This window comes from Erwinia sp. 1181_3, assembly GCF_052824965.1.
This window is the reverse complement of record NZ_VTDE01000002.1, coordinates 345,524-576,209: the sequence shown is the minus strand read 5'-3', so window position 1 is coordinate 576,209 and position 230,686 is coordinate 345,524. Positions and strand designations below refer to the sequence as shown.

203 protein-coding genes and 5 tRNA genes (2 of these 208 cut by a window edge) are annotated in these 230,686 nt (G+C 53.7%); 120 read left to right on the top strand and 88 right to left on the bottom strand.

Annotated features, from left to right (window positions below; all coding sequences use genetic code 11):
- The 5 genes from gsiA to FY046_RS07005 form a co-directional block, all read left to right on the top strand.
- Positions 1–147: the 3' end of a glutathione ABC transporter ATP-binding protein GsiA gene (gene gsiA, locus FY046_RS07025; protein ID WP_133841097.1), read on the top strand. It extends 1,704 nt beyond the left edge of the window; 147 of the gene's 1,851 nt are visible here — the last part of the coding sequence; its start codon lies off the left edge, out of view; the stop codon is at positions 145–147.
- A 40-nt stretch (positions 148–187) separates the two neighbouring features.
- Entirely contained in the window at positions 188–1,726 is a 1,539-nt protein-coding gene (gene gsiB, locus FY046_RS07020; protein ID WP_171149364.1) for a glutathione ABC transporter substrate-binding protein GsiB, read from the top strand.
- Positions 1,727–1,767: 41 nt separating this feature from the next.
- Complete coding sequence (gene gsiC / locus FY046_RS07015) at positions 1,768–2,688, top strand: glutathione ABC transporter permease GsiC (RefSeq protein WP_133841096.1); 921 nt, start codon at positions 1,768–1,770, stop codon at positions 2,686–2,688.
- 9 nt (positions 2,689–2,697) lie between these two features.
- Positions 2,698–3,603 carry a glutathione ABC transporter permease GsiD gene (gene gsiD, locus FY046_RS07010; protein WP_133842091.1) on the top strand — a complete coding sequence of 302 codons (906 nt, stop codon included), beginning with the start codon at positions 2,698–2,700 and terminating at the stop codon, positions 3,601–3,603.
- A gap of 99 nt (positions 3,604–3,702) precedes the next feature.
- Complete coding sequence (locus FY046_RS07005; protein ID WP_159338107.1) at positions 3,703–4,368, top strand: DUF3313 domain-containing protein; 666 nt, start codon at positions 3,703–3,705, stop codon at positions 4,366–4,368.
- A gap of 81 nt (positions 4,369–4,449) precedes the next feature.
- Here the strand turns inward: FY046_RS07005 and FY046_RS07000 are convergent, their stop codons facing one another.
- A complete protein-coding gene (locus FY046_RS07000; RefSeq protein WP_159338108.1) occupies positions 4,450–5,175 on the bottom strand; it encodes a DUF3053 domain-containing protein in 726 nt (241 codons plus the stop codon).
- A 124-nt stretch (positions 5,176–5,299) separates the two neighbouring features.
- Between FY046_RS07000 and FY046_RS06995 the strand changes: the two genes are divergently transcribed.
- Positions 5,300–6,412: a PQQ-dependent sugar dehydrogenase gene (locus FY046_RS06995; protein ID WP_446185902.1), complete on the top strand. Its 1,113-nt coding sequence runs from the start codon at positions 5,300–5,302 to the stop codon at positions 6,410–6,412.
- 41 nt (positions 6,413–6,453) lie between these two features.
- On the opposite strand, the gene FY046_RS06990 is transcribed toward FY046_RS06995, so the two are convergent.
- Positions 6,454–7,110 carry an HAD family hydrolase gene (locus tag FY046_RS06990; protein ID WP_446185901.1) on the bottom strand — a complete coding sequence of 219 codons (657 nt, stop codon included), beginning with the start codon at positions 7,108–7,110 and terminating at the stop codon, positions 6,454–6,456.
- A 275-nt stretch (positions 7,111–7,385) separates the two neighbouring features.
- Between FY046_RS06990 and FY046_RS06985 the strand changes: the two genes are divergently transcribed.
- Positions 7,386–8,591, top strand: coding sequence for a serine hydrolase (locus tag FY046_RS06985; RefSeq protein ID WP_167864872.1), 1,206 nt, complete (start codon positions 7,386–7,388; stop codon positions 8,589–8,591).
- Between the two features lie 212 nt (positions 8,592–8,803).
- On the opposite strand, the gene FY046_RS06980 is transcribed toward FY046_RS06985, so the two are convergent.
- The 4 genes from FY046_RS06980 to FY046_RS06965 form a co-directional block, all read right to left on the bottom strand.
- Positions 8,804–10,087, bottom strand: a complete 1,284-nt coding sequence (locus FY046_RS06980; RefSeq protein ID WP_159338109.1) for an HAAAP family serine/threonine permease — start codon at positions 10,085–10,087, stop codon at positions 8,804–8,806.
- Between the two features lie 563 nt (positions 10,088–10,650).
- The gene (gene ybjG / locus FY046_RS06975) at positions 10,651–11,256 is read right to left on the bottom strand and encodes an undecaprenyl-diphosphate phosphatase (RefSeq protein WP_159338128.1); all 606 of its coding nucleotides are present in this window, start codon (positions 11,254–11,256) and stop codon (positions 10,651–10,653) included.
- Entirely contained in the window at positions 11,256–11,996 is a 741-nt protein-coding gene (locus FY046_RS06970; protein WP_133841089.1) for a phosphatase PAP2 family protein, read from the bottom strand. Before FY046_RS06970 ends, ybjG begins: the two co-directional genes overlap by 1 nt.
- A 217-nt stretch (positions 11,997–12,213) precedes the next feature.
- Positions 12,214–13,902, bottom strand: coding sequence for an aspartate:alanine antiporter (locus tag FY046_RS06965; protein ID WP_133841088.1), 1,689 nt, complete (start codon positions 13,900–13,902; stop codon positions 12,214–12,216).
- A 297-nt stretch (positions 13,903–14,199) separates the two neighbouring features.
- On the opposite strand from FY046_RS06965, the gene ybjM reads away from it, so the two are divergent.
- Positions 14,200–14,586 (top strand): inner membrane protein YbjM, encoded by a 387-nt coding sequence (gene ybjM, locus FY046_RS06960; RefSeq protein ID WP_159338111.1) that lies wholly within the window; start codon positions 14,200–14,202, stop codon positions 14,584–14,586.
- A 127-nt stretch (positions 14,587–14,713) separates the two neighbouring features.
- Here ybjM and FY046_RS06955 read toward each other — a convergent pair whose 3' ends face one another.
- Entirely contained in the window at positions 14,714–14,977 is a 264-nt protein-coding gene (locus tag FY046_RS06955; RefSeq protein WP_133841086.1) for a GrxA family glutaredoxin, read from the bottom strand.
- Between the two features lie 203 nt (positions 14,978–15,180).
- Here FY046_RS06955 and FY046_RS06950 point away from each other — a divergent pair, with 203 nt between their 5' ends.
- The 9 genes from FY046_RS06950 to potI all read left to right on the top strand — a co-directional run bounded on the left by FY046_RS06950 (position 15,181) and on the right by potI (position 23,107).
- Positions 15,181–15,468: a YbjC family protein gene (locus FY046_RS06950; RefSeq protein ID WP_133841085.1), complete on the top strand. Its 288-nt coding sequence runs from the start codon at positions 15,181–15,183 to the stop codon at positions 15,466–15,468.
- On the top strand, positions 15,452–16,174 hold the full coding sequence (gene nfsA, locus FY046_RS06945; RefSeq protein ID WP_133841084.1) for an oxygen-insensitive NADPH nitroreductase: 723 nt from the start codon (positions 15,452–15,454) through the stop codon (positions 16,172–16,174). Before FY046_RS06950 ends, nfsA begins: the two co-directional genes overlap by 17 nt.
- A gap of 24 nt (positions 16,175–16,198) precedes the next feature.
- Positions 16,199–17,101, top strand: a complete 903-nt coding sequence (gene rimK / locus FY046_RS06940; RefSeq protein ID WP_159338112.1) for a 30S ribosomal protein S6--L-glutamate ligase — start codon at positions 16,199–16,201, stop codon at positions 17,099–17,101.
- Positions 17,102–17,222: 121 nt separating this feature from the next.
- Complete coding sequence (locus tag FY046_RS06935; protein ID WP_133841082.1) at positions 17,223–17,798, top strand: YceI family protein; 576 nt, start codon at positions 17,223–17,225, stop codon at positions 17,796–17,798.
- Between the two features lie 192 nt (positions 17,799–17,990).
- Positions 17,991–18,470, top strand: coding sequence for a YbjN domain-containing protein (locus tag FY046_RS06930; protein WP_133841081.1), 480 nt, complete (start codon positions 17,991–17,993; stop codon positions 18,468–18,470).
- Between the two features lie 464 nt (positions 18,471–18,934).
- On the top strand, positions 18,935–20,041 hold the full coding sequence (gene potF / locus FY046_RS06925; protein WP_133841080.1) for a spermidine/putrescine ABC transporter substrate-binding protein PotF: 1,107 nt from the start codon (positions 18,935–18,937) through the stop codon (positions 20,039–20,041).
- A gap of 128 nt (positions 20,042–20,169) precedes the next feature.
- Entirely contained in the window at positions 20,170–21,303 is a 1,134-nt protein-coding gene (gene potG / locus FY046_RS06920; RefSeq protein ID WP_159338129.1) for a putrescine ABC transporter ATP-binding subunit PotG, read from the top strand.
- A gap of 2 nt (positions 21,304–21,305) precedes the next feature.
- Positions 21,306–22,265, top strand: a complete 960-nt coding sequence (gene potH, locus FY046_RS06915) for a putrescine ABC transporter permease PotH (protein ID WP_133841078.1) — start codon at positions 21,306–21,308, stop codon at positions 22,263–22,265.
- Positions 22,262–23,107: a putrescine ABC transporter permease PotI gene (potI, locus tag FY046_RS06910; RefSeq protein WP_133841077.1), complete on the top strand. Its 846-nt coding sequence runs from the start codon at positions 22,262–22,264 to the stop codon at positions 23,105–23,107. Before potH ends, potI begins: the two co-directional genes overlap by 4 nt.
- A 130-nt stretch (positions 23,108–23,237) precedes the next feature.
- Here potI and FY046_RS06905 read toward each other — a convergent pair whose 3' ends face one another.
- Genes FY046_RS06905 through FY046_RS06895 form a run of 3 tightly spaced genes read right to left on the bottom strand, consistent with a single transcriptional unit; the run spans position 23,238 to position 25,500 of the window.
- On the bottom strand, positions 23,238–24,341 hold the full coding sequence (locus FY046_RS06905) for an amidohydrolase (RefSeq protein ID WP_159338113.1): 1,104 nt from the start codon (positions 24,339–24,341) through the stop codon (positions 23,238–23,240).
- 24 nt (positions 24,342–24,365) lie between these two features.
- Positions 24,366–24,839 carry a YjiG family protein gene (locus FY046_RS06900; RefSeq protein WP_133841075.1) on the bottom strand — a complete coding sequence of 158 codons (474 nt, stop codon included), beginning with the start codon at positions 24,837–24,839 and terminating at the stop codon, positions 24,366–24,368.
- The gene (locus FY046_RS06895) at positions 24,829–25,500 is read right to left on the bottom strand and encodes a nucleoside recognition domain-containing protein (RefSeq protein WP_133841074.1); all 672 of its coding nucleotides are present in this window, start codon (positions 25,498–25,500) and stop codon (positions 24,829–24,831) included. Before FY046_RS06895 ends, FY046_RS06900 begins: the two co-directional genes overlap by 11 nt.
- Before the next feature lie 379 nt (positions 25,501–25,879).
- Here FY046_RS06895 and FY046_RS06890 point away from each other — a divergent pair, with 379 nt between their 5' ends.
- A complete protein-coding gene (locus FY046_RS06890; protein WP_133841073.1) occupies positions 25,880–26,353 on the top strand; it encodes a YbjO family protein in 474 nt (157 codons plus the stop codon).
- A 55-nt stretch (positions 26,354–26,408) separates the two neighbouring features.
- Positions 26,409–27,536 carry a 23S rRNA (uracil(747)-C(5))-methyltransferase RlmC gene (gene rlmC, locus FY046_RS06885; RefSeq protein WP_133841072.1) on the top strand — a complete coding sequence of 376 codons (1,128 nt, stop codon included), beginning with the start codon at positions 26,409–26,411 and terminating at the stop codon, positions 27,534–27,536.
- A gap of 129 nt (positions 27,537–27,665) precedes the next feature.
- Here the strand turns inward: rlmC and FY046_RS06880 are convergent, their stop codons facing one another.
- The 7 genes from FY046_RS06880 to FY046_RS06850 form a co-directional block, all read right to left on the bottom strand.
- On the bottom strand, positions 27,666–28,397 hold the full coding sequence (locus FY046_RS06880) for an arginine ABC transporter substrate-binding protein (RefSeq protein ID WP_133841071.1): 732 nt from the start codon (positions 28,395–28,397) through the stop codon (positions 27,666–27,668).
- Between the two features lie 138 nt (positions 28,398–28,535).
- A complete protein-coding gene (gene artM, locus FY046_RS06875; RefSeq protein WP_212813972.1) occupies positions 28,536–29,204 on the bottom strand; it encodes an arginine ABC transporter permease ArtM in 669 nt (222 codons plus the stop codon).
- Positions 29,204–29,920 (bottom strand): arginine ABC transporter permease ArtQ, encoded by a 717-nt coding sequence (gene artQ, locus FY046_RS06870; RefSeq protein ID WP_133841069.1) that lies wholly within the window; start codon positions 29,918–29,920, stop codon positions 29,204–29,206. The genes artM and artQ overlap by 1 nt, the downstream gene beginning before the upstream one ends.
- Before the next feature lie 3 nt (positions 29,921–29,923).
- On the bottom strand, positions 29,924–30,655 hold the full coding sequence (gene artJ, locus FY046_RS06865; protein WP_159338115.1) for an arginine ABC transporter substrate-binding protein: 732 nt from the start codon (positions 30,653–30,655) through the stop codon (positions 29,924–29,926).
- A gap of 15 nt (positions 30,656–30,670) precedes the next feature.
- Positions 30,671–31,399 carry an arginine ABC transporter ATP-binding protein ArtP gene (gene artP, locus FY046_RS06860; RefSeq protein WP_133841067.1) on the bottom strand — a complete coding sequence of 243 codons (729 nt, stop codon included), beginning with the start codon at positions 31,397–31,399 and terminating at the stop codon, positions 30,671–30,673.
- A 1,036-nt stretch (positions 31,400–32,435) separates the two neighbouring features.
- Positions 32,436–33,086 carry a hypothetical protein gene (locus FY046_RS06855; protein ID WP_133841066.1) on the bottom strand — a complete coding sequence of 217 codons (651 nt, stop codon included), beginning with the start codon at positions 33,084–33,086 and terminating at the stop codon, positions 32,436–32,438.
- Between the two features lie 289 nt (positions 33,087–33,375).
- Entirely contained in the window at positions 33,376–33,906 is a 531-nt protein-coding gene (locus FY046_RS06850) for a lipoprotein (protein ID WP_159338118.1), read from the bottom strand.
- A gap of 100 nt (positions 33,907–34,006) precedes the next feature.
- On the opposite strand from FY046_RS06850, the gene FY046_RS06845 reads away from it, so the two are divergent.
- Positions 34,007–34,330, top strand: a complete 324-nt coding sequence (locus tag FY046_RS06845; protein ID WP_159338119.1) for a heavy metal-binding domain-containing protein — start codon at positions 34,007–34,009, stop codon at positions 34,328–34,330.
- The gene (locus tag FY046_RS06840; RefSeq protein WP_159338120.1) at positions 34,330–35,172 is read left to right on the top strand and encodes an N-acetylmuramoyl-L-alanine amidase; all 843 of its coding nucleotides are present in this window, start codon (positions 34,330–34,332) and stop codon (positions 35,170–35,172) included. The genes FY046_RS06845 and FY046_RS06840 overlap by 1 nt, the downstream gene beginning before the upstream one ends.
- Before the next feature lies 1 nt (position 35,173).
- Here the strand turns inward: FY046_RS06840 and ltaE are convergent, their stop codons facing one another.
- The 4 genes from ltaE to hcp form a co-directional block, all read right to left on the bottom strand.
- Positions 35,174–36,178, bottom strand: coding sequence for a low-specificity L-threonine aldolase (gene ltaE, locus FY046_RS06835; RefSeq protein WP_133841062.1), 1,005 nt, complete (start codon positions 36,176–36,178; stop codon positions 35,174–35,176).
- Between the two features lie 65 nt (positions 36,179–36,243).
- Positions 36,244–37,965 (bottom strand): ubiquinone-dependent pyruvate dehydrogenase, encoded by a 1,722-nt coding sequence (poxB, locus tag FY046_RS06830; RefSeq protein WP_446185900.1) that lies wholly within the window; start codon positions 37,963–37,965, stop codon positions 36,244–36,246.
- Positions 37,966–38,096: 131 nt separating this feature from the next.
- Entirely contained in the window at positions 38,097–39,077 is a 981-nt protein-coding gene (gene hcr / locus FY046_RS06825; RefSeq protein WP_446185899.1) for an NADH oxidoreductase, read from the bottom strand.
- Positions 39,078–39,080: 3 nt separating this feature from the next.
- Positions 39,081–40,733: a hydroxylamine reductase gene (hcp, locus tag FY046_RS06820; RefSeq protein WP_421507429.1), complete on the bottom strand. Its 1,653-nt coding sequence runs from the start codon at positions 40,731–40,733 to the stop codon at positions 39,081–39,083.
- A 199-nt stretch (positions 40,734–40,932) separates the two neighbouring features.
- On the opposite strand from hcp, the gene FY046_RS06815 reads away from it, so the two are divergent.
- Positions 40,933–42,591 (top strand): DUF2813 domain-containing protein, encoded by a 1,659-nt coding sequence (locus FY046_RS06815; RefSeq protein WP_421507430.1) that lies wholly within the window; start codon positions 40,933–40,935, stop codon positions 42,589–42,591.
- Positions 42,592–42,737: 146 nt separating this feature from the next.
- On the opposite strand, the gene cspD is transcribed toward FY046_RS06815, so the two are convergent.
- Positions 42,738–42,965, bottom strand: a complete 228-nt coding sequence (gene cspD / locus FY046_RS06810; RefSeq protein WP_133841057.1) for a cold shock-like protein CspD — start codon at positions 42,963–42,965, stop codon at positions 42,738–42,740.
- A 321-nt stretch (positions 42,966–43,286) separates the two neighbouring features.
- Between cspD and clpS the strand changes: the two genes are divergently transcribed.
- Positions 43,287–43,607, top strand: coding sequence for an ATP-dependent Clp protease adapter ClpS (gene clpS / locus FY046_RS06805; protein ID WP_133841056.1), 321 nt, complete (start codon positions 43,287–43,289; stop codon positions 43,605–43,607).
- Between the two features lie 31 nt (positions 43,608–43,638).
- Positions 43,639–45,915: an ATP-dependent Clp protease ATP-binding subunit ClpA gene (gene clpA / locus FY046_RS06800; protein ID WP_167864867.1), complete on the top strand. Its 2,277-nt coding sequence runs from the start codon at positions 43,639–43,641 to the stop codon at positions 45,913–45,915.
- Positions 45,916–45,973: 58 nt separating this feature from the next.
- Here clpA and FY046_RS06795 read toward each other — a convergent pair whose 3' ends face one another.
- The 8 genes from FY046_RS06795 to trxB form a co-directional block, all read right to left on the bottom strand.
- The gene (locus FY046_RS06795; RefSeq protein ID WP_446185898.1) at positions 45,974–46,801 is read right to left on the bottom strand and encodes an alpha/beta hydrolase; all 828 of its coding nucleotides are present in this window, start codon (positions 46,799–46,801) and stop codon (positions 45,974–45,976) included.
- A gap of 7 nt (positions 46,802–46,808) precedes the next feature.
- Entirely contained in the window at positions 46,809–49,265 is a 2,457-nt protein-coding gene (locus FY046_RS06790; protein ID WP_167864865.1) for an autotransporter family protein, read from the bottom strand.
- A gap of 275 nt (positions 49,266–49,540) precedes the next feature.
- Entirely contained in the window at positions 49,541–52,000 is a 2,460-nt protein-coding gene (locus FY046_RS06785) for an autotransporter family protein (RefSeq protein WP_159337138.1), read from the bottom strand.
- Positions 52,001–52,197: 197 nt separating this feature from the next.
- Complete coding sequence (gene infA, locus FY046_RS06780) at positions 52,198–52,416, bottom strand: translation initiation factor IF-1 (protein WP_002211347.1); 219 nt, start codon at positions 52,414–52,416, stop codon at positions 52,198–52,200.
- 360 nt (positions 52,417–52,776) lie between these two features.
- Entirely contained in the window at positions 52,777–53,469 is a 693-nt protein-coding gene (gene aat / locus FY046_RS06775; RefSeq protein ID WP_133841051.1) for a leucyl/phenylalanyl-tRNA--protein transferase, read from the bottom strand.
- Between the two features lie 32 nt (positions 53,470–53,501).
- The gene (gene cydC, locus FY046_RS06770; RefSeq protein ID WP_446185897.1) at positions 53,502–55,232 is read right to left on the bottom strand and encodes a heme ABC transporter ATP-binding protein/permease CydC; all 1,731 of its coding nucleotides are present in this window, start codon (positions 55,230–55,232) and stop codon (positions 53,502–53,504) included.
- The gene (gene cydD, locus FY046_RS06765; protein ID WP_446185896.1) at positions 55,229–56,998 is read right to left on the bottom strand and encodes a heme ABC transporter permease/ATP-binding protein CydD; all 1,770 of its coding nucleotides are present in this window, start codon (positions 56,996–56,998) and stop codon (positions 55,229–55,231) included. The genes cydC and cydD overlap by 4 nt, the downstream gene beginning before the upstream one ends.
- Before the next feature lie 147 nt (positions 56,999–57,145).
- A complete protein-coding gene (gene trxB / locus FY046_RS06760) occupies positions 57,146–58,111 on the bottom strand; it encodes a thioredoxin-disulfide reductase (protein ID WP_159337136.1) in 966 nt (321 codons plus the stop codon).
- A 523-nt stretch (positions 58,112–58,634) separates the two neighbouring features.
- Here trxB and lrp point away from each other — a divergent pair.
- From lrp to FY046_RS06730, 6 genes are all read left to right on the top strand, one after another.
- On the top strand, positions 58,635–59,129 hold the full coding sequence (gene lrp, locus FY046_RS06755; protein ID WP_133841047.1) for a leucine-responsive transcriptional regulator Lrp: 495 nt from the start codon (positions 58,635–58,637) through the stop codon (positions 59,127–59,129).
- Positions 59,130–59,248: 119 nt separating this feature from the next.
- A complete protein-coding gene (locus tag FY046_RS06750) occupies positions 59,249–62,608 on the top strand; it encodes a DNA translocase FtsK 4TM domain-containing protein (RefSeq protein ID WP_133841046.1) in 3,360 nt (1,119 codons plus the stop codon).
- A 197-nt stretch (positions 62,609–62,805) separates the two neighbouring features.
- Positions 62,806–63,417 (top strand): outer membrane lipoprotein chaperone LolA, encoded by a 612-nt coding sequence (gene lolA, locus FY046_RS06745; protein ID WP_133841045.1) that lies wholly within the window; start codon positions 62,806–62,808, stop codon positions 63,415–63,417.
- A 7-nt stretch (positions 63,418–63,424) separates the two neighbouring features.
- The gene (locus FY046_RS06740; RefSeq protein ID WP_167864862.1) at positions 63,425–64,768 is read left to right on the top strand and encodes a replication-associated recombination protein A; all 1,344 of its coding nucleotides are present in this window, start codon (positions 63,425–63,427) and stop codon (positions 64,766–64,768) included.
- Between the two features lie 96 nt (positions 64,769–64,864).
- Entirely contained in the window at positions 64,865–66,157 is a 1,293-nt protein-coding gene (serS, locus tag FY046_RS06735) for a serine--tRNA ligase (protein ID WP_133841043.1), read from the top strand.
- Between the two features lie 328 nt (positions 66,158–66,485).
- Positions 66,486–67,640 carry an MFS transporter gene (locus FY046_RS06730; RefSeq protein WP_212815953.1) on the top strand — a complete coding sequence of 385 codons (1,155 nt, stop codon included), beginning with the start codon at positions 66,486–66,488 and terminating at the stop codon, positions 67,638–67,640.
- Positions 67,641–67,704: 64 nt separating this feature from the next.
- Here the strand turns inward: FY046_RS06730 and pflA are convergent, their stop codons facing one another.
- From pflA to ycaO, 4 genes are all read right to left on the bottom strand, one after another.
- Entirely contained in the window at positions 67,705–68,445 is a 741-nt protein-coding gene (pflA, locus tag FY046_RS06725; protein ID WP_133841041.1) for a pyruvate formate lyase 1-activating protein, read from the bottom strand.
- 136 nt (positions 68,446–68,581) lie between these two features.
- Positions 68,582–70,864 carry a formate C-acetyltransferase gene (pflB, locus tag FY046_RS06720; protein ID WP_133841040.1) on the bottom strand — a complete coding sequence of 761 codons (2,283 nt, stop codon included), beginning with the start codon at positions 70,862–70,864 and terminating at the stop codon, positions 68,582–68,584.
- 89 nt (positions 70,865–70,953) lie between these two features.
- Complete coding sequence (focA, locus tag FY046_RS06715) at positions 70,954–71,811, bottom strand: formate transporter FocA (RefSeq protein ID WP_159337134.1); 858 nt, start codon at positions 71,809–71,811, stop codon at positions 70,954–70,956.
- Between the two features lie 369 nt (positions 71,812–72,180).
- Entirely contained in the window at positions 72,181–73,938 is a 1,758-nt protein-coding gene (gene ycaO, locus FY046_RS06710) for a 30S ribosomal protein S12 methylthiotransferase accessory factor YcaO (protein WP_159337133.1), read from the bottom strand.
- Between the two features lie 309 nt (positions 73,939–74,247).
- Here ycaO and serC point away from each other — a divergent pair, with 309 nt between their 5' ends.
- From serC to FY046_RS06650, 12 genes are all read left to right on the top strand, one after another.
- Positions 74,248–75,333: a 3-phosphoserine/phosphohydroxythreonine transaminase gene (gene serC, locus FY046_RS06705; RefSeq protein ID WP_133841037.1), complete on the top strand. Its 1,086-nt coding sequence runs from the start codon at positions 74,248–74,250 to the stop codon at positions 75,331–75,333.
- A gap of 89 nt (positions 75,334–75,422) precedes the next feature.
- Positions 75,423–76,709, top strand: a complete 1,287-nt coding sequence (aroA, locus tag FY046_RS06700) for a 3-phosphoshikimate 1-carboxyvinyltransferase (RefSeq protein WP_159337132.1) — start codon at positions 75,423–75,425, stop codon at positions 76,707–76,709.
- A gap of 148 nt (positions 76,710–76,857) precedes the next feature.
- Complete coding sequence (cmk, locus tag FY046_RS06695) at positions 76,858–77,541, top strand: (d)CMP kinase (RefSeq protein ID WP_133841035.1); 684 nt, start codon at positions 76,858–76,860, stop codon at positions 77,539–77,541.
- A 153-nt stretch (positions 77,542–77,694) separates the two neighbouring features.
- Positions 77,695–79,368, top strand: coding sequence for a 30S ribosomal protein S1 (gene rpsA / locus FY046_RS06690; RefSeq protein ID WP_133841034.1), 1,674 nt, complete (start codon positions 77,695–77,697; stop codon positions 79,366–79,368).
- Between the two features lie 80 nt (positions 79,369–79,448).
- Entirely contained in the window at positions 79,449–79,736 is a 288-nt protein-coding gene (gene ihfB, locus FY046_RS06685) for an integration host factor subunit beta (RefSeq protein WP_062743871.1), read from the top strand.
- A gap of 210 nt (positions 79,737–79,946) precedes the next feature.
- A complete protein-coding gene (locus FY046_RS06680) occupies positions 79,947–82,211 on the top strand; it encodes a ComEC family protein (protein ID WP_167864860.1) in 2,265 nt (754 codons plus the stop codon).
- A gap of 35 nt (positions 82,212–82,246) precedes the next feature.
- On the top strand, positions 82,247–83,995 hold the full coding sequence (gene msbA, locus FY046_RS06675; protein WP_167864859.1) for a lipid A ABC transporter ATP-binding protein/permease MsbA: 1,749 nt from the start codon (positions 82,247–82,249) through the stop codon (positions 83,993–83,995).
- Positions 83,992–84,972 (top strand): tetraacyldisaccharide 4'-kinase, encoded by a 981-nt coding sequence (lpxK, locus tag FY046_RS06670; protein ID WP_167864858.1) that lies wholly within the window; start codon positions 83,992–83,994, stop codon positions 84,970–84,972. Before msbA ends, lpxK begins: the two co-directional genes overlap by 4 nt.
- A gap of 62 nt (positions 84,973–85,034) precedes the next feature.
- Positions 85,035–86,243, top strand: coding sequence for a winged helix-turn-helix domain-containing protein (locus tag FY046_RS06665; RefSeq protein WP_446185895.1), 1,209 nt, complete (start codon positions 85,035–85,037; stop codon positions 86,241–86,243).
- 95 nt (positions 86,244–86,338) lie between these two features.
- Complete coding sequence (locus FY046_RS06660; protein WP_023654621.1) at positions 86,339–86,521, top strand: Trm112 family protein; 183 nt, start codon at positions 86,339–86,341, stop codon at positions 86,519–86,521.
- The gene (kdsB, locus tag FY046_RS06655; protein ID WP_133841029.1) at positions 86,518–87,264 is read left to right on the top strand and encodes a 3-deoxy-manno-octulosonate cytidylyltransferase; all 747 of its coding nucleotides are present in this window, start codon (positions 86,518–86,520) and stop codon (positions 87,262–87,264) included. The genes FY046_RS06660 and kdsB overlap by 4 nt, the downstream gene beginning before the upstream one ends.
- A gap of 117 nt (positions 87,265–87,381) precedes the next feature.
- A complete protein-coding gene (locus FY046_RS06650) occupies positions 87,382–88,275 on the top strand; it encodes a YcbJ family phosphotransferase (RefSeq protein ID WP_227535960.1) in 894 nt (297 codons plus the stop codon).
- Here FY046_RS06650 and elyC read toward each other — a convergent pair.
- Positions 88,252–89,040: an envelope biogenesis factor ElyC gene (gene elyC / locus FY046_RS06645; RefSeq protein ID WP_446185949.1), complete on the bottom strand. Its 789-nt coding sequence runs from the start codon at positions 89,038–89,040 to the stop codon at positions 88,252–88,254. The two genes, FY046_RS06650 and elyC, sit on opposite strands and share 24 nt — an antisense overlap.
- A 234-nt stretch (positions 89,041–89,274) precedes the next feature.
- Between elyC and cmoM the strand changes: the two genes are divergently transcribed.
- From cmoM to FY046_RS06610, 7 genes are all read left to right on the top strand, one after another.
- Positions 89,275–90,063, top strand: coding sequence for a tRNA uridine 5-oxyacetic acid(34) methyltransferase CmoM (gene cmoM / locus FY046_RS06640; RefSeq protein ID WP_133841027.1), 789 nt, complete (start codon positions 89,275–89,277; stop codon positions 90,061–90,063).
- Positions 90,056–91,378: a chromosome partition protein MukF gene (gene mukF, locus FY046_RS06635; protein WP_133841026.1), complete on the top strand. Its 1,323-nt coding sequence runs from the start codon at positions 90,056–90,058 to the stop codon at positions 91,376–91,378. The genes cmoM and mukF overlap by 8 nt, the downstream gene beginning before the upstream one ends.
- Positions 91,359–92,084: a chromosome partition protein MukE gene (mukE, locus tag FY046_RS06630; RefSeq protein ID WP_133841025.1), complete on the top strand. Its 726-nt coding sequence runs from the start codon at positions 91,359–91,361 to the stop codon at positions 92,082–92,084. The genes mukF and mukE overlap by 20 nt, the downstream gene beginning before the upstream one ends.
- Positions 92,085–96,530: a chromosome partition protein MukB gene (mukB, locus tag FY046_RS06625; RefSeq protein ID WP_446185894.1), complete on the top strand. Its 4,446-nt coding sequence runs from the start codon at positions 92,085–92,087 to the stop codon at positions 96,528–96,530.
- Between the two features lie 175 nt (positions 96,531–96,705).
- The gene (gene ldtD, locus FY046_RS06620) at positions 96,706–98,559 is read left to right on the top strand and encodes a L,D-transpeptidase (RefSeq protein WP_133841023.1); all 1,854 of its coding nucleotides are present in this window, start codon (positions 96,706–96,708) and stop codon (positions 98,557–98,559) included.
- A 187-nt stretch (positions 98,560–98,746) separates the two neighbouring features.
- Positions 98,747–99,295 carry a YcbK family protein gene (locus tag FY046_RS06615; RefSeq protein ID WP_133841022.1) on the top strand — a complete coding sequence of 183 codons (549 nt, stop codon included), beginning with the start codon at positions 98,747–98,749 and terminating at the stop codon, positions 99,293–99,295.
- Positions 99,296–99,337: 42 nt separating this feature from the next.
- On the top strand, positions 99,338–99,967 hold the full coding sequence (locus FY046_RS06610) for an MBL fold metallo-hydrolase (protein ID WP_133841021.1): 630 nt from the start codon (positions 99,338–99,340) through the stop codon (positions 99,965–99,967).
- A 100-nt stretch (positions 99,968–100,067) separates the two neighbouring features.
- Here FY046_RS06610 and FY046_RS06605 read toward each other — a convergent pair whose 3' ends face one another.
- From FY046_RS06605 to pncB, 4 genes are all read right to left on the bottom strand, one after another.
- Complete coding sequence (locus FY046_RS06605; RefSeq protein WP_446185893.1) at positions 100,068–101,258, bottom strand: amino acid aminotransferase; 1,191 nt, start codon at positions 101,256–101,258, stop codon at positions 100,068–100,070.
- 189 nt (positions 101,259–101,447) lie between these two features.
- Positions 101,448–102,557, bottom strand: coding sequence for a porin OmpC (ompC, locus tag FY046_RS06600; protein ID WP_320443519.1), 1,110 nt, complete (start codon positions 102,555–102,557; stop codon positions 101,448–101,450).
- A 300-nt stretch (positions 102,558–102,857) separates the two neighbouring features.
- Positions 102,858–104,258 (bottom strand): asparagine--tRNA ligase, encoded by a 1,401-nt coding sequence (gene asnS / locus FY046_RS06595; RefSeq protein WP_133841019.1) that lies wholly within the window; start codon positions 104,256–104,258, stop codon positions 102,858–102,860.
- Between the two features lie 226 nt (positions 104,259–104,484).
- Positions 104,485–105,690, bottom strand: coding sequence for a nicotinate phosphoribosyltransferase (pncB, locus tag FY046_RS06590; protein WP_446185892.1), 1,206 nt, complete (start codon positions 105,688–105,690; stop codon positions 104,485–104,487).
- A 264-nt stretch (positions 105,691–105,954) separates the two neighbouring features.
- Here pncB and pepN point away from each other — a divergent pair, with 264 nt between their 5' ends.
- Positions 105,955–108,570 (top strand): aminopeptidase N, encoded by a 2,616-nt coding sequence (pepN, locus tag FY046_RS06585; protein WP_446185891.1) that lies wholly within the window; start codon positions 105,955–105,957, stop codon positions 108,568–108,570.
- A 57-nt stretch (positions 108,571–108,627) separates the two neighbouring features.
- Here pepN and ssuB read toward each other — a convergent pair whose 3' ends face one another.
- The 5 genes from ssuB to ssuE are packed head-to-tail and all read right to left on the bottom strand — an operon-like array spanning position 108,628 to position 112,900.
- Positions 108,628–109,416, bottom strand: coding sequence for an aliphatic sulfonates ABC transporter ATP-binding protein (gene ssuB / locus FY046_RS06580; RefSeq protein WP_133841016.1), 789 nt, complete (start codon positions 109,414–109,416; stop codon positions 108,628–108,630).
- Positions 109,413–110,204 carry an aliphatic sulfonate ABC transporter permease SsuC gene (ssuC, locus tag FY046_RS06575; protein ID WP_133841015.1) on the bottom strand — a complete coding sequence of 264 codons (792 nt, stop codon included), beginning with the start codon at positions 110,202–110,204 and terminating at the stop codon, positions 109,413–109,415. The genes ssuB and ssuC overlap by 4 nt, the downstream gene beginning before the upstream one ends.
- A gap of 9 nt (positions 110,205–110,213) precedes the next feature.
- A complete protein-coding gene (ssuD, locus tag FY046_RS06570) occupies positions 110,214–111,359 on the bottom strand; it encodes an FMNH2-dependent alkanesulfonate monooxygenase (protein WP_446185890.1) in 1,146 nt (381 codons plus the stop codon).
- 15 nt (positions 111,360–111,374) lie between these two features.
- The gene (locus FY046_RS06565; RefSeq protein WP_446185889.1) at positions 111,375–112,334 is read right to left on the bottom strand and encodes an aliphatic sulfonate ABC transporter substrate-binding protein; all 960 of its coding nucleotides are present in this window, start codon (positions 112,332–112,334) and stop codon (positions 111,375–111,377) included.
- Positions 112,335–112,348: 14 nt separating this feature from the next.
- Positions 112,349–112,900, bottom strand: coding sequence for an NADPH-dependent FMN reductase (ssuE, locus tag FY046_RS06560; RefSeq protein ID WP_133841012.1), 552 nt, complete (start codon positions 112,898–112,900; stop codon positions 112,349–112,351).
- A 257-nt stretch (positions 112,901–113,157) separates the two neighbouring features.
- Between ssuE and pyrD the strand changes: the two genes are divergently transcribed.
- Positions 113,158–114,168, top strand: coding sequence for a quinone-dependent dihydroorotate dehydrogenase (pyrD, locus tag FY046_RS06555; RefSeq protein ID WP_133841011.1), 1,011 nt, complete (start codon positions 113,158–113,160; stop codon positions 114,166–114,168).
- 184 nt (positions 114,169–114,352) lie between these two features.
- Positions 114,353–114,898 (top strand): cell division protein ZapC, encoded by a 546-nt coding sequence (locus tag FY046_RS06550; RefSeq protein ID WP_446185888.1) that lies wholly within the window; start codon positions 114,353–114,355, stop codon positions 114,896–114,898.
- Positions 114,899–114,914: 16 nt separating this feature from the next.
- Here FY046_RS06550 and FY046_RS06545 read toward each other — a convergent pair whose 3' ends face one another.
- Positions 114,915–116,024 carry a YcbX family protein gene (locus tag FY046_RS06545; protein WP_133841009.1) on the bottom strand — a complete coding sequence of 370 codons (1,110 nt, stop codon included), beginning with the start codon at positions 116,022–116,024 and terminating at the stop codon, positions 114,915–114,917.
- A 132-nt stretch (positions 116,025–116,156) separates the two neighbouring features.
- Between FY046_RS06545 and rlmKL the strand changes: the two genes are divergently transcribed.
- The 6 genes from rlmKL (at position 116,157) to rmf (ending at position 124,130) form a co-directional block, all read left to right on the top strand.
- Complete coding sequence (gene rlmKL, locus FY046_RS06540; RefSeq protein ID WP_446185887.1) at positions 116,157–118,274, top strand: bifunctional 23S rRNA (guanine(2069)-N(7))-methyltransferase RlmK/23S rRNA (guanine(2445)-N(2))-methyltransferase RlmL; 2,118 nt, start codon at positions 116,157–116,159, stop codon at positions 118,272–118,274.
- Positions 118,275–118,280: 6 nt separating this feature from the next.
- A complete protein-coding gene (locus tag FY046_RS06535) occupies positions 118,281–120,194 on the top strand; it encodes an ABC transporter ATP-binding protein (protein ID WP_159337123.1) in 1,914 nt (637 codons plus the stop codon).
- A 32-nt stretch (positions 120,195–120,226) separates the two neighbouring features.
- On the top strand, positions 120,227–121,501 hold the full coding sequence (gene pqiA / locus FY046_RS06530) for a membrane integrity-associated transporter subunit PqiA (protein ID WP_133841006.1): 1,275 nt from the start codon (positions 120,227–120,229) through the stop codon (positions 121,499–121,501).
- Positions 121,488–123,128: an intermembrane transport protein PqiB gene (gene pqiB / locus FY046_RS06525; RefSeq protein WP_133841005.1), complete on the top strand. Its 1,641-nt coding sequence runs from the start codon at positions 121,488–121,490 to the stop codon at positions 123,126–123,128. Before pqiA ends, pqiB begins: the two co-directional genes overlap by 14 nt.
- A complete protein-coding gene (gene pqiC / locus FY046_RS06520) occupies positions 123,128–123,685 on the top strand; it encodes a membrane integrity-associated transporter subunit PqiC (protein ID WP_133841004.1) in 558 nt (185 codons plus the stop codon). The genes pqiB and pqiC overlap by 1 nt, the downstream gene beginning before the upstream one ends.
- A gap of 277 nt (positions 123,686–123,962) precedes the next feature.
- The gene (gene rmf, locus FY046_RS06515) at positions 123,963–124,130 is read left to right on the top strand and encodes a ribosome modulation factor (RefSeq protein WP_072277417.1); all 168 of its coding nucleotides are present in this window, start codon (positions 123,963–123,965) and stop codon (positions 124,128–124,130) included.
- A gap of 193 nt (positions 124,131–124,323) precedes the next feature.
- Here rmf and fabA read toward each other — a convergent pair whose 3' ends face one another.
- Both fabA and FY046_RS06505 read right to left on the bottom strand, forming a co-directional pair.
- A complete protein-coding gene (fabA, locus tag FY046_RS06510; RefSeq protein ID WP_133841003.1) occupies positions 124,324–124,842 on the bottom strand; it encodes a bifunctional 3-hydroxydecanoyl-ACP dehydratase/trans-2-decenoyl-ACP isomerase in 519 nt (172 codons plus the stop codon).
- A gap of 68 nt (positions 124,843–124,910) precedes the next feature.
- Positions 124,911–126,671 carry an AAA family ATPase gene (locus FY046_RS06505; protein WP_159337122.1) on the bottom strand — a complete coding sequence of 587 codons (1,761 nt, stop codon included), beginning with the start codon at positions 126,669–126,671 and terminating at the stop codon, positions 124,911–124,913.
- Positions 126,672–126,856: 185 nt separating this feature from the next.
- Between FY046_RS06505 and matP the strand changes: the two genes are divergently transcribed.
- Positions 126,857–127,312: a macrodomain Ter protein MatP gene (gene matP, locus FY046_RS06500; RefSeq protein WP_133841001.1), complete on the top strand. Its 456-nt coding sequence runs from the start codon at positions 126,857–126,859 to the stop codon at positions 127,310–127,312.
- An 89-nt stretch (positions 127,313–127,401) separates the two neighbouring features.
- Here the strand turns inward: matP and ompA are convergent, their stop codons facing one another.
- Positions 127,402–128,469 (bottom strand): porin OmpA, encoded by a 1,068-nt coding sequence (gene ompA / locus FY046_RS06495; RefSeq protein WP_159337121.1) that lies wholly within the window; start codon positions 128,467–128,469, stop codon positions 127,402–127,404.
- Between the two features lie 349 nt (positions 128,470–128,818).
- Positions 128,819–129,325, bottom strand: a complete 507-nt coding sequence (gene sulA / locus FY046_RS06490; protein ID WP_133840999.1) for an SOS-induced cell division inhibitor SulA — start codon at positions 129,323–129,325, stop codon at positions 128,819–128,821.
- A gap of 1,015 nt (positions 129,326–130,340) precedes the next feature.
- On the opposite strand from sulA, the gene FY046_RS06485 reads away from it, so the two are divergent.
- Entirely contained in the window at positions 130,341–130,970 is a 630-nt protein-coding gene (locus FY046_RS06485; RefSeq protein ID WP_133840998.1) for a TfoX/Sxy family DNA transformation protein, read from the top strand.
- Here the strand turns inward: FY046_RS06485 and yccS are convergent.
- Positions 130,967–133,108 (bottom strand): YccS family putative transporter, encoded by a 2,142-nt coding sequence (yccS, locus tag FY046_RS06480; protein ID WP_446185886.1) that lies wholly within the window; start codon positions 133,106–133,108, stop codon positions 130,967–130,969. The two genes, FY046_RS06485 and yccS, sit on opposite strands and share 4 nt — an antisense overlap.
- Before the next feature lie 9 nt (positions 133,109–133,117).
- The gene (locus FY046_RS06475) at positions 133,118–133,564 is read right to left on the bottom strand and encodes a YccF domain-containing protein (protein ID WP_133840996.1); all 447 of its coding nucleotides are present in this window, start codon (positions 133,562–133,564) and stop codon (positions 133,118–133,120) included.
- Positions 133,565–133,700: 136 nt separating this feature from the next.
- Between FY046_RS06475 and helD the strand changes: the two genes are divergently transcribed.
- The gene (helD, locus tag FY046_RS06470) at positions 133,701–135,755 is read left to right on the top strand and encodes a DNA helicase IV (RefSeq protein ID WP_159337119.1); all 2,055 of its coding nucleotides are present in this window, start codon (positions 133,701–133,703) and stop codon (positions 135,753–135,755) included.
- Between the two features lie 15 nt (positions 135,756–135,770).
- Here the strand turns inward: helD and FY046_RS06465 are convergent, their stop codons facing one another.
- Positions 135,771–136,229: a methylglyoxal synthase gene (locus tag FY046_RS06465; RefSeq protein WP_133840994.1), complete on the bottom strand. Its 459-nt coding sequence runs from the start codon at positions 136,227–136,229 to the stop codon at positions 135,771–135,773.
- Positions 136,230–136,304: 75 nt separating this feature from the next.
- Positions 136,305–136,946 carry a DUF2057 family protein gene (locus FY046_RS06460; RefSeq protein ID WP_133840993.1) on the bottom strand — a complete coding sequence of 214 codons (642 nt, stop codon included), beginning with the start codon at positions 136,944–136,946 and terminating at the stop codon, positions 136,305–136,307.
- 189 nt (positions 136,947–137,135) lie between these two features.
- Between FY046_RS06460 and FY046_RS06455 the strand changes: the two genes are divergently transcribed.
- Positions 137,136–137,549 (top strand): CoA-binding protein, encoded by a 414-nt coding sequence (locus FY046_RS06455; RefSeq protein ID WP_133840992.1) that lies wholly within the window; start codon positions 137,136–137,138, stop codon positions 137,547–137,549.
- 29 nt (positions 137,550–137,578) lie between these two features.
- On the opposite strand, the gene hspQ is transcribed toward FY046_RS06455, so the two are convergent.
- On the bottom strand, positions 137,579–137,896 hold the full coding sequence (gene hspQ / locus FY046_RS06450; protein ID WP_133840991.1) for a heat shock protein HspQ: 318 nt from the start codon (positions 137,894–137,896) through the stop codon (positions 137,579–137,581).
- 65 nt (positions 137,897–137,961) lie between these two features.
- Positions 137,962–139,152 carry a 23S rRNA (cytosine(1962)-C(5))-methyltransferase RlmI gene (gene rlmI / locus FY046_RS06445; protein ID WP_133840990.1) on the bottom strand — a complete coding sequence of 397 codons (1,191 nt, stop codon included), beginning with the start codon at positions 139,150–139,152 and terminating at the stop codon, positions 137,962–137,964.
- A gap of 88 nt (positions 139,153–139,240) precedes the next feature.
- On the opposite strand from rlmI, the gene yccX reads away from it, so the two are divergent.
- Complete coding sequence (gene yccX / locus FY046_RS06440) at positions 139,241–139,519, top strand: acylphosphatase (RefSeq protein WP_133840989.1); 279 nt, start codon at positions 139,241–139,243, stop codon at positions 139,517–139,519.
- A 3-nt stretch (positions 139,520–139,522) separates the two neighbouring features.
- Here yccX and tusE read toward each other — a convergent pair whose 3' ends face one another.
- Entirely contained in the window at positions 139,523–139,849 is a 327-nt protein-coding gene (gene tusE / locus FY046_RS06435; RefSeq protein WP_133842087.1) for a sulfurtransferase TusE, read from the bottom strand.
- A gap of 104 nt (positions 139,850–139,953) precedes the next feature.
- Entirely contained in the window at positions 139,954–140,610 is a 657-nt protein-coding gene (gene yccA, locus FY046_RS06430) for an FtsH protease modulator YccA (RefSeq protein ID WP_133840988.1), read from the bottom strand.
- Between the two features lie 228 nt (positions 140,611–140,838).
- Here yccA and FY046_RS06425 point away from each other — a divergent pair.
- A tRNA-Ser gene (locus FY046_RS06425) sits at positions 140,839–140,926 on the top strand.
- A gap of 245 nt (positions 140,927–141,171) precedes the next feature.
- Positions 141,172–141,259, top strand: a tRNA-Ser gene (locus FY046_RS06420).
- 43 nt (positions 141,260–141,302) lie between these two features.
- On the opposite strand, the gene FY046_RS06415 is transcribed toward FY046_RS06420, so the two are convergent.
- Positions 141,303–142,154 (bottom strand): hypothetical protein, encoded by an 852-nt coding sequence (locus FY046_RS06415; protein WP_133840987.1) that lies wholly within the window; start codon positions 142,152–142,154, stop codon positions 141,303–141,305.
- Positions 142,155–142,557: 403 nt separating this feature from the next.
- Between FY046_RS06415 and FY046_RS06410 the strand changes: the two genes are divergently transcribed.
- The 7 genes from FY046_RS06410 (at position 142,558) to agp (ending at position 150,495) form a co-directional block, all read left to right on the top strand.
- Positions 142,558–143,085 carry a fimbrial protein gene (locus FY046_RS06410; RefSeq protein WP_167864850.1) on the top strand — a complete coding sequence of 176 codons (528 nt, stop codon included), beginning with the start codon at positions 142,558–142,560 and terminating at the stop codon, positions 143,083–143,085.
- 130 nt (positions 143,086–143,215) lie between these two features.
- Positions 143,216–145,702: an outer membrane usher protein gene (locus tag FY046_RS06405; RefSeq protein WP_446185885.1), complete on the top strand. Its 2,487-nt coding sequence runs from the start codon at positions 143,216–143,218 to the stop codon at positions 145,700–145,702.
- A 5-nt stretch (positions 145,703–145,707) separates the two neighbouring features.
- Positions 145,708–146,457 carry a fimbria/pilus periplasmic chaperone gene (locus FY046_RS06400; protein ID WP_446185884.1) on the top strand — a complete coding sequence of 250 codons (750 nt, stop codon included), beginning with the start codon at positions 145,708–145,710 and terminating at the stop codon, positions 146,455–146,457.
- Positions 146,454–147,389 (top strand): fimbrial protein, encoded by a 936-nt coding sequence (locus FY046_RS06395; protein WP_159337116.1) that lies wholly within the window; start codon positions 146,454–146,456, stop codon positions 147,387–147,389. The genes FY046_RS06400 and FY046_RS06395 overlap by 4 nt, the downstream gene beginning before the upstream one ends.
- A 31-nt stretch (positions 147,390–147,420) precedes the next feature.
- Positions 147,421–148,026, top strand: coding sequence for a LuxR C-terminal-related transcriptional regulator (locus tag FY046_RS06390; RefSeq protein ID WP_133840982.1), 606 nt, complete (start codon positions 147,421–147,423; stop codon positions 148,024–148,026).
- On the top strand, positions 148,023–148,526 hold the full coding sequence (locus FY046_RS06385; protein WP_133840981.1) for a fimbrial protein: 504 nt from the start codon (positions 148,023–148,025) through the stop codon (positions 148,524–148,526). Before FY046_RS06390 ends, FY046_RS06385 begins: the two co-directional genes overlap by 4 nt.
- Positions 148,527–148,830: 304 nt before the next feature.
- Complete coding sequence (gene agp, locus FY046_RS06380; RefSeq protein WP_446185883.1) at positions 148,831–150,495, top strand: bifunctional glucose-1-phosphatase/inositol phosphatase; 1,665 nt, start codon at positions 148,831–148,833, stop codon at positions 150,493–150,495.
- A 133-nt stretch (positions 150,496–150,628) separates the two neighbouring features.
- Here agp and FY046_RS06375 read toward each other — a convergent pair whose 3' ends face one another.
- Together FY046_RS06375 and FY046_RS06370 are read right to left on the bottom strand one after the other, a co-directional pair.
- A complete protein-coding gene (locus tag FY046_RS06375; protein WP_133840979.1) occupies positions 150,629–152,002 on the bottom strand; it encodes an NAD-dependent succinate-semialdehyde dehydrogenase in 1,374 nt (457 codons plus the stop codon).
- Positions 152,003–152,170: 168 nt separating this feature from the next.
- Complete coding sequence (locus FY046_RS06370; RefSeq protein ID WP_133840978.1) at positions 152,171–152,401, bottom strand: YccJ family protein; 231 nt, start codon at positions 152,399–152,401, stop codon at positions 152,171–152,173.
- A gap of 331 nt (positions 152,402–152,732) precedes the next feature.
- Here FY046_RS06370 and FY046_RS06365 point away from each other — a divergent pair, with 331 nt between their 5' ends.
- Both FY046_RS06365 and FY046_RS06360 read left to right on the top strand, forming a co-directional pair.
- Complete coding sequence (locus FY046_RS06365) at positions 152,733–152,921, top strand: general stress protein (protein ID WP_133840977.1); 189 nt, start codon at positions 152,733–152,735, stop codon at positions 152,919–152,921.
- A gap of 118 nt (positions 152,922–153,039) precedes the next feature.
- Entirely contained in the window at positions 153,040–153,945 is a 906-nt protein-coding gene (locus tag FY046_RS06360) for a DMT family transporter (RefSeq protein WP_167864848.1), read from the top strand.
- A 120-nt stretch (positions 153,946–154,065) separates the two neighbouring features.
- Here FY046_RS06360 and rutG read toward each other — a convergent pair whose 3' ends face one another.
- From rutG to rutA, 6 genes are read right to left on the bottom strand one after another with little or no spacing between them, the layout of a single operon-like run.
- Entirely contained in the window at positions 154,066–155,394 is a 1,329-nt protein-coding gene (gene rutG / locus FY046_RS06355; RefSeq protein WP_421507304.1) for a pyrimidine utilization transport protein G, read from the bottom strand.
- A gap of 51 nt (positions 155,395–155,445) precedes the next feature.
- Positions 155,446–155,979, bottom strand: coding sequence for an NADH-dependent FMN reductase RutF (gene rutF / locus FY046_RS06350; RefSeq protein WP_446185882.1), 534 nt, complete (start codon positions 155,977–155,979; stop codon positions 155,446–155,448).
- Positions 155,964–156,788, bottom strand: a complete 825-nt coding sequence (gene rutD / locus FY046_RS06345; RefSeq protein ID WP_133840973.1) for a pyrimidine utilization protein D — start codon at positions 156,786–156,788, stop codon at positions 155,964–155,966. Before rutD ends, rutF begins: the two co-directional genes overlap by 16 nt.
- Positions 156,789–156,798: 10 nt before the next feature.
- Positions 156,799–157,185, bottom strand: coding sequence for a pyrimidine utilization protein C (rutC, locus tag FY046_RS06340; RefSeq protein ID WP_133840972.1), 387 nt, complete (start codon positions 157,183–157,185; stop codon positions 156,799–156,801).
- Positions 157,186–157,214: 29 nt separating this feature from the next.
- Positions 157,215–157,961 carry a pyrimidine utilization protein B gene (gene rutB, locus FY046_RS06335; protein ID WP_167864350.1) on the bottom strand — a complete coding sequence of 249 codons (747 nt, stop codon included), beginning with the start codon at positions 157,959–157,961 and terminating at the stop codon, positions 157,215–157,217.
- Positions 157,961–159,052: a pyrimidine utilization protein A gene (gene rutA, locus FY046_RS06330; RefSeq protein ID WP_133840970.1), complete on the bottom strand. Its 1,092-nt coding sequence runs from the start codon at positions 159,050–159,052 to the stop codon at positions 157,961–157,963. The genes rutB and rutA overlap by 1 nt, the downstream gene beginning before the upstream one ends.
- A 299-nt stretch (positions 159,053–159,351) precedes the next feature.
- Between rutA and rutR the strand changes: the two genes are divergently transcribed.
- Together rutR and FY046_RS06320 are read left to right on the top strand one after the other, a co-directional pair.
- Complete coding sequence (rutR, locus tag FY046_RS06325; RefSeq protein WP_133840969.1) at positions 159,352–160,017, top strand: HTH-type transcriptional regulator RutR; 666 nt, start codon at positions 159,352–159,354, stop codon at positions 160,015–160,017.
- Between the two features lie 25 nt (positions 160,018–160,042).
- Complete coding sequence (locus FY046_RS06320) at positions 160,043–161,023, top strand: metal-dependent hydrolase (protein WP_133840968.1); 981 nt, start codon at positions 160,043–160,045, stop codon at positions 161,021–161,023.
- A 35-nt stretch (positions 161,024–161,058) separates the two neighbouring features.
- Here the strand turns inward: FY046_RS06320 and cycA are convergent, their stop codons facing one another.
- The gene (cycA, locus tag FY046_RS06315; protein ID WP_133840967.1) at positions 161,059–162,453 is read right to left on the bottom strand and encodes a D-serine/D-alanine/glycine transporter; all 1,395 of its coding nucleotides are present in this window, start codon (positions 162,451–162,453) and stop codon (positions 161,059–161,061) included.
- A gap of 202 nt (positions 162,454–162,655) precedes the next feature.
- Between cycA and FY046_RS06310 the strand changes: the two genes are divergently transcribed.
- From FY046_RS06310 to FY046_RS06300, 3 genes are all read left to right on the top strand, one after another.
- Entirely contained in the window at positions 162,656–163,354 is a 699-nt protein-coding gene (locus tag FY046_RS06310) for an extensin-like domain-containing protein (RefSeq protein WP_238337049.1), read from the top strand.
- Positions 163,355–164,118: 764 nt separating this feature from the next.
- Positions 164,119–164,841 carry a transcriptional regulator SdiA gene (sdiA, locus tag FY046_RS06305; RefSeq protein ID WP_133840965.1) on the top strand — a complete coding sequence of 241 codons (723 nt, stop codon included), beginning with the start codon at positions 164,119–164,121 and terminating at the stop codon, positions 164,839–164,841.
- A gap of 129 nt (positions 164,842–164,970) precedes the next feature.
- A complete protein-coding gene (locus tag FY046_RS06300; RefSeq protein ID WP_133840964.1) occupies positions 164,971–165,597 on the top strand; it encodes an autoinducer synthase in 627 nt (208 codons plus the stop codon).
- A gap of 5 nt (positions 165,598–165,602) precedes the next feature.
- Here FY046_RS06300 and FY046_RS06295 read toward each other — a convergent pair whose 3' ends face one another.
- Together FY046_RS06295 and FY046_RS06290 are read right to left on the bottom strand one after the other, a co-directional pair.
- The gene (locus FY046_RS06295; protein WP_133840963.1) at positions 165,603–165,941 is read right to left on the bottom strand and encodes a GlpM family protein; all 339 of its coding nucleotides are present in this window, start codon (positions 165,939–165,941) and stop codon (positions 165,603–165,605) included.
- Positions 165,942–166,028: 87 nt separating this feature from the next.
- The gene (locus FY046_RS06290; protein WP_133840962.1) at positions 166,029–166,253 is read right to left on the bottom strand and encodes a DUF2594 family protein; all 225 of its coding nucleotides are present in this window, start codon (positions 166,251–166,253) and stop codon (positions 166,029–166,031) included.
- 479 nt (positions 166,254–166,732) lie between these two features.
- On the opposite strand from FY046_RS06290, the gene uvrY reads away from it, so the two are divergent.
- The 6 genes from uvrY (at position 166,733) to FY046_RS06260 (ending at position 170,302) form a co-directional block, all read left to right on the top strand.
- The gene (gene uvrY / locus FY046_RS06285; protein ID WP_446185881.1) at positions 166,733–167,392 is read left to right on the top strand and encodes a UvrY/SirA/GacA family response regulator transcription factor; all 660 of its coding nucleotides are present in this window, start codon (positions 166,733–166,735) and stop codon (positions 167,390–167,392) included.
- Positions 167,385–169,217, top strand: coding sequence for an excinuclease ABC subunit UvrC (gene uvrC, locus FY046_RS06280; RefSeq protein WP_133840960.1), 1,833 nt, complete (start codon positions 167,385–167,387; stop codon positions 169,215–169,217). The genes uvrY and uvrC overlap by 8 nt, the downstream gene beginning before the upstream one ends.
- Positions 169,218–169,288: 71 nt before the next feature.
- Positions 169,289–169,837, top strand: a complete 549-nt coding sequence (pgsA, locus tag FY046_RS06275) for a CDP-diacylglycerol--glycerol-3-phosphate 3-phosphatidyltransferase (protein ID WP_133840959.1) — start codon at positions 169,289–169,291, stop codon at positions 169,835–169,837.
- 173 nt (positions 169,838–170,010) lie between these two features.
- Positions 170,011–170,086: transfer RNA gene (locus FY046_RS06270), tRNA-Gly, on the top strand.
- Positions 170,087–170,130: 44 nt separating this feature from the next.
- Positions 170,131–170,204, top strand: a tRNA-Cys gene (locus FY046_RS06265).
- A gap of 12 nt (positions 170,205–170,216) precedes the next feature.
- Positions 170,217–170,302: transfer RNA gene (locus tag FY046_RS06260), tRNA-Leu, on the top strand.
- A 126-nt stretch (positions 170,303–170,428) separates the two neighbouring features.
- Here FY046_RS06260 and FY046_RS06255 read toward each other — a convergent pair.
- The 8 genes from FY046_RS06255 to FY046_RS06220 form a co-directional block, all read right to left on the bottom strand.
- Entirely contained in the window at positions 170,429–171,391 is a 963-nt protein-coding gene (locus FY046_RS06255) for a KpsF/GutQ family sugar-phosphate isomerase (protein ID WP_446185880.1), read from the bottom strand.
- Positions 171,392–171,395: 4 nt separating this feature from the next.
- Complete coding sequence (gene srlR / locus FY046_RS06250) at positions 171,396–172,163, bottom strand: glucitol operon DNA-binding transcriptional repressor SrlR (protein ID WP_167864354.1); 768 nt, start codon at positions 172,161–172,163, stop codon at positions 171,396–171,398.
- 90 nt (positions 172,164–172,253) lie between these two features.
- Positions 172,254–172,616 carry a transcriptional regulator GutM gene (locus tag FY046_RS06245; protein ID WP_167864355.1) on the bottom strand — a complete coding sequence of 121 codons (363 nt, stop codon included), beginning with the start codon at positions 172,614–172,616 and terminating at the stop codon, positions 172,254–172,256.
- 48 nt (positions 172,617–172,664) lie between these two features.
- Positions 172,665–173,444, bottom strand: coding sequence for a sorbitol-6-phosphate dehydrogenase (gene srlD / locus FY046_RS06240; RefSeq protein ID WP_062743790.1), 780 nt, complete (start codon positions 173,442–173,444; stop codon positions 172,665–172,667).
- A 12-nt stretch (positions 173,445–173,456) separates the two neighbouring features.
- On the bottom strand, positions 173,457–173,825 hold the full coding sequence (locus FY046_RS06235; RefSeq protein ID WP_167864356.1) for a PTS glucitol/sorbitol transporter subunit IIA: 369 nt from the start codon (positions 173,823–173,825) through the stop codon (positions 173,457–173,459).
- Positions 173,826–173,839: 14 nt separating this feature from the next.
- On the bottom strand, positions 173,840–174,832 hold the full coding sequence (srlE, locus tag FY046_RS06230; protein WP_167864357.1) for a PTS glucitol/sorbitol transporter subunit IIB: 993 nt from the start codon (positions 174,830–174,832) through the stop codon (positions 173,840–173,842).
- 14 nt (positions 174,833–174,846) lie between these two features.
- Positions 174,847–175,395, bottom strand: coding sequence for a PTS glucitol/sorbitol transporter subunit IIC (gene srlA / locus FY046_RS06225; RefSeq protein ID WP_062743787.1), 549 nt, complete (start codon positions 175,393–175,395; stop codon positions 174,847–174,849).
- 244 nt (positions 175,396–175,639) lie between these two features.
- Positions 175,640–176,116, bottom strand: coding sequence for a GNAT family N-acetyltransferase (locus FY046_RS06220; protein ID WP_446185879.1), 477 nt, complete (start codon positions 176,114–176,116; stop codon positions 175,640–175,642).
- Between the two features lie 143 nt (positions 176,117–176,259).
- Here FY046_RS06220 and FY046_RS06215 point away from each other — a divergent pair, with 143 nt between their 5' ends.
- From FY046_RS06215 to FY046_RS06200, 4 genes are all read left to right on the top strand, one after another.
- Positions 176,260–176,691: a MarR family winged helix-turn-helix transcriptional regulator gene (locus tag FY046_RS06215; protein ID WP_133840957.1), complete on the top strand. Its 432-nt coding sequence runs from the start codon at positions 176,260–176,262 to the stop codon at positions 176,689–176,691.
- A gap of 61 nt (positions 176,692–176,752) precedes the next feature.
- Positions 176,753–178,384 carry an MFS transporter gene (locus tag FY046_RS06210; protein ID WP_205945556.1) on the top strand — a complete coding sequence of 544 codons (1,632 nt, stop codon included), beginning with the start codon at positions 176,753–176,755 and terminating at the stop codon, positions 178,382–178,384.
- Positions 178,385–178,421: 37 nt separating this feature from the next.
- Complete coding sequence (locus tag FY046_RS06205) at positions 178,422–179,513, top strand: HlyD family secretion protein (RefSeq protein WP_446185878.1); 1,092 nt, start codon at positions 178,422–178,424, stop codon at positions 179,511–179,513.
- Positions 179,510–180,892 (top strand): efflux transporter outer membrane subunit, encoded by a 1,383-nt coding sequence (locus FY046_RS06200; protein WP_446185877.1) that lies wholly within the window; start codon positions 179,510–179,512, stop codon positions 180,890–180,892. Before FY046_RS06205 ends, FY046_RS06200 begins: the two co-directional genes overlap by 4 nt.
- 33 nt (positions 180,893–180,925) lie before the next feature.
- On the opposite strand, the gene FY046_RS06195 is transcribed toward FY046_RS06200, so the two are convergent.
- Entirely contained in the window at positions 180,926–181,333 is a 408-nt protein-coding gene (locus FY046_RS06195; protein WP_133842085.1) for a DUF2000 domain-containing protein, read from the bottom strand.
- 51 nt (positions 181,334–181,384) lie between these two features.
- Positions 181,385–182,221 (bottom strand): AraC family transcriptional regulator, encoded by an 837-nt coding sequence (locus tag FY046_RS06190; RefSeq protein ID WP_446185876.1) that lies wholly within the window; start codon positions 182,219–182,221, stop codon positions 181,385–181,387.
- A 244-nt stretch (positions 182,222–182,465) separates the two neighbouring features.
- Between FY046_RS06190 and FY046_RS06185 the strand changes: the two genes are divergently transcribed.
- From FY046_RS06185 to FY046_RS06100, 18 genes are all read left to right on the top strand, one after another.
- Positions 182,466–182,852 (top strand): hypothetical protein, encoded by a 387-nt coding sequence (locus FY046_RS06185; protein ID WP_133840952.1) that lies wholly within the window; start codon positions 182,466–182,468, stop codon positions 182,850–182,852.
- Between the two features lie 272 nt (positions 182,853–183,124).
- A complete protein-coding gene (locus FY046_RS06180; RefSeq protein WP_133840951.1) occupies positions 183,125–183,853 on the top strand; it encodes a beta-ketoacyl synthase chain length factor in 729 nt (242 codons plus the stop codon).
- Positions 183,846–184,640 carry a lysophospholipid acyltransferase family protein gene (locus FY046_RS06175; RefSeq protein WP_446185875.1) on the top strand — a complete coding sequence of 265 codons (795 nt, stop codon included), beginning with the start codon at positions 183,846–183,848 and terminating at the stop codon, positions 184,638–184,640. Before FY046_RS06180 ends, FY046_RS06175 begins: the two co-directional genes overlap by 8 nt.
- Before the next feature lie 15 nt (positions 184,641–184,655).
- Complete coding sequence (locus tag FY046_RS06170; RefSeq protein ID WP_133840949.1) at positions 184,656–184,925, top strand: phosphopantetheine-binding protein; 270 nt, start codon at positions 184,656–184,658, stop codon at positions 184,923–184,925.
- Positions 184,926–184,947: 22 nt separating this feature from the next.
- Positions 184,948–185,196, top strand: a complete 249-nt coding sequence (locus FY046_RS06165; RefSeq protein WP_133840948.1) for an acyl carrier protein — start codon at positions 184,948–184,950, stop codon at positions 185,194–185,196.
- Between the two features lie 29 nt (positions 185,197–185,225).
- Positions 185,226–185,777 (top strand): COG4648 family protein, encoded by a 552-nt coding sequence (locus tag FY046_RS06160; protein WP_133840947.1) that lies wholly within the window; start codon positions 185,226–185,228, stop codon positions 185,775–185,777.
- A gap of 17 nt (positions 185,778–185,794) precedes the next feature.
- Positions 185,795–187,105, top strand: coding sequence for an AMP-binding protein (locus FY046_RS06155; RefSeq protein ID WP_167864742.1), 1,311 nt, complete (start codon positions 185,795–185,797; stop codon positions 187,103–187,105).
- Positions 187,092–187,436: a 3-hydroxyacyl-ACP dehydratase FabZ family protein gene (locus FY046_RS06150; protein WP_133840946.1), complete on the top strand. Its 345-nt coding sequence runs from the start codon at positions 187,092–187,094 to the stop codon at positions 187,434–187,436. Before FY046_RS06155 ends, FY046_RS06150 begins: the two co-directional genes overlap by 14 nt.
- A complete protein-coding gene (locus FY046_RS06145; RefSeq protein WP_159337104.1) occupies positions 187,430–189,145 on the top strand; it encodes a glycosyltransferase family 2 protein in 1,716 nt (571 codons plus the stop codon). The genes FY046_RS06150 and FY046_RS06145 overlap by 7 nt, the downstream gene beginning before the upstream one ends.
- Positions 189,139–189,561: an acyl-CoA thioesterase gene (locus tag FY046_RS06140; RefSeq protein WP_159337103.1), complete on the top strand. Its 423-nt coding sequence runs from the start codon at positions 189,139–189,141 to the stop codon at positions 189,559–189,561. The genes FY046_RS06145 and FY046_RS06140 overlap by 7 nt, the downstream gene beginning before the upstream one ends.
- Positions 189,558–190,163, top strand: a complete 606-nt coding sequence (locus FY046_RS06135; RefSeq protein ID WP_159337102.1) for an outer membrane lipoprotein carrier protein LolA — start codon at positions 189,558–189,560, stop codon at positions 190,161–190,163. The genes FY046_RS06140 and FY046_RS06135 overlap by 4 nt, the downstream gene beginning before the upstream one ends.
- Positions 190,135–192,453: an MMPL family transporter gene (locus FY046_RS06130; RefSeq protein ID WP_446185874.1), complete on the top strand. Its 2,319-nt coding sequence runs from the start codon at positions 190,135–190,137 to the stop codon at positions 192,451–192,453. The genes FY046_RS06135 and FY046_RS06130 overlap by 29 nt, the downstream gene beginning before the upstream one ends.
- On the top strand, positions 192,450–193,016 hold the full coding sequence (locus tag FY046_RS06125) for a DUF3261 domain-containing protein (RefSeq protein ID WP_159337100.1): 567 nt from the start codon (positions 192,450–192,452) through the stop codon (positions 193,014–193,016). The genes FY046_RS06130 and FY046_RS06125 overlap by 4 nt, the downstream gene beginning before the upstream one ends.
- Entirely contained in the window at positions 193,016–194,167 is a 1,152-nt protein-coding gene (locus tag FY046_RS06120; RefSeq protein ID WP_133842083.1) for a beta-ketoacyl-[acyl-carrier-protein] synthase family protein, read from the top strand. Before FY046_RS06125 ends, FY046_RS06120 begins: the two co-directional genes overlap by 1 nt.
- Positions 194,167–194,643, top strand: coding sequence for an ApeP family dehydratase (locus FY046_RS06115; RefSeq protein ID WP_159337099.1), 477 nt, complete (start codon positions 194,167–194,169; stop codon positions 194,641–194,643). Before FY046_RS06120 ends, FY046_RS06115 begins: the two co-directional genes overlap by 1 nt.
- The gene (locus FY046_RS06110) at positions 194,640–195,371 is read left to right on the top strand and encodes a 3-ketoacyl-ACP reductase FabG2 (protein WP_446185873.1); all 732 of its coding nucleotides are present in this window, start codon (positions 194,640–194,642) and stop codon (positions 195,369–195,371) included. The genes FY046_RS06115 and FY046_RS06110 overlap by 4 nt, the downstream gene beginning before the upstream one ends.
- Positions 195,371–196,597 carry a beta-ketoacyl-ACP synthase gene (locus FY046_RS06105; protein WP_167864365.1) on the top strand — a complete coding sequence of 409 codons (1,227 nt, stop codon included), beginning with the start codon at positions 195,371–195,373 and terminating at the stop codon, positions 196,595–196,597. The genes FY046_RS06110 and FY046_RS06105 overlap by 1 nt, the downstream gene beginning before the upstream one ends.
- Positions 196,598–196,964: 367 nt before the next feature.
- Positions 196,965–197,105: a hypothetical protein gene (locus FY046_RS06100; protein WP_446185872.1), complete on the top strand. Its 141-nt coding sequence runs from the start codon at positions 196,965–196,967 to the stop codon at positions 197,103–197,105.
- Here the strand turns inward: FY046_RS06100 and FY046_RS06095 are convergent.
- Positions 197,086–198,237 carry a beta-glucosidase gene (locus tag FY046_RS06095; RefSeq protein WP_159337097.1) on the bottom strand — a complete coding sequence of 384 codons (1,152 nt, stop codon included), beginning with the start codon at positions 198,235–198,237 and terminating at the stop codon, positions 197,086–197,088. The genes FY046_RS06100 and FY046_RS06095 overlap by 20 nt on opposite strands.
- A 131-nt stretch (positions 198,238–198,368) precedes the next feature.
- On the opposite strand from FY046_RS06095, the gene FY046_RS06090 reads away from it, so the two are divergent.
- Entirely contained in the window at positions 198,369–199,838 is a 1,470-nt protein-coding gene (locus tag FY046_RS06090) for a phospholipase D family protein (protein ID WP_133842082.1), read from the top strand.
- A 32-nt stretch (positions 199,839–199,870) separates the two neighbouring features.
- Here FY046_RS06090 and mdoC read toward each other — a convergent pair whose 3' ends face one another.
- Positions 199,871–200,998: a glucans biosynthesis protein MdoC gene (gene mdoC / locus FY046_RS06085; protein WP_133840936.1), complete on the bottom strand. Its 1,128-nt coding sequence runs from the start codon at positions 200,996–200,998 to the stop codon at positions 199,871–199,873.
- A 269-nt stretch (positions 200,999–201,267) separates the two neighbouring features.
- On the opposite strand from mdoC, the gene FY046_RS06080 reads away from it, so the two are divergent.
- The 3 genes from FY046_RS06080 (at position 201,268) to FY046_RS06070 (ending at position 205,800) form a co-directional block, all read left to right on the top strand.
- The gene (locus FY046_RS06080) at positions 201,268–202,803 is read left to right on the top strand and encodes a glucan biosynthesis protein G (RefSeq protein ID WP_171149442.1); all 1,536 of its coding nucleotides are present in this window, start codon (positions 201,268–201,270) and stop codon (positions 202,801–202,803) included.
- Positions 202,796–205,354: a glucans biosynthesis glucosyltransferase MdoH gene (mdoH, locus tag FY046_RS06075; protein ID WP_133840934.1), complete on the top strand. Its 2,559-nt coding sequence runs from the start codon at positions 202,796–202,798 to the stop codon at positions 205,352–205,354. The genes FY046_RS06080 and mdoH overlap by 8 nt, the downstream gene beginning before the upstream one ends.
- Positions 205,355–205,566: 212 nt before the next feature.
- The gene (locus tag FY046_RS06070; protein ID WP_234472169.1) at positions 205,567–205,800 is read left to right on the top strand and encodes a YceK/YidQ family lipoprotein; all 234 of its coding nucleotides are present in this window, start codon (positions 205,567–205,569) and stop codon (positions 205,798–205,800) included.
- Between the two features lie 16 nt (positions 205,801–205,816).
- Here the strand turns inward: FY046_RS06070 and FY046_RS06065 are convergent, their stop codons facing one another.
- Positions 205,817–206,215 (bottom strand): MysB family protein, encoded by a 399-nt coding sequence (locus FY046_RS06065; protein WP_167864368.1) that lies wholly within the window; start codon positions 206,213–206,215, stop codon positions 205,817–205,819.
- A 357-nt stretch (positions 206,216–206,572) separates the two neighbouring features.
- Here FY046_RS06065 and FY046_RS06060 point away from each other — a divergent pair, with 357 nt between their 5' ends.
- The 6 genes from FY046_RS06060 to FY046_RS06035 all read left to right on the top strand — a co-directional run bounded on the left by FY046_RS06060 (position 206,573) and on the right by FY046_RS06035 (position 222,432).
- Complete coding sequence (locus FY046_RS06060; RefSeq protein WP_446185871.1) at positions 206,573–208,249, top strand: ShlB/FhaC/HecB family hemolysin secretion/activation protein; 1,677 nt, start codon at positions 206,573–206,575, stop codon at positions 208,247–208,249.
- 12 nt (positions 208,250–208,261) lie between these two features.
- On the top strand, positions 208,262–219,409 hold the full coding sequence (locus FY046_RS06055) for a hemagglutinin repeat-containing protein (RefSeq protein ID WP_446185870.1): 11,148 nt from the start codon (positions 208,262–208,264) through the stop codon (positions 219,407–219,409).
- A complete protein-coding gene (locus tag FY046_RS06050; protein ID WP_167864373.1) occupies positions 219,409–219,687 on the top strand; it encodes a YrhB domain-containing protein in 279 nt (92 codons plus the stop codon). The genes FY046_RS06055 and FY046_RS06050 overlap by 1 nt, the downstream gene beginning before the upstream one ends.
- A gap of 211 nt (positions 219,688–219,898) precedes the next feature.
- On the top strand, positions 219,899–220,138 hold the full coding sequence (locus FY046_RS06045) for a hypothetical protein (protein ID WP_446185869.1): 240 nt from the start codon (positions 219,899–219,901) through the stop codon (positions 220,136–220,138).
- Between the two features lies 1 nt (position 220,139).
- The gene (locus tag FY046_RS06040; protein ID WP_446185868.1) at positions 220,140–220,517 is read left to right on the top strand and encodes a DUF6896 domain-containing protein; all 378 of its coding nucleotides are present in this window, start codon (positions 220,140–220,142) and stop codon (positions 220,515–220,517) included.
- Between the two features lie 565 nt (positions 220,518–221,082).
- Positions 221,083–222,432, top strand: coding sequence for a carbohydrate porin (locus FY046_RS06035; RefSeq protein ID WP_167864376.1), 1,350 nt, complete (start codon positions 221,083–221,085; stop codon positions 222,430–222,432).
- 42 nt (positions 222,433–222,474) lie between these two features.
- Here the strand turns inward: FY046_RS06035 and FY046_RS06030 are convergent, their stop codons facing one another.
- Positions 222,475–222,837 (bottom strand): NUDIX hydrolase, encoded by a 363-nt coding sequence (locus FY046_RS06030; RefSeq protein WP_133840928.1) that lies wholly within the window; start codon positions 222,835–222,837, stop codon positions 222,475–222,477.
- Between the two features lie 9 nt (positions 222,838–222,846).
- The gene (locus FY046_RS06025) at positions 222,847–223,431 is read right to left on the bottom strand and encodes a GDP-mannose pyrophosphatase (protein WP_167864377.1); all 585 of its coding nucleotides are present in this window, start codon (positions 223,429–223,431) and stop codon (positions 222,847–222,849) included.
- 82 nt (positions 223,432–223,513) lie between these two features.
- Here FY046_RS06025 and FY046_RS06020 point away from each other — a divergent pair, with 82 nt between their 5' ends.
- Positions 223,514–224,263 carry a DeoR/GlpR family DNA-binding transcription regulator gene (locus FY046_RS06020; RefSeq protein ID WP_159337089.1) on the top strand — a complete coding sequence of 250 codons (750 nt, stop codon included), beginning with the start codon at positions 223,514–223,516 and terminating at the stop codon, positions 224,261–224,263.
- A gap of 8 nt (positions 224,264–224,271) precedes the next feature.
- On the opposite strand, the gene mdtG is transcribed toward FY046_RS06020, so the two are convergent.
- Together mdtG and FY046_RS06010 are read right to left on the bottom strand one after the other, a co-directional pair.
- Positions 224,272–225,507 carry a multidrug efflux MFS transporter MdtG gene (gene mdtG / locus FY046_RS06015; protein ID WP_167864378.1) on the bottom strand — a complete coding sequence of 412 codons (1,236 nt, stop codon included), beginning with the start codon at positions 225,505–225,507 and terminating at the stop codon, positions 224,272–224,274.
- Between the two features lie 129 nt (positions 225,508–225,636).
- Positions 225,637–226,566, bottom strand: coding sequence for a Kdo(2)-lipid IV(A) acyltransferase (locus tag FY046_RS06010; protein WP_133840924.1), 930 nt, complete (start codon positions 226,564–226,566; stop codon positions 225,637–225,639).
- A 206-nt stretch (positions 226,567–226,772) separates the two neighbouring features.
- Here FY046_RS06010 and trhO point away from each other — a divergent pair, with 206 nt between their 5' ends.
- Positions 226,773–227,825 (top strand): oxygen-dependent tRNA uridine(34) hydroxylase TrhO, encoded by a 1,053-nt coding sequence (trhO, locus tag FY046_RS06005; protein WP_167864379.1) that lies wholly within the window; start codon positions 226,773–226,775, stop codon positions 227,823–227,825.
- Between the two features lie 54 nt (positions 227,826–227,879).
- On the opposite strand, the gene FY046_RS06000 is transcribed toward trhO, so the two are convergent.
- Positions 227,880–228,455: a YceI family protein gene (locus tag FY046_RS06000; RefSeq protein WP_133840922.1), complete on the bottom strand. Its 576-nt coding sequence runs from the start codon at positions 228,453–228,455 to the stop codon at positions 227,880–227,882.
- Positions 228,456–228,476: 21 nt separating this feature from the next.
- Positions 228,477–229,031, bottom strand: coding sequence for a cytochrome b (locus FY046_RS05995; protein WP_159337087.1), 555 nt, complete (start codon positions 229,029–229,031; stop codon positions 228,477–228,479).
- A gap of 599 nt (positions 229,032–229,630) precedes the next feature.
- On the opposite strand from FY046_RS05995, the gene proP reads away from it, so the two are divergent.
- Positions 229,631–230,686, top strand: the 5' portion of a protein-coding gene (proP, locus tag FY046_RS05990; RefSeq protein WP_167864380.1) for a glycine betaine/L-proline transporter ProP. 423 nt of this gene lie beyond the right edge of the window; 1,056 of the gene's 1,479 nt are visible here — the first part of the coding sequence; the start codon lies at positions 229,631–229,633; the stop codon falls past the right edge of the window.

Genomic DNA, 230,686 nt, shown 5'->3' with positions numbered 1-230,686 from the left:
CCTGCGCACCGGAGACGTGAACGCGCACTGCTCGTTGATGAAATACCCAGCCCAATCCACGCCCTCGGTGATGAGCCGGATGTGGCACCGCTGGTAGAGGTGAGCGCCGGGCATTACGTGGCGCGCCATGCCATAAATCGCAGCTAGAACCTGTTTACTCCAGAGTAGAACGACAATAAGGGATGACATGATGAATCACTACACGCGTAAATTGCTGTTAACTGCTGGCCTGCTCGGCAGCGTTGTTGCACTGCCTGCCTGGGCGGCGAAAGATGTCACCATTGCAGTCGCCTCAAACTTCACCACCCTGGACCCGTACGACGCGAATGACACGCTGTCGCAGGCCGTGGCAAAGTCGTTTTATCAGGGGCTGTTTGGCTTTGATAAAGAGATGAAGCTGGAAAACGTGCTGGCAGAAAGTTACCAGGCCAGCCCGGATGGACTGAGCTATACCATCAAACTAAAAACCGGTGTTAACTTCCAGGATGGCACCCCGTTTAATGCTGAAGCGGTAAAAGCCAACCTCGACCGTGCCAGTAACCCGGACAATCATCTCAAGCGGTATAACCTGTTTAAAACCATCGCCAGCACCGAAGTGGTGGACGCTAACACGGTAAAAATCACGCTTAAGCAACCGTTCTCTGCCTTTATCAACACCCTGGCCAGCCCGGCAGCGGCGATGATCTCCCCGGATGCGCTGAAGAAATACGGTAAGGATATCGGCTTCCACCCGGTCGGCACCGGTCCTTACGAGTTCGTCACCTGGAATCAGACTGATTTTGTGAAAGTGAAGAAGTTTGCGGGTTACTGGAAAGCGGGCTATCCGAAGCTGGACAGCATTACCTGGCGCCCGGTCGTGGATAACAACACCCGTTCCGCGATGCTGCAAACGGGCGAAGCCAACTTTGCTTTCCCTATCCCGTTTGAGCAGGCGAAACTGCTGGAGAAAAACAGCAAACTGGATCTGGTGACCTCGCCATCGATCATGCAGCGTTACATCAGCTTTAACGTGACGCAGAAGCCGTTTGATAACCCGAAAGTGCGTGAAGCGATCAACTACGCGATTAACCGTGAGGCGCTGGCGAAAGTGGCCTTCGCCGGTTATGCCACCCCGGCAACCGGTATTGTACCGCCGTCGATCCAGTACTCACAAAGCTACCCGGCCCCGGAATACAACCCGGCTAAAGCGCGTGAACTGTTGAAGGAAGCGGGCTATCCGAACGGCTTTACTACCGCACTGTGGTCTTCGCATAATCACAGCACTGCGCAGAAGGTGTTGCAATTCACCCAGCAGCAGCTGGCACAGGTGGGCATCAAAGTGGAACTGACGGCGATGGATGCCGGTCAGCGTGCGGCACAGGTTGAAGATAAAGGCCAGAAAGAGAGCGGCGTGCGCATGTTCTACACTGGCTGGTCTGCCTCTACCGGGGAAGCCAACTGGGCCTTAACGCCGCTGTTCGCCACGCAGTCCTGGCCGCCAACCATCTTTAACACCGCTTTCTACAGCAACACACAGGTGGATAAAGATCTGGCTGATGCGCTGAATACGACTGACGGCGAGAAAAAAGCCGCGCTGTACAAAGATGCGCAGGACCGTATCTGGAAAGATCAGCCCTGGGCACCGCTGGTCGTGGAAAAGCTGGTTTCGGCAAACACCAAAAACCTGACCGGGTTCTATGTGATGCCGGATACCTCGTTCAGCTTTGACGATGCTGACCTGAAGTAATGGACTAACGCGCCTCCCGTCAGGGAGGCGCAGGGTACAAGATGCTTAACTATTTTCTCAAACGCTTACTGGGGCTGATCCCCACGCTGCTGATCGTGGCGGTGCTGGTGTTCCTGTTTGTTCACCTGCTGCCCGGCGATCCGGCGCGACTGATTGCCGGGCGCGAAGCCGATGCCGATGTGGTGGCGATGGTGCGCCAGCAACTGGGGCTGGATTTGCCTTTGCCGCAGCAGTTCTGGCAGTACATCACCCATGCCGTGCGCGGGGATTTTGGCATCTCGATGGTGTCGAAACGCCCGGTCTCGGAAGAGATCGCCCAACGCTTTCTGCCGACGCTGTGGCTGACCCTGAGCAGCATGGTGTGGTCAGTGATTTTTGGTATGGCCATTGGCATTGTCTCTGCCGTATGGCGCAACCGCTGGCCGGACAGGCTGGGGATGACGCTGGCGGTTTCAGGGATCTCTTTCCCGGCGTTTGCGCTGGGCATCCTGCTGATGCAGGTTTTTTCCGTGGAGCTTGGCTGGCTGCCGACCGTCGGCGCCGATAGCTGGCAACACTATATTTTACCCTCCATTACCCTCGGCGCTGCCGTAGCGGCGGTGATGGCACGCTTTACCCGAGCCTCTTTCGTTGAGGTGATGCAGGAAGACTATATGCGTACCGCACGCGCTAAGGGCGTGCGTGAATCGGTGGTGGTGATCAAACACGGCCTGCGCAATGCGATGATCCCTGTGGTCACGATGATGGGCCTGCAATTTGGCTTCCTGCTGGGGGGCTCCATCGTGGTCGAGGTGGTGTTTAACTGGCCAGGGCTGGGGCGGCTGCTGGTGGATTCGGTGGAAATGCGTGATTACCCGGTTATTCAGGCCGAAGTGCTGCTGTTTTCGCTGGAGTTTATCTTGATTAACCTGGTGGTCGATATGCTGTATGCCGCGATCAACCCCGCCATTCGCTACAAGTAAGGATGCATGATGATTAACTGGCGACGTAACGCCGTACTCTCAGCGCTGCCGGGTATCAGTCCCAATCGCGTCCGTACCCCGTGGCGTGAGTTCTGGCGGCGTTTTCGTCGCCAGCATGTGGCGATGATTGCCGCTGTTTTTGTGCTGCTGCTGATCCTGATTGCGCTGTTTGCACCGCTTCTCGCCCCGTTCGATGCCGAGAACTTTTTTGATTACGATCGGCTGAATGAAGGGCCGTCGCTGGTCCACTGGTTTGGCGTGGATGCGCTGGGGCGTGATATTTTCAGTCGCGTGCTGCTGGGTAGCCGGCTATCACTGGTCGCGGGTTTCTTCTCGGTAGCGGTGGGTGCCGCGATAGGCACGCTGCTGGGGCTGTTAGCCGGTTACTACGAAGGCTGGTGGGACCGCATCATTATGCGTATCTGCGATGTGCTGTTCGCGTTTCCCGGCATTCTGCTGGCGATCGCCGTGGTGGCGGTGATGGGCAACGGCATGTCGAATGTGATTCTGGCGGTGGCGATATTCAGTATTCCGGCCTTTGCCCGCCTTGTCCGCGGCAATACGCTGGTGCTGAAGCATTTGACGTATATTGAGTCGGCACGCAGTATCGGCGCATCGGATCTGACTATCATCCTGCGGCACATTCTGCCGGGGACGCTGTCGTCGATTGTGGTTTATTTCACTATGCGTATTGGTACTTCAATCATTTCGGCAGCCAGCCTGTCATTTCTTGGGCTGGGCGCGCAGCCGCCGACCCCGGAGTGGGGGGCGATGCTCAATGAGGCTCAGGCTGATATGGTGCTGGCACCGCACGTGGCGATTTTCCCCAGTCTGGCGATTTTCCTGACCGTGCTCGCCTTTAATCTGCTGGGGGATGGCCTGCGGGATGCGCTGGATCCGAAGCTAAAAACCTGACGCTGACCGCAGTCAGATCAACTATTTTGCTTATCCCGCTGGTGAAAGGTCAGGCGCGCTCTATGCTTGAATAACCTTCACTGAGCAAGGAATTTGGCAATGCAGAATTTGCGTCTCCCTCTGGTCGCCGGGCTGGCAACGTTGTGTCTTGTGCTGGCCGGCTGTTCGTCAAAAGTAGCTGATACCACACAATATTCCGGTTTTTTGCCGGATTATTCCCGCCTGAAAGCATCGGAGTCTCCCAGCGGTCATGAAACGTTGCGCTGGGTTTCACCTGATTTTAAACTGTCTGATTATCGCGGCATTTATTACACCCCGGTGGTCTATTACCCGGCAGCAAAACCGACTGCCCGCGTCAGCCAACCCACGCTGGACCAGGTGCGCAGTTATCTCGACCAGCAGCTGAAAAGTGCGGTTGGGCAGCGTAAAGCGCTGGTGAATCAGTCCGGCCCCGGCACGCTGATCATGAAAACGGCGATCACGGCGGTGAATGCCGAAAATCAGGATATGAAGTTCTATGAAGTGGTGCCGGTGGCGGCGGTCGTTGCCAGCACGATGGCGGCCTCCGGGCATCGTACTCAGAACAGTGTGCTGTTCCTGGAAACGCAGTTGCTGGATGCGAAAACCGGCAAACCGGTGGTGGAAGTGGTCCGCAAGGCTTACGGAAAAACCGTGCCTAACAGCAATGCACCGATCAATCTGAGCGAGCTGAAAAGCGGTATCGATGAGATGGTACGGGACGTTGTGACTTTCCCTGCGCAGTAAAGTACTCGTTGTTGGCCGACCGCAACACTCGGTCGGCCACTTTTATCTTGATGCTGTAACGGGTGAACTTTCTGCCCGGATTTAACGGATCATGCTTTGTAACTGACCGGCGGTTTTCATCAGATCCATGACTAACGGCTGGAGTTTTTGCTGAATGGCATTGTACTGATCCAGAGCTTTCTGGTCGGTAAACTGCACGATATTCCCGGATACGGTGACTTTGTCTCCCTGCTGTTTCAACAGATCCACCTGGCTCACCAGCAGCGTCAGCACCTCCGGGACCTGCGTGGCAACCTGCAACGCCGCATCACCCGGTGCAACAATCACTTTAGCCCACACCTGGTCATAAACCGCCTTCAGATCGTCCGGCTGTTTCAGCGCGGCATGTTTGCTTTCGCTATCCGCGCGCAGCTTCTCCAGCACCGGTTTCCAGGCGGCACTTTGATCGGCCATTTTTTTGAGGTCATCGCGCTTAGCCATCAGGTTGCTGACGGTATTCACACCCCTGAACTGGGCAAAAACTTCGCCCAGGGAGGCGCTGAACACGTTGCCCATCCCCTTGTGATAATCCGTCAGTAACGCATAGTCGCTGGCATAGGGGCCGAATGCTTTGGTCTCCTCGTCCGTCAGGGTAGGGACGGCAACCTGCGATTTTGCCAGCACGCGTGTTTGCAGGAATTCAATAAATGCCTTGCGCTGTTCTGGCTCTTTGTCGCCGCAGCCGCTTAATGTCAGCAGCAGGGCCATCATGATCAACGGTAGCAGTAAAAAACGGATGAAACCCGTCTGTGGTAATCGTGAAGTCATCAGACATATCCCTTGTAGTATTGAAAAAATAGCCCGGGGAATATAGCGCACTGAACCGGATAATTCGGCAATTATTGGTAATTTAACTACGTTTAATTAACAAATAGCGATAAGGAGCATAACGATGAGAGGTTGCCTGGCGGCGTTAACGATGGTGTCAGCGTTATTACTCAGCCCAGCGATACGGGCTGAAAAAGTCCATGCTGAGGTGCTACAGGATGGGTTGGATCATCCCTGGTCGCTGGCCTTTCTACCGGATAACCAGGGGATGTTGATCACCGAACGTTCCGGCCAGTTACGCCGCTGGCAGGCTGGAGCGGGGCTGTCTGAACCGATCGGCGGTGTGCCTGAGGTCTGGGCGCAGCGCCAGGGCGGATTGCTGGATGTGGTACTGGCACCTGATTTCTCCAGCAGCCGCCGCGTCTGGCTCAGTTATACCGTTGCGGGGCAGGACGGCCGCGCCGGAGCGGCGGTTGGCTATGGCCGGCTCAGCGAGGACCATCGCCAGTTGAGTGACTTCCGTGAAGTGCTACGGCAGCAGGGGCTGTCAACCGGAGCCAATCTGGGCACGCGCCTGGCGTTTGACCGCAGTGGCCATCTGTTTATCGCCTTTGGCGACAACTTCCAGGCAGGAAAAGCGCAGGATTTGTCTGCCCTGCAAGGCAAGATCGTTCGTCTCAACGCCGATGGCTCTGTTCCTGCCGATAATCCGCTGGCGACGAAAGCAGGAGCGCGGCCTGAAATCTGGAGCTGGGGGATGCGTAATCCGCAGGGACTTGCCCTGAATCCGGCCAGCGGTGAAATCTGGGAGAGTGAACACGGCCCGCGTGGCGGCGATGAAGTGAATATTCCACACCGGGGCAATAATTACGGCTGGCCGCTGGCAACATGGGGAGTTGATTACAGCGGTGAAAAAGTCCCCGGCTCGAAAGGGGGCCGCGTGGCGGGAACCGAGCAACCGGTCTGGTACTGGAAAGTCTCTCCGGCGATTAGCGGCATGGCGTTTTACAGCGGCACACGCTTCCCACAGTGGAAAGATTCACTGTTTATCGGTGCACTGAAAGAGAAAAACCTGATCCGCCTGAGCCTTAATGGCAATCGGGTTGAAGGGCAGGAACGTCTGCTGGCCGACCGTGGTGAGCGTATTCGTGATGTACGGGCCGGGCCGGATGGCTGGCTGTATGTGCTGACAGACGAGCCGAATGGCAAACTGCTGAAGGTGGGGTTGCAGCCTTAAGCAACAAAGCAGGGCTGAGCGAAAGCGATCAGCCCTAAACGTTACCGAAGCCAGTGACAGATTTCCCAGCCGCGCTGCTGAGCCAGCAGGCTGAGCGGTTCGGCAGGGTTGATAACCCAGGCATGGTCCGCATGTTCCAGCATCGGCAGGTCGTTGATGGAATCACTGTAAGCCCAGGTGCGGGAATAGGTCGGCGTTTGCGCCTGTTGCAACCAGTCGTTCAGACGGCTGACTTTGCCCTCTTTATAGGTCATGGTGCCATAGGTCTGGCCGCTGTAGCGGTCATCAATGATCTCCACGCCAATCGCCAGTGCACCGCACGCGCCCAACTGTTCTGCGATCGGTGTAACCAGATGTTCACCACTGGCCGAGATAACAATGACGGTATCGCCACGTTCCTGATGCCAGCGCATTCGCTCGCGGGCGGCAGGGTAGACGCGTGGCAGGATGTCTCGCTGAATAAAGCGGCGGATCCAGCCGGATACCGTGGCGGCTGACATCCCAGCCAGCGGGGAGAGTGTGGTATGCATATAGGCTTCCATCGACAGCGAGCCTTGATAGTATTGTTCCATCAGAGCCCGCTCTTCATCGATCAGAGCGGCAGGGGCAAATCCCTGGGAAACCAGCCAGCGCAGCCACAGGCCGGTACTGTCTTCACAAATCAGTGTTTCATCAAGATCAAACAGCGCTAAATCCATCGTCGTGACTCCTCTTGCAGACTTTTCTCAGATTAGCGGATTTTTGTGACAGGCTTAACTGTTCGCCGATAATTCGGATTTAAGCCCGTTTTACACTTTGTGAAAATGACGCTAAATTGTGCCTTATTACAGGCAAAATCAGCCATATTGAATAAACTGTAGAAATCTTTACGGTAAAATTGTTCTTTTTCAGGATGTAACACCTTAGTGTAGGGCGGTTAGTCTCCTGGCTTTAATTTTAATCATTGTCTTTCAAATGGATACCTGGTCACGACATGAAGAATATTTCCCTGTCATCCCGTGTTTTTACACTGGCTACCACCTCCACGCTGTTGCTATTAACACTGTCCCCCGCCAGGGCAGAGCAGGCACCTGCCGCCCCACAGATTGAGGCGAAAGCCTGGGTGCTGATGGATTATAACAGCGGTAAAGTGCTTACCGAATCTAATGCCGATCAGCGCCTTGACCCGGCCAGCCTGACGAAAATGATGGCCAGCTATGTCACCGGGCAGGCTCTGAAGGCAGGCAAAATCAGCAACGATGATATGGTGACCGTTGGCAAAGACGCGTGGGCTACCGGTAATCCGGTATTGCAGGGGTCATCCCTGATGTTCCTGAAGCCCGGCGATCGTATTCCGGTTTCGGAGCTGAATAAAGGCATTGTGATCCAGTCCGGTAACGATGCCAGTATCGCCCTGGCCGACCATGTGGCGGGCAGCCAGGATTCGTTTGTTGGCCTGATGAATAACTACGTGAAGGCGCTGGGGCTGCAAAATACCCATTTCAAAACAGTGCACGGGCTGGATTCCTCCGGTCAGTACAGCACTGCTCGCGATATGGCGCTGATCGGCCAGGCGTTGATTCGCGATGTGCCGGAAGAGTATGCCCTGCACAAAGAGAAAGAATTTACCTTCAATAAGATTCGCCAGCACAACCGCAACCGCCTGCTGTGGAGTACCAATTTGCACGTTGACGGTATCAAGACGGGTCATACGTCCGGTGCCGGCAACAACCTGGTGGCTTCCGCGACGGACGGCGATATGCGCCTGATCTCCGTGGTGCTGGGTGCGGCTACCGATGCGATTCGTTTCCGCGAAAGTGAAAAGCTGCTGACCTGGGGCTTCCGTTTTTTTGAGACCATCACGCCGATTAAAGCGGGGAACGCATTTGCCACCCAGCGCGTCTGGTTTGGCGACCGGAAAGAGGTCAGTCTTGGTGTGGCGAAGGATGCTTCAATTACGCTGCCAAGAGGGCAGATGAAAAATCTGAAGGCCAGTTTCACACTGACCCAACCGCAGCTGACGGCGCCGCTGGCTAAGCATCAGGTCGTTGGGACAATTGACTTCCAGTTGGATGGCAAATCGATTGAGCAACGCCCGCTGGTGGTGCTGGAGGAAGTGAAAGAAGGGGGATTCTTTAGCCGCATGTGGGACTTCGTGATGATGAAGATGAATAGCTGGTTTGGTAGCTGGTTCGCGTAAATCGTCAACGTTTTGGGCGAGGCGTGCCTCGCCCCTACATACGACTTCGGGATTTTACAGGGCGAGGCGTGCCTCGCCCCTACATACGACTTCGGGATTTTACAGGGCGAGGCGTGCCTTGCCCCGACAAAGCGGGTGTGGGATTTTGCAGAGCGAGGCGTGCCTTGCTCCGACAAAGCGGTAGGGGTCAGGCATTCCTGACCCTGTGAACATCAGATCAGGTCATACGCCACGGCGGAAATTGCCACCAGGCCTACCAGCACGACAAACACATTGCTCAGTTTGCCGCTGTATTTGCGCATCGCCGGGACTTTGTTAATCGCGTACATCGGCATCAGGAACAACAGCACGGCGATGATGGGGCCACCCAGGCTCTCAATCAGGCCGAGAATGCTTGGATCGAGTGTTGCCACAATCCAGGTCGTCACCAGCATAAACAGCGCGGTAAAGCGGTTCAGTTTATGCTCGGCAATGGTTTTACCCCGGCTGCGCAGCATCTTATTCACCGTACCATTAAAGCCTTCACGTGCACCCAGATAGTGGCCCAGGAAGGATTTGGTAATGGCCACCATCGCAATAATTGGTGCCAGCCACGCCATCAGCGGGGTGTCAAAGTGGTTCGCCAGATAAGACAGAATAGAGATGTTCTGGGACTTGGCTTCCGCCAGGTTTTCCGGTGTCAGGCTCAATACACAGCTGAACACGAAGAACATCACGGTAAGCACCATCATGATATGGCTGCGTGCCAGAATGCGTGAGCATTTTGGTTCAGCCTGGTCGCCGTACTCTTCGCGTTTGGCAACGGCAAAGGCAGAGATAATCGGTGAGTGGTTGAAGGAGAACACCATGACCGGGATGGCCAGCCACAAAGTCATCATCAGACCTTTTCCGCTGCCACTCAGGCTGACGTTGTCGAAGATTGCGCTGCTCCAGTGTGGGATCAGGTATAACGCCAGCAGCATCAGTACCAGAACAAACGGATAAACTAGCACGCTCATCGTTTTGACGATGATCTCTTTACCAAAACGCACAATCGTCATCAGACCGACAATCAGAATCAGAGACAGCAGCGCACGTGGCGGTGCCTGAATCTGCAACTGGTGAGTCATGAAGCTTTCCACGGTATTGGTGATCGCCACGCTGTAGACCAGCAGGATCGGATAGATGGCAAAGAAGTAGAGCAGGGTGATCAGCTTACCGGCACCCACGCCAAAATGTTCTTCAACCACTTCAGTAATATCTTCGCCCGGATTACGGCCAGACAAGACGAAGCGGCAGAGTCCACGGTGAGCAAAATAGGTCATCGGGAAGGCCAGTACGGCCATGATGATCAACGGGATCAGGCCACCAATTCCGGCATTGATTGGCAGAAACAGTACGCCCGCACCAATCGCCGTACCATAAAGGCCGAGCATCCACATAGTGTCAGTTTTACGCCACGCGCTGGCATCCTGCGTTGCTTCGGGGCTCAACACCGCCGTTTGGGATGTGTCCATGATTTCTCCAGGGTTGAAATGTTAAAACAATTAACTAAATCGTATTCCTTCCGCGATATCAGAATTAACCCCTGATTACGGCTTTAATTAATTACTCTGATTTTATGGCGCACACTCTACCACTAGAAAAAATAGAAGAAAGCACTGTCTTTGGGGTTACCGGTGATCGAAATCACATTTCCATCACCTTTTTTAGTGTGAACATCTGTAGGGTGGGTTTTTGAAGGGGTTATTGACCAGGTAATGAGTGTTTAAACAGGTATTTACACTGATTTTTATCATTTTGGTATGGTGAAATAGTGAGCGTAGGCGGCGAAAATATCAGCTTTGTTTTTCGTAATTTTTTAATTATCAATGGGTTGTATTTTTTTTAGTGGAGTGGTTTGCGGTTAATTTAAGCGCCTTGCGCAACACGCATAATATCTGGGAGATAGGTTGATGATGTTGCGCAATAAGCAAAAAGTGATTTGCATGAAATAGCCGTGCATTTTTTAAAAAAACAGGGAGAGGTGTGATCTGCATCAAAGTAAAAGAGCCTGAATAATCAGGCCCATCATGTTGGATTAATCGCGTACCCATCCTTTACTGATGGGGAAGGCAAACAACGCCCGATAGAGAGAAGAGAGGCGGGGTAGCAATGTCGCGCCAAACAACTGCCAGAATATTTGCGCAAACAGGCAGGAGAGCAGTCCCACCAGCATGCCACCCAGCATATCCAGCGGCCAGTGTACGCCCAGATAAACGCGCGACCACGCAATGGCTGCGCCAGTCACCATCAAAATCGCGCCTGACCACAGGCGGTGCCAGCAGATAAAGGCAATGGCAAAGGTAAAGATCACCGTACCGTGATCGCTGGGGTAAGAGTCATCCGGCGCATGTGACAGGAACTGATGCCCCAGACCAATAGCAAAAGGGCGCGGGTGTGGGAAGAGTTGCGCCAGGCACCAGGAAATCGCAAGGGCGTAAAGCAGTGCTATGCCGGTTTTAACCACCAGCACACGTTGTGAAGTGAGCTGGCTGCGAGGCCCCCACAGCCACAGGCCCACGATCAGCAGGGGAACAATGGCGATCACATCGCGGGCAATAAAGGTGGCCAGGTCGATCAGCCATTCGGGTGACGCCGCGTTGGCATTGACCCAAAGAAACAGTGCCCGGTTCAGCTCTTCCATCATGTTGATTTCCTCGTCTTGTTAAGCAGATACGTTACGCATCCGAAAGTCACACATTGCGTCAGCCAGACCCACCATGCTGCCCACAGGTTGTGGGAGAGAAAGTGGGCGCCGCGCATAATCTGTCCAAAGCCCATCACCATGCCAACGGCCAGGGCTGCCCACCAGCAGGCCCAGGCCAGGCGTGTGCGTTGTGGGTAGAACAGAAAAAACAGCGCCAGGGCACTGAAGCCGCTGGATGCATGGCCGCCGGGGAAACAGCGTCCCGGCCCGCTGTTCACCGGGACAGCGCCGAACAACGGGTATGAGACCGCCTTCCCCCCAAATTCCACCAGATCCCACGGACAGGAGTGGGCACTGGTGGCCTTGAGTACGCCCACCACCAGCGGGCCAATGCCCATCAACAATGCCACTAATACCCAGCGTGGCTGACGGCGTACCACGCCGGCCAGCAGCAGTACGATACCCCCGCCAATGACCATCTGTTTAAGCAGCCGATGGTTAATCAAATCAAGCCAGTGATTATCTTTCCACGGAAATTGCTGTGTCAGCGGGTCAAACCACAGGCGAGTGATCGCCATATCGATGCTTTCACTGCGCGACAACCAGATAAACACCATGGCGCTGAGGATCAGTAGCACGAATTGCTTAAGGTAAAAGTGTGTGGGCAAGGGGTAAAGAGAATCGCTCTTAATTACACGATTCGTTTGGCTTTTGTTGAGAATTAATGATGATTTCATGACAGTTTGGCGACCAGGGGAGCATGGTGCTACTTTGCCGTGAGGGGCTTAAGGAAACATTAAGAAGGCCGCAGAAAATCGGACAGGAGCAGAAAAGAAAAAAACCCGAAAATCATAAGATTAACGGGCTCCACAATAAGGGGATTTCAAAGAAAAGCAGTGGCATAAATTAAGACTTCACGCCGTCACAAAAGTTCTCTGAAATCGATTAATTATTTTATCCGCCTAAAATCGGCCAGATTATCACGATTAATGTTCCAGCCAGCGTCAGTAAAACGTTAGCAATGGCATAGGTTCCTGCATAGCCCAGTGCCGGGATGTTACTGCGTGCAGTATCGCTGATTATTTCCATCGCCGGGGCGCAGGTGCGGGCACCCATAATGGCGCCAAACAGCAGGGCGCGGTTCATTTTCAGTACCCAGGCACCGAACAGGAAGCAGATAATCACCGGCACCAGACTGACAACCAGCCCGGCACCCAGCATCAGCAGACCGGTTTCGCCTAAACCGTGGGTGATGCCGCTACCGGCGCTTAAACCGACACCCGCCATAAATACCATCAGCCCGAACTCTTTCACCATCGTCAGCGCGCCCTGAGGAATGTAGCCAAAGGTTGGATGATTGGCACGCAGGAATCCCAGCATAATACCGGCAAACAGCAGACCTGCCGCGTTGCCAATGCCGAAACTAAAGCTGCTGAACTGGAAGGTGATCATCCCGATCATCAGGCCGACGATAAAGAAGGCACAAAATGCCAGCAGGTCGGTCATCTGACTGTGAATCGAGATAAAGCCGATGCGGTCGGCGACGGATTTCACGCGTCGTGCTTCACCGCTGATGTGCAACACATCGCCTTTGTTCAGGATAATGTTGTCGTCGATAGGCATTTCGATCTGGCTGCGGATCACCCGGTTAAGGAAGCAGCCGTGGTCTGTCAGCTTCAACTGGCTCAGACGTTTATTCACGGCATTGTTATTCTTAACCACGATCTCTTCATTGACGATGCGCATATCCAGCAGGTCGCGGTCGAACACTTCTTTTCCGTTACGGAAGCTCGGATCCAGGCGGGAATGCGCGTCAGGATAGCCTACCAGCGAGATCTCATCGCCAGGTTGGAGCAGGGCATCGCCGTCGGGGTTGGCGAGAATGCCATTACGGCGAATTCGCTCAATGTAGCAGCCGGTTTGACGGTAGATACCCAGCTCACGCAGATTCTTCCCATCGCTCCAGGCAACCAGTTCCGGGCCAACGCGATAGGCGCGGATCACTGGCAAATAGACTTTGCGCTGGCTGTCCGGGTCCAGCCCACGTTCGCGGGCAATCTGCTGTGCGCTGGTCGGCAGGTCCTGATGCTGTAATTTAGGCAGGTAACGTGCACCAATAATCAAACTTACCAGGCCCATCAGGTAGGTCAGCGCATAGCCAAGGCTAAGATGATCCTGTGCCAGCGTCAGGCTTTTCTCGTCGGTGAGGGTTTGCCGCAGGGTATCGCCCGCGCCAACCAGCACCGGCGTGGAGGTCATTGAACCGGCCAGCATCCCGGCGGTCAGGCCGATATCCCAGCCGAACAGTTTCCCGAGTCCAAGCGCAAGTATCATCGCACTGGTGACCATGACAATCGCCAGCATGAGATAGTTTTTTCCATCGCGGAAGAAAATAGAGAAAAAATTCGGCCCGGCTTCCACGCCGACACAAAAAATAAATAACATAAAGCCGAGATTGAGTGCTTCAGTATTAATCGAAAAATGCTGCTGGCCGAGCAGTAATGAAACAACTAAAACACCAATAGAATTACCCAGTTGAACAGATCCTAACCGAAGTTTGCCTAAACATAACCCCAGGGCGAGTACGACAAATAATAACAGAATGTAATTTCCACTTAACAAATCTGCGATGTTTATATTCACGGTTTAACTTCTTGTTTACCAGTAACCTATTGAAGAAAAGGGGTTTATACGCTAGATTCCACCCTGTGTTCGTCATTCGTCCGCTGTGGGTTAACAGGACTTGCCAACAGCCAGATAAATTGCACCACTATGTTAATCCCTATGCCGATTGACAGCCAGTCTCCGGCACGCTTATTTGTTACCCGTTCTGTTTTTATCGAATAGGCTGACCAAAAACGGCAATTACCCATAGTGACTGAAATGGCTAATTGATGCGTTGAATTGAATTGGGTTTTAAATAACCTGGAGAAAATTCCCGTGTGGATAAAAGGTATCCGTTGGACAGGCCTGATTGCCTGTAGCGCACTCTATGGTGCTATCTATATCGCCGTGCGCTATCCGCTGCCCGCAGGGTACATCGGGCATGCGCAGTTGGGTCTGTTGTTGTTTGTGCTGCCGGGCGCACTGGCCGCGTTGACCTCAAAAGAGTCCCCACTGACCGCAATGGTCATTGCTATCGCACTGGCGTCCCCTCCATGCCTGGTGCTGATGCAGTCAGACGGTTTTAACTCTGTGGGCCTTGGGCAGGAGATTGCGTTTATTGCCAGTGCGGTATTCTGGTGCGGGTCTGGCACCTTGGGCGTGATGCTGTGGCGCACGCTGATGGATATCCATCACCAGCAGGATGGGAAAGGGCGTTTATAGCATTGCTGCAAAAGCAAAGGGCCGATCTCAACGATCGGCCCTGACAGTCATCATGGCTGCGGTGATAGGGGTCGATCGGAAAAGATGATCGACCCCTACGGTAATCATCCCCGCAAGGCGGTGATGATTACTGGAACAGGCCCAGATTCTCTTTGGCATAGGCTTCGAAATCGGTGCAGCCGCCAATGTGGGTTGAGTCGAGGAAGATCTGCGGCACGGTTTCTACCGGCTTACCCACCGTCTTCTCTAAGTCAGCTTTAGTGATCCCTTCCGCGTGAATATCGATATAGCGGAAATTGAAGTCTTCACGTTCTTCAGTCAGTTTTTCTGCCAGCTCGGTCGCGCGAACACAGTAAGGGCAGCCAGGGCGTCCAAAAATCACTGCAAACATAGGTTTCTCCTCAAAGGGTCAGAATTTTATGTGATTCATATCACATTTCATTGCTCAATGGCGCTTATGATGCCCGCATCCCCCGTTGAAAGGAAGAAGGAATTACCTGTTAGTCTGATTCGCAGCACCTATGCATAAGGGCACAAACTGCGCTTTAATAACCCCCTTTCAGCAGGAATATCGTCATTAGCAGGAGAGCCGTTATGCGTGCCTTTAGTCAGCTGCCCCGGGCGGTGTTAGTTCTCGAAGTATTCGGTATTTTGCTCTTGATCCTGTCTTACCTCACGTTACATGAAATGCTACCCTTGCCGTCGCCTTTTACCGGTAAGCTTGCAGCAACGTTGATGATCTTTGCCGGTATTGCCCTGATGCTGCCTGCTGCCACGGTGATGATGTGGCGGACAGCGAAGGTAATGGCCCCCGAACTTTTTAACACGCGCCGTTCGCGTGATAAGCCCAAATCAGGAGATTCCCATGACGCCGACCATTGAACTACTGCGTTCACACCGTTCGATTCGCGCTTACAGCGACCAGGTAATCACCGCAGAGCAGCGTGCCGCGATTCTGGATGCTGCACAGTCGGCCTCCACCTCCAGCTTTTTACAGTGTTCCTCGATTATTCGTATTACGGATACTGAGACGCGCAATGCGCTGGTCGTTTTGAGCGGCGGGCAAAAATACGTTGCCGAAGCCGCCGAGTTTTGGGTGTTTTGCGCCGATTTCAACCGTAACCAGCAGATCTGCCCTGACGCTGAATTAGGGCTGGCAGAACAGCTGCTGCTGGGCTGCATCGATACGGCTCTGATGGCGCAGAATGCCCTGGTCGCTGCCGAATCGCTCGGTTTCGGCGGCTGCTTTATTGGTGGCATCCGTAACCATATCGCTGATGTGACGGAGCTGCTGGGCCTGCCGAAGTTCGTTCTGCCACTGTTTGGCCTCTGCCTGGGCAGCCCGGAGCAGGATCCTGACCATAAACCGCGCATGCCTGCGGGGCTGTTGATGCATGAAAACTGTTATCAGCCGATCGATCCTGCGTTACTGGCGCAATATGACCGCGAACTGGTGGCCTATTACCAGTCACGCGACAGCAACCGTCGCTCGGAAAGCTGGAGCGAGCACATTCAGAAGACGCTGATCAAGGAGAGCCGTCCGTTTATTCTTGATTACCTGCATCAGCAGGGCTGGGCTACGCGCTAATCCTTTTGGCCCCGGAGGCTATTGGTGAAAATTGCTATTCTTTCCCGTGATGGTTCGCTTTACTCGTGTAAACGTCTGCTGGAGGCCGCGCGAGCGCGTGGTCACAGCATTGACGTCATCGACCCGCTCTCCTGCTATATGAATATCAACCCTGGCGCATCGGCTATCCATTACCGGGGGCGCCAGCTGTCACATTATGACGCGGTTATTCCACGCATTGGTTCGGCCACCACGTTTTACGGCACGGCGGTACTGCGCCAGTTTGAAATGTGTGGCAGCTACCCGCTGAATGAATCGCTGGCGATAGCCAGGGCGCGTGACAAGCTGCGCTCGCTGCAACTCCTGGCGCGAGCGGGGATTGCCATGCCGATCACCGGATTTGCCCATTCACCGGATGACACCCGCGATTTGATCGAGATGGTGGGCGGTGCGCCGTTGGTGGTCAAGCTGGTGGAAGGTACCCAGGGGATTGGAGTGGTGCTGGCAGAAACCCGCCAGGCTGCGGAAAGTGTGATTGATGCTTTTCGCGGTCTGAATGCTCATATTCTGGTACAGGAGTTTATCAAGGAGGCGCGCGGGCGTGACGTGCGTTGCCTGGTGATCGGTGGGAAAGTGGTGGGTGCGATCGAGCGTGAGGCAAAAGACGGTGATTTTCGTTCTAACCTGCACCGCGGCGGCACTGCCCGGCGTGTGACGATCAGCGACAGCGAGCGAGAGATAGCGATTAAAGCGGCCACCACGCTGGGGCTTGATGTGGCCGGCGTCGATATTCTGCGTGCCAGCCGGGGACCGCTGGTGATGGAAGTTAACGCATCTCCTGGATTAGAAGGTATTGAGAAAACCACCGGCCTGGATATTGCGGCGATGATGATTGGCTGGATTGAAGAGCAGGCCCAGCCGGGTTTTTGTTTGAAAACCGGTGGTTAACCTCAAGAAGAGATCTTATTCAACAGAGGGGTGACGCTGTAAAAGGGTAATGCAGAGAGTACCGTGAATAAAATCATGCGGTCAGGTGTTTACGCAATGACGTCTAAAGAGAGGTTTACCCATGATGCGTTCTTGCTGCTTTCTGAGTTTTTTACTGCTGATCAGCCCGGTTCTGTATGCTGCGCCTGAAACCTATGTCATCTCGACGGACAAAACTGCCATCGGGCTCTCCTGGCGCGCGTTTGGCCACGCGTTTTCTCAGGCGCATTTAGAGGGGGTGACGGGAACGGTGATACTGGATCCCATGGCGGACTGGGACGATCATATTGAGGTGAAAATACCGGTCGCCACGCTGGTTGCGTCAAACATCCTCCTCACCAGTCAGATGAAAAGTGCCCTGTTCTTTGATGCGGTTCATTATCCCTGGATACGCTTTACCAGCAGCCGCGTGGTGGCACTGGGGCAGGGGCAGTTCAGAATTTTCGGTCTTTTATCCGTCAAAGATGTTCGTCGTCCGATCATCATGGAGGCGACGCTGGATAATCACGGTGTGTTATCGCCAGAGGCACAAACGCTGGCACTGCATGCATCCACCGCGATTTCGCGCAGTGCATTTCGGGTTGATCGCCTTGTCGGCATTGTTGACGATCGGGTGGCAATTGACCTGACGATTGCGGCGCACGCCACGCGGCCATAATATTCGTTGGTCTCAATGCTGCAGCGGCAGGGGGCGTTCTGTTGTTGCCTCAGGCGGCGTGGCCAGGAAGTGTCTCCCTGAGTTAATGCTTAAAACCAGCTGCTGGCGTCATATTTCTGTCGTAATCATGGTTTTTGGCGGCGTTTTTACGTAAGCTAGGGCGCAATTTTATTGCGGCATGAGACAAAGAATATGGATTCACTCGTCGTTCCGGATCTCGACGTATTGCGACGTTGGCTGGATCAGCAAAGCATCACCTGGTTTGAGTGTGATTCATGCCAGGCACTACATCTGCCGCATATGCAGAATTTTGATGGGGTGTTTGATGCCAAACTCGATTTGGTGGATAACGTCATTCTGTTTTCGGCTCTGGCTGAAGTCAAACCCACGGCCCTGATCCCGCTGCTGGGCGAATTGTCACAGATCAATGCCAGTTCGCTGACGGTGAAAGCGTTCCTTGATATTCAGGACGATAATCTGCCCAAACTGATAGTCTGCCAGTCGCTGAGTGTGACCGCCGGGTTGACCTATGGCCAGTTTGTCCATTTTATGAAGCAGAGCGAAGAGCAAATTTCGATGATCGTCATGGAGGCTTTTGCCAATAATCTACTGATGATCGGTGAAGATGACGATCGGACACCCGTGAGCACGGGGCATTCGGTTCTGCATTAATCGGCATTTTTACACCTCATGCTTTCTTCCGGGCGGATACTCTTTCCGCCCGTTTTAATCCTGTTTCCTCTGTTCACTCCACGCCCCTGAATCAAATGCTGTTTTAAACACCAACTTCAGCATGATCATAACCACTTTTTATTCTGCATTTTGCCCTATATTGCCAGATATCTGTCGCTGTTTATGCCGTGAATGGCGTATCACATAGAGGAAACATGCATAAAAAATCGATAAAAGGCGTTTTTTACGCTAGGGGCTGGTCTGATCCTGATACTGGGGCTATTCTTGCGTGGCTGCATTACGCGTGCAACGTCCCCAGATATATAGGTTTTTAGTATTAACGGGCCGGTGAATAATGATTCATTCTTTAGCCTTAATTCTTCAAACTTTATCTATCAAGAAAGCAGGTGTTCACCGGTTCACCTGCCCGGCAAAATGTTTATCTCTGTTCATGAGGATGGAAAATGTTCAACCAACGTAAAAAATGGTTGTCAGGTGTGGTAGCGGGTACGCTGATGGCGATCTCTGCTGGCTCACTGGCCGCAGACAAGACGCTGCACGTTTATAACTGGTCTGATTATATTGCGCCGGGTACGGTGGCGGATTTTGAAAAGCAAACCGGTATCAAAGTGGTGTACGACGTATTCGACTCCAATGAAGTACTGGAAGGCAAACTGATGGCCGGTAGCACCGGTTATGACGTCGTTGTGCCGTCCTCCAGCTTCCTTGCGCGTCAGCTTCAGTCGGGTGTGTTCCAGCCGCTGGACAGAAGCAAACTGCCGAACTACAAAAATCTCGACCCTGATTTGATGAAAAAGCTCGAGCAGCACGATCCGGGCAACAAATATGCGATCCCTTATCTGTGGGCGACCACCGGGATTGGCTATAACGTTGAGAAAGTGAAAGCCGCTCTGGGTAAAGATGCCCCGGTCGACAGCTGGGATCTGGTCCTCAAGCCGGAAAATCTCGAAAAGCTGAAGAGCTGTGGCGTCTCCTTCCTCGATGCACCTGAGGAGATCTTCGCGACTGTGCTGAACTACATGGGCAAAGATCCGAACAGCAGCGATGCAAAAGATTATACGGCGGCGACCGATCTGCTGTTGAAACTGCGTCCGAGCATTCGCTATTTCCACTCTTCCCAGTACATCAACGATCTGGCAAACGGCAATACCTGCGTGGCGATTGGTTGGGCGGGTGATATTCTCCAGGCGAAAAACCGCGCTGTAGAAGCGAAGAACGGCGTGAATATCGCCTACAGCATTCCTAAGCAGGGCGCGCTGGCGTTCTTCGATATGCTGGCGATCCCGAAAGATGCGAAAAACGTCGATGAAGCCTATCAGTTTATTAACTATCTGATGGAACCGAAAGTGATGGCGCAGATTTCCAATACGGTGTTTTACGCCAGCGGTGTAAAGGCTTCCCTGCCGTTTGTTGATGCGGCTATTCGCGACAACCCGGGAATCTATCCAACCCCTGAAACCATGGCGAAACTGTTCACCCTGAAGGTGCAGGATCCGAAACTTGACCGTGTGCGTACGCGTGCATGGACTAAAGTTAAAAGTGGTAAGTAAGCCATAACCGTTTCACACTCGTTAAGCAGCAGAGGCGCGGTTACCGGCCTCTGTTTTGTTTTTTTTAGGGCAGGGCAGACGTCAACCCGCACAGCGGCCCCGCCTTTTAGCGCCGGAGTATAATGGTAGTGAATGACGCGATCCCCCGTCCTCAAAGCAAAGCAGGTAAGGCGCTGACGCCACTGCTGGAGATCCGCAATCTGACGAAATCTTTCGATGGTCAGCATGCGGTGGATGATGTGAACCTCACCATCTATAAAGGCGAGATTTTCGCTCTGTTAGGTGCCTCAGGCTGCGGTAAATCAACGCTGCTGCGTATGCTGGCCGGTTTTGAAGCGCCAACGCAGGGGCAAATCGTGCTGGATGGCCTCGATCTCTCTCATGTGCCACCGTATCAGCGACCCATTAATATGATGTTCCAGTCCTACGCCCTGTTCCCCCATATGACGGTGGAGCAGAATATCGCCTTTGGACTGAAACAGGACCGTCTGCCGAAAGCCGAGATTGCCGAGCGTGTGGCTGAGATGCTGACGCTGGTGCATATGCAGGAGTTTGCCAAACGTAAGCCTCATCAGCTCTCTGGCGGTCAGCGTCAGCGTGTCGCACTGGCTCGTAGCCTGGCAAAACGCCCTAAACTGCTGCTGCTGGATGAACCTATGGGCGCGCTGGATAAAAAATTGCGTGACCGCATGCAGCATGAAGTGGTGGATATCCTTGAACGCGTTGGGGCGACCTGCGTCATGGTGACCCACGACCAGGAAGAAGCCATGACCATGGCGGGCCGCATTGCGATTATGAATCGTGGCAAGTTTGTGCAGATCGGTGAGCCGGAAGAGATTTACGAGCACCCGACCACGCGTTTCAGTGCCGAATTTATCGGGTCAGTTAACCTGTTCGAAGGACTGCTGCGTGAGCGTCTGGAGGATGGGCTGATTATTGAGAGCCCGGGCCTGATCCATCCGCTGAAAGTAGCTTCTGACGTGTCGGTGGTTGATGGCGTTCCGGTGTCCGTGGCGCTGCGCCCGGAAAAAGTGATGTTATGCGATGAGATCCCGGCCGATGGCTGCAACTTTGCCGTGGGTGAAGTGGTGCATATTGCCTACCTGGGCGATCTGTCGATTTATCATGTCCGTCTGCATAGTGGGCAGATGATCAGTGCCCAGTTGCAGAATGCCTATCGCTTCCGTAAGGATACTCCGACCTGGGGTGACGAAGTGCGTCTTTGCTGGGATGCCGATAGCTGTGTGGTCTTAACGGTATAATCATGAGCCAATTTTCTGAACGCCCTCCCGAGCCGCCAAGCGGCCAGCAAACCGGCATTAAAGGCCTGTTGACGCGCCTGTCGATGGCGCACGGCCGTAAGCTGGTGATTGGACTGCCTTACCTCTGGCTGTCGCTGCTGTTTCTGCTGCCGTTTCTGATTGTTCTGAAGATCAGTTTTGCCGATATCGCCCGTTCAAGCCCGCCCTATACCGAGCTGTTAAGCTGGGCGGACGGCCAGTTGAACATGGCGCTGAACTTCGGCAACTACCTGATGCTGACTGAGGACCCGCTGTATATCGATGCCTACCTGCATTCATTGCAGGTGGCGGGCATTGCCACGCTGATCTGTTTAGCGATTGGTTATCCGCTGGCATGGGCGGTAGCACATGCTTCACCTTCTACGCGCAATATCCTGCTGTTGCTGGTGATCCTGCCGTCCTGGACCTCGTTCCTGGTGCGCGTTTATGCGTGGATGGGCATCCTCAATAATAACGGTATTCTGAATCGATTTCTGATGTGGACGGGGGTGATCGATCATCCGATCACCATTCTTTATACCGACCTGGCGGTGTATATCGGTATTGTTTACTGCTATCTGCCGTTTATGGTGCTGCCGATTTACACCGCGCTGACACGTATTGATTACTCGCTGGTGGAAGCCTCGCTCGATCTCGGCGCACGTCCGATAAGAACCTTCTTCAGTGTGATTGTGCCGCTGACCAAAGGCGGCATTATCGCCGGGTCGATGCTGGTGTTTATTCCGGCGGTAGGGGAGTACGTGATCCCGGAACTGCTGGGGGGCCCGGACAGCATTATGATCGGGCGCGTGGTGTGGATGGAGTTCTTTAACAACCGTGACTGGCCTGTCGCATCGGCCCTGGCGGTGATTATTCTGTTGATCCTGATCCTGCCGATTATCTGGTTCCATAAACATCAGAATAAAGAGGGGGATAAAGCGTGAGTCAGCTACCGGTTATTCGCTCAAAGTGGCGCACGGCTATCCTTGCCGTCTGTTTCTTCTTCCTGTACGCACCAATGCTGTTACTGGTGATTTATTCGTTTAACTCATCGCAACTGGCGGCATGGGAGGGCTTCTCGCTGCGCTGGTATCAGGTACTGTTTAACGACGATGCCATGATCCGTGCGGTAACGCTTAGCCTGTCCCTTGCCGGGCTGTCGGCGACGGCAGCGGTGATCCTCGGGACTATCGCTGCGATGGTGATTGTGCGCTTCGGCCGCTTTAAAGGCTCCACTGGCTTTGCCTTTATCCTGACGGCACCGCTGGTCATGCCGGATGTGATCACCGGGCTTTCGCTGCTGCTGCTGTTTGTGGCCATGGCAAATGCGTTCGGCTGGCCTGCTGAGCGCGGGATGCTGACGATCTGGCTGGCCCACGTCACCTTCTGTACCGCCTATGTGGCGGTGGTGATTAACTCGCGTCTGCGTGAGCTGGACCGCTCGATTGAAGAGGCGGCGATGGATCTGGGGGCGACGCCACTGAAGGTGTTTTTTGTGATCACGGTTCCGATGATTGCGCCTGCCATTGTCACCGGCTGGCTGCTGGCATTTACCCTGTCGCTTGACGATCTGGTGATCTCCAACTTCGTTACCGGGCCAGGCGCTAATACGTTACCGATGCAGATATTTGCCACCGTGCGCCGTGGGATTAACCCGGAGATTAACGCGCTGGCAACCTTGATTCTGCTGGTGGTGGGGATTGTTGGCTTTATTGCCTGGCGTTTGATGGCCAGTAAAGAGAAGCAGCGCCTGAAAGACATTCAGAGGGCGCGCGCGGGGCATTAATCCGCGGTTAAGCAAGACCTGTCGTAGCTGACCTTCTGTTTCTTCCAGCCTGCGACGTTATGCCGCAATGAAAACGGGACGACCGGAAAAAGGTCGTCCCGTTATCTCTACGAGGTTCCTGGGGGATCAATCACCCAAGCACTTTCTTCACACAGGCTTTGAAAATCTTAATCCCCACCGGCAATGAATTCAGATCAAAATGCATATCCGGATGGTGCAATCCAGGAACTAACCCGGTGCCCAGGCCCCAGAAACCGGCCTTCACTGAAGGACGCTGCACCGGATAGTGGAAGAAATCTTCACTGCCCGGCGTGGAGCGCGGTTCAAGTAAAGCGTCCTGACCCAATACCTCGACAATCGCGCCGGAGATCAGCGCACTCATCTCATCATCAATTTCGGCTGCGGGCATGGCTTTCAGTACCTGCACTTCAGCCTGTGCGCCAAAGGCGGCAACGCTGTGCTCAATGGCACGCTGCACACGATGTTGCAGTTCAACCATATCCTCGTTCTTTGCGGCCCGCAGATCGAACACTACGCGTGCTTCATCCGGGATCGAGTTAGTCACGCCTGCATCGCAGAGGAAACGCGTGGCTTTAACGCTCCACACGCTGTTCGGTGCCATATGAATCGCATTTACTGCCTGCACTGCGCTAACGCCAGCATCCAGCGCATTGACGCCAAGGTGTGGGCGAGCGCCGTGCGCGGTCTGGCCGCGGATAATGGCTTCAACGGTCACACAGGCTGAGTAATACACGGCAGGGATCGCTGTGCCAACCGCGCACTCTTCCGCCGGACGGACGTGGAAACCGAGGATCATATCGACATCATCAATTGCCCCGCCGTCGATCATCGCCAGCGCGCCGGTTCCCAGTTCTTCAGCAGGCTGGAAAATTAGTTTCAGGCGACCTTTTTTAATCGCCTGCTCGGCGATCAGTTCCTGGGCGGCGGTGAGCACCACTGAAGAATGACCGTCGTGGCCGCAGGTATGGCGGGCGCAGGGAATGCCGTTGATGATATGCCCCAGCGCATCCATATCGGCACGCAGTGCCAGAGTCGGGCCTGGAACACCGCTGTCCAGCACAGCGACAATGCCGGTGGTGGCATTAAAATGATCCTGAACCTCATAACCGGCGGCTTTAAGCTGCTGGCTGATGTAGGCCGAGGTCTTAAACTCCTGGAAACCCAACTCCGGGATTTCGTGCAGGTAGTGGTAATGTTCTAACACTTTTGACACGTTATACACTCCATTCAGCTTCTGTTACGCAATGACTCGCATCACCAGCATCGCGATGACCGAGTTCATAATGCTGGTCAGCATTAACAGCGGCCAGTATTTTTTCGGCACGTCGGAAACACCGAGCAGGCGGCCCATATACTGTAACTGAGAACCCATTAAAAAGATCGCCGGGGCCAGAATAGTGATATCTCCCCCGGTCAGCACGCCTTTCGCCAGCAGGCTGATAGCAACGCCGGTTCCGGCAGAGGAGGAGAGCCAGGCGGTCAGCAGTACGGTAACCGCTTCACCGGGCAGGCCGAACAGCCCCATGACGGGCGCGAAAACGGTACCAATCAGTTTCATCACGCCGAGCAGGTTCAGCACTTCAGCAATGACATAAGCCATCACCACGTTCGGCATTAAATTATGAATGGCAATATGAAAGCCTTTACGTGCACCAATCACAAAGATATCGAAGGGATTATTAGAAACGCTAACCTGAGGGTTATTCTGCATGTTGGAAATCTCGCTTGTAAACGGTATTCAGCATCAGACGGACAAAAGCGCCGCCAACAAATTTCAGTACGAACATCAGCACCAGCGGGACCAGTACCGGTGTGGCCAGCGAAGCAAATAACGCCGACCCGATAGAGAAGTAGTTATTAATCAGCCCTGCGCCGGAATATTGCCAGGCCGCCATGATCACTACATCTTTTTTCGTCACCTGTTTGTTGTCGTACAGCTCTTTCGTTAATGCCGCACCTGCATCGGTGCTTTGTAAATCGGTAATTAAGGCCAGCCCTGTGCGTCCTGGAATACCTAACAGGGGACGTAACAGTGGCGTCAGCAATTTGTGGGCCGCGCGAATGGCGCCGTAATGAGTGAAGATCTCCAGTAGCCCCAGCGCCAGCATCACGGTTGGCACCAGCGACAATGCAAACAGGAAGCCGGCTTTGGCACTGAGTCCGCCCGCACCGACAAAGGTATTATGGGCCGGATCTTTCATGGTGCCGAAACTGCCACCCAGTGTGGTGAAATCAAATGCACCCAGCCATGCCATGCCGTCGACGTTAAACAGCAGGCCGGAAAAAAACAGTATGGCTAATATTAATGCCAGCCAGGCCCCTTTGCCGACTGACCACTTTTCACCCGACAGGGTTATTTTATCTTCAGACATCTGGTTCCTACTCCCCGGTATTCATCAAAGGTTATGCAAATAGCCCATAGCGGATTTTTCGTTCCATATAGTGGAATTATTGACCGACCTGGACTAAAAATAATGTGGTTGCTGCCGATAACGATCGAACCACCGGGTTCGGATTGCAGATATCGTGCCAGAATGCATTCATATCATTAATCTTACGGAATGAACTGAGGCAGGGCGGGTTAATTTCGCTATAAGATAAAAGTGAAAAACCGATTATTTATTTTCAACGATGAAATAAAAGACACTTTTTTTCTTTTCTCAGTGGGAATATTCTTGTGAGTGCAACCGTAAGACACCATGATGGATCAGTTGCACCATCACAGGGCGTGGCAGCAGCAGGAGGGAAGAAATGTCTGAAGTGATAAGAGAGAGCAAAACGCTGTTCAGCGGCGCGGCAAGCATTCCGGTGCCCGTATGGATTGCGGGTATCGCCATTATTGCTACCCGCTGCCTCGGCGTATTGCTGCTCGCTAACGAGCTGGGGTTGATGGAGCTGATGAACTTTGTGCATCGCAGTGCACAGGCCTGGGATTCAACGCTGATCTTTATTGCCAGCCAGCTGATCTTCTTTATCGAGCTGCGCTGTGCCATTGCCCTGATGCGCGGGCACAGCTGGGGGCGCTGGGGTTTCCTGGCAGCTCAGGTGCTGGTGCTGATCTATATGTTTGTGGCGTCTATGGGCTGGGTCTATCCGGAGATTTTCAGCATTAATAGCGATAATGATAGTCAGGTCGTTCCCTCTCTCCTGGTACAAAAGCTTCCCGATATCTTGGTGTTGTTGCTGCTTTTTGTGCCGCAAAGTAGCCGACGGTTTTATCGTTAATCCTCCACTGCTATACTGTCCGACTGCATTTCGCTTCCCAGATCAGGCTTCCATCATGCATTGCGCGCTTTATGACGCCGGCCGTTGCCGTTCCTGCCAGTGGCTGGAGACACCTTACTCCCGGCAAGTTTCTCAAAAACAGTCACATTTACAGCAATTGTTGGCATGTTTTCCGGTTGGTCAGTGGTTGCCGCCTGCGCTCTCTCCGCTACAAAAATTCCGCAATAAAGCCAAAATGGTGGTCAGCGGCAGCGTCGAACGCCCTCTGCTGGGTATGTTGCATCGTGATGGTACGCCAGTCGATCTGAGCGACTGTCCGCTCTATCCTGACAGTTTTGCCAGCGTGTTTGCTGAACTACGCCCGTTTATTGCCCGTGCCGGGCTGACGCCCTATAACGTGGCACGCAGGCGAGGTGAACTGAAATATATCCTGTTGACCGAAAGCCGGCATAACGGGCAACTGATGCTACGTTTTGTTCTGCGCTCAACCACCAAACTGGCGCAGCTGCGCGCCGCACTGCCCGAGCTTCAGCGCGCATTGCCTCAATTGGCGGTGATTTCTGCCAATATTCAACCTGTGGCGATGGCGATTATGGAGGGGGAGGAAGAGATTCCATTAACGGATAATCAGGTCCTTGCCGAACAACTCAACGACGTGCCGCTGTCAGTACTGCCGAAAAGCTTTTTTCAGACCAATCCACGGGTGGCGGCCGAACTGTATGCCACTGCGCGAGTCTGGGTCAGAGAATTGCAGGTGAGTGCTATGTGGGATCTGTTCTGCGGTGTGGGTGGTTTTGGTCTGCATTGTGCGACGCCCGAGATGCAGTTGACGGGGATCGAGATCAGCCAGGAGGCGATTGCCTGTGCGCAGCGGTCTGCGGAACAGATGGGACTGAAACAAGTGAGCTTTGCAGCACTGGACTCCACCGCTTTTGCCACCGGAGAGGGCAGCGTGCCGGAGCTGGTGCTGGTCAATCCACCGCGCCGCGGAATTGGTGCCGGGCTTTGCGCGTATCTGGAAAAAATGGCACCGCCTTGGATACTCTATTCCAGCTGTAATGCCGAAACGATGGCCACCGATATCGGACGCCTGAAAGCCTATCGCATCATCAAAGTTCAGATCTTTGATATGTTTCCGCACACCGCGCATTACGAAGTGTTGACGCTGTTGCAGCGGGTGTAAAGCGGGTCGGGCATGCCCGACCCCTACGATGATACCACTATATGGGGCGTGGCATGCCGCGCCCTGATGCCTTACGATGACGTCAGCATGTGGGTAGGGGCGTGGCATGCCGCGCCCTGATGCCGAAAATTACTCGGGGAACCACTGCTTATTGAGTTTATCAATCGTTCCGTCAGCTTTCAGTGCAGCCAGCGCGGTGTCCAGCTTCTTCAGCAGCGCATCATTATCTTTACGTACCGCAATACCCAGACCCGTGCCGAAATAACTGCTGTCCGTAATATGCTCGCCGACGGCGCTGAGATTAGGGTTGGTCTTAAGCCAGGCGCCGACCACTGCGGTGTCACCCAAAATGCCATCCAGGCGATTATTTTTCAGGTCGAGGATCGCGTTCTGGTAGCTGTCATAGGCCACCGCCGTGATGTCCGGCTGCTTATCATGCAGGTACTTCTGGTGAGTGGTGCCGTTCTCAATACCTACACGTTTACCCTTCAGCTGATCCAGGCTGGTGAACTTGCCTTTCTGCGCAATAATAATCGCTGAGTTGGCGTAGTAAGGTTGAGTAAAGCTGACCTGTTTCTGGCGCTCTTCAGTGATATCCATACCGGAAATCACGGCATCGTAGCGGCGGAACTTCAGCGCAGGAACCAGACTGTCAAAGGGATTATTGGTGAAGCTGCACTCCGCCTGCATCTGTTTGCACAGTGCTTTCGCCAGATCGATATCGAAGCCGACAATCTGGTTATCGCTGTTCAGGGATTCAAAGGGAGGGTAGGTCGCGGAGGAGGCAAAACGAATCTTGTCTGCAGCCTGCGTTCCTAAGGCAACGCTGGCCAGCAAGGCTGCCAGAACGAGTTTTTTCATCTATTAATTCCTTTAGGTCTCATTGTCCTGACCAGTATCGACGACAGAAGCTGTTCGTTATCCGTTGATTAAAGAGCTACGAAGGCTTTTTTTTCATGAATGCCCGAGGCGCGGGTGCGGATCGGGCATCGGTAAGCATCAATTCCGCTGTTCGAACGCCAGTGCCCGGCGCTCAATCATGCGCATTATCAGGGTGAGTAATCCGTTTACGCACAGATAAATCACCCCGGCGGCGGCAAACACGCTGACATCGTAGGTGCGTCCGTAAAGCATTTGCCCGTGGCCCATGACTTCCATCAGCGTAATGGTGTAGGCCAGCGAGGTACTTTTAAACACCAGCACCACCTCATTGGAGTATGAGGAGAGCGCACGTTTGAATGCATACGGCAGCAAAATTCGCAGTTGATCGCGGCGGTTCATGCCCAGCGCCGCACAGGACTGCCATTGCCCGGCAGGAATAGCACGCACCGCGCCGTGGAACAGCAGTGTGGTATAGGCCGCGCTGTTCAGTGACAGGGCCAGCAGCGCACACAACCAGGGTTGTGAAAGCAGGCTCCATAACCAGTGAATATTCTGGATCGCCGGGAACTGTCCTGGTCCGTAGTAGATCAGGAAGATCTGCACCAGCAGTGGGGTGCCGGTAAACAGGGTGATATAGGCGCGAGTCATCTGGTTCAGAACCGGGACTTTTAACGCCAGGATCACGGTAAACACCAGGGCCAGAATCAACGCCAGCAGCAGTGCCGCTACGGTGAGCATCAGGCTGGTATTCAAACCTTTCAGCAGTTCAGGGAAATAACTCAACATCAGCAGTCTCCCCGCTCAAAGCGTGTGGTGCGCAGTTCAATGCGTTTCAGGACGAATTGGCTGAACAGGGTGATCAGCAGGTAAATCCCCGCCGCGATAACGTACCAGGTAAAAGGTTCCTGGGTGCGGGTCGCGATGCTTTTGGTCTGCAACATAATATCGTTAACGCTAATCAGGGAGACCAGCGCGGTATCTTTCAACAGCACTAACCACTGATTGCCGAGGCCGGGCAGCGCATGGCGCCACATCTGCGGCATAATCAGGCGGAAGAAGATAGCGGTCTTCTTCATTCCCAGCGCTTGTCCTGACTCCCACTGGCCTGACGGTACGGCTTTCAGCGCACCGCGCAGGGTTTGTGATGCATAAGAGGAGTAGAGGATAGCCAGCGCAATCACCCCGCAAAGAAACGGGCTGACGTCAAAATTCTCAATGGCGACCTGAACCGGGATTTGAACGAACCCCAGGTTAACGGTGAAGCCGTCCGACAGCGTCAGCAGCAGCTGTGAGGCACCGAAGTAGATAAACAGCACCACAAGGATTTCCGGCAGGCCGCGAAACAGCGTGACCAGTCCGGTTCCCAGCCAGGCGAGGGGACGCCAGCGCGCAGATTCCCAGACGGCGAAAATCATCGCCAGTATTAAACCGGCAATCAGTGCACAAACGGCCAGGCCGACGGTCATCCCGGCGGCGCTGGCGAGAGTATAAAGTTCGCTCATTAATTACTGCTGAAACCACTTGCTGTAGATAGTCTTATAGGTGCCGTTGGCTTTCACCTTGTCCAGCGCCGCGTCGAATTTGCTCTGAAGCTCGGTATTACCCTGACGCACGGCAATGCCGAGGCCGGTGCCGAAGTAGGCTTTATCCGTCACTTTCTCGCCCATTGGCGTCAGATTTGGGTTCTGTTTCAGCCATTCGTTGACCACCGCTGTATCACCAAATACCGCATCGATACGGCCATTTTTCAGGTCGAGGATCGCGTTCTGATAGCTGTCGTATGGCACAACGTTAATAGCAGGCAGCTTTTCGCTCAGGTATTTCTGGTGTGTAGTGCCGTTCTGCACACCCACGCGTTTGCCTTTCAGTGCATCTACGCTGCTGACTTTATCTTTCTGGATAATAAACAGCGCAGAGTTGTCGTAATAGGCTTTGGTGAACAGGACCTGTTTTTCACGCTCAGGCGTGATATCCATACCGGCCATCACTGCATCAAAACGACGGAATTTCAGACTGGGGATCAGGCTGTCGAACGCCTGGTTGGTGAAGGTACATTCGGCACCGATTTCGCGGCACAGCGCGTTGGCCAGATCGACATCAAACCCCTGGATCTTATTATCAGAATCCACGAATTCGAAAGGAGGGTAAGACGCCTCAGTAGCAAAACGAAGGGTTTGAGTGGCGCTGGCGCTCAGGCTGAAACCGGCTAACAGTGCGGCAATGACAATTTTTTTCATCGTTATGTCCTGCAATTAATGCGAAAGATAATGGGCAAACGCCTCGGTTTGCGGCTGTGTAAAGCGGCTGGCATCACCCTGTTCGACAATATAGCCATTTTCCATATACACCACGCGGCTGGCCGTTTTACGCGCCACTTCCACTTCATGGGTGACGATCACCTGGGTGATATTGGTCTGCGCCAGTTCACGAATGATGCTGACGATCTGGGCGGTGATTTCCGGGTCCAGTGCAGCGGTGGGTTCATCGAACAGCAGCACAGCCGGTTCCATCATCAGAGCACGAGCAATGGCTACGCGCTGCTGCTGGCCACCGGACAGGTGCAGAGGATAACGGTCGGCAAAGGTCGTCAGACGCAGGCGATCGAGCAGTTTCGCAGCACGTTCATGTGCCTGCGCTTTGCTTAAGCCCAGCACGCGGCAGGGGGCTTCGATCAGGTTCTGAACGACAGTCAGGTGAGGCCAGAGATTATACTGTTGGAACACCATACCGACGTTTTGACGCAGTTCGCGTATTGCCACGTCGCCAGGGGGTTTTGTGAAGTCAAAGCGATTGCCAGCGATTTCCAGCGTACCGGAACGCGGCATCTCCAGCAGGTTTAACACACGCAGGAGAGAGCTCTTCCCGGCACCGCTTGGCCCCAGCAATACCAGCGTCTCACCCTGAGGGCAAGCCAGCTGAATGTCAAAAAGCGCCTGGTGGGCACCGTAATAGCAGTTAATACCGTTTAGTTGAATACTCATGCGCAAAAAGTGAATAGCAATTGATGCCGCGAATCTTAACGTCGACAGCATAGTTATGCAATCATTGTGCGTTAAAATTTATTTATGCGGGCAGGGTGATTAAATAGTAGCACAAGATAGCGCGATGTTACGGTTTTCACTGAAATGTATCGGGGCCGTTATGCAATTATGTGCGCGGGATCGGATCAATGACTGTGCTACAGAAGGATGGCGAGCCCGTGAACCTTCATGAGCATAGATAACTATGTGGCTGGGGCGAATGGGTGTAGAAAACGCATCTGCATCTTAAAGTATGAAGGGTATGCCTCTGATTATTAAAATACGCCATCGAATTCTTAACGTGAATGCATGCGATAATCAGGGATTACTGGTTGTGGCTAGAAATTTAATCATGATAATAATTTACGCTCATTGAACTAATTAAAAGTTACGGTTACAATATCCACGTGATTGCAGATGTCGTATTTTTATGGCTTTCATAGAATCGGATCTCAAGCAAAGTAATGATTTATTGTTTCAATTGTGATTTTTTCGAAATGCAATTTTTTCTGATAAACCATGACGGTTCGTCACTTCCGGGATCAGGTGGATTACATGTAATATGCTATTTGCATGTCGAAATCATTAAGGTGAGAATAACTTACAGGAGTTATATTGAATGGATTCAAAAAAGCACTTTAAAATGTTCATGGTTTTTATCTCTTTTCTTTTTTTTGCTTTTTTTTGCTTTGTTTTTGTTAGCGCTATTTTCTCAATAAAAAGAATTGTCGAGGATGGTGGTATCTATTCTTTTAACTCAGGAGATCTGATTGGCCACCTGTTAATATTGCTGATTATAGTAGGATGTCTTTATTTTTCAATAAAGACATCATTGTTAATGTAATAATATATTTTCTCAAAATATTGGTGTTAGGGAGTGGGCTAACGCCGTTGATGAATTTTTTGGGTGTTGTTGTTTTTTTATCGAACTTTGATGGCACTAATTGATAGATTTAAGATAATAGATATGCTAATTTCTAATTAATTAAAATGACATTTAGTTAATTCCACTTAAAATATTTTTTATTATCTCATGAAATTCCTCTTCATTATTTTCCTTTATTGATAGTGCGTCAATAAAGGGTTCCAGGTAATCATCGACAAGAAAATAAAACAGGTCGAGGTCATCTTTTTTTCTCATCATATAAAACAATGAAGGTGACTTGTTTTTTAATTTTCTCGAAACATATAAAGATCTTGCTCTGGCTCCAGCTATTGTAACACTCAGTGTGAATGTTGCGTTGAATATAATCTTGGGAAGTAATTTACTGGTAAAGTAAGATGCCATGTCCTGAAGCAGAATGCTGTTTATAAATATTCGCCCAGAAGCCTTTCCTGCTTGTTCAGCGATAATGTCTGTGACGTGTTTTCTCGAGTTTCTTGTAAATTCGCCCACAACTAATACTATTATTTTTCTTATCTCATCATTAGAAATACCGAATTTAATTCGTCTAAATAACCTGTCTGAATCCAATCTATTTACCCATCTGTTTTCGGTATCAAAGTATTCATAAGAAGAATATCCGATATCTCTTGAGAAGTCCTTGACGATATTACCAGCGAAGGTTGTGTATTTTATATAAAATGGTTTGCTGTCAGTTTTCATTAACGCTATTATTTGTTTTGAAATTCTTTCTGTATCACTCATTTTACATCCTTTTTTGTGCTTTTTTCATTAGGTTGAAGTGACATTATTATTATTATTTTAACTGAGTAATTATAATGTGTTTCATTGGTGCCTGTCTGGTTTGTTTTGCGCCAGTGTGATTTTCTGAATAAACCATCTGCTCGGCGAATTTTACGTTCAATGAATTAGATTGGAAATAGTAATAATACGATTATAAATCAGGGGGCAGGAGGCGATCGTATGAATTATTCTATGGGGATAAAGACGGCATTAAACATCGTGCCGCCAGCCAGCGGCACGTATTCGTGACTTATTTTTGCAGCAGTTGGACGAGTGAGCCGCCGGAAAGATGCGGATTAGGGCCCAGATAGCGCACATCACTGACGGACCAGCAGGTGCCCTCACGAACCATCAGCACTTCATCCTGCCAGCTTGTATCACCCCGTTTCAGCGTGACGCGCAACGGGATGTTACGGGCATCGGTATTCGGGATAGTCGAAGCATCCGCCACGCTGGCGTCCGTAGCACCCTGGCTCTGACTGGAGAAGATATCTCCCGTCAGCAGTGCGGTTTTATTCGGTTTCGTTTGTGCGTTAATCAGAGACTGATAGAGCGCATCACTGAGTAGCGGGCGGTACTTTGCCAGCAGTTGAGCATCCGGCAATCCCGGTGAAGGTTGTTGTGTACGCAGATCGTAGAACTGCTGCGCTACGCTGTCCGGGCCGCCATCAGCACAGGGCCCCACCCGGGTACCAATGTCCTTATAGGCAGGTTCTACGGTAGTACAGGCACTCAGTAACAGCGCAAGGGGTACCACGGAAGCAAAGGGTAGGTATTTCATTCTGATTTCCTTATTGTTATCAGCGAGTGTGCTTTATCATTGATTATAGCCGCTGAGTATAGTTGCAAGAGCGAAGTGAACACTGAACAAGGAGAGCGACATGAAATTTTCCACAACGCCAACGCTGGAAGGCCAGCCCATTACTGAATATTGCGGTGTCGTCACCGGCGAGGCGATTCTTGGCGCCAACATTTTTAAAGACTTTTTTGCCGGCATCCGTGACATCGTCGGCGGCCGTTCCGGGGCGTATGAGAAAGAACTGCGTAAGGCGCGCCAGATAGCCTTTAGCGAGCTGGAAGCACAGGCGAAAGCGCTGGGGGCCGATGCCGTTGTCGGAATCGATATTGATTATGAAACCGTGGGCAAAGACAGCAGTATGCTGATGGTCAGTGTCAGTGGCACCGCAGTGAAACTGCATCACTGATGCGTCCGTTGTCTATCGTTCGCCCGCTGTTGCTGCTGCTGGCGGTCTTTCTGTATACCTCTATTACCCCGAAAGGGCTGCAACCGCATCAGGGATACACGGTGGATACCCGGCAGGAAGCTTACGGTGCGCGCCCGCGCGTCAAAGTACTGGTGATCCACTATACGGCCGGGGACTTCCCGCGTTCACTGAATACGCTAACCGACCGTCGGGTAAGCGCTCACTATCTTTTACCGGCAACGCCACCGAAATATGATGGTCAGCCGCTGGTATGGCGACTGGTGCCGGAGGCGATGCTGGCGTGGCATGCCGGGGAGAGTTTCTGGCGCGGCGCAACCCGGCTGAATGATACCTCCATCGGTATTGAGCTGGAGAATCAGGGCTGGCACCGTGAGGGCGGCGTTGTGGTCTGGCAGCCGTTCCCACAGTCGCAGATGGATGCACTGTTGCCGCTGGTGCGTGACATTGTGCAGCGCTACGGTATTCAGCCACAGGACGTGGTGGCGCACAGTGATATTGCTCCGCTGCGTAAACAGGACCCTGGCCCGCTGTTTCCCTGGCAGTGGTTTGCCGGGCAGGGTATTGGTGCATGGCCTGATGCAGAAAGGGTGACATTCTGGCTGGCGGGTCGCCCACCGACACAGCGCGTGGATAAAACCCGCCTGCTGGACCTGTTAGCCCGTTATGGTTATGAGGTGACGCCGCAGATGAAACCGTATCAGCAGCAGGCGTTGATCGCCGCCTTTCAAATGCACTTTCGCCCGTCAGATTACAGCGGCGTGGCCGATGCTGAAACCGAAGCCATTGCCGCTGCGTTACTGGAGAAATACGGTTCTGACTAATTTACTGCGCGGCTAAAAATGCCTGCCACTGGCTGACCAGCTGTTGCAGTGCATCACGGTCGGCATCCAGGTGGGTTACCAGACGCGTCACGGGTCCGGGGCTGAGGAGAATACCGCGTTCGCGCATCCACGGCCCCAGCGTGGCAACCTGCGCTTCTGGCAGCCGCAGGAACACCATGTTGGTATCGTGACGGGTGACATCCACGCCGATGCCACGCAGTGCCTCTGCCAGCCAGGCGGCATTGTCGTGGTCATCTTTTAAGCGGGCGACGTTATGCTCCAGCGCATACAGCCCGGCGGCGGCCAGAATTCCCGCCTGACGCATGCCACCGCCTGTCATCTTCCGCCAGCGGCGAGCGCGATGAATAAATTCCTCACTGCCGCACAACAGCGATCCTACAGGTGTTCCCAGCCCTTTAGACAGGCAGATCGTCAGCGTATCGCAATAGCGTGCAAGTGTCTCCAGCGGCACGTCCAGCGCCACCGCCGCGTTGAAAATACGTGCACCATCGATATGCAGCGCCAGTTGACGTTCGCGGGTAAAATCCCATGCCTGTTGCAGATAGGCAATCGGCAGCACCTTGCCGTTATGGGTATTCTCCAGGCTTAACAGGCGAGTGATAGCGAAATGGACATCATCGGGTTTGATAAACTGCGCCACCACATCCAGCGGTAACGATCCGTCAGCGGCTGCAAGGATCGGCTGGGGCTGTATGCTGCCCAGCACCGCCGCGCCGCCTGCTTCGTATTTGTAGTTATGTGCCAGCTGACCGACGATATACTCTTCGCCACGCTGACAGTGGCAAAGCAGGGCGACCAGATTCGCCTGGGTACCTGTGGGCAGGAACAGGGCGGCGGCCTTGCCGCTCAGGCGAGCAGCCTCTGATTCCAGTTGATTGACGGTGGGGTCATCACCATAAACATCATCGCCGGTTTCAGCCGACATCATGGCATTCAGCATCGCCTGGCTGGGGCGGGTCACGGTATCACTACGCAGGTCAATCACGCTCAACTCTCCTGTCAACAGTAAAACGGACGCCGCAGCGTCCGTGAAAAGGCCTTCACTCTTTTTTACCGCAGCCAGTTGGTTTTTGCCAGATCAACCACTTCGTCACCGCGACCATTAATAATTGCGCGCAGCATATACAGGCTGAAGCCTTTCGCCTGTTCGAGTTTGATTTGCGGCGGCATCGCCAGCTCCTCTTTGGCGGTGACCACGTCGATCAGTGCCGGGCCATCATGTGCCAGCGCCTGTTGTATGGCGTCGTCCAGTTGCGATGCCTGTTCAACCCGAATGCCTTTCACTCCGCAGGCGTTAGCAATCGCCGCGAAGTTGGGGTTTTCCAGGTCGGTGCCGTCGGTGAGATAGCCGCCAGACTTCATCTCCATTGCCACAAACCCCAATACGCTGTTGTTAAACACCACGATTTTGACCGGCAACTTTAGCTGTGCCAGTGAGAGGAAATCGCCCATCAACATGCTGAATCCTCCGTCACCACACAGCGCGATGGTTTGACGGCCAGGATCTATGGCCTGGGCACCAATGGCCTGCGGCATCGCATTGGCCATTGAACCGTGACTGAATGATCCAAGCAGGCGGCGTTTGCCGTTCATTTTCAGATAACGGGCTGCCCAGACGGTTGGGGTGCCGACATCACAGGTGAAGATCGCATCTTCGCTGGCGTAGCGACTGATCTGCTGTGCCAGATACTGCGGATGGATCGGTTGTTTATCGTTAGCGGTGGCCAGCGCATCCAGCTCTTTACGCGCTTTGGCGTAGTGCTCCAGCGCCTGATCGAGGAAGCCGCGTTCGGTTTTCACACTGAGCTGTGGCAGTAAGGCCGTGAGCGTGGCCTTGACATCACCGACCAGCGCCATATCCAGCGCACAGTGGCTGCCCAGACTGCCGGGATTGATATCGATCTGAATGATTTTCGCATTGGCCGGATAAAAAGCCCGGTAAGGGAACTGGCTACCGAGGATCAGCAGCGTGTCAGCATTCATCATTGCGTGGTAGCCGGAGGAGAAGCCGATTAATCCGGTCATACCCACGTCGTAGGGATTGTCGTATTCGATATGTTCTTTGCCGCGCAGGGCGTGCACCACCGGGGCTTTCAGCGTTTCAGCCAGTGCCAACACTTCGCTGTGCGCGCCTGCACAGCCGCTGCCGCACAGCAGGGTGATATTGCTGCCCTGATTGAGCGCAGCAGCCAGTTTCTCCAGCTCAGCGGCAACGGGCTGCACCTGCGGTAACTGCGGAGGATACCAGTCGGCACTGGCGGTTTCCGGGGCCAGCTGGAGAGCAATATCCCCCGGTAACACCACCACGGAAACGCCTTTACTGAGGATCGCTTTACGCATGGCAATCCCCAGCACCTGAGGGAGTTGCTCAGGGTTAGAGACCAGTTCGCAGTAGTGGCTGCATTCACGAAACAACTCTTGTGGATGGGTTTCCTGAAAGTAGTTGCTGCCGATTTCCGCTGACGGAATATGTGCGGCAATCGCTAATACCGGCACGTGGTTGCGGTGACAGTCGAACAGACCATTGATGAGATGCAGGTTACCGGGCCCACAGGATCCGGCACAGACCGCCAGTTCTCCAGTAAGGTGAGCTTCAGCGCCAGCGGCAAACGCCGCCACTTCTTCGTGACGCGTGGGCATCCAGCGAATGGTTCCCATACGATTAAGGCTGTCACTCAAGCCGTTCAGTGAGTCGCCCGTGACGCCCCAGATACGTTTTACGCCCGCACTTTCCAGTGTTTTTGCGACCAGGGTTGCAACAGTTTGCTTCATGCGTTCTCCTCAGTGATGGGGATGTCCTTTGACGGGAAGATAAAGTTCACGGTTACAAGCTTAGTTTAGGATGCGCCGGGCAGGTGATACCGTGTGAAACAAGCGGTTTCACACGGGAGTCAAACGTGAGATCAGGCGAGGACGATATCGCTTTCTGGATAGCAGCTGCATGCCAGTACGTAACCCTGGCTAATCTCGGTGTCACTAAGTGTCTGCTGGCTGCGGGTTTGGTAGTGGCCTTCCGTCACGCGGGTTTTACAGCAGCCGCACACGCCCGAGCGACAGGCAGCGACAACGGGGAGTTTATGGTGTTCCATCGCGGCCAGCAGTGACCAGCCTGACGGAAAGGTGTCAGCCTGTAAGCGCATCGGGCTGCGCAGGGTAAACTGCGTCTCTTCTTTGGCGACATCGGCTACCGGGGTGAACTGTTCTGTGAAAATCGTCTTTGCCCCCAGTGCCTTCACATCATGTTGCAGGCTCGCCATATAGGCCTCGGGTCCGCAGATCATCACGGTACGCCGAACCATATCAGGCACCAGTGCGGCCAGGCGCGCACGATCAAGGCGACCGGACAGCATCGCTGGCGTGGCGCTATTTTCAGCGATAATCGTCAACGTTAACCACGGCTGCATGGCACTCAGCTCACAGGCAAAAATGACATCCTGCGGTGAACGAACGCTGTACAGCAGTTGCACATTGCAGGCCGGGCGCTGCGCATGTAGCCAGCGGCACATCGACATTATCGGCGTGATGCCGCAGCCCGCCGCCAGAAAGAGATAATGGCTGGCAGGATGGCGCTGACAGCTAAAATCTCCCTGGGGATCGGACAGCCAGATATCGTTTCCCGGGCGAACATCGCGCGTCAGCCAGCCCGAGCCTTTACCCTGTTCGATCTGTCGCACGGTGAGCGTGATAAACGGGCTTTGTCCCGGGGTGGATGACAGCGTATACGCGCGCATTTCCTCGCTGTTACCGATTTTCACCAGCGCGAACTGGCCCGCCTGCCAGCGATAGAAGTCATGGTTAATCAGCGCAAGCGTCCAGACATCGGGGGTTTCCTGCTGCACATGATGAACCTGCATGCGCCAGGGGCACAGTATCTTTGAATTCATGGGTTACTCCACGCTGCCAAGGATGGTGGCAAGATCGTTTTCCACGCTGCTGACCGGGATCATGCCGAACTCTTTTTGTAACAGTGCCAACAGGTTATCGGTGAGAAATGCCGGGGAGGTTGGCCCGGTACGAATGTTTTTTACCCCCAGTGATAACAGCGTGAGCAGCACGACAATGGCTTTTTGTTCAAACCATGAAAGCAGCAGTGATAGCGGCAGGTCGTTGACGCCGCAGTTGAGTTTTTCTGCCAGTCTGACCGCCAGCATAATGGCCGCGTAGCTGTCGTTACACTGGCCCACGTCCAGCAGGCGTGGTAACCCTTCGATGTGGCCAAACGCCAGTTTATTGAAGCGGTATTTCCCGCAGGCCAGCGTCAGCACCAGGCAGTCCTGTGGGATAGCCAGCGCCATATCCGTGTAATAGCTACGTTGGTCACGGCTGCCATCACAGCCACCGACCAGGAACACATGGCGCAGTTTCTGGCGGCTTACCAGGTCGATGATACTGTCACAGGCATCCAGCAGCACTTTACGCCCGAAGCCGACAGTGATCTCATGAGGAATTTCACTCCAGGGGAAGCCCGGCATACTCTCTGCCTGGTCGATGACGGCAGAGAAATCGTCACCTTCCAGGTGATTGACGCCAGGCCAGCCGACGATGCTGCGTGTCCAGATACGCTGCTGATAATCGCCTACCAGCGGGTCAATAATGCAGTTGGAGGTCATCACTATCGGGCCAGGGAAGCGGGCAAACTCCGTTTGCTGGTTCTGCCAGCCGCTGCCGTAGTTACCCACCAGATGCGGGTATTTTTTGAGTTCCGGGTAACCGTGGGCAGGTAACATCTCGCCGTGGGTGAAAACGTTAATGCCTCTGCCGGCGGTCTGCTCCAGCAGGAACTGGAGATCTTTCAGGTCGTGACCAGAAATCAGGATCGCCTTGCCGGCCACCGGGCGAACATTGACGGTGACGGGCTGTGGGTCGCCATACACCGTCGTTTGCGCTTCATCCAGCATGCCCATAATGGTGAAGTTCATTTTGCCGATCTGCATGGCGCAGGCCACCAGATCGTGGGTGGCAGAAGGGTTTGTCCCCAGCCAGGCCATGATCTGATGATACTCAGCATAGATCGCGTTATCGAAGCGGTTATGGACGTGAGCATGTTCCATGTAGGCTGCCGCCCCTTTTAGCCCATAGAGACAAAGCAGATGCAACCCGAGGGTGTCGGCGTCCGCGTCCCCCTCGTTCAAGGCAAACTGTGCGGCTTGCTGCTGCAACCCGGCGATTTCATGGCTTGCCAGGTTGAGCGCGGCGAGCGGGTGATCGAGAAACAGGCTACCTCCCCTCTGCACGCAACGCTGTTGCAGACGATCGCGCAGGGCGATCGCTTCAAACGCGTAATCGACAATACGCGCGGAATCAAAATTGACGTTAGTCAGCGTGGAGAAAAACGCGCGCGGGGCGAAATTATCCACTTCGTGATCGATAATTCCCAGACTGCGTGCCTGAAGTGCCCAGGCTGACAAGCCCTGAAGCACCGCCACCAGCAGATCCTGTAGATCGGACGTTTCCGCTGTTTTACCGCACATACCTTGCGCGTAAGCACAGCCGTCGCCGACCGGAGTACGCATTGTTTGCTCACATTGAATACAGAACATGGTCTCACCTTTTATAAGATGTATTTAATATACATTTTTATGTATGAGATTACGGCCCGGGATACAAGCAGCCGTAAAGATTAACCTGCCCTGGTTTGATCTGGCGCAATTCTGCAACTGCAAACAGCGTTTTTTCTCCGTGGCTTGACCCACCGACGCAGGCCGACCATTCTCAATACAAAAGCAAAAAGGGGCAAAGATGATTCTGGAAAAAATGGCTATCGTCGGCTTTCGTGGCATCAACCGCTTGTCGTTGCCGCTGGAAGGAAACAACGTTCTGATTGGCGAAAATGCGTGGGGGAAATCCAGCCTGCTGGATGCGCTGACGCTGTTGCTGGCTCCTCAGCAGGATCTGTACCAGTTCAGGCGCCATGATTTTCATTACCTGCCGGGTGAACAGCATCGTCGGGAACGCGATGTGCAGATCGTACTGACGTTTTGCGAACGCGAGGTGGGTGAGGCGGAAGCGGTGCAGTATCAGCCGCTTTCCTCCCTGTGGTGGCGAGGCGAAGGCGGATTGCGCCGTCTTGAGCTCTGTATCGAGGGGCGGCTGCTGGACGAAGAACAGATAGTAACCCGCCGACAGTTTCGAGATGCCCGGGGACAAAGCATCATTAGCGGCGACCAGGCGACGGAGGCGATAACAGCACTGATCCGCCTGCATCCCGTGCTGCGCCTGCGCGATGCACGTTTCAGCCGACGCCAGCCACACGATGCAGCACCGGCTGCGCCGCTGACTGAACTGACAAGTATGATGGAAGATCTGATGCGTGACGGGGCGATCTGCCCGCAAAATCTGACGGATACCGCACTGCGCGAAGGGCTGAATACCCTGCAACAGCTGGTGGAACATTATTTTTCTTTTCAGTCGCCCCAGGCATCACTTCCAGCCAGCCGCGTCCCTCACCAGCAGCGTGAATCCGGCAGCGGCTGGCGTCATCTGCGGGAAATGAATCAACTGATTGCCGGGGGCGACCGCAGCCGTCGACTGATCTTGTTGCGGATGTTTGCCCTGCTGGTTCAGGCGCACGGTGCGCGACAGTTGGATGCGCAGGCCCGGCCGTTATTGCTGGTGGAAGACCCGGAAACCCGTCTGCACCCGACCATGCTGGCCGTGGCCTGGGAGTTACTCTCACTGCTGCCCCTGCAAAAAATCGTCACCACGAACTCGGGTGAACTGCTGTCGCAAGTGCCGGTGGAGCAGGTGTGTCGCCTGGTACGCGAGCCACAGCGCGTAGCCGCGTGGCGTATTGGCCCCGCAGGCATGAGCGCTGAGGACAGCCGACGCATCGCTTTTCACATTCGTTTTAACCGCCCGTCTTCGCTGTTTTCCCGCTGCTGGTTGCTGGTGGAAGGTGAAACAGAGGTGTGGGTGATGAACGAGCTGGCGCGCCAGTGCGGTTATCATTTTGCGGCAGAAGGCGTGAAGGTGATTGAGTTCGCCCAGTCCGGGTTAAAGCCGTTGCTGAAATTCGCTCAGCGTATGGGCATTGAATGGCATGTTCTCACCGATGGCGATGATGCCGGAAAGAAATATGCTGCTACGGCTCGCAGTATGCTGGATGAGGCGCGGGCAGACGAACACCAGCACCTGACGCAATTACCCGCACTGGATATGGAGCATTTCCTGTACAAAGCGGGTTTTGCTGCGGTCTATCATCGTATCGCCAGGCTGCCTCCCAATGTACCGATGAATATGCGGCGAATTATTGGCAAGGCCCTCCAGCACGCTTCCAAGCCGGAGCTGGCTATTTCAGTGGCGATGGATGCTGCTGAGCGCGGAACGGACTCGGTTCCCCCGTTGCTGCGTAACATGTTTGCCAGCGTGCAGTGGCTGGCGCGAGGGAAAGCGGATTAATGCCGTTATTTCCGTTCATGGCATTCTGCCTGGGTTGAAAAGCGCAACTGTCCACCCATATAAGGAGAGTGAGCAGAGCGCCCAATAAAAATGCCAGCATCACTGGCTGGCATTTTGTCGCAGGGTTGTACAGAATGAGTAAGGGGTCATGCGCTGATAGCGATGGCCTCTTCAACAGGGACGATGAGGCTGGCATGATTGCCTTTTGGGCCCTGATGCAAATCAAACTGGACTTGTTGCCCGGCTTTCAGCGTTCTGTAACCGTCCATCTTAATCGTTGAGTAGTGAGCGAAAATATCCTCGCCGCCGCCCACCGGACAGATGAAACCGAAGCCTTTGGCGTTATTAAACCACTTAACAGTACCCGTCTCCATGCTTCTACATCCCTCGCAAGACATTCAAATTGAGTGAGGTGTCCAGGTTTAAAAACCTGACGGCTGGTTAATCTTCATTCAGCCTGTGTTTGTACTGTAGAGAATTAGCATCAAGGGTCAAGCAATCGGGCGGTTATGATGGGGATGAAATCATCAAAATTTGAAGCAGTTAACGCTATTGCGAATTTTGTGATGAAGGTCGCGATTGATGATTTCTGTACACAATTTCAACCGCGCTGTACAACATTGTGCTCATGTTATTCCTAACATGAATGATGTTAGTCTGGCGTAAGTAAGCAATGTTGATCACACTGGGTAGGTATGGGAAAGACTAACGATTGGCTTAATTTTGAAAAGCTTGCAGACGATAAAGTCCGTGAGGAGCTCAAGCCACCCTCGATGTATAAAGTTATTCTGAATAATGACGATTATACGCCTATGGAATTTGTTATTGACGTTCTGCAAAAGTTCTTTTCTTATGATGTTGAACGTGCAACGCAACTGATGCTCGCGGTTCACTACCAGGGAAAGGCGATATGCGGTGTGTTTACTGCTGAAGTCGCAGAGACTAAAGTCGCTAATGTGAACAAGTATGCCAGGGAAAATGAGCATCCGTTGCTTTGTACGCTGGAAAAAGCCTGAATAAGGCGATCTATTTGTGGGGGAGGTGCCTATGCTCAATCAAGAACTGGAACTCAGTTTAAATATGGCTTTCGCCAGAGCGCGCGAGCACCGACATGAGTTTATGACCGTCGAGCATTTGTTACTGGCATTGCTCAGTAACCCGTCGGCCAGAGAGGCACTGGAAGCCTGTACGGTGGATATTGTCGCGTTACGGCAGGAGCTCGAAGCTTTCATTGAACAAACCACCCCGGTCTTGCCGGTGAGCGAAGAAGAGCGCGACACACAGCCGACGCTAAGTTTCCAACGCGTACTGCAACGTGCTGTTTTCCACGTGCAGTCATCCGGCCGCAGCGAAGTTGCGGGCGCTAACGTACTGGTCGCGATCTTTAGCGAGCAGGAGTCGCAGGCTGCTTATCTGCTGCGCAAACATGAAGTCAGTCGTCTTGATGTGGTGAACTACATCTCACACGGCACACGCAAAGATGAACCAGGCCCGGCATCGGGTGCTGAGAATCCGGTTAATGAAGAGCAAGCAGGCGGGGAGGAACGTATGGAAAACTTCACCACCAACCTTAACCAGCTTGCTCGTGTTGGCGGTATTGACCCGCTGATCGGCCGTGATAAAGAGCTGGAACGCGCCGTTCAGGTTCTCTGCCGCCGTCGTAAAAATAATCCACTGCTGGTGGGCGAATCTGGGGTCGGTAAAACGGCAATTGCGGAAGGTCTTGCCTGGCGTATTGTGCAGGGTGATGTGCCGGAAGTGATGAAAGATTGCACCATCTATTCACTGGATATTGGTTCTCTGCTGGCGGGCACTAAATACCGTGGTGACTTTGAGAAACGCTTTAAAGCGTTACTGAAACAGCTTGAGCAGGACACCAGCAGCATTCTGTTTATCGATGAAATTCATACGATTATTGGTGCTGGCGCGGCATCAGGCGGCCAGGTGGATGCCGCAAATCTGATTAAACCGCTGCTGTCGGGTGGGAAAATTCGCGTGATGGGTTCTACCACTTACCAGGAATTCAGTAATATTTTCGAAAAAGATCGTGCGCTGGCACGTCGCTTCCAGAAAATTGATATTACTGAGCCAACGGTTGAGGAAACGGTGCAGATCATCAATGGTCTGAAGCCGAAGTACGAAGCGCACCACGACGTTCGTTACACCGCAAAAGCGGTGCGTGCGGCGGTGGAGCTGGCGGTGAAATACATCAACGACCGTCATCTGCCCGATAAGGCGATTGACGTTATTGATGAAGCCGGTGCCCGTGCGCGTCTGATGCCGGTCAGCAAACGCAAAAAAACCGTCAACGTGTCGGATATCGAAACGGTGGTGGCGCGTATTGCCCGTATTCCTGAGAAGAGCGTGTCGGCTTCCGACCGTGATTCACTGAAAACGCTCGGCGATCGCTTGAAGATGCTGGTATTTGGCCAGGATAATGCCATTGAAGTGCTGACCGAAGCGATCAAAATGAGCCGTGCAGGTTTGGGCCAGGATCGTAAACCTGTTGGTTCCTTCCTGTTTGCCGGCCCGACCGGTGTTGGGAAAACCGAGGTAACGGTTCAGCTGGCGAAAGCGTTGGGTATTGAGCTGCTGCGTTTTGACATGTCCGAGTATATGGAACGTCACACCGTCAGTCGTCTGATTGGTGCGCCTCCGGGCTATGTTGGTTTCGATCAGGGCGGCCTGTTAACCGATGCGGTGATCAAACATCCGCATGCGGTGGTGTTGCTGGATGAGATTGAGAAAGCGCATCCGGATGTCTTCAACCTGCTGTTGCAGGTGATGGATAACGGCATGCTGACGGATAATAACGGCCGTAAAGCGGACTTCCGTAATGTGGTGGTCGTGATGACCACGAACGCCGGGGTACGTGAAACCGAACGTAAATCTATCGGCCTGATCCAGCAGGACAACAGTACCGATGCGATGGAAGAGATCAAAAAGATCTTCACACCAGAGTTCCGTAACCGTCTGGATAATATTATCTGGTTCAAACATCTCGACCAGGTCGTGATCCATCAGGTTGTCGACAAGTTTATCGTCGAACTCCAGGCCCAGTTGGATGCGAAAGGTGTCTCGCTGGAAGTCAGTGATGACGCCCGTGACTGGCTGGCAGAGAAAGGCTACGACAAGGCAATGGGCGCACGCCCAATGGCCCGTACCGTTCAGGAGAGCCTGAAGAAACCGTTAGCCAATGAGCTGCTGTTTGGTTCACTGGTTGATGGGGGATCGGTGTCGGTGGCGCTGGATAAAGATAAAAACCAACTGACCTATCACTTCCTGAGTGCACAGAAGCGTAAAGCGGAGGGGACCGTGCATTAATTTGCCGGACCTGCGCGAATAAAAAAGCCTGATGATGATTCATCAGGCTTTTTTTTGTCTATTTACAGGCGGGCTGTTGCGCCAGTAGGGCGGTCCAGTGCGTTTCCCAATGACCCCCGTGTGTCAGCCCAGGAACCTCAACGATTTGTACGCAGGAAGAGTGGCTGGCATCCGCATAGCCTTGTGCCACGCTGTGCGGCACCACCCGATCCTCACTGCCAGAGAAGTGGATCTGTGGCAGCCCTGACAGCCTTGGGGCAACGTCTTTGGCATTCAGCGACTGTGGCATCGGGCTGGCCTGATGCAGACGGTTCACCTCATCCATATCGAGATTTCCCGCCACCGTGCGCAGCGACTGCACATCATGGCGCCGCGCCGTGACTAACGCAGCCACCGCACCACCACCCGAGTAGCCTACCAGCACGAGCGGCTGACCGGGGGCCTGGCGGGCAATCTGTGTGATGGCATTATTCATTGCATTAATCACCTCTGGAGCAAAGCGGCGGTCGGTCCACCAGCTCTTGTTACAGACGGGATTGCGCGTCATTGGGATGTACTGGCAGGGACGTGCCAGATAGACCACATTCAGGGCAGGGTCGGCAGCGGCAAGTTTAAGCGCAGTAGGGTTAAACGGGGTGGGATCGCGTGAGGGCTGACTGGGAGTGACCCAGGCAAAACCATCACCTTCAATATAGAGATGCACAGGCTGCTGAGGATCGCGAATGCGCCCCCACCAGCTGAGTACAAAGGGGGCGGCGTTGATTTCACCCTGCTGTAAACCCGCCGCACGCGCAATGGCGTCGGCGGTTACAACTCGGTTATCGGTGGCGCAACCGATGAGCAGGCTGCACCACAGTAACCCAACGCAACGGGATGTGAATTTCACCCGTGGCTTAGAACAGCTTACGCACTTGCAGACTGACGGTCTGACCCATGAACTGCGGTGCAGTTTGCAGGTCGTAACGCGCTTCCAGGGTCAGGTCATCGGCATGGGCCAGTGAAACACCGACGCTGGTATCTGCACTGTCTGCAGCCTGGCGGGCACCCTGCGAGGTAAAGCGGGTTTCCCCCAGACTGTCCGCGCTGAAACCGGAATTAGTGGTCATCGGGCTGCGATCGTACTGATGGCTCCACATTACCTGGACAAACGGAGACAGGTCGCCGGCAGGCGTTGACCAGCTGTGCGCCAGTTTACCGCCGAGGCTGCTTTCGACCGACTGGCTGTGGGCGCTGTCGACATCCAGCGCACTGCCATTGTCGCTATTTTCCTGATAGCTGCCCTGATGAAGGTAGCTGTAGCTCAGGCTGGCCAGCGGGGTCAGGGTGGTGTTAGCCCCTAATGCCAGCGGGTAACCGACCTCCGACTTCAGTGCCACCTGCTGCCCGGTAAAGTGCGCGCTTGCGTTGTCGTTGAAGCCGTCGAAGGCCACCTGACGCTGGCTGTCGTAAGACTGACGGGTCAGGCTGGTGCTGAGGTTAACAAACCACGGCTCGCCGCTGTAGGTGGCATAAAGAATGCCGCCCCATGCGTCAACGTCGCTGCTGCTGCCTTTGACGTTGTCCTGGCCTTTAACGGAGGTGCGGCTGTAGCTTAACGCCGCACCGGCACGCCAGCTATCCAGAATCTGACGGTCAGCACCCAGCACCAGGCCGCCGTAATGGGCGCGGTAACCACTGACGTTATCGACCATGCCCTGACGCGCGCTGCCGTAGAAAGGTTTGCCCCATGCTGCCCAGTCGAGGCTGTCGTCACCGGTGGCGACACCACGTGCGCTGGCGCCCGGGGTGATGCGCAGGCCGTCCAGATGCGTGCCAACGACGCCCAGGGCATCCATGGATGCGGCCGAGGTGGCGGCGGATGCCATGCTGTTCTGGCCTGGCGAAAGCTGCTCGCCGATGCGGTTGGCTTCTGCTTCCGTGGTGATGGTTTTTGAGGCGTTGAAGAGATTCAGCAGCGCAGGGGAGGAGATGCCGCTGTAGCTCGACAGACCATTCAGTGACGAGATGGCATTGCCAGTTGTCGGAAGCGGTCTGCCCGTGCTTGGGGTATTGCCACCACCGTTGTTATTACCGCCACCGCTGTTATTACCGCCGGACAGATAGACGACCAGGTTGTCGGTATTACTGACTTCGTCGCTAATCGCTGTACCTGTCACTGTGCCATTAAACGTGTCAGCACTGTAGTGCAGCTTGCTGGCATTATAATCGGCAGTACTGGCTTTGATCACCACATAGCGCTGACCATCGGCAAAACCATAGCTGCCTGTATTGAGTAATTTGATTGAAGACCCTGCATCAATCACCGCATTTCCTCTGACGTTCAGGCGTCCATAGCCACTATCCAGCGCGCTTCCCAGCGCCTGGGAGGCATCGGAAACCCCAATACGCAGGATCGCGTTAGCGGTCTGATGGTAGTTGCCGTCGACCTTCAGACTCTCATTAACCAGAACATCAGCGTTGTTGGTCAGGGTATGAGTGCCACCCAGATACACGTTGTCGTTCAGCAGCAGCTGTCCCGTCTGGAAACGCACATCTGCCCCTGTGCTGTTTATCGCACCAATCGGTGAGGATGTTGGTAATGAGAATGAATAAATCATCTGATTACTACCGATCAGCGAACCGCGACGATTTACGCCCCCGTTGATCACCAGAGCATTACTGGTATTGTTGACAATGTCACCGGCGATGGTTCCGCTGTTGTTGATCGCGCCAATCGTACCTTTGTTGAGAATGGCAATGCTATCAGATGAGTTCAGCCCGTTACCATACACGCCAATATAACCATCGTTATTCAGAGTCGTTATCACGCCAACGTTAAAAATAGCTTTTGTTCCCCCGATGATTTCACCGGTATCGGTGTTAGTCAGCGTAGTGATCGTACCGAAGTTAGCGATCCCTGACATCGGATCCGACGTGCTTGATGTGTTGTTGCCAGAGGTGATTAGCCCGCTGTTTACCAGAGAACCAATCGTGTTGTCGTTTTCCAGCGCAATGAAATCTGTTGAGTTCATTACCCCTGAGTTTTTCAGAGAGGAAAGCGTTCCCCCGCCACCGTTATAGAAAGCAAGCTTGGAGTCGTTGTAGATACTGCCCTGATTATCCACTAAATCGGTATCTTTCATATTGGCTACGGTAGCAAGATACGACATGGATGTGGTAGTTGAACTCAAGGTTGCCGCAGGCTCAATCGTCAGAATATCGGTAGAGACGGTGAGCTGATTAATGACAGCTGAGTGACTAATTATCTCTTCGGTTTGTGCCGGGTCGGCGTGAGCAAGGTTAAAACATTGAGCCGCCGCCAGCGCAACAACCAGCGGCTTGAGTGGGAAAGAATACAGCGATTTATTCATTGTGTTTGCCACCATCAGAGTTAACAAGACGGTTTTCTCCGTCCGTTTTATAGGAATTATCTGATTTATCGGCAGCATTGAGAGGCACTTTAGATGTGCAAATCACTATATTTCAGGCATAAAAAAACCGGACTGAAAGCAGTCCGGTTTGGCGTAGCGGTACTGCAGGCAGCGCCCCGGTATAGAAGCCAGAGGCACCACTTTTGCAGCAGGATTACTGCGGCAGACTACACCGCAGTAATCCAACGCCTGGGGGCATGAATTTCACCCGTGGCTTAGAACAGCTTACGCACTTGCAGGCTGACGGTCTGACCCATGAACTGCGGTGCAGTTTGCAGGTCGTACCGCGCTTCCAGCGTCAGGTCGTCGGCATGGGCCAGTGAAACACCAACGCTGGTATCCGCACTGTCTGCAGCCTGGCGGGCGCCCTGTGAGGTAAAGCGGGTTTCCCCCAGGCTGTCCGCGCTGAAACCGGAGTTAGTGGTCATCGGGCTGCGATCGTACTGATGGGTCCACATCACCTGGACAAACGGAGACAGGTCGCCGGCAGGCGTTGACCAGCTGTGCGCCAGTTTACCGCCGAGGCTGCTTTCGACCGACTGGCTGTGCGCGCTGTCGACATCCAGCGCACTGCCATTGTCGCTGTTTTCCTGGTAGCTGCCCTGATGCAGGTAGCTGTAGCTCAGGCTGGCCAGCGGGGTCAGTGTGGTGTTAGCCCCTAATGCCAGCGGATAACCGACCTCCGACTTCAGTGCCACCTGCTGCCCGGTAAAGTGCGCGCTGGCGTTGTCGTTGAAGCCGTCGAAGGCCACCTGACGCTGGCTGTCATAAGACTGGCGGGTCAGGCTGGTGCTGAGGTTGACGAACCACGGCTCGCCGCTGTAGGTGGCATAGAGAATGCCGCCCCATGCGTCAACGTCGCTGCTGCTGCCTTTCACGTTATCCTGGCCTTTAACGGAGGTGCGGCTGTAGCTTAACGCCGCACCGGCACGCCAGCTGTCCAGAATCTGACGGTCGGCACCCAGCACCAGGCCGCCGTAATGTGCGCGGTAACCGCTGACGTTATCGACCATGCCCTGACGCGCGCTGCCGTAGAACGGTTTGCCCCAGGCGGCCCAGTCGAGGCTGTCATCACCGGTGGCGATACCGCGTGCGCTGGCGCCCGGGGTGATGCGCAGGCCGTCCAGATGCGTGCCAACGACGCCCAGGGCATCCATGGATGCGGCCGAGGTGGCGGCGGACGCCATGCTGTTCTGGCCTGGCGAAAGCTGCTCGCCGATGCGGTTGGCTTCCGCTTCCGTGGTGATGGTTTTTGAGGCGTTGAACAGATTCAGCAGCGCAGGGGAAGAGATGCCGCTGTAGCTCGACAGACCATTCAGTGACGAGATGGCATTGCCCGTCGTCGGAAGCGGTTTACCCGGCTTTGGCGTATTGCCGCCACCGTTGTTATTACCGCCACCGCTGTTATTACCGCCGGACAGATAAACGACCAGGTTATTGGTATTATTGACTTCGTCGCTAATCGCTGCACCTGTCACTGTCCCATTAAACGTGTCAGCGCTGTAATGCAGCATGGCGGCATTATAATCGGCCGTGGTGGCATTGATCACTACATAGCGCTGGCCGCTGGCGAAACCATAGCTGCTGCCAGTACTGGTTAAGCGAATGGACGACCCAGGGTCTATCTGTGCATTGCCATTCACGTTCAGGCGGCCGTAGCCCACATCGAGAGTGCTGCCGTTAGCGTTTGTAAAGTCGGTAACACCAATATTCAGGACGGCCGCAGCAGTTTGATGATAATTCCCATTAATGTTTACCGGTTGGGTAATCAGAACGTCAGCGCTATTGGTCAGTGTACCGTTGCTGCCGAGCCCGACATTATCATTCAACCAAAGCTTGCCCTGCTGGAAAGCGAGATTAGCATTGTAACTGCCCAGTGTACCGAGCGTTGAGTTTGGTAAGATTATCGAATCACTTGTGATGCCGGTCAGTATGCCACGTCGGATGTTCCCACCGTTTATCACCAGGTCGGTCATGGAGTAACTGGTGACATTCCCGATGATAGTACCGCTGTTATTAAGGGTCGTCAGCGTGCCGTAGTTGGTGATAGCCGTTCCAATATAGATGTTGCTATTACCCAACTGACGAATGGTGCCCTCGTTGTTCAGCTCGGTAATGGTACCTGAATTGAAGATGGCCGTATTAGTGCTGGAAATAGTGCCGAGCGCCTGATTAGTCAGTGTCGTAATGATTCCATTGTTCTGAATCCCCGCAGCTCCCATACCGGGCATCGGCATAGACGTACCATTGGTACTGATGGTACCGCTGTTAATCAGGTTAGTAATGGTGGCGTTATTGGTGTTGTAAATCGCGCCGCCCGATAAAACCATTCCACTGTTGGAACCAATAGTGAGCTGACCTGAATTGCGCAGGGTGTCGATGATCCCCTGGTTCATCAGCGTCGATGAGTAAATCGAGTTGAGAATGCCCTGATTATCCACCCGTTGGGTATGCTGCTGGTTATTTACCGCAATGCTGGAGATGGAAAAGTTGGCGTCAGGTGTGAACGTCAGAATATCAGTAGTGGGGCTCAGTGTTGTCGTATAGCTATAACTGGCGTCAACAACCTGCTCAGTCTGTGTTGGGATGGCATGTGCCAGAGACGTCAGACTTTGAGCCGCCGCCAGTGCAATAACCAGCGGTTTAAGAGGGAAAGAGTGCAGCGTTCTTATCATTTATTTGCCACCATCAGAATTATAAGGTTGAGGTACCCATTTTTTAAGAATTATCTGATTTATCGGCAAGGAGGCAACGGCACTTTAGGGGCACGAATCACTATATTTCAGGCGTAAAAAAACCGGACTGAAAGCAGTCCGGTTTGGCGTAGCGGTACTGCTGGCGATTAACGCGGCAGCACCTCAGAATGGGTCACTTAGCGACTACGGAAGACAATGCGGCCTTTGCTCAGGTCGTACGGGGTCAGCTCTACAGTGACTTTGTCGCCCGTCAGGATGCGGATGTAGTTTTTGCGCATTTTACCGGAGATATGAGCGGTAACCACGTGACCGTTTTCCAATTCAACGCGGAACATGGTGTTAGGTAACGTATCGAGTACGGTACCCTGCATTTCAATATTGTCTTCTTTGGCCATCGAATCCTCTAGGTGGACTACCTTAGTTTTGAACCGGCGAGATAATGCCGAATTTCACGTATTAAGTAAAGAATTGCGGATGAATTCATCCACATCAATCCCTCTGACGCGCACCTGGCGCAGACGGATTACGAATTAATCTGGAGTCAGTGACGTCAGCGTGGGGGAACAGCGGGCTAAGAATCTGTTTAAAATATGCTTTGGTCGCACGATTAAAACAGTTCTGAAAAGGTGCGTTGAGATTCCCAGCCTGGTATTCCGCATCACCATCTTGTACCGGTGAAAGGCGGACGACATACCAAACGCGCATATTATATCACTGTTCTTGCCCTGTTGCGTGCAAAACATAGAAGGATTGCATTAAAAAAGCCGACGTGGCTGCCAGCAATCAGCAGAAAGAGGCTGATGCGCCAGAGAATGGACATATTGCAGGTAGGCCGCGCGGGGAATTTCCTGCGCGCCCAGAGAGAGGGTATGAGGATTAAGCACCTGGCAGTCGATTAACTTGCCACCCTGTTGCTGAAAGTACTCACTGAAGACCAGCAATGCCGTTTTGGAGGCATTCTCGCTGCGGCTGAACATCGATTCACCGCAAAAGATTTGCCCCAGTTCCAGCCCGTACATACCGCCGACCAGGTCTTCACCACGCCATACTTCTATCGACTGTGCGTGTCCCAGCTCATGCAACTTTTGCCAGGCGCGTTTCACCTCATGGGTGATCCAGGTTCCTTCATTACGATCGCTGGCGCAGCCTTCTATCACCTGCTGAAATTGTTGGTTCAGTGTGACCTGATAAGGGGATTTTTGATGAAAGCGTTTCATACTGCGGCTGAGATGGAAATGTTCAGGCAGCAGCACTGCCCGCGGATCGGGTGACCACCAGAGGATAGGATCGCCAGGGGAAAACCACGGAAAAATGCCCCGATGATAAGCGTTAAGCAAACGCTGCGGACTGAGGTCTCCCCCCATTGCCAGCAGGCCATTGGGTTCCCGCAACGCCATTTCTGGCGGCGGGAAATTAAGCGATTCACGTGAGAGCTGGATCAGGCGCATCGGGCAATACTCATCAGCACGAGAGGTAATGACTATAGCGCAAAGCGCTGCAGAAATGTCCAGTATCGGCCCTGTTTTGAGACTAATTCCTGGTGATTGCCTTGTTCAATAATCTGGCCGCTATCCATAACACAAATTCGATCGAAATGTGCCAGACCCCGCAGACGGTGCGTCACCATAATCAGGGTTTTCCCGCGGGCGACCTGGCGCAGCAAAGCCAGGATCTGCTGTTCGGTTTCCGCATCCAGGCCTTCCGTCGGTTCATCCAGTAACATTAAATCGCCGCCGTGCAGCAACGCGCGCGCCAGACCCAGTCGGCGCAGCTCCCCACCGGAAAGCTGACGACCGCCTTCACCCAGCCAGGCATTGAGTCCCTGATCATTATCCAGCAGTGTCTCCAGCCCGACCTGATGAAGGGCATCACACAGCTGCTCATCGCGGCATGCCGGTGCGGCCAGCAGCAGATTGTCACGCAGGCTGGCGCTGAACAGATGCACACGCTGGGTGACCACGCTGGTGCGGGCACGTAAATCGGCTTCACTCCAGTCAGTCAGCGGTTGACCATTCAACAGGATAGTCCCTTGTTGCGGATCCCAGGCGCGGGTGAGTAGTTGCAACAGCGTGGACTTGCCGCAGCCAGTCCGACCGAGCAGGGCGATATGTTCGCCAGCGCCAATCTCAAGCGTCAGCCCGGCAAGTGCGTACGGGCCTTCGCCGTAACGGAAGCTGACATCACTCAGGCTCAGCGCCGCACCAGCACTCTGTAATGTTCCACTTTCCGCTGTGAAGTTAACGGCCGGTCGCTGTTCGATAATCTGTGAAACGCGTTTTGCTGAGGCGATAACGTGGCCGAGATGCTGGAATGCAGTACCGACCGGTGCCAGCGCTTCAAAGGCCGCCAGCGCACAGAAGACAAACAGCGCAATGTAAGCACCAGGATAAGGATCGCCGCCGATGCCAACAGCACTTAACCACAACAGCAGCGTGACGGCGATGCCACCCATCAACATCACCAGTCCCTGAGACATCCCGGTCAGGCTCGCCTGACGCTGTTGCGCAGCCAGCCAGTTCTGCTCGGTGGCATTCATTGTGCTGCGGAACTGGCTGGCAGCCCCATACAGACTTAATTCGGCTTGCCCCTGAAGCCAGCGGGTCAGGCCGCTGCGATATTCGCCACGCAGGCGAGTTAAATCAGCGCCTACCGGCAGCCCGGCACGGTAAAACACAGGAGGGATAACAATCAGCGTCAGCAGCATCAGTGCGCCAAGGGTCAGTGCCAGACTGGTATCCAGCCAGCTCAGGCCGATCGTCACCACCACAATGACGGCCAGCGCCCCCACCAACGGTGAAATGACACGCAGATAGAGATGATCCAGCGTATCCACATCCGCCACCAGACGGTTGAGCAAGTCGCCTTCACGGAAACGGGCGATACCGGCAGGAGAGAGCGGCAGCAGCTTGCTGAAGGTGAATACCCGCAGATGCTGAAGCACACGGAAGGTAGTGTCGTGGCTGACCAGGCGCTCCAGGTAGCGTGCCACCGTACGGCTGATTGCCGTGCCGCGAACCCCGGCGGCAGGAAGCATATAGTTAAAGCTGTAGATCCCGGCGACGCCCGCCAGAGACGTCGCGGCGAGGAACCAGCCCGACAGCGTCAGCAGGCCGATACTGGCCAGTAGCGTCAGCACAGCCAGCACAATGCCCGCCAGTAACCGCAGGATATGGCGACGATAGAGTCTTAAAAACGGCAGCAGGGTTTTCATTCGAGCGATCCTCCTCGCTGGGCCATCAGGTCTGCAAATGGGCCTGGTTGATGGGCCAGAGCCTCCCTGCTTCCTGTCTGAACAATTTCGCCTTTGCGCATCAGCCAGATTTCATCCCACTGATCCAGGCGATCGAGCTGGTGGGTGATCAGCAGCGTACTCTGGGCATGAGAAGCCTGTAACAGCGCGTGATTAACATGCTGTTCACTGTGCGCATCGAGGCTGGCATCAGGTTCATCCAGCAGCAGCAGCTGGCAGGGCTTCATCAACGCACGTGCAACGGCAACACGCTGCGCCTGGCCAACAGAAAGCCCCGCAGCCTGATCACCGGTTTCACTGTCAAGACCCGCGGGTAACTGTGAGAGGAATTCATTCACACCAGCCAGTGCCAGCACCTGGTGCAGACGGGCTTCATCGCTATTACCGCTCAGCAAAATGTTCTGCCGCAGTGTACCGGCGGGAAGGTGCGGGTTTTGGCCCACCCAGGCCAGCTGCAGCTGCCAGTGCGGCAGAGCGATATCTCGCAGCTCTGTGCCATTAATCAGCAGCGAACCGCGATAGGGCAGGTAGCCGAGCAGCACATTCATCAGCGAAGTTTTGCCCGCACCGCTTTGCCCGACCAGCGCCACGCGTTGTCCCGGTTGTAAAGTAAAACTCAGTGGACCCGCAAGCGGTGTGCCTTCTGCCGTAGTGATGACCAGATCCTGGGCCACCAGACTCAATCCATTACTCAGGTCCGGAGTCAGCGATCCACGTTCAACTGAGGCAGACTCACTCTCTTCAAGGAAGGTTTGCAGCGCATCGGCGGCGCCAATCGCCTGTGCCTTGGCATGGTAGTAAGTCCCAAGGTCACGCAGTGGCTGGTAAAATTCAGGGGCGAGTATCAGCACGAGGAACCCGGCAAACAGGGTAACCGGGGTGCTGTAGTGACCAAAATTGAAGACGCCAAGATAAGAGAAACCGAAATAGACCGCGATCAGGGCAATGGAGATTGACGCGAAGAACTCCAGCACCGCCGAGGACAGAAACGCCATGCGCAGCACTTCCATGGTGCGCAGACGGAACTGCTCGGACGCTTCTGCGATGGTGGCGGTTTCAGCCTGTGCGCGGTGAAACAGACGTAACGTTTCCAGCCCGCGCAGACGGTCAAGGAACTGACCGCTCAGACGTGCCAGTGCCTGAAAGTTACGGCGGTTTGCATCGGCAGCACCCATTCCCACCATTGCCATAAATAAGGGGATCAATGGTGCAGTCGCCAGCAGGATCAGCGAGGCTGCCCAGTTCACCGGGAACAGCAGGATCAGTACCAGCAATGGGATGATCCCCGCCAGCATCATCTGCGGCAAATAGCGCGCATAGTAATCCTGCATCTCCTCAATCTGTTCCAGCAGCAATGTGGCCCAGCTCCCGGCGGGTTTACCCTGAATCCAGGCGGGCCCGAGATCAGACAGACGGTTCAATACCTGACGGCGCAGGGTCTGGCGGATAGCCTGGCCGGTTTTGAAACCGATCTTTTCGCGCAGCCATGCCAGAAAGGCACGACCCGCAAAGCAGGCCAGTAGCAGAATAAAATGCAGCAGCTGGCTATCACGCGGCTGATGGTCAATCAGCAGGGCCTGAAGCAGCGAGGCAAGAAACCAGGCCTGGGCTAAGATCAGCAGGGCGCTCAATGTGCCTAGCAGGTATGAGAGGCGCAGCCAGCGATGGCCATGCACACTCTGACTTTTCAGCCAGCGGGTGAGTTGTTGTTGTCGTGTTTTATTCATCTGTTGCCGTATTGCCCTGACGTAAACAGTAGTGAGGCAAAGGCCCCAGGAAGATAGGTGTCAAGCGCGGCAATGTTACAATGCGGAGGATAAAAAGGCGACAATTGCTCGTCGCCTTAGGCAAGATTAGCTCAGAGTTTTAACAACTTACTGATTATTTTTAACTAAACCGTCAAGATAACGCTCTGCGTCCAGGGCGGCCATACAGCCCGTTCCGGCAGAGGTAATCGCCTGGCGGTAAATATGGTCCATCACATCACCTGCTGCGAATACGCCCGGAATGCTGGTCTGCGTGGCATTACCCTGAAGTCCGGACTGGACTTTGATGTAACCATTTTCCAGTGCTAACTGACCATTAAAGATAGCGGTGTTCGGGCTGTGACCGATAGCAACGAACAAGCCTGCGACTTCCAGTGTTTTAGTCTGATCGTCTTTGGTGGAGCGCAGACGCAATGAGCTGACGCCCATCTGATCGCCCAGCACTTCATCCAGCGTGTGGTCAGTATGCAGCACGATATTGCCGTTTTTGACCTTTTCATTCAGACGGTCAATCAGGATTTTTTCCGCACGGAAGCTATCGCGACGGTGGATCAGATGCACTTCGGCGGCGATATTCGCCAGATAAAGCGCTTCTTCCACTGCGGTGTTACCACCGCCAATCACCGCGACTTTTTGGTTACGGTAGAAGAAACCGTCACAGGTGGCGCAGGCTGAAACACCGCGACCTTTGAACGCTTCCTCTGAAGGCAGACCCAGGTAACGAGCGGATGCACCGGTAGCAATAATCAGTGCATCAGCAGTGTACACACCTTCATCGCCGGTCAGCCGGAACGGGCGGTTTTGCAGATCCACGCTGTGGATATGATCGAAAATGATCTCGGTGTTAAATTTCACCGCGTGCTCGTGCATGCGTTCCATCAGCAGTGGCCCGGTCAGCTCGTTCGGATCGCCTGGCCAGTTTTCCACGTCGGTGGTGGTGGTCAGCTGACCCCCTTTTTCCAGACCGGTGATCAGCACCGGGTTGAGGTTAGCGCGGGCTGCATACACGGCAGCGGTATAACCTGCCGGGCCCGAGCCCAGAATCAGTAATTTACTGTGTTTAGCCGTACCCATGAGACCCTCATTAATTGACTGGCAAACCTATACCCGGATTGTAGGGAATTTAGCGAGGCAAAAAAAGCATTCTGCGATTTTGTTAACAATTAATGAAAAAGGTCTGGCCAATCGTTGTCCGTATGACAGGGTGAGGGTGGAAAAATAGCATTTCAGCCATTTTTTGTCATTTTGGCGACAAAATTGTCATTGAAAAACAGAGAGACAGCATTCGCTTTGGCATGTTGTACTGATTTTGTTTGTTTTGCTTTGACAATCGGCTGCGCTTTTGCGAAAACATTATGGGAAGCAGAGTGTATTTGGTCACCTAAGTCAGGGTTTCATCCCGGATTTTGCGTTTATCGCCCGATATACTCAGCCTGTTATTTGGAATGACGCATGGTGTGGACAGACAACATGCGTCATGCAGATAGAGCGTTTAATACCGCGACAGGCTCGATGTCTTCACTTAGATCAACCCTGTTACATTGAGTCGTTCAGGGTATGGCAGGTAAAGGGAAGAAATTTAAGAGAGACAATAATAATGGTAGACAATAAAAAACGGCCGGGTAAAGATCTCGACAGAATTGACCGCAACATCCTGAATGAACTGCAGAAAGATGGGCGTATTTCTAACGTCGAGCTTTCCAAGCGCGTAGGCCTATCACCCACGCCGTGCCTTGAGCGCGTTCGCCGTCTGGAGCGACAGAACTTCATTCTCGGCTACACTGCTCAGTTAAATCCGCACTATCTGGATGCATCACTTCTGGTATTCGTTGAGATTACTCTGAATCGTGGTGCGCCTGATGTGTTTGAGCAGTTTAACGCCGCAGTACAAAAACTTGAGGAAACTCAAGAGTGTCACCTCGTTTCCGGTGATTTTGACTATCTGCTAAAAACCCGTGTTCCAGATATGTCTGCGTACCGTAAATTGCTGGGCGAAACCTTGCTACGTCTGCCGGGTGTGAACGATACCCGTACTTATGTGGTCATGGAAGAAGTGAAACAAAGTAACCGGTTAGTGATTAAAACCCGGTAACACAGGGCAGGTGCAAAACCTGTTAGTTTTCGGTACACTCCTGTGAATTCATACAGGTTCAGCGCCGGGCATGCCCGGCGCTGTTACCTCCATAGTTTACAGGCACCTGGAGAGTACTCTTGAGCCAGGAATACACAGAAGATAAAGACGTTTCGTTAGAACCGTTGAGCAGCGGGCGTCGCCTGCTGGAAGCGCTATTAATTGTTGTTGCTCTTTTCGCCATTTATCTGATGGTGGCGCTGGTGAGCTTCAATCCTTCCGATCCCAGTTGGTCACAAACCGCCTGGCACGAACCTATCCACAACATCGGTGGTGGCGTTGGGGCGTGGCTTGCAGATACGCTATTCTTCATCTTTGGCGTGATGGCTTATGCGCTTCCTCCCGTGATTTTAGGCCTGTGCTGGATCACGTTCAGCCGACGCCACTTCCAGGATTACATTGACTATTTTGCCGTTGGTTTGCGCATGATTGGCGTGCTGGCGCTGGTGGTTACTTCCTGTGGTCTGGCCGCATTGAATGCTGACGATATTTGGTATTTTGCGTCGGGTGGTGTGATTGGCAGCTTGTTAAGCAATGCGATGGCTCCCTATTTTAGCGGGCCGGGCGGCACGCTAACCCTGCTGTGCATCTGGGCAGCGGGGCTGACGCTCTATACCGGCTGGTCATGGCTGACGATTGCCGAGAAGATTGGTGGCGTGGTGATGGGAGTACTGACTTTCGCCAGTAATCGCTCACGTGCTGATGAGAAATGGCATGAAGAAGACGATGAAGATGAAGTGGATGCGCCGGTAGCGGTACGCAGTGCACCGATGCATGCTGACGATCACGACGACGTACTGCTGACGAAACCACAGCCTGTTCACGCAGATGATGAGGAGGGCGAGCAGGACGATCCGCTGCTGGCCAAACCGACATCCAGCGATGTTGTTTCGGTTCCTGCGCAGCAATCTGCGATTGCCCCCGTTGCGCCGGTCATTGCTCCTGCTCAGGAATACGCAGCCCAGGCTGAGGTGCAGGTTTCCACACCAGTGGCACCGCCACAACCATCGCTCTATCGTTTTGAAGTGCCAGCAGAAGCCAGGACGCCAGCGCCTTCGCTACCGGTTGATGAAGAAGACGGTCCGCAGATGGGCAACTGGCAGGATACCTCAGCGGCTTCGCCGTTTGATTTCTCCACACCACATGCCTCTCATCCAGCCTCAGTAGCTGCTGCTGCAACCGGAGCTGCGCTTGGTGCTGTTGCACAGTCAGCCAGCAGTAATATGCCGTTTATGCCGGGCTTTACGGCAACCAGTGGCGACGATCTTAATCCCCAGGTTAAGCAGGGTATCGGCCCTGAACTGCCGCGCCCAAATCCAGTAAAATTGCCGACACGCCGCGAATTGGCTTCTTACGGCATTAAGTTGCCTTCGCAGCGCATGGCGGAAGAAAAAGCCAAAGAGCAGGAGTCCCTGCAGCCAGAGGTTGCTGAAGGAGATGCCTGGCAGGCTGTCACGCCTGACGAGCAGGATGATGCGGAACAGGCACAGCTACGTGAAGCGTTCCTGGCACGGGAACAGCAGCGTTACGGCGAAGAGTTTGCTGCTGAAGATGAAGAAGCACTACAACAGGCGGCGCTGGCGCGTCAGTTTGCTGAACAGCAGCAGCAGCGTTATGCCGCCGAAACGTCAGGCCAAAGCCCAACCTTTACGCTTGATACCTCCGGTGCTTTCGATTTCTCACCGATGGACGATCTGGTCAATGACGGCCCGACTGAGCCATTGTTTACGCTGTCGGCAGCACCGGAAACAGAGTCCGTTGCCCCCGTTCAGTCACAGTGGCAACAGCCCGAAGAGGCGCAACCGCAGGCTCCCATTGCGCAGACTTCTCCTGCATGGCAACCCGCTGCTGCACCTCCTGTGACGGCCCAGCCAGTGAAGCCGCAAGAACCGGATATGGACAGTTTGATCCATCCGTTCCTGATGCGTCATGAGCAGCCAACGTACAAACCAACCACGCCGCTGCCAACGCTCGATTTGTTAGCGTCGCCGCCAGCCGAAACGGAACCGGTAGACCAGTTTGCGCTTGAGCAGACCGCTCGTTTGATTGAGGCACGGCTGGCTGACTATCGCGTGAAGGCTGAGGTGGTTGGGTACTCACCGGGTCCTGTTATCACCCGCTTTGAGCTGGATTTGGCGCCGGGCGTAAAAGCTGCGCGTATCTCTAACCTGTCGCGGGATCTGGCTCGCTCATTGTCAGCTGTTGCCGTGCGTGTGGTGGAAGTCATCCCTGGTCGTCCATATGTGGGGCTGGAGTTGCCTAATCTGAATCGCCAGACGGTTTATCTGCGAGAAGTGCTGGATTGCCCGGCATTCCGTGATAATCCCTCCCCGTTGTCGATTGTGCTGGGCAAAGATATTTCCGGCGATCCAGTGGTAGCCGATTTGGGCAAAATGCCTCACCTGCTGGTTGCCGGTACGACCGGTTCCGGTAAGTCGGTAGGCGTTAATGCCATGATCCTCAGTATCTTGTATAAAGCCACGCCAAAAGAAGTGCGCTTTATTATGATCGACCCGAAAATGCTCGAATTGTCGGTGTATGAAGGCATTCCACATCTGTTAACCGATGTGGTCACCGACATGAAAGATGCGGCCAATGCGTTGCGCTGGTGTGTGGTTGAGATGGAGCGTCGTTACAAGCTGATGTCGGCACTGGGTGTGCGTAACATCGCGGGCTATAACGAGAAGGTGGATATGGCTGAGGCGATGGGGCGTCCCATCCCTGACCCGTTCTGGAAGCCAACCGACAGCATGGATATGACACCACCGGTACTGGAAAAAGAGCCTTATATCGTGGTGATGGTGGATGAGTTTGCAGACCTGATCATGACCGTCGGCAAAAAAGTGGAAGAACTGATCGCACGTCTGGCACAGAAAGCACGTGCGGCGGGGATTCATCTGGTGCTGGCCACACAGCGACCTTCTGTGGATGTGATCACCGGTCTGATTAAGGCCAATATTCCGACACGTATTGCCTTTACGGTATCCAGTAAAATTGACTCACGTACCATTCTCGATCAGTCGGGTGCAGAATCTTTGCTGGGCATGGGTGACATGCTGTATCTGGCACCTAACTCTTCTATTCCGGTCCGAGTCCATGGTGCCTTTGTTCGCGACCAGGAAGTGCATGCCGTCGTGAAAGACTGGAAGGCACGCGAACGTCCTCAGTATAAAGAAGGTATCCTTAGCGGCGGCGACGATACTGAATCGGGTGCGGGTGGCGTTGACGGTGACGAAGAGCTGGACCAGTTGTTCGACCAGGCCGTTGAGTTCGTTGTCGACAAGCGTCGCGCCTCGATTTCCGGCGTTCAGCGGCAATTCCGTATCGGTTATAACCGTGCTGCGCGTATCATTGAACAGATGGAAGCGCAGGGAATTGTTTCGTCACCGGGGCATAACGGGAACCGCGAGGTGCTGGCACCACCTCCGCATGAGCGTTAAGTCTTCTTGTTTCGCTCACCATCAACGGGTCAGGCACTGCCTGGCCCGTTGAATTCCTGACAGCAGTCCCAATATTTGTAGGATACGGACTGGGAGATTCAGTTTTTTCTCCTGTTGTTGTTATCAGCGCCTGGCTAAAGTTATCCACGTCACGCTTAACCCGAACGGGATACAAGAGTTTCAATAAGGATGCCGTAATGAAAAAATTAATGATTTCCTGCTGTGTGTTGGCTGCTTTTTCCTCGGTTACCGCCTGGGCTGATGCATCTGGCGATTTGCAGCAACGCCTGGATAAGGTGAAAAGTTTCCATGCCACGTTTAGTCAAAAAGTAACCGACAGCACCGGTGCATCGGTGCAGGATGGCGAAGGTGAGATGTGGGTTCAGCGTCCGAACCTGTTCAACTGGCATATGACAGCGCCGGATGAAAGCACCCTGATTTCCGATGGTAAAACGTTATGGTTCTACAATCCGTTTGTTGAGCAGGTTAGCGCCAGCTGGGTGAAAGATGCCACCAGCAATACCCCCTTTATGCTGATTGCACGTAACCAGGCGAGTGACTGGAAGCAATACAACGTTGCGCAAAAAGGGGATGACTTCTCTCTGACGCCAAAAAATGCTGATGGCAACCTGAAGCAGTTCACCATCAACGTGGCGACCAATGGCACCATCAATCAGTTCAGCGCGGTAGAGCAGGATGGGCAGCGCAGCAGTTATACGTTGAAAAGCCAGCAAAATGGCAGCATCAGTGCCGATAAGTTCAAGTTCACACCACCTAAGGGTGTAACTGTGGACGACCAGCGTCAGTGAGGTTTGCGTGAGTAACCTGTCCCTCGACTTTTCCCGTAATGAGTTTCAGCCTCTGGCCGCGCGTATGCGGCCACGTACGCTGGCCGAGTATATTGGCCAACAGCATCTGCTGGCAGCGGGTAAACCGCTGCCGCGCGCTATTGAGGCGGGTCATCTTCACTCGATGATTCTATGGGGACCGCCGGGGACGGGGAAAACCACGCTGGCCGAAATTATCGGTCACTATGGACAGGCTGACGTTGAGCGCATTTCCGCTGTCACCTCCGGGGTGAAAGAGATCCGTGAGGCGATTGAGCGTGCGAGGCAAAACCGCAATGCAGGTCGGCGTACCATCCTGTTTGTTGATGAAGTTCACCGTTTTAATAAAAGCCAGCAAGATGCTTTTCTGCCACATATTGAAGATGGCACCATTACCTTTATCGGTGCCACAACGGAAAATCCCTCATTCGAACTGAATTCAGCGCTGTTATCGCGTGCCCGCGTGTATCTGTTGAAATCTCTGACCACGGAAGACATTGCTGCCGTGCTGAACCAGGCGATGCAAGACGGTGAGCGTGGCTATGGTAATGACAACATCATCCTGCCTGAAAATACCCGCAATATGATTGCTGAGCTGGTCAACGGCGATGCGCGCCGCGCGCTGAATACGCTGGAAATGATGGCCGATATGGCTGAGGTGAATAGCAAAGGCAAGCGTGAACTGACGCCGCAGTTGCTCAATGAAGTGTCTGGCGAGCGTAGCGCACGCTTTGATAATAAAGGTGACCGTTTCTACGATCTCATATCGGCGCTGCACAAATCAGTGCGGGGGTCGGCCCCGGATGCGGCACTTTACTGGTATGCACGGATCATTACCGCAGGCGGTGATCCGCTGTATGTCGCGCGACGTTTGCTGGCTATCGCCTCCGAAGATGTTGGCAACGCGGATCCGCGTGGCATGCAGGTAGCGATCTCTGCCTGGGATTGTTTTACTCGTGTCGGCCCGGCAGAAGGTGAGCGGGCGATCGCCCAGGCGATTGTTTACCTGGCCTGCGCGCCAAAAAGCAACGCGGTGTATAACGCTTTCAAAGCGGCCATGCGTGATGCGCGTGAAAGCCCGGATTATGATGTTCCTGAACATTTACGTAATGCGCCAACCAAACTGATGAAAGAAATGGGGCTGGGAGCGGAATACCGTTATGCCCACGATGAACCTAACGCGTATGCAGCAGGTGAGGACTATTTCCCGGCGCAAATGGCACAAACCCGCTATTACCATCCGACCACGCGTGGGCTGGAAGGGAAGATTGGTGAAAAGCTCGCCTGGTTGATTGAACAGGATCAAAATAGCCCGACAAAACGCTACCGCTGACAGTGACGTTGCGGTAAGGTTAGCAATGAATTCAACGCATTCGATATGTCGGTGCGCCCCTTCTTTTTTAACTCAATCAATCATCACAGGACAAGCATGCTCGATCCCAATCTACTGCGTACTGAGCCAGACGCAGTCGCTGAAAAACTGGCACGCCGTGGCTATAAGCTGGACGTTGATACGCTGCGCGCACATGAAGAGCGTCGTAAAGTACTGCAGGTCGAAACTGAAAATCTGCAGGCAGAGCGTAACTCGCGATCCAAATCCATCGGGCAGGCCAAAGCACGTGGGGAAGACATCGAGCCATTGCGTCAGGAAGTGAACGTACTGGGCGAACGCCTGGACGCTGCAAAAGCAGAGCTGGATGCACTGTTGACCAGTATCAATGACTTTTCAATGGCCATTCCCAATATCCCTGCGGATGTAGTTCCACTGGGCAAAGATGACAGTGAAAACCAGGAAATCAGTCGCTGGGGTGAGCCGCGCAAGTTTGACTTCGCGGTGCGCGACCACGTTGAGCTGGGCGAAATGGCCGCAGGCCTCGATTTTGCCGCCGCAGTTAAACTGACCGGTTCACGTTTTATCGTGATGAAAGGCCAGATTGCACTGATGCATCGTGCTTTGAGCCAGTTCATGCTCGATCTGCATACCGAGCAGCATGGCTACCTGGAAACCTACGTACCTTACCTGGTGAATCATGCCAGCCTGTACGGCACGGGCCAGTTGCCTAAATTTGGCGAAGACCTGTTCCATACACGTCCGTTGGAAGAAGAAGCCTCCAGCAGCAACTATGCTCTGATCCCGACCTCCGAAGTCCCGCTGACCAACCTGGTACGCGATGAGATTCTGGAAGAAGAATCACTGCCGATCAAAATGACCGCACATACGCCATGTTTCCGTTCCGAAGCTGGCGCGTATGGTCGTGACACTCGTGGTCTGATCCGCATGCATCAGTTCGATAAAGTTGAAATGGTGCATATTACACGCCCTGAAGACTCAATGGATGCGCTGGAAGAACTGGTGGGTCATGCAGAGAAAGTGCTGCAACTGCTGAACCTGCCATACCGTAAAGTACTGCTCTGTACTGGTGACATGGGCTTTGGTTCTCACAAAACTTACGATCTGGAAGTGTGGTTGCCAGCGCAGGATACCTACCGTGAGATCTCGTCCTGCTCCAATATGGGCGATTTCCAGGCGCGTCGTATGAAAGCGCGCTGCCGTCCACGTGGTGAGAAAGCAACACGCCTGGTACACACCCTGAATGGCTCTGGCCTGGCAGTGGGTCGTACTCTGGTTGCGGTGCTGGAAAACTACCAGCAGGCTGATGGCCGTATCGCCGTACCGGATGTTCTGCGTCCGTATATGAAAGGCCTGGAGTTTATTGGCTGATCCACGCACAGGTTCGAGGCTGTACCAGCAGGATAAGTCGCCCTGAACAGTGTTTTGAAAAACCCGCCACTGGCGGGTTTTTTATTGTCAGAGATTGAGCAAAAATAATGATGGATAATAGTGATGCTATTCTGACTTATTACATGTGAATTCAATAAGATAATTCCGTCGACAGTCCTCTGCTAAACAGCTCTAAGCCATTGAAGATAAAAATTTTAAATCGCGTAGCTACAAATCGTGCTATTGCCTTTTTATTGTGCTTTTCCAATCGTCTACTCAGTGGCATGATGCGCGCAAAATCTCCCTCGTTTTCGGTCCCCCAACTACTATGTCCACCTGGTCACGTCCTGTTTTGGTGCTGCTGTGCGGCTTGCTGCTGCTAACAGTCTCTATTGCTGTGCTCAATACGCTGGTGCCGCTCTGGCTCACGCATGATGCACTGCCGACCTGGCAGGTGGGGATGGTCAGCTCGTCATATTACTGCGGGAACCTGCTGGGAACGCTGATGGCGGGTTGGGTGATCAAACGCTATGGCTTTAACCGTAGCTACTATCTCGCCTCTCTGGTCTTTGCTCTGGCAACGCTGGCACTGGCGCTGGGTACCGGCTTCTGGTCCTGGACACTATGGCGCTTTGTGGCCGGTATTGGCTGTGCGCTGATCTGGGTTGTGGTGGAAAGTGCGCTGCTGTGTAACGGGACGCTGCGTAACCGTGGGCGACTGCTGGCTGCCTATATGATCATTTATTATATTGGCACGGTTATCGGGCAATTACTGGTCAGCAAAGTCTCGACTGAATTGATGCACGTTCTCCCCTGGGTCAGCAGTGTGATACTGGCGGCGGTTCTGCCATTGGTCTTTTGTCGTGTCACTGCCAGCCAGGAAGGTGACGAAGAAACACCTGCAGGGCGGCTGTGGCCGATGCTGCGCCGCCGTAATGCCCGTCTTGGTATCAATGGCTGTATTATTTCAGGCATTGTTCTGGGGTCGTTATATGGTCTGATGCCGCTTTACCTTTCGCATCAGGGGATGAGTGACTCAACGGTAGGTTACTGGATGGCGTTACTGGTGAGCGCCGGTATTATTGGCCAGTGGCCGGTAGGCCGCCTTGCCGATCGTTATGGGCGCCTTTTGGTGTTGCGGGTGCAGGTGTTTGTGGTGATCCTCGGCGCTCTGGCGATGCTGAGTAATGCTGCGATGGCACCTGCCTTGTTTATTCTCGGCTGTGCAGGCTTTACTCTTTATCCAGTGGCGATGTCCTGGGCGTGTGAAACCGTTGCCCACCATGAACTGGTTGCGATGAATCAGGCGCTGCTGCTGAGTTATACCGTTGGCAGTCTGGTGGGGCCGACGATGACCTCAATGTTGATGCAAAGCTATTCAGACCGCTTGCTGTTTGTAATGATTGCCGGGGTCGCAATGGTGTATCTGGCGATGTTGCTGCGTAAGGCCGATCACCACGCCAATCCTGTGGCACACGCATAAAACAGACATTAAAAAGGCTGACTTCTGGCCAGCCTTTTTAATCACTAAAATTGAGTCCGAACCGCTAATACATCACGTAGTGACCGTAGCTTTCGAGAATACTTTTGACCCGTTCCATCGTGTCGGCTTTCGGTGGATGAACGCCGTCCAGCTTGTACTCTTCCCCCATTGCCACCCACTTATGTTTGCCCAGTTCGTGATAGGGCAGCAGTTCGATTTTCTCAACATTGCCCATATCGCGTGTGAACTCACCCAGACGATGAGCCGATTCATCATCATCAGAATAGCCTGGCACAACAACATAGCGGATCCAGGTGCGAATGTTACGCTTGGACAGATAACGAGCAAAATCGAGTGTACGGTGGTTGGATACGCCGACCAGAATCTGGTGGACATCATCATTGATCTGCTTAAGGTCGAGCATCACCAGATCGGTAACGTCAAGCAGTTCGTCAATCACCGGGTCATAGCGGCGAACAAAACCGTTAGTATCCAGGCAGGTATTAATCCCTTCAGCTTTACAGGCACGGAACCAGTCACGTACGAATTCGGCTTGCAGGATAGCTTCCCCGCCTGACGCGGTAACACCACCGCCAGAAGCATTCATGAAGTGGCGATATGACACCACGTCTTTCATCAGTTCTTCTACGGTGATTTCTTTGCCGCCGTGCGTATCCCAGGTATCACGGTTATGGCAATACAGGCAGCGCATCAGGCAGCCCTGGAAGAAGGTGATAAAACGGATGCCGGGGCCGTCAACGGTCCCGCAGGATTCAAAAGAGTGGATGCGACCGAGTACTGACATTGCGATGAATTCTCCACGGTGACACAGTCTTTAGCTGTGTTAAGTCTGTTTTGGCAGGCGTCCGTATCAGGCGACTGACAAAACCGGCTGGTGGTGAGCAGGCCCCCTTACGGGAGCCTGTATAGAGCGCAGCGACTTACATAGACTGTGTAAAGGTACGTGTAATCACGTCCTGCTGCTGCTCTTTAGTCAGTGAGTTGAAGCGTACTGCATAGCCTGATACGCGAATGGTGAGCTGCGGGTATTTTTCCGGGTTCTCCATTGCTTCTAGTAGCATTTCACGGTTCATCACATTGACGTTCAAGTGTTGACCACCTTCGATGCTGGCTTCGTGATGGAAGTAACCATCCATCAGACCCGCAAGGTTGGTTTTGCGTACGTCGTCATTTTTGCCCAGTGCGTTTGGCACGATGGAGAAGGTGTAAGAGATACCATCTTTCGCGTAAGCAAACGGCAGTTTTGCAACCGAGGTAAGAGAGGCAACCGCACCTTTCTGATCGCGACCATGCATTGGGTTTGCACCTGGCCCGAATGGTGCGCCAGCACGACGTCCGTCCGGGGTATTACCCGTTTTCTTACCATACACCACGTTAGAGGTAATGGTCAGTACGGATTGAGTTGGCACTGCATTACGGTAGGTTTGCAGTTTCTGAATTTTCTTCATGAAACGTTCAACCAGGTCGCAGGCAATGTCATCCACACGTGAATCGTTGTTACCAAACTGCGGGTATTCACCTTCAATTTTGAAGTCTACAGCCAGACCATCTTCATCACGAATGGTGGATACTTTGGCGTATTTGATAGCAGACAGGGAGTCAGCCGCAACGGACAGACCTGCGATACCGCAAGCCATAGTACGGTAAACATCACGGTCATGCAGTGCCATCAGTGACGCTTCATAGCTGTATTTATCGTGCATATAGTGGATAACATTCAGCGCAGTGACGTACTGTTTTGCCAGCCAGTCCATAAAGTGATCCATACGGTTCATCACTTTATCGTAGTCCAGCACTTCATCCATCATTGGCGCTTCTTTTGGGCCAACCTGCATTTTCATTTTTTCATCCACGCCGCCGTTAATGGCATACAGCATGGTTTTCGCCAGGTTGGCACGTGCACCGAAGAACTGCATTTGTTTGCCGACGATCATCGGGCTTACGCAGCAGGCAATAGCGTAATCATCATTGTCAAAATCAGGGCGCATCAGATCATCATTCTCATACTGCAGAGAAGAGGTATCGATGGACACTTTTGCCGCGTATTTTTTGAAGTTCAGTGGCAGTTTTTCAGACCACAGAATGGTCATGTTTGGTTCCGGTGAAGGACCCATGGTGTAAAGGGTATTCAGGAAACGGAAGGTGTTTTTAGTCACCATGGTACGGCCGTCAACGCCCATACCTGCCAGTGATTCTGTCGCCCAGATTGGGTCACCTGAGAACAGTTCATCGTATTCAGGAGTACGCAGGAAACGTACCATACGCAGCTTCATCACCAGGTGGTCGATCAGTTCCTGTGCTTCCAACTCGTTAATCACGCCTGCTTTCAGGTCGCGTTCAAAGTAGATATCCAGGAAGGTCGATACGCGACCAAAGGACATCGCTGCACCGTTCTGGGATTTCACCGCAGCAAGGTAACCGAAGTAGGTCCACTGTACCGCTTCTTTTGCATTGGTAGCCGGACCAGAGATATCACAGCCATATTTTGCTGCCATCTCTTTAATCTGCTGGAGTGCGTGATGCTGGTCGGCAATTTCTTCGCGCAGGCGAATTGTCGCTTCCAGGTTAACACCGTTTTCCATATCGCTCTGCAGTGAGGTGAACTGAGCGAATTTATCTTTCATCAATGCATCGATACCGTACAGCGCTACACGGCGGTAGTCACCAATGATACGGCCACGACCGTATGCGTCAGGCAGACCCGTCAGCACACCTGATTTACGGCAGCGCATAATATCTGGAGTGTAGACATCGAATACACCCTGGTTATGGGTTTTACGGTATTCGGTGAAGATTTTTTTCACGGTAGGATCAAGTTCGCGGCCATACACTTTGCACGAACCTTCAACCATTTTAATTCCGCCGAAAGGGATCAGCGCGCGTTTCAGTGGAGCTTCTGTCTGCAGACCAACGATTTTTTCCAGGCTTTTATTGATATAGCCCGCATCATGAGAGGTAATGGTTGATGGCAGGTCGGTATCAAAGTCAACCGGTGCATGAGTGCGGTTTTCTTGTTTGATGCCTTCCATCACTTTGTCCCACAGGGCAGTTGTTGCCTCAGTGGCACCGGCCAGGAACGCTTCGTCGCCTTCATACGGTGTGTAGTTTTTCTGGATGAAGTCACGGACGTTAACGCTGGTCTGCCATTCGCCCTGTGCAAAGCTTTCCCAGGCTGTCGCCATTTTTTGATTAAGCTCGGTCATTTGATACCTACCTTATAACGTGAAGTTCGTTGTACGTTCCCGCCGTGTGACATCACACCGACGGTTGCAAAATTCTGTTAGTGGGTGAATCAGTGATGATCGCCATCACGCAGATAAATTACCCAGTAAGTTAAACCAACAAGCAAACCACCACCGATGATATTGCCCAGGGTAACCGGGATCAGGTTATCGGTAATAAAATGGCCAACGGTGAGGTGCGAAAACTGCTCTGCACTTGCTCCGGTAGCTTGCCAGAATTCGGGAGTCGCAAAGTCTTTAATGATGATCGCCATCGGGACGAGAAACATGTTGGCGATGCTGTGCTCAAATCCACTGGCAACAAACATCGCAACCGGCAGTACCATGGCAAACATTTTATCCATCAGACTACGACCGGAGTAACTCATCCATACTGCCATGCACACCATCAGATTCGCCAAAATGCCAAGGCAGACTGCTTCAGTGAAGGTATGGTGCATTTTGTGGTCAGCGGTTTGCAGGACATTCAGTCCCCAGGCACCGTTGGCCGCCATGTATTGCCCGGCAAACCAAATCAGAGCGACAAATAAGATGGCACCGATAAAGTTACCGACGTAGACGATAATCCAGTTGCGTGCGAGCTGCGCCCAACTGATACGACCGCTGGCTTTAGCAACCACGGTGAGAACAGTGGAAGTAAACAGGTCAGCACCGCAAACCACAACCAACATCAGACCCAGTGAAAAGCAGATACCACCAACCAGTTTTGCCAGCCCCCATGGGACAGCAGCCGTACCCGTTGTCGCAGTAATATAGAAAGCAAAGGCGATGGAAATGAAGACTCCAGCGGTAATTGCCAGAAAAAATGTGGTGAAGGGGTGTTTCGTTGCTTTATAGACACCTGCATCTTCAGCAACTTTCGCCATTTCTGACGGTAATAATAAATCAAAGGGGTTGCCAGCTTTCACACTAACGTCCTCCCAAAAGTAATCAGCGAGGAAAGTCTAACAAAGGAGTATAGGAAAGAATTTGATGTGGATCATATAGGCCCGGCTAATTCGCGGATAAGACCCTATTTTTATCATGGGTTTATTGTTTAAGTTGTTGTTTTTATTTAAATAAAACTTTTTTAATTATTAAAAAAATATTTGAGTCTCAGATGTGTTTCGCGAAAGAGTGGGTGAATAAACGAGAGTAAATATAGCCAGGTTGTAACAATTAAAAAGGTAACAGCCTGCGCTGTTACCTTTTATTAACCTGCAGATAGAGATCGGCTGCGGTGAAATAATCTTGTCTGTTTATAACCCCCTTTAACCGGGTGCTATTTTTATAGTCAATTATTTCCAGTAAAGACGTTTGGCCGCCTGAAGTTTTTCATAAGCCGCCAGCAGAGATTGGTGTGCCGGGAACGCTTTCAGATCGTTATCAACCGCCTGCAAACCATAAAATGGCGCTTCACCACTGATAGCTGCTGAAGCTGTGTCTACGGCTTCCTGCCCATACATACGGACGAATGCCGTATGATACTGCAAAGGGTCGCGACCTTCTTCCTGGCTCAATAACAGCAGTGTTTGCAGGCAGCGATAGTAGTTGGCGCGTTCGGCGCTGAAGATCGACTGATTGAACTCCATGGTCCATTCCGTCCAAATCAATGCCTGTTCCAGATCGCCTGCTGCCAGTGCTAACATCGCCTTAAGTTCACCAATACGCAGTGTGTACCAGCCGTTATCTTTACCCGTTGCAAGGCCCAGCAGTTCGCGTACACGTGTGAAGTCGTCATGGCCGTCTTCATCCAGCTGCTCCAGCAGAGACAGATAGTCTTCTTTTTCCCAGCTGCTTTCCGGCAGGCTGAGTAGTGTATCGCGCAGGTAAGCACCCATGCTGTTGTTCGCCAGCAGCAGGTCTTCTGCCGGGTAGATATCAGACATGCCCGGCACGATGATGCGGCAAGCGTACACATCCAGATGCTCATAGTCCGCGATGTAAACTTCCTGATCTTCTGACTTGAAGATGTCCATCAGTGTCGAGAACTCTTCTTCAGTGCTGCCTTTAAAGCTCCAGTCAACAAACGGATAATCGGCGTCATCCTTAAACATATCCCACGAGATCAGACCGCTGGAATCGATAAAGTGTGTTTCCAGGTTGGCGTGTTCCGCCACTTCTTCATCGTCGAAGGTCGGCGGTGTGAACACATCCAAATCTTTGAGGCCACGACCTTGAAGCAGTTCGGTGACGGTACGCTCAAGCGCTACGCCAAAGTCAGGGTGAGCACCAAAGGAGGCGAAGCACGTGCCATTAGCAGGGTTAAACAGCACCACACAGATAACAGGATATTTACCGCCCAGTGAGGCGTCGTAAGAGAAGATTGGGAAACCTTCTGCTTCCAGCGAGGCGATGGCTTCGACAACGCCCGGATAACGATTTAACACGTCTTGCGGAATGGCTGGCAGGCTGATTGATTCCGCGATAATACGGTTTTTAATATAGCGCTCGAATACCTCTGACAGCCCCTGAACGCGGGCTTCGTTGGCGGTATTACCGGCAGACATACCGTTTGATACATACAGGTTGCCGATAATGTTCATCGGGATGTAAACGGTTTGCTGATCCGACTGACGGGTAAACGGCAGGCCACAGATGCCGCGTGCGGCATTGCCCGACTGCAAGTCAACCAGTTCGCTGGCGCTCACTTCGTTTTCCGGGTCGTAGAATTTACGCAGTCGTGGATCCAGAATGCCTTCTGGCAATTGGTCATCTTCCGGCAGTGGGAACCACTTCTCGTTAGGGTAGTGAACGAAGTCGCCGTTAGCGATCTTCTCGCCTAACCAGAAGTCAGCGAAGAAATAGTTGGTGGACAGGCGTTCAAAGTATTCGCCCAGCGCAGAGGCCAGAGCCGCTTTTTTGCTCGCGCCTTTACCATTGGTAAAACACAGCGGGCAGTCGCGATCGCGGATATGAACTGACCAGACATTCGGGACCGGGTTCAGCCAGGATGCTTCTTCGATGTTGAAGCCAAGATCCTGCAGTTTTTGCTGAAAGCGTGCGATGGAAACTTCCAACGCGGCGTCTTTGCCTGGGATATAAGTTTGAGTCATTTTGCCCACTCGTTATTGATTGTGCGGAAAGCGCGCAATGATACGGGGTTTCCGGCGGAATCGCTATCCGACATCATTAATTTCATGAACGCAAGAATGCCATTTTAGGATGAAAAGATAACGGGTCTGTTTTTTAAACAGGAAAACACCTCACAAAATATCGTCTGCTGTTGCATTTCCCCTACAAGCTGTTGCGGTACAGGCCGGTGAACTGGTCGGTCGACCTGATAAATCATTGCAGCAACGGGGTGGCAATGATAAAACCGATAGAGGAATCAAAACCGATTGATCTGAAAGTGGTGAGGGGAAATGAGTCAGGTTTTCAATTTTAGCTCAGGCCCGGCTATGTTGCCGGTAGAAGTACTTCGTCGCGCTGAACAGGAACTCTGCAACTGGCAGGGTTTAGGAACCTCCGTAATGGAGATCAGCCACCGTAGTAAGGAATTTATTCAGGTCGCGGAAGAGGCTGAAAAAGATTTTCGTGATCTGCTGAAAATCCCCTCCAACTATAAAGTTTTATTCTGCCATGGCGGTGCACGCGCTCAGTTTGCTGCCATCCCGATGAATCTGTTGGGGCAGCATGCTACGGCGGACTATGTTGATGGCGGTTATTGGGCAGCCAGCGCAGTAAAAGAGGCTCAGAAATACTGCACGCCAAATGTGATCGATGCCAAAACGACGATTGATGGCCTGCGCGGTATCAAACCAATGAGCGAGTGGGCACTGTCTGATGATGCTGCCTACGTTCATTACTGCCCGAACGAAACGATCGACGGTATCGCTATCCCGGAAACCCCGGACTTTGGTGATAAAGTGGTAGTGGCCGATCTTTCTTCCACGATTCTGTCGTCCCCGATCGATGTTAGTCGTTACGGCGTGTTGTATGCCGGCGCACAGAAAAATATTGGTCCTGCCGGGTTAACACTGGTCGTTGTGCGTGAAGATCTGTTGGGTCAGGCGCGTAAAGAATTGCCTTCCATCCTGGATTATAAGGTCCTGGCGGATAACGAATCTATGTTCAACACGCCACCGACCTTTGCCTGGTATCTGTCCGGCTTGGTGTTTAAGTGGCTGAAAGAGCAGGGCGGCGTGGCGGAACTGGATAAACGTAACCAGGCAAAAGCCGATCTGCTGTATGGCACCATCGATAACAGCAGTTTCTATCGCAACGATGTGGTAGCCGCTAACCGTTCACGTATGAACGTACCCTTCCAACTGGCTGATGCCACACTGGACAAACTGTTCCTTGAAGAGTCATTTGCAGCAGGTCTGCATGCTCTGAAAGGCCACCGTGTGGTCGGCGGCATGCGTGCTTCGATCTACAATGCGATGCCGTTGCAGGGCGTGAAAACGCTCACCGATTTTATGGTCGACTTCGAACGTCGCCACGGCTAAGGTACGCCTGCATTGGCAGTAAGTTTTGAATCTGAAACCCCGCAGCCCAGCGGGGTTTCATTGTAATTATTTTGGAGAATACGTTTCACATGCAGGATTCCCTGACGTTACAACCTATCGCCCTGGTCGATGGCACCGTTAACCTTCCCGGCTCTAAGAGTGTGTCTAACCGCGCGCTGCTGCTGGCCGCACTGGCAAAAGGCACCACCCGCCTGACGAATCTGCTTGATAGCGACGATGTTCGCCATATGCTGAATGCACTACAGGCGTTGGGTGTTCATTTCACACTGTCTGCCGATCGCACGGTGTGTGAAGTCGAAGGTCAGGGCGGTGCACTTCAGGCAGAAGGCGCGCTGGAACTGTTTCTTGGCAATGCCGGAACGGCAATGCGCCCTCTGGCGGCGGCACTGTGCCTGGGCAGCAACGACATCGTTCTGACCGGTGAGCCTCGCATGAAAGAACGTCCGATTGGCCACCTGGTTGATGCTTTACGTCAAGGGGGGGCCGATGTCGAATACCTTGAGCAGGAAGATTACCCGCCGCTGCGCCTGAAAGGCGGGTTCCGCGGTGGCGAAGTCGCCGTCGATGGTAGCGTTTCCAGTCAGTTTCTGACGGCGTTGCTGATGGCCGCACCGTTAGCCGAAAACGATACTCGCATTGTGATTAAAGGCGATTTGGTATCAAAACCCTATATCGATATCACGCTCAACCTGATGGCGACTTTTGGCGTTAACGTTGAGAATGAAGATTACCGCGCGTTCCACATTCGTGGCCAGCAGCAGTATCAGGCACCCGGCGACTACCTGGTTGAAGGTGATGCATCCTCTGCGTCTTATTTCCTTGCCGCGGCAGCAATCAAAGGTGGAACGGTGAAAGTTACCGGTATTGGCCGTAACAGTATGCAGGGCGATATTCGTTTTGCCGACGTACTGGAAAAAATGGGCGCCAGCGTGGAGTGGGGCGATGATTTTATTGCCTGTACGCGTGGGGATCTTAATGCTATCGATCTGGATATGAATCATATCCCTGATGCTGCGATGACCATTGCAACAGCTGCCCTGTTTGCGAAAGGTACAACGGTTATGCGCAATATCTATAACTGGCGTGTGAAAGAGACCGACCGTCTGGCGGCGATGGCCATTGAACTGCGTAAAGTGGGTGCTGAAGTTGAAGAAGGCCATGACTTCATTCGCATTACACCACCCGCGCAGGTTAAATTTGCTGAAATTGGAACCTATAACGATCATCGTATGGCGATGTGTTTCTCCCTGGTTGCTCTTTCCTCAACGCCAGTGACCATTCTTGATCCAAAATGCACGGCGAAAACGTTTCCCGACTACTTCGAACAGCTCGCCCGTATCAGTCAACTGGCGTAACGGGCATCTTCGTCAGGAATGCGTGCCGCCTATGACAGAATACGGTGCGCAACCAACGCAGTTGCAGCTTCATGCATGAGGGGTATAATGCGCGTCGATATTTGTCTGGGCACCCGTTGCCCAGGCATTCCACCGACAGGAGAACGACATGATGGCAATAGCCCCAGTGATCACCATTGATGGCCCAAGTGGTGCAGGGAAAGGTACATTGTGTAAAGCGATGGCCGAGGCGTTGCAGTGGCACCTGTTGGACTCCGGTGCAATTTATCGCGTTCTGGCCCTGGCTGCGCTGCATCATCAGGTGGATATGGCTTCTGAAGAAGCTTTGGTTCCTATCGCCGCCCATCTTGATGTGCGTTTTGTTTCTAACAACGGCGAAATGGAAGTGATTCTGGAAGGTGAAGATGTTACCGGTGAAATCCGAACTCAGGATGTCAGTAACACCGCCTCCAAAGTGGCCGCATTCCCTCGTGTGCGTGAAGCATTGCTGCGTCGTCAGCGTGGTTTCCGGGATTTCCCGGGATTGATTGCCGATGGTCGCGATATGGGCACGGTGGTTTTCCCTGATGCACCAGTGAAAATTTTCCTTGATGCCAGCTCTGAAGAACGTGCTAACCGTCGTATGCTACAGTTGCAGGAAAAGGGCTTTAGTGTTAACTTTGAGCGCCTTTTATCTGAGATAAAAGAGCGTGATGAGCGAGATCGTAATCGAGCCATTGCACCACTGGTGCCGGCTGATGATGCGTTAGTGCTTGATTCGACAACGATGTCGATCGAGCAGGTTATCGACATTGCATTAAAGTATGCGCGTGAGAAGCTCGCGCTGGCGTAAATATCAACTACGCTTAATGACCTCTGCATGAGCTTCGGCTTGCAGAATGATTTATCTAACTCTGTGATATGGATGTCATGGAGCATGTGAAACAACCCCACCCGGCAGGATGTCAGGTGGACGTTAAATTGAAGAATCCTGAAGATTATCAATATGACTGAATCTTTTGCTGAACTATTTGAAGAATCCCTAAAAACAATCGAAACCCGTCCGGGTTCCATCGTTCGTGGCGTTGTTGTCTCTATCGACAAAGACGTAGTCCTGGTTGATGCGGGTCTGAAATCTGAATCTGCGATCCCTGCAGAGCAGTTCAAGAACGCAGCCGGCGAACTGGAAATCCAGGTAGGCGACGAAGTTGACGTTGCGCTGGATGCAGTGGAAGACGGCTTCGGTGAAACTCTGCTGTCTCGTGAGAAAGCTAAACGTCACGAAGCATGGATTACACTGGAAAAAGCTTACGAAGATGCTGAAACTGTTACCGGTGTTATCAACGGCAAAGTTAAAGGTGGCTTCACAGTTGAGCTGAATGGCATTCGTGCGTTCCTGCCAGGTTCACTGGTAGACGTTCGTCCAGTGCGCGATACACTGCACCTGGAAGGCAAAGAGCTTGAGTTCAAAGTCATCAAGCTGGATCAGAAACGTAACAACGTTGTCGTTTCACGTCGTGCGGTTATCGAATCCGAAAACAGCGCAGAGCGCGATCAGCTGCTGGAAAACCTGCAGGAAGGCATGGAAGTTAAAGGTATCGTTAAGAACCTTACTGACTACGGTGCATTCGTTGATCTGGGCGGCGTTGACGGCCTGCTGCACATCACTGATATGGCATGGAAACGCGTTAAGCATCCAAGCGAAATCGTGAATGTTGGCGATGAAATTACCGTTAAAGTTCTGAAATTCGACCGCGAGCGTACCCGTGTTTCTCTGGGTCTGAAGCAGCTGGGCGAAGATCCATGGGTTGCTATCGCGAAACGTTACCCAGAAGGCACTAAGCTGACTGGTCGTGTAACTAACCTGACCGACTACGGCTGCTTCGTTGAAATCGAAGAAGGCGTTGAAGGCCTGGTACACGTTTCTGAAATGGACTGGACCAACAAAAACATTCACCCATCTAAAGTTGTTAACGTTGGTGATGTTGTTGAAGTTATGGTTCTGGACATCGACGAAGAACGTCGTCGTATCTCCCTGGGTCTGAAGCAGTGCAAATCTAACCCATGGCAGCAGTTTGCAGAAACCCACAACAAGGGCGACCGTGTTGAAGGTAAAATCAAGTCAATCACTGACTTTGGTATCTTCATCGGCCTGGACGGCGGCATCGACGGCCTGGTTCACCTGTCTGACATCTCCTGGAACGCTACCGGAGAAGAAGCAGTTCGTGAATACAAGAAAGGCGACGAAATCGCTGCTGTTGTTCTGCAGGTTGACGCAGAGCGCGAGCGTATCTCCCTGGGCGTTAAGCAGCTGGCAGAAGATCCGTTCAACAACTACATCTCTCTGAACAAGAAAGGTGCAATTGTTAACGGTAAAGTGACTGCAGTTGACGCTAAAGGTGCTACAGTTGAATTGGCAGACGGCGTTGAAGGTTACCTGCGTGCTTCTGAAGCATCGCTGGACCGCGTAGAAGACGCAACTCTGGTTCTGAACGTTGGCGACGATGTTGAAGCTAAGTTCACCGGTGTAGACCGTAAAAACCGCGTTGTTAGCCTGTCTGTTCGTGCAAAAGACCAGGCTGATGAGAAAGAAGCAATCAATACTGTTAACACCAAACAGGAAGAAAGCAACTTCTCTAGCGCAATGGCTGAAGCTTTCAAAGCAGCTAAAGGCGAGTAATCGCTTTCAGGGCAGCGCAGGCTGCCCTGTACCGTCGTTACTGTCAGAACTTTTCCTAACAAGGATTAACCGGAGGTTATATGACCAAGTCAGAACTGATTGAAAGACTTGCCGGCCAGCACTCTCATATTCCGGCGAAAGTCGTTGAGGATGCGGTAAAAGAGATGCTTGAGCATATGGCAACAACGTTGTCAGATGGCGAACGCATTGAAATCCGGGGATTTGGCAGCTTCTCTTTACACTATCGTGCACCTCGTACTGGCCGTAACCCGAAAACGGGTGACAAAGTGGAGTTGGAAGGTAAATACGTTCCACACTTCAAGCCAGGTAAAGAGTTGCGTGATCGCGCTAATATTTACGGCGGTTAATACCTTAGGGTATTGCGATGAATCGATAAAACGACACTCCGGTGTCGTTTTTTTTTGCCCAAAATAAAACCATTGGTTTATGCATAAAATCTTGATGACATTTGCAAATAGCGAAAATTGTTTGCGAGGTGTTTTCCACATCCTTTCCGGGTGATATGACTTTCAGGAGTGATTGCTGCACACTGGTCATCATTGATACAGGGAGGTGTCATGTTGATAACTGTGAACCGGCTGGCATGGAGTGTCATTGCTGCAACGCTACCGCTGAGTTTCCTGTCTAAGCTTCCTGCTGCTGTCTACGACCTGCCCGTTTTGTCCGCAGCTGTTCTCATGGCGCTGTCCGGATGGCGTTGTGCAAAATTGGTCGCCCTGATATTAGTCTTGTTCCTCTGGGCAGTCTGTGCTGGGCGGGTCATGTTGGATCAAATAGAACAGCTGACGCACGGGCAGTTGAAAGCAGAAATTGTCGTAGAAAACGTACTACCCGATGGGAAGATGGTTAAAGTACGGCTGCTGCGCTACAAAGACAGGATTCTGTTCCCTCCGATTTATGCCACCTTGAAAGTTCCGCCGCAGGAGATAGCCTTTTGCGCCGGACAGCACTGGAACATGGAACTTGTTCTGCGTCCAGTGCATGCTCAGCTCAATGAAGGAGGATTTGACCGACAGCGTTTTGCGCTGGCTAATCATACGCCACTCACTGGCAGAGTGGTGTCGACAGAGGTTATTGATTCACAGTGCAGCTGGCGTGCCAGGGTGATTAATGCAACGCAAAAGAACTATGGGCATCTGACGTGGCAGGCATTGATTTCTGCACTGGCCTTTGGCGAAAGAGCGGAAGTCGACAGGGAAACAAATCTGCTATTGCGTGAAACTGGCACGGCACATCTGATGGCGATTTCAGGTATGCATATTGCCCTTGCCGCGAGTTTCGGCTGGTTATTATCGCGTGGTGTTCAGTTCCTGTTGCCTGCCTGGTGTATTGGCTACCGATTGCCTATGTATTGCAGCCTGATGATTGCATTAGCCTATTGTTGGTTATCCGGTGGCAATCCCCCCGCGCTGCGGGCAATGCTGTCTTTACTGGTCTGGAGTACGCTTCGTTTGCGTTTTATCCACTGCCATAGTTGGCAGGTATGGTGCCTGTGCATCGCTTTGATCCTGTTTTTTGATCCATTAAGCGTACTTTCTGACAGTCTTTGGCTGTCAGCGCTGGCGGTAGCGGGTCTGTTACTGTGGTTTCACTTTTTTCCTCTACCTCGCCGTTTTAACCGTGGTAAACGCTGGTTGCTCTTGCGTTTGCTGCATCTTCAAATTGGAATGCTACTGTTATTAATGCCACTACAAGCGATGCTGTTTCATGGGTTTAGCTTGAGCGCGTTGGTAGCAAATTTGTGGGCAGTGCCGTTAATCACGATGCTGACAGTGCCTTTGATTCTTGTGGCGATCGTGTGCAATCCGTTGCCGTGGGTCAGCCCGCTACTGTGGCAATGGGTTGACCACTCTCTGGCTCTGGTTTTTATTCCTCTTCAACATTTACCTCGCGGCTGGTTTCCTTTGGACCAAACGTTGGGCGCTGCCAGCCTGTTATGCTGGCTGATACTTTTGAGTCTGCGTTTCGGCTGGTGGCGTACCTCACCTGTCAGCCTGTTTAGTGCGGCTCTTTTGCTGTGTAGCTGGCGCGAAGTAGGATCCCATCCGCATTGGCGTGTTGATATGTTAGATGTTGGCCATGGGTTAGCCGTCGTTGTCTCTCGTAACGGCGAGGCAACGTTATACGATACCGGTAACCGCTGGCCAGGAGGGGATGTTGCCCGTAGTCAGATCCTGCCCTGGCTCAACTGGCAGGGATTAAACGTCACCGATGTTATTATTAGTCACGGCCATCTTGACCATATTGGCGGGCTGGAAACGGTGCAGGCTGCATTCCCGGCGGCGCGTGTACGCAGCGCTCTGGCGCGTAGGGGGCACTTACCCTGTCGCCAAGGTACTCGCTGGCGCTGGCAGGAACTTCAGTTCAGCGTTCTCTGGCCACCCGAGGCGGAAAAAGGTGAGGGGAACAACCAATCCTGTGTCGTCGCCATCACGGACGGAAAATGGCGAGTGCTACTGACAGGAGACATTGAGGCCCCGGCAGAGCTAAAACTGGTCGCAGAACAGCGTGCCAACCTGTCGGCGGATCTGTTGCAAGTTCCACATCACGGTAGCAGAACGTCCTCTTCTCCACCTTTCTTACGCGCGGTGGGCGCCACAGCGGCGGTCGCATCAGCCGCGCGTTACAGTGCCTGGCGGCTACCAGCTGCGAAGATTATCCAGCGTTACGATAAAAATCACGTCGAATGGCATGATACGGCCCTTTCGGGACAGATCAGCGCCCATTTTTTTGTTGATAACTGGCAACTTATGGGGTTAAGAGAACAAATAATGAACCGTTGGTATCATCAGTGGTTTGGCGTAGTCAGGGATTCCAGGTAGAATGAGCGGCTATTTCATTCAAAGCTGGTTAAATAATGCATCTGGATAAAGATCTCTCCACCTGGCAGACCTTCCGTCGACTCTGGCCAATGATTGTGCCATATAAGGCGGGATTGATTGTGGCTGCAGTCGCACTGATTCTTAATGCGGCTGGCGATACACTCATGCTGTCACTGCTGAAGCCTTTACTCGATGATGGTTTTGGTAAAGCGAACAACGCCGTACTGCTATGGATGCCGCTTGTCGTAATGGGTCTGATGCTCGTTCGCGGCGTTACCAGCTACGTTTCCAGTTACTGTATTTCCTGGGTGTCTGGCAATGTGGTCATGGGCATGCGCCGCCGCCTGTTCAGCCATATGATGGGCATGCCGGTCGCCTTTTTCGACCAGCAGTCTACCGGTACGCTGCTATCGCGCATCACCTATGATTCTGAACAGGTTGCCTCATCCTCTTCCGGTGCCCTGGTGACTGTGGTGCGTGAGGGTGCTTCGATTATCGGCCTGTTTATCTTGATGTTTTACTACAGCTGGCAGCTGTCGCTGATCCTGATCGTTCTGGCGCCGATCGTTTCATTTGCTATTCGTACGGTCTCAAAGCGTTTCCGCAATATCAGTAAAAATATGCAAAACACCATGGGCCAGGTGACGACCAGCGCTGAACAGATGTTGAAAGGGCATAAAGAAGTACTGATCTTTGGTGGTCAGGAGATCGAAAGCGAGCGCTTTAACCGTGTGAGTAATCGCATGCGTCAGCAGGGGATGAAACTGGTTTCAGCATCCTCTATTTCAGACCCGATTATTCAGATGATCGCCTCGCTGGCACTGGCCTTTGTGCTGTATGCCGCGAGCTTCCCGAGTGTGATGGAGACCCTGACGGCGGGTACGATCACCGTGGTGTTCTCGTCAATGATTGCCCTGATGCGTCCGCTGAAATCACTGACTAACGTCAATGCTCAGTTCCAGCGCGGTATGGCTGCCTGTCAGACGTTGTTCTCCATTCTCGATAGCGAACAGGAAGTGGATACCGGTAAGCGCATAGTTGAGCGGGCAAAGGGCGACATTGAGTTCCGTGAGGTAACATTTACCTATCCTGGTCGCGAAGTGCCTGCCCTGCGAAATATCAATCTGACGATCCCTGAGGGTAAGACGGTGGCTCTGGTCGGGCGCTCGGGTTCAGGTAAATCAACGCTGGCGAGCCTGCTGACCCGTTTCTATGATGTGCAGCAGGGGGCCGTCCTGATGGATGGACATGACCTGCGTGAATATACCCTTGCCTCACTGCGTAATCAGGTGGCGCTGGTATCGCAAAATGTGCATTTGTTCAATGACACCATTGCCAATAATATTGCCTATGCGCGCGAGGAACAGTACAGCCGCGAAGATATTGAGAAAGCGGCAACGATGGCCCATGCCATGGACTTTATCGGCAAGATGGAGAATGGCCTGGATACGATGATTGGTGAGAATGGTGTATTGCTCTCAGGGGGGCAGCGCCAGCGTATTGCCATTGCCCGTGCCCTGCTGCGTGACAGCCCGATTCTGATCCTGGATGAAGCCACCTCGGCTCTGGATACCGAATCTGAGCGTGCTATTCAGTCAGCCCTGGACGAACTGCAAAAGAACCGGACTTCGCTGGTGATTGCCCACCGTCTTTCCACGATTGAAAAAGCGGATGAGATTGTAGTGGTTGAAGATGGTCAAATCGTTGAGCGTGGCAGTCACGAGATGTTGCTGGCAGAACGTGGTGTTTACGCGCAGCTGCATAAGATGCAATTTGGCCAATGATTGAACGCATCTGGAGCGGCCGCTCTGCGCTTTATCTGTTGTTGTTGCCTTTCAGCCTGTTATACGGGCTGATCAGTAATGTGCTCCGTCTTAGCTATTACTGGGGCTGGCGTAAAGTGTGGCGTGCACCCGTTCCGGTGGTAATCGTCGGTAATCTTACTGCCGGCGGGAATGGTAAAACGCCAGTGGTCATCTGGCTGGTACAGGCACTGCAACAGCGGGGTTTTCGCGTTGGGGTGGTGTCTCGTGGTTATGGTGGTAAAGCAGAAAGCTATCCGCTGGTGCTGGGCGAAGAGACGACTACCCGTGAAGCCGGTGATGAACCGGTTCTGATCTATCAGCGTACCGGTGCGGCGGTCGCGGTCGCACCCCAGCGCCGTCAGGCCGTAGAGGCGTTGGTGAGCGGTGGCGGGGTGGATGTCATTATCACTGATGATGGATTACAGCACTATGCTCTGGCGCGTGATGTTGAAATCGTCGTCGTTGATGGTGAACGTCGCTTTGGTAATGGCTGGTGGTTGCCCGCAGGTCCCATGCGGGAACGCGCTTCTCGCCTGAAAAGTGTGACTGCCGTCATCGCCAACGGTGGCCATGCACAGCCGGGTGAACTGTCGATGCAACTGGTGCCGGGCCAGGCGGTAAACCTGCGTTCAGGGGAACATCGTCCGGCCGCACAACTGCAAAATGTGGTGGCAATGGCCGGTATTGGCCATCCGCCACGTTTTTACAACACGCTGCGTCAGCAGGGGGTTGTGATCCAAAAAGAGGTCTCTTTCGCTGACCATCAGAATTACACTGCCGCTACTCTGAATGCCCTGATAACGGAAGGACAGACACTGTTGATGACAGAGAAAGATGCGGTCAAAGCGCGCGCTTTTGCCACTGACAGCTGGTGGTATTTACCGGTTGATGCCATGCTTCCCGATGAGCAGACCATCGTATTGCTGAACAAAATCAGTGCATTAATTCCACGTTAATTCAGTCCACAACTCTCCACATCGCGCTACACTAAAGCCATCTGAACTTTACGGATGGCATCATGACGGCGGTAACTCTTTCTCTTGTTCAGGCGCGCCAGCTTCAGCTGGCGGCTCAGGGCCTGCTGCGGCCACCTTCACATAAAGCCCGGTTTGACGATCTACTGTCGGCGGTACGCCGAATGTCACTGCTGCAAATCGATACCATCCATGTGGTGGCGCGTAGCCCTTACCTTGTGCTATTCAGCCGTCTCGGCGAGTATCCGCACATCTGGCTTGAGCAGGCGCTGGCACAGCGAAACCTGTTTGAATATTGGGCGCATGAAGCCTGCTTTATTCCCATTGAGGATTACCCTCTGCTGCGTCACCGCATGCTGAACCCCTCAGCATTAGGCTGGAAGTACAGCCAGACATGGATGGATGAGCATCAGCAGGATATCACCCATTTGCTGGCACATATCCGTGAAAATGGCGCGGTTCGTTCGGCGGACTTTACCGCTCCGGCAGGGCAGAAGCCTGGTTGGTGGGCGTGGAAACCTCATAAGCGCCACCTGGAAAATCTGTTCACCGCCGGTGAGTTGATGGTCAGTGAACGTCGTCAGTTTCAGCGCGTTTATGACCTGCGTGAGCGGATGATGCCAGATTGGGATGATGCACAGCATGCACTCACCGAAGCAGAAGCGGTACAGCGTATGCTGGATAACAGTGCGTGCAGTCTGGGGATCTTTCGTCTGGCCTGGCTGGCAGATTATTACCGTCTGAAACGGGCGCCAGTTATCCAGGCCATCGATCGCTGGCTGGAGCAGGAAACAGTACGTGAGGTACAGGTTGAAGATCTCGGCACGATGTATGTCCATCACAGTCTGTTTACACAACTGGCTCACCCGCAAGCCGCTACTCATACTGCTATTCTGTCGCCATTTGACCCACTGGTGTGGGATCGCAAACGCGCGCTTGAACTGTTTGATTTTGACTATCGCCTGGAATGTTACACCCCGGAGGAAAAACGGCAGTATGGATACTTTGTCCTGCCTGTTTTGCATCGAGGTGCGTTAAAAGCACGACTGGATGCCCGTATGCAGCGCAAAACAAAAGTGCTGGAGGTCAAACAATTATGGCTGGAGCGGCACACACGCGTCAGCCAGCAGTTCGTGGATGATGTGCAGCGTGCTCTGACGAAATTTGCACGCTGGCAGGGGGCGGAGATGATCGAGGTCAATAAACTCCCTGACGCAATGGGTTCCTGCTGGCCAACTTGCTGGGAAATATAATCCGGGGCATGTTTTTCGTGGTGAGCGGGTAACTGCACCAGTACAGCTATGGTATTCTTAGCCCATTGCAAAATTGGATTTATCGCGGAGGATTTATGGATCATCGTCTACTCGAAATCGTTGCTTGTCCGGTCTGTCATGGCAAGTTGTACTACAACAAAGAGCAGCAGGAACTCATCTGCAAACCAGATGGTCTGGCGTATCCGGTACGTGACGGTATTCCTGTGCTGCTGGAAGTTGAAGCACGCGCATTGACACTTGAAGAGAGCCATCCATGAGTTTTGTTGCCATTATTCCTGCCCGCTTTGCTTCCACCCGTTTGCCGGGTAAACCCCTGGTCGATATTCACGGCAAACCGATGGTGGTTCACGTGATGGAACGTGCACTGGAATCCGGTGCTGAACGGGTAATTGTAGCCACGGATAATCAGGATGTGGCACGCGCGGTTGAAGCTGCGGGTGGTGAAGTCTGTATGACCCGTCCTGACCATCAGTCCGGCACTGAACGCCTTGCCGAAGTAATTGATCACTACCAGTTCCCGGATGACACGGTGATTGTTAATGTTCAGGGTGATGAGCCCATGATCCCACCGGTTATTATTCGCCAGGTGGCGGATAATCTGGCCAGCAGCACTGCGGGTATGGCAACGCTGGCGGTGCCGATTGAATCAGCGGAAGAAGCCTTTAACCCGAATGCGGTGAAGGTGGTACGTGATGCCAACGGTTATGCGCTGTACTTCTCACGAGCCACTATCCCGTGGGATCGTGAGCGCTTTGCGGCTTCCCATGACACTATCGGTGACCACTTCCTGCGCCATATTGGTATCTACGGTTATCGTGCCGGATTTATCCGCCGTTATGTCCGATGGGAAGCCAGTCCGCTGGAGCAGATCGAGCTGCTGGAGCAGTTGCGAGTGCTTTGGTACGGCGAAAAAATCCATGTTGATGTGGCAAAAGCCATTCCCAGCGTGGGTGTTGATACGCCAGAGGATTTGCTACGCGTTCGCGCAGCCATGCAGTAAATCCGCGTCGGGGCCACAGTGCTGGCCCCGCACTTTATACGACGAATTTGATCCAGTTCGGAGCAAATCTCATCCATTCGCACCATCATAAGACCTCTTGCCTGATAAGGAGGGCAGATGGAACAACTGCGATCTGAACTGGCACTGGTACTGGGCGAACCCGTCAGCCGGGTGGAGTGTATCAGCCAGCAGCCTTACGCCAGTCTTTATACCCTTTACGATGACAGTGGTCATTCACTGCCGTTAGTGGCGAAATACTTCAATATGAAGGGCATTGCAGCCCAGGAAGCGCATAAGCTCTCAATGCTGATGCGTGAAGGGAAGGTGCGTGTGCCTGCCGTATATGGTTTGGTGATCAGCCAGCAGCCGCCCCTGCATGAAGTCTTACTGATAGAGCGTATTGGTGGCGTTTCCGTTGAGGCGCCCACGCGTACGCCCGAGCGCTGGCAGCAGCTGCAGGAACAGATTGTTGAAGGGATGCTCGGCTGGCATCGTATCGACAGTCATGGGCTGGTGGGAACGGTAGATAGCACCCAGCAGAACCGATGGCCCGCCTGGTATGCGCAGCGAGTGGAGGTGTTGTGGGCGACGCTCAACTACCTGCGACCGGCATTGCTGAGTATGGATGACCGACGTGTGCTTTATCGCAGCCGTCAGAGTCTGCACGCACTGTTTAAAGATTTTGACGATCCCTGTGTTCTGGTCCACGGCAACCTGGTGCTCAGCAGCATAATGAAAGAGGCCTGGGGGGATCAGTTACTGGCGATGATCAATCCCGGTACGATACTTTGGGCACCACGAGAATTCGAACTGTTCCCGCTATGCGCATCCGGCGCAGGCGACGGCATCGTCAGTGAATACTTGCGGCGAGCCCCCGTAGCGGAAGGGTTTGTTGCACGCCGTTGGTTCTATAGTCTTTGGGAGGAAATTGCGCGGCTCATTCACACCGCGCAGTTTGACCGTGCGCGTTTTACGGCAGCCAGCCAGTCACTCCTTCCCTGGCTCGACTGACGGTTTGGCGGCGGGTTTCAGCCATTGCCACAAACGCCCCAGGCTTTCGTAGATCGCGCGCTCGCTGTGGCCCAGCCAGAATGATGAAGGTAAAACCCGCTCCCAGAAGTTCAGTGGTGATGTGACTGCCAACTGGTTTGCAGGCGCAGGCCAGGGGGCCAGGCCCTGACGCTGGAAGAAGATCATGGCCCGCGGCAGATGGTTAGCGGAGGTCACCAGCGCAAATGGTCGCTGCCCGACAATATGGGAAACTTCCAGGGCTTCCTGCTCAGTGTCACTGGGTTTATCCAGCGTAATAATCGCACTTTGCGGTACGCCCAGTGATTGTGCCACGAGTGAGGCCACTGCTGCTGAACTCATCGGGTTGCCCTGCGCATGTCCGCCGGTCACAATCAGTTTTGCCCCTGGGTTCGCCTGTAAAATACGAATGCCCTCTGTGAGGCGTGGCAAGCTATTGTTGAGCATATTTGAGCTGGGTGCCCATTGCGGATTCCATGTGTAGCCACCGCCGAGAACCACAACATATTCCACCGGGTGCTGATTGTGCCAGGTGGGATAGTTATTCTCGATGGGGGCCAGCAGTCTGTCAGCAACAGGTTGCAGGCTGATCAGCAACAGAATAACCCAGGCAACGGAGATGAGTGTTTTGCCGCTTTTCTGCCAGCGGCTGAACCAGAGTAAGATAATCCCTAGTGCCATCACCAGCAGCAGCATTGGCAGTGGAAGCAGCAGGCCGCCAACAATTTTTTTCAGTGCAAAAAACATCAAAAAGGGTTCCTTTTGTCCGAAAAAACATCACACAATCACGAAGCGATGACTGAAAGGTTCATTATTTGCCAGTGTATGCCAAAATACCCCGCATCTTTCAAGCTACAGACGCGCTGACGCATTCCCTTCACTTCGCTGAATGACGTGAATGAGCACAGTGTAACGTCTGAACGCCGCTCGAAATAGCCGGGTAACCCCGTAGAATAAAGCCCTGAATGCCGGAGTCGTTGTATGCAGGATCGCAACTTTGATGATATCGCAGAAAAATTTTCTCAGAATATTTACGGTACCACCAAAGGCCGTATTCGCCAGGCCATTCTCTGGGAGGATCTTGATGCGTTGTTAACATCGTTCCCTGACGGTCCTTTATCGGTGCTGGATGCAGGGGGCGGAGAAGGGCAAACCGGCTGTGGCATTGCAGCCCGGGGTCATCAGGTGCTGCTTTGTGATGTCTCCGAAGAGATGTTGTCCCGTGCCCGCCGCCTCGCCGATGAAAAAGGTGTGAGCGGTAACATGCAATTCGAACAAATTAGCGCTCAGCAGGTCGGTCAACATTTGGATAAACCGGTTGATCTGGTATTGTTTCACGCGGTGCTGGAATGGGTGGCGGAACCTCAGCAGGTGCTGGCGGCGTTGTATGATGCACTGAAGCCTGGTGGTGTCCTGTCGCTCATGTTCTATAACCTCAATGGTTTGCTGATGCAGACGATGGTGCTCGGCAACTTCGGCTATTTACAAACGGGGTTGGCCAAACGTAAAAAGAAAACCTTGTCTCCGGACTACCCAAGGGATCCTGAACAGGTGTATGGCTGGCTACAAGAGTGTGGCTTTACGATTGAGCACAAAACCGGCATCCGCGTTTTTCACGACTACATGCGTGATAAAACCAAACAGATCGATCGTTTTGATGAGGTTCTGGCCCTGGAAAAGCAATACTGCCGCCAGGAGCCGTTTTTAAGTTTAGGGCGTTATATCCACGTTACAGCGCGGAAACCCATAAGGCAGACGAACTATGAGTGAATTTTCCCAGACTGTACCGGAGCTGGTAGCCTGGGCGCGAAAAAATGATTTTTCCGTCTCATTGCCAACCGAACGTCTGGCTTTTTTGCTGGCGATTGCCACCCTTAATGGGGAGCGCATGGATGGCGAAATGAGTGAAGGCGAACTGATTGATGCCTTCCGCCATGTCAGTGAAGGCTTCGAACAGACCAGCGAAACTGTCGTGGTACGTGCCAACAATGCCATTAACGATATGGTGCGCCAGCGCTTGCTCAATCGTTTTACCAGCGAACATGCAGAAGGTAATGCGATCTATCGTCTGACGCCGTTGGGCATCGGCATTACCGACTATTATATTCGCCAGCGTGAATTCTCCACCCTGCGTCTCTCTTTGCAGTTGTCGATCGTAGCGGGTGAGCTAAAACGTGCCGCCGATGCTGCTGATGAAGATGGCGACGAGTTTCACTGGCACCGCAACGTGTTCGCTCCGTTGAAATATTCGGTGGCAGAGATCTTCGACAGCATTGATATCACCCAGCGCATCATGGATGAACAACAACAGGGCGTTAAAGATGATATTGCTCAGTTACTCAACAAAGACTGGCGTGCGGCGATATCCAGCTGTGAACTGTTGCTGAACGAAACGTCCGGTACGCTGCGTGAACTTCAGGATACCCTGGAGGCTGCGGGCGATAAGCTACAGGCCAATCTGTTGCGCATCCAGGATGCCACGATGAATAGCCCCGATCTCGGCTTCGTCGACAAGCTGGTGTATGACCTGCAAAACAAGCTCGACCGCATTATCAGCTGGGGCCAGCAGGCGATTGACCTGTGGATCGGCTATGACCGCCACGTGCATAAATTTATCCGTACCGCGATTGATATGGATAAGAACCGCGTCTTTGCCCAGCGTTTACGTCAGTCGGTACAGAATTACTTCGATCAGCCCTGGGCGCTGACCTATGCCAATGCTGACCGCCTGTACGATATGCGTGATGAAGAACTGACGCTGCGCAGTGAGGAAGTGACGGGCGAACTGCCTTCTGAACTGGAATACGAAGAGTTCAATGCTATCCGTGAACAGCTGGCGGCGATGATTGAAGAAGCACTGGCCATCTACAGGACACAGCAAAAGCCGCTGGATCTTGGGGCGGTGATTCGTGATTACCTGACACAATACCCGCGTGTACGTCACTTTGACGTGGCGCGTATTGTCGTCGATCAGGCTGTACGCTTAGGCGTGGCCGAAGCAGATTTCTCTGGCCTGGCTGCAAAATGGCAGGCGATTAATGATTACGGAGCCAAGGTGCAGGCACATGTCATCGACAAATATTGAACAAGTGATGCCAGTTAAACTGGCGCAGGCACTGGCCAACCCGATTTTCCCGGCACTGGACAGCCAGTTACGCGCAGGGCGCCATATTGGTATTGAAGAGTTAGATCAACACGCCTTTCTGATGGACTACCAGGAATTTCTGGAAGAGTTCTATGCCCGTTACAACGTTGAGCTGATCCGTGCGCCGGAAGGTTTTTTCTACCTGCGGCCACGTTCCACCACGCTGATCCCGCGTTCAGTGTTGTCCGAGCTGGATATGATGGTGGGTAAAATCTTATGTTATCTCTACCTCAGCCCGGAACGTCTGGCCAATGAAGGGATCTTTACCCAGCAAGAACTGCACGACGAGTTGATGTCGCTGGCCGATGAAAGCAAATTGCTGAAGCTGGTTAACCAGCGTTCTACCGGCTCAGACCTTGACCGCCAGAAACTTCAGGAGAAAATGCGCGCGTCGCTTAATCGCCTGCGTCGCCTGGGAATGGTGTGGTTTATGGGTAATGACAGCAGTAAATTCCGTATCACCGAATCCGTCTTCCGCTTTGGCGCCGATGTGCGCAGCGGTGACGATGCGCGTGAAGCGCAGCTGCGGATGATCCGCGACGGTGAGGCGATGCAGCTTGACGGTGGCCTGGCGCTGAATGATGAAAGCGAAGACGGTGAAAGTGACACTGAAAACAGTGTGCCGGACAGCGCGGAGGAAGAATAAATGATTGAACGTGGAAAGTTTCGCTCGCTGACGCTGATTAACTGGAACGGTTTTTTTGCCCGTACTTTTGACCTCGACGAATTGGTGACAACGCTGTCAGGTGGGAACGGTGCAGGTAAGTCGACCACGATGGCGGCATTTGTTACTGCGCTCATCCCCGACCTGACACTGCTGCATTTCCGTAACACTACTGAAGCCGGGGCAACCTCAGGTTCCCGTGATAAAGGCCTGCACGGCAAACTGCGCCCAGGCGTTTGTTACGCTGTGCTCGATGTGGTGAACTCGCTGCATCAGCGCGTGCTTGTTGGGGTCCGACTGCAACAGGTTGCCGGCCGTGACCGTAAAGTGGATATCAAACCTTTTAGCATTCATGGCCTGCCGACCTCCATTAACCCGACCGAAATTCTGACTGAGACGGTGAATGCCCGTCAGGCGCGTGTGGTGCCAATCAGTGAACTGAAAGAGCGGTTTGAAGCGATGGAGAGTGTGCAGTTTAAACAGTACAACTCCATTACGGATTACCATTCTGTGATGTTTGACCTCGGTATTGTGGCGCGTCGTTTACGCTCTGCCGCTGACCGTAGCAAGTATTACCGCCTGATTGAAGCCTCGCTGTACGGGGGGATTTCCAGTGCGATCACGCGTTCCCTGCGAGATTACCTGCTGCCTGAAAACAGCGGAGTACGTAAAGCGTTCCAGGACATGGAAGCCGCGCTGCGTGAAAACCGCATGACGCTGGAAGCGATTCGCGTGACCCAGTCTGATCGCGATCTCTTTAAGCATCTGATCTCAGAAGCGACCAGCTACGTGGCGGCAGACTATATGCGTCATGCCAACGAGCGCCGTATCCATCTGGATGGTGCGATGCAGGTGCGTAATGATCTTTTCACCAGTCGTAAACAGTTATCCGCTGAGCAATATCGTCATATTGAGATGGCGCGGGAACTGAGTGAGCACAATGCCGCTGAAAGCGATCTGGAAACAGATTATCAGGGTGCCAGCGACCATCTCAATCTGGTTCAGACGGCACTGCGTCAGCAGGAAAAAATTGACCGCTACGATGCCGATCTCGAAGAGCTGACCTTCCGCCTCGAAGAGCAGAATGAGGTCGTCGCTGAAGCGCGTGAAGTGCATGAAGAAAATGAAGCGCGTAGCGAAAATGCTGAGCTGGAAGTGGATGAGCTGAAAAATCAGCTGGCTGATTACCAGCAGGCGCTGGATGTGCAGCAGACGCGCGCCATCCAGTATCAGCAGGCGTTGCAGGCACTTCAGCGTGCTCAGGAAATCTGCCAGATACGCGACCTCAGCGTGGATAACGCAGATGAATGGCAGGAAACCTTCCAGGCGAAAGAGCAGGAAGCGACCGACAAACTGCTGATGCTGGAACAAAAAATGAGTGTGGCGCAGGCCGCACACAGCCAGTTTGAGCAGGCGTTTGAACTGGTCAGTAAAATTGCTGGCCCGGTTAGCCGTAGCGAAGCCTGGCAGGTGGGGCGCGATCTGCTCCGTGATGCCAGCAACCAGCGGTATCATGCCGAACAACTACAGCCGCTGCGCAGCCGCCTGAGTGAACTGGCACAGCGTGTACGTGAACAGCAGGATGCCGAACGCCTGCTGAGTGACTTCTGCAAGCGACACGGTCAGCATGATGCCAGTGAGCTGGAGTCCTTACAGGCTGAACTGGAAGCACAGATTGAGCTGTTAAGCGAAAGCGTGGCGGACGCCGGTGAGCGCCGTATGGCACTGCGCCAGGAGCTGGAGCAGCTCCGTGAACGCATTGCGCGTTTGACTAAACAAGCGCCGCAGTGGCTGGCCGCGCAGGAAATCCTCTCGCAGTTGAGTGAACAAACGGGCCAGGCGCTGGAAAACAGCCAGCAGGTCACCGAGTTTATGCAGCAACTGCTGGAGCGTGAGCGTGAAACCACGGTAGAACGTGATGAAGTCTCAGCCCGTAAGCGCGACATTGAGAAGCAGATTGAGCGTCTCAGCCAGCCGGGCGGGGCAGAAGACGCTCGCCTGAACAACCTCGCCGAACGTTTTGGTGGCGTGCTGCTGTCAGAAATTTATGATGATGTCACCATTGATGATGCGCCGTACTTCTCAGCATTGTATGGCCCGGCTCGTCATGCCATTGTGGTGCCTGACCTGTCACTGATCCGCGATCAGCTCGACGGTCTGGACGATTGCCCGGAAGATCTCTACCTGATCGAAGGGGATCCGCAGTCGTTTGATGACAGCGTATTTAATGTCGAAGAGCTGGAAAAAGCCGTCGTGGTGAAAGCGGGGGATCGCCAGTGGCGCTATTCTCGTTTCCCGAAAGTACCGCTGTTTGGTCGTGCTGCGCGTGAAAACCAGTTAGATGTGCTGCACGCTGAGCGCGAGGCGCTGGCCGAACGTTACGCTACGCTGTCATTTGATGTTCAGAAAAACCAGCGTCTGCATCAGTCCTTTAGCCGCTTTATCGGCAGCCACCTTGGCGTAGCGTTTGAGTCCGACCCTGAAGCAGAAATGCGCCTGCTCAATACCCGCCGTAACGAGGTGGAGCGTGCGCTGACGAATCATGAAAGCGAAAACCAGCAGCAGCGCCAGCAGTTCGAACAGGCGAAAGAGGGCGTTGCCCAGCTTAACCGTCTGTTGCCTCGCGTCAGCCTGCTGCTGGATGATACGTTACAGGATCGTCATGAAGAGATTCAGGAAAAGCTGGATGAAGCGCAGGAAGCCGCGCGCTTTGTGCAGCAGCACGGTGCTCAACTGACGAAGCTGGAACCCATTCTCTCTGTCCTGCAGAGCGATCCTGAGCAGCATGACCAGTTAAAACTGGACTACCAGCAGGCGCAGCAGCAGCAGCGCGATGCGCGTCAGCAAGCCTTTGCCCTGACCGAAGTGGTTCAGCGTCGTGCGCACTTTGGCTACATTGATTCTGCAGGTATGCTCAACGGCACCAGCGACCTCAATGAGAAGCTGCGCCAGCGCCTTGAACAGGCGGAAGGTGAACGTACCCGCGCCCGTGAGCAGCTACGTCAGCATCAAACCCAGTTAGCGCAATACTCCCAGGTTCTGGCCTCGCTGAAAAGCTCCTATGACGCGAAACGCGACATGTTGAAGGAGCTTCAGCAGGAGATGCTCGATATCGGCGTGCAGGCGGATGCCTCCGCTGAAGAGCGGGCGCGGCTGCGTCGTGACGAACTCTACAGTGCCCTGAGCAACAACCGACTGCGTCGTAATCAGCTGGAAAAACAGCTGACCTTCTGTGAAGCCGAAATCGATGCGTTGCAGAAAAAACTACGCCGTCTGGAGCGCGAGTACCAGATAGGCCGTGAGCAGGTTGTGAGTGCGAAGGCGGGCTGGGTTGCGGTACTGCGACTGGTGAAAGACAATGGCGTTGAGCGCCGTCTGCACCGTCGTGAGCTGGCGTATCTCGGCGGTGACGAGCTGCGCTCCATGTCGGATAAGGCGTTAGGTGCGCTGCGTCTGGCGGTAGCGGATAACGAACATCTGCGCGACGTGCTGCGTCTGTCGGAGGATCCGAAGCGGCCGGAGCGTAAAATTCAGTTCTTCATTGCGGTTTATCAGCATCTGCGTGAGCGTATCCGTCAGGATATCATTCGCACCGATGATCCGGTCGAAGCCATTGAGCAGATGGAAATTGAGCTGAATCGCCTGACGGAAGAGCTGACTGCCCGTGAGCAGATGCTGGCCATCAGCTCGCGCAGCGTGTCGAACATTATTCGCAAAACGATTCAGCGCGAACAGAATCGTATTCGTCAGTTGAACCAGGGCTTGCAGGCCGTGAGTTTCGGGCAGGTGAAGAGTGTGCGTCTCAACGTTAACGTGCGGGAAGCTCACTCTACGCTGCTTGATGTGCTGTCTGAGCAGCATGAACAGCATCAGGATCTGTTTAAGAGCAATCGTCTGACCTTCTCCGAAGCACTGGCAAAACTCTACCAGCGCCTGAACCCACAAATCGATATGGGCCAGCGTACACCGCAGACCATTGGTGAGGAGCTGCTGGATTACCGCAACTATCTTGAGATGGAAGTGGAAGTTAACCGTGGCTCTGACGGCTGGTTGCGTGCAGAAAGTGGGGCGTTATCGACAGGGGAAGCGATTGGTACCGGTATGTCGATTCTGGTGATGGTGGTACAAAGCTGGGAGGAAGAGTCACGCCGTCTGCGCGGGAAAGATATCTCCCCTTGCCGTCTGCTGTTCCTTGATGAGGCCGCGCGTCTGGATGCAAAATCCATTGCCACCTTATTCGAGCTGTGTGACCGACTGGAGATGCAGCTGATTATCGCGGCACCGGAAAATATCAGCCCTGAAAAAGGCACCACTTACAAACTGGTTCGTAAGGTCTTCAATAATACTGAACATGTTCACGTTGTTGGGCTGCGTGGATTTGCTGCAGAACCGACGATAACGGCAAAAGATGTTGAGGCAGGAGCCTGATTCACGAAATCCTGTAAAAAATAATGGTACGCAGTGGTAAAATTTCTGTGTCCAGATTACTCTGCATAACGGCATTTGCAACGTAAGAGGCAAATGCCGTTTTCTGTTTCTATACTTATAACAACGACTAATTGCTGCGGGTTACTCATCCGGCAGTCTTAACAGGGAGCAAGGGATGTTGCTGCAGAAATCGTTTTCCACCCAGGTTGTTGCACTGGGTTGTAGTCTTTTGTGCTGGCTGGTGCCGGTGTCTTCTTCTGTGGCGGGAATTCCACCCGTCTCTGCTCCGATTGTGCAAAGTATCAGCGTCTCGCAGAGTGCATCGCATATCAGCGGCTTGTTCTCTCAGGGGATGGCGCCGTTCTATCTGAAAAACCTTGCACCGTTGTATGCCAGTCGTGGCATGCAGCCAATGTGGCAGGATGAGCAGGCGGTAAAACAGTTCCAGCAACAGCTGGCTGAGGTCGCGATTTCCGGTGTTCAGCCGCAGTTCTCCCACTGGGTAAAACAGCTGACGGATCCGAATATTACTGGCATGGCACGTGATGTGGTGTTGTCTGATGCCATGTTGGGTTATCTGCAGTTTACTTCTGGCGTTCCCAGCAAAGGGGAAACCTGGCTGTACAGCAATGTACCTTATAAGATGGAGGCCCCGTCTGTCGCGGTGATTAATCTGTGGCAAAACGCGGTAGTTCAGAATCGTCTCAATGGTTTTGTTCTCTCACTGGCCCCGCAGCATCCGCAGTATGTGCGTATGCATCAGGCATTAAAAACGCTGCTGGCAGAAAACCGTCCCTGGCCACAACTGGTTGATAAGCAGACCCTGCGTCCTGGCCAGATCAGCAATGATGTGCCTGTGCTGCGCGATATTCTTAAACGTACCGGCATGATGTCGGCAGACAGCGAGCCACCAAAACCCACGGAAGAAGTGGTGGGCCCTATTGATGCGCCGTTGGTGCATGATGATGATAATGCCCAGCCTGATGCCCCTGTGCAGGCGAACGTTGATAACAATGTCGTGGTCAGCCCGTCTGCAATGCCGTCAGAAAATAATCCTCAGACTGCCGTTCCTCAGAATGTCGGTAATGTGCAGGGAACTGCCGCACCTATCAATGCTGATAATGTTTATACTCCGGACCTGGTCGCCGCACTGAAACGCTTCCAGACCTGGCAGGGGTTAGAGGCCGATGGTGCGATAGGTGCTCGCACCCGCGAATGGTTAAATGTTTCCCCACAACGTCGTGCATCGCTGCTGGCATTGAATATCCAGCGTCTGCGACTGCTGCCGGATGATATGCATAACGGCATTATGGTGAACATTCCTAATTACTCACTGGCCTACTATGTCAACGGTAATGAAATTCTCTCTTCCCGAGTGATTGTCGGCCGCCCTGACCGTAAAACGCCGTTGATGCGCAGCGCGCTGAATAACGTTGTCCTCAACCCGCCGTGGAATGTGCCCACCACCTTAGTGCGCAAGGATATTGTGCCGAAGGTCAAACAGGACCCGATGTACCTGTATAAGCACAATTATACGTTACTGTCGGGTTGGAGCAGTGATGCTCAGGTGGTTGATCCTTCGATGATTGACTGGAGCATGGTTTCTGCCGCTTCATTCCCGTACCGCATTCGTCAGGCACCGGGCCCGACGAATTCACTGGGGCGCTATAAATTCAACATGCCGAGTTCGGATGCGATCTACCTGCACGACACACCAAATCACGGTCTTTTCCAGAAAGATATTCGTGCTCTCAGTTCTGGCTGTGTACGTGTGAACCGGGCATCCGATCTGGCTAATTTGTTGCTGCAGGATGTGGGCTGGAACGACACGCGGATTTCCAGCACCTTGAAAGAGGGGGATACACGCTATGTGTCCATCCGTCATCGTATCCCGGTTAACCTCTATTATCTGACCGCCTGGGTGGCAGATGATGGCCAGCCGCAATTTCGTACAGATATTTACAATTATGACAATACGGCACGTTCTGGTGCGCAGGTGCTAACGCAGGCTGGTCAATTATTGCTCTAATGATTGATTAATCAGCAGTTCCCGTGCAGGGAATAGTTATGCTAAAAAGCCGGTGTAAAGGGTGTGATGCCAATCTTTGCGCCGGTTTTACTTTTGTTGGGTTGACGTAGGTATTCTCCCCCGGTAAGGTTCAAAACGGTGTAATTAGTGCACTGTTCCGAATTCTTTAGCTGGGTAATACTGATTCATGGATAAATTCGACTCTCATCGCCGTAAGTGGCTGACGTTAGGCGGCGCGGCGCTCGGTGTGGCATTGCTCCCCGGGCAGGCCTTCGCCTCGCTTTCAACTTCCCGCCCGCGTGTATTAACGCTTAATAATCTCAATACCGGCGAAAACCTTAAAACGGAATTTTTTAACGGTAAAAGCTATGACAAGGATGAACTGGCACGACTGAATCATTTCTTCCGTGACTACCGGGCCAATAAAAGTAAAAGCATCGATCCCCATCTTTTTGACCAACTCTTCCGTCTGCAATCGCTGCTCGATAGTCGTAAACCGGTACAGCTAATCTCTGGCTACCGTTCTCTCGGCACCAATAACTCATTACGGTCGCATACCCGTGGTGTAGCGAAACATAGCTACCACACGCTGGGGCAGGCGATGGATTTCCACATTGAAGGAATTTCGTTAAGCAATATACGCAAAGCCGCACTTTCGCTGCGGGCGGGTGGTGTAGGATACTACCCAAGTAGTAACTTTGTGCATATTGATACCGGGCCGGTTCGGAACTGGTAAAACGAAATTCCGGCACCCTGTGGTGACCGGTAACGGAGAGTTATGGACTATCATATTATCCCGGTCACTGCGTTCTCGCAGAATTGTTCGGTGATCTGGTGTACGGAATCAAATGAAGCTGCGCTGGTGGATCCGGGTGGCGACGCAGAGACAATTAAACGTGAAGTGGCTGCCCTGGGTGTTAACCTGACCCAAATACTGCTGACGCACGGTCACCTTGACCATGTCGGTGCCGCTGCTGAACTGGCCGCACATTATTCTCTACCGATTGTAGGGCCACATAAAGCCGATAAATTCTGGCTCGATAGCCTGCCGACACAAAGCCAGATGTTTGGTTTTGCCGAATGTCCTCCCCTGGTCCCCGATCGCTGGCTGGAAGAGGGTGAGACTGTGCAGGTAGGGCAGACCTCTCTGGAAGTGCTGCTTTGCCCGGGGCATACGCCGGGACACATTGTCTTCTTTGACCGTGCAGGGCGCCTGCTGGTCTCTGGCGATGTGATTTTCAGTGGCGGGGTAGGACGATCTGATTTCCCCCAGGGCAGCCACAGCGACCTGATAGCCTCTATTCATAACAAACTGTTGCCACTGGGGGATGACGTCACCTTCATTCCAGGCCACGGACCGATATCGACGCTGGGGCGTGAACGAATCAGTAACCCGTTCCTGCAATAAACGCATCTCGGCATTGGTGCCATAAAAAAGCCTGCTTAAGCAGGCTTTTTTGATCGCGATAAAGCTCAGCGGTGGGGCAACGAAAGACCCACCGGCTAAATTACAAAACCGCGACGATGGCTTCACACAGTGGAGACATATTGTCAGGTGTCATCCCCGCCACGTTCACACGGCCTGAATTTACCGCGTAGACGCCAAACTCATCTCGCAGGCGCACAACCTGATCTTTCGTCAGGCCGCTGAATGAAAACATCCCATTCTGATCGATGATAAAGCTGAAATCGCCTTTCGCGCCTTTCTCTTGCAGGGTATTCACAAACAGCTGACGCATACGCTGAATACGCTCGCGCATGCTGGTCAGCTCCTGCTCCCACAAGGCACGTAGCGCGCTGTTGCCGAGAATGGTGGCGACGACGGCTGCACCGTGTGCGGGTGGGTTGGAGTAGTTGGCACGAATGGTGGCTTTCACCTGACTGAAGGCCGTATCCACGATGGCTGCATCAGCAGCGACCAGCGTGAAAGCACCGACGCGCTCATTGTAGAGGCCGAAGTTTTTAGAGTACGAGCTGCATACAATCAGTTCCTGATGGCTGGCAGCAAACGCACGCAGGCCTTCGGCATCTTCTTCCAGACCACGGGCAAAGCCCTGATAGGCAAAGTCGAACAGTGGCAACCAGCCTTTCGCCAGTGACAGTTCAGCCAGCTGGGCCCACTGAGCGGCCGTTGGGTCAATGCCGGTTGGGTTGTGGCAGCAGCCATGGAACAGCACGATATCACCCGCCTGTGCGACGCTCAGGCTGTTTAGCAAGCCGTCAAAGTCCAGCGCATGCTGTGCAGCATCGTAGTAGTTGTATTCACACACTTCCAGGCCGGCAGCAGCAAAGACATTTTTGTGGTTTGGCCAGCTTGGGTTGCTCACCCAGATACGCTTAGCGCTGGTCTGAGTGGCGATGAAATCGGCTGCAACGCGCAGTGCGCCAGTGCCGCCAGGGGTCTGTGCGGTACGTGCACGATGGTTGCTGATAAGGGCGCTGTCTGCTCCGAACAACAGCTCCTGGGTGCAGCGGCCAAAATCGGCGATACCATCAATGCTGAGATAGTTTTTGGTGGTTTCGTTTTCCAGCAGATACTGTTCAGCTTTTTTCACGCTGGTCAGTACCGGCGTTTTGCCGGTTTCATCTTTATACACGCCAATACCGAGGTTGATCTTATTTGTGCGGTCATCAGCGCGGAACAGATCGGCTAAACCAAGAATAGGGTCGGCGGGTGCAGCTGCAATACGTTCAAACATAGTCGAAGTCCGTTAGCTTAGTCTAAAGCGAAGTGAGGACTCAGGTTACCGCCACAAGTGGCAAATTACCAACCGTTTGCATCAAAAAAACAGCAGAAAGCGAGTGGGGAAGGGAGAAAAACAAAAAAGGGGCCGAAGCCCCTTTTTGATGCACTTTTAATCGCGACCGGAGTCGCGATTAAATGGCAATTAGAACTGGTACACCAGGCCAACACCAACGGTGTTGTCAGTGTTCACACCCAGAAGGCGGGTTTCATCAGTTGCGTCAACCAAGTTGATTTTGTAATCAACATAGGTGGACATGTTTTTGTTGAAGTAGTAGTAAGAGCCTACAGAAATATATTTGTACAGGTCTACGTCGCCGACACCACCTTCGATATCTTTCGCTTTATCCTGTACGTATGCCAGGGATGGACGCAGGCCGAAATCAAACTGGTACTGTGCCACAGCTTCGAATTTCTGCTCTTTATTCACTGCACCGTCAGCTACAGTAACGCCATTCACTTTGGCGGTGACCCAGGTAGAGTTACGGGTTTCACCGTACATGGCTGCGAGGTAAACGTTGTTCGCGTCATATTTAACCGCAGTAGACCATGCTTCAGCTGACTTGCTGCCATTGCCGAAGAATGCAGCCTGCTGGCCATTGGTACGGTCAGACTTGGTGTAAGCTGCAGTTACTGCTACGCCCACTGGAGAGGTGTAGGTTACAGAAGAACCCCAGCCGTCACCATTCGCGTCACCGGCATCACGGCCGTCAGCGCTGTCTTCATTTTTGCCCTGGTATTGCAGAGCGAAGTCCAGACCGTCAACCAGACCGAAGAAGTTACTGTTACGGTAAGTTGCCAGACCGTTAGAACGACCAACCATGAAGTTGTCAGAGATACCGGTGTCGCCACCGAATACTGGCAGCACGTCGGTCCATGCCAGTGGATCGTAGCCTACACCGTAGTTACGGCCGTAGTCGAATGAACCGAACTCACCGAATTTCAGACCGGCGAAGCCAACGCGAGTTTTAGAGCCTTCGGTGCCCTGGTTTTCTGCAACGTTAGCCTGGATGTTGTATTCCCACTGGCCGTAACCGGTCAGCTGGTCGTTAATCTGAGTTTCACCTTTGAAACCGAAACGAACATAAGATGCATCACCGTCAGCACCGTTGCTGTTAGTGAAAGTGTGACGCGCATCAACTTTACCGTACAGGTCCAGTTTGTTGCCATCTTTGTTATAGATTTCTGCTGCGTTAGCGGCACCAGCAGCCAACAGTGCTGGGATCACTACTGCAAGAATGTTGCGCTTCATCATTTTGTTATTACCCTCATTGGAGTTATTTGGACACCTGCCACTGCCGTCAATAATTCTTTACAGAACCAAGATGAGAGTTTGGTGTCTTCCTGTGTCTGCACGCATCTTTCCATTCGCAGCCTGGTTAATCTAGCCCGAAAATGCTACTAATCTCTTATTCTGGTAACAAAGAGAAAATATGTATTACAAAATGTAAAATTTACGGAACTTTGTGAACCAACTCTAAATTTACAAAAATAAAAAAAGGCCAGCGAGGCTGACCTTAGTATATATATGAATTTCTTATATTTAATGCAGAAATCAGAACGTCGCGTTGCGTGGGGTACGTGGGAAGGCGATAACATCCCTTACATTTTGTACACCGGTGACATAGGCGATTAATCGTTCGAAACCTAATCCGAAACCTGAATGTGGGACCGTACCGTAACGACGCAGGTCGCGGTACCACCAGTAATCTTCTTTATTCAGGCCCATTTCGGCCAGACGCGCATCCAGCACATCCAGACGCTCTTCACGCTGAGAACCACCAATGATTTCACCAATTCCTGGTGCCAGAACATCCATCGCGGCAACGGTTTTGCCATCGTCGTTCAAACGCATATAGAAAGCTTTGATATCTTTCGGGTAGTTCTTCACCACCACCGGTGCTTTAAAGTGTTTCTCTGCCAGATAACGTTCGTGCTCAGAGGAGAGATCAATACCCCAGGAGACGGCGTTTTCAAACGTCTGACCTGACGCCAGCAGGATCTCGACAGCTTCGGTGTAATCCACCTGCGCGAAATCGGTAGTCACAAAACGCTCGAGGCGCGAAATGGCATCTTTGTCTACGCGCTCGGCGAAGAAGGCCATATCATCAGCGCGCTCTTCAAGTACCGCTTTAAACGCGTACTTCAGCATGGCTTCTGCCAGGGCAGCGTTATCTTCCAGGTTGGCGAAGGCCATTTCCGGCTCCAGCATCCAGAATTCCGCCAGGTGACGGCTGGTGTGGGAGTTTTCCGCACGGAAGGTTGGGCCAAAGGTGTAGATTTTGGAAATCGCGCTGGCATAGGTCTCGCCATTAAGCTGACCTGATACGGTCAGAAACGCTTCTTTGCCGAAGAAATCTTCGTCGTAATTAACTTTACCTTCCGGCGTGCGCGGCAGATTTTCCAGATCGAGCGTCGATACACGGAACATTTCGCCCGCGCCTTCGGTATCGGACGCGGTAATCAGCGGCGTGGACACCCAGAAGAAGCCCTGCTCATCGAAGAAACGGTGCAGTGCCTGTGCCAGCGTATGGCGCACACGGGCGACGGCGCCAATCAGATTGGTACGCGGGCGCAAGTGGGCCACTTCACGCAGATATTCAATGCTGTGGCGCTTAGCGGCCATTGGGTAAGTATCCGGGTCATCAACCCAGCCGATGACTTCCACGTGGGTGGCCTGAATTTCAAAACTCTGACCTTCACCCGGAGATTCAACCACTTTGCCGGTAATAACCACCGAACAGCCGGTAGTCAGGCGCAATACTTCTTCCTGATAATTATTCAGAGAATTATTAACGACAGCCTGAACGGGATTAAAGCAGGAACCGTCATAAACGGCGATAAAGGAAATACCGGCTTTTGAATCTCTTCGTGTACGCACCCAACCACGTACGGTGACTTCGCTGTCAACCGCGACCCGGCCGTGCAGTACATCCGCTACAGGCACAACGCTCATATAAGTCTCTCACTATTAATCTGAATGAATTACCCCGAATTTAGGGTCTTGCTATGTTACTTGCCGGGCGATGATAAACAAGCGAAATTCCGGCAATAAAGGCAGATTTCTTTAGAATAAGAGGGAATCAGGGGCCGACACGTGTGCCGACCCCTGAGGTATTCCTATAAATTAAGACAGGCATAAAGCGGAGTGGCCGACCTTCTGTTTCGGTCGGCCAGTGATGCTAGCTGGCTTTTTTGACCAGCGGCAGGTCGAAGGCTTTGCGCAGGGCGCGAACAAAGGCTTTATCCTGGCAAATGGTTTTACCCGGACTGTCCGACAGTTTAGCAACGGGTTTGCCGTTACACTCCACCAGCTTAATCACGATATTAAGCGGTTTAACCTGAGGAATATCGCAGGTCAGGCGGGTACCAATGCCGAAAATAACATTAATACGCTGACCGAAATGGCGGTAAAGCTCCACCGCTTTTTCCAGATCGAGGTTATCAGAAAATACCAGCGTTTTACTTAGCGGGTCGATACCCAGCTGTTGATAATGTGCGATGGCTTTTTCACCCCATTCCAGCGGATCGCCAGAGTCGTGGCGCAGTCCTTGATAAGCGCTGGCAAACTCAAGGCCGAAATCACGCAGGAAGGCATCCATAGTAATACAGTCTGTCAGGGCAATACCTAACTGGTCCGGGTACTCTTCAAGCCAGGATTGCAGTGCGGCGCGCTGGCAGTTAGCCAGCACCGGGCTAAGCTGCTGGTGGGCCTGGAACCACTCGTGTGCCTGGGTGCCCACCGGCATGATATCCAGCTGACGTGCCATCTCGTAATTACTGGAGCCAACCAGCCACGGGAAATCCTGTTTCAGCGTACTGACGATCGCCAGCTGAACATCGTGTGAGAAACGGCGACGCGTGCCGAAATCCATCAAACGAAAACGCGACATATCGAGATCGGCGGTCAGCGCTTTAAACTGTGCCAGTTTACTCTTCAACTGACTCACAGCCATTTCCGGCGTGACCTGCGGTGAACGATGGCGATGCACCACTTCGCTGATCAGCGCCAGCAGCGGCACTTCCCACATGATCACTTCACGCCACGGCCCACTGATGCGGATATCCAGTTTTCCCTGGTGATTGCGCACGCGAACCTGAGCGGGGTCATAGCGGTAACTGCGCAGCCAGTTGAGGTAATCCGGGGTGAAAAAAGGCAGGCCAGAGAGATAAGTGAATTCATCTTCGGTCAGCGTTAATGCGGACATGGTTTCGATTTGTTGCTGTATTTCATCAACATAAATACCCAGCATGTCGTCACCCCGGCAGCGAAACTCGGCGGCCACAGTCACATCGTAATAACGATGGAATACCGCCTGCTGCATATGGAGTTTGTAGGCATCGGTATCGAACAGCGTAGTCAAAATCGGGGAAGCGTGTCGTGTCATGGTGCGTTTCAGCATCCTCTGGCGAAGAGCGTTATCCCTGGTTCAAATGAAGAAAAAGTCGCAGGAGTATAACCCGAATAGATATTTAGTGAACCCAATCACAGCACAATTCAGGCTGAGAGGTCGAGGTAAATACGTGCGATTGTTAATGAAATGTCTTCTTTTATGGCAAAGGCCGCAATTGGCAGTGATTCAACGTGGCAACCTGGTGATAACAGGAATAGACTTGAAAAGGTTAACTAATTATCGACGTGAGAAGGACTTATGACGCAACTGCCACAAGCCAAAAATCGCCATGATTATCGTGCGCCTGACTACACTATTAACGACATCGATTTGACGTTTAATCTTGATGCCAGTACCACCCAGGTCACCGCCGTCAGCCAGATTAAACGGTTGGGAGCCAGTGGCGCCGAACTGCGCCTTGACGGCGAAGACCTGACGCTGATCTCGTTACATGTCGACGATCAGCCCTGGCCGCACTATCGGCAGGAAGAAGGGGCACTGGTGTTACAACAGCTGCCTGAGTCCTTCACGTTAAAAATCGTCAATGACATTCATCCGGATAAAAACACCGCGCTTGAAGGTCTGTACAAATCAGGCGAAGCACTATGTACCCAGTGTGAAGCGGAAGGTTTCCGCCATATTACCTGGTATCTCGACCGTCCCGACGTGCTGGCGCGTTTTACCACCACCATTATTGCAGAGCAGAAGCACTATCCCTTCCTGCTTTCAAATGGTAATCGCGTTGATGCCGGGCATATGGAAGATGGCCGCCACTGGGTTAAGTGGCAGGATCCATTCCCGAAACCTTGTTACCTGTTTGCCGTGGTGGCCGGTGATTTCGACGTGCTGCGCGACAGCTTCACCACCCGTTCCGGCCGTGATGTCGCGTTGGAAATCTTCGTTGATCGGGGCAACCTTGACCGTGCTGACTGGGCGATGACCTCGCTGAAAAACAGTATGAAGTGGGATGAAGAGCGTTTCGGCCTGGAGTACGATCTCGATATCTTTATGATTGTCGCCGTCGACTTCTTCAATATGGGGGCGATGGAGAATAAAGGGCTGAATGTCTTTAACTCCAAATACGTGCTGGCCAAAGCGGAAACCGCCACCGATAAAGACTATCTCGGGATTGAGGCGGTTATCGGTCATGAATACTTCCACAACTGGACCGGTAACCGCGTCACCTGCCGCGACTGGTTCCAGCTCAGTTTGAAAGAGGGACTGACGGTGTTCCGCGATCAGGAGTTCAGTTCTGACCTCGGTTCGCGTGCGGTCAACCGCATTGATAACGTGCGTGTGATGCGCGGTTCACAGTTTGCTGAAGATGCCAGCCCGATGGCGCACCCGATCCGCCCTGAGCAGGTGATCGAGATGAACAACTTCTACACCCTGACGGTGTATGAGAAGGGGTCTGAAGTGATCCGCATGTTGCACACCTTGCTTGGCGAAGAAAACTTCCAGAAAGGCATGCAGCTCTACTTCGAGCGGCATGATGGCAGTGCAGCGACCTGTGATGACTTTGTTCAAGCGATGGAGGATGCTTCCAATGTTGACCTGTCACAGTTCCGCCGCTGGTACAGCCAGTCGGGTACGCCCGTGTTGTCCATCCGTGATGACTACAATCCTGAGCTGGAACAGTACACGTTGCACGTGACACAGATGACGCCGCCAACCGCCGATCAGAAAGAGAAGCTGCCGCTGCATATCCCGCTGGATATTGAGCTGTACGATGGGGAGGGGCAGGTCATTCCGTTACAGCACAATGGCCATCCGGTGCATCATGTACTCAATGTCACCGAGTCTTTCCAGACCTTCGTCTTTGATAAGGTTTACTTCCAGCCTGTGCCTTCCCTGCTGCGTGAATTCTCTGCGCCGGTGAAACTGGACTACAACTGGAGCGATGCGCAGTTAACCTTCCTGATGCAGCACGCACGCAATGATTTTGCCCGCTGGGATGCGGCACAAAGTCTGATGGCGAACTACATCAAAATTAACGTGGCCCGCCAGCAGCAGGGGCAACCGCTGTCGCTACCCTTGCACGTTGCGGATGCCTTCCGTGCGGTGTTGCTCTCTGAGTCCAGCGATCCTGCCCTGATGGCGTTGATACTGTCGCTGCCGGGTGAGAATGAGATTGCCGAGCTGTTCGACATCATTGACCCGCAGGCAAATGCTGTTGTGCGTGAGGCGCTGGTTCGCACGCTGGCAACCGAGCTGGAAGATGAGCTGCTGGCGGTGTATTACGCCAGCCAGACCCCGGAGTATCGCATTGAACACGCGGATATCGGCAAGCGGTCGTTGAAAAATGTCTGCCTGAGTTACCTGGCCTTTGCGGATGTGCCGCAAGCCGATAAGCTGGTCAGCGCACAGTATCACCATGCTAATAACATGACGGATACCGTGGCGGCTCTGTCGGCTGCCATGGCCGCACAGCTTCCTTGCCGTACGGCGCTGTTCGCTGATTTCGATGAGCGCTGGCATCAGGATGGTCTGGTCATGGATAAGTGGTTTGCCCTGCAGGCGACCAGTCCGGCAGCGGATGTGCTGGCACAGGTACGAGTACTGTTGAGCCACCGTTCGTTTACCCTGAGTAATCCGAACCGTATCCGCTCGTTGATTGGTGCATTCGCTTCGGCGAATCCGTCCGCATTCCATGCGGCAGACGGTAGCGGTTATCAGTTCCTGGTCGAAATCCTTAGCGATCTGAATACCCGTAACCCACAGGTCGCGGCACGCATGATTGAGCCGTTGATTCGTCTCAAGCGTTATGATGCAGGCCGTCAGGCGCTGATGCGCCAGGCTCTGGAGCAGTTGAAAGGGCTGGATAAGCTGTCAGGCGATCTGTTCGAGAAGATCACCAAGGCACTGAACGCCTGATAAAAGCGGTCAGTGATAAACAAAAAAATGGGCGATATCTTCGCCCATTTTTATTTTTTAGCCATGTGCATAATGGCGGTCCTGTTGGACGGGTGAACGTTTCATCACGCGGTCGAGCACTTCCGCTTCCAGTTCCGCCAGTTTGACCGAGCCTTTACGGCGTGGACGTGGCAGCTCAACCAGCAGGTCCAGTCCGATATTCCCTTCTTCAATCAGCAGAACCCGGTCAGCCATTGCTACCGCTTCACTGACATCATGGGTCACCAGCAACACGGTAAAGTGATGCTGTTGCCAAAGCGATTCAATCAGATCCTGCATCTCAATACGGGTTAAGGCATCCAGCGCACCGAGTGGCTCATCCAGCAGCAGCAAGCCCGGGCGATGAATCAGGGCTCGCGCCAATGCCACGCGTTGTTTTTGCCCGCCGGACAACGCAGCAGGCCACTCTTTGGCACGATCTGCCAGACCAACGGCATCCAGCGCCGCCAGCGCCTGTTCTTTCCAGGCTTTGCCTTTCAGGCCAAGGCCAACGTTATCGATCACGCTTTTCCACGGCAGCAGGCGCGCATCCTGGAACATCAGACGAATATCTTCCCGTGCTTCATTCAGTGATGCACTGCCGGCCAGCAGCTCGCCACTGCTGGCTTTCTCCAGCCCGGCCAGCAGTCGTAACAGGGTGCTTTTACCGCAGCCACTGCGGCCCACCACGGCGACAAACTGGCCCGAGGGAATATGCAGGTTGATGTTATTCAGTACTGTGCGCTGGTTATATTGCTTGCTGACACCATTGATCACCAGCGGCGTACCGGCATTAAGACGCGCCGGAGACGTGTTTAATTCGCTCATGCGTTTTCCTCTTTTAGTTGATACGCCGGATGCCAGCGCAGCCAGACACGCTCCAGCAGTTGAGCGCTGACGTCAGCCAGTTTGCCCAGCAGGGCATAAAGAATAATCGCCACCACCACCACATCGGTTTGCAAAAACTCGCGGGCATTCATGGCGAGGTAGCCGATGCCGGAGTTGGCTGAAATGGTTTCGGCAACGATCAGGGTCAGCCACATCAGGCCCAGCGCAAAACGCACGCCGACCATAATGGAGGGCAGGGCGCCAGGCAACACCACCTGGATAAACAGACTCCAGCCAGACAGACCATAACTGCGTGCCATCTCCACCAGCCCGCGATCGATATTACGGATACCATGGTAGGTATTCAGGTAAATCGGGAACAGCGTCCCCAGCGCAACCAGAAAGATTTTGGCCGATTCATCAATGCCGAACCACAGGATCACCAGCGGGATCAGCGCCAGATGGGGGACGTTGCGCAGCATTTGCACGGAGGTATCGAGCAGGCGCTCACCCAGACGTGACATTCCGGTGATTAACCCCAGTATCAGACCAATCGATCCACCGATGCTGAAACCAATCGCCGCACGCCAGCTGCTGATCGCCAGATGTTGCCATAGCTCACCGCTGGCAGACAGCTTCCAGAAGGTCACCACAATGGCTTCCGGTGACGGCAAAATGCGCGTTGAAAGCCAGCCCATTTGTGAGGCTAACTGCCATACCGCCACCAGCAGGATCGGCAGCGCCCAGGGCAGCAGGCCATTGCCGATACGATTAAGGGTCTTACTCATTCTCCACCTCTAACTTTGCGATACTTTTTGTGGGGCAAAATCATGCGCAACATGTTCCCCGTGCGCCTGAACGACCTGCGGTTGCGGGATCGAAGGGACATTAAGATCCAGATGTGGGAACAGCAGTTCGCCCACGCGATACGCTTCTTCCAGGTGCGGATAGCCGGAAAGAATAAAGGTCTCAATGCCGAGATCGGCATATTCCTGCATACGGGCTGCCACCGTCGGGCCATCGCCCACTAAAGCGGTTCCGGCACCGCCACGCACCAGGCCCACACCTGCCCACAGATTCGGGCTGATCTCAAGCTGGTCACGTTTGCCACCGTGCAGGGCAGCCATTCGCTGTTGGCCAACAGAATCTGTTTTCGCCAGTGCGGCCTGCGCTTTGGCAATGGTCGCATCATCAAGATGCGAGATCAGACGGTCAGCGGCCTGCCATGCCTCTTCATTGGTTTCACGCACAATCACATGCAGACGAATACCAAAAAGCACTTTACGCCCTAATGCGGCGGCTTTCGCCTGTACCTGAGCAATTTTTTCTTTGACCTGCTCAGGCGGTTCCCCCCAGGTCAGATAGACATCAACCTGTTCGGCAGCCAGATCCTGCGCGACATCAGACGACCCGCCAAACCACAGTGGCGGACGGGGCTGCTGAACCGGCTTAAACATCAGACGCGCGCCACGCACATGAACATGTTTCCCTTCGTAATCAACCGTCTCGCCTTCCAGCACGCGGCGCCATACGCGGGTAAACTCGGCAGACTCTGCATAGCGCTCACGGTGATCGAGGAACACGCCATCTCCCGCCAGCTCTTCCGCATCGCCACCGGTGACCAGATTAAACAGTGCGCGGCCGTTAGAGAGGCGGTCGAGCGTGGCTGCCTGACGGGCAGCCTGCGTGGGCGAGATCACGCCGGGGCGCAGTGCCACCAGGAAGCGCAGACGCTGGGTGACCGGGATCAGCGAGGCGGCAACCAGCCAGGCATCTTCACAGGAGCGGCCAGTCGGGATCAGCACGCCGCCAAATCCCAGGCGATCGGCAGCCTGCGCGATTTGTTGCAGGTAAGCATGATCCACCGGGCGTGCACCTTCGTTGGTACCCAAATATTTCCCATCACCGTGAGTGGGAAGAAACCAGAATACGGAGAGACTCATTATGTTATTCCTCAATCAATGGGTTGACGGGCCATACCAGATGCGGCTGGAAATATCGACTTTCACCGGCATCAGTTTGCTGGTGTAAAACAGATCGGCAGTTTGCTGCTGAGCCTTTGCTGTCTTCTCACTGACCAGGGTAATGGCGGTTGGCGGGCGATGATTGAAATAGGTTGAGATCACCGGTTTTGGCAGACCCATCGCCGTTGAAAGCAGGTCCACGCTCTGTTCACGATGGCTGCGCGTCAGGGCATCGGCCTGGCTGAAGGTGTCCAGTACCTGTTGCAGAAACACGCCATTCTTTTCGGTGAACGGGCGAGTTGCGAGGTAGAACGAGCCGGTCAGATTTAACGTGTCGCCATTTTTCAGTACGCGCACGCCGCCCTGCTGGATGGCCGCAGAGTAATAGGGATCCCAGATTGCCCAGGCGTCAACATCTCCCTGCTGGAAAGCGGCGCGGGCATCCGCAGGCGTCAGAAACGCAGGCTGAATATCATTGAAACCCAGTCCGGCCTCTTTTAATGCACGTAACAGCAGATTGTGGGAGCTTGAGCCCTTCTGGAAGGCCACTTTATGGCCCTTCAGGTCTGCCACGGTTTTCAACGGACTGTCTTCACGCACCAGAATCACTTCAGATCGTGGTTTTGGCGGTTCGGAACCGACATACAACAGATCCGCGCCAGCGGCCTGAGCGAAAATCGGCGGGATGTCGCCGGTGCTGCCAAGGTCAATGCTGTTGACGTTTAATGCTTCCAGCATCTGTGGCCCGGCAGGGAACTCTACCCATTTAATGGTGGTATGCGGGAAGCGCTTCTCCAGCAGCTGGTGGGATTTCGCCAGCACCATACTGACCGAGCCTTTTTGGTAACCAATACGGACCTGGTCGGGGGCCGGGATGGCGTCAGCAGCAATCGCCTGGCTGGCCAGCAGCCCGGTTATCAGCAGGGTGCTAAATATGCGAGCAAACAATGTCATAGACGGTCACCTTTTCAGACGGCAGCAGCCAGAGGTTGATGGCGGCGGGCAAGTGCATGCCAGAAGGTATCGATCGACTCTGCCAGCCGCTCAGCCAGAATCGGAGAGAGTTCAGGCGTCCGGTCGTAATGGCTGATCTGCGTATCGTCAGCGAATACCCCGTGCAGCACTTCCTGCGCTTTCAGTGCATTCAGAACGGGTTTCAGTGCGTAATCGACGGCCAGCAGATGGGCTACGGTGCCGCCTGTTGCCAGCGGTAACACCACTTTATGTTCCAGCGCACGTTCTGGCAGCAGGTCAAGCAGCGTTTTCAATGCCCCGGCAAACGATGCCTTATAGACAGGGGTTGCGACGATCAACCCGTCAGCCGATTCGAGGTCTTCCTTTAAGGCCAGCAGGGCGGGGGAATCGAAGCGGGCATACAATAAATCTTCGGGATTGAAGTTATGCAGATTCCACGGGATAACCTCGACGCCGCGTTTTTCCAGCGCATGCTGGCAAATGGTCAGTAGTGCGGTGGAGCGTGAAGGAAAACGGGGGCTTCCCGCCAGAGTAATAACGCGCATAACCTCTCCTTATAACCAAAAGTTATTGATAAACGAAATTCAAGAACCGATGGCTCATCCTGACAGAGCGCGTTTGGACGCTTAAATGATTTATCCGGCATATTTTTGCCAGTTTGCACATATAGCGCGGCATAACGGCCTTGATGAAGTAAAAAAACCGTCGATTCAGGCCCGCTTTTGCGCCAGGTCATTTCCCTTTACCCCATGAAACCCGGATAATACGACCCCGATTTTCCATCGGGACCTCAGGAGTGACCATGTATTACCCTTTCGTTCGTAAGGCGCTGTTTCAGCTCGATCCTGAGCGCGCGCATGACCTGACTTTGCAGCAGTTGAAGCGTATCTCCGGCACCCCGCTGATGGGTCTTATCCGTCAGTCGCTCCCTTTTAAGCCCGTAACCTGCATGGGACTGACCTTTAAGAATCCACTGGGCCTGGCCGCTGGCCTGGATAAAAACGGCGAATGCATTGATGCATTTGGTGCGATGGGGTTTGGTTCCATTGAAATTGGTACCGTGACGCCGCGCCCTCAGCCGGGCAATGATAAGCCGCGTATGTTCCGGATTGTGGCAGCGGAAGGGATCATCAACCGCATGGGCTTCAATAATATGGGCGTTGATAACCTGGTAGAGAATGTTAAAAAAGCCCATTTTGACGGTATCCTCGGCATTAATATTGGCAAGAATAAAGATACCCCGGTAGAGCAGGGTAAAGACGATTATTTAACCTGTATGGATAAGATTTATCCGTATGCCGGCTACATCGCCATCAATATCTCTTCACCTAACACCCCAGGCTTACGATCTTTACAATACGGCGAAGCGCTGGATGATTTGCTGGCGGCGATTAAAATCCGTCAAAACGATCTTCAACAGATCCATCATAAATATGTTCCTGTGGCGGTTAAGATCGCACCGGATCTTTCTGAAGAAGAATTGATCCAGGTGGCCGACAGTTTAGTGCGCCACAATATTGATGGCGTGATTGCGACCAATACCACCCTCGATCGTGAGCTGGTAAAAGGATTAAAGCACGCGGAAGAAGCGGGTGGGCTAAGTGGTCGTCCGGTACAGCTGCGCAGTACCGAAATCGTTCGCCGTCTGGCGCTGGAATTACAGGGGCGCATCCCAATTATTGGCGTTGGTGGGATTGATTCACTGGTTTCGGCGCGTGAAAAAATGACGGCGGGTGCTTCGCTGGTGCAAATATATTCTGGATTTATTTACAAAGGACCGCCTTTGATAAAAGAAATTGTGACTCATCTCTAGGTTAATTTAGCGTTAAATATGCCAGGGGCTTTATTTTCGCTGCTGTCTCGTTTATATTTTGTGCTGTTCAGACAATATTCAAATTTTACAGAGCGAGCTGAGAGCGTTAACGAAGCCTCTGGTTTCCGGAAAGGGAATATGCTTTTCCGGCTACTTGTAACTAAGTATTAATACAGGAACCATCATGAGGATAAAACCAGACGATAACTGGCGTTGGTTTTTCGACGAAGAACATGACCGGATGATGCTCGACCTGGCGGACGGTATGTTATTTCGTTCCCGCTTTCCGCGCAAAATGTTAACGCCTGATGCTTTTGATGTTTCCGGTTTCTGTGTTGATGATGCTGCACTGTTTTTCACCTTTGACGAACGCTGCCGTGATACGCAATTGAATGCCGATCAGCGAGCTGAGCTGGTGCTGAATGCGCTGGTGGCCACGCGTTTCCTGAAACCATTGATGCCTAAAAGCTGGCATTTTGACAGCTATATTCAGGGAAACTGGCGTCCGGCTGACGGTGAACTGGTCAACGTCAAGGTCTCTGACAGCGGTGAATCGGCAAGTCTGCTGGTGGTAGAGTCTGGTGACAGCGCCGCACTGTGCCTGCTGGCGCAGGTGCAGTTAACTGTGGCTGGTCGTGGAATGGTTTTGGGTGATGCAATTAAAATTATGCATGATCGCTTGCTTCCTCACGCCAGTGCAGATGGTATTCGCTTCGCACGCGCGGTGTAAGTCACCGCGCTTGCTATTAGCGCAGCACCACATCGCCCGCCGGAATACAGCTACAGCTTAATACGCTGCCGTCCTGACGTATCGCCCCTTTTTTCATCGCTTTCACTTCCCCACTGACCAGTGTGACTTTGCAACTTCCGCAGATACCTGAGCGGCAGGAATAAGGCACTTTAATGCCCTGAAGCTCCAGCTGTTCCAGCAATACCTGTTGATTGTTACCAGTAAAATGCTGGCCCTGCCAGTGGATGGTCACATCGCGGGCTGCAACGGTGGCAACCTCCAGCGTTTCTGTTACGCGTCCTGCACCGTAAGCGCGTGGCGTATGGCTGGTTAACACCTCAATTTTATCGCCCACGCGAACGACGCCGCTGCTGCGAGCCACCAGGTTAAGGCCAAAATCAATATCACCGCTTCCATCCAGCGCACTGCGAAACCCCTGTAAGGTATTCAGTGGCTCGCCGCCGGGATGTTTACGACCATATTGTGTGCTGACGGTGGTTAATACACAGCGGCTACAGGGTTTCGGCACATCGAAGATAATTTCCCCGATACGTAATGACGACCAGCTATCTTCCGCCCATGCACCCGCACCGCTAACCACCAGGTTGGGGCGAAACTGTTCCATTCTCACCCCCGCCGGACAACGTTGTTGCAGATCGTGCAAAGAGGCCTCATTGACCAGCAGAAACGGGTAACCGTCAGCAAATCCCAATGGGACCTCGTCAAAGCGTTTTACCCGGCGGGTCATCTCCGGGCCGACCCAGCGTAACTGCACCTGGCGCGGGAAAAAATCACTCAGCCATTGATTAATCGTGTCGGGAGCGATTAACGCGGTGAACTGGCTACCCCAGACTTCGGTTGGCGCGGGAGTCTTGAGGAAATCCTCAAAGCGCACGGTCGCACTGCTGCCATCCGGCGCGCTCAGGTGTAACCCGTCGACGATCAGCGCCGGGGTAAACAGCACCATTTCAGGATATTGCCGCGCGGTAATAAAGGTGCCATCGGGTTCGGTCAGCATAAAGATACGGTCGAAGGCCAGACCGCTGTTCAGCGCCTGCGCATGGGAAACCTGCATCCCTCGCATTGATTTAACCGGATGAACAAATAAACGAGACAGACTGATCATGGCGATTCTCCATTGCGCCCACCGCGGACCCTGTTATTTACAGGGTTTTTGCAGTAATAAACGCTAACTTTATGACATGACGTCATGATTAGCTATAATGCGCAGCAATTTCTGATGACGATAAGTGACGCTATGAATTCTCTGTTTGCCAGTACGGCGCGTGGGCTCGAAGAGCTGTTAAAAAGTGAACTGGAAGCGCTGGGGGCCGAAGGCTGCCAGGTGGTCCAGGGCGGCGTACATTTCCAGGGCGATGATCGTCTGATGTATCAGAGTCTGATGTGGAGCCGACTGGCTTCACGTATCCTCCTGCCGCTAACCGAATGCGGCGTTTACAGCGACCTCGATCTTTATCTCGGGGTGCAGGCGATTGACTGGCCAGCCATGTTTGGCAGCGACCAAACCTTCGTGGTGCATTTCAGCGGGTTGAATGAGGTGATCCGTAATAGCCAGTACGGCGCGTTGAAAGTGAAAGACGCTATCGTTGATAGCTTTACCCGTAAAAACCTGCCGCGCCCGAATGTTGACCGCGAGCAGGCGGATATTCGCGTTAACGTCTGGTTGAATAAAGATACGGCCAGTATTGCCCTGGATCTGAGCGGGGACGGCCTGCATCAGCGCGGCTATCGCCAACAGACGGGTCAGGCTCCGTTGAAAGAGAACCTGGCAGCGGCCATCGTGCAGCGATCCGGTTGGCAGGTGGGATCGCCGCTGGTGGATCCGATGTGTGGTTCCGGGACCTTGCTGATTGAAGCCGCAATGATCGCCAGCGATCGTGCGCCAGGACTGCAACGTAAACACTGGGGCTTTACGGGCTGGAGCCAGTTTAATCAGTCCCTGTGGAGCGATGTGACGCGCGAAGCACACGACCGCGCCCGTAAAGGGTTAGAGGAAACCACGTCGCGCTTCTACGGCTATGATAATGACTCCCGGGTGATCGAACGTGCCCGCGCCAACGCCCGTAACGCCGGGCTGACTGACCTCATTGAATTCACGACCCAGGACGTGCTGAAGTTGACCAACCCGCTGGCGCAGGGAGTGACCGGGACGGTGCTGAGTAACCCACCGTACGGCGAGCGTCTGGACAGTGAACCTGCGTTGATTGCGCTGCACGGCCAGCTGGGCCGTATTATGAAAACGCATTTTGGTGGCTGGAACCTGTCTCTGTTCAGTGCTTCACCAGAGCTGCTGAGCTGCCTGCAATTGCGAGCCGACCGCCAGTTTAAAGCGAAGAACGGCCCGCTGGATTGCGTGCAGAAAAACTACCAGTTGGCGGAAAATCCGACCGGTGCCGCTGCGGGCCAGTTGGCAGAAGACTACGCCAACCGTCTGCGCAAAAATACCAAGAAACTGGATAAATGGGCGCGTCAGGAAGGGATTGAATGCTACCGCGTCTACGATGCCGATCTGCCCGATTACAATGTGGCGGTCGACCGCTACGGTGACTGGGTTGTGGTGCAGGAATATGCGGCGCCGAAAACCATCGAGCCAGCCAAAGCGCGTCAGCGCCTGTTTGATGTCATTGCCGCAACCCTCAGCGTGCTCGAGCTGCCGGCTAACCGACTGGTGCTGAAAACCCGTGAAAAACAGAAAGGAAAAAATCAGTATCAGAAACTGGGCGAGAAGGGCGATTTCTTTGAAGTCGGTGAGTTTAACGCCAAATTATGGGTTAATCTGACGGACTATCTCGACACTGGCCTGTTCCTCGACCACCGTGTTGCCCGCAAAATGCTGGGGAAGATGAGTAAAGGGAAAGACTTCCTGAACCTGTTTGCTTACACCGGCAGCGCCAGCGTTCATGCTGGTCTGGGAGGCGCGCGCAGCACGACTACGATCGATATGTCGCGTACCTATCTCGAATGGGCCGAGCGCAATATGCGTCTCAACGGTTTGTCCGGGCGTCAGCACCGTCTGATGCAGGCAGACTGCCTGAGCTGGCTGCGTGATGCGGATGAACAGTTTGATCTGATCTTTATCGATCCGCCGACGTTCTCTAACTCCAAGCGTATGGAAGAGAGCTTTGACGTGCAGCGCGATCATCTTGATCTGATGAAAGATCTGAAGCGTCTGCTGCGTAAAGGGGGCACCGTAATGTTCTCCAACAATAAACGCGGCTTCAAAATGGATTCTGCCGGCCTGGAAGCTCTTGGCCTGGCTGCTACTGAAATCACTGCGAAAACACAGTCGCAGGATTTTGCCCGTAATCGTCAAATTCACAACTGCTGGCTGATCACTCACGCCGGTAAGGAATAAGTTTTTATGTCACTAATCAGTATTCATGGCGCTTACCTCTCATTCAGCGATGCGCCGCTGTTGGATAACACTGAACTGCACATCGAAGAAAACGAGCGTGTTTGTCTGGTTGGCCGTAACGGGGCGGGTAAATCCACCCTGATGAAGATCATCAACCGCGAACAACCGCTGGATGATGGGCGCATTATTTATGAGCAGGACCTGGTGGTGGCACGCCTCCAGCAGGATCCGCCACGTAATGTGCAGGGCTCGGTGTATGATTTTGTCGCGGAAGGTGTGGAAGAACAGGCAGAACACCTGAAAGCCTATCACGCGATCTCGCATAAAGTGATGGACGATCCGAGCGACAGAAACCTGAATGAGATGGCGCGCTTACAGGGCATTCTTGACCACCAGAATCTGTGGCAGCTGGAAAGCCGTATTCACGATGTGCTGCAACAAATCGGTCTGGATGGGGACGCCGAGCTGTCCTCATTATCCGGTGGATGGTTGCGTAAAGCTGCGCTTGGGCGCGCGCTGGTCAGCAATCCGAAAGTGCTGATGCTGGATGAACCCACTAACCACCTCGATATTGAAACTATCGACTGGCTGGAAACGTTCCTGAAAACATTCCAGGGCAGCATCATCTTCATTTCGCATGACCGTTCGTTTATTCGCAACATGGCGACGCGCATTGTTGATCTGGACCGTGGCAAGCTGGTTTCCTGGCCGGGCGATTACGATCTGTATCTGACCAGCAAGGAAGAAGCGCTGCGTGTTGAAGAAATGCAGAACGCCGAATTCGACCGCAAACTGGCGCAGGAAGAAGTGTGGATCCGTCAGGGCATCAAAGCGCGCCGTACGCGTAACGAAGGGCGTGTTCGTGCGCTTAAAGCGTTACGCCGTGAGCGTTCCGATCGCCGTGAAGTGATGGGTAAAGCCAATATGCAGGTCGAAGAGGCTTCTCGCTCCGGCAAGATTGTCTTCGAGCTGGAAAACGTCAGCTATGCGGTGGGTGGTAAACAACTGGTGCGTGATTTCTCCCGCCAGGTACAACGCGGTGATAAAATTGCCCTGATCGGCTCTAACGGCTGTGGCAAAACGACCATGCTGAAGTTGATGCTCGATGAGCTCAAGGCTGATAGCGGCCGCGTGCATATTGGCACCAAGCTTGAAGTCGCCTACTTTGACCAGCACCGCGCGGACCTGGACCCGGATCGCACGGTCATGGACAATCTGGCAGAGGGTAAACAGGAAGTGATGGTAAATGGTAAGCCACGCCACGTGCTGGGCTACCTGCAGGAGTTCCTGTTCCACCCTAAACGCGCGATGACGCCGGTGCGTGCTTTGTCTGGTGGTGAGCGTAACCGCCTGTTGCTGGCACGTCTGTTCCTTAAGCCAAGCAACCTGCTGATCCTCGATGAACCGACCAACGACCTCGATGTGGAAACGCTTGAGCTGCTGGAAGAGTTGGTTGATGGTTATCAGGGCACCGTTCTGCTGGTGAGCCACGATCGTCAGTTTGTTGATAACACCGTGACCGAATGCTGGATCTTTGAAGGCAATGGTGAAATCGGTGCGTTTGTTGGCGGCTACCACGATGCGCAGCTGCAGCGTAGTGCCTATAAACAAAACCGCGCCAGCGCAAAATCCACCAGTGCGCAGCCGCGTCAGGAAAACGCAAAAACTGACGCCGCAAAAAAACCTGCGGCTAAGTTAAGCTACAATTTGCAGCGTGAACTCGAACAACTGCCGAAGAAAATGGAAGAGCTGGAAGTCCGTCTTGAAACGTATCAGACGCAGGTTGCCGATGCTAACTTCTTCAACCAGCCCCATGATGTGACCCAGCCTGTACTGGATTCGCTCGCCAAGGCTGAACAGGAGCTGGAAGTCGCTTTCGAACGTTGGGAATACCTGGAGTCGTTAAGCAACGGCGCCTGATACTGCTGTTCTGAAATTATCGAGGGTCAGGTATGTGTTCGTCGCACCACGCGCATCAATGGATGCTTTGCCCACAGTGTGACCTGATGACACAGTTGCCAGATATCCGGCCGGGCAGCAAGGCAAGCTGCCCACGTTGTCATACCACACTTCAGTCTAACTGGGTTGAGCCGCGAAAGCGGCCAACGGCCTATGCGCTGGCAGCACTGTTTATGCTGCTGCTGGCTAACTTATTCCCTTTCATCAATATGCATGTTGCCGGACTCAGCAGTGAAATCACCCTGACCAAAATACCTCAGGTGATGATTTCCGATGACTACAGTAGCCTTGCGACGCTGTTTTTGCTGTTTGTTCAGGGGGTTCCGGCCTTCTGTATGCTGGTGATCCTGCTCTTAGTGAATGATATTACGTTGCCACAGGGGCTGAAACGCACTCTGGCACGCGTGCTGTTTCAGCTGAAAACATGGGGCATGGCGGAGATCTTTCTCGCCGGTGTGTTGGTGAGCTTTGTAAAGCTTATGGCTTATGGTGATATCGGCATTGGCACCAGTTTTATCCCCTGGTGCCTGTTCTGCCTGTTACAGCTCAGAGCGTTTCAGTGTATTGATCGCCGTACATTATGGCTGCGGGTCGCCCCATTGCCTGTGCTTCCCTTCACGCCATTACCCGCCGTGAGTGGCTTGCGTCAGGGGCTGCGTTCCTGCAGTTGTTGTACTGCGGTACTCGCCAGCGATACGTTGGAGTGTCCGCGCTGTGGGGTTCATGGGCATGTCAGACGAAAGCACAGCCTGCAATGGACACTCGCTTTATTGATGACATCAATCTTGCTCTATATCCCGGCCAATCTGATGCCGATCATGATTACCGAGGCGCTGGGCAATAAAATCACCTCAACCATTATGGCTGGCGTGATCCTGCTGTGGAGTGATGGATCCTACCCGGTGGCGCTGGTGATTTTTATCGCCAGTATCATGGTCCCAACGCTGAAAATGATGGCCATCGGCTGGTTGTGCTGGCATGCCAACGAGCGCGACAGCAACCGGGACGACAGTGATAAAATGCATAAAATATATGAGGTTGTTGAGTTCGTCGGGCGCTGGTCAATGATTGACGTATTCGTGATTGCCGTGTTATCGGCACTGGTGCGAATGGGGCAGTTGATGAGTATTTATCCAGCCAGTGGTGCGGTGCTGTTTGCCCTGGTGGTGATCCTGACGATGTTTGCCGCCATGACGTTTGATCCCCGTCTCACCTGGGACCGGATACAAGAAAAGAAGACTGAGGAGCCTGCAAGTGACGGACAATAACCACGGCGTAGCCACGGTAGATAAGATAAAGCGCTGGTCGCCGGTGTGGATCATCCCCATCGTCACCGTCTTGATAGGCGCATGGATTTTGTTTTATCACTTCAGCCATCAGGGCCCGGTAGTCACGTTAATGACCACCAACGCTGAAGGTATTGAAGGGGGGAAAACCCTGATTAAAAGCCGCAGCGTTAACGTCGGGGTGGTCGAAAGTGCCGTGCTAACCGATGATCTGCACCATGTGGAAATCAAGGCACGGCTTAATTCCGGCATGGAAAAACTGCTGCGTGAAGACAGCGCTTTTTGGGTGGTGAAACCCGCTATTGGTCGTGAAGGGATCACCGGGCTGGGAACGCTGCTGTCGGGTGCCTACATTGAACTTCAGCCCGGGGCAAAAGGTGAAAAAGCGGCGCAGTATGAACTGCTGGATTCACCCCCACTGGCGCCGCTGGATGCTAAAGGTATCCGCATTACCCTCGACAGTGAAAAAGCAGGCCAGCTTAATGCGGGTGACCCGGTGCTGTTCCGTGGTTATCGCGTGGGGTCTGTTGAAACCAGCGCCTTTGATGCGGACAAGCGCATGATGACCTATCAGTTGTTTATTTCCGCACCTTATGACCGCCTGGTGACCAGCAACGTTCGCTTCTGGAAAGACAGTGGAATAGCGGTGGATATGTCGGCTTCAGGAATGCGTGTGGAGATGGGATCGCTGACGACTCTGTTCAGCGGTGGTGTCAGCTTTGATGTACCAGAAGGCTGGGAGCGCGGCGAGCGGGTTGAAAACAAAGCGGAATACCGTCTGTTCAACGACCAGCGCAGCATTCAGGATTCACTCTATACCGAACACAAAGACTTCCTGCTGTTCTTTAACGACTCTATTCGTGGTCTGCAAAAAGGCGCGCCAGTCGAGTTCCGCGGTATCCGTCTGGGGACGGTCGCGGAGGTACCATTTACCATGCCAGGCCTTGCTCAGCGTCTGAATAATGATTACCGCATTCCAGTTCTGATCCGTATTGAACCGGACCGCTTCGAGAATCGCTTAGGTAATGATTTCAATATTGAGCAGCATCTGAAAGACGGTATCAAAAGTGGGCTACGAGCTTCACTGAAGTCTGCCAATCTGTTGACGGGCGCATTGTATGTCGATCTCGATTTCTACAACAATGCGAAACCTGTTAGCGGTCCGACGACGTTTGCTGACTATGAGCTGATCCCAACGGTAAGCGGTGGCCTGGCGCAAATTCAGCAGAAGCTGATGGAATCTCTGGATAAGATTAACAGTCTGCCGCTGAATCCGTTGCTGAACGAAGCGACCGGCACATTGAAAGAGAGCCAGCGTACGTTGCGTGAAATGCAGAAAACGCTCGACAGCCTTAACCAGATTACTTCCAGCCAGTCGATGAAAGAGCTACCGGCGGATATGCAAAGCACGCTGCGTGAACTGAATCGCAGCATGAAGGGCTTCCAGCCAGGCTCACCGGCTTACAATAAGATGGTGGGAGATATGCAGCGTCTCGATCAGGTCCTGCGTGAATTGCAGCCTGTATTAAAAACGCTCAACACCAAGAGTAATGCGTTGGTATTCGAAGCCAAACCCGGTCAGGACCCACAGCCGAAGAGGGCGAAATAATGATGAAATGGATCCCCGTAGCTTTTGTGCTGGCACTGAGTGCTTGCAGCACCCCCAAAACGGCTTACTACCAATTGCCAACGGCGGGCAGCACTGCTGTTGTAGCCAGTCGGAACGTGGCGACGCCAGTATGGATAGAACGCGTATCGGTGCCGGATTACCTTGCCGGGAATGGTGTGGTCTACCAGAGCAATGATGTCCAGTTCGTAATAGCGGCGAATAACCAGTGGGCCAGCCCGCTGGATCAACAGTTGCAGCAAACGCTGGTGACCAATCTCAGCACGGCGTTGCCGGGAGCGCTGGTCTCGTCTTCTCCACTGGGACAGCAACACGATACGCTCAATGTCACCGTAACGGGTTTCCATGGTCGCTATGATGGACAGGCGGTGATCAGTGGTGAATGGATACTTGAACACAATGGGAAACTGCAAAAGCAGCCGTTTACGCTGGTACTACCGCAAAGCGAAGATGGTTACGATGGGTTAGTAAGAACCCTGGCTAAAGGATGGCAGCAGATTGCAGGGCAGGTCGCTAATGCGATAATTCGCGAACAATAAGAAAAAATTAACTAACGTACTAAGCCTTTGATTGTTGCAGAACCTGATTTCTTTGGCATCAAAGGCTTTTTTATTGCCATTCAGTCAGATAGCAGTGTTTTTTCAGCGAGCAGTGGCGAGAAATCATCATGGGTTTGATACACATTCATGACATTGGCGTGAAATTTGCGCGTTGATCTTTACTGAAAGTCGCGGTAGAACTTATGAGTGGTTGCGCGAAACGTAATCACTGTATCTTTCCACCAGATTCCACCAGACTAAATGAGGGAAACGCGGCATGAAGAGACAGAAACGAGATCGCCTGGATCGGGCACAATCACGGGGTTATCACGCAGGCATTACAGGACGCTCAAAAGAGATGTGTCCGTATCAAATGCTGGATGCTCGATCTCACTGGTTGGGAGGTTGGCGACAAGCCATGGAGGACAGGTCGGTTACCGCGTAACACCTGTCAGAGAAAGGGAAAAACCTCCGCTTATGCGGAGGTTTTCATTTTTATCCTTCATACTTCAAGTTGTCTCTGCGTTGGCTGCTTTCAGTCACCCGAATCACTGACTTCACTCAGCTCATCGGGATTCCTTCTTTTGCCGCCTTAATACAACTCGAATTATTTTGGATATCAGAAAGCAGTGAGAGACTTAGAACGCGGTGGTGTCTTTGAACAGGCCCACTTTCAGGTCAGTAGCGGTGTAAATCACGTTACCATCGACCAGTACTTCGCCATCTGCCACGCCCATCACCAGTTTACGGTTGATAACGCGTTTGAAATGAATACGGTAAGACACTTTCTTCGCGGTTGGCAGAACCTGGCCGGTAAATTTCACTTCACCCACGCCCAACGCACGACCTTTACCTTCAGCGCCTAACCAGCCGAGGTAGAAACCAACCAACTGCCACATAGCATCAAGGCCGAGGCAGCCTGGCATGACCGGGTCACCGATAAAATGGCAGCCGAAGAACCACAGGTCAGGATTGATATCCAGTTCAGCTTCAACGAAGCCTTTACCGTAGTTACCGCCGTCTTCGGTCATTTTAACCACGCGGTCCATCATCAACATATTGCCAGCTGGCAATGGCGGGCCTTCCGCGCCAAACAGTTCACCGCGACCAGAGGCAATCAGGTCTTCTTTTGTATAGGATTCGCGTTTATCTACCATGTTTTCAATAAGCCTTATTTTAATGAAGCAGGGAGTTTAGCTTACACGTGTACGCCGGACAAGTCCGATCAGCCGGGCGTAAACCAGTTTAACCAACGCAACGGCCACGGTCGATGGCGTGGTTCAGGGTGAAGTATCTGTGCGATACGGTCCTGAATCGAACGTAACAGGCACGCTCCTGTCTCTTTGTCCCACTCTACACCCGTTAACAGCGGCAGAGCTTCATCAACGCTGGAGACGGCCCACAGATGGAATTTACCTTCACGAACGGCATCAACCACCTCCTGCTGAAGCGAGAGGTGACGCACATTGGCCGCAGGAATAATGACCCCCTGGGTTCCGCTTAATGTGCGTTGATTACAGATGTGGAAGAAGCCTTCAATTTTTTCATTCAGCCCGCCAACAGGCTGCACGCGACCAAACTGATCGACGGAACCCGTCACAGCCAGCTGTTGATTGAGCGGCTGTGAGGCGAGGGCACTGATCAGTGCACACAGCTCAGCCAGGGAGGCGCTGTCACCATCGACTTCGGAGTAGGATTGCTCAAAAACGATTGAGGCAGAAAACGGCAGCTGTTGCTCAAGCTCCAGCTCTGCAATCAGCCATGCCTGCATGATCATCATACCTTTGGCATGAATATTACCGCCAAGCTCGGCTTTGCGCTCTACGTCGGTGAACTCACCATCGCCTACATGAACGACGCAGCTAATGCGTGAAGGTTCACCAAATGCGCGAGGATGGCCTGGGAACTCCATGACCGATAAGGCGTTGATCTGACCGATCATCTCGCCTTCTGTTTCAATCAGAATCTGATCAAGCAGGATCTCGTCACGAATGCGCTCAGGCAGGAAACCTTCACGCCATTCGCGCGTGCTGAGGGCATCCTGAAGATTTTCGGCAGTGAGCTGGTTGTCTTCGCTGTATAGTGCGGCTTCCTGTAACTGTCGGCCCAGCCATTGAGGATCCAGTGGAAGGGTATCCTGATCGCCGGTATAGCGTGCGGCCTCACGGATCAACACTGGCCAGAAATCAGGCGCAGGAGAGGGATAGCCAAGACTGTGGGCAACACTTTGCACCCACTGTAACCAGTGGTTGAATTCCTCTTCGTCCACGAGTTGAATATTGTCTTCGAACTCGCTGTACAGCGATAGCCCTGCCAGTTCAGGCTCCATATCCTGGAAATCTGCCAGCACATCGCGTTCACCCACCAGTACCAGGCGGAACTGCATTGGCATGGATGGGATCGCTAATGGCAGAGGACGGGTTTCATCCTGGGAATACCAGTCAAACCGTTGATTAACCATGATCTGTTTTAGCCGCAGCCACAGCAGCGGTTGCGCCATCAGGGCACGCATTGACAGGATCAATACTCCGCCATTGGCACGATGTACCAGACCTGGTGACAGCGTTATCGTAGACTGATGGATGCGTACACAGCCAAAGAGTTGTTCGGCTTCAATCCATTCAGCCTGATGAACTCCCCCTTCGCTGGCGAAATTATCCGCAGCGTTTTCCGCCGGACGCCAGTTTACCGCGTGTTCGCTGATGTCATATTGGCCACCAAATAAGGCCGGAACATCATCATCATCGACAGTAAGAGAGGAAAGAATATCCTGCAATAAAGCGAGATATTCAGCGCTCTCAGGGCTTTTGACCAGCATTAGCGGTACTTTGGCCGGGGTTTGCAGTAGCAGGCTCAAGCCATTAAACAGGCGTGCCTGCACGGATGCAAAGCACTCTGTATCGGCAGCATAGGCCTGCGAGAGGAGATGCTGGAAGCGTTCTGTATCGGGCTGTAGGGCGCGCCACTCTAATCGGTTGTTGGTCAAAGTTATCGTATTTTTCTTAGATGATTAAAAGCGGCATTATACAATATTTCAGCCGGTTAAGCACAGTGCACATGCACATCTGCGCTGCTTGCGTTAACATTGACGCTGATGTCCCTGTTTTCTTTACAGCCTGATGAAAAAAAGCTGTTATTCTTAATTCGTAATGTGGTCAGCATGAGATTCCGATGAAATACCAGCAACTGGAAAATCTTGAAAGCGGATGGAAATGGAAATACCTGGTCAAAAAACACCGTGAAGGTGAATTGATCACGCGTTATATCGAGTCAAGTGCAGCGCAGGCCGCCGTCGATGAGCTACTGGTGATGGAAAATCGACCAGTAGAGGTATTGAAATGGATCAGCCAGCATATTAATCCGCTGCTTGAAAATCGCATGAAGCAGACTATCCGTGCGCGTCGCAAACGTCATTTTAATGCCGAACATCAGCATACGCGTAAGAAATCTATCGATCTGGAATATCTGGTTTGGCAGCGGTTGGCTGGTCTTGCGCAGCGTCGAAATAGTACGTTGTCTGAGACGATAGTGCAGTTAATTGAAGATGCAGAACGTAAAGAGCAGTATGCCAGCCAGATGTCCTCGCTGAAGCAGGATCTAAAAGCGATTTTGGGCAAGCCTGAATAAAATCGACATATGCCTTATCCCTTCCTCTTTTTCACCTTATTCAGCCAATAAAAAACCCCGCCGGAGCGGGGTTTTTTTAACGAGATAACTTAAGCCTGTGGCTGAGTTACAACGTCTTTGATGCCTTTAACTTCGATTTCTACGCGACGGTCTGGCGCCAGGCAGTCGATCTGGGCGTTACGGCCTTTCACGCTGTCACAGGTGCTGCCGGTAACAGGGTTAGATTTACCCTCGCCACGTGCAGAGATCTTGTTAGCAGGGATGCCTTTAGACACGAGGTAGTCTACAACAGACTGAGCGCGTTTTTCAGACAGTTTCTGGTTGTACTGCTCTGAACCGATACGGTCAGTGTAGCCCAGAACGACAACAGAGCCGTCTTTAGGATCCAGATTGCTCAGCTGGGTATACAGCTGATCCAGAGCCTGCTGACCTTCTGGCTTCAGAGTGGCCTTGTTGAAGTTGAACAGAACGTCAGACTTCAGGGTGAAACGCTTGGTTTCAACAACTGGCGCTGGAGCCGGAGCCGGAGCAACAACTGGTGCTACTGCATCATCCTGACCGAAACGGTAGGAAACGCCAACACTCAGCATTGAGTTATCAGGACGCGCACCAACGGTACCTGCGTCACCGATGTTGTTAACCCACTGGTAATCCAGACGAGTTGCCCAGTTTTTGGTCACTGCGTATTCAACACCAACAGCAGCCAGCGGAGAAACGCCGGTGTCGTGGTCGCTGATACGAGTGCCGTTAGCGTTCTGGGTGGAGTCTGCACGCCATACCATGCCGCCCAGACGAGTGTACACGTCCAGATCGTCAGCAACTGGGTAGCTTAATTTAGCTGCCAGCTGAACGCCCTGCGCTTTGAAAGCGCCGTTGACGTTGTTGCCTTTGTTAGGCATGCGGCCTAACCAGTCGTAACCCAGCTCGAAGCCCAGGTACTGGTTTGCCTGATAGCCACCAAATGCACCAGCGCCGAGCTGGCTTTCATGTGATGGGCCGTCGTTATCTTGGTAACCGTTACCGTAGTAACCTTTGTCGTGGTACTGAGACCAGCCCAGTTTAGCACCGGTGTACCAGGTGTCATCTTTAGGGGCGGCCTGCGCTACGGTAGCGAAGCCAGCCAGTGCCACTGCAATTGCGATAGCTGTCTTTTTCATTTTTGCGCCTCGTTATCATCCAAATAGGCAATGAGCTTTAAATTAGCTCTTTGATTTAATCCTTCGCCGGGTTGAGAAGCTCGATTGTGACTCTTCCAAAAAATGGAGGTTATTGAGCACCCTGGCGAGCTAAAGTCTACAACGTACCAGCAAACTTACAAGTATGATGTGACGATGGTCAGCAAAAAAACAGCGTTTCATACACATTTTTTAACATTTGAGGGTGAATTCTTTGCTCAAAAACAGGTCTGAGAACCCAGCTAAACCGTTGTCGCACCGCGTCATAACATTATTAGCCTGTTAAGAAGGGTCTGGCAGAGATAAAGTCTGAGAAAAATCTTATTTTTACTTAATGATACAAAGATGAGTGAATTCTTAATCCATTAAGCGGTCTGGCTGAGGAGTAAATGCTATTTTCTGAGCGCATAATTAACCCCAGTGCCTGCCCTGAACTTGCTGCTTCTTGCAAGCGTTGACGATCCACTTCTGATACTTCTTCATCCAGCCAGCCTAAAACCACACTGTAATTCCCTGTCTGCAATGCTTTGATCATGGCTTCTACCGTGGTGATCGTACCGCAGTAGGGAGACTGCATGACTTTATCAAGGGGTAACCCGGAGCGCTGTAACCAGTCGCGGCTGAGCTTCTGTTGCGGTGTCAGCCATAACTGCCAGCGAGACTGCATCCCCAGCTGCTGCAACAAAGGCAGCAGCAGCAATTGAGTCATGTCAGGTTGATTCTCACTGTAAATCAGTTCGCTGATCAGGCCATTCGCACAAGTCGAGCCAGAGGACGCAGATGCGGAAGCATGCATGTTACGACTAACAGACTGAGATTTCAGGAAATGAGTACGCATAATGTCTTCGCTCACTAGGTTACTGTATGGATATACAGTATATGTGTGGTGAACAAAGATCAACCTTTAATCTGACTTCCTGACACATGTCGGCTCAGAGGCTGGTGTACTGAGAGTCTGTGTACACATGGCGAATGTATTAAGGCTTTTTTTCAGGTCTGACGGGTGTCGTTCCAGAGCTTCCTGACATTTCAAGCATTCTTGTTCTTACGGTTAAGAATTTAAACATTTGAGGTACATGGCAATCATTTATCAATGATAAGTGTCCGCACTTTGTATCGCAATTAACGATTACATCAGAAAGGAATAAAAGATAATATCGCTGCGAGTACCTATTTTCATATTCTATTTCCCGCCCTGGAAAGTAACGATACTTAACTTGTTTCTCATCGGGGGGATTAACGTTTACTCAGTCATGGTCGAGTAGGTGCTCGGGGCTTTCTGAACATTTGGTGGATGGCGATGAAAACATGAAAACTTCACCCATACATCCGCAGGATAAAAATTGTGGAATACATCCATTTTGGATCTCATTGGAACAGAATATCAGCATGTTTATTTTTCATGGTAACCCAGCCTTAACGGGCTGCAGAGGGATTCGATAGGGGGAGAATCGTGGTTTTTTTTTGATGAAGGGCCGTGAAACGCGGTTTGTACAGTATCTTCTTGCTTAACTTCCTCTGGTTAGCATGCCCGTTTGGTTGACCGGCTTTGTCGCGTTACTGTTATCCCGCTGGACGAAAAAATATTTAAGACTGAATTTTAACGAAGTGTGTTTTATTGAGTTTTTAACCGGATGCAGATATTGTGGTTTTTAATGCTATTTTTTCTAAGGAGAAAATGCCGTCCTTGAATGTATTCTTATGAGCGATTTTTTTCGTAACGCCTCGCAAAATTACAATGTAAACACATGAAATAAAAATTAGTCGTTGAACCTGTAATGAGTATTGCCTATTTTCTAATATGTTTTACCGAGACCTTATGAGTTATTTCTTAACTAACTTGGGATGAGAATATGGATCGTTCGAAACGTAAAATTGCAGAAGCGAAACAACGACTGGCTCAGCTTGGAGAGGTGCAGTCCCGTACACAGTTTGGCGGTTATTGCCTGGCAGTGGAAAAAACTGTGTTTGCCGTGGTGGCTCAAGGAGAGCTTTATCTTCGCGCCTGTGAAGAGGTTCAATCCTATATTGTTGAGCGTAAGATGACACCGCTGAGCCTTAGTAAGCGTGGTGTGCCAGTAGAACTCAATTACTATCGTGTTGATGGTGCCTTGTGGTCTGATGGTGAACAGCTGGTAGCCATCTCCCAGCTTTGCCTGCAGGGAGCGAAGCAACAGCAGAGAGAGCGTCAGAATAACCGCCGTCTGAAGGACCTGCCCAATATGGGCATCAGAATGGAAATGTTACTACGGCAAGTGGGTATTTCAACCATCGAGATGCTGGTTCAACAGGGAGCAAAACGAAGCTGGCTGCTGCTACGTAACAACAACAAGAATCTGGGGTTAACGGTGCTCTTCGCTTTGCAAGGGGCCATTGTCGGTCGCCACTATGCCGCGCTTCCACAAGAGATGAAAGAAGAGCTGCGCCTTTGGTTTAACTACAATACGCAGCGAGAGCGTAAAAAGCCGCGTGAAGAAGATTAACCACGTAAGGCTATTTGTTTTTTAAGGCACGTAATTTCAGGTAAAAGAGCCACCAGTAAACCAACCTGCTGCAAGACCAGTGGTTCTTTTGTTTCGGCATTGGCTTCGCTGTGCTGTAAGCGTAGCGCCAGACTGTCGATCATACGCTGTGCTTTCGCCTCATCGACGATGTCAATATGCAGTACATCGTCGACATAACAGACGGCATCATCCATGAGCTGCAGCATGGCATCGTTTTCCAGCTTCTCACGATGCGCGCCTAAAGCAGAAATGTAGCTCAAAAATGAATGGTTAAGGCACAGCAAACGGAAAGCCGCTTCTCGCAATGCCAGATCAGATTTATTTTCGACCGAGAGATTAGAAACAACGGATGCCAGTTCTGCATCACCGTTATGGGCATCGCGGCGAGCAATACGATAATCCAGTCGGTTATCTTTACCCTGGTGATACTGCACCAGAATAGCATCGAGATAGCGGCAGTTCGCATTCAGGGTGCGTTCAGCAACGGCAGGAAGCCGGCGAAAACGCCAGTCAGGCCAGATAAATGTCACCGCCAGCCAGGCAATACCGCAGCCAACCAGCGTATCAACAATACGCGGTATCGCGACTTCAAATCCTTCGCCCAACAGGTTGAAGCACAGTAACACCAGCAAGGTAATAAACATGGTGGCATGCGCATACTGAACGTTGCGGAAAGCGAAGAACAGCACGCCCGTAACCACAATCAGCATCAATTGTCCTTCAACAGAAGGAACCAGCCACAGCAACGGCAGACCCAGTACAATCCCGGCGAGTGTACCGATAATACGTAATGCCAGGCGACGACGCGTCGCACTGTAATTGGGCTGGCAGACAAACAGACTGGTCAGCAATATCCAGTAACCGTGTTGCACCCCGGTAGCCTGAATAATGCCATAGCCAACGCACAGCAGAAGCGACATGCGGACTGCATGACGAAACAGCGGAGACTCCGGGCTGAGATGGCGGCTCAGGCGAAGAAGAATATCGCTCCAGCCAGTTAGCCCCTCGCTGGATAGCGTCTGGTCATGCGGGGCATCGCCCTCTGTCAGAACTTGCTCTGATTCAATAGTCGCCAACTGGGCATCAATCGCTTTAAGGTTGTTCAGCAGGTAGGCCATGGCTTTGACCTCCGTGCTGTCAGGCTGCGCGGTTTCAAGGCGATGCAGCGCAGCATGCAGGTTTATAAAGACTCGTTCGAAGCGCGCATCATGCTGATAAGGCTCTCGCAGTAAGATTGAGCGCGAGAGCCGTCGGCAAGCTTGTGCCTGTAAAGATAAAAGACGCTGAAAGCGGAACAGAATATCGCTCTCCCCCCATGCTTTACGCAGTGCGTGATACTGCACATGGGAAGAGCTGGCTCGTTCATGGATATCCTGCGCAACAAAATAGTAGTGTAGCGTTCTGCGAGTACCACGCTGACCACGGTCACCGCGCAGTCGTGACTGAATCGATGCTTTGGCCTGATTAAGCAGTTGAACCAGTTGACTGTTCGCCATTGCCACGTCGACCAGCGTTTGGTGATCATCCCCTTCAATATCGGGATCAAACAGGTTGGCTTTGGCTTCCAGATAGCGCGCCAGTTGCGCAAAGCAGCGAGATATATTTTCCTGCAACGGCCGGATAGGGAACAGCAGATGTCCGGATAAGGTCAGAAGGTTGTACCATACTGCACCCAGCAGTAGCAGCACCGGTTGCAGATACCATTGCGGAAATAAATGAATGCCCAGCATGGTATAAATGGCGATCAGTAATGCGCCAAAGGCGATTGTTGCGTAACGAGGCCCCAGTGCGCCGAGCAAAATGAAGCCCCAACTGGACAGCGCTAGCCCGGCAACAAATAGCCACGGATGCGGGAAGAGTAATTCGACTGAAACGGAAGCAATACAAAAACAGACCAGCGTGATCAGCAGGTTACGTAATCGTCCGGCAAGACGATCGTCAAGATCCGCCAGCGCAGCAGCCACGACTCCCAGCGTTAGTGGGATCGTCCAGGTAATCTGATGCAGCCACCAGGGTACGGCAGTGGTGCCTGCCAGCGCCAGAGTGATGCGGATATTGTACAACCAGGTACTGTTAAAGGCGTAGCGGCGTACATTGCCGATCATGGTCTTGTTCATTATCGTAACTTAGCGGAAACGCGCACGTGCGTTGGCTTCACGAGCGGCCTGAGCAACTTCGACGGAAACCACGCGGCGGCCAACCGGCCACAAGGCAATAGCAGCAATTTTAAAATTAGCGATACCAACGGGAATGCCAATAATCGTCACACACTGTGCGATGCCTGCCATGATATGCATCACGCACAGCCACCAGCCAAACAGTACCAGCCAGAAAATGTTCAGCAGAGTGCCGCCAGAATTCAGAAGCGCATTTTTACCTGATGGGTTCAGCTCATCAACATGCACTGCTTCATTACCATAAGGGAGGAGAGACAGTTTGGTTATCTCCCAGCAGGAGCGGGTGAGTGGCAGGGTAAAGATAAAAATAATGCTCACAACCGTGGCCACCAGCCAGGAGAATGTGGTCAGGAATCCACCCAGCACAAAATTCAGAACATTTAATACGGTGCGCATAAAAGAGTTTCCCTTCAGCAGATAACGGTGATTAACCGACAATACCTTGATTGTAACGTGTTTTAGCGCTGGAGAGGTACACGTCAGCCAGTTAAACTGTCTGATGATGAAAATAACCTCAGCCAGGGTCACCGGAATGGAACTGAAAGCAACAGCGTTGGGTAAACATCTGGCACAGCATCCTTATAATCGGGTGCGTCTTCTGACCGCAGGTGTAGAAGTTAGCGGTGAAAAGCATGAGTATTTGATCCCGTTCAATCAGTTACTGGCAATTAAATGTAAGCGTGGGCTGGTATGGGGTGAGCTTGAGTTTACGCTGCCTGACGAAAAGGTCGTGCGCCTTCACGGCACCGAATGGAGTGAAACACAGCGCTTTTTCCACTATCTCAACCAGGAATGGCAGCAGTGGAGTAAGGAAATGAGCGATGTTTCAGCCAGCGTTCTGTTAGCACAGCAGCAGCAAATTTATGAGGCGGAACAACAGGACAAATGGCTGCGTCGTAGTGATATCAGTGCCTGGCAACTGGCGATCCGTAAAGCGTTTGACGCCGTGCCGTTGCCCGCAGAACGATTGGGGGAATTTGATAATTGTCGCGAACCCTACCTTTACTGCCAGCAGTGGCTCCATAACAGCGATGCACGCCGTGTTCAGCGCAACAATGAATGGACCAACCGTATGCTGGAACAGCATGCGGATTTCTTTAATCAGGTGGAAACCTCACCGCTGAATCTTTCCCAGGCACGCTCCGTTGTTAACGGAGAGGATGCCGTGCTGGTTCTGGCGGGGGCAGGCAGTGGTAAAACATCCGTGCTGGTGGCGCGGGCAGGTTGGTTGATGATGCGTCGGCAGGCCAGTGCGGGGCAGATTCTATTGCTGGCGTTTGGTCGCCAGGCGGCCAAAGAAATGAACGAACGTATCCAGGAACGCCTGCATACCGAAGAGATCCAGGCGCGTACTTTCCATTCCCTGGCTTTACACATCATTCAGCAGGGCAGCAATAAAGCCCCCACGATCAGCAAACTGGAAACCGATCATGGTGCGCGTCAGGCGCTACTGATTGAGATCTGGCGACAGCAGTGTAATGAGAAAAAAGCGCATGCGAACGGCTGGCGGCAGTGGCTGACAGAGGAGCTGGAGTGGGAACTGGAGGAAGGCAGTTTCTGGCAGGACGATCGCCTGGCGCGGCGCCTAGCCAGTCGGCTTGAGCGTTGGCTTGGACTGATGCGTATGCACGGCGGAGCACAGGCTGCGATGATCGAGAGTGCACCTGACGAAGTCCGCGATCTTTTCAGCAAACGGGTCAAATTAATGGCACCGATGATGAAAGCGTGGAAGGGTGCGCTGAAAGAAGAGGGAGCGGTTGATTTCGCCGGGCTGATTCATCAGGCGGTAAATATCCTTGATAAAGGGCGCTTTATCAGCCCCTGGAAACATATTCTCGTCGATGAGTTTCAGGATATCTCTCCGCAGCGTGCCGCTTTGCTGGCGGCACTGCGCCGTCAGAATAAACAGACCACACTGTTTGCGGTGGGGGACGACTGGCAGGCTATCTATCGCTTCAGTGGCGCTGAAATGAGCTTAACAACGGCCTTCCATCACCATTTTGGTGAAGGCGACCGTTGTGTGCTGGATACCACCTACCGTTTTAATCAGCGTATTGGCGAAATCGCGAATACCTTTATTCAATGCAACCCTCATCAGTTAAAAAAACCACTTAACAGCCCGATTAAAGGCCATAAAAAAGCCATCTCTTTGTTGCCTGAAGAGCAGTTGGAAGCGCTGATGAACAAGCTGAGTGGCTATGCCTCTGCTGGCGAGAGAATTCTGGTTCTGGCGCGTTATCACCATCTGCGACCGGAAATACTGGATAAAGCCGCAACGCGCTGGCCGAAGCTCAATATTGATTTTATGACTATTCATGCCAGCAAAGGGCAGCAGGCAGATTATGTCATTCTTCTGGGGTTGGCAGAGGGCAAAGAGGGCTTCCCGGCAGCAGCCAGAGAGTCAGTGATGGAAGATGCGCTGTTACCTGCCCCGGAAGACTTTCCGGACGCCGAAGAGCGAAGACTTGCGTATGTTGCAATCACGCGTGCGAAGCAGCAGGTGTGGTTAATGTATGATCGTGATCATCCCTCGGTATTTGTTGCCGAGTTCAGCCGTCAGGGCGTACCGGTATTACGTAAACCCTGACGGCCAGCGCCTGAGTTACTTCAGGCGCTGTTGCAGGTAGCGTTCGTAATCCGGGATCTGGATTTCAACCTGGCGGGCGAACAACGGTGACTGAATAATGAAGTCAGCGGTGGCACGGTTCGTTGCAACAGGAATATTCCACACGGTGGCCAGACGCAGCAGCGCTTTCACATCGGGGTCATGTGGTACCGCATTCAGTGGGTCCCAAAAGAAAATCAGTACATCAATTTTCCCCTCCGAAATCAACGCACCGACCTGCTGATCGCCGCCCATTGGGCCACTCAGCATCGCCGTTACCGGTAATCCGGTGGCGCGTTGTACCAGATTGCCGGTTGTTCCGGTGGCGTAAAGCGTATGATGCTGCAACTGTTCTTTATGAACATCCACCCACTGCATTAAAGCATTCTTACAGTGGTCGTGGGCTACCAGCGCGATATGTTTCTGTGGCTGGAGAGTGCGGGTTGTCTGATCCATTCAGTATCCTGGTTGGGTAGGGCAAGAGGAATAAGCAAACAGAGGATTGAGTGTAGCGCCGGGTATCTGCCGATATCAACTGGTATGCAGGGCCTTCATCAACATCACAAAACGCTGACGGGTGGCTGAATCGACCTGCAAGTACCAAAGACGCAGCATGCGTTCGGCCGGATGCTGGCTGGTTGAGGGATCGGGAAGAACAGAAGCCGATTGAGAGGTACGGCGCATTGGCTGAGCAAAGCGTGGCACCGAGGCGACTTTGTTATCGAGGTTATACTGTATCATTGCCTGTTCGAGATCGTCCTGCGTCTGCAAACGAAGCGCATCCCGTTGGCTCTCAATCTCGACGCCGTGTTCATTCACCAGCGTAAACTGCGGATTTTTGTCGAAGTGCTTTCCGTCATGCAACGTTTGCAACGCGGGTAACTGAATCACGACCGACTGAGTGCTGGCAGTAAATTTGACAATCTGAGGCGCTGAAACCCAGTTGATCGGCGTCTGCGCGTTGCGTGTGACCGTTCTTTCTACACGAAAGAGCAACTGGTGTTCCCCGCGCTCGAGTTCCAGACCTTCTGCGCCTTTGAGCAGCGAACCCGAAATCTTGTGTCCATCCAGTACCAGCAGGTCAATATCGGCTGAAAGCTTCAGCGTTGTCGCCTGCACGGTTGCGGCAACCAGCATCGCTATCAGTCCGGTGATGACCATACGCAGCTTCATTCTTTCTCCAGCAGGGTAAAGGATATAAGGGGGTGTGAATGTATCAAAGTCTTTCAGTATGGCAGCATATTAACATTTAAAAATACTTAATCGTGCTATAAATCGAGAATCGCATGAGTTGCATTTTTTAATGTGGTGAATAAGCCACACTTAGCGGCAATAGAGCCAGTAAGGCAAATGGAGGCAACAATGAGTGATAAAACCATCGCTGATGTTCTGACATCGACAAAAACCATTGCACTGGTCGGCGCCAGTGATAAACCCGGGCGGCCAAGTTACGGTGTGATGGCTTACCTGTTGTCACAAGGTTATCAGGTCATCCCGGTTAGCCCCAAACTGGCAGGCAGTACTTTGCTGGGGCAAACCGTTTACGCTGAACTGAGTGATATTCCCCACAGCATTGATATGGTCGATGTCTTTCGCAATACGGAGGCTGCGTGGGGTGTGGCGCAGGAGGCGATTGCTATTGGCGCAAAATCGCTGTGGTTCCAGATTGGCGTGATCAACGAACAGGCCGCTGTTCTGGCTGGAGAAGCCGGGTTGAAGGTGATCATGGACCGCTGCCCGAAAATTGAAATTCCCCGCCTGGGGCTGGAAAAATAACAAAAAAACCCCGTGTTAACGGGGTTTTTTTAATGCCTGAGGCTGGGGGCCTGGAGCTGCTGGCGGATTGATGCCGCCAGTTCATCTAGAGAGGGCTGTTCAGGATGCTCACCAGGTGATTCCCATGCGATTTGCGCTTCTGCCAGGTAGGTTTGCACCCGCTGACCATCATCATCTTCCATCACCACGTGATACCAGGGTGAGGAGCGAAGCGTTTCGGCGCCGTCAACCTCGTCTATAGCGGGCTCGGTTAATGAGTATTCCGGGTCGACATCAACAATAACCCCGAGAAAACCGAGTAGCTGGTGGCGTACCTGTTGTCCGATACCATATTTGCTGGCAATCATCGTAACCTCCTGAGAAAAGTTGCCCTTATCTCTATATATATGGAGGCAAAGGCAGCGTTTTCAAGTTACAACACGCGGCAGGCAAATCCTTTCAGATACATTCCTTCCGGATAGCTGGCGATAACCGGGTGATCGGCAGCCTGACGGAACTGCTCAATAAATTGAACGTCGCGCTGTGCATCAAGGGCGGCATCGGCAATGATTTTCTGGAACAGGTCAGTCGCCATCAGCCCTGAGCAGGAGAAGGTCATCAGCATCCCGCCAGGATTGAGTAACTGCATCGCCAGCATATTGATGTCTTTATAACCACGGCAGGCACCCATCAACTGGTTTTTGTTCTCAACAAATTTCGGCGGATCCATGATGATCAGATCGAATTTTTCGCCTTCCTCGCGATAACGGCGCAGCAATTTAAAGACATCGTCACGCTGGAACTTCGCTTTGCTCACATCCAGACCGTTCAGCTCCACGTTCTGGCGGGCCACATCCAGCGCAGCCTGTGAGGTATCTACACTGATCACTTCTGAGCAGTTACCCATCAGCGCCGATACCGCAAACCCACCGGTATAAGAGAAGCAGTTGAGCACACGACGGCCTTCCGCGTAGCGGCGGGTTGCCAGGCGGCTGTCACGCTGATCAAGGTAGTAACCGGTTTTATGCCCGGTCTGAATGTCGACCAGCAGTTTCATACCGTGTTCGGTAATCGGCAGCAGCTCAGGCGGAGTATCACCCAGCACTACGCCCTGGGTCAGTTCCAGACCCTCTTTTTTACGCACGCTGACATCAGAGCGGTCATAGATAGCACAATCCGGGTAGCAGGTCTGCAGAGCGGTAATCAGCGGTGCTCGCTGATACTCAGCACCGGCAGAAAGCAGTTGCAGCACCAGGAAGTTGCCGAAGCGGTCGATGGTGATACCCGGTAAGCCATCAGACTCACCGGCAATCAGTCGGTAACTGTCAAGGTTATCGCGCTGCGCCAGCCAGTCACGCAGCTGCTGCGCGGCCTGTAAACGGCGTACGAAGAAATCGATATCAATCGACTCATCCTGCTGCCAGCTCCACACGCGGGCGCGGATCTGCGATTCCGGTGACCAGGCGGCACGTGCCAGCCATTTACCCTGGCTGTCACAGACATCAATAGTTTCACCCGACTGGGCTTTGCCTTCCATACGGGCAACTGCCCCTGAGAAAACCCACGGATGGCGACGAAGTAAGGACTTTTCACGTCCTTTGGCAAGAATCAAACGAACAGTCATATTTTGCTATGCTTACACTCAGAGAATCAGTCGATATTGTCCGGTGCCGACCACGAAAAAGCAATCGGTGTTGGCAAGAGGAGAGAAAATGGCAATCATCTGCATCCGCGTATGGGTCCACGGTAGTGTTCAGGGCGTCGGGTTTCGTTACAGCACTCAGCGGGAAGCAAAAGCGCTGGGCGTGAAGGGGTATGCCAAAAATCTGGATGACGGCAGTGTTGAAGTGCTGGCCTGCGGTGAGGCGCAGCAGGTTGAGGCCCTGCTGGCGTGGCTAAAAGCAGGTGGGCCACGCAGCGCCCGCGTGGAGAAGGTGCTGGCGGAGCCACACCATCCCGCACACCTTCCGCACGGATTTAGCACGATTTAATGTTTACAGGCACTTGGCAGGTTTTGGTAGTCCGGCAATTTTTGTTGCCTGCTTCGCAGGGCCTTTTGGGAACAGTCGGAACAGATAGCGGCTGTTACCTTTCTCTTCGCCGTACTTTTGTGCCATCGCTTTCACCAGCATTCTCACCGCCGGGGAGGTATTGAACTCCAGATAGAAGGCGCGCACAAAGTGCACCACCTCCCAGTGGGCCTCACTTAATTCAATCCCTTCCTCTGCGGCTAACAGCGGGGCCAGCCCTTCGCTCCACGCGGCAGTAGATTTCAAATATCCCTGAGCGTCACGTTCAATCTCTTTCCCGTCAAACTGCACTGTCATTGCCTCACACTAAAAATCGGCGATCAGTTTACCAAACTTTTGGCCCAGCAAAAATAAAGCCCCGCAGTGCGGGGCTTTAATAACGTTGTTTGTATGACTTAGTTACTGCGTGACATACCCAGCAGGCTCAGCAGACTGACAAAGATGTTGTAGATAGAAACATACAGACTGACGGTGGCGCGGATATAGTTGGTTTCGCCACCGTGAATGATGTTGCTGGTTTCCCACAGAATGGCCCCGGTAGAGAACAGCACAAACAGCACGCTGATCGCCATATGCAGGGCAGGGATGTTAAGGAAGATATTGGCCACGACGGCAATCAACAGCACCACAAAGCCCGCCATCAGCATCCCGGAAAGGAAAGACATGTCCTTACGGGTGGTCAGCACATAGGCTGAACAGCAGAAGAAGACTAATGCTGTGCCCCCTAATGCCAGCCCGATCACATCACCCATTCCAGCAGACAGGAAGCTGTTCAGGATTGGGCCCAGGCAATAACCCAGGAAACCGGTAAAGGCAAAGGCCGCCAGAATACCCGCCGGGCTGTTAGCCAGGCGATGGGTCAGGAACATCAGACCATAAAAGCCGACCAGCATCAGTATTAAACCGGGTGCCGGCAGCGCGTACACAGTACTTAGCGTGGCAGTCACCGCTGAGAACGCTAAGGTCAGGCCGAGCAGAAAATAAGTATTACGCAGGACTGTGTGCGTGCTCAGTAACGAGCTGTCGCGCGTGGACGAAACAATGCGATCCATAAATCACCTCTTAGGGTCACGAAAGTAAGACTCAGACTATCATGCAGAATAAGGAGCAGATGGCGGTGGGGAAAGGCGTTTTACCCTTCTTTACGCGCTAATCCGCTGATTCTTTAAACAAGATGGCGATATTAGCGACAATCAAACCGTTTGAGGCTTTTTTTTTGGCAGTTGATACAAAACTCACTTTACAAGCAGAACAGGGATGTTTATAGTGCGCCCCATTGTGGAAGCGTGGCCGAGTGGCTGAAGGCACCGGTCTTGAAAACCGGCGACGGGAAACCGTTCTAGAGTTCGAATCTCTACGCTTCCACCATCAAATCCAACGGGTCAGCGTAAGCTGGCCCGTTTTGCTATGCGCGAAATAAAAAAGCGGGTGATGTGCTGCTGCGGCTTTTTTCTCCTTTTTGATCTCTATTGCTGAAATTTACAGCAAACAATCACAAATGCTCACAAAATCAACAAAGTAGCGAAAAATAGTGTTGGCAAAGTGAAAAACATCTCCTATACTGCGCTCCATCAGTTAGCGAGAGTCTTCTTAAGCAAAGCTGATAACCGTGTGGAAGCGTGGCCGAGTGGCTGAAGGCACCGGTCTTGAAAACCGGCGACGGGAAACCGTTCTAGAGTTCGAATCTCTACGCTTCCACCATCCATTCTGACCCCGTGCTGGCAACAGCGCGGGGTTTTTCGTTTTATCGCATCCCAGATAACCCGTGTTCAACAGTCGCCAGATAAATACAAAAATAATCTTTTACCATATCAATAAATTCCTGAGAAAGTGCGAGTTGCTGTGACTCGTCCTGTATCTTCAGCAGATTGACCTGCTCTGCTGCCTGTAGGCAGCGCCGAATATGTGACCTTGAGACGCCACAGAAAAAAGCGGCTTTGAGAATATTGTAATGAATGATCGGTGATTTCTGTTTGATGCTCTCAAGATAGATATTAAACATAATCATATGACCGCCATCCCGACTCAAAAACTCGCCGCTGCCTGGCACCAAATCATGCAGAAATAACCGATTCAGGGTGATCTCTGAGTAAGTGCGGAAGAATTCCGGCACAAAATTTGGATGTTTTTGATAAAAGTTCAAATCAAAATCATCTATCAACATGGCACAAGGAATCAGCATCGTGTTAATCATGCGCCGGGTTTCTGCCAGCGCTTTCGTTGTCGGTTTATAGTTGAGCTTACGTTTATCTTTTGCATCGCGATAAACCTCCAGTCTTCCCCCCACGCGCAAAAAAAGCAAAAAAGAATCCAGTGAATTACTGCTAAACAGGTCATTTCCAATACAAAATCGTTTAATGTCTTTAAACGTACTACCTGAACGTGTGTAGTAAATACCTAATATGGCTGAGCCGACAATAAATCTGTTTGCCTTGAACAGAGTCTTGAAATAGAGCGGATTAGTTAAGTACTGTTTAAGTAAAAGATCATAGTGGCATTGAATGGCATCATCAATCTTACTCCTCTCCCTGAATTCCCTGGACATACTTTTTAGCTTAACTTCCAGCGCTAACTTCTTCCTACTAACAAAAGGCATACGTAAATATCTTATTTTCTTATTTTAAAATTGGTAAGAATTATCTTATTTGCCACAGGTGATTGTGTCAACCAACTAAGATATTTTGCTTTGCGTTTTTCTCTATGGATTCGATAGCTGGATAATAAACACCTTGTTTTACATGTATTTAGTTGTTGTTGAATATATCGCTCCACTTAAAAATGCTATCACAATGTTAATAATATATTTAACTTTATGTTTTTTAAGGTTTTTAAATTAACAACAAAAATGGACAGTGACTTGATGAAAGATCGGATTAGTATTGCGGCACTTCACAACGGAATACCCGAGATGAGTCTGGCTGTCATTTAAGTAAACTAAAGCCGGAGCTTTTGTGAGGATGGATCATTCTGCAAGACAGATAAAACTCAAGGATATCTAAATGGAAATTAAAAAAATCGCTGCTATTTCACTTTTCACTATCGCAGTGTCAGGTGCAGTTAATGCCGCCGATGAAGGAAGTGGTAAAATTACTTTTTACGGTTCAATCGTCAATGCACCTTGCTCAATTGCACCCAATGTTGACGACCAGAAAATCCCTCTGGGGCAGGTGTCGAATACATTGCTGGCTAACGGCGGAGAGCAGACTGCGATCCCTTTTACCATTGATTTACAGAACTGCGATAACAGCACGAAAAAAACGGTAACCGCGACCTTTACCGGTAAATCCGGTGTGGATGGCCGACTGGGTATTACCGGAGAAGCAAGCGGTGCCAGTATTCTTTTGCGCGATGGTAGCGGCAAGAAAATCGAGCTGGGTACAGCAACTACAGCACAGAATATTAATGGTGGTGCGAACACTCTGCAATTCACCGCAGCACTGAAAGGTGATGGTACAACCGATGAACCTGTTGCTGTAGGCACGGGTGCATTCACCGCGGTCACAAATTTCACCCTGGCTTATCCCTGATATCCTTTTTGCCGGATGAACATGGCGTCCGGGATCCCGGGCGCTATTTATTTGTTTATCAGACGAAAACGGATCCTCCGCCTGCTTAATTATGGAAAAAGTAACATTAAAAATAAAATTTCCAGGGATATTGTCTATTTCCATTTTTCTGGGGTTGGCGGTATGGGGTGGTCGTGTTCATGCTGATGATATTCAGTTCAATACCGATCTGTTTGATGTGGAAGACCGTCAGAATATTGATGTATCGAATTTTACCCATAAGGGCTACATCATGCCGGGTCGTTACCCCATGAATATCCGTCTGAATAACGATCCGCTGGCAGAACGCGCCATCAATTTTTATTTAGCGGAAGACCATCCTGAGACGAGCCTGCCGTGCCTTGATGCGCAACTCGTCAGCGAGCTGGGGCTGCGATCCGAATCTGTCAGTACGTTGAAGTGGTGGCATGAGGGGCAGTGCCTCGATATTCGCAGCCTGAAAGGAATGCAGGCAAGGGGCGATCTTTCCACCACAACGCTGGCGATTAGTGTGCCACAGGCATTCCTCAACTATCAGTCCGCCAACTGGGATCCTCCCTCGCGTTGGGATGAGGGGATCCCTGGCGTGCTGTTTGATTACAACCTGAATAGCCAGGTCCGTTTTACCCCTCATGCCGGTGAGCAGCGAACCACCGCCGGAACAGGCGTCGCCGGTGCCAACCTCGGTCCCTGGCGGCTACGTGCAGACTGGCAGGGGCGTCGCGACACACTCAATGGTATTACGCGCAATACCTTCGACTGGACGCGTTACTCTGCCTCACGCGCGCTGCCGGAAAGCGGAGCCAGGCTGGTAGTCGGTGAGGACTATCTGGTCTCTGATATTTTCGACAGCTTCCGCTTTGCTGGTGTCAGCCTGATCACCGATGACAATATGTTACCTCCCAACCTCCGTGGCTACGCACCGGAAATTACCGGTGTGGCGCGTACCCACGCCAGAGTCGTCGTGATGCATCAGGGACGTGTCCTTTATCAGACTCAGGTGGCCGCAGGGCCGTTCCGCATCCAGGATATTGATGATTCAGTGCTGGGGGAATTACAGGTTCGTATCGAAGAAGAGGATGGGTCGGTTCAGACTTTCACCCTTAACACCGCGACGATCCCCTATCTGACGCGTCCCGGACAGTTGCGTTACAAAATGGCGCTGGGGCAGCCGATAAACGGGCAGCACAGTATGAGTGGGCCGCAGTTTGCCAGCGGCGAATTCTCCTGGGGAGTGAATAACGGCTGGTCGCTGTATGGCGGAGCGATCGGCAGTGAGCACTATCAGGCGCTTGCCAGCGGGATTGGTCGCGATCTGCTGGTGTTCGGTGCCATGTCTTTTGACGTGACTCATTCGGTGGCCCGACTTCCGTGGGGAGATACCCGTCAGGGGAATTCATACCGACTGAGCTATTCCAAACGCTTTGACGATTATGGCAGTCAGGTCACCTTTGCCGGCTATCGCTTTTCTGAACGCGAGTTTATGACGATGGATGCATTTCTCGATGCCGAACGTCACGGTAACGGGCAAAGCAACAGCCGTGAAATGTACACCGTCACGCTGGCTCAGGATTTGCGGGCACTGGGAACCAGCGCACAGCTCAGTTACAACCGTCAAACCTATTGGGACAGGCCGGAAAGCGAACGCTATAGCCTGGCATTGTCGCGCTACTTCGACATTCTGCAGTGGAAAAATGCCAGCCTTTCATTCTCTGCCTGGCAGAACCGTTATAACCAACTGAGTGATAAAGGGCTTTATCTCTCTTTATCATTACCTATTGGTCATCAGGGCACTCTCAGCTATAGCGGTTCGAGTGGGCGCAATAATAACAGCCAGCAGGTTAATTATTACAACCAGATAAATAATAACGACAGTTACAGTCTCAGTGCCGGAACCACCAATAGCAGTAATACCCTGTCCGGATATTATCTGCATGATGGCAGTAGTGCACAGCTGACCGGAAGCGTCAATGTGCAGCAAGATAATTTTCAGGCCTTTGGCGCCTCGTTGAAAGGTGGAATAACCGCGACAGCAAAAGGGGTAGCGGCGCACCGTCAGAACTCTCCTGGGGGAACGCGTTTATTACTGGATACCGACGGTGTTGCCAATATTCCAGTGCGGGCCAACGGCGGAATTGTTTACAGCAATAGTCGCGGGAAATTAGTGATTTCCGATATCAGCAGCTATTACCGAAATCAGGTGGGCATTGATATTAATAAACTGCCGGAAAACGCCGAAGTTACCTCATCCATTGTGCACGCCACGCTCACCGAAGGGGCGATTGGTTATCGTCATTTTCCGGTACTGGCGGGATTGAAAGCGATGGCCGTTATCCGTCTGGAAGAGGGGACATCCCCGCCGTTCGGAGCACAGGTGATGAATGCACGTCAGCAGGCGGTGGGGTTGGTGGCGGATGGCGGCAGCGTTTATCTCAGTGGCATGCAGTCAGGAGAACATTTGAGCGTCTCCTGGGATGGCAGACAACAGTGCCAGATTACGCTGCCGCTATTGAATAAAGACAGGCTGGATAATCTTCTACTGCCGTGTATCGGCGACCACGCGATGTCGGGTAAGCCCCAGAATCAAATCAAGGAATAAATGTAATGAAACAGTCAACAAGCACGGGGGGGCTGAATACCCTTGCCGCCGGTATAGTCTTTTTTTCATCCTGGTCGCAGGCGGCTCTTTCTCTCGATCGTACCCGTATTATTTTGGATGCAGGAAACCCGTCGGTCAGCCTGACCATTGCCAATGAAAATCCCCGGCTTCCTTATCTTGCTCAGGGCTGGATTGAGAATGAACAAGGTGAAAAAGTGAATTCACCGTTAACGGTACTGCCGCCAGTACAGCGCATAGAGGCCGGTGATAAAAGCCAGATAAAGATACAGTCGCTTTCTTCGGTGAATTTACTTTCCCAGGATAAAGAAACGTTATTTTATTTTAACCTGCGCGAAATTCCACCGCGCTCCGATCAGCCAAATACGCTGCAAATCGCGTTGCAGACGAAAATAAAATTATTCTATCGCCCGGAGGCGCTGCAGATTTCGTCCGCGCAATATGCCTCACCGATTCAACAGCAGGTGCAGCTGGTCCGCAAAGGAGGGCGCTACCGTTTGCACAATCCCACGGGTTACTACATCACGATTATTGAAGCCAGCCACGGCAAGGGAGAGGAGCCTCTTAAGGACTTCACCCCGGTGATGGTTGCCCCGCGTGCTGACGTGGAGCTGAATGTCAGCCCCGCTGCGTTGGGGGACGCGCCGGTACTCCAATACGTCAATGATTTTGGTGGCCGATCCAGCCTGATATTCCGCTGCCATGGGATGACCTGTAAGGTCATCACACAAGCATGAAACGTTTGATGCTCTGGCTGATCGTAATGCTGCTGCCGCTAAAGGCGCTGGCCTTCTCCTGCATTGATAAACGCGATGGTAAAGCGTTTGATGCTGTCGGACAGCGCAATATTGATGTCACCGTTAACCTGTCGCCGGAAATTATGATCGGTGACGTAGTGGTGTTCGATCTGTCCCAATACTTTACCTGTCAAAACACCATCCCTGCCCGCTACGTCGACTATATGCGCATCAATGCCGGGACCTATCAAACCTCGCTGGATGCCTCTTTCAACAGCGGTCTGGAGATTAACGGTAAGCGCTATCTCAACCCGATAACCTCAGCGCTGACGATTTATGAGCTGCGCGATGGTAACTGGCATGATCTGCAGGTTAAAGCGTTCTATCAGTTGAAAGATAATCCAGGGCGCGGCGTGTATATCAAGGCCGGTACCGTTGTGGCCAGTATGCAGATGTATAAATGGAGCGCGCCCGCCGGCGGCGTGTTTACCGCTAACTGGCGGGTGATTGCTGCCAATGATGCTTACTACACCTCCGGTACCTGTGCGATCAACAACGGGCAGGATATTGATGTGAGTTTTGGCTATATCGCGCGTAATCAGTTAAGCCAGAGCGCGACCCTGTCGCCGTTCCGCCGTGAAGTGCACATTCCCTATCAGTGTAAAGATACCAGTAGCTGGCCGATAAAAATGACGCTATCAGCGGATGTCAGCAGCTTCTCGGGCAACGCGATTAAAACCACCAATCCTGACCTGGCGGTACAGATTTACCATCAGGGCAAACTGGTCCGTCCGTTCGACAGCATCAGTAGCCGGATTACCAATGGTGTGGGCGGCGATGATTTCAGCTTCGTGCTGCTCAGATCCTCCAATGCGGCGGTGGCTACCGGGCCATTCAACGCCACGGCGGTATTGGTAATGAGTCTGCAATAAAGCCAGTTGCTATTCGGGTCAAGGAGAAAAGATGTCCGATCCACGCTGTTTAACGCTGGTAATGTTCGATCATGACCGTTTCTTTGTCGAGGGGGTTCTGCGCTTTCTACAGTCTCAGTATCCGCATACTGTCAGGAGGCTATCGACCAGGCCGGTCAAAAAAGTGGACCTGTTACTGACGGGACTGGATGCCGTTTCACTCTGTGCCTCGCTGCAGTTCGGGCGGATGATGACAGCAGAAAGCCAGCTAGTCGTGGTTCATCATTCGTTTGAAGAAAGCTGCAGAGGATTACCGCCAGGCCTGCAACGTTACCCCACACGGCATCTTCACCCCAGGCAGTCACTGGAACAACTGGGCAAGGTGTTTAAGCAACTGATACCGGATAAAAATCGGCTGATTACCCTTATCGACCCGCGGGCGGTCAAAGAAGATGTCCTTACGCCACGCGAGAAAATGCTCATTGCACATTTGCGCAGCAGCTTAACACCGCGCCAGATTGCAGCCAGCATGGCTTTACATCCTAAAACCATCAGTACTTACAAACGTTCGGTGATGTTGAAACTGGGGATGCAAAAAAATCTGGAACTTTATCACTGGTTATTTTATTCCTCATTATCAGAAGGGGAACGATCATGACACGATACGGGTCAGCGTGGTTGTGCCTGGCGGTTGCTTTTAGCTGTGAAGGCGCGGATAACGGCTATGGAAAAATTAATATTTCTGGCGTGGTGGTGGATGCCCCATGCTCTATCTCTCCGGGGGCCGATAATATCCAGGTCAACTTTGGTGATGTCAGTGCTTCTGCGCTGCAGAACGGGCATGAGTCCGCAGCGGTGGACTTTTCGCTGGATCTGCTGCGCTGCAGTACCTCGCTGAAAAATCGGGTACGCGTGACTTTCCAGGGTACGGCGTTTCCTGATGGTTTATTTTCGGTCGGGCAGGGTAACACTACCGTGGGTATTGCCGTTCGTGACCGCTTCGGGCAGCAGGTATTCAATAACCAGCCTGTTGCATGGCAGCGCATTAATAATGGCGATAATCAGCTCCGTTTTTCCTCGGTACTGAAAGGACGTGCAGCGGTGGTGAGCAGCGGCAGCTTTCAGACTCAGGTACTGTTTACGGTGGAATACCTCTGAGCCATAAGAAACAGGGCGTAACCGGGACGAACACCCTTCTGTTTTCCCCGGCTTCCTGTTATTTTCTTCACGGGTGGGCGATTAGATCATTCCTAAAAACATCTTGTTTCTTTTCAAACTCCTGAAGCCACTAAACCGCCGGGTGCAGAGTCTGCTATATTCTCACTATTCATCTTTCTATGAGCATCTGGCTTGTACTCTGGAGAGCGGTTGTGGTGAGTCAGTGCCGATGCGCTGATTTATTTCTGCGCTGCATGTTAGGCCAGCCAGCCAGTTTACCCCTTTGAATCAATGGAATACACACATGATCAACAAGTATAGTCTTTGTGCGTTAGCCGTTTGCTCCGCACTTTCCGGGGTTCCTGCCTGGGCTGCTGATAGTGATTACCAGCTGGAACAAGTGCTGATGATGAGCCGCCACAATCTGCGTGCTCCCTTAGCGGATAACGGCAGCGTACTGGCACAGGCGACAAAAAAAGCCTGGCCGAAGTGGGATGTAGCGGGTGGACAGCTGACCACCAAAGGCGGCGTGCTGGAAGTGTATATGGGGCGCTATACCCGTGAATGGCTGGCACAGCAGGGCTTGGTAAAAGACGGTGAGTGTCCGGCACCTGATGACGTCTATGCTTATGCAAACAGCCTGCAACGCACCGTTGCTACCGCCCAGTTCTTCGTGGCGGGGGCTTTCCCTGGCTGTGATGTTGCCGTTTCTCATCAGGATGAGATGGGATCGATGGACCCGGTGTTTAATCCGGTGATCACCAACGGCAGTGAAGATTTTAACAAACAGGCGCTGACCGCGATTAACGGCGAAGGCAAGAAGCTGGCATTGAAACCCGCTTTCCAGCGTCTGGAAAAAATCATCGACTATAAAAATTCACCTGCCTGTGACGGTAAAAAGCAGTGTGATCTTTCCAGCGATAACCAGAACAAATTCAGTGCCGATAACGGTAAAGAACCGAATGTGTCTGGCCCGCTGAAGGTGGGGAACTCACTGGTTGATGCCTTCACCCTACAATATTACGAAGGCTTCCCGATGGAGCAGGTCGCCTGGGGGCAGATCAAAACGCCTGAGCAGTGGAAAGAACTGGCGGCGATAAAAAATGGTTATCAGGACACGCTGTTCACCTCTCCGATTGTCGCACGTGAAGTGGCTGCCCCGCTGGTGGACTACATCCGCAGCTTGCTGGTCGATCAGGATCAAGCCACTGCGCCTAAAGTAACCTTAATGGTTGGCCATGATTCGAATATCGCGTCACTGCTGACAGCCCTTGATTTCAAACCTTATGATCTGCCAGGACAAAACGAGCAAACGCCGATTGGCGGTATGGTGCAGTTCCAGCGCTGGCATGATAAGAAAAATGACCGTGAGTTGGTGAAGGTGGAATACGTCTACCAGACGTCCAGCCAGCTGCGTGATGCGGAAGCTCTGTCCCTGGATAACCCACCGAAGCGTGTCACTCTGCAAATGGCTGGTTGTCCGACCGATGCTAACGGTTTCTGTTCATGGGATCAGTTCACTCAGGTTCTGAACAAGTCGTTGCAGGGAACGCCGTTACAGGTGGCTGAACAGGCACCGGCTGCTGCGCCAGCTACCCCGGCGACCAAACCGGCTGACGAAAAAGCCGTCGTCAATAAGACACTGGCGGACAAAGCGGCCGCAGACCAGGCCGCAGCGGATAAAGCGGCTCAGGCCAAAGCCTCTGCGGAGAAAGCGGCTGCTGATAAAGCCGCTGCAGATAAAGCAGCGAAAGAGAAAGCCGCTGCAGATAAGGCCGCCGCTGAACAGGCCGCAAAAGATAAAGCGGCAGCAGATAAGGCCGCCGCTGAACAGGCCGCAAAAGATAAAGCGGCAGCAGACAAAGCCTCCGCAGACAAAGCGGCTGCCGATAAAGCCGCAGCGGATAAAGCGAAAGCGGACAAAGCAAAAGCAGAAAGCGCGCCAGACGCGAAACCTGCAGCTAACTGATCTGGGGGGAGGCATTGACGTCTCCCCACGTTCAGAGATGAAAAGGGGCGACCTGGTTAACAGGTCGCCCCTTTTTTAATGGCGATATTTTGATGAGCGGGAGCGGCTAAAGAAGACGACTCCCGACACATCCTTAATCCTTACTGATCACCACCAGTTTCTGGTTCACAAACTCTTTAATGCCGAGGTCGGAAAGTTCACGACCATATCCTGACCGTTTCACGCCCCCGAAGGGCAGTTCTGCCGCGGTATTGCTCGACGAGTTGATGTACACCATCCCGGTTTCAATCCGCGAAGCCAGTGCTTTGCCACGGGCGATATCTTTCGTGAACACGGCGCCACCCAGTCCGTAGTGCGAATCATTGGCCAGTTTCACCACGTCATCGTCATTTTTCACCACATAGATCTGAGCCACCGGTCCGAAGAACTCTTCAAAGTACGCCGGATTGTCGCGTGTGATGCCGGTCAGGATGGTGGGCTGATAGAAACAGCCGTCACCCGGTACGGGCGCACCACCGAGCAGCACGTTAGCGCCTTTCTCTTTCGCCTGCTGAACCTGCTTATGCAGACGATCGCGTGCCTCAGCGGAGGAGAGTGGGCCGAGAGTGGTGCTGGCATCAAGTGGATCGCCAATTTTCACCGCCTTAAATGCCTCGGTCATTTTTTCCAGGAAGCGATCGGCCACCTTCTCATGCACCAGGAAGCGTTTGGCGGCGGTACACACCTGGCCGCAGTTGCTCAGGCGGGCACCAACACCGGCCTTCACGGCTTTCTCCAGGTCGCTGTCGTCCAGTACCACAAACACATCGTTGCCGCCCAGTTCGAGCGTGGTCTTTTTCAGATATTTCCCCGCCTGCTGTGCCACTGCGCTGCCGGCACGCTCGGAACCGGTGAGAGCGGCACCCTGCACACGGTCATCAGCGATCAGCGCTGCCACCTGATCGTTACTGGCGAAGATATTGGTCCACGCCCCCGCTGGCGCACCGGCTTCGGTCACCAGAGCCTCGAATAACACGGCACAGTGCGGAACATTTTGCGCATGTTTTGCCAGTACCGGGTTTCCGGCAGCGAGGTTAGGCGCCAGCACACGCATTAGCTGATAAAACGGGAAGTTCCAGGGCTCAACGGCCACCAGAACGCCAATCGGATGGTTCTCTACCCAGGCCTCGCCAAGTTCACTGGGGTAGGGCGTTGGCGCAAGAAAACGCCCGGCATTCTCGGCATAGTAGCGGGCAATCTGTGCACAGAGTTGCACTTCACCGCGACTTTGCTCAATCAGTTTTCCCATCTCAATACTGGCCGCTTCGGCCAGTTCGTCAACACGGCTATCAATCAAATCTGCCAGTTTTTTCAGCACCTGCACTCGGGGCTGGAGATCGCCTTTGGACCAGTCAGAGTGATACAGCGCATCGGCGGTGGCCAGCGCCTGTTCAATCTGGCTGTCGCTATGGTCAGGCCAGGACTTGATCAGCTTATTACTTGCGGGATTAATCGTCTGGTACGGCATTACGCCTCCTTTGGATAGTGTCAGTAATCAGCCGGGTTCTGGCTGTCAGTATGTCAACCCAGCATTAAGCGTAGACGACATGACGGCAGGTTGGTGGGTTCTCAGAGGAGTCTCAGTTGCAAAATGTAAGCGTTGAAACGGCGGGCGCAGATACCCGCCGATGGGGTATCAGACGTTCCTGCGCTCAACCACCTTATTATCCCAGGTGAGCACATCTGCACCGGTCTTATCAAAGGCGCGCAGCAGGACCTCATCGCTACCCTGTTGCTGCCAGATAGCTTCGGCCAGACGCTCATCGTAATTCGCGACCTCAAAGATAGCTTCGGCGATTTCGGGTGACGTTCCGCGCAGACTTGCCCATTCGCCAACGTGATGCGCTTTCGATTGTTGTGTTGCCATAACGCTCTCCTGTGGTTGATGTTGTCCGTTCAATGCCTGATTCGTCAGTATAGAAGAGTGCGCGTTGCCTGCTCGTGGTGCAATCAATGTTTGCTTAAAAAAACAGCGCGTTCACATTTTTTGCCACAATGCATTAATAAAAATTAAGGGGATAAATCAGTGCATTCGGGGCTATCTGGCACAGGAAATGGCGAGTCAGCGATGCATCCTTAGTTGAATACACTATGCTTAACAACGCGGCAGGCCAGCGTTTGCCGCCATTGTTGCCGGGAAACGCCAGCTGAGCACGGGCACAATGCAGTATGATGTCTTAACTATTCGGAGGTAAGAAATGGCAGAACATCGTGGTGGATCTGGAAATTTCGCTGAAGACCGTCAAAGAGCATCAGAAGCCGGGCGTAAAGGCGGCAAGGTCAGCGGGGGGAATTTTAAGAACGATCCTCAGCGCGCCTCTCTGGCAGGAGAAAAAGGTGGCCGCAACAGTCGCGGGAGCAAAAGTAAGACCGATGACGGTAACTAAGCAGCCATGCCGCCCGCCGCCGGGTTCTCCGGCGGCATAAACATCCCCCCATTTTCAACGCTTGACCCCCCGCAGCGAACGCAGCACACTGACGCCAAATTTCCAGCAGAGTGCGCCAATGTCCGGTTTTTTATCACGTTATAAATTTGCAGTGAACCCCCAGGAAGGGGTGCTGATCCTGATCACGATGGTCTGGGGCGGCACCTTCCTCGCCGTGCATCATGCCATGACGGTCAGCGGCCCCTTCTTTTTTATCGGCGTGCGCTTTGCTACAGCGGCCGTGTTGCTCGGGCTGATTTCATGGCGGGTTCTGCGGGGTGTCACCTGGTATGAGGTGAAAGCGGGGGCGCTGATTGGTCTGGCGATTGGCCTTGGCTATGGTTTGCAAACCTACGGCATGCAGACGATTACCAGCAGCAAATCGGCGTTTATCACGGCGCTCTATGTGCCGCTGGTGCCGCTGTTACAGTGGGTTTTTCTTGGCCGAATGCCCGGGCTGATGTCGTGGGTGGGTATCGTGCTGGCTTTTGGCGGTCTGCTGCTGTTGGCGGGGCCGGAAAGCGGTGAGATGGCGTTCAACGCCGGAGAGATTGCCACGTTGTTGAGCACGCTGGCTATCGCGGCGGAGATCATCCTGATCAGCGCCAGTGCAGGAAAAGTCAATGTGCAGCGCGTCACCGTGATCCAACTGGCGGCGGCTTCTCTTTTTGGCTTCGTAATGATGGTCCCGAATGGCGAGTCGGTGCCGCCGTTCAGTCCTTATCTGCTCTACAGCGCCATCGGGCTGGGCATCGCCAGCGCACTGATCCAGGTGACCATGAACTGGGCACAGCGCAGCGTGTCGCCCACGCGAGCCACGGTCATCTATGCGGGTGAGCCGGTTTGGGCCGGGATTGTCGGGCGTATTGCCGGGGAGCGATTGCCGGGTATCGCCCTGCTGGGCGGGGCACTGATCGTACTGGGCGTGCTGATCAGCGAGCTGAAGCTGAAACGGAGAAAAGCTGCCCCTGAAAAGCCTGCGTAAAACGGATGGCATGCCTCATCTCTACGAGATGAATGAAGTGTTCAGCTGTGGATGGGACATGTGGACCGAATTGTTTCGTAGGGGTCGGGCATGCCCGACCCGCACATTCGTACAGAGGGATTAATGATCCTGACGCACTACACTACTGCCGCTGAGTGCGGCGGCGCGTTTATGGCTGAGTAGGGCGTTCAGTAAAATCGCCCCAAACGTTGCCGTACCGATCCCACCGAGCGTAAAGCTGCCGATTTTTAGTGCGAAATCTCCCGCACCCAGTACCAGTGTCACGGCAACCATAATCAGATTACCATTCTGGCTGAGATCGACATTGTTCTGTACCCAAATGCGAGCACCGGCTACCGCAATCAAACCAAACACAACGATTGATGCGCCGCCAATAACAGGCCCCGGGATGGTATGAATCAGAGCGCCAAATTTGGGTGAGAAGCCCAGTACCATGGCAATCAGAGCCGCGGCGACAAAGACCAGCGTGGAGTAAACTTTCGTCACCGCCATCACGCCGATATTTTCCGCGTAAGTGGTGACGCCGCTGCCGCCAACGCCGCCGGATAACATCGTTGCCACCCCGTCACCGACAAATGCCCGGCCCATATAAGGGTCAAGATTGCGTCCGGTCATACCGGCTACGGCCTTGATATGTCCGAGGTTCTCGGCCACAAGAATGACCGCCACCGGCGCAATCATCACCATGGCCTGAGTACTGAACGTCGGGCTGGTGATCAGCGGCATGCCAAACCAGGGGGCATTCGCCAGCAGGCTGAAGTCGACGGGTTTCCCTAATCCAAAGCCGTTGGTCAGCAGCGCATAGATTGCCCAAGCGACAATCAGCCCAACGAGGATCAGCAGGCGCTGCACCATGCCGCGGGTGAATACCGCGACCACGCCGATACACAACACGGTCATGACTGCCATCCAGCTATCGAACATCGAGGCTGAAACGCCGCGCACGGCAATCGGTGCCAGGTTCAGACCAATCGCCATGACAACGGCACCCGTCACCACGGGCGGCATCAATTTTTCTATCCAGCGGGTGCCTGCTTTCATCACCACAAAACCGATCAGGGTGTAGACCAGACCGCAGGCAATGATGCCACCCAGCGCCACGCTGAGGTTCGGGTTCAACCCCTGACCGCTAAAGCCCGTCACGGCGATCACCACGCCCACAAACGCCGCGCTGGAGCCCAGATAACTGGGTACACGGCCTCCGGTAATCAGGAAGAACAGCAACGTGCCCACGCCCGACATCAGGATCGACAGGTTCGGGTCCAGCCCCATCAGCAAAGGCATCAGCACGGTGGCACCAAACATGGCAACCGCGTGCTGCAGGCCCATCACTACCGTTTGCCCGAGGGGCAGTGTTTCATCAGGCGCGACGATACCGGTTGTCGACGCCGTCGTTTTCGACCATTGAGGGAACCAGGAACCTGTCATCGTTATCTCCAGAGTGTGAGCACTGCATTGACCGGCGAGTAAAGCCCGGGATCAGAAACTACGTTGTGGTAACGGGTGGTAGCCACGATCGAAATAGATCAGGCCATGGCTGCTGTCGCTGAAAACCAGTGCCTGTGCTTCGCACACTAAAATGTCGTGGGTACCGACGCTCATCACCTGCGTCACCACGCAGTCAAACGACACCAGTGCGCCACTGAGGATCGGCGATCCGGTGACCAGTGTTGACCAGTCAGCGGCGATAAATCGCTCGGTCATCGGCGTTTTACCGCCAAACAGGTTAGATAACGCTTCATGACCGGACGCCAGCGTATTCACGCAAAGCTGTCTGTTTTCTCTGAAGGTCTCATACACCGATGCGGAACGGTTCAGGCACACCAGCAGCGTCGGTGGCGTGTCGGTGACGCTACATACTGCCGAGGCAGTAAATCCGGCACGTCCGGCAGGGCCATCGGTGGTGATAATATTGACGGCGGCACCCAGGCGCGCCATCGCATCACGGAACTGTTGCTTTTCCACGCCGGTGACAGGCGGGGTGGGTGCCAGGGTATTCAGGGTTTCTGCCATAGTGGCTCCATATCAGCGGTATTCGCGGCCAGGCTGTCATCTTGCAGCCAGCCCATCAGCAGGTGATTAAAGGTGGAAGCGTCGGTGACACTCATAGCGTGGCCACCCCAGTTCATGCGTTGCAGGGTGGCGTGCGGCAATGCTGCCAGCAGTTGTTCGGAACAGGTCCATGGCACCAGCAGGTCGTCGCGTGAACAGAGCAACAGCACGGGCTGGGTAATCTGCGCGGCATGAGAACTGTAGTCGCAGGCCATCAGCGCATGCAGGCGCTTGAGCAAGTTATCCATACCCTGAAAATGCGCCGTATGCAGCGTATCTTCAGCTTCAATACGTGCCTGATGTTCCGACAGCCAGTCAGCGGGATAAAGAAACAGTGGCTGGGCACGAACATAAGCCTCGACCCCGACATTAAGCAGCAGATCCTGGCGTACGCGGAAACAGCGACGGGTGTGTGCATCCAGTTGTAACCAGCCGTTAACCAGCACCAGCCGCGACACACGTTCGGGGTAGTCGAGTGCCAGCTGTAGGGCAACCATGCCACCGAGCGCATGGCCAACTATATCGAACTGCATAATATTGTGCTGTTCCAGCAGCATCGCCAGCTCACTGGCCATCTGCGACATACTGTAGCCTTCAGGCAGCGTATCCGGACTTTTTCCGGTGCCGCGCTGGTCGTAAACCACCACGCGAAATGCCGCGCGTAGCGCATTCATTTGCGGCAACCAGAAACTCCCCAGTCCGCCCAGTCCGGCAGATAACACTACGGTTCTGGCCCCGGGTTCATCGCGGCCTGACAGCTCAATATGCATGAGTCACTCCTTATTTACCGATATGCGCCACGCTGGCGATTTCAATCAGCGCATCGGGTTTCACCAGTCCGCACTGAATGCAGAAGCGGGCGGGCTTTTCGCCGGGAAAATAGTCTGCGTACACCGCGTTCACGGCAGCGTAGTTACTCCAGTCGGTAATAAAAATGGAGTTAAATGTCACGTCATCCATTGTGCCGCCTGCGGTTTCAATCACGCTCTTAATCGTTTCCAGCACGTGGCGGGTTTGCGCGGCGGCATCTCCCACGTGAACCACATTATTGTCTTTATCGAACGGCAGCGTGCCGGAGACATACACCACGCCATCGGCCAGCGTTCCCGGAACAAAAGGGGCGATCGGTACGCTGGTGCCTGGTGGGGTAATAATCGTTTTTGGCATTGTTTTTTTCTCCGTTTAAAAAGCAGGTGTCAGGCTGTCTGGGCTGCAGTGGCCGGTTCCGTTTGTAATGCCGAGCAGAAACTGCCGACGTCAGACACCCAACCAAAGAAGGTTTCAATATTGAACAGGGCGGCCTGCTGGGCAAACAGTGGGCCTGCCTGATAGGTGGCGTCCTCAAGGACGATGCCGAAGTATTCAAGGAAGAAACCGTCACGCAGGGTGGACTCCACGCATACGTTGGTAGCAATGCCGGTAAACACTAAATGACGGATGCCCCGACTGCGCAGCATGCTGTCGAGTGCAGTATTAAAGAAGCCGCTATAGCGCGGTTTAGGCAGTACGATATCGCCCGGCTGCGGTGTTAGCTGATCGACCAGCTCATAATCCCAGCCACCCTTTGCCAGCAACGTGCCCTGCAGTTCCGGGTTCTGGCGCATGGTTTTCAGCGCATTCGATTTATGCCAGTTCGGTGAACCGGGTCCGCCGGCTTCGACGTACTGATCGTCCCAGCCATTCTGGAACCAAATCACCTGGATCCCGGCCTGACGGGCAGCCTTGACCGCCACATTGATCTGATCGATGACCGGGCGAGTGGCCGACACGTCAAACCCGGCGAGATCGAGATAGCCGCCGGTGGTGGCATAAGCATTCTGCATATCCACGACGATCAGCGCCGTTTGCTCCGGTGGGAAGACAATCGCTTCCGGGCGCGCGGGCAGGGTGATAGCGTCCAGGGTGGATGCGGTAGTGCACACAACAGCAGGTTTGTTATTCATTATGCCACCTCCTGTGCAGCATCAATCACATCGATACGGCACTGCATCAGCGGCTGGATACGCTCGCCAAAGTTCTCAATACCTTGCAGGAAGTCATCGAAGGTCAGCAGCACGCCGTGGGTGCCTTCCACCGTGGCAACGTCGTCGAGCATCCGCGCCACGTTGGCATAGGAGCCGACGAGGGTGCCCATATTGATATTCACGGCGGAAGTCGGGTCGGCCATCTGGCGTACGTTGGTGTCGCTGCCGGATCGTTTGTCCTGCTGGCTTTGGGTGGTCAGCCACGACAGCGCCTCTTCATCGGCACCGGCTTTGTAATGTTCCCATTTGGCGCGTGCGGCCTCATCGGTTTCATCAGCGATGATCATAAACAGCACATAGGAGCCGACATCGCGGCCTTGTGCATCGGCTGCGCTTTTCATCCGAGCCGCCGTCGGGGCGAAAGCGGTTGGCGTATTCACACCCTTACCAAAACAGAAGTTGTAGTCGGCGTGTTTGGCTGAAAATTCCATGCCTGCGTCGCTCTGTCCTGCGCAGATGACCTTCATCGGTTTCTGCGGTTGCGGGCTGAGGCGGCAGTCATTCATGGTAAAGAACTCGCCTTTCAGGTCGGACTTACCGTTGCCCCACAGATCGCGCAGGACGCTGACATATTCAGTCAGATAGTCGTAACGGCGTGAGAAGTATTCATCACCCGGCCACAGGCCCATTTGATCGTATTCGGGTTTCTGCCACCCGGTCACCAGGTTGACGCCAAAGCGGCCATTAGAGATGGAGTCGATGGTTGACGCCATGCGGGCCACAATCGCCGGAGGCAAGGTCAGGGTGGCGGCGGTGGCATAGATTTCAATGCGCGAGGTGACGGCGGCCAGGCCTGCCATCAGAGTAAAGGACTCGAGGTTATGGTCCCAGAATTCGGTTTTGCCACCGAAGCCGCGCAGTTTGATCATAGAGAGCGCAAAATCGAAGTGATAATGCTCTGCCTTCTGCACAATCGCTTTGTTCAGTTCAAAGGTCGGCATGTATTGCGGCGCGTTTTGAGAAATTAACCAGCCGTTGTTACCGATCGGGATAAAAACACCAATTTTCATGTGACATCCTCTGCTTGAGTGAAAGAGTGAATCCCGGCGCTGCGATGCATCCTGCAGTTTCCTTTGAAGCGGCGCTGTGAATCAAATTGCAAAGGCTGTGCCAGTTTGAAAATTGTTATTTAAAACAGTGAGTTGTTTTTTGTTTGTAAAACTCTGGTGGAATGAGTGGTCCATTTCAGACCATTTGGTAAAAAAGGTTGCACAAAAAGCAGGCGAGGATGGTCAATTAGAGTGCATGCCTAAGGGACAGCGCTAATTAGGTATGCGTCAGCTGTTTTGCTATTATCCCCGCAACCCACATGGATCATGGAGTCACGGTGAATTCTACTGATAAGTTACCGGCTAAAGCCCCGACGCGTCGTTCGCGCGCGGTGGCTGCAAAGCGTTCCGCTATTCTCTCTGCGGCGCTGGAGTTTTTCTCACAGTTCGGCATTCATGGCACCAGCTTGGATAAGGTAGCCGAACGTGCAGATGTATCGAAAACCAATCTGCTTTACTACTTCCCCTCTAAAGAAGAACTTTATATTGCTGTGCTGAAGGACCTGCTGGATGTCTGGCTGGCACCGCTGCGCGCGCTGCGCCACGATCAGCATCCTCTGGAGGCAATACGCGATTACATTCGTCTTAAGCTGGAGGTTTCACGCGATCACCCTCAGGCTTCACGTCTGTTCTGCATGGAGATGCTGCAAGGCGCACCGTTACTTAAAGCCGAACTGGCGGGGGATTTGCGTCATCTGGTTGAAGATAAGGCGGCCATCATAGAAACCTGGGTTTTGCAGGGAAAACTGGCCGCTGTTCAGCCTGATCATCTGATCTTTATGTTGTGGGCCACGACCCAGCACTATGCTGACTTCGCCACCCAGGTGGAGGCGATAACCGGGCAGACGCTGAATGATGAGCATTTCTTCAACCAGACGGTCGAAAATGTGCAGCGTATGGTGATTGAAGGTATCCGCGTACGCTAAGAGCCGTGATTAACAGGGAGCGATGATGGATTCCGTTTCACAATTGGTATTGGGCGCATCGGTCGCTGTTGCCGTGATGGGGCGTAAAGCCCCGGTATGGCAGGCGGCTGCCGTGGGGGCGGTTTGTGGTACGCTGCCCGATCTGGATGTCTTTATTGATCACGGCGATGCCATCCGCAATATGACTCTGCACCGCACTGAGAGCCATGCGTTGTTCTGGCTGACGCTGGCGTCGCCGCTGCTTGCCGGGTTGTGCAGCCGTCTGTGTCGCCAGCCGCAGGCTTTCGGACGCTGGTGGGCGGCAGTGTGGCTGGCGCTGATTACTCATCCTCTTCTTGACCTGACCACTATATATGGCACGCAGTTAGCGCTGCCTTTCACCGATCGTCCTTTTGCCATCGGCAGCATGTTTATTATCGATCCGCTATATACTCTGCCCTTGCTGGCCGGGCTGATAGCGGCACTGGTATGGCGACACCGTCACGGGCGGCGCTGGAATACGCTGGGCTTAAGTCTGAGCTGCCTGTATCTCGTCTGGAGCATGGTGGCGCAGGCATGGGTCACTCACGAGGTGAAGCAACAGCTGGTTCAGCAGCACGTCAGCGCAGAGCGACTGCTGGTGACGCCCACGGCATTTAACACAGTACAGTGGCGTGTGGTGGTGATGTCGGCTGATGATTATCAGGAAGGATTTTGGTCGTTATTGAGCCCGGATAAGCCGCTGGCGCTTACCCCTCATGACAACGGCAGTGCACTGTATCAACAGTACAGCAGTAACTGGTATGTTCAGCGCGTGGTCTGGTTCAGTCGTGGTTTTTATGCGATGAAGCGGGTGGGGGATCATATTACGATCACTGACCTGCGGATGGGGGAAGAACCCAATTACAACTTTACCTTTGATCTCGGCCCTGAGCCATTACAAGACGGGCCATTTAAACCGGAACGCTTGCCGGTTCAGCGCCCTCCACTGGGGCAGGCGCTGCATAAACTGTGGTCACGATTCTGATGCAGCAGGCAAGGTTGACCTGGCCTGCTTGTTTATCAGGCAGATTTACGCTGACGCAGGAACCATCCCACCGCCAGAATGATAAACCACAGTGGCGTGACCATCAGCGCCTGACGGGTATCCTCTTGCAGCGTTAACAGCACCAGCACAAAGGCAAAGAAGGCCATACACACCCAGCACATAAATTTGCCCAATGGCATTCTATAGCTGGATGTCGCGTGGCGTTCCGGATGCTTCTTGCGGTAGGCCAGATAAGAGCAAAGGATAATCGTCCAGACAAACATAAACAGAATGGCAGATACCGTCGTGACCAGCGTGAACACCGTCATCACATTGGGGATCAGGTAAATCAGCGCGACGCCGCCCAGCAAACACAGGCAGGAGAAGAACAGACCTGTGGTCGGCACCGAACGGCGTGACAGCAACCCAAAGCGGCGATGTGCCACACCCTGCTGAGCCAGACCGTAAAGCATGCGGCTGGTCGAGAAGATGCCGCTGTTAGCCGATGAGGCCGCGGAGGTCAGTACCACAAAGTTCACGATGCTCGCCGCTGCCGGTAAACCAATCAGCATAAACATTTCAACAAACGGGCTACGATCGGCCACCACCTGATCCCACGGCGTCACCGCCATAATCACCATCAGCGACAAAACGTAGAACATAATGATGCGTAAAGGGATGGCGTTAATGGCGCGTGGCAGGACGGTCTTAGGGTCATGCGTTTCTGCCGCCGCAGTACCGACCAGTTCGATACCCACAAAAGCAAACACCGCAATCTGGAAGCCGGCGAAGAAACCACTCAATCCTTTCGGGAACATCCCGCCGTGATCCCAGATGTTGCTCAGGGAAGCGGTACCGCCACCCGGTGACGGATAATGCATCGCGACCAGCACAATGCCGGTGGCAATCAGCGCAACAATGGCGACGATTTTAATAATCGCAAACCAGAACTCCATCTCGCCGAACAGTTTCACCGTCGCAATATTGAGCGACAGGAAAACGACGATGCACAGCAGGGCGCTCATCCAGATAGAGAAGTCCGGGAACCAGAGCTGGAAATAGGAACTGATGGCCACGACATCGGCAATCCCGGTGACCACCCAACAGAACCAGTAGGTCCAGCCGGTGAAATAGCCTGCCCACGGACCCAGCAGGTCGGCGGCGAAGTCGCTGAAGGATTTGTACTCAAGATTAGAGAGCAGCAGCTCGCCCATCGCGCGCATGACAAAGAACAGCATAAAACCGATGATCATATAAACGAAAATGATCGACGGCCCGGCAAGGCTGATCGTTTTTCCAGATCCCATAAACAGACCGGTGCCGATAGCACCGCCGATGGCGATCAGCTGAATATGGCGATTGTGCAGATTGCGCTGGAGCTGGTCCGCTCCTTTTTCAGAGGCAGCAGCCTCTTTTGATTGATCAACCATTAATGGGTTTCCTGTCCTGTGGTAATGATATGAAAGCTCTGATGGCTTTTCGTATGTCTGATGTTGTTGAGGTTAGTGCGATCAAGAGCTTAACGTAAAATCCCGGTCGATAAAGCAAAATTGCAGCTAAACTACGATAACGAAGCGTCATATGCTTAAAAACCCGGCATCACTTCTTTGTGCCAGGGTAAAAGGAGGGGAGTTGAAGCGATTCATCACGTTGGTTGCTGTTCTCCTCGCCGGAGGATGGCTGTGTTCGCTGCTGTTACGTGTTTTACCCCCCGCCTGGGATCCCTTTGCGCCATTGTCGGTCACCGATGCACCGACGCTGGTTACACGTTATAAACTGAAGAGACTGGCTGCCAACCCGGAGGCCTGTTTCGCGGTGCTGCAACAGGCTCGAACACAGGGATATCTGAGCTACACCCGACCAGGCACACAGCAGGGACGTTGTCCGTTGGTTGACCCGGTCAGAATAACGGGCTTTGGCGATGTGACCCTCAGCAGCACCTTCCTCAGCAGCTGCACGCTGGCGGTCAGCAGCACGATGCTGGTCACTCAAACGCTCAAACCCATGGCTACTCGTGAGCTGGGGTCGCCACTAACGCGCATTGATCACCTCGGTAGCTACGCCTGTCGTAATATTTATCACCGTGCAGAAGGTCGCTTAAGTGAGCACGCCACGGCTGACGCCTGGGACCTCAGCGGTTTTCGTTTACAAAACGGCCAACGCATCAGTGTACTGAGTCACTGGAGAGGCGGAGATGATCGCAGCCGATGGTTGCACCTCGTCTTTGCCCGTAGCTGCCATCTGTTTGGTAATGCCTTAGGACCGGAATATAACGCGGCACATGCCAATCATTTTCATCTCGGTATGCGCGGTTTTGGTTTGTGCCGCTGAAAGCGCGTGGAGATGGCTGATACCTGCGGACTATAAATGAGACAACGAGTGATGAGCAATATTGATATAGCGCGATGCAATTAATGATGCATAAAGTCGATGCATTTGTAGGGCATGCACTCATGCTGCTTGTTTCAGGAGGCAGGTATTCGCAGAGACGTATTTTCGCATAACAATACGCAGCAGAACTTAAAACGAAAAGATGATGATGCAAATTGTACATATTGCCGTTAACCCCATGTGACAACTGTGGGATTGTCTGCTGTTGCTACATAGTCATTAACCTATTGCGTGAAAGCCAAATGGTAACAGGAGGGAGGTAATTGATAGTTATATCAATAAGTTTTGACTTTTTGTCGGACGAGTCACATTTTTTTTACTGAAAAAAAGCCCTGAAACACTGTAAAACTATTGTGCGTAAACGCCATGACAAAAGGGGCAAAATTATTGAATCTTTATAGGAAAAATCCTATTCTAACCCCTGTGGTGAGTGGTGCGATAAATCGATGTATCTCGTTGGCGACACTGAGAACAAAATGTGACATAGGTTATTATCGGTCTGGTGTCCATTTTTTGGGCTTATTTTCCTGGTGATTTTTATGCCCAAACAGATCAATACCTGAACGTTGTAAACTGTTTTTTGTTCAGAAATATCACTCTGGACAATTAAAATTTTTACTCGATTTCATTCATTTTTTTACTGCCATATTCACAATGACAATTATAATCAGGGCGGGGATTTTCCCTGTCGGACTGAGGCATTAATGACATCTGAGAACTATTTCAGTTGGCGAAACAGGATGCAATTGGCTTTTGGTACGGGAAGCAACACCGCTCATATTACCAGGATAATTGAGCAACAGGCGGGGGAGCTGGAATTCGATTTTTATGCTCTTTTTATTCGTCATCCCGTTCCTTTTACCCGGCCAAAAACTTTTTTTTACAGTAATTATCCGCAGAAGTGGATTGAGTATTATTTGCATGAAGACTTAGTGCAGCGCGATCCTGTGATGAAGAAGTGCCGTTCACCGGGAGCGATGTGGTTGTGGGGAGGCGATCTGCTCCCCGAGGAGCAGTGCGTTCTGCAAGCTGCCAGAGAACATGGTATTTATCACGGTATTTCTTGTTCCGTGATGGCGAAAAACAGATCCGTAGGTATATTATCGCTGTCGTCTGCCAATCCTTCTAAAATGATAGCGTTAACGACAGAACTTGAACTTAAACTCCAGTATATTTCGGAGCTGTCAATGGCTGCATTGATCGAAATGGATGATATTTCGATGCTGGCAACCAAACTGGAATTAAGTGAAAGAGAACTCGAAATTCTCAAATGGACCGCAGAGGGAAAAACATCGGCAGAAATATCACTGATCCTCTCTATCTCAGAGAATACCGTTAATTTTCACCAAAAAAACATGCAAAAACGATTTAATGCACCAAACAAAACGCAAATTGCCTCTTATGCCGCAGCAATCGGTTTAATCTGAAAGAGGATGCAACTACCAAATTTGGTAGTTTCGAATTGCCACCCGGTTGTCTACCCTGCGCCCAGGGTAACAACCCTGCCCGAACCGTCAGGAGCGGCGCTCACGAGGGAATGCGACAGGGGATCATGAATGAAGATTATCCAGACCAAGCTGAAGGACATGCCGTCATCTTTACTGGCAGAATTAGGAAGTTATCGTTACAGCGTCTTTGCCAGAGGTGAAGGTTGGTCGATTCCGTCTCGTCTCAGTACCCCGGGCCAGGAGTACGATCGCTTCGATCGTTCCGATGTGATCTGGTTGATTGCCTGGACTGCGCAGTTTGGTATCTGTGGTTGTGCGCGTTTAATGGCATGGCAGGATCCGGACAGCAACCGTTCAGCCGCAGGTGCTGAAAATAGTAACAATGAGAGTGATATCGTCTGGGAAATGTCACGTTTCTCTGCCCGGCTTGAAATTGATGCGGAGTTGCCGCTGAACATTTTATGGCATGCGGTGCAGTTGGCGGGACAATCGGGCATTCAGTATCTCTACAGTGCGGCAACGCCGATGCTGGAGCAGATGTTTGAACAGCATCAGGTGAACTATGATCCGCTCACACCAGGGATCATTCAGTCAGAAGACAACCTGTTTGCGGTCAAAATCCCGATTGCTCAGCCGAATCTGGCTGAAAAGTTCCATGGCGCACGTCGCTTCCGGCCTGAAGAAGTGCTGCCTACACTTGGGGTATCTGTTAGCTGGGGGCCACGCGGGCGCTAAGTTTATTATCCATGCCATTTCGACCACAGCGTGATCAGCACCCACGCTGCTACGCCCCAGCATAATACGGCTGCCAGCAGTGCCAGTGGCAGCCGCATCATCGTAATAAAATACCAAAGTGCCAGCAGATAGATAAAGTAGGGCAGAATCGCCCACATGCCAAAGACGATGGTGGTTCGCAGCGCCTCGATGCCCCGCTCACTGGCCACAATATAGTGGGCTATCAGTGCGAAGGTGGGAAACAGCGGAATGAGACCGGCAAGATAGTAATGACGGGTTCTCGATAACAGGCCGATTAACACCACGACCGCAGCACCCAGTATTGCTTTGAAAAGTAAGCCCATTGCTTTGTTCTGTCAGTTAAAACACTACGGTGTGACAAAACCAATAAAAAAGCAACGGGCGTTTAACGCGGCGGGAAGGCGGGTGTATTACTGACGATAAGCGTGTTTGATCTGCTTGACCGTATTGCTGAACACTTCTGCCTGCTGCTGATCTTCCAGCGCGGCGATGTAGCGTTCCATATTGATGATGACTTTACCGGCATCTGCCTGACCCATACCTTTCAGCATCAGTGTGACAAGTGCTTTCATGCACGTCACTTCGTTAGCTAATGCCTGCACTTCTTCGCTGGTTGAAAAGTCAGTCTCGCTCATGATTTCTCCCGATAGTCTTTGAAAAAACAGTGCTTCCGGTTAGTTTACCAGGCACGTAAAGTGTTCGAAAGTATATCATATAATGGCATGAAGAAAGCAGTGAGTCGGTTAAGATTAATGATAAAACAATCGGTTGTGCGTTAGTGTTATGTCACGTTGTAGAAAGTGCTAAAATTTAGGAAAATATTGACTTTATTTTTAAATGAAAAATAGCATTTTTTATACAACTTATTGTAAATTATAATTTATTTTATTATGGTGCTGGCGGATGAGATTTTTTTCGACCTAAAAGATTAACGTTTACAAGTTACACCTTTGCATTATTGAAGAATTTACGTGCTATTTAGCCTCTACAGATAAATTAGATTTGGTATAAAGTTCGACATTATTTCTGTTCTAACAGCCGTGAAAAAGTAGTAACATCATCGGCCTGCCAATGTTTTTTTCGCCACCTGCCTTAGCCGCTTAAGGAGCATCGTTTGATAAGCGTTTTTCTTGTTGATGACCACGAGCTGGTTCGCGCAGGTATTCGTCGCATCCTGGAGGATATCAAAGGTATCCAGGTTGTTGGAGAAGCGAACTGCGGTGAAGATGCGGTAAAATGGTGTCGTGCTAACAGTGCTGATGTGGTGCTGATGGACATGAATATGCCAGGTATTGGCGGACTTGAAGCGACGCGCAAGATTATCCGTTACACGCCAGACTGCAAAATTATCATGTTAACGATTCATACCGAAAACCCGTTGCCAGCAAAAGTGATGCAGGCGGGGGCTTCTGGTTATCTCAGCAAAGGGGCAGCGCCGCAGGAAGTGATCAGCGCGATTCGCTCTGTCAACTCGGGGCAGCGCTATATTGCCTCCGATATTGCGCAACAGATGGCACTGAGCCAAATCGAACCGCAAAAAGCGGAATCGCCGTTCAACAATTTGTCGGAACGCGAGTTGCAGATTATGCTGATGATTACTAAGGGCCAGAAAGTGACGGAAATCTCCGAACAACTCAATCTGAGTCCTAAAACTGTTAACAGCTATCGTTACCGCATGTTCAGCAAACTGAATATCAGTGGGGACGTGGAGTTAACGCATCTGGCCATCCGTCATGGCCTGTACAGCGCGGAGCCGTTAATCAGTAGTGAATGATCAGTTTGATGCAAAGTATTTCCTGAAAACCGTCACCAGCCAGCCCGGCGTTTACCGGATGTATGATGCTGCGAGTACGGTTATCTACGTTGGCAAAGCGAAAGATCTCAAAAAACGGCTCTCCAGCTATTTTCGCGGAAACCTCGCCAGTCGTAAGACGGAAGCGCTGGTGGCGCTGATTTGCCAGATAGACGTGACGGTGACCCATACGGAAACCGAAGCGCTGCTGCTGGAACATAACTACATCAAACTTTACCAGCCGCGCTACAACGTGCTGCTGCGTGACGATAAATCCTATCCCTACATCTTTCTGAGCGCGGATGCCCATCCGCGCCTGGCAAGCCATCGCGGTGCCAAGCATGCGAAAGGGGAATACTTCGGTCCTTTCCCTAACGGCTATGCGGTGCGAGAGACGTTATCGCTGTTGCAAAAAATTTTCCCGGTACGCCAGTGTGAAAATAGCGTGTATCGCAACCGCTCACGTCCGTGTCTGCAATACCAGATTGGTCGTTGCCTTGGGCCTTGCGTGAAGGGGCTGGTGACGGAAGAGGAGTATGCGCGCCAGATCGACTATGTGCGCTTGTTCCTTTCGGGTAAAGACGATCAGGTCCTGAATCAGCTAGTTGCACGCATGGAACATGCCAGCCAGGAAATGCGCTTTGAAGAGGCCGCCCGTCTGCGCGATCAGATACAGGCGGTGCGCCGCGTCACGGAAAAACAGTTTGTCTCCAATCAGGGGGACGATCTGGATGTCATCGGTGTTGCGTTCGACTCTGGAATGGCCTGTCTGCACGTATTGTTTATCCGTCAGGGTAAGGTGTTGGGCAGCCGAAGTTATTTCCCGAAAGTGCCCAGTGGCACAGAACTGGCTGAAGTTGTGCAGACATTTGTGGGGCAATTCTATTTGCAGGGTAGCCAGGCACGCACGTTACCCGCTGATATTCTGCTGGATTTCCAGTTACCGGAAAAAGAGCTGCTGGCGGACTCGCTGACAGAGCTTGCCGGAAGGCGTATTGCCATCCAGAGCAAACCCCGGGGCGACCGCGCCCGTTACCTGAAGCTTGCCCGCACCAATGCGGCTACCGCGCTGGTGACGCGTCTGGCACAGCATTCCACTATACACCAACGGCTAACGGCTCTTGCCGACACCCTGAAGTTACCGGCTATTCGTCGTATGGAATGTTTTGATATCAGCCACACGATGGGGGAGCAGACGGTCGCCTCCTGTGTGGTTTTTGATGCCAACGGGCCACTGCGCAGCGAATATCGTCGCTATAACATCACGGGCATCACCCCCGGTGATGACTATGCGGCCATGAACCAGGTGCTGCGTCGCCGTTATGGCAAGGCCATTGAAGAGAGCAAAATTCCTGACGTAATTCTGATCGATGGTGGCAAAGGCCAGCTTTCACAGGCGAAAGACGTTTTCGCTGAACTGGATGTGACCTGGGATAAACATCATCCTCTGTTGCTGGGGGTGGCAAAAGGCACCGATCGTAAAGCCGGGCTGGAAACGCTGTTCCTTGAACCGGAAGGGGAGGGATTTGCTTTGCCGCCAGACTCTCCGGCGTTACATGTTATCCAGCATATTCGTGATGACTCTCACAATCATGCAATAACAGGCCATCGTAATAAACGGGCTAAAGTGAAGAACACCAGTGCGCTGGAAACCATTGAAGGGATCGGTCCAAAACGGCGCCAGATGCTGCTCAAGTACATGGGAGGCCTGCAACCGTTGATCAATGCCTCTATGGAAGAAATCGCCAGTATCCCTGGAATTTCACATGCGCTGGCTGAAAAAATCTTCTATGCGCTGAAACACTAAGCATTGCAACACCCGTAGCAATGTAGGAACATAGGGACAAATTCTACTCTGTCCAAACAGTTAGCGTAATTATGCCATTTAATATTCCGACCTTACTTACCCTGTTTCGCGTTGTATTAATCCCATTCTTTGTACTGGCATTTTACCTGCCATTTCAATGGGCTCCACTGGCATGCGCACTGATTTTCATCTTTGCTGCGGTGACTGACTGGTTTGATGGTTACCTGGCCCGTCGCTGGAAACAAACGACCCAGTTCGGGGCGTTCCTGGATCCGGTGGCCGATAAAGTGATGGTGGCGATCGCGTTAGTGCTGGTGGCCGAGTATTTCCACTCATGGTGGATCACCTTACCGGCTGCCACCATGATTGCCCGTGAAATCATCATTTCAGCTCTGCGCGAGTGGATGGCTGAAATCGGCAAACGCAGCAGTGTGGCCGTTTCGTGGATTGGTAAAGTCAAAACCACGGCCCAGATGTTGTCACTGTTTGCGCTGTTATGGCGCCCGAACAGTATTGTTGAGGGCGTTGGCGTTGCCGCGTTGTACATTGCCGCTGTGCTAACCTTCTGGTCAATGTTCCAGTATTTGAGCGCTGCACGTGGCGATTTGCTCGAACGGTGATCGAAGCGACTTAAAAAGCAGCAAACGGATGCATTGTGAGGATAATTTGGTTGACTCATTGCGCCAGAACAGTAGAATGCAACGCATCGAAAGGCAGCTCAGGCAGCCAGAAGATAAAGCAAATCAGCAAGTTCTGAAGGTTTCATTTAAAACAGAATAAAACTGATGGCAATGCGGGAATAGCTCAGTTGGTAGAGCACGACCTTGCCAAGGTCGGGGTCGCGAGTTCGAGTCTCGTTTCCCGCTCCAAATTAGTCGCCAGAGATGACTCTCTGATGACAAAAAGATTTAAAGGCGCGTTGGCAGAGTGGCCATGCTACGGATTGCAAATCCGTCTACCTCGGTTCGACTCCGGGACGCGCCTCCAATTAACACCCATGCCCGGGTGGTGAAATCGGTAGACACAAGGGATTTAAAATCCCTCGGCTTATGGCTGTGTGGGTTCAAGTCCCACCCCGGGCACCATATTATCAGTACCGATTAAAACGAATAAAAACAAGCAGTAAGCAATGTCGTAACCGCCCCGAAAGGCGGTTTTTTTACGTCTGAATCTTTTTCCTGATACATCATTTACAGATGTCCTGGTTGGGCTTAGAGCCCCGCATCATGGATATCATGCATTGCCAGGGCACCGACCACCCGGTTATCCTCCGACAGCACTGGTGCAGCAGAAATTTTCCTTTCATGGAACGCAGCCAGCGCTTCAGAGGCCAGTTGCGAAGGGGAAAGGCTGAAGCCCATGGGGGTCATTGCATCGACTATCGCCGCGGAAATATGGCCACCTTTCAGTAGCCAGCGACGTAAATCACCATCACTGAATACGCCGCGCAGCCTACGATCCCGGTCCGTTACCGCCACCAGACCCAGCCCTGTGCGCGTCAGTTCAAACAGAGCATCACTTATCAATGCGTCCTCCTGTACCTGGGCTATTTTCTCGCCATTCCGCATAATATCGCCGACCCGACAGAGCAGACGCGCGCCGAGGCTGCCGGCTGGATGGGTGCGCGCATAGTCATTCTCATTAAAATTGCGTGCCCTCATCAGGGCGATAGCCATCGCATCCCCCATCATCAGGGTACAGACAGCAGAAGAGGTAGGGGCCAGGCCAAGCGGGCAGGCCTCACGTGACACTTCTACGTTAATCACGTGGTCAGCCTCCTGCGCCAGCGGTGAATCGGCATTGCCAGTAAAGGCAATGATCCCCACTGGAAGGGCACGTAACAGTGGTATCATGCGGCGAAATTCGGCAGCGTGACCCGAGTAAGAGATCAGCACTACCACGTCGCCTGTGGCAATCATGCCAAGATCACCATGCAGGGCTTCGGCGGGATGCACATAAAATGCAGGGGTTCCGGTGCTGGCAAGCGTAGCAGCGATTTTTTTTCCAATGTGGCCTGATTTACCCATGCCACTTACGATCACTTTTCCCCGGCAGGCCAGCATCATTGTGCAGGCATCCGCGAAAGCGTTATCAAGCCTGTCAGGCAGACTGACGATCTGATCGATCTCCGTCTGCAGCGTCTCTCGGGCTGCTTCGATCAATATTTCACGCATCAGGTTATTTGTCTCCCGCGATAATCACATCAATGCCGCGATCACGCAGTTGTGCCGCCACATTATCAGCAATCCCACTGTCTGTGATCAGCACATCCACCGAGTCGAGACTGCATACCACATTTGGACTTTTGCGGCCAAATTTGGACGAGTCGACCAGCAGGATAATTTTTTGTGCGGCACGGCACATGGCCTGGCTGACGCCGAACACTTCATTAAAAGTTGTGACTCCGGCATTAAGGTCAACGCCGTCCGCTCCAATAAACAACTTGTCGAAGCTGAAATGGCTGAATGCGGCTTCCGCCAGACTACCGTGGAATGAAGCGGACGTGCCGCGATAGGTACCGCCTGGCATCAGTATCACCTGATCGTTATTGAGCTCGACCAGCTCGTTAACGATGGTCAGGCTGTTCGTCATCACAGTGATATTATTAAATTTAGCAAGGTGGGGGACCATCTGCTGCACGGTGCTGCCGGCGTCAAAAATAAGCGAATCACCTTCAGAAACCCACTGGGCTGCACGTGAGGCAATCTGTTTTTTCTTATCCGAGTTAATAAAGGTTTTCCTGTCGATAGGCTGGTCGCCATCGTCCCGGTTCAGCATAACGCCGCCGTAAGTGCGGATCACTGCACCCTGCTGCTGGAGCAGAGAAAGGTCTTTGCGGATGGTGGTACCTGTGGTGTCAAAATAGGCACTCAGTTCTTCAACCGTAGTACGACCTTTGCCCTGGAGGTATTCAAGTATCAGTGCTTGCCGCTGTATAGGTTTCATCCTGGTTTCCCTGTCGTAGGCCAATAGATTCCTTTCGTATTCGCACAAACAAAGCAAACAAGGAAGGGAAATCTTTCAAAATGAAAGATATCACCGTTTGTTTGTTATGGCCAATTCCAACGCCGTGCGCATGGCCTTATTGTGGGGATAAATGTGAGCTGGCACCAGGTTCTGAATATTCAGTCCGTTCAGGGCATCATCTGGGATGGGCTGCGAGAAGACGGTCAGCCCGCGCATGACAAAGTTTCCCGTAATCATGTGGCGGCTGTCAACGCTGATAACCAGTACCGCCCGCGGTTTAAAGCGACCTGAAGAACGGCCAATCCCGATGCGGCCCTCTGATGGGAGCTGCGTCAGGGCATGATTAAAACGTGACATCTGTAACCAGCCCAGGGCAATTTGTCCCAGCCAGGCGAAGCCTGCTACGCAGATAAACATATTCACTGAACTCATCGTGTTCTCCATTAAAAAAACCGGCAGCGTTGTGCTGCCGGGCGGGGCTTAAAACATCACCTGGCCGCCGGTGATATTGATGGATTGCCCGGTACAATAGGCGGCTTTATCACTGGTATAAAACAGCAGAACGTTGAGCACGTCCTGATAGTCACAGCCCCGCTTTAGCGGGACTTTATCGATGTAATATTGCTCCACGTCGTCCGGTTCAATCCCCAGTTTCTCGGCGTATTGTGGCAGCAGCGACTGGAACATCGGTGACTTAAGCAGATTGCCCAGCATCAGCGAATGAACGGTAATGCCGTACTCCGCCAGATCAAGGGCCAGCGATTGTGTCAGGCCCACGCCGCCGAATTTAGCGGCGCTGTAGCCTGCATTATGTTTACTGCCCACTTTCCCCGATTTAGAGTTTATCTGGATAATCCTGCCGCCTGCACCGTCGCGGATCATCAGTCTGGCGAACTCCCTGGCACACAAGAAATAGCCCACAAGGTTGACCTGTAAAGACAAATCGAAATCGTTGAGCATAAACTGGGTGATAGGGGCCGCCCGCGCCACCCCGGCGCTGTAAACCAGCACATCGGCACGACCAAATGCCTCATCCACGGCGCGAGCAAGCTCTGCCACACTTTCTTCTCCGGTGGCATCGACCTGAAAACCTGTCGCCACATTTTTTCCCTGTGCGCGATTAATTTCAGCCGCGATGGCTTGTGCATTACTGATATTGAGGTCCGCAACGGCAACTTTATAACCGTTTTCAGCAAGACCCTTACACAGGTAAGCACCCAGTGTCTGACCACCACCGATAACTACAGCAACCTGATCCATTGATTTCTCCTGTTAATGACTTAAAACACGAAACTTCTGACCCGGTTTAATGCCGGCTGGCACCTGGCCTGCAACATGCACTGTGCCAGGGAATTCGGCTGTGGTGGCACCATCAAACTTCACCGTGATATGGCCCAGTTCACGCAGATTGATATCGGCGACATCACCGACCGCTGTCACCGACCAGCTCTGTTCGCCGATGCTGAGCACACCACCTGCGACAATCGGAGTGTCGCCACGCTGTTCAGCTCGGTGGATAAAACAGTACTCCGCAACATCACTGGGGGCGCCTTCACCGAAGGTGATCAGGAAGTGGTCTTCAAGCGCTTCCATGGCACAGTCGCCAACGGCAATAAAGGTGGATTCATAGACAGTTTTCATCATCACTCCGTCAGTTACTGATAGATCAAGCCGGACACGGCCCACGCGAGCAGAACAGCCGGTGCACCGGTCAGGAAACGCCCTACCAGCACGGAAGGAACGCCAACACGCACGGTTTCCTGGCGCGCTTCCGCCAGTGAAAGTCCTACCGGGATAAAGTCACAGGCGGCCTGCGAATTGATGGCAAATAGCGCGGGCAGAGCCAGATGTGGTGGGATAGTGCCCTGGCCAATCTGTACGCCCACCAGCACGCCGATCACTTGTGCGATCACCGCACCAGGGCCGAGAAATGGTGACAGAAGAGGAAAGGAGCAGATCAGCGCCAGCGTGACGAGTCCAACCGGGCTGTTCGCCAGTGGCGTCAGGCCATGGGCGATAAAATCGCCGAGGCCGGACGCTATAATGATGCCGATCAGCGCTGATACGAACGCCATAAAGGGCAGGATGGTTTTGAGAACCGTATCAATGGTTTCGCGCCCCGCCTGGAAAAAGACGGCGACGACAGACCCCATCCCCATGCCGACTTTCGCCAGCAGGCCATCACTTTGCTCAGTAATTTTCTTGCTGGTGTCATAGTCGGTGTGTTGAGTTCGCATCGGTTTTTCCTGTGGAAGGGAAACCTGTGGCGCGTCGCTGTTTTCCTCGGATGTGCGGATGTCACCAGGGCGTACACCGGACACATAGATATCTTCGGTAATAAACTGCGCCAGAGGGCCCGATTTACCGGTGGCATGAATATTGACGGTGGGGATACGTCGCTTTGGATACAGACCACAGCGCAGGGTGCCACCACAGTCAATGACTGCCACGCCGATCTCTTCAGCCGGTGGTTCGCCCTCTTTAAAGGCATCCACCGTTTCCCAGCCAGTCAGTTCGTGCAGGCGGTCAACGATGGCCGGACGAGTGCCAGCGGTGACATAAACGATTTTTTTGCCCGGTGCTGGCACTAAAAATAAGGGACCACCCCAGCCGCTTTCGCCTTTATGAATTTCAATAATCTTAGCCATGATTCTCTCCGCTCTTATAAACGAACGTGACGGTCAAGTTGGATGTGCATTTTTCTTTCGAAAATGGAGGTGGTGAGATCGGTCACCCAGCCGCGGAAGAAGTTCATTACCATCCCGACCAGCAGATAGCTCACCGCCAGCGGGCCAAGTGGTAAGTTCAGGGTGGTCAGGCCGTTAGCAATACCGAGATAAACGAAGAGCTCGCCTGGGTTGATATGAGGAAAAAGGCCGTTCATTGAGTGGCAGCTGTACGATGCAGAGGCGTAATAGCTCGGCTTGTACTTCTCAGGCATGAACCTGCCGAGGCTCAGTGTCATCGGGTTGCAGAAAACAAAGGTGCCAATCACTGGCAGTAACAGATAGCGTGAAACCGGGTTACCTGCGCAGCGCTGAGCCAGTTTCTCGATCCTTTTCTGACCCACAAAGACAATTAACGCATTCATTATCACTAGCAGGCTGATCAGCAGGGGGAGGATCCCTGTCACCATGCCGACAAAAACGTCCCCTCCTTTCTGGAAGAGCCCGATAAACCATTCGGCTCCGTGCGTAATGCTTTCAATCATGATGAAACCTCTTTACGTGGATAACAGTGGATATTGTTATTTTCTGTGGAAGCTAATCTAGCCCCTAAGAGATTTATAAAAAACCATATTGATCACAAAACGAATGAATTATCTTTCAAATAAAAAGTAAAAATGAAAGATTTTACCTTTCATTTGGTCTTTTTTCCCGGCGGAACTGGCCGCCAGGCGGAAGGAGAAAGCAGGAGGGGGGAGGTTTCGATAGGCTAAAACGGGAGCGGGGGAGTTACGGGTGCTGTGTCAGGCATAGCACCATCACCGTCACCCACTCTTCTGAAATCCAACGCTGTTCCACATCCTGCCAACCGAGTCGACGATAAAGAGCCTGTTGGTCCGGCGTATACAGCCATAACGCGTCTATCTGTTGTGCGCGGGCGCGGGCAATACAGGCGTTTACCAGGCGGGAACCGATTCCTTTACCGCGCCACTCTGTGGGTGTGAACACTTCGCCCAGCCAGTAACGACGTTCTGGCCTGTCGTCCAGCTCATATTCGATCACGCTGGCCGTGCCGGTCAGCGTGCCGTCAGTGTCACAGGCGATCAGGGTAAAACTGCCGCTGTCGTGCTGGTTACGCTCATCAAGACGTTGGCTGATGGTGGCTAACGAGGACCAGTTCGCGAGTTCAGACCATTCGCTATGCAACAGACGAGCAATCTCATGGCGGCGTTCAGGCTGCTGGCGCAGGGTAAAAATGGGCATCATGCTGTTCCTTAAGCGGTAGCCGCCTGGCGAGGCGGAAAAGAATTATCTACACTCTTCTGAGGTTGTCTTCCTTTCTTTATCTCATCGTGGCTATAATTGCTATATCGTTTAGTTAGAGCTCTAATTATCAGGCATCTTACCTATTGAATACCCAGGAACTGAATTTCTCCCGTTTGCTGCATCTTACTGCCCACGCCTGGCGTCAGGCGATAGATCGGCGGATGAAAGATAATGGTCTCAGCATGAGTAGCTGGATGGCCGTGGCGACGATCGCCCTTCAGGACGAACCGATGAGTCAGAAAGAACTGGCGCAGTCGCTGGGTCTGGAAGATGCCAGCGTCGTGCCGCTGATTGACCGTCTGGTAAAGCAGCAACTGGTCGAGCGGGTACAGCCACCTGAAGATCGTCGTAAACGATTGCTGCATGTCACCCCAAAGGGCGAGGTGTTGTATCAGCGTTTGAAAACAGAAGCTGATGCGCTGCGCAATGAGCTGCTGTCTGGCGTGAATGCGGGGGATCTGGCTGTTACCCAGCGTGTACTGCAGCAACTGCTGGCGGCGACAGAGGTGAAGTAAGGTGTCCCGCATTAAATCCAATCCCTATGCTCCGCGTGAGTGGGCGCCTGGCGAAAAGCCCATGCTGCCTGGATCGCCCTCTACGCCGCTGCACCCCACCCATAAACGCATTGCCTTTGGTATCGTTGGCCTGTTGATTTGCATCACCGGGGCGCTCAGTAACGCGCTGGTGACTGCCAACCTGACCAATTTGCAGGGCGTGTTTGGTGCCTACAATAACGAGATTGCCTGGCTGCCCGCCGTTTACGTGATGGGAAATATCTCGATTAACCTGCTGCTGGTGAAGTTTCGCCAGCAGTTCGGGCTGCGGGTATTCACCGAAGCGTTTCTGGTGCTGTATGTGCTGGTGGCGTTCTTCCATCTGCTGGTCAACGACCTCAGTTCCGCGATTATCGTCCGTGCGGCGCACGGCATGGTCGGTGCCGCACTCAGTTCACTGGGTATCTATTATCAGGTTCAGGCCTGGCCCGCGAAACATCGCCTGAAAGCGCTGGCGATTGGTCTGGGGGCTTCACAGCTCGCCATTCCTCTTGCGCGTCTGTTCTCGACGGAACTGCTGCAACTGGATGAGTGGCGCGGGTTGTACCTGTTTGAGCTGGGGCTGGCGTTAATGGCGCTCGGTGCGGTGCTGATCCTTAAACTGCCTCCGGGAGAGCGCACCAAAGTTTTCGAGAAAAAAGACTTTCTGACCTTCTTCCTGTTGGCACCCGGTATGGCGCTGTTCTGCGGCGTACTGTCGCTCGGGCGCATTGAATGGTGGACCAGCACGCCGTGGCTGGGCGTTTGCCTCGCCCTCGGGCTGGTGCTGGTCACGGCCGCCGTGCTGGTGGAACACAATCGCAGTAATCCACTGATTAACACCCGCTGGCTGGGGAGCGGGGCGATATTCCGTCTCGGTATTGTGATGATCCTGCTGCGTATCATGCTGGCCGAACAGAACACCGGTGCGATTGGTTATCTGCAACAGATTGGCATGTTGAACGATCAGATGCAGGGGCTGGCGCTGGCGATCCTTGCCGGGGTGGCGGCGGGGATTATCTGTAGCGCGCTGACCATTAATCCCAAACATCTGAGCTGGCCGATTGTCCTGTCGCTGATTATCGTGATGGTGGCCTCGCTGATGGATGCCCAGTCCAGCCCGCTGACCCGCGCCAGTAATATGTATTTCAGTCAGTTCCTGCTGGGCTTCAGTACCTCCTTCTTTATCGCACCAGCGATGCTGCTGGGCGTGGGCAGCGTGGTGACTCAGCCGAAGAACCTGGTCAGCTTTGTAGTGCTGTTTGGTATGAGTCAAAACCTCGGCGGCCTGATGGGTTCGGCGCTGCTCGGGACCTTCCAGACCTGGCGCGAAAAATATCACTCCAGCCTGCTCGGTGACCAGCTGTCGCTGCTGGATCCGAACGTGACCGATCGTTTAGCCCAGTACAATAATCTGTTTGCCAGCCTTGTGGGTGACAGCACCCTGCAAAGTGCTCAGGGCACGGCACAGCTGCAAACCGTTGCCACATTACAGGCGAATGTACTGGCCTATAACGATGTGTATATGCTGACTGCCATCATGGCAGGGATCACTTTACTCTGGGTGCTGTGGCGTCTTTCGCGTCTGCGTTATCTCAACTGGCAGCAGGCCAAACGCGAAGCCGAAGCGGAACAGCGCGCGATGCAAAATCTTAACAAGACTATTGCCCGGTAAGCGTTCTGTGGAACGAAGAAGGGAACACGGGGAAAACATGAGTCAACAGGAACAGCAGCAACTCACCGAGCGTCTGAGAAATAATAAGCTGCGTATTTTATCGATTGCCCTTGGATCGGGGATTGCCCTGGTCGGCGTACTGGTGATCCTTTACGCCTGGCAGCTACCGCCCTTTACCAGCCAGACACAGTCAACGGAAAACGCCTATGTGCGCGGCCAGGTGACTTTTATCAGCCCGCAGGTCAGTGGTTATATCACTGAGGTTAAGGTGTTGGACTTCCAGCCGGTCCACCAGGGCGACCTGATGATGACCATTGACGACCGCATCTATCGCCAGCGCGTGCACCAGGCGATGGCGCAGCTGGATATGAAAAAAGCGACGCTGGCCAACAATATTCAGCAGCGTCGCAGTGCGGAAGCGGTGATCAAACGCAATGATGCCGCACTGCAAAACGCCAAAGCCCAGGCGGTAAAAGGTGGGCTGGATCTGAAGCGTGTGGAAAATCTGGTCTCTGATGGTTCTCTCTCTCTGCGTGAACGAGATGCATCGCGTGCCAGCAACAGCCAGACACTGGCGGATGTGCAGCAGGCGCAGGCCACGCTGGAAGTCTCACGTCAGGATCTGCAAACCGTGATTGTTAATCGTGCCTCGCTGGAGGCAGATGTCGCCAGCGCGCAGGCGGCGCTGGAACTGGCGCAGATCGACCTCGACAACACCAAAATTATTGCCCCGCGTGATGGGCAGTTAGGGCAAATCGCTGTGCGGCAGGGCGCTTATGTCACAGCGGGAACCCGGCTGACCTCACTGGTGCCGCAGCAGATGTGGGTGGTCGCTAATATGAAAGAAACTCAGATGGCGCACATCCGTCCGGGTCTGCCTGTGACGTTCCACGTTGATGCGCTGGACGGTGAACAGTTTAACGGTGAGGTGGAGTATATCTCACCGGCAGCGGGATCGGAGTTCAGTGCGATCTCACCGGATAACGCCACCGGCAACTTTGTGAAAATTGCCCAGCGCATACCGGTGCGAATTAAAATCACCAGCGATAACACGGCCCATCTGCGTCCGGGCATGTCGGTCGAGGTCAATATCGATACTGCGGCCGCGCAGGATGGAGATAAAAAATGATGTCTGCGCCGAAAACTCTGGTGATGATGATGCTGACGGCTACGCTGGCAGGCTGCGCTACGGAAGTGCAGCAGGCACCGTCGGCGCTGCCAATACCGATGCAGTGGCGCAATCAGGTTGGACCGGGTGCGGCGGTGGAAGCGAGCTGGTGGCGGGCGTTTAACGATGCCTCATTGAATCAGCTGGTGGAGCAGGCGCTGCGCAACAACCCGGATATATTAACCGCCCGTTCACGCGTCGATCAGTATCGTGCTCAGCTGCGCGGAGCGCAGGGGGATAACTTCCCAACGCTGGATGCCGGCGTGGCGGCAAGCCGTGCGCGGGCTATCTCCGCGGCAACAGGCCAGCCTGCGCAATCGACCGTCTTTCAGGGCCTGTTACAGGCCAACTACAACGTGGATTTATGGGGAGAACGCAGCAGCAGCATTGATGCAGCCAAAGCCTCGCTGGCAGCCCAGCAGGCGGCGGCGAGCGCGGCCGAACTGACCATCGCCAGTTCGGTGGCGTCAGGGTATATGACCCTGGTGTCGCTCGACGAACAGCTGCGGGTCACGGAAGCCACCCTGGCCAGCCGTGCCAACTCGTTAAAGCTGGCACAGCGCCAGTTTGAAACGGGTTACACCTCGCGGCTGGAGTGGGTGCAGTCGCAGTCGGAATATCAGACGGCGAAAGCGCAAATCCCGCTGTTGCAACATCAGATTGCGGAGCAGGAAAATGCCCTGAGTATTTTGGTCGGAATGAACCCGCGTCAGATTGCCCGCCAGAACCACTTTGACCACGTGGCACCGCAGACGCTGCCCGCCGTGATGCCGTCTCAACTGTTGCAGCGCAGGCCGGATATCGTGCAGGCCGAACGCCAGCTACTGGCGGCCGATGCATCTCTTCAGTCTTCACGCGCCAGTCTGCTGCCTTCACTGAATCTCACCGCCACCGGAACAATGCAAAGTTCGGTACTCCATGAACTGGTGGAGAATCCGTTCCGCCTGTGGAGTATTGGTGGCAGCGTGCTGGCACCATTGCTGAACCGTGAAGCGCTGACCGCACAGGTTGATGTCTCCATGGCCACGCGCAACCAGGCACTGTACAACTACGAAAAAGTCGTGCGCAGTGCGTTTGGTGAAGTGAATAACGATCTGGATGCCATTACCCGCTATCAGGAGCAACTCTCCGAGTTACAGGCACAGGAGAAAGTGGTGCAGGAGGCGCTGCGTATCGCGCGCAACCGCTATCAGAATGGCTACGCTTCCTATCTGGATGAGCTGGATGCTCAGCGTACGCTGTTCAGCATCCAGCTCAGTGTGGTGCAGGCCAAAAATAACCTGTTGCTGGCGCAGATCGATCTCTACCGCGCACTGGGCGGCGGCTGGCAGGCGTCATAACAGATAGGCAGGCTTGCTGCTGTCGGCCTGCGATCAGCCAAAGAGTTTCAGTTTCGCCGTCAGTTTCCGCAGTGCCTTCTTCTCCCCGGCGATAGCCAGCCCGAGGTGTTGTAGATCGGCGGTGGCAATCTGACTGACGGCAGCTGAAAATTCGGCGTAATCCACCGTCATCTGGCCCTCCTGCGGAAAGATAATCGCATCAAACTGCTGCTCTTCGCAGCACTCAAGCAGCACACTCAACTGGGTATTATCGGCTGACAGCACCGGGATGCCCACCGGGATCAGGCCCGGATAGCACTGGCCACTGGCATCCGCTAACGCATCACCGACCAGATGCGGATGGCGCTGCCCCAGCGTCAGGCTCAGTACCGCGGCGGCGTTGGCCGCCTTGCCCACGGTTAACGCACTATTCAGTACCACCACACAACGAACATCGTTCATCATTTTTGCCTTCTGACGGAGAAAAAACGCAGCGTAAATCAGTGCGGCGGCTCAGTCTGGAAGATTTGTGCAGTGCTGTTGATAAAAAGCGGGAGTCAGCTGATAGGCGCGTTTAAACCAGCGCCCGAGATGGCTTTGATCGGCAAATCCCAGCTGTGCCGCAACCAGGGCTGGGGGCTGACCGGCCGACAGCAGGCGGCGCGCTTCGCTCAGGCGCAACTGAATCAGCCAGGCATGAGGAGGCAGGCCAAAGTGAGCGTGAAACTCGCGTGACAGACGAAAACGATCAACCTCCAGCGCCGCTGCCATATCGCTCAGGCCGATATTGTCATAACGGTGGTCCAGCATAAAATCGCGCGCCCGCAGCGCCAGGGTGTTCTCATGCGCAGCCAGTTGAAGGGGGCGCCGCCAGTGAAGGTGGCGTGTCAGGGCAGAAAACAGGCGCTGTAACGCGCTCTCTTTGATGATTTTCAACTCATTGTCATGCAGAGCCTGAAAGGCATGAAGCGTTGCCCACGCCAGTTGACGATCGCTGCTCAGGGTACGGGCAAAGTTCAGTTTAAAACGGTCGGGAATCTCACTAAACAGGCTGCTTAATTGCTGGCGCAGCGTGAGCGGGTCGATATACAGCATACGATAGGTAAAACCCCTTTCGTCGATCGCATCGCCATCATGCAGTTCACCCGGTTCCAGTAAAAATACCGTACCGGGACGGCTCTGATGCTGCTGGCGACGCGAATGAAACTGTTGCACACCCTGTTCGGTCACACCGACCAGGTAGCTGTCATGCCAGTGTGGATCGTAAGCGTGGCCGGTAAAATGAGCGCGCAGGGTTTCAATCGACGTCGCGTCATCGCGCGCCATTTCTATCCAGCCTGATGGCTTCATAACCTTGCCCCCTTCAGAGAATCCCCACGACAGCGTAGCGTCAGTGGCACCCTTGATGCCAATCAATAACGAGAAAAAATTGGGAATCAATCGGATTCTTTAGTACTTCTCATTGCTTAGCAACGAATGCTATTATGCGAATCTTTACAATTAATAGTCTGAGTCATGCGGAAAAAAATCTCCGTAATGGGTGCTATTTGTGCAAATAACTAGCTGGAAATTATAGATTATTTTTAGGGATGCTATGAAAAAGTCACGTCTTTTCGCCACACTGTTATGCGCCTTTGCGCTGGCAGGGTGCGCGCGCACTGAACCGGTAAAAAATATCAATCAAACGCTGAATGCTGATTACAGCGACAATCAGTTGCAAACGGCCATTCTGGACGCCGGGCGCGCACGTCAATGGGTGATGCAGCCACAGCAGCCGGGCGTGATTACCGGGCGGATCATTCAGCGTAACCATAGCGCCGATATTCGCATTACCTACGGCGCGAACCATTATTCTATCAATTATGTCGGTAGCAATAACTTGATGGCCGCACCGGGTGAAATTCACCGTAATTACAATCGTTGGGTCAATAACCTCGATAAGGACATCCAGTTACGTCTGGCATCCTCAAAAACACCCTAATCGTCAGGCGTCGGTTCGCTCAGGCATTAAAGATCCTGCCAGCCTGGCCGACAACCCATTAAATGGGGTGAGTCGTTAACAGCGTTTTATATCGCAAATGCGGTTAATTCCGAATGCCAGCACCCGTTGCTAAACGCTATGCTGTGGTTTAGCCATGCGGCACGGGTGCCGCTGAATGGACCGATGAACCGCAGTGACGATCCCTCTGTGGGCATGATCAAATTACTCGAATACAGGGCGGAGAACGTTCCCGCGCTGCAAGAAGAATCAGCATGAATTTAGCCTTTACACTCCTCGACTGGCAGGCTAGCGCGCCCGGGTTGAATGAGCCTGAGCACTGGCAAAACTGGGCAATGCAGCCGCCCGTCATCGACAGCACGCAGCAACTGGCCAAATGCAGCCAGCTGCCGATGATGACTGCGCGGCGTCTGAACAGCGGCAGCCGTTCGGCGGTGGACTGTGGGCTGTCTGTCATGCGTCGTCAGCCCGTGGATGCGCTGGTATTTACCAGCCGTCACGGTGAGCTGGAGCGTAATCTACGTATTCTCACTGCCCTGGCAAAACAGCAGAATCTGTCGCCGACAGACTTTGCGATGTCGGTGCACAATGCGGCGGTAGGCAGCCTGACCATTGCCGCCGAAGCCCCGTTGGTCTCAACGTCATTGTCAGCCGGAGTGGACTCTTTTCAGCAGGGTATGCTGGAAGTGGCCGCGTTACATGCCGCGGGCTATCACCATGTGCTGCTGGTTGATTTTGACGGCACCATTCCTGATATCTATCACCCGCATATTCCTGACCTGACGCTGTTTTCTGCGTATGCGGTGGCATTGCTGCTGGCACCGGGTGATGCCTGTCAGTGTGTGAGCCAGCCGCAGGCTACGCCGCGTGCGCCTGCGCTGCCGCAAAGCCTGCTGTTCCTGCACGGTTGGCTGGCACGTCAGGCGCAGTTCAGCGTGCCGGGCGATCGTTTCCACTGGCAGTGGGCGTGTCGCTATGACTGATCTCACCCTGCGAGCCCGACCTTATCGTTACCTCAGTCGCTACTGGCGCATTCTGATGACCGGCCTGTGCTTTACGCTATTTGGTCTGGGAGGGCTGATGCTGTCGCTGGTGTGGTTTAACCTGCTGCTGCTGTTGCGCAATCCTCAGCAGCGCCGCCGCCTGGCGCGGCGCAGTATCTCGCGCTGTTTTCGTCTTTTCCTGCGCTGTTGCCGTACCCTTGGGGTGTTTGACTACCGCATTGAAGGGGCCGAACTGTTGCAACAGGATCGACGTTGTCTGATCGTGGCGAATCATCCTTCGCTGGTGGATTACGTGTTTCTGGCGTCAGTGATGCCGGAAGCAGATTGCCTGGTGAAAGCCGGGTTACAGAAAAACTTTTTCCTTTCCGGCGTGGTGTGCGCTGCGGATTATCTGGTGAACAGCCAGGGGGAAACGCTGCTGCCGGACAGCCAGCGCCGTCTGGATCAGGGTGATGCGATTATCCTGTTCCCGGAAGGGACACGTACCCGTTACGGTGAACCACTGAAACTCCAGCGCGGCGCTGCCAATATTGCAGTGCGCTGCCGTTGCGATCTGCGTCTGGTTCATATTGTCTGTACCCAGCGTATGCTCGACAAGCAGAGCCGCTGGTATCAGGTACCAGAAGAAAAACCGCTGTTCACCGTGCGCGTGCAGCAGCGCATTGACGGCAGCACATTTTGGGCCGAAGAGGGGGAGCTGGAGTCACGTGCCGCGCGTCACCTCACTCACTATTTGCAAGATGCATTAACACCAGAACATCAATAATTATTCGGAAACAGTATGGAAGAGTTATCGCTCGAAATTAAACAGATGATCATCGACACGCTTAATCTGGAAGAAGTGAGCGTGATGGATATTGAAACCGACGCGGCGCTGTTTGGCGACGGCCTGGGTCTTGATTCTATCGACGCACTGGAACTGGGCCTGGCGGTGAAAAGCCGTTACGGCGTGGTGCTCTCTGCCGAAAGTGACGAAATGCGTCAGCATTTTTACTCCGTTGCCACCCTGGCGGCGTTTATCCATGCCCAGCGTTCTGCGCTGACGGCCTGATTGTATCCAGGAGAAGACCGTAATGGATAAGAACGAAATTTATCAGGAAATCACTGGCCTGCTGGTCAAATTGTTTGAGCTGGATGCGGACGATATCAAACCGGAATCGCGTCTGTATGAAGACCTTGAACTGGACAGCATTGATGCCGTCGATATGGTCGTGCATTTGCAAAAGCGCATTGGCCGAAAAATCAAACCTGAGATCTTCAAATCAGTCCGCACCGTGCAGGATGTGGTGGATGCAGTAGAACAATTGCTGCGTGAAGGCTGATCGTTAACGGCGGCAGGGAAAGCGAACCGATGCTACGTATGCTCACCGGGCTGTTGCTGGTGCTGTGGCCATTTCTGGTCGGGTTCAGCCTCACTCACCCTCAATATCACTGGCTGCTGCCATTGATGGCACTGCTGTTTGTGCTGCGCTGGCTGGGGTTGCGTCGGCAGCAGGGGGCATTTGCGATGACAGGCAAATGGCTGGCAGTGGCCGGGGCAGCGCTGTGTGCGGCCAGCATGCTGCTGCGCGACCATCATTTGTTGCTGTGGTACCCGGTGGCGGTAAACGCCATTCTGTTGTTGCTGTTCGCCAGCTCCTTATTCAGCGCCATGCCGCTGGTTGAACGCCTGGCCCGTCTGCGTGAAACCGATTTACCGCCGCGCGCGGTGGCATACACCCGTCGCGTCACGCAGGTCTGGTGCCTGTTCTTTCTGATGAATGGCGGGGTGGCGCTGGTCACCTGCCTGCAAACTTCTCTTTTCTGGTGGACGTGGTGGAACGGACTAATCAGCTATCTGTTAATCGGGCTGTTGATGGCGGGCGAATGGTGTGTACGCCAGCGCATAAAGGCCTCGCGGTGAGTCACAACGTTTTGCCAATGGGCGACTGGCTGACCACCGTTACGCCGGGCATCGTGGCACGCAGCGGCACGCATCAATGGACCCGACAGCAGTGGCAGCAGCAGGTCACCGCGCTGGGTACGCGTCTGCTGGCGCACCCGGGGCAACGCTGGGCGCTGTGCTTTGAAGACTGCTATCTGTTTAGCGTGGCGTTACTGGCGGCGCTGCATGCGGGAAAAACGCCGCTGATCCCCGGCCACTGTCGGCCCTCACTGCTGGCGGAGCAAATCGCGGAATTCGACGGCGTGCTCAGCGATCAGGCATTTCCCCTCGACTGCCCGGTCTGGCAGGTCGACGAGGCGGGCAGGGCGTCAGACAATGTGTTGCCGCCGATGGCCCCTGATGCCGCCATTATCCTGTTTACCTCCGGTTCTACGGGCGCGCCACGGCAGGTCAGTAAACCCGTTGCCAGCCTGGATGAAGAGGCGCGCTGGTTGCATACGCTGTGGGGCGAACGTCTGCAAGGCTGCACCCTGATTGCGTCGGTCACTCATCAGCATCTCTACGGGCTGAGTTTCCGCCTTGTTATGCCGATGGCGCTGGGGCTGCCGTTTGACAGCCGCCAGGTCTGCTACAGTGAACAGCTGGTGGCGCAACCCCCAGGGCGCTATGCGTTTATCAGCAGTCCGGCCTTTCTGCGCCGTATTGATTTCTCCCTGGCGGCCCCTTACTGCTGCCTGACGGTGTCAGCCGGAGGGGCATTGCCCTGGCGGGATGCGCAGTCGGTGACGGAGTGGACCGGGTATCCGGTCGAAGAGATCTACGGCAGTACCGAAACCAGCGCCATCGCCAGCCGTACCCGCGCGCGTGATGACGCCGCGTGGCAGCCGTTCAGCGGGGTGGCATTCCGCCAGGATGAGCAGAAAAACTGGTGGGTGCGTTCGGCGCTGATCCCACTGCCGCAGGGTGCGATGCTGGACGATAAGCTGGTGTTCAGTGAGCAGGGCTTTCAGCTCTGTGGCCGCCATGATCGTATTGTGAAAATCGAAGATAAACGTGTGTCGCTCAGTGAGATTGAGCGGCGGCTGCTGGCGCTACCGGAGGTGGCCGATGCGGTGGCACTCCAGGTGGTGCGCGGCGATCGCAGCGGCATTGGGGTGGTACTGGTGCTTTATCAGCCGCAGAGCGATCTCAACGGACTCAAACGCCAGTGGCGTCATGAACTGCAGCGCTGGCTTGAGCCGGTGGCGATGCCGCGGTTCTGGCGGGTGGTTGAGATCATCCCGCATAACAGTCAGAGCAAACGTGCCTGGCCGCAGATACAGGAGTTATTTCATGTTGCCCGTTGAGCTTGCGGTACAACAGCAGGGCAGCGAAGCGGAACTGCTGTTGCGCGTCGATGCGGATCTGTTCTGGTTCCAGGGCCATTTCCCTGAGCAGCCCCTGTTGCCCGGCGTGGCGCAGCTGGACTGGGTGATCCACTATGGCACCTCGTTGCTGGCCCCAGGGCTGCAGTTTGCCTCCGTGGATAACATTAAGTTTCAGCAGCCGATCCTGCCGGGCGCTACGCTGAAACTGACGCTGAGCTGGCAGCCTGAAAAAGGGCTGAGTTTTCAATATCAGCGGGTGACCGATGCGGGGCTGCACCCGGCCAGTAGCGGGAAGATCCGCCTGTGTTAAACGAGACGTTCCGCCCCTGTGTGGTGATCCCCTGCTATAACCACGGCATGATGATGGCCTCGGTATTGGCCCGCCTGGCCCCGTTTACGTTACCAGTGCTGATTGTCGATGATGGAAGTGATGCCGCCACCGCCGTTCAGCTCGATGCGCTGGTGGGGCCGGACGTGCAGCTCCACCGCCTGACGACCAATCAGGGCAAAGGCGTGGCGGTACTGGCCGGACTCACGGAGATGGCCCGTCAGGGCTTTACGCATGCGGTGCAGGTGGACGCTGATGGGCAACATCAGATCGAAGACTGCCCGCGCCTGCTGGATGCAGCGCGTGCTGCGCCGGAAGCGCTGATCTCAGGCCAGCCGCAGTATGACGACTCGGTGCCTCGGGCGCGCCTCTATGGCCGCTATATCACCCATTTCTGGGTCTGGGTGGAAACCCTGTCCTTTTCCCTGAAAGACAGCATGTGCGGATTCCGTGTGTATCCGCTGGCCCCGACGCTGGCGCTGGCACAGCGCCGTGCTATCGGTCAGCGTATGGATTTTGATACGGAAATTATGGTGCGCCTCTACTGGGCGGGCACGCCTTCGTACTTCGTTGCCACCCGCGTAACCTACCCGCAGGACGGGCTGTCACACTTTGATGCGCTGCGCGATAACCTGCGTATCTCCTGGATGCACACCCGGCTGTTCTTCGGCATGCTGCCGCGTATACCTTCATTACTCTGGCGCAGAAAAACCGCACGACACTGGTCTGCTACCCCGGAACGCAGCGGGCTGTGGGGCATACGCTTTATGCTCACCGTGTATCGGTGCTTTGGCCGCCGCGCGTTTACGTTGTTGCTCTGGCCAGTGACCGCCGTGTACTGGCTCACCGGCGGCGAACAGCGGCGCGCCTCCGTGCAGTGGCTGAATGCCGTCCGTGATTACGCACAGTCGCAGCAGCTGACATTGCCCAAACCGCTGAGCAGCTTCCGCCACTTCCTGCGTTTTGGCGATGCCATGCTGGACAAAATTGCCAGCTGGCGCGGCGATCTGCGCTGGGGTAAAGACATTGATTTCGCCCCCGGTGCCGGGGTGATTATCAACCACGGCCCGCCGGGCGGGCGACTGATCCTGGCCTCGCATCTGGGCGATATTGAGGCCTGCCGTGCACTGGCACAGCAGGTGAGTGGGCTGGTGATCAACGCGCTGGTGTTTACCGACCACGCGCAGCGCTTCAAACAGGTCCTGGACGAGATTGCCCCACAAGCCAGTGTTAATGTGATCCCGGTGAGTCATATCGGCCCGGAAACCGCCATCATGCTGCGGCAGAAGCTCGATGCCGGAGAATGGGTGGCGATTGTCGGTGACCGTACGGCGGTCAACCGCCAGCGCGGCGGCAGTCGTCGTGTGATATGGAGCGAGTTTCTTGGCAAACCGGCCCCCTTCCCGCAGGGGCCTTTTGTGCTGGCGGCGGCGCTACGTTGCCCGGTGATGCTGATGTTTGCCCTGCGTCAGGGCAGCACGCTGCGTCTGCACTGCGAGCCGTTCGCCGATCCGCTGGAACTGCCGCGTGCGACACGGCAGCAGGCCTTACAGCAGGCCGTCGATCGTTATGCACAGCGGCTTGAATATCATGCGCTGCTGTCGCCACTCGACTGGTTTAACTTTTTCGACTTCTGGCAACTGCCGGAAGCTCCCCCGACCGAACATGAAGAGAAGGATTCCCGGTGTTAAACGATGCGCGTTTCTCTGTTGAGGTTGAGCTGACCGTTCCGTTCCACGATGTGGATGCGATGGGCGTGGTCTGGCACGGCAACTATTTCCGTTATTTCGAAATTGCCCGCGAAGCGCTGCTGGGCAAGTTTAATTATGGCTACCGCGAGATGAAGGCCTCGGGGTACGTCTGGCCCGTGGTGGATACCCGGGTAAAATATCGCGGCACCCTGACGTTTGAGCAGCGTATCCGCGTGCGTGCCACCATTGAAGAAGTGGAGAATCGCCTGCGTATCGCTTATCAGATTTTTGATGCAGAGAGCGGCCAGCGTACGACCACCGGTTACACCATTCAGGTTGCGGTGGCCGAAGGGGAGACGGGCATCAGCTTTGTCTCGCCGCAGATCCTGTTTGATCGTCTGGGAGTCACGCTATGATCAAAATGCTTTTCACCTTGCTGATGCTCACCAGCCTTAGCGTGCAGGCCGTCACGCTGGACGCACTGCAACAGCGCTTTGCCAGCCAGCCGGTGGTGCGGGCTGACTTCAGCCAGCTGCGTACCATCAAAGGCATGGCGCAACCCCTGAAATCCAGTGGCCAACTGCTGATAGCCCAGGATAAAGGGCTGTGGTGGCAGCAGGCAAAGCCTTTCCCGCTGACGCTGGTGCTGGATGAAAAACGCATGGTCCAGGTGATGAACGGCCAGCCGCCGGAAATTGTCACTGCCGACAGCAATCCGCAGATGTTCCAGTTCAACCATCTGCTGCGCGCCCTGTTTCAGGCAGACCGCCAAGTCCTGGAGCAGAACTTTGCGCTGGATTTTCACGATCTCGGGCAGGACCGCTGGCGCCTGGTGCTGACGCCAACCACTTCGCCGCTGGATAAACTTTTTAACAACATCACCTTACAGGGTGCTGCGTATCTCGACAGCATTCAGTTGAATGACCGACAGGGCGATCGTACGGATATAACCCTGAGCAATCAGCGCCTGACGCCGACTCACCTGACTGATGAAGAGCAGCAGCATTTTGTTTTCTAACCGACCGCGTCAGATTGCCGTTGCCTGGCTGATCGTCTGCCTGCTGCTGTTGGCCGGGCTGGCGGCATTGCTGCCGCAGGCGCGTATTAACAGTAGCGTGCTGGCGCTGCTGCCTGCTCAGTCGATGGGGGCGATGCCAGCCGACCTGGAACAGGGCTTTATGCAGCGTCTTGACCGCCAGATGGTGTGGCTGGTCAGCGCCGGGAAGCAGGATAACCCGGCCGTGGCACAGACGTTGCTGACGAAGCTGCAACAGCTTGAAGGACTGAAGCAGGTGAAAGGGCCGCTGGACGCACAGCAACAGCAGGCCTGGGGGCAATTTGCTTTTCAGCACCGAAACAGCATGATTGATGCCGCCACGCGCGCACGGCTGGAAAACGGCGGAGCCGCCCAGGCCGACTGGGTGCTGGCACAGCTCTATTCCGCGTTTGCCGGGGTGAGCGGGCAGGAACTGAATCACGATCCGTTGATGCTGGTGCGTGGCGCACAGCTAATGATGCAACAAAATGCCAGCCAGCTCGGGCTGAGCAACGGCTGGCTGACCACCCGCGATAAGCAGGGGCAGCGCTGGTACTTTATTCATGGCGAACTGGCCAGCAGCTCGTTCGATATGCAGCAAAGCCACGCCATTGTTGGCCAGCTTCAGGATATCGAGCAACAACTGCGACAGCAGTACCCGAATGCACAACTGCTGTCACGCGGTACCGTCTGGTTCAGTGATTATGCCAGCCAGCAGGCGCGGCATGATGTCTCCACCCTTGGGGTGGCCACCATTGTTGGTGTGCTGCTGCTGGTTTTCTCGGTGTTTCGTTCACCGCGACCGCTGCTGCTTTGCGCGCTCTCCGTAGGGATTGGTGCACTGGCAGGGACGGTGATCACGCTCCTCTGCTTCGGTGAGCTGCACCTGATGACGCTGGTGATGAGCCTGAGCATTGTCGGGATTTCGGCCGATTACACCCTCTATTACCTCACGGAGCGCATGGTTCACGGGGCAGATATGACCCCGCAGGAGAGCCTGCATAAGGTGATGCGTGCGTTGCTGCTGGCGCTGGGCACCACCGCCATTGCATGGCTGATTATGGTGGTGGCACCCTTCCCGGGGATTCGCCAGCTGGCGGTGTTCGCTGCTGTTGGCCTGACGGCATCCTGCCTGACGGTGATCTGCTGGTATCCGCTGCTGGTGAAAGGGTTGCCTGTGCGCCCGGTGCCGCTGATGGCGCTGATGGGGCGCTGGCTGGCGGCGTGGCGGCGCAACAACCGCCTGCGTATCGGTCTGCCGCTGCTGGTGGCACTACTTTCGCTGGGCGGGATCAGCCAGCTGCGCGTTGATGATGATATTTCCCAGCTCCAGGCGCTGCCCGCGCATTTGCTGGCCGTGGAGCGGCAGGTCACTGCGCTCACCGGTCAGAGTGCCGATCAGACCTGGATGGCGGTTTCCGGCGATAACCCGCAGCAGACCTTGCAACGTCTGGAGGCGCTGGCCCCGAAACTGGGCGATGCGCGCCGTCAGCAATGGCTCAACAGTTACCGTCTGTTGCCGCTCTCCTCCCTGGCGCAGCAGCAGCAGGATTTACAGAGGCTGCAGCAGGCGGCTCCGACGGTGATCGCCCGTTTGCACGAGGCCGGGGTGACGGTGAATGCCCCCGATCTCAGCGCGCAGCCGCTGACGCCGGAAGCCTGGCTTAACAGTCAGAACAGCGAAGGCTGGCGCCTGCTGTGGCTGACGCTGCCTGACGGGCGCAGTGTTGTACTGGTGCCGTTGAGCGGCGTGAGCAATCGTGCCGCACTGGCGCAACTGGCTGACAGCCTGCCGGGCGTCAGCTGGATTGACCGTAAACAGACCTTCGATACGCTGTTTGCCTTTTACCGTACCCTGCTGGGCTGGCTGCTGGCAGCCGCGCTGGTGGCGATTGCCCTGAGCAATGTGCTGCGCCTTGGCTGGCGTCAGGGGCTGCTGACGGTGATCCCTTCCGTACTGTCACTGGGCGGTGGACTGGCGGCGCTGGCGTTGTCCGGCCATTCGCTTAACCTGTTTTCGCTGCTTGCGCTGGTACTGGTGCTGGGCATTGGGATTAATTACACCCTGTTCTTCAGCAATCCGCGTGGGACGCCGATAACCTCTCTGCTGGCGGTGTTGCTGGCGATGGCGACCACGTTGCTGACGCTGGGGATGCTGGTGTTCAGCAGTACCCAGGCGATCAGCAGTTTCGGCATTGTGCTGTGCAGCGGCATCTTTACCGCGTTCTTACTGTCCCCGCTGGCACTGCCGGCGAAACGGAGAAAAAAATGAAAAGCCTTCTGGCGCTGTTCTGCGCCGCGTTGCTGCTCACGGGCTGTGCCGGAAAACCGGATGACACCCGGGCGCAGGCCTGGCTTAAACCAGGCGTGCGCGTGACGTTACCGCCCCCGGCCATTGATCCGGCGTTCAGTCAGCAACAGCTGCTGACCGGGAGTTTCAAGGGCAAACAGCAGTCGCTGCTGGTGTTGCTGAGTGCCGATGGTCAGCAGCTGACGCTGGCCGGGTTGTCATCACTCGGCATCCGCCTGTTTCGGGTAACGTATGATGCCAGCGGCATTCACGCCGAACAGGCGCTGGTTCTGCCGGAGATGCCGCCAGCCAGCCAGGTGCTGGCTGATATTATGCTCAGTCACTGGCCTGTTTCCGTGTGGCTTCCGCGCCTGCCGGCGGGCTGGACGCTGGCAGACCAGGGCGACCGCCGGCAGTTGCGTGATGACGGGGGCAAACTGATCACGGAGATCCGCTACCTGCAACGCGGGACACAGCGGATGCCGATCAGTGTTCAGCAGTTTGCTTTTGGCTACCATATCTTGATTCAGAATCTGGACGGATGATGATGTTTATTTCTGCGGTGGGTATGCTCAATGCGCTGGGTGCAACGTCCGATGACATCGCCGATAACCTTGTGCGCGGCGTGGCACCGGGGATGCGTGCCGACAGCGGATGGTTGATCGGCGATAAACCCTGCTGGACCGGGCGGGTGGATGCGGAATTACCCGCGGTTCCGGCCCGGCTGGCGGCGCATAACAGCCGGAATAACCAGCTGCTACTGGCGGCGCTGGCACAGATTGAAACGGAAGTGCAGTCGGCGATCGCGCATTTTGGTGCAGACCGCGTGGCGGTGGTGCTCGGCACCAGCACGTCTGGCCTGGATGAGGGCGATCGTTTTATCAGCGGTGACAGCGAGAATTATCACTATTTTCAGCAGGAGCTTGGCGATCCCTCGCGTTTTCTGGCGGACTATCTGCAACTGAGCGGCCCGGCCTACACGCTGTCGACGGCCTGCTCTTCCAGCGCGCGGGCGCTGATCAGCGGGCAGCGATTGATTGACGCCGGACTGGCGGATGTGGCGATTGTCGGCGGGGCCGATACGCTCAGTCGTATGCCACTCAACGGTTTTGACAGCCTTGAGTCGTTATCAGCGCAACGCTGCGTGCCGTTCAGCCAGCAGCGTGATGGCATAACGATTGGCGAAGGGGCGGCGCTGATGCTGCTGACCCGCGAGCCGCAGCCCGTAGCGATTCTGGGTTATGGTGAGTCCTCGGACGCCTGGCATATGTCGGCACCCCATCCTGAAGGGGAAGGGGCCAAACGCGCGATTACTATGGCGCTGCAACAGGCGGGTCTGGCCCCGGAGCAGGTGGGGTATATCAACCTGCACGGTACGGCAACGCGGTTAAATGATCAGATTGAAGCGGGCGTGGTCAGTGCGCTGTTTGGCGACCAGGTACCCTGTAGCTCCACCAAGCACTTAACCGGACATACGCTCGGTGCCGCAGGCATTGTTGAGGCGGCGCTGTGCTGGCTTATCCTCACACGTCACCTGCCGCTGCCGCCGCAAGATTTCAGCGCCAGCACCCCGGACAGCGGCCTGCCAGATTGCGGTCTGCTGACGGCGCCCGAGCCGCTGGAACGCCCGGTGATCATGAGTAACTCTTTTGCTTTTGGCGGCAATAATGCCTGCCTGATTTTAGGAACGCTGTGATGTCAGAGTATCAACCCGCCGCGTATTACCTGCCGCATGCCTCACCGATGGTGCTGGTAGAGCAGGTGCTGAATGTCAGTGACGAAGAGGCCCATTGCCGTGTACGGGTCAGTGCTGACAGTGTGCTGGCACCCTTTCTCAACCCGCAGGGGGCATTGCCTGCCTGGTTCGGCATTGAAATTATTGCCCAGACGATAGGTGTCTGGTCAGGCTGGCATGGCCGCCAGCAGCATCAATGCCCCCCGCGTCCCGGGATGCTACTGGGCGGGCGCGGCTACCGCTGCCAGCAGGCGATTTTCCCCGCCGACAGCGTGCTGGATATTCGCGTCAGCCTGCTGATGTGCGATGAAAAAATAGGCAGTTTCGACGGCGTTATCACCATTGATGGCGACACCTGGGCTCATGGCCGACTGAATACCTATCAGCCAGATGACCTGGAACTTCAACAACTTATGCAACAGGATATTCAGGAATGACGCGTTCTGTTTTAGTCACCGGAGCCAGCAAAGGTATCGGCCGTGCGATTGCGCTGCACCTGGCCGCCGATGGATTTACCGTGATAGTTCATTTTCACAGCGATGAGCAGGGCGCACGGGATACGCTGCACCAGATAGAAACGGCCGGAGGCATGGGCCGCGTGCTGGGCTTTGATATTGCCGACCGCGAGATGTGCCGCACCCGTCTTGAAGCGGATATCGAGCAACATGGCGCTTATTATGGCGTGGTCAGCAATGCCGGTATTACTCGCGACGGTGCATTTCCTGCTCTGAGCGATGACGACTGGGACCAGGTGATCCACACTAACCTCGACAGTTTTTATAACGTGATCCAGCCTTGTGTGATGCCGATGATCGGACTGCGCAAAGGCGGGCGCATTATTACCCTCTCGTCGGTTTCCGGCATGATGGGTAATCGCGGACAGGTGAATTACAGTGCGGCCAAAGCGGGTATTATCGGTGCGACCAAGGCGCTGGCGATTGAGCTGGCGAAACGCAAAATCACCGTTAATTGCATTGCTCCGGGTCTGATTGATACGGGAATGATCCAGATGGAACCGGTGGCGGTGGATGAGGCGCTGAAGATGATCCCGATGAAACGCATGGGTGCCGCAGAGGAAGTGGCCGGGCTGGCCAGCTATCTGATGTCTGATATCGCGGGATATGTCACCCGTCAGGTCATTTCGATTAACGGGGGGATGCTCTGATGCGCCGTGTTGTGGTAACAGGAATGGGGGGCGTGACCGCCTTTGGTGAAAACTGGCAGGCGGTGTCTGAGCGTTTGCGCGCGGGCACCAATGCGGTCCGTAAGATGCCGGAATGGCAGATTTATGACGGCCTGAATACCCTGTTAGCGGCACCCGTAGATGATTTCACGCTACCGGAGCATTACACCCGTAAACGTATCCGTTCCATGGGGCGCGTCTCACTGATGGCGACCCGTGCTACCGAACTGGCGCTGGAGCAGGCCGGGCTGCTGGGGCACCCGGTGCTGACCAATGGCGATACCGGTATTGCTTACGGTTCCTCAACCGGCAGCACCGGCCCGGTCAGTGAATTTGCTACCATGCTGACGGAAAAGCACACCAACAACATTACCGGCACCACCTATGTGCAGATGATGCCGCACACCACAGCGGTGAATGCCGGACTGTTCTTTGGCCTGCGAGGCCGGGTGATCCCGACCTCCAGCGCCTGCACCTCCGGCAGCCAGGCCATCGGTTATGCATGGGAAGCGATCCGCCACGGCTATCAGACGGTGATGGTCGCAGGTGGGGCAGAGGAGTTATGCCCTTCAGAGGCGGCGGTGTTTGACACGCTGTTTGCCACCAGTCAGCGCAACGACCGCCCACAAAGCACGCCTTCACCGTTTGATACCCAACGTGATGGTCTGGTGATTGGCGAAGGGGCCGGGACGCTGGTGCTGGAAGATCTGGAACACGCTGAAGCACGCGGTGCGACGATTTATGCGGAGATTGTCGGATTTTATACCAACTGCGATGCTGCGCATATTACCCAGCCACAGCGTGAAACCATGCAAATCTGCATTGAGCGGGCATTGCGCTCGGCAGGGCTGACAGCCGACGATATTGGTTATATCAGCGCTCACGGCACCGCGACCGACCGTGGCGATGTGGCGGAAAGTCATGCCACGGCGGCGGTCTTTGGCGACCGTACGCCGGTTTCATCGCTGAAAAGTTATTTTGGCCATACGCTGGGTGCCTGTGGCGCGCTGGAAGCCTGGATGAGCATTGAGATGATGCGTGAAGGCTGGTTCGCCCCTACATTAAACCTCACTCAACCCGCTGAGGATTGTGCCGCGCTGGACTACATCATGCAGCAACCCCGTGCGATACAGACGGACTACATTCAGTCCAACAACTTTGCCTTTGGTGGCATCAACACCTCTCTGATCTTCCGTCGCTGGTCCTGACCCTGCTAAGGCGTTGCAACTGCAACGCCCTTCTTGTTATTTTTGTCTGGAAATATTAGTTAAGGTTGATAATCATTTTGTCTGACTGTTCAGTCGAGGAATCACTGCACCTGCCTGATTTCAGAAGAAAAGAGTCTATCTTATTCCTTTTTTAGCAGTGATGAATCAATTTATTACGTTAATCAGACTGGGAGTTGTGCTATTATCCTGCGCGATTATTTGAGAATGATTGACACTTTTTGGTGCTATAAACCCTCGTGGAATACTGTACTTTCGTTAGTGTTGCTTATTTTTTAGGTGAAAGGGACGTCTTTCATTTTTTACCGGCACCCCAACAGGATTGTTTGCCGGTACGCTGTGGCTGAACATGAAAAACAGTTCCAAACCTGAATCTGAAAAAGAACCTCGTGTACCGTTAGATGATGCGCAGTTTGCCATTGTGGTCCTCGCTATCACCTCTTTTACGCTGATTATCTTTGTCCTCGGCATTACGTTGTGGATGTCCTGATCGGCTCCTGCTGATGTTTTATCTGCTGACTGCGTAGCATCAGCGCCATGGATTCATTGATGGTGCGATTGCCATTCGCATCGGGTAAACCAAATAATCCGGCAGGTAAGCGACGGTCATCATCCCATGCCGGGTAGTCGACAACGGGATAGAGTGAAATGCCCTCCAGCTGTACGCCCGCTTTCAGTGCCAAATCGCATTCCTGACTGACGAGGTTAAGCCACGTCTGAGACTGGCCTGCTTCTGCACCGGTTTCGGCGATCAGCAGGGGGCGTTGATAGCGTTGCCACACTTCCTGTAACAACACATTTAACGGCCGGTAGTCAGGATGGTGCGGTTCCAGCGGGTCGCCGTTATGGAACCACTGATTGTCCGGGTACCAGGTCAGGCCCATAATATCCAGCAGATCTTCCGATCCCCCCAGTTCCGGTTCGCTTCGCCCTGCCAGCCAGTCCCAGACTTCATATTGCGCCTGATGCTGTTGCTGCGCCTGTAAGCGGGCGGCGGTGGAATATCCGGATGCCGCAACGTTGACCAGTGGATCGGTGAGCACAAAGCGCACCCCAGGTAGTTCTTCACGCATGGCATGCATTGCCGCTATGCTGGCGCGAGCGAGTTGTCGTTTCAGTTCGCGACCACGCCCGGTAACAAAAGGGTTAAACCAGGCGATTTCCGCACCGGCCCATGACCAGAATGAAATCTGATTCATGGGGGTAATAAACGGGCGGGTATGACCTTCTTCACGCATCAGGCGGGCGAGGGCGCGGGCAAAGGCGCTGAAACGATCAACGAATTCAGGCTGCCAGATATCCAGCCCGTCCGGCCAGCCAAAGTGGGCCAGCTCCCAGATCATTTCAATACCGTACTTTTCCGCCGCTTTTAGCTGCGGCAAAAAACTGTCCCAGTGATATTCTCCGGGTTGCGATTCAATTAAATACCAACGGGCGCCATCGCGTGCCGTCAGGATCTGATGGCTGGCTAACAGCGCATAATCTTTCTCCAGCAGCGTGTCATGTCCGCTGCTGATCATCAGGTCGGCGCGCTTGCCCGGTGTCCGGCAGGCAGTGGAGCAGGCGAAGCTCCCCTGGTAGAAGCTGGAAAACAGACCGGGCGGGTAATGTCCATCATGCATAATGTTCTCCTGAGGGAATAAAACGCAGGCGATGGGCTAAGTCTAGACTATATGTTTGCAGGCCTGAACAGACTGTGGGCCAGGCCGGAGTTAACCGGTTGAATAACCGTATTACCGCACAAGGATTGCTGATGACCGACACGCTTCACCCATTGCAGGCAGTCAGCCCGGCTGACGCGACACGCCTGGCGCAGGCGATTACGCCACTGGTCGCACAGCATCCCCTGTACAGCGGGGTCTATCCACTGGCCGAAGGGCTGGATGCCTTTGCCGCGCGCTATCAGTTGATCACCCTGGCGGAAAATACGCTGGATATTCAGTATTACATCTGGCAGAACGACCTGTCGGGCAGGCTGTTGTTCAGCGCACTGCTGGCGGCAGCCCAGCGCGGCGTGAAAGTGCGTCTGCTGCTGGACGACAATAACACTCAGGGACTGGACCGGACCCTGAGCGAACTGAACCGTCACCCGCTGATCGAAGTGCGCCTGTTTAACCCGTTTACCTTCCGCACGCTGAGGGCGCTGGGTTACCTGACGGACTTTGCCCGCCTGAACCGACGGATGCACAACAAAAGTTTCACGGTTGATAATCAAGCCACCATCGTGGGGGGGCGTAACATCGGTGATGAATATTTTGGCGTGGGTGATGAACCGCTGTTTTCCGATCTGGATGTGCTGGCCGTGGGCCCGGTGGTGGATGAAGTGGCGCAGGACTTTGACCGCTACTGGCAGAGCCGGCCCGTGGCACCGCTGCACCGCGTGGTTGAAGAGGAAGAGGGCGAGACGTCGGCGGTATCATTGCCGGAGGCCTGGCGCGACAGCCCACAGGTGGCGCGCTATCTACGTCAGGTGGATGAGTCAACGTTCGTGACCCAGTTAGACAATCGCAAGCTGCCTTTTACCTGGGCGAAAACGCGTCTGTTAAGCGACGACCCGCGTAAAGGGCTGGGACGGGCCAGAACCAGCACGCTGCTGCCACAACGTCTGCTGGAGGTGATTGGTAAACCGCAGCAGCAGCTCGACATCATTTCTGCCTATTTTGTGCCAACACGTACTGGCGTGGCGCAACTGCTGGCCCTGGTGCGCAAAGGGGTAAAAATCTCTATCCTCACGAATTCGCTGGCGGCCAACGACGTGTCGATTGTGCACGCGGGCTATGCAAAATGGCGTAAAAAGCTGCTGCGTCACGGTATTCGTCTATACGAGCTTAAGCCGAACAGCGGAACACGCGAGCCCAGCCACGATCGTGGTCTGACGGGGAACTCGGGGTCCAGCTTGCATGCAAAAACCTTCAGCGTGGATAACCAGACGGTATTTATCGGTTCGTTTAACTTTGACCCGCGCTCTGCCGTGCTGAATACCGAAATGGGGCTGGTGATTGAAAATGATGCGCTGGCAACGCGCATTCACGAGCGATTTATCAGCAGTATGCGCGACCGCGCCTGGACGCTACGTCTGGATAAATGGGGGCGGGTTAACTGGGTGGAGTATCCGGGAGAAGGGGCCAATGAAGTGGTGCATAAGCATGAACCGCGCACCCGGCTGATGCAGCGTCTGCTGGTGCGCCTGGTATGGCGTCTGCCAATCGAATGGTTACTGTAAGGGGCGACCCTATTTCCGGTCGCCCCCTGCCATTACTGGCGCTGTGGCTTCCCGGAGAACAAGAAGCGCAGCAGTGGAATGCGCAGATGAATCTCATACAGCAGGAAGGCGATGCCAAACACAAACACCAGACCGGCGAAGAATCCGAGGGTGTTGCTGTCGATCTGCTTCACAAACAGAATGCCATAGAGAATGGTTAATGGATGGTGGACCAGGTAGATAAACAGCGAGGCGTTCACCAGATACGTTACGCGTGGAGAGTGGGAGTTCAGCAGGCGATGACCGAAGGTAAACACCACGTTGACCATCCACAGGCCCATGAGCATCGAGACCACCGCATCAATCTCATACAGCCAGCCTTCCCCTTTACTCCAGGTCTGATTGGCCACATAGGCGGCAAAAGCCAGCGCCGATCCCACAAAGGTCCAGGGAACCGGACGAACAAACAGGGCCTTAATCGCCGGATATTTCCATGCCATGGCACCCAGTATAAAGAAAGGCAGGAACATCAGTGTTTGCATCACCGCCATATTAAACAGCGCATCGCTCAGGATCTGTGGTGCAAAAATAAACATCAGACGACGAAATGCACCCCAGGCCAGGCTGCAAAGCAGAATAAAACAGGTTAAACGGGTCCAGGTGAGTTCGGAATAGTCTGTTTTCTCACGTGCGCCATCGCGCAGAAAACGGAACAGCCAGAAGCCTGCCACGGTCAGAACGATCAGGACCAGCAGGAACCACAGATGGGAAATCAGATCCCAAACCAACGTATTATATTTCTCATACAGGGTCTTACTGCTCCAGTCACCGATCTTACTGGTCCACTCTTTCAGCATAAAAAACTGCGGCAGCGTAATCAGGGGGATGGCGGTCAGCATCGGGATACCAACCCGCTCCACACGCACCTTCAGCCAGTCTGATGGGGTGTAGCGCAGGAACAGCATATAGGAAAAATAGCCTGAAATAACAAAGAACACCTGCATGCGAAACGCATGGATGAAGTCATTCAACAGCGTCAGCCATTCGGAGGGCGCGACACTGTTGACCGACCAGTTTTGTGTGGAATAAATCAATGAGACATGAAAAGGCACCCCTAATAACATCAGCCAGGCGCGAATCGAATCCAAAAAGTATTCTCGTTGTGGTGTTTTTTTAGTCATATATGTCCAGTATTCAACAAGTTAATCACCCGGTTCACCCTGAACCAGTCTAAAGCTTACCGCTTACTTTAATAGAGCAAACCCGCGTATACTATCAGCCGAATCTGTTTCCGCTAAACGCTTGAGAATCGGGCTATTAGCCACTCGGAATAGTGGAACAAAAACGGGCTCAGGCTGTCGGAATGCTGAATTATCCTTTAAGATGGATCCATTGATTTAAGCACCCGAAAGGGGGGGATGTGCGGACTAAAATGAACAATAAACCAAAACTGATGAAATTGCGCTGGGTTGGCGCGGCAGTTTTGCTTTCAATGTATGCCAACACCAGTTGGGCTTTCAACATTGACGATGTGGCAAAACAGGCGAAAGAGTTAGCCGGTAAAGGCTTTGAAGCGCCGAAAAGTAATCTACCGTCACAGCTGCGTGATATGAAGTATGCCGACTATCAGCAGATCCAGTTCAATCATGAAAAAGCCTATTGGAACAAGTTGAAGACCCCTTTCAAACTTGAGTTTTACCATCAGGGTATGTACTTCGATACGCCGGTACGCCTCAATGAAGTGACGGCTAACAGCGTTCGCGAGATCAAATACTCTCCGGAATATTTCAATTTCGGCAATGTGAAGCACGATCCGGATACCGTGAAAAACCTCGGTTTTGCCGGTTTTAAAGTGCTGTACCCGCTGAACAGTAAAGATAAGAAAGATGAGATTTCCAGCTTCCTGGGGGCCAGCTACTTCCGCGTGATTGGTCAGGGCCAGGTATATGGTCTGTCTGCCCGTGGTCTGGCCATCGATACGGCATTGCCGTCCGGTGAAGAGTTCCCGCGCTTCAAACAGTTCTGGATTGAGCGTCCGAAGCCGCAGGATAAACATCTGGTGATCTATGCGCTGCTGGATTCGCCGCGTGCGACCGGCGCCTATCGTTTCCTGATCACCCCGGGTAAAGACAGCACCGTTGATGTGCAGTCAAAAGTCTACCTGCGTGACAAAGTGGGCAAACTGGGCGTGGCTCCGTTAACCAGCATGTATCTGTTCGGTGCGAACCAGCCGTCTCCTGTGGCTAACTACCGTCCGGCGCTGCATGATTCCAACGGGCTGTCGATCCATGCCGGCAACGGTGAATGGATCTGGCGTCCGCTGAATAATCCGAAACACCTGGCCGTCAGCACCTTCACCGTGGAAAACCCACGTGGTTTCGGTCTGCTGCAACGTGGCCGTGATTTCGATAAGTATCAGGATCTGGATGACCGCTACGATCTGCGCCCAAGCGGCTGGATCGAGCCTAAGGGTGACTGGGGTAAAGGCCGCGTTGAGCTGGTCGAAATCCCAACCAGCGATGAAACTAATGACAACATCGTGGCATTCTGGACCCCGGAAAGTCTGCCAGAGCCAGGCAAAGAGATGAAGTTTGCCTATCGCCTGCACTTTACACGTGACGAAAGCCAGCTGCATACGCCGGATACCGCCTATGTGAAAAGCACGCTGCGTTCTCTGGGTGATGTGAAACAGTCTAATCTGGTGCGTCAGCCAGACGGCACAGTGGCGTTTATCGTCGACTTTGTTGGCCCGGACATGAGCAAGCTGCCGGAAAACACCCCGGTCACGCCGCAGGTGAGCATCGGTAATAATGGTGAGCTGGTAGAAAACAGCGTGCGCTATAACCCGGTCACCAAAGGCTGGCGTCTGGTGCTGCGTGTTCGTGTTAAAGACAATAAACAGCCGACCGAGATGCGTGCTGCACTGGTTAACGGTGACAAAACGCTGACGGAAACCTGGAGCAATCAGTTGCCTGCCAATGAATAAGTCTACCGTAATACCCAACGAATATATCGATGCGCTGCCCCTTTCCCCGGAGCGGAAAGGGGCGCTGCGTGATGCGTTGCCAGAACAACCGTCCGATACCTTCAGCCAGTTGCACTATCAGCTGGCCGAAGACGGCCCGGTCGAAACGCGCCCCGATGATGCTCCGCAGGAATCGGTAAAAGCGCGTGTCGAGATGAGCTGGCCTGACTCTGTTGATGGCGGTCGTCAGTTTGACAAAGACGCGCTGGATCGCACCACGCTGAAAGCGATGCCGAAACACACCCGTTCTTCTATGTATCCGGAAGAGTGGCGGACCAACCCGGTGGCGCGTGCATGGGATTCCCTGCGTGGGCGTAAAAGCACACCGCGTTACGACAGCCGCGAAGAGCAGAAAAATGAAGACAAATGGCGCCATGTTGGCTCTATTCGTCGTTATATCCTGCTGTTCCTCTCCGTCTTCCAGACGGTGGTGGCCACCTGGTATATGAAAACCATTCTGCCTTACCAGGGCTGGGCGCTGATCGATCCTATGGAGATGATCAACCAGAACTGGCAGCAGTCGGTGTTGCAGATCCTGCCTTATGTGTTGCAGACCGGGATCCTGTTCCTGTTTGCCATCCTGTTCCTCTGGGTATCTGCGGGGTTCTGGACGGCACTGATGGGGTTCCTGCAACTGATGATCGGCAAGGACAAATACAGTATTTCGTATCTGACCAACGGCGACGAACCGATTAACCCGGAACACCGCACCGCGCTGATCATGCCCATCTGTAATGAAGATGTCGGGCGTGTGTTTGCTGGTCTGCGTGCTACCTGGGAATCCGTGGTGCGTACCGGTGAGCAGGCGAATTACGATGTGTATATCCTCAGCGACAGTTACAACCCGGATATCGCCATGGCTGAACAGAAGGCCTGGATGGAGCTGGTACGTGATGTCGGTGGGGAAGGGCGTATTTTCTATCGCCGCCGTCGCCGTCGCGTGAAACGCAAATCCGGTAATATCGATGACTTCTGCCGCCGTTGGGGCAGCCAGTACAGCTACATGGTCGTACTGGATGCCGACAGCGTGATGAGCGGTGACTGTCTGAACGGTCTGGTGCGCATGATGGAAGCGAACCCGAAAGCGGGCATCATCCAGTCATCACCAAAAGCATCGGGTATGGATACGCTGTATGCGCGTTGTCAGCAGTTTGCGACCCGCGTTTACGGTCCGCTGTTTACCGCCGGTCTGCACTTCTGGCAGTTGGGTGAGTCGCACTACTGGGGCCATAACGCGATTATCCGCGTGAAGCCGTTTATCGAACACTGTGCGCTGGCGCCATTGCCGGGCGAGGGCTCGTTTGCCGGTTCCATCCTGTCCCATGACTTCGTGGAAGCGGCCCTGATGCGCCGTGCAGGCTGGGGGGTGTGGATCGCTTACGATCTGCCGGGTTCTTATGAAGAACTGCCGCCAAACCTGCTCGATGAACTGAAGCGTGACCGTCGCTGGTGCCACGGTAACCTGATGAACTTCCGTCTGTTCCTGGTGAAAGGGATGCACCCGGTTCACCGTGCTGTGTTCCTGACGGGCGTGATGTCTTATCTGTCAGCACCGCTGTGGTTTATGTTCCTGGCGCTCTCCACCGCTCTTCAGGTGGTGCATACGCTGATGGAGCCGCAGTACTTCCTGCAACCGCGCCAGCTGTTCCCGGTGTGGCCGCAGTGGCGTCCGGAGCTGGCGATAGCGCTGTTCTCCACCACGCTGGTGCTGTTGTTCCTGCCGAAGCTGCTGAGTATTGTGCTGGTGTGGTTCAAGGGCGCGAAACCTTACGGCGGTGCACTGCGCGTACTGGCTTCCCTGTTCCTGGAAATGCTGTTCTCCGTGCTGCTGGCACCGGTGCGCATGCTGTTCCATACGGTGTTTGTGGTCAGTGCCTTCCTCGGTTGGGAAGTGGTGTGGAACTCACCGCAGCGTGACGATGATGCTACGCCATGGAGTGAAGCCTTTAAGCGCCACGGTTCGCAGATGCTGCTTGGCCTGGTCTGGGCGGGCGGTATGGGCTGGCTGGATCTTAACTTCCTCTGGTGGCTGTCGCCGATTGTCTTCTCACTGATCCTGTCTCCGTTTGTTTCGGTATGGTCCAGCCGTCGTACGCTCGGTCAGGCATCGAAGCGCGGTAAACTGTTCCTGATACCGGAAGAGTTCAGCCCGCCGCAGGAGCTGGTGGATACGGATCGTTACGTTGAGCTGAACCGCGAACGTGAGCTGGATAATGGCTTTATGCACGCCATGTTCCATCCCTCGTTTAACGCGCTGGCCAGCGCCATGGCGACCTCGCGTCACCTGAAGAGCGATATCCTCGACTTCGCCCGTGACCGTCGTATTGAGCAGGCGCTCAGTGAATCGCCAGCGAAGCTGGACCGCGATCAGCGCCTGGCGTTGTTAAGCGACCCGGTCACGCTGTCACGCATGCATTACCGCCTGTGGCAGCACGCCGATAAGTATCACGACTGGTTAGATCATTACCATACGTTGAAACTGAATCCACTGGCGCTGAATAACGCTAAATAGTATGCGGGTCGGGCATGCCCGACCCCTACGTGATGGCATACCCGATCTTGTAAAGGCTGACTTTCTTTTCCGGTCAGCCCGTCAGGCGGGAAGATAAAAGCCGGGGCCTTGTGTCCCGGCTTTTTTACGTTTTTTTTGCATTGAGTGCTATGGTGCTGTGATGTACAGACGGTAAGATAGTGCGTTTTTTATTCGGGAATAATGTGGTGAGCATGTTTTTACGCGGTGTGATGTTGGCAGTCAGTGTGCTGGTACTGAGCGGGTGTGGCAGTATTATCAGCAGAACCGTGCCCGGACAGGGGCACGGTAATCAGTATTATCCCGGCGTACAGTGGGATGTGCGTGATACGGCGTGGCGCGTGATCACCATTATCGACCTTCCGCTGTCGCTGGTGGTGGATACCTTGTTGTTACCGGTGGATGCACACCACGGTCCGTACGAGTAATCCCTTTTACCGTACCTCAGGCACGGTTATCGGCATCCGTATTATTGTCTTCCCACTCTTCTGCTGCCGCTTCAGCTTCTTCACTGTCGGCAGGTGGCTCAAGCTGGAATTCCCCTTCATCCCATTCATGCAGGGTATTTTCAGGCAACCATTCGCTTCGCAATTCGACCTCGTCGAAATCACCGTCAAAAATGGCCTGCGCGGCTTCACCGCTGTACAGCGACACAAGCTCGCCTTCATCTCCATCCTCGGTGAGAAACTCCGCCTGCCACATAATGTCCCCATCCTGCATCACAAACTTTTGCAGATTGAACTGATTCACCGCGGCGTCATCTTCGTCGACCTCCGGGTTGGCAGCAAGGTACTCTTCACGAGCCGTATCAATGGCTTCTTCCAGCGTGGCATAAAGTGTCATGGTCATCTCCCTGGTTTTATTGGTAAAGAGTAATTGTTGTCGTTGTGCGTCAGGATGCAAGGCGGTAAAGAAGAAATTTTGTGTACCGTGCGTGAGGCCGATTGACAAGGATTTCTGTCGCTTAGCGATATCTGGTCAATCTTTGAACGGGTAAATTTTACTTAAATACATCAGCAGTAAACGGCCTTTATTATTTTTCATCTTTTCTATTTTAATTAAATCAGCCTGTGTTATTGACTTAACGTAAATTACTGGAGGGAGTATTCAAACTGAATGAATTAAGTTTATTCTTATTTCACAGCAGGTAATCTGTGCGCATTGAATTCCTCCCCTATTCACATTTATTTAACTTATATCATGATGATGTTAACCCCGGTAAGGACACTGACGGCATTACTGCTGGCGGGTGCGTGTTTTACTCTTTCAGCGGCCATGCTCAGCCCAGCCGATCGTGACGCCGTACGCCAGCAACAGCAGCAAATCCTCGATCAGAACCAGCAGCAGCGTGATGAGCTGGAGCGCAGCACGGCATTACCATCCGCGCAGCCTCCGCGCCCGGTGCTGCCCTCTGCCGGCCCCTGCTTCAGGATCAATACGCTGCGTCTGACCGGTGTGACGTTGATTTCCCCCCATCACCAGCAGCAGTTGCTGGCACCCTGGCAGGGTTCATGTCTGGACATGGCCAGTATCAGCCAGCTCACCCACAGCATCTCCGACTGGTATATCAGCCGTGGCTATATCACCAGCCGCGCGTTTATTCCCGAACAGGATCTCTCCGGGGGGGAATTAACGCTGGCGGTGCTGGAAGGCAAATTACAGCATATTCGTCTTAACGGTTCCCCGGCGCGTGAACTGAATATGGCTTTCCCTGGGCTTGAAGGAAAAATCCTTAATCTGCGCGATATCGAGCAGGGGATGGAACAGATTAATCGCCTGCGTACCACGCCGGTTCAGATTGAAATCCTGCCTGCTGACCAGCCGGGGTACTCGGTGGTGAATCTGACCGCCACCCCGGAGTTTCCCCTCAGTCTCTCCGCGGGCTTTGATAACAGCGGGCAGAAAAGCACCGGCACCGGGCAACTCAGTGGGTCGCTGACGGCAAACAATCCGCTGGGCCTGGCTGACCGCTGGTTTATCAGCGGTGGCCGCAGCTCGGCATTTTCCCGCGCACGCGATGCGCAAAATTTCCAGGCCGGGGTCAGCGTGCCTTATGGCTACGGCCTGCTGGACTACAGCTACAGCTGGAGCAACTACCTCAGCACCATCAACAACAACGGCTTTGACTGGCTGTCACGCGGTGACACCAAAACCCACCGGCTCGGTCTTTATCAGGGGCTGTACCGCAACAGCGATATCAAAACCGGCCTGTCTTTCGGCATTACTCATCGCATCAGTCGTAACTGGCTGAACGATGCGCTGTTGCAGAGCAGCAGCCGCAAACTCTCCAGCCTGCAAATCGGTATTAATCATACGCAGAAGCTGGGCGGAGGTATCGCCACCCTGAACCCGATGTTCACGCGGGGAATGCCGTGGTTTTCGGCGGAAAGCGATGAGGGGAAAAACGGAGATCTGCCGAAGGCAGAATTTCGTAAATGGAGCCTGAACGGCAGCTATCAGCTCCCTGTCACCCAAAGCCTGTGGTGGTTAAGCAGCTTTTACGGCCAGTGGTCACCGGACCGTCTGTACGGCAGCGAGCGCCTGACGCTGGGAGGTGAAAGCTCGGTACGCGGCTTTAAAGAGCAGTATCTCTCCGGGGATAACGGGGGCTACTGGCGTAATGAGCTGAACTACGCCCTGTTTACCCTGCCGGGTCTGGGGCAGGTCAGCGCGCTGGCGGCGCTGGACGGTGGCTGGCTGCACAGCGACCGCCTCGACCCCTGGGCGGCGGGCACCCTGTGGGGCAGCGCCGTGGGCCTGACCACCAGTCAGCGCTATTTCTCCACGCAGTTTACCGTTGGCACGCCGCTGGATTATCCGGACTGGCTGGCGCCCGATCACCTCACCGTGCAGTACCGCATCTCACTGATTTTTTAAGAGGCCAGGATTATGGACAATCATCAGCAACCGGTTCGCCGTTCTCAGCGTCTGCTGAGTTACCTGATTTGTACGCTGATTGCCGGGCAGCCGCTGCTGCCAGCGGTGGCTGCCGCCATCACCCCGGTGACCCCGGGCAGCCAGATGGACAAAGCGGCCAACGGCGTACCGGTGCTGAATATCGCCACGCCAAACCAGGCAGGGATCTCCCATAACCAGTTCAGTGATTACAATGTCGGCAAACCGGGGCTGATCCTCAATAACGCCACCGACAGGCTGACGCAGACCCAGCTGGGCGGGCTGATCCAGAACAACCCGAACCTGAAGGCAGGAAAAGAGGCGCGCGGGATCATCAATGAGGTGGTTGGCGGCAACCGCTCGCAGCTGCAGGGCTTTACCGAGGTGGCGGGCAAGGCTGCGAACGTGATGGTGGTTAACCCGTACGGGATCACCTGTAACGGCTGCGGCTTTATCAACACGCCGCAGGTGACGTTAACCACCGGGAAACCAACCTTTGACAGCCAGGGTAATGTCAACAGTCTGGCGGTTTCTAAAGGCACTATCATCGTTGAAGGGCAGGGGCTGAATGCCAGCCAGAGCGATGCGCTGTCCATTATCGCACGCGCCACTGAAATCAACGCCGATATCCATGCCCGGGATCTGACGGTGATTGCCGGATCGAACCGCGTTGATGCGCAGAGCAAGGTCACTGCGCAGGGATCTCAGGACCCGCAGCCCTCGGTGGCGGTGGATACGGGCGCGCTGGGCGGCATGTACGCCAACCGCATCCGCCTGGTGTCGAGTGACAAAGGCGTGGGGGTGAACCTTGGCAACCTTAATGCCCGTCAGGGGGATATCACCCTGGATGCCAGCGGCAAACTGACGGTGAACAACAGTCTGGCCAGCGGTGCGCTCAGCGTCCGGGCCGGGACGGTCGCGCTCAGCGGCGATCATAAAGCCGGTGGCGACATCACGGTCAGCAGTGACGGTGACGTGGCGCTGAAAAACGCGGCGCTGGTCAGCGATCGGGATGTGATAATCAACGTCGGGAAAACAGGGGCTCTGGAGAGCGGCAAACTGACGGCGGGCCGGGATATTCAGCTCAGCGGCAATGCGCTGACGCTGGATAGCGCCAGCCAGGCGAACGCAGCCGGAGATATCCGGGCCACCGCAACCACCCTGCTCTCGCAGCAGGGTCAGATGACCGCCGGACAGGATCTTACGCTTAACGCGGACGCGCTGGATAACCGCGGTGCGCTGAATGCCAGCCGAAACCTGAATGCCCGCGCCACCACGCAACGTAACAGCGGCACAATGCAGAGCAGCGGCGACCTGACGGTCAGCGGCAGCCAGCTGAAAAATCAGGGAAAGATGTTGAGCGGCGGGTCGCTAACCCTCACTGGCGACCGGCTTGAACAGAACGGCACGCTCAGTGCAAAAACGCAGGCCAGCCTGACCCTCAGCGACAGGCTGACGCAGGGCGCTCAGGGAGAAATACTCAGCGACGGTTTACTGTCGATTCATGCCGGGCAACTGGAGCAGCAGGGCCTGCTGTCGGGCGATCGCAGCGTGTATTTCAGCGGCGACGGTTTGAATCAGCAGCAGGGCGCACGCATCACCAGCCAGCAGGCGATTGACCTGCAGGCCGACCAGATGCAACTGGGCGGGGAGGTTAACGCAGACGGCGATCTGACGCTGAATGCCGGGACGCTCACCACCCAGAGCACGGCGCAGGTACAAAGCGGCGGTAACCTCAAACTGGCGGCGCAGCAGGCGACGCTGAACGGCACCCACGCCGCGCGCGGTGACCTCATCGTCAACGCCACCACCCTGAACCATAACGGCAAAAGTAACGCGGCGCGCATCGCCCTGACCGCCGACAGCCTGAATAACCACGGCACCCTGGTGGCGCCCGAACTGTCGCTCAGCACACAGCACCTCACCAACGGCGGCCTGCTGGATGGCAGCCGCAGCCTGCAATTGCAGACCGATCTGTTCGATAACCTACAGGGTGCCACGCTGCACAGCGCAGGTGACCTTGCACTGAGTCCCGCACGGCTGAATAACGCCGGGCTGATCGCCAGCGATGGCGATCTGACCCTGAGCGGTGACAGCCTGTTTAACCGCGGTGAAATTAACGCGCACAATCTCAGCGCGGATTATCTCGATCTGCACAATCAGCAGGGTGGCCTGCTGCTGGCACAGGGGCAGCTGACGACCGTCAGCCAGTCACTGGATAATGCCGGACAGATGGCGGCGGCGACACTGCATGTTTCGGGCGATCGCATCGAAAACAGTGGCACCTTGCAGGGCAACGACAGTCTGGCCCTGAAGGCGCACACTATCACCAGCCAGGGCGATATGGTCTCGGATGGCGCGCTGAACATCGACGGCGATAGCCTGAACAACGGCGGTGCGCTTCAGGGCGCGGTGCTGGCCCTGACGCTGGTTCAGCAGTTTGCTAACCAGCAGGGAGCGGAGGTGAATGCCACCCGCAGTCTGGCCATTGATGCGGCAACGGTGGTGAATGACGGGCAGATGGTCACGCCTGCTCTGACTCTGAACAGTGCCAGCCTGGTGAACCGTGGCTGGATGCAGGGTGATAATACGCTGGTGGTGAACAGCGCAACGATCGATAACCTCGCGGGTGGCACCCTGGTGAGTGGCGACCGCGCCGAACTGACCAGCACCACGCTGAATAATGGTGGTCAGTTGCAAGCCGGTCACCTGGTACTGAGCAGCACCAATCTCAATAACAGCGGTACGCTGTTGATGAACCATCAGGGAGAACTGACGGTTGCGCAGACGCTGACCAACAGCGGCCTGTTGCAGGCTAACCGCGCACTGACGTTAGGCACACGGCAACTGGTCAATACTGCCAGCGGTGCGCTGATTGATTCCGGCGGACTGACGCTGACGCTCGACAGTCTGCGCAATGACGGGCTACTGCAAATCAGTGAAGCGCTGGATGTGACGGCGCGCGAGCTGAATAACCAGGGCCAGTTGCTGGCAGGTCGCACGCTGGCGCTGAACGCGACGTCATTGATCAACGGCGGCCTGATGCAGGGCGATGAGCGGCTGACGCTTGACAGCACCTCGCTGGATAACTGTGGACAGATCCGTAGCCTGGCAGACGGCAAGGTCAGCGCAGACAGCTTACTGAATACGGGAAAAATTACCGCGCAGGATCTGGCACTCAGCGGTAATGTCCTCCGCAATAGCGGCCTGTGGCAGGGTAATCAACACCTTGGCGTCACCGCCGGGCAACTGACCCAGAGCGCCAGCGGGCAGACCCTGAGCGGCGGCATGCTGGAACTCAGCAGCCATACGCTGACCACTGACGGCACCCTGCAGGGGGCGCAGGTTAGCGTCACGGCGCAGAGCTGGCAGCACCTCGGAACGGCCATCGGCAGCGCAGGCATCTCGGCACAGGTCGGGGATACGCTGGCGAATACGGGTGAGATTTTAAGCCAGGGCGGCATTCAGCTTGATGCTGCGACGCTGAACAATACCGGCAAGCTGCTCGGCGAAGATGCCGTGACGCTGCGTGCCACTGGCTTCACTAATCAGGGCGCGGTGCAGGGCAGCATGCTGGCGGTAGACGCCGCAACGCTGACCAACAACGGCACGCTGGTGGGGTTGCAGGCCCTGACCCTCGGCTCTCTCCCCGCCGCTGTGGCACGCATGGCGCTGGCGGCAACACCAGCAGTGCAACGTATTTATAGCGGCAGCGGTAAGCTGCTGACCCAGGGCACTCTGAGAATAAACGGCGACAGCCTGAGTAATGACGGCATCTGGCAGGCGCAGGATATTGTCGCCAACGCCCGCACGCTGAGCAATCAGGGCCGCATACAGAGCGCCGACAGCCTGGAGTTGCAGCTGAGTGATACGCTGACCTCCGCTGCCAACAGCCAGATCGGTGCGCAGGGTGAAGCGTTACTGCATGCCGCCACCCTCAGCAATCAGGGACAGTGGACGGCTAAAAATCTCGCGCTGACGGCCGATGCGCTGGATAACCAGGGCACCATCAGTGGGGTGGATAACCTGACCCTGGGCCTGACGGGTGCGCTAAAACAGCAGCAGGCCGGATCGTTGTTAAGCGGCGGTGCGCTGGGCGTGAATGCGACCTCAATAGAGAATGCTGGCCGTATTCAGGGCAACACGCTGGCCATGAACGGCAGCACGCTGGAGAACAGCGGCAGGTTACAGGGGGATAACGGCCTGACGCTGGTCCTCGGCGATCGCCTGACCAATCATCAGAACGGGATACTGTTCAGCCAGCAGGCGCTGACGCTGCAGGCGGCGCAGATGACCAACGACGGTGTGATTCAGGGGGGGAAACAGACCCGGCTGGATATCACCGGAACGGCACAGAATAACGGAAAACTCCTTTTCAGCGATGATTTGACGTTTAACGCGTCGCAGCTGAATAACGGGGGCTGGTTACAGGCGACCGATCTACTGCTTAAGGCGGCGCAGGTAGAGAATACAGGCACGCTGCTGGCGCAACAGCAGGGCGCCTTTACCGGCAATAGTCTGATCAATCAGGGCAGTGTCCAGGGCGATCGACTGACGGTTAACTATCAGCAACTGAACAACAGCGGCACCGTGCTCGGCAACCAGCAGCTAGATGTCACTGCCGCAAATGTCGAGCAACAGGGCGGCGGCAAACTGCTGAGTGGCGGTAATCTGACGCTGAAGGCCAACCAACTCTCCCCCACCGGTCAACTGGTGGCCCTTGGGGATGTGACGGCCACACTGGCTAACGCCTTCACGCATCGCGGCACACTGGCGGCAGGCAATCAGCTGACGGTCACCAGCAACGGTGCCATCGACAACCAGGGCGTGATGCAGGGGCAGGGCGTTAACCTCAGCGCGGGGGCCGTACTGACCAACAACGGTAAAATCACCACTGGCACCCGCACCAGTACCCTGAGCGGTAGCCAGATCAACCTCAATGACGCCGGGAGCGTGCAGGGCGGGGGCGATATCTCGCTGACCAGCCGTGGCGATATCAATATCGCCGGCTTTACCGGAACCAGTGGGTCACTGACGCTGACGGCACCGGGCAGCATCATTAACACAGCCTTACTCTATGCAGGCCAGGATATGCGTCTGCAGGCCAACAGCATCCGCAACCAGCGCGGCGATATCCTCGCTGACAATAATCTGTGGATGCAGCGTGATGCCGCAGGCAATGCCAACAGTGAAATCATTAACACCTCCGGCACCATTGAGACGCGCAACGGCGATATTACGATGGCCACCGCGCATCTGCTTAATCAGCGCGACGGGCTGACCGTTGTTCGCCAGATTACTAATATTATCGATGCCAGTGCGGGCTATGTTGATGTGCCGTTAAGCAGTTTTAACCCACAGGATATTCTTTACGAGAATATTAGGGGGTGTGGTGGTGGGCGTAATGATAGTTGTCACAATAGCTATACGGCCAGTTTGAAAAATAAAGAAGATAAAACTCGTAAGCAGTTGGTTAGTACAGAATCAGTAACAGCCACCGCAAATGGCGGGGCATCACGTATTGCCGCAGCGGGTGATCTTATTGTAAGAGCGGGCGATCTTGAAAATAATGCAAGTTCGCTACTGGCAGGCAACAGGATTAAGCTTACGGGAAATCAGCTTAACAATGATTCCGTAGAAAACGGAATCATTTCGCGATACCAGACCTATGTTAATAAAACTGACATAGCAGGAGGTGGAACACCTATTACGTCGGGTAATTTCCGTTTTGAAATTAGCGGAGGGCCTGAGTTTACAACCAAATCCGGAACGGCTTACACGGCCGTGATCCAGGCCGGTGGTGCACTGACCGCCAGCTTCACCAGTAACATCAGCAATACGACTACTCGTGCCAATACCGGCACGATCACCAGTACCCTGGCAAAACCCGTGCTCAATACCCTCAGCCAGCAGGGTATCGGTAGCACTGTGCAACAACAGGCCCTGTCCGGCACTGAAAAAGTGACGGTTAATTCACCCCAGTGGCAGGCGCAGATCCAGTCAGCCCTGCAACAAATGAGTGGTGGCAAAGCCCTGGACAGCAACGGTCAGCCGCTGGCGACGCTGGCCGATCAGCGCACGAATAACAACAACGGCACTTCGCTGTTTACCAAAAACCCGGCCTCATTGCAGCAGCCAGTGGCTCAGGGCATCGACACCAGCGCGTGGCCACTGCCCACCGGCAATAACGGCTATTTCGTTCCTGCCAGCGATCCCAAAAGTCCGTATCTGATCGTCACCAACCCGCAGCTCGACGGGCTGGGCAAGCTGGATCACAACCTGTTTGGCGATCTCAATGCGTTACTGGGCAAACAGCCGGGCAGCGCACCGCAGGAAACGCGCAGTGCTTACACCGACCAGAAACAGTTCCTTGGATCGTCCTACCTGCTGGATCGCCTCAATCTTAAGCCTGATTACGACTACCGTCTGCTGGGTGATGCGGCCTTTGATACCCGCTATGTCAGCAATGCGCTGCTTAACCAGACCGGCAACCGCTACCTGAACGGAGTGGGTTCCGACCTGGAACAGATGCGTTATCTGCTGGATAACGCCGCCAGTGCACAGCAGTCGCTGGGATTAAAATTTGGCGTATCGCTGGATGCAAAACAGGTTGCTGCGCTTGACCACAGCATTGTCTGGTGGGAAGCGACGCAGATTAACGGCGAAACCGTGATGGTGCCAAAGCTCTACCTGTCACCGAAGGATATTACCGTCAACAGCGGCAGCGTGATTGCCGCCAACTCGGTGGAACTCAACGCCGGAACGCTGACCAATAATGGCAGCACACTGGCCGCCAAAACCGATTTGAATATCAACAGCCAAAACAGCATTAGTAACCTGAACGCAGGCCTGATCAGCGCTGCCGGGGATATGAACCTCAGCGCGTTGGGCGATATCAACAATATCGGTTCGGCCATCAGTGGCAAAACACTGGCGCTGGAGAGCCTCGACGGCAGTATTAATAACCAGACGCTGGCCACGCAGTGGAACGCCAGTAGCAAAGGCTGGCTTGGCTCCGGTGCGGCAATGAGCCAGACCCAGCTGGGCACAACGGCAACGATGAGCGCACAGCAGGGCGTAACGCTGAAAGCGGGCAAGGATATTACGGTCACCGGCAGCAAGGTGACGGCAGGCGGCGATCTGAAACTGGATGCGGCAGGCGATATTGCTATCAATGCCAATCAGACGTCCAGTAGCAGTCGCTATACCGGGTATGCAGGCAAAAACATCGCCAGCAGCGGCAAGGTCGACAACGTCGGCAGCAATCTCTCTGCGGGTGGTTCATTAACCCTTAACGCCGGAAACGATCTCAGCGCCACCGCCAGCGCCATCAGCGCGACAAAGGATCTGTCGCTGACGGCAGGCCACGACCTCAACCTGAACGCAGCAGACACCGCGCAGCGCAGCAGCAAGGGCAAAGGGGAAAACCATGTCACCGGTCAGGATCGCACCACGCTGACCAGCGGTAATGATCTGACGCTCAGCGCAGGCCGCGATCTGAACAGCCAGGCGGCAGGCCTGGTGGCCGATAACGATGTGACATTACAGGCGGGCAGAGATGTGAATCTGCTGGCGGCCACCACCACTAAAGGTGACAGCTACCGCAGCAGCGAACGTACGGAAATCCACGAAGCGGTGCGCCAGCAGGGCACGGAGATTGCCAGCGGCGGCAATACTGCGGTGCAGGCGGGGCGGGATATTAACAGTGCGGCCACCCAGGTGACGGCACAGCAGGATATTGCCCTGAACGCGGGGAATGACGTCAACCTGACGACGGCCACCGAGAGTGATTATTTCTACAAAGAAGAGACGAAAACCAAAAAAGGATTCCTTAGCAAAAAAACTACCCACACCATCAAAGAGGACTATTCGACTTCGGAGAAAGGCACCCTGCTGAGCGGTGATAACGTCAGCGTGGAGGCCGGTAAAAATATCCTGGTGAAAGGATCGCAGGTGGTGGGGGACGACAACGTGACCCTGAAAGCGGCCAGTAATATCGATATTGTTGCCGCGACCAACACGGACTCCAGCTGGCGTTTCAGTGAAACGAAAAAAAGCGGGCTGATGGGTACGGGTGGGATTGGTATCACCATCGGCACCTCTAGCCAGAAGCATGACTTAAAAGTGAAGGGCACGACCCAGAGCCAGAGCGTCAGTACCGTCGGCAGCACCGGGGGCAATGTGACGGTCAGCGCGGCTGACGGCGTGAAGATCAGCGGTGCTGACCTGGTGGCGGGTCAATCGTTAACGGTCAACGGTGACAGCGTTGTTATCGCGCCGGGTCATGATAAGCGCACCGCGGACGAGCGATTCGAGCAAAAATCCACGGGGATTACGCTGGCGCTCTCCGGCGCAGTCGGTGAAGCAATCAACAATGCCATCGCCACTGCACAGGCGGCGAAAGGGGAAAGTGACAGTCGTCTGGCGGCCCTGCAGGCGACAAAAACCGCGCTCTCAGGGGTGCAGGCAAAACTGGCCAGCCAGCAGGCGCAGGTCAGCGGCGACCCGAATAGCGGCATAGGTGTCAGCATTTCGCTGACCACGCAGAAGTCTAAATCCCAGTCGCAGCAGGTGAGTGATGCGGTATCCGGCTCGACCCTGAATGCGGGGCAGAACCTGGCGATTACCGCAACGGGTAAAGGTCAATCGGCTAACAGCGGGGATATCGCTATCGGCGGCAGCCAGCTGAAAGCGGGCGGCGACACCACGCTGACGGCGGCGAATGACATCCTGTTAACCGGCGCGGCCAACACGCAGCAATCCACGGGCAGTAACTCCAGCGGCGGCGGCGGCGTGGGCATCAGTTTTGGCGTGGGCAACGGCAGCGCCGGGTTGAGCATCTTTGCCAGTGTCAACGGCGCGAAAGGCAAAGACACCGGTAACGGGACGCAGTGGAGTGAAACCACCCTCGACAGCGGTGGCAACGTCTCGCTGAACAGCGGGCGTGACACCACGTTAACCGGCGCTCAGGTGAACGGTAATAAGGTCAGTGCCGATGTCGGGCGCAACCTGACCATCACCAGCCAGCAGGACAGCGATCGCTACGATTCGAAGCAGACCAGCTTTGGCGCAGGGGGCAGCTTCACCTTTGGGTCGATGACGGCGTCCGGCTATATCAATGCCAGCCAGGACAAAATGCACAGCACCTATGACAGCGCCATGGAGCAGAGCGGTATCTATGCGGGCAAGGGCGGGTTCGATATTCAGGTCGGCGACCACACCCAGCTGAATGGAGCAGTGATTGCCAGCCAGGCAGGGGCAGATAACAATCGCCTGGAAACCGGCACGCTGGGCTTCAGCGACCTGGGGAATGAAGCCGACTATAAGGTCAGCCATAGCGGGATCAGCGCCGGCATGAGCAACGGCGGGTCGATGGGCGGCCAGATGCTGGGCAACGTGCTGTCGAACTCGGCCAGCACGCTGCTGGCGGGGCTCAACGGCAAGGGGCATGCGGAAGGCACCACTCAGTCTGCGGTAGAACAGGGCACGATTGTTATCCGCGATACGGCTAACCAACAGCAGGACGTGGGGAGCCTGAGCCGTGATACTGCCTCGGCCAACGGCAGCATCAGCCCGATTTTTGATAAAGAGAAAGAGCAGAAGCGTTTACAGACGGCACAGGCGGTGGGGGAAATCACCGGCCAGATGGTTAGCATCGTGAACACGATGGGCGATATCAAAGGGCTGGAAGAGGCGAAAAAAGGCGCTGCACCGCTTAAAGATAACGCGACAGAAAAAGAAAGGGCCAAATGGCTGGCCGGATTACGAGAAAGCGATGCCTATCAGAAAGCCATGTCCGATTACGGCGTGGGCAGCAAGAACCAGATGGTGGTTCAGGCAGTAAGCGGCGTGCTTCAGGGACTGGTTAACGGAAATATTTCACAGGCGGTTGCCGGAGCGGCCAACCCACTGGTGGCGCAGGTCATCAAAGCGCAAACCACCGATGCCGGCGGCAACACGAATGTGGTTGCCAACGCGATGGCGCATGCCGTGTGGGGTGCGGTGGCGGCGCAGATGTCGGGAGGCAATGCCGCCGCGGGTGCCGCCGGAGCGTTCAGCGGTGAGCTGGCCACACGCTTTATTGCCGAAGCGTTTTATCACGCCAGCACGCCAGAGGAGATTGCCAGACTGTCGCAGGCGGACAAAGAGCAGCTGAGCCTGCTGGGCACGATTGCCGCCGGAGCCGCGGGGGCGGTAGCAGGCAACAGCTCGGCAGCCGCAACGACCGGAGCGCTTGCGGGCAAGAATGCGGTGGAGAATAATGCGCTGTCAGCCCCCGATGATAAGACACGACAGGATGCGAAATGGGCGCTACCGTACCTGGAAGGCGATAAGAAAGCACAGGCAGAGAAACTGGTCACTGACCTGAATGTGAAGGATAAAGCGTTCGATGCAGCGATTGATGCGGCGTGCAAGAATCTGTCATCAGCGGACTGTAGGGGGATGCGTCAGGAACTGGCGGCAATGGGCAAGAGTTACGATGCCCAGCTTGATGGTCAGTACATCGGCACCATGGCCAGTGTTTATAAAGAGGGTGCTGATAAAGTCGATAGTCTGCTGTGGCAATATGCGACAGCAGATGCGCAGGCACAGAAAGCGAAAGACATCCAGACCATCGCCACTAACTGGGGCGTCAGCTTAGAAACGGCTTCAACGTTGTATAGCAGCATGGCAAGGGTGCACACCGCTGCGGCGATTGGTGGCGCGGTGTATGGGATGAAGGGAATTGGAGCGCACGGAGAAACTGCTGGCTCTATTAAAAACGTTAATCCAGGATACCCAGAACCAGGTAGAACACATAATTGTGTAAACTGCTCTGTTGCCACCGATGCTACTCTGGCTGGAAATCCTGCATCGGCGTTGCCTGTAAACCATAAAAACGGTATTCCTTTGACCGTTTTGGAAAAACAATACGGTACTAAATTTAAGTATATTTCTTCGCCCGAAAGTATTACACAGCAAATGGCAAGTGCAGGTTCTGGTTCCAGAGGGATTGTTTTTGGTTCATATGGACCAGGTCAACCTGGACACGTGTTTAATGTTGTAAACCAAAACGGAACAGTCCGATTCCTTGATGGGCAAACAGGTAAACCTGCTAATCTCAGCAAGTTTGAATCATTCCAGTTATTGAGGACGAATTAATGGTTAGTTATGAAGAGGCTGTAGAAAAAGCGACAGAATATCTAAAAGATACTGATATTCCGGTTGTTATTACCCTGCATGGACGTTTTTCTGAAGGGTGGTTTTTTTGTTTTCAATCTCGAGAATACCTTGAAACTGGGGAGTTTTCTGCGCAGCTCGCAGGTAATTCGCCATTTATAGTTGATAAGGATACGGGTGATGTACATGAACTTGGAACTGCATATCCTATTGAAAAGTATTTACAAGATTATGAAGAAAAGAAAAATGCTCTGAGTTAGAAGGGCCCAAACATTCATGGACTAAACCTAAAAAGTTGGAACCCTGACTTTGTAAGGTGCAATCTGGTGACGTTGAAGTGGCGGCGCTGGGGCAGCAGGCATTGTTGGTGGAACCGGGAAGGTAAGAAATAAACCTGAGAGTAGTACTAATCAAGTCATTACTAAAAACATAGATCCAAATATTTTAATTAGCAGGCAGAATAAAAATGAAATGTCAGGATCCCAAGTAAAACGGCTTGTAAAAGATATGAAAACAAATGGCTTTGATGTCAATGAACCTATTGATGCTGCTATTGTTAATGGTAAGGTGATTATTATTGATGGCCATCATAGAGCTGAAGCAGCAGCAAAGGCTGGAATTAAGGATGTACCAGTTAGAATACACGATGTCACTACGGAACAAGGTGATCAACTTTTACGTGAAGCTGCTGAAGCAAGAGTAAGGTATTGATATGTTGAGTGAAAAACAGGTTTTGGACTTTATCAGTCTTCAAGGGAAATTAATAAAATCATTCTTTTTTACTTATTCAAATATAAAGGATTTTGACTTGCTATTGGACTTCCCCAAGAAAGGGGTTGTCTGGCTTGATGATGAAGGTTGGTGTTTTGTTAAACATGGTAAAGGTATTCGGTTTTTAATAAAAAATGGACAGCAAGAGAAGGTGGTTGATGTTAATAATAATATTAAAAATAGTCATATCATAGACGTGTGGCGTTTATCTCAATATTTTTCATTGTGTGATGATTATGAAATAAAAAAACTATTAGAGGGTATGGTTATATCTGGGATTTTACAAAAAACATCAGAAAAACAATATGAATTAATATGAATCTGTAGTCAGATGTTCAGTGTATCGGCCCAGATGCCTTGAGATTATGGCGCAGCGGGTGCTACCAGGACATTTTCGCAGATCGTTTCGCGTCCGTTTCGACAGGAACTAAAGAGGCGAACCCGACACAAGGATGTCATGCATGGCGGTGTTAAAAACCCACAGCGAGTACGAATGTTTGAAGGGATGGTGCCGGTTTGAGGTAAGCCGGGCGTCACGCGGCAGGACGCCGCGTGCCGAGGCCCGCAGGGATGCATCTTTTGCCGATCCGGTGTGCTCAAACCGGCACCAGCCTTATGCACTGAACATTCAGCTAGAAATCATGTCCGGAGATACATCTGCGGGCGCTCCAGGTCCTCACATATCAGCAGTGCATTCATCAGAATGCACACAACTTCACCTCCCAGGAACTCCCTGACCGCCAGCATCGCGTGCTGTCGGCGGTTTTTCGCACGTTTTTAATGGGGTTCTGTTTCTGAAATATGATGTATTAGCGCCGGGCAAATGAACTGCCCCAACTCTGGCGGTGTGCCAGGTTGTTCACCCCCTTTTCAGGATCAGTGATATGGATAAATCAGCCTTAACGTGCAGAGCGTCGCGCAAAACCGTTCTCACCCGTTTCTCCTGCAGTCTTCTCTTTCTTGCCGCGCCTGTGTTCGCGAATGATGCCCCTTTTGACCCGGATTCCCCGTGGCTGCTCGGTGACTGGGCGGGCTACCGCAAACATCTGGCGGATGAAGGCGTGGATTTCCAGGTGGACTATACCACGCAGTCGGCGGCCAACCTGGCCGGCGGCTACCGCACCAGCACCACGATGCGCTATGCCGATCAGTGGACGTTCGGCAGTAAGCTCGATCTGGATAAACTGATGAACTGGCAGGGCGGTCAGTTTCAGGTGACGCTGACCAACCGCAACGGGCAAAATCTTACGCCCTATATTAACGATCCGCGGACGGGTGGCCTGTCTAACGTACAGGGTATCTCGGCACGAGGTGATTATCTGCGCCTGACGCAGTTCTGGCTCAACCAGTCGCTGTTTGATAACTGGCTGGAGGTGAAACTGGGCCGTGTCACCACCAACGAAGATTTCGATACGGCCAGCGTCGGAATGTTCCAGAACTGGGCGATGGGCGGCGGCCAGCCGGGTCACTGGCGTAACGACCGCTGGTTTAACGCCCCGGTATCGCAGTGGGGAGGGCGGTTCAAACTCAATCTGCCCGAAGACGTTTATTTCCAGGTCGGGGTCTATAACCAGAACCGTGCCAACTACACGAAAGCGAACGGATTTCGTTTTGATATGGGCCACGGCGAAGGAAACCTGATCCCGGTTGAACTGGGCTGGAAGCCGCAGCTGGGGCAGGACAAACTTCAGGGTAATTATCGGCTGGGGATGTTCTACAGTTCCACCGAGGGCGGGGATTTTCACTCGTTTAAGGATGGGGAGTATCAGCATAACCGACGTGCTTACGGCGGCTATCTATTGGCCGAACAGCAGTTGTTCGCGATGGACGGTGATAACAAGCGTGGTCTGAGCGTGAGTTTCCAGTATGTGATGAACGACCATCGTACGGCGAAGATGGACAATTATCAGTCGCTGGCACTGGCGTGGAAAGGGCCCTTTGATGCCCGTCCCGCCGATGAGATCGGCATCGGCATGGCGCGTATCCATGTTAACAGCGACTACACAAAGATGCGTGAGGGGCAGAACGCCGCAAACGGCGTGAGCGATTATCGCAATCCTGCTTATCTGCCGCTGCAACAGGGCGCGGAATGGAACTATGAACTGTATTACAACGCGAAGGCTACCCGCTGGCTGAATATACGTCCCAACCTGCAAGTTGTGACTAAACCGGGCGGGGTGCGTCAGGTTCAGGATGCGTTAATTGGTGGCCTGGCCGCCGATATCAGTTTCTGATTAGCCGGGGGTGGCGTTTGTTTCAATGCCACCCCGGCACGATTAAACCTGTGCAATCTCATCCAGATGCTGATAAATCGTCAGCCCCAGCTCATGGCCAATGCGTACGTCGTTATCGGCTCCGCGTGACTCACCCGGTAAACGCAGAATGGCATCACAGTGGCCAATAAGTCGGTGTGCGACCGGATATAAATACGCTTCACTGATCGCATCGCCAATCTTCTGCGACCCGGCAATCCGCGCCAGCGGAAATGCCAGCCACTCGCCAATCAGCGGAATATGCCCTTTCTGGTAAATGGCTAAGGCTGCCTGTTCCATACGTTCAAGGTTGGCATGGATTAAGTCTTCACGGTCGCCTGTGCCGCTGCGTACCGGGCCTGCCACTAAAATTTGCAGTGATTTCATAATGATTTCCTAAAAAATGGGGTTAAGGGCCAGGTGCTGGATCAGCATGATGGTTTTGGCATCCATAATTTCGCCGCTGCGCACGGCGTCCAGTGCGCGGGAAAAGGGCCACTCCAGTACTTCGATATCTTCCCCTTCCTCCGCGACGCCACCGCCGCTTCCCTGACGATCGTCATCAGAATATTCGGCGATAAAGAAGAACAGTTTTTCTGTCACTGAACCGGGGCTCATATAGGATTCGAACACCTTTTCGATGTGCGTGATGCGAAAGCCAGTTTCTTCTTCGGCTTCGGCAATAATACGCGCTTCCGGCGAGGCGTTATCCAGCAGGCCTGCGGTGGCTTCAATCAGAAAACCGTGATGGCCGTTGACGAAAATGGGGAAGCGAAACTGCCGCGTCAGTACCACGGTTTTTCGGGCTTTGTGGTACAACAGCACCACGGCGCCGTTACCGCGATCGTAGGATTCCCGGCTTTGCTCCTGCCAGCTGCCGTCGCGGCGCAGCAGTTCAAAGGTGTATTTTTTCAGGGTGTACCAGTTATCCGACAGCAGCTGCTCGCGGATGTTGCGTACGCGTTCCTGCATGTTTTGCATGTTTATGCCCTTATTGTGGTGACAGAAAACACGCTAACATGCATAATCGTGCAATATCAAGATCAATCGTGAAGGGGGAACCGTGCTTTCCAGTCAGCGTAAACAGCAGATCCTGGCCATGCTCGATCGCGAAAAGCAGGTGCTTTCGCGTGAACTGAGCCAGTATTTTTCCGTATCAGAAGACTCTATTCGTAGGGATTTGAGAGAGTTAGCGGCAGAAGGGTTGCTGCAACGCGTTCACGGCGGTGCGCTGCCGGTGTCTGCCGCGATTGCCCCCTTCGAAACGAGAAAAAGCGTGCAGATGGCGTCCAAACGTCGGGTGGCGGAGAAAGCGGCCGCATTGATCCAGCCCGGTCAGGTGGTGATGATCGACGGTGGCACGACCACGGCTGAGATGATCACGTTGCTGCCGAGGGATCGGGCTTTTACCGTGGTCACGCACAGTCCGGGCGTTGCGGTCGGGCTGGTGGATTATCCGTTGATTGAGGTGATTATCATTGGCGGGCAACTCTACAAGCATTCGGTGGTGACGGTCGGTGCGGCGATGATGGAAGGGATACGCCGCATCAATGCCGATCTGTTTTTTATGGGGGTGACCGGGGTACACAAAAGCGCCGGGCTGACCACGGGAAACTATGAAGAGGCCTGCGTAAAACGGGCGCTGGCAGAGCGGGCCGCGGAAACCGTGGTGCTGGTGTCACAGGAAAAACTGAACTCTGCCTCCGCCTTTGCCATCGGCGATCTCTCGCTGGCCAGCACGCTGGTGGTGGATGCGTGGCCCGACGAAGAGATGTGCCAGCTGCTGGAAAAACTGCACATCGCACTGGTTTGAGGATGACGTTACTCTTCCCGTACCACCATCATTTCGGTACGGCCGCGCAGGGTGATCCAGGTATACAGCACGTTAAACAGCACAATGCAGGCGGTGACGATAAACACCGCCCGAAAACCAAAGTGGGCTGAGACGGTCGCACCCATCAGCGGCCCGGTGACGTTGCCAATATCGCGGAATGACTGGTTGTAGCTGAACACGCGCCCGGCCACCTGGTTGCTGGCGTTATAAATCAGCAGAGACTGTACGGCGGGAAGCAGTGCGCCATCGGCGGCGCCGAGCAGGAAACGCAGAATCCCCAGCTGCCACGCATTCTGCACAAACGCCATCGGGATCAGCAACAGTACGGACAGCATCAGCATGGTGATCAAAATGCGCTCAGGGCCGATGCGGTCGCCCAGTTTGCCGAGCCGGGGCGCGCTCATTAGCGCCGCGACGCCCGGCACCGAGGCGATCATCCCGCTGATAAAGGCCAGGTTAGAGACATGTCCCGCCAGCTCACGCACATACAGTGTGAGGATCGGCGCAATGGAGCCGGTGGCGACCTGAATAATCAGCGTGGTGACAAATAACGCCAGCACCAGGCGCGGGTTTTTCAGCGAGCTCAGCACCTGGCGGGCGTGCAGCATGTCTTTTTTCTGCACCGGAATAAAACTTTCGCGTACGCAGAACAGCGTCATCATAAAGCAGGTAAACAGCACGCCTGCCGTGATAAAGAACACCGGGCGCAGACCAAAGCTGTCGGCCAGCAGGCCGCCAATCAGCGGGCCAATCAGTGCGCCACTGACCGCACCGGTGGAGAGCCAGCCCAGCGCCCAGCCGGTTTTACCGCGCGGGACCTGGGTAGCGATCAGCGCATTGGCATTAGGAACAAATCCCCCCAGCAAACCGAGCAGGGCACGCAGCGCCAGAAATTGCCAGATAGAGGTTGCCATCCCCATCAACATCATCACTATGGCCATCCCGAGTGCCGAACGCAGCAGCATGATTTTTCGTCCTTTGCGGTCGGCCAGTCCGCCCCAGAAGGGGGAGGCAATCGCGGAAAAAAGGAACGTAATGCTGAAGACCAGTCCTGACCAGAGATTCAGTGCCTGTGGATCGGTGATGCCCAGTTGCTCCACGTAGAGCGGCAGAAAGGGCATCACCAGGCTGAATCCTGCTCCCGTCAGAAAACAGCCTATCCAGGTCACGAACAGATTTCTTTGCCAGTTGATGGCGGCAGCGGGGGTAGCGGGCGTGGACATAAAATAAAGGGTCACCTTTTGAACTATTAGCTCACCAAGTATACGCGTTTATCCTGCTGCTAACCGACGTGCGATCAAAAAAAATGAAAAACTGTTTCAAATACTGGAACAGGCCGGATCGGCGACCCGTTAGTTGTCGTAAAAAGAGGGTTGCCCTTCAGGACGGGTCTTAAAGCGGCGATGCAGCCACATATACTGTTCGGGGGCCATTAAGACGGCGTGCTCAATAATCTGGTTCATATGTATGGCAGTGGTGCGTTCATCGTCCAGCGGAATGGCGGAGGTCTGCTCTGGCAGGATCACCATTTCATAGCCTTTGCCAGAAGGCAGACGTCGTGGAACAAAAGGGATCACCGCCGGGTTGCCGCTGCGGATCAGCAGGTAACTTCCCTTGGTGGTGGCGGCCTCGTCTACGGCGAACAGCGGCACGAACACACTGCTTTTGGGACCGTAGTCATGGTCAGGAGCATACCAGATGATATCGCCGTTCTTCAGGGCGCGGATCATCCCTTTCAGGTCTTTACGGTCAAGCATGCTTTTATTGGAACGCATCCGTCCCCAGGTCTGTAACCAGTCGATCAGGGGGTTATCATTGGGCCGATAAACGCCAATTCCCGGATTATAAATGCCAAAAATGCGCGCACCCAGCTCCAGCGTCAGAAAGTGCAGGCCAATCAGCAGCACGCCTTTTCCATCCGTTTTCGCCTTCTGGATGTGCTCCAGCCCGCTAACGCTGAACCATTTTTTGATGCGCCAGTCGGGCCAGAACCAGGCCATGCCAGTTTCGATCAGACCCATGCCCAGTGACTCAAAGTTACAGATGACCAGCGCTTCGCGTTCGGCATTCGGCATCTGCGGGAAGCACAGTTCAAGGTTACGTCTGGCAATGGTCACCCGGGATTTCAGGAAGCGCATTGAGACTCTTCCCAGGCCACAACCAATGAAGTACAGCACCGGGTAGGGCAACAAAACCAGCAAATACAGCAGGATAATCCCTGACCAGGTAAACCAATAACGGGGATGCAGCAATGTGCGATTGAAGTGGGGAAGCTGTGTCATGAGTGTCCGGATCGCAAGTAAATTAGAGTAATTATGAATAGGTATAAAAGTTTAATTATGGCTAATTGTGCGATTTACAACGAGATATTTTACATTATCTGTAGATTGCTGTGATGAAAAAGGGCTGTGACTAAGGACAATCCACCATGCCTCAGGTATGATAGCGCCGCAAATTTTTCCTCTCTTTGAATGCAGGAACGTACACCATGCCAGTGTTACATAACCTTGTTTCCAATGAAGAGCTGAAGGCGCGCATGTTGGCCGAAACCGAACCGCGTACCACAGTCTCTTTTTATAAGTACTTCACTATTGACGATCCGCGCGCGTTCCGCGACGCCCTGTATGTCACCCTGACAAAGCTGAAAGTGTTTGGCCGCGTTTATGTGGCGGCAGAAGGCATTAACGCGCAGGTCAGCGTCCCGGCCAGCCAGTATGAGCAGATGAAAGCCGCGCTGTACGGCTTCCACCCGGCGCTGAACGATCTGCGAATGAACATTGCGCTGGACGACGACGGTAAATCTTTCTGGGTGCTGCGCCTGAAAGTGCGCGAGCGCATTGTCGCTGATGGCATCACGGATGACAGTTTTGATGCCAGCGATGTCGGTGCTTATCTGAAAGCCGCCGAAGTGAATGCGATGCTGGACGATCCACAGGCAGTATTTGTCGATATGCGTAACCACTATGAGTACGAAGTGGGGCATTTTGACAACGCGCTGGAAATTCCGGCGGACACCTTCCGTGATCAGCTGCCGATGGCGGTGGACATGTTGCAGCAGGACAAAGACAAAAAAATTGTCATGTACTGCACCGGCGGCATCCGCTGTGAGAAAGCCAGTGCCTGGATGCGTCACAACGGCTATGAAAATGTGTACCACATTGAAGGCGGGATTATCGAATATGCCCGTCGTGCCCGTGAACAGGGGTTACCGGTGCGTTTTAAAGGCAAAAATTTTGTCTTTGATGAACGTATGGGGGAGCGAATTTCCGAGGATGTTATTGCGAACTGCCACCAGTGCGGTGAGCCTTGTGATACCCACGTCAACTGCCTGAACGATGGCTGCCATCTGCTGTTTATTCAGTGTCCGAGCTGCGCTGAGAAGTTTAATCACTGCTGTAGCCCAATCTGTATGGAAGAGCTGGCGTTATCGCCGGAAGAGCAGCGTGCCCGCCGTGCGGGTCGTGAGAACGGTAATAAGATTTTCAACAAGTCCCGTGGCCTGTTGAGTACCACGATGCACATCCCTTCGCCTGAAGAGTAACCGGGTGTATCGACCTCTCACCGGGCGATGTTCCGGTGAGAGGCCAGTCTGGCGTTACTGACGCACGCCTTCGACAGAAATAATCAGCTCAACGTCCTGCGATGCCGGGCCTAAATCGGATTTAACATTGAAATCTTTCAGGGCAATGGTCCCGGTGGCTTCAAAGCCTGCACGGTAGCCGCCCCATGGATCTTTCCCTTCGCCGGTCAGCTTCGCAGCCAGTTTCACCGGTTTGGTCACGCCGTTCAGTGTCAGATTACCGTTCACGGCCAGGCCTTCACCCTGTTTCTCTACGCCCGTTGAAACGAACGTTGCCTGCGGGAATTTGCTGGCATTCAGGAAGTCAGCGCTGCGCAGGTGTTTATCGCGTTCGGCGTGGTTGGTGTCCACGCTGCCGGTATTAATGGTGACATTGACTTTGTCTTTCGCCGGATCGGCCTCATCAAAGGTAAAGCTACCATCGAAATCTTTAAACGTACCGTACAGCCAGCTGTAGCCCAGATGCTTGATGCGGAACTGGACAAAGGCATGCTGTCCTTCTTTATCAATTTTATAATCTGCGGCGCTGGCGGTGCCTGCGGTCATCAGCAGTGCGGCAGTCGTTAAACCCAGAATACTTTTCTTCAGCATGGTGTTCTCCATTCCTGTTAGTTAGTCGATGCGGTGACCCAGCATCCTTTTCAACGTAATATCGCGATCGATAAAGTGGTGTTTCAGTGCGGCCAGCGCGTGCAGCCCGGAGAGGATCACCACGCTCCATGCCAGCCAGAGATGGATATCACCGGCCAGGTCGGCCTGTTCACCCAGCCCGGAGAAGAGCGCGGGCACCGGCAGCACGCCAAAGACATCAATAGGTTTACCTTCGGCAGTTGAGATCAGATAGCCACTGACTAAAATGGCAAACAGAATGCCGTAAAGCAGAAGATGGGCGGCGACGGCGCTGTAACGCACCAGCGGCGTATAACTGCTGAGAGGTTTAGGGGGCGGCGAAACAAAACGCCACACCACGCGCACCAGCATCACAACAAACAGCACCATACCGATACTTTTGTGCAACTCCGGCGCTTTGTGATACCAGGTATCATAATAGCCCTGGGTGACCATCCACAGACCAAGTGCAAACATACCGTAAACGGTACCCGCCACCAGCCAGTGCATAGCAATACTCAGTGAGCCATAACGCAACACGCTATTTTTCAATTGCATTGAGAGACCCGTTTGTCAGAATTTTCAATAAGACTGACCAGATGTAAGGGCAAAATCAACAAATAATTTTACTGGTTTTAAAATTCACTCATAGCGTGAAATATTTTGAACAAAATATTGAATCATGCGCAGTAATTCAGAAGGCATAGAGGGGGGGTGGCTCTGTCTGGCTTATTGTTGGCGCTTTGACGGCAGTTTGATGAAAGTATGATGTTCTGATTTTTTGCTGTTTAATTAAGGTAATGTCAATTTTTTGTCACGTTATGTCAATATCAGGCAGGGTTTAATCGTTATGAAAATTAATGCATTGCCAGAGGTAATTATCCCCTATTTGAAGCGATCATCTCACCCAAAGTCACAGGGGGAGTGCCTGTGATTGAAATTTATCATTAAGCCAGTGAATATCGCTCTTAACTTGAATTTTTGCGAGATATTGTCTACCGTAAAGACGTGTCAGTAACGTTCACTATAAAATTTACCGTTAATTACCATTCTTAATTTGCTGCGTTATAGCTTTCTTCCTCTTCACTATTTTCCATTTTATGTCAGGCGACGAAAGCTATGAGGCTGCTCATTGATAGTCACACCGGGAGCATACAATGGGTCACACATCAGAGGGGCAACAGCCCCGAAAAAAACATTTCTGGAATAAAGATAAGTCCGCTAAACCGGCGTTGAGTGTCGACGATATTACCATTGTCGATAAATCGATGCTGAAGCGGGCAGTCGGGGCTGCGGCTCTTGGCAATGCCATGGAGTGGTTCGACTTTGGGGTATACAGCTTTCTGGCTGTGACCATCGGTAAGGTCTTTTTCCCTGGCGGTAGCCCGGCGGCACAGCTGCTGGCGACGTTTGGTGCCTTTGCCGCCGCGTTTCTGGTGCGTCCGATCGGTGGGCTGGTGTTTGGTCCGCTGGGCGATCGTATTGGCCGCCAGAAGGTGCTGGCCCTGACGATGATCATGATGTCGATCGGTACCTTCTGTATTGGCCTGATCCCCGGTTATCACACCATTGGTATTATGGCTCCGGTGCTGCTGCTGCTGGCGCGTCTGTTGCAGGGATTCTCGACGGGCGGTGAATATGGCGGAGCGGCAACGTTTATTGCCGAGTATTCTACCGATAAGCAGCGTGGGTTTATGGGGAGCTGGCTGGAGTTTGGTACGCTCGGCGGCTACCTGTTGGGCGCAGGTCTGGTGACCGGACTGACCGCGGCAATGCCGGAACAGGCGCTCCTGGACTGGGGATGGCGTATTCCCTTCTTTATTGCTGCGCCCCTGGGGCTGTTTGGCCTGTATATCCGCCTTAAGCTGGAAGAGACGCCGGCTTTCCAGAAGCATATGGAGAAACAGGAGCAGCTGGAACATAGCAAACCCCGCCTTAACCTGTGGCAGATGTTGAAAAAGTATCGCGCGGCGATGCTGAAGTGTATTGGGCTGGTGCTGCTGTTTAACGTCTCGAACTATATGATGACGTCTTACATGCCGAGCTACCTGACCGGGATCCTCGGCCTGAGTGAGCTGAGTTCGTTGCTGCTGATTATGGTGGTGATGTTCGTCATGATGCCGCTGACGCTGTTCTGGGGGCACTGGAACGATCGTCTGGGCCGCCGTCCAGTGATCTGGGGCGGGGCAGTCGCGCTGATCCTGCTGGCGGTG

Excerpts from the sequence above, each read along its gene's own strand:
- gsiB (WP_171149364.1), top strand. The coding sequence starts at position 188 with ATGATGAATCACTACACGCGTAAATTGCTGTTAACTGCTGGCCTGCTC.
- gsiC (WP_133841096.1), top strand. The coding sequence starts at position 1,768 with ATGCTTAACTATTTTCTCAAACGCTTACTGGGGCTGATCCCCACGCTG.
- gsiD (WP_133842091.1), top strand. The coding sequence starts at position 2,698 with ATGATTAACTGGCGACGTAACGCCGTACTCTCAGCGCTGCCGGGTATC.
- FY046_RS07005 (WP_159338107.1), top strand. The coding sequence starts at position 3,703 with ATGCAGAATTTGCGTCTCCCTCTGGTCGCCGGGCTGGCAACGTTGTGT.
- FY046_RS07000 (WP_159338108.1), bottom strand. The coding sequence starts at position 5,175 with ATGACTTCACGATTACCACAGACGGGTTTCATCCGTTTTTTACTGCTA.
- FY046_RS06995 (WP_446185902.1), top strand. The coding sequence starts at position 5,300 with ATGAGAGGTTGCCTGGCGGCGTTAACGATGGTGTCAGCGTTATTACTC.
- FY046_RS06990 (WP_446185901.1), bottom strand. The coding sequence starts at position 7,110 with ATGGATTTAGCGCTGTTTGATCTTGATGAAACACTGATTTGTGAAGAC.
- FY046_RS06985 (WP_167864872.1), top strand. The coding sequence starts at position 7,386 with ATGAAGAATATTTCCCTGTCATCCCGTGTTTTTACACTGGCTACCACC.
- FY046_RS06980 (WP_159338109.1), bottom strand. The coding sequence starts at position 10,087 with ATGGACACATCCCAAACGGCGGTGTTGAGCCCCGAAGCAACGCAGGAT.
- ybjG (WP_159338128.1), bottom strand. The coding sequence starts at position 11,256 with ATGGAAGAGCTGAACCGGGCACTGTTTCTTTGGGTCAATGCCAACGCG.
- FY046_RS06970 (WP_133841089.1), bottom strand. The coding sequence starts at position 11,996 with ATGAAATCATCATTAATTCTCAACAAAAGCCAAACGAATCGTGTAATT.
- FY046_RS06955 (WP_133841086.1), bottom strand. The coding sequence starts at position 14,977 with ATGTTTGCAGTGATTTTTGGACGCCCTGGCTGCCCTTACTGTGTTCGC.
- FY046_RS06950 (WP_133841085.1), top strand. The coding sequence starts at position 15,181 with ATGCGTGCCTTTAGTCAGCTGCCCCGGGCGGTGTTAGTTCTCGAAGTA.
- nfsA (WP_133841084.1), top strand. The coding sequence starts at position 15,452 with ATGACGCCGACCATTGAACTACTGCGTTCACACCGTTCGATTCGCGCT.
- FY046_RS06935 (WP_133841082.1), top strand. The coding sequence starts at position 17,223 with ATGATGCGTTCTTGCTGCTTTCTGAGTTTTTTACTGCTGATCAGCCCG.
- FY046_RS06930 (WP_133841081.1), top strand. The coding sequence starts at position 17,991 with ATGGATTCACTCGTCGTTCCGGATCTCGACGTATTGCGACGTTGGCTG.
- potF (WP_133841080.1), top strand. The coding sequence starts at position 18,935 with ATGTTCAACCAACGTAAAAAATGGTTGTCAGGTGTGGTAGCGGGTACG.
- potH (WP_133841078.1), top strand. The coding sequence starts at position 21,306 with ATGAGCCAATTTTCTGAACGCCCTCCCGAGCCGCCAAGCGGCCAGCAA.
- FY046_RS06900 (WP_133841075.1), bottom strand. The coding sequence starts at position 24,839 with ATGCAGAATAACCCTCAGGTTAGCGTTTCTAATAATCCCTTCGATATC.
- FY046_RS06895 (WP_133841074.1), bottom strand. The coding sequence starts at position 25,500 with ATGTCTGAAGATAAAATAACCCTGTCGGGTGAAAAGTGGTCAGTCGGC.
- FY046_RS06890 (WP_133841073.1), top strand. The coding sequence starts at position 25,880 with ATGTCTGAAGTGATAAGAGAGAGCAAAACGCTGTTCAGCGGCGCGGCA.
- rlmC (WP_133841072.1), top strand. The coding sequence starts at position 26,409 with ATGCATTGCGCGCTTTATGACGCCGGCCGTTGCCGTTCCTGCCAGTGG.
- FY046_RS06880 (WP_133841071.1), bottom strand. The coding sequence starts at position 28,397 with ATGAAAAAACTCGTTCTGGCAGCCTTGCTGGCCAGCGTTGCCTTAGGA.
- artM (WP_212813972.1), bottom strand. The coding sequence starts at position 29,204 with ATGTTGAGTTATTTCCCTGAACTGCTGAAAGGTTTGAATACCAGCCTG.
- artQ (WP_133841069.1), bottom strand. The coding sequence starts at position 29,920 with ATGAGCGAACTTTATACTCTCGCCAGCGCCGCCGGGATGACCGTCGGC.
- artJ (WP_159338115.1), bottom strand. The coding sequence starts at position 30,655 with ATGAAAAAAATTGTCATTGCCGCACTGTTAGCCGGTTTCAGCCTGAGC.
- artP (WP_133841067.1), bottom strand. The coding sequence starts at position 31,399 with ATGAGTATTCAACTAAACGGTATTAACTGCTATTACGGTGCCCACCAG.
- FY046_RS06855 (WP_133841066.1), bottom strand. The coding sequence starts at position 33,086 with ATGAGTGATACAGAAAGAATTTCAAAACAAATAATAGCGTTAATGAAA.
- FY046_RS06850 (WP_159338118.1), bottom strand. The coding sequence starts at position 33,906 with ATGAAATACCTACCCTTTGCTTCCGTGGTACCCCTTGCGCTGTTACTG.
- FY046_RS06845 (WP_159338119.1), top strand. The coding sequence starts at position 34,007 with ATGAAATTTTCCACAACGCCAACGCTGGAAGGCCAGCCCATTACTGAA.
- FY046_RS06840 (WP_159338120.1), top strand. The coding sequence starts at position 34,330 with ATGCGTCCGTTGTCTATCGTTCGCCCGCTGTTGCTGCTGCTGGCGGTC.
- poxB (WP_446185900.1), bottom strand. The coding sequence starts at position 37,965 with ATGAAGCAAACTGTTGCAACCCTGGTCGCAAAAACACTGGAAAGTGCG.
- hcr (WP_446185899.1), bottom strand. The coding sequence starts at position 39,077 with ATGAATTCAAAGATACTGTGCCCCTGGCGCATGCAGGTTCATCATGTG.
- hcp (WP_421507429.1), bottom strand. The coding sequence starts at position 40,733 with ATGTTCTGTATTCAATGTGAGCAAACAATGCGTACTCCGGTCGGCGAC.
- FY046_RS06815 (WP_421507430.1), top strand. The coding sequence starts at position 40,933 with ATGATTCTGGAAAAAATGGCTATCGTCGGCTTTCGTGGCATCAACCGC.
- cspD (WP_133841057.1), bottom strand. The coding sequence starts at position 42,965 with ATGGAGACGGGTACTGTTAAGTGGTTTAATAACGCCAAAGGCTTCGGT.
- clpS (WP_133841056.1), top strand. The coding sequence starts at position 43,287 with ATGGGAAAGACTAACGATTGGCTTAATTTTGAAAAGCTTGCAGACGAT.
- clpA (WP_167864867.1), top strand. The coding sequence starts at position 43,639 with ATGCTCAATCAAGAACTGGAACTCAGTTTAAATATGGCTTTCGCCAGA.
- FY046_RS06790 (WP_167864865.1), bottom strand. The coding sequence starts at position 49,265 with ATGAATAAATCGCTGTATTCTTTCCCACTCAAGCCGCTGGTTGTTGCG.
- FY046_RS06785 (WP_159337138.1), bottom strand. The coding sequence starts at position 52,000 with ATGATAAGAACGCTGCACTCTTTCCCTCTTAAACCGCTGGTTATTGCA.
- infA (WP_002211347.1), bottom strand. The coding sequence starts at position 52,416 with ATGGCCAAAGAAGACAATATTGAAATGCAGGGTACCGTACTCGATACG.
- aat (WP_133841051.1), bottom strand. The coding sequence starts at position 53,469 with ATGCGCCTGATCCAGCTCTCACGTGAATCGCTTAATTTCCCGCCGCCA.
- cydC (WP_446185897.1), bottom strand. The coding sequence starts at position 55,232 with ATGAAAACCCTGCTGCCGTTTTTAAGACTCTATCGTCGCCATATCCTG.
- cydD (WP_446185896.1), bottom strand. The coding sequence starts at position 56,998 with ATGAATAAAACACGACAACAACAACTCACCCGCTGGCTGAAAAGTCAG.
- trxB (WP_159337136.1), bottom strand. The coding sequence starts at position 58,111 with ATGGGTACGGCTAAACACAGTAAATTACTGATTCTGGGCTCGGGCCCG.
- lrp (WP_133841047.1), top strand. The coding sequence starts at position 58,635 with ATGGTAGACAATAAAAAACGGCCGGGTAAAGATCTCGACAGAATTGAC.
- lolA (WP_133841045.1), top strand. The coding sequence starts at position 62,806 with ATGAAAAAATTAATGATTTCCTGCTGTGTGTTGGCTGCTTTTTCCTCG.
- serS (WP_133841043.1), top strand. The coding sequence starts at position 64,865 with ATGCTCGATCCCAATCTACTGCGTACTGAGCCAGACGCAGTCGCTGAA.
- FY046_RS06730 (WP_212815953.1), top strand. The coding sequence starts at position 66,486 with ATGTCCACCTGGTCACGTCCTGTTTTGGTGCTGCTGTGCGGCTTGCTG.
- pflA (WP_133841041.1), bottom strand. The coding sequence starts at position 68,445 with ATGTCAGTACTCGGTCGCATCCACTCTTTTGAATCCTGCGGGACCGTT.
- pflB (WP_133841040.1), bottom strand. The coding sequence starts at position 70,864 with ATGACCGAGCTTAATCAAAAAATGGCGACAGCCTGGGAAAGCTTTGCA.
- ycaO (WP_159337133.1), bottom strand. The coding sequence starts at position 73,938 with ATGACTCAAACTTATATCCCAGGCAAAGACGCCGCGTTGGAAGTTTCC.
- serC (WP_133841037.1), top strand. The coding sequence starts at position 74,248 with ATGAGTCAGGTTTTCAATTTTAGCTCAGGCCCGGCTATGTTGCCGGTA.
- aroA (WP_159337132.1), top strand. The coding sequence starts at position 75,423 with ATGCAGGATTCCCTGACGTTACAACCTATCGCCCTGGTCGATGGCACC.
- cmk (WP_133841035.1), top strand. The coding sequence starts at position 76,858 with ATGATGGCAATAGCCCCAGTGATCACCATTGATGGCCCAAGTGGTGCA.
- rpsA (WP_133841034.1), top strand. The coding sequence starts at position 77,695 with ATGACTGAATCTTTTGCTGAACTATTTGAAGAATCCCTAAAAACAATC.
- ihfB (WP_062743871.1), top strand. The coding sequence starts at position 79,449 with ATGACCAAGTCAGAACTGATTGAAAGACTTGCCGGCCAGCACTCTCAT.
- FY046_RS06680 (WP_167864860.1), top strand. The coding sequence starts at position 79,947 with ATGTTGATAACTGTGAACCGGCTGGCATGGAGTGTCATTGCTGCAACG.
- msbA (WP_167864859.1), top strand. The coding sequence starts at position 82,247 with ATGCATCTGGATAAAGATCTCTCCACCTGGCAGACCTTCCGTCGACTC.
- lpxK (WP_167864858.1), top strand. The coding sequence starts at position 83,992 with ATGATTGAACGCATCTGGAGCGGCCGCTCTGCGCTTTATCTGTTGTTG.
- FY046_RS06665 (WP_446185895.1), top strand. The coding sequence starts at position 85,035 with ATGACGGCGGTAACTCTTTCTCTTGTTCAGGCGCGCCAGCTTCAGCTG.
- FY046_RS06660 (WP_023654621.1), top strand. The coding sequence starts at position 86,339 with ATGGATCATCGTCTACTCGAAATCGTTGCTTGTCCGGTCTGTCATGGC.
- kdsB (WP_133841029.1), top strand. The coding sequence starts at position 86,518 with ATGAGTTTTGTTGCCATTATTCCTGCCCGCTTTGCTTCCACCCGTTTG.
- FY046_RS06650 (WP_227535960.1), top strand. The coding sequence starts at position 87,382 with ATGGAACAACTGCGATCTGAACTGGCACTGGTACTGGGCGAACCCGTC.
- elyC (WP_446185949.1), bottom strand. The coding sequence starts at position 89,040 with ATGTTTTTTGCACTGAAAAAAATTGTTGGCGGCCTGCTGCTTCCACTG.
- cmoM (WP_133841027.1), top strand. The coding sequence starts at position 89,275 with ATGCAGGATCGCAACTTTGATGATATCGCAGAAAAATTTTCTCAGAAT.
- mukF (WP_133841026.1), top strand. The coding sequence starts at position 90,056 with ATGAGTGAATTTTCCCAGACTGTACCGGAGCTGGTAGCCTGGGCGCGA.
- mukE (WP_133841025.1), top strand. The coding sequence starts at position 91,359 with ATGTCATCGACAAATATTGAACAAGTGATGCCAGTTAAACTGGCGCAG.
- mukB (WP_446185894.1), top strand. The coding sequence starts at position 92,085 with ATGATTGAACGTGGAAAGTTTCGCTCGCTGACGCTGATTAACTGGAAC.
- ldtD (WP_133841023.1), top strand. The coding sequence starts at position 96,706 with ATGTTGCTGCAGAAATCGTTTTCCACCCAGGTTGTTGCACTGGGTTGT.
- FY046_RS06615 (WP_133841022.1), top strand. The coding sequence starts at position 98,747 with ATGGATAAATTCGACTCTCATCGCCGTAAGTGGCTGACGTTAGGCGGC.
- FY046_RS06610 (WP_133841021.1), top strand. The coding sequence starts at position 99,338 with ATGGACTATCATATTATCCCGGTCACTGCGTTCTCGCAGAATTGTTCG.
- FY046_RS06605 (WP_446185893.1), bottom strand. The coding sequence starts at position 101,258 with ATGTTTGAACGTATTGCAGCTGCACCCGCCGACCCTATTCTTGGTTTA.
- ompC (WP_320443519.1), bottom strand. The coding sequence starts at position 102,557 with ATGATGAAGCGCAACATTCTTGCAGTAGTGATCCCAGCACTGTTGGCT.
- asnS (WP_133841019.1), bottom strand. The coding sequence starts at position 104,258 with ATGAGCGTTGTGCCTGTAGCGGATGTACTGCACGGCCGGGTCGCGGTT.
- pncB (WP_446185892.1), bottom strand. The coding sequence starts at position 105,690 with ATGACACGACACGCTTCCCCGATTTTGACTACGCTGTTCGATACCGAT.
- pepN (WP_446185891.1), top strand. The coding sequence starts at position 105,955 with ATGACGCAACTGCCACAAGCCAAAAATCGCCATGATTATCGTGCGCCT.
- ssuB (WP_133841016.1), bottom strand. The coding sequence starts at position 109,416 with ATGAGCGAATTAAACACGTCTCCGGCGCGTCTTAATGCCGGTACGCCG.
- ssuC (WP_133841015.1), bottom strand. The coding sequence starts at position 110,204 with ATGAGTAAGACCCTTAATCGTATCGGCAATGGCCTGCTGCCCTGGGCG.
- ssuD (WP_446185890.1), bottom strand. The coding sequence starts at position 111,359 with ATGAGTCTCTCCGTATTCTGGTTTCTTCCCACTCACGGTGATGGGAAA.
- FY046_RS06565 (WP_446185889.1), bottom strand. The coding sequence starts at position 112,334 with ATGACATTGTTTGCTCGCATATTTAGCACCCTGCTGATAACCGGGCTG.
- ssuE (WP_133841012.1), bottom strand. The coding sequence starts at position 112,900 with ATGCGCGTTATTACTCTGGCGGGAAGCCCCCGTTTTCCTTCACGCTCC.
- pyrD (WP_133841011.1), top strand. The coding sequence starts at position 113,158 with ATGTATTACCCTTTCGTTCGTAAGGCGCTGTTTCAGCTCGATCCTGAG.
- FY046_RS06550 (WP_446185888.1), top strand. The coding sequence starts at position 114,353 with ATGAGGATAAAACCAGACGATAACTGGCGTTGGTTTTTCGACGAAGAA.
- FY046_RS06545 (WP_133841009.1), bottom strand. The coding sequence starts at position 116,024 with ATGATCAGTCTGTCTCGTTTATTTGTTCATCCGGTTAAATCAATGCGA.
- rlmKL (WP_446185887.1), top strand. The coding sequence starts at position 116,157 with ATGAATTCTCTGTTTGCCAGTACGGCGCGTGGGCTCGAAGAGCTGTTA.
- FY046_RS06535 (WP_159337123.1), top strand. The coding sequence starts at position 118,281 with ATGTCACTAATCAGTATTCATGGCGCTTACCTCTCATTCAGCGATGCG.
- pqiA (WP_133841006.1), top strand. The coding sequence starts at position 120,227 with ATGTGTTCGTCGCACCACGCGCATCAATGGATGCTTTGCCCACAGTGT.
- pqiC (WP_133841004.1), top strand. The coding sequence starts at position 123,128 with ATGATGAAATGGATCCCCGTAGCTTTTGTGCTGGCACTGAGTGCTTGC.
- rmf (WP_072277417.1), top strand. The coding sequence starts at position 123,963 with ATGAAGAGACAGAAACGAGATCGCCTGGATCGGGCACAATCACGGGGT.
- fabA (WP_133841003.1), bottom strand. The coding sequence starts at position 124,842 with ATGGTAGATAAACGCGAATCCTATACAAAAGAAGACCTGATTGCCTCT.
- matP (WP_133841001.1), top strand. The coding sequence starts at position 126,857 with ATGAAATACCAGCAACTGGAAAATCTTGAAAGCGGATGGAAATGGAAA.
- ompA (WP_159337121.1), bottom strand. The coding sequence starts at position 128,469 with ATGAAAAAGACAGCTATCGCAATTGCAGTGGCACTGGCTGGCTTCGCT.
- sulA (WP_133840999.1), bottom strand. The coding sequence starts at position 129,325 with ATGCGTACTCATTTCCTGAAATCTCAGTCTGTTAGTCGTAACATGCAT.
- FY046_RS06485 (WP_133840998.1), top strand. The coding sequence starts at position 130,341 with ATGGATCGTTCGAAACGTAAAATTGCAGAAGCGAAACAACGACTGGCT.
- yccS (WP_446185886.1), bottom strand. The coding sequence starts at position 133,108 with ATGAACAAGACCATGATCGGCAATGTACGCCGCTACGCCTTTAACAGT.
- FY046_RS06475 (WP_133840996.1), bottom strand. The coding sequence starts at position 133,564 with ATGCGCACCGTATTAAATGTTCTGAATTTTGTGCTGGGTGGATTCCTG.
- helD (WP_159337119.1), top strand. The coding sequence starts at position 133,701 with ATGGAACTGAAAGCAACAGCGTTGGGTAAACATCTGGCACAGCATCCT.
- FY046_RS06465 (WP_133840994.1), bottom strand. The coding sequence starts at position 136,229 with ATGGATCAGACAACCCGCACTCTCCAGCCACAGAAACATATCGCGCTG.
- FY046_RS06460 (WP_133840993.1), bottom strand. The coding sequence starts at position 136,946 with ATGAAGCTGCGTATGGTCATCACCGGACTGATAGCGATGCTGGTTGCC.
- FY046_RS06455 (WP_133840992.1), top strand. The coding sequence starts at position 137,136 with ATGAGTGATAAAACCATCGCTGATGTTCTGACATCGACAAAAACCATT.
- hspQ (WP_133840991.1), bottom strand. The coding sequence starts at position 137,896 with ATGATTGCCAGCAAATATGGTATCGGACAACAGGTACGCCACCAGCTA.
- rlmI (WP_133840990.1), bottom strand. The coding sequence starts at position 139,152 with ATGACTGTTCGTTTGATTCTTGCCAAAGGACGTGAAAAGTCCTTACTT.
- yccX (WP_133840989.1), top strand. The coding sequence starts at position 139,241 with ATGGCAATCATCTGCATCCGCGTATGGGTCCACGGTAGTGTTCAGGGC.
- yccA (WP_133840988.1), bottom strand. The coding sequence starts at position 140,610 with ATGGATCGCATTGTTTCGTCCACGCGCGACAGCTCGTTACTGAGCACG.
- FY046_RS06415 (WP_133840987.1), bottom strand. The coding sequence starts at position 142,154 with ATGCCTTTTGTTAGTAGGAAGAAGTTAGCGCTGGAAGTTAAGCTAAAA.
- FY046_RS06410 (WP_167864850.1), top strand. The coding sequence starts at position 142,558 with ATGGAAATTAAAAAAATCGCTGCTATTTCACTTTTCACTATCGCAGTG.
- FY046_RS06400 (WP_446185884.1), top strand. The coding sequence starts at position 145,708 with ATGAAACAGTCAACAAGCACGGGGGGGCTGAATACCCTTGCCGCCGGT.
- FY046_RS06395 (WP_159337116.1), top strand. The coding sequence starts at position 146,454 with ATGAAACGTTTGATGCTCTGGCTGATCGTAATGCTGCTGCCGCTAAAG.
- FY046_RS06390 (WP_133840982.1), top strand. The coding sequence starts at position 147,421 with ATGTCCGATCCACGCTGTTTAACGCTGGTAATGTTCGATCATGACCGT.
- FY046_RS06385 (WP_133840981.1), top strand. The coding sequence starts at position 148,023 with ATGACACGATACGGGTCAGCGTGGTTGTGCCTGGCGGTTGCTTTTAGC.
- agp (WP_446185883.1), top strand. The coding sequence starts at position 148,831 with ATGATCAACAAGTATAGTCTTTGTGCGTTAGCCGTTTGCTCCGCACTT.
- FY046_RS06375 (WP_133840979.1), bottom strand. The coding sequence starts at position 152,002 with ATGCCGTACCAGACGATTAATCCCGCAAGTAATAAGCTGATCAAGTCC.
- FY046_RS06370 (WP_133840978.1), bottom strand. The coding sequence starts at position 152,401 with ATGGCAACACAACAATCGAAAGCGCATCACGTTGGCGAATGGGCAAGT.
- FY046_RS06365 (WP_133840977.1), top strand. The coding sequence starts at position 152,733 with ATGGCAGAACATCGTGGTGGATCTGGAAATTTCGCTGAAGACCGTCAA.
- FY046_RS06360 (WP_167864848.1), top strand. The coding sequence starts at position 153,040 with ATGTCCGGTTTTTTATCACGTTATAAATTTGCAGTGAACCCCCAGGAA.
- rutG (WP_421507304.1), bottom strand. The coding sequence starts at position 155,394 with ATGACAGGTTCCTGGTTCCCTCAATGGTCGAAAACGACGGCGTCGACA.
- rutF (WP_446185882.1), bottom strand. The coding sequence starts at position 155,979 with ATGGCAGAAACCCTGAATACCCTGGCACCCACCCCGCCTGTCACCGGC.
- rutD (WP_133840973.1), bottom strand. The coding sequence starts at position 156,788 with ATGCATATTGAGCTGTCAGGCCGCGATGAACCCGGGGCCAGAACCGTA.
- rutC (WP_133840972.1), bottom strand. The coding sequence starts at position 157,185 with ATGCCAAAAACGATTATTACCCCACCAGGCACCAGCGTACCGATCGCC.
- rutB (WP_167864350.1), bottom strand. The coding sequence starts at position 157,961 with ATGAATAACAAACCTGCTGTTGTGTGCACTACCGCATCCACCCTGGAC.
- rutA (WP_133840970.1), bottom strand. The coding sequence starts at position 159,052 with ATGAAAATTGGTGTTTTTATCCCGATCGGTAACAACGGCTGGTTAATT.
- rutR (WP_133840969.1), top strand. The coding sequence starts at position 159,352 with ATGGATCATGGAGTCACGGTGAATTCTACTGATAAGTTACCGGCTAAA.
- FY046_RS06320 (WP_133840968.1), top strand. The coding sequence starts at position 160,043 with ATGGATTCCGTTTCACAATTGGTATTGGGCGCATCGGTCGCTGTTGCC.
- cycA (WP_133840967.1), bottom strand. The coding sequence starts at position 162,453 with ATGGTTGATCAATCAAAAGAGGCTGCTGCCTCTGAAAAAGGAGCGGAC.
- sdiA (WP_133840965.1), top strand. The coding sequence starts at position 164,119 with ATGACATCTGAGAACTATTTCAGTTGGCGAAACAGGATGCAATTGGCT.
- FY046_RS06300 (WP_133840964.1), top strand. The coding sequence starts at position 164,971 with ATGAAGATTATCCAGACCAAGCTGAAGGACATGCCGTCATCTTTACTG.
- FY046_RS06295 (WP_133840963.1), bottom strand. The coding sequence starts at position 165,941 with ATGGGCTTACTTTTCAAAGCAATACTGGGTGCTGCGGTCGTGGTGTTA.
- FY046_RS06290 (WP_133840962.1), bottom strand. The coding sequence starts at position 166,253 with ATGAGCGAGACTGACTTTTCAACCAGCGAAGAAGTGCAGGCATTAGCT.
- pgsA (WP_133840959.1), top strand. The coding sequence starts at position 169,289 with ATGCCATTTAATATTCCGACCTTACTTACCCTGTTTCGCGTTGTATTA.
- FY046_RS06255 (WP_446185880.1), bottom strand. The coding sequence starts at position 171,391 with ATGCGTGAAATATTGATCGAAGCAGCCCGAGAGACGCTGCAGACGGAG.
- srlR (WP_167864354.1), bottom strand. The coding sequence starts at position 172,163 with ATGAAACCTATACAGCGGCAAGCACTGATACTTGAATACCTCCAGGGC.
- FY046_RS06245 (WP_167864355.1), bottom strand. The coding sequence starts at position 172,616 with ATGAGTTCAGTGAATATGTTTATCTGCGTAGCAGGCTTCGCCTGGCTG.
- srlD (WP_062743790.1), bottom strand. The coding sequence starts at position 173,444 with ATGGATCAGGTTGCTGTAGTTATCGGTGGTGGTCAGACACTGGGTGCT.
- FY046_RS06235 (WP_167864356.1), bottom strand. The coding sequence starts at position 173,825 with ATGAAAACTGTCTATGAATCCACCTTTATTGCCGTTGGCGACTGTGCC.
- srlE (WP_167864357.1), bottom strand. The coding sequence starts at position 174,832 with ATGGCTAAGATTATTGAAATTCATAAAGGCGAAAGCGGCTGGGGTGGT.
- srlA (WP_062743787.1), bottom strand. The coding sequence starts at position 175,395 with ATGATTGAAAGCATTACGCACGGAGCCGAATGGTTTATCGGGCTCTTC.
- FY046_RS06220 (WP_446185879.1), bottom strand. The coding sequence starts at position 176,116 with ATGATGCCCATTTTTACCCTGCGCCAGCAGCCTGAACGCCGCCATGAG.
- FY046_RS06210 (WP_205945556.1), top strand. The coding sequence starts at position 176,753 with ATGCTGCCTGGATCGCCCTCTACGCCGCTGCACCCCACCCATAAACGC.
- FY046_RS06205 (WP_446185878.1), top strand. The coding sequence starts at position 178,422 with ATGAGTCAACAGGAACAGCAGCAACTCACCGAGCGTCTGAGAAATAAT.
- FY046_RS06200 (WP_446185877.1), top strand. The coding sequence starts at position 179,510 with ATGATGTCTGCGCCGAAAACTCTGGTGATGATGATGCTGACGGCTACG.
- FY046_RS06195 (WP_133842085.1), bottom strand. The coding sequence starts at position 181,333 with ATGAACGATGTTCGTTGTGTGGTGGTACTGAATAGTGCGTTAACCGTG.
- FY046_RS06190 (WP_446185876.1), bottom strand. The coding sequence starts at position 182,221 with ATGAAGCCATCAGGCTGGATAGAAATGGCGCGCGATGACGCGACGTCG.
- FY046_RS06185 (WP_133840952.1), top strand. The coding sequence starts at position 182,466 with ATGAAAAAGTCACGTCTTTTCGCCACACTGTTATGCGCCTTTGCGCTG.
- FY046_RS06180 (WP_133840951.1), top strand. The coding sequence starts at position 183,125 with ATGAATTTAGCCTTTACACTCCTCGACTGGCAGGCTAGCGCGCCCGGG.
- FY046_RS06175 (WP_446185875.1), top strand. The coding sequence starts at position 183,846 with ATGACTGATCTCACCCTGCGAGCCCGACCTTATCGTTACCTCAGTCGC.
- FY046_RS06170 (WP_133840949.1), top strand. The coding sequence starts at position 184,656 with ATGGAAGAGTTATCGCTCGAAATTAAACAGATGATCATCGACACGCTT.
- FY046_RS06165 (WP_133840948.1), top strand. The coding sequence starts at position 184,948 with ATGGATAAGAACGAAATTTATCAGGAAATCACTGGCCTGCTGGTCAAA.
- FY046_RS06160 (WP_133840947.1), top strand. The coding sequence starts at position 185,226 with ATGCTACGTATGCTCACCGGGCTGTTGCTGGTGCTGTGGCCATTTCTG.
- FY046_RS06155 (WP_167864742.1), top strand. The coding sequence starts at position 185,795 with ATGGGCGACTGGCTGACCACCGTTACGCCGGGCATCGTGGCACGCAGC.
- FY046_RS06150 (WP_133840946.1), top strand. The coding sequence starts at position 187,092 with ATGTTGCCCGTTGAGCTTGCGGTACAACAGCAGGGCAGCGAAGCGGAA.
- FY046_RS06135 (WP_159337102.1), top strand. The coding sequence starts at position 189,558 with ATGATCAAAATGCTTTTCACCTTGCTGATGCTCACCAGCCTTAGCGTG.
- FY046_RS06130 (WP_446185874.1), top strand. The coding sequence starts at position 190,135 with ATGAAGAGCAGCAGCATTTTGTTTTCTAACCGACCGCGTCAGATTGCC.
- FY046_RS06125 (WP_159337100.1), top strand. The coding sequence starts at position 192,450 with ATGAAAAGCCTTCTGGCGCTGTTCTGCGCCGCGTTGCTGCTCACGGGC.
- FY046_RS06120 (WP_133842083.1), top strand. The coding sequence starts at position 193,016 with ATGATGTTTATTTCTGCGGTGGGTATGCTCAATGCGCTGGGTGCAACG.
- FY046_RS06115 (WP_159337099.1), top strand. The coding sequence starts at position 194,167 with ATGTCAGAGTATCAACCCGCCGCGTATTACCTGCCGCATGCCTCACCG.
- FY046_RS06110 (WP_446185873.1), top strand. The coding sequence starts at position 194,640 with ATGACGCGTTCTGTTTTAGTCACCGGAGCCAGCAAAGGTATCGGCCGT.
- FY046_RS06105 (WP_167864365.1), top strand. The coding sequence starts at position 195,371 with ATGCGCCGTGTTGTGGTAACAGGAATGGGGGGCGTGACCGCCTTTGGT.
- FY046_RS06100 (WP_446185872.1), top strand. The coding sequence starts at position 196,965 with ATGAAAAACAGTTCCAAACCTGAATCTGAAAAAGAACCTCGTGTACCG.
- FY046_RS06095 (WP_159337097.1), bottom strand. The coding sequence starts at position 198,237 with ATGCATGATGGACATTACCCGCCCGGTCTGTTTTCCAGCTTCTACCAG.
- FY046_RS06090 (WP_133842082.1), top strand. The coding sequence starts at position 198,369 with ATGACCGACACGCTTCACCCATTGCAGGCAGTCAGCCCGGCTGACGCG.
- mdoC (WP_133840936.1), bottom strand. The coding sequence starts at position 200,998 with ATGACTAAAAAAACACCACAACGAGAATACTTTTTGGATTCGATTCGC.
- mdoH (WP_133840934.1), top strand. The coding sequence starts at position 202,796 with ATGAATAAGTCTACCGTAATACCCAACGAATATATCGATGCGCTGCCC.
- FY046_RS06070 (WP_234472169.1), top strand. The coding sequence starts at position 205,567 with ATGTTTTTACGCGGTGTGATGTTGGCAGTCAGTGTGCTGGTACTGAGC.
- FY046_RS06065 (WP_167864368.1), bottom strand. The coding sequence starts at position 206,215 with ATGACACTTTATGCCACGCTGGAAGAAGCCATTGATACGGCTCGTGAA.
- FY046_RS06060 (WP_446185871.1), top strand. The coding sequence starts at position 206,573 with ATGATGATGTTAACCCCGGTAAGGACACTGACGGCATTACTGCTGGCG.
- FY046_RS06055 (WP_446185870.1), top strand. The coding sequence starts at position 208,262 with ATGGACAATCATCAGCAACCGGTTCGCCGTTCTCAGCGTCTGCTGAGT.
- FY046_RS06050 (WP_167864373.1), top strand. The coding sequence starts at position 219,409 with ATGGTTAGTTATGAAGAGGCTGTAGAAAAAGCGACAGAATATCTAAAA.
- FY046_RS06045 (WP_446185869.1), top strand. The coding sequence starts at position 219,899 with ATGTCAGGATCCCAAGTAAAACGGCTTGTAAAAGATATGAAAACAAAT.
- FY046_RS06040 (WP_446185868.1), top strand. The coding sequence starts at position 220,140 with ATGTTGAGTGAAAAACAGGTTTTGGACTTTATCAGTCTTCAAGGGAAA.
- FY046_RS06035 (WP_167864376.1), top strand. The coding sequence starts at position 221,083 with ATGGATAAATCAGCCTTAACGTGCAGAGCGTCGCGCAAAACCGTTCTC.
- FY046_RS06030 (WP_133840928.1), bottom strand. The coding sequence starts at position 222,837 with ATGAAATCACTGCAAATTTTAGTGGCAGGCCCGGTACGCAGCGGCACA.
- FY046_RS06025 (WP_167864377.1), bottom strand. The coding sequence starts at position 223,431 with ATGCAAAACATGCAGGAACGCGTACGCAACATCCGCGAGCAGCTGCTG.
- mdtG (WP_167864378.1), bottom strand. The coding sequence starts at position 225,507 with ATGTCCACGCCCGCTACCCCCGCTGCCGCCATCAACTGGCAAAGAAAT.
- FY046_RS06010 (WP_133840924.1), bottom strand. The coding sequence starts at position 226,566 with ATGACACAGCTTCCCCACTTCAATCGCACATTGCTGCATCCCCGTTAT.
- trhO (WP_167864379.1), top strand. The coding sequence starts at position 226,773 with ATGCCAGTGTTACATAACCTTGTTTCCAATGAAGAGCTGAAGGCGCGC.
- FY046_RS06000 (WP_133840922.1), bottom strand. The coding sequence starts at position 228,455 with ATGCTGAAGAAAAGTATTCTGGGTTTAACGACTGCCGCACTGCTGATG.
- FY046_RS05995 (WP_159337087.1), bottom strand. The coding sequence starts at position 229,031 with ATGCAATTGAAAAATAGCGTGTTGCGTTATGGCTCACTGAGTATTGCT.